This window comes from Actinocatenispora rupis, from assembly GCF_016861975.1.
Lineage (GTDB): Bacteria > Actinomycetota > Actinomycetes > Mycobacteriales > Micromonosporaceae > Actinocatenispora > Actinocatenispora rupis.
The window spans coordinates 1-227891 of sequence record NZ_BOMB01000019.1 but is presented as its reverse complement, the minus strand read 5'-3'; the positions used below and the strand labels follow the sequence as shown (position 1 = coordinate 227891).

Annotated in this window: 222 protein-coding genes, 1 tRNA gene, 5 pseudogenes and 2 riboswitches (1 of these 230 running past the window's edge); of the genes and pseudogenes, 88 read left to right on the top strand and 140 right to left on the bottom strand. The window is 73.4% G+C overall.

Translation table 11 applies throughout. The annotated features are described in order from the left end of the window. The 7 genes from Aru02nite_RS17270 to Aru02nite_RS17245 form a co-directional block, all read left to right on the top strand. Positions 1-450 carry the 3' portion of a GNAT family N-acetyltransferase gene (locus Aru02nite_RS17270; protein WP_203658661.1) on the top strand. 75 nt of this gene lie to the left of the window's left edge, so 450 of the gene's 525 nt are visible here — the last part of the coding sequence; its start codon lies beyond the left edge, outside the window; the stop codon is at positions 448-450. 50 nt (positions 451-500) lie between these two features. Next, positions 501-1655, top strand: coding sequence for a coiled-coil domain-containing protein (locus Aru02nite_RS17265; protein ID WP_203658659.1), 1155 nt, complete (start codon positions 501-503; stop codon positions 1653-1655). A gap of 34 nt (positions 1656-1689) precedes the next feature. Next, positions 1690-2955 carry a GntT/GntP/DsdX family permease gene (locus Aru02nite_RS17260; protein WP_275408657.1) on the top strand — a complete coding sequence of 422 codons (1266 nt, stop codon included), beginning with the start codon at positions 1690-1692 and terminating at the stop codon, positions 2953-2955. Then, a complete protein-coding gene (locus Aru02nite_RS37250; protein WP_275408656.1) occupies positions 2868-3050 on the top strand; it encodes a GntT/GntP/DsdX family permease in 183 nt (60 codons plus the stop codon). The genes Aru02nite_RS17260 and Aru02nite_RS37250 overlap by 88 nt, the downstream gene beginning before the upstream one ends. A gap of 106 nt (positions 3051-3156) precedes the next feature. Continuing rightward, the gene (locus Aru02nite_RS17255) at positions 3157-3852 is read left to right on the top strand and encodes a hypothetical protein (RefSeq protein WP_203658657.1); all 696 of its coding nucleotides are present in this window, start codon (positions 3157-3159) and stop codon (positions 3850-3852) included. Between the two features lie 128 nt (positions 3853-3980). Further along, positions 3981-5813: a substrate-binding and VWA domain-containing protein gene (locus Aru02nite_RS17250; protein WP_203658655.1), complete on the top strand. Its 1833-nt coding sequence runs from the start codon at positions 3981-3983 to the stop codon at positions 5811-5813. Positions 5814-5968: 155 nt separating this feature from the next. Continuing rightward, a complete protein-coding gene (locus tag Aru02nite_RS17245) occupies positions 5969-6169 on the top strand; it encodes a DUF5999 family protein (protein ID WP_203658653.1) in 201 nt (66 codons plus the stop codon). Positions 6170-6205: 36 nt separating this feature from the next. On the opposite strand, the gene gcvP is transcribed toward Aru02nite_RS17245, so the two are convergent. From gcvP to clsA, 10 genes are all read right to left on the bottom strand, one after another. After that, positions 6206-9046 carry an aminomethyl-transferring glycine dehydrogenase gene (gcvP, locus tag Aru02nite_RS17240; protein ID WP_203658782.1) on the bottom strand — a complete coding sequence of 947 codons (2841 nt, stop codon included), beginning with the start codon at positions 9044-9046 and terminating at the stop codon, positions 6206-6208. Positions 9047-9159: 113 nt separating this feature from the next. Then, a riboswitch (glycine riboswitch) is annotated at positions 9160-9256 on the bottom strand. Further along, positions 9257-9355: riboswitch (glycine riboswitch) on the bottom strand. Between the two features lie 99 nt (positions 9356-9454). Further along, the gene (locus tag Aru02nite_RS17235) at positions 9455-9991 is read right to left on the bottom strand and encodes a MerR family transcriptional regulator (RefSeq protein WP_239076751.1); all 537 of its coding nucleotides are present in this window, start codon (positions 9989-9991) and stop codon (positions 9455-9457) included. Between the two features lie 311 nt (positions 9992-10302). Beyond that, entirely contained in the window at positions 10303-10767 is a 465-nt protein-coding gene (locus Aru02nite_RS17230; RefSeq protein WP_203658649.1) for a bifunctional nuclease family protein, read from the bottom strand. A gap of 229 nt (positions 10768-10996) precedes the next feature. After that, a complete protein-coding gene (ftsR, locus tag Aru02nite_RS17225) occupies positions 10997-11692 on the bottom strand; it encodes a transcriptional regulator FtsR (protein WP_203658647.1) in 696 nt (231 codons plus the stop codon). A gap of 64 nt (positions 11693-11756) precedes the next feature. Next, positions 11757-12197: an oxoglutarate dehydrogenase inhibitor Odhl gene (gene odhI / locus Aru02nite_RS17220; RefSeq protein WP_203658645.1), complete on the bottom strand. Its 441-nt coding sequence runs from the start codon at positions 12195-12197 to the stop codon at positions 11757-11759. A gap of 197 nt (positions 12198-12394) precedes the next feature. Continuing rightward, positions 12395-12775 (bottom strand): glycine cleavage system protein GcvH, encoded by a 381-nt coding sequence (gene gcvH / locus Aru02nite_RS17215; protein WP_203658643.1) that lies wholly within the window; start codon positions 12773-12775, stop codon positions 12395-12397. Between the two features lie 79 nt (positions 12776-12854). Beyond that, on the bottom strand, positions 12855-13655 hold the full coding sequence (locus tag Aru02nite_RS17210; RefSeq protein ID WP_203658641.1) for a DUF881 domain-containing protein: 801 nt from the start codon (positions 13653-13655) through the stop codon (positions 12855-12857). Between the two features lie 2 nt (positions 13656-13657). Continuing rightward, positions 13658-13990, bottom strand: coding sequence for a small basic family protein (locus tag Aru02nite_RS17205; protein ID WP_203658639.1), 333 nt, complete (start codon positions 13988-13990; stop codon positions 13658-13660). Then, on the bottom strand, positions 13987-14952 hold the full coding sequence (locus tag Aru02nite_RS17200) for a DUF881 domain-containing protein (protein WP_203658637.1): 966 nt from the start codon (positions 14950-14952) through the stop codon (positions 13987-13989). The genes Aru02nite_RS17205 and Aru02nite_RS17200 overlap by 4 nt, the downstream gene beginning before the upstream one ends. Beyond that, a complete protein-coding gene (gene clsA, locus Aru02nite_RS17195; protein WP_373324886.1) occupies positions 14952-15563 on the bottom strand; it encodes a cardiolipin synthase ClsA in 612 nt (203 codons plus the stop codon). The genes Aru02nite_RS17200 and clsA overlap by 1 nt, the downstream gene beginning before the upstream one ends. Positions 15564-15868: 305 nt before the next feature. Here clsA and Aru02nite_RS17190 point away from each other — a divergent pair. Next, positions 15869-15942 (top strand) — tRNA-Pro (locus tag Aru02nite_RS17190). A gap of 548 nt (positions 15943-16490) precedes the next feature. Here Aru02nite_RS17190 and Aru02nite_RS17185 read toward each other — a convergent pair. The 3 genes from Aru02nite_RS17185 to Aru02nite_RS17175 all read right to left on the bottom strand — a co-directional run bounded on the left by Aru02nite_RS17185 (position 16491) and on the right by Aru02nite_RS17175 (position 19009). Beyond that, complete coding sequence (locus Aru02nite_RS17185) at positions 16491-16886, bottom strand: VOC family protein (RefSeq protein ID WP_203658633.1); 396 nt, start codon at positions 16884-16886, stop codon at positions 16491-16493. Between the two features lie 228 nt (positions 16887-17114). Continuing rightward, the gene (locus Aru02nite_RS17180) at positions 17115-17765 is read right to left on the bottom strand and encodes a response regulator transcription factor (RefSeq protein ID WP_203658631.1); all 651 of its coding nucleotides are present in this window, start codon (positions 17763-17765) and stop codon (positions 17115-17117) included. Continuing rightward, a complete protein-coding gene (locus tag Aru02nite_RS17175; RefSeq protein WP_239076742.1) occupies positions 17753-19009 on the bottom strand; it encodes a sensor histidine kinase in 1257 nt (418 codons plus the stop codon). The genes Aru02nite_RS17180 and Aru02nite_RS17175 overlap by 13 nt, the downstream gene beginning before the upstream one ends. Positions 19010-19180: 171 nt before the next feature. Between Aru02nite_RS17175 and Aru02nite_RS17170 the strand changes: the two genes are divergently transcribed. Further along, positions 19181-19642, top strand: a complete 462-nt coding sequence (locus tag Aru02nite_RS17170) for a hypothetical protein (protein ID WP_203658627.1) — start codon at positions 19181-19183, stop codon at positions 19640-19642. Between the two features lie 342 nt (positions 19643-19984). On the opposite strand, the gene Aru02nite_RS17165 is transcribed toward Aru02nite_RS17170, so the two are convergent. After that, positions 19985-20251 (bottom strand): dsRBD fold-containing protein, encoded by a 267-nt coding sequence (locus Aru02nite_RS17165; protein WP_203658625.1) that lies wholly within the window; start codon positions 20249-20251, stop codon positions 19985-19987. 193 nt (positions 20252-20444) lie between these two features. Between Aru02nite_RS17165 and Aru02nite_RS17160 the strand changes: the two genes are divergently transcribed. Together Aru02nite_RS17160 and Aru02nite_RS17155 are read left to right on the top strand one after the other, a co-directional pair. Continuing rightward, a complete protein-coding gene (locus Aru02nite_RS17160; protein WP_203658623.1) occupies positions 20445-21593 on the top strand; it encodes an acyltransferase family protein in 1149 nt (382 codons plus the stop codon). 77 nt (positions 21594-21670) lie between these two features. After that, positions 21671-22144, top strand: a complete 474-nt coding sequence (locus Aru02nite_RS17155) for an ATP-binding protein (protein WP_239076741.1) — start codon at positions 21671-21673, stop codon at positions 22142-22144. A 16-nt stretch (positions 22145-22160) separates the two neighbouring features. On the opposite strand, the gene Aru02nite_RS17150 is transcribed toward Aru02nite_RS17155, so the two are convergent. Next, positions 22161-22691 carry a MarR family winged helix-turn-helix transcriptional regulator gene (locus tag Aru02nite_RS17150; RefSeq protein ID WP_239076740.1) on the bottom strand — a complete coding sequence of 177 codons (531 nt, stop codon included), beginning with the start codon at positions 22689-22691 and terminating at the stop codon, positions 22161-22163. A gap of 40 nt (positions 22692-22731) precedes the next feature. Here Aru02nite_RS17150 and Aru02nite_RS17145 point away from each other — a divergent pair, with 40 nt between their 5' ends. From Aru02nite_RS17145 to Aru02nite_RS17130, 4 genes are all read left to right on the top strand, one after another. Continuing rightward, entirely contained in the window at positions 22732-23631 is a 900-nt protein-coding gene (locus Aru02nite_RS17145; RefSeq protein WP_203658619.1) for a DMT family transporter, read from the top strand. Positions 23632-23685: 54 nt separating this feature from the next. Continuing rightward, positions 23686-24210 (top strand): hypothetical protein, encoded by a 525-nt coding sequence (locus tag Aru02nite_RS17140; RefSeq protein ID WP_203658617.1) that lies wholly within the window; start codon positions 23686-23688, stop codon positions 24208-24210. Between the two features lie 89 nt (positions 24211-24299). Then, positions 24300-24803, top strand: coding sequence for a phosphoribosyltransferase family protein (locus Aru02nite_RS17135; RefSeq protein ID WP_203658615.1), 504 nt, complete (start codon positions 24300-24302; stop codon positions 24801-24803). Between the two features lie 76 nt (positions 24804-24879). Beyond that, entirely contained in the window at positions 24880-25440 is a 561-nt protein-coding gene (locus Aru02nite_RS17130; RefSeq protein ID WP_203658613.1) for a hypothetical protein, read from the top strand. Between the two features lie 234 nt (positions 25441-25674). Here Aru02nite_RS17130 and Aru02nite_RS17125 read toward each other — a convergent pair whose 3' ends face one another. Beyond that, a complete protein-coding gene (locus tag Aru02nite_RS17125; RefSeq protein WP_203658611.1) occupies positions 25675-26610 on the bottom strand; it encodes a helix-turn-helix transcriptional regulator in 936 nt (311 codons plus the stop codon). A gap of 165 nt (positions 26611-26775) precedes the next feature. On the opposite strand from Aru02nite_RS17125, the gene Aru02nite_RS17120 reads away from it, so the two are divergent. Beyond that, positions 26776-28107: a hypothetical protein gene (locus Aru02nite_RS17120; RefSeq protein ID WP_203658609.1), complete on the top strand. Its 1332-nt coding sequence runs from the start codon at positions 26776-26778 to the stop codon at positions 28105-28107. Beyond that, the gene (locus tag Aru02nite_RS17115; RefSeq protein WP_308446272.1) at positions 28053-28436 is read left to right on the top strand and encodes a CD225/dispanin family protein; all 384 of its coding nucleotides are present in this window, start codon (positions 28053-28055) and stop codon (positions 28434-28436) included. The genes Aru02nite_RS17120 and Aru02nite_RS17115 overlap by 55 nt, the downstream gene beginning before the upstream one ends. 389 nt (positions 28437-28825) lie before the next feature. On the opposite strand, the gene Aru02nite_RS17110 is transcribed toward Aru02nite_RS17115, so the two are convergent. The 3 genes from Aru02nite_RS17110 to Aru02nite_RS17100 are packed head-to-tail and all read right to left on the bottom strand — an operon-like array spanning position 28826 to position 31275. Then, positions 28826-30202, bottom strand: a complete 1377-nt coding sequence (locus Aru02nite_RS17110; protein WP_203658604.1) for a sensor histidine kinase — start codon at positions 30200-30202, stop codon at positions 28826-28828. Further along, positions 30199-30876, bottom strand: a complete 678-nt coding sequence (locus Aru02nite_RS17105; protein WP_203658603.1) for a response regulator transcription factor — start codon at positions 30874-30876, stop codon at positions 30199-30201. Before Aru02nite_RS17105 ends, Aru02nite_RS17110 begins: the two co-directional genes overlap by 4 nt. Continuing rightward, the gene (locus Aru02nite_RS17100; RefSeq protein ID WP_203658601.1) at positions 30877-31275 is read right to left on the bottom strand and encodes a hypothetical protein; all 399 of its coding nucleotides are present in this window, start codon (positions 31273-31275) and stop codon (positions 30877-30879) included. It lies immediately after the preceding gene. A gap of 249 nt (positions 31276-31524) precedes the next feature. Between Aru02nite_RS17100 and Aru02nite_RS17095 the strand changes: the two genes are divergently transcribed. Both Aru02nite_RS17095 and Aru02nite_RS17090 read left to right on the top strand, forming a co-directional pair. Then, positions 31525-31857, top strand: a complete 333-nt coding sequence (locus tag Aru02nite_RS17095) for a YnfA family protein (protein ID WP_203658599.1) — start codon at positions 31525-31527, stop codon at positions 31855-31857. Positions 31858-31925: 68 nt separating this feature from the next. Further along, positions 31926-32546: an NADPH-dependent F420 reductase gene (locus Aru02nite_RS17090; RefSeq protein WP_203658597.1), complete on the top strand. Its 621-nt coding sequence runs from the start codon at positions 31926-31928 to the stop codon at positions 32544-32546. A 24-nt stretch (positions 32547-32570) separates the two neighbouring features. Here the strand turns inward: Aru02nite_RS17090 and Aru02nite_RS17085 are convergent, their stop codons facing one another. Next, entirely contained in the window at positions 32571-33188 is a 618-nt protein-coding gene (locus Aru02nite_RS17085) for a response regulator (RefSeq protein WP_203658595.1), read from the bottom strand. Then, a complete protein-coding gene (locus Aru02nite_RS17080; RefSeq protein ID WP_203658593.1) occupies positions 33185-34324 on the bottom strand; it encodes a sensor histidine kinase in 1140 nt (379 codons plus the stop codon). The genes Aru02nite_RS17085 and Aru02nite_RS17080 overlap by 4 nt, the downstream gene beginning before the upstream one ends. Before the next feature lie 136 nt (positions 34325-34460). Between Aru02nite_RS17080 and Aru02nite_RS17075 the strand changes: the two genes are divergently transcribed. Genes Aru02nite_RS17075 through Aru02nite_RS17055 form a run of 5 tightly spaced genes read left to right on the top strand, consistent with a single transcriptional unit; the run spans position 34461 to position 38381 of the window. Further along, positions 34461-35513 carry an FtsX-like permease family protein gene (locus Aru02nite_RS17075; protein WP_203658591.1) on the top strand — a complete coding sequence of 351 codons (1053 nt, stop codon included), beginning with the start codon at positions 34461-34463 and terminating at the stop codon, positions 35511-35513. After that, positions 35510-36190, top strand: a complete 681-nt coding sequence (locus tag Aru02nite_RS17070) for an ABC transporter ATP-binding protein (RefSeq protein WP_203658589.1) — start codon at positions 35510-35512, stop codon at positions 36188-36190. Before Aru02nite_RS17075 ends, Aru02nite_RS17070 begins: the two co-directional genes overlap by 4 nt. A gap of 60 nt (positions 36191-36250) precedes the next feature. Next, on the top strand, positions 36251-37147 hold the full coding sequence (locus tag Aru02nite_RS17065) for an ABC transporter ATP-binding protein (protein ID WP_239076739.1): 897 nt from the start codon (positions 36251-36253) through the stop codon (positions 37145-37147). After that, positions 37144-37956, top strand: a complete 813-nt coding sequence (locus Aru02nite_RS17060; RefSeq protein ID WP_203658586.1) for an ABC transporter permease — start codon at positions 37144-37146, stop codon at positions 37954-37956. Before Aru02nite_RS17065 ends, Aru02nite_RS17060 begins: the two co-directional genes overlap by 4 nt. 2 nt (positions 37957-37958) lie before the next feature. Then, a complete protein-coding gene (locus tag Aru02nite_RS17055; protein ID WP_203658584.1) occupies positions 37959-38381 on the top strand; it encodes a hypothetical protein in 423 nt (140 codons plus the stop codon). A 7-nt stretch (positions 38382-38388) separates the two neighbouring features. On the opposite strand, the gene Aru02nite_RS17050 is transcribed toward Aru02nite_RS17055, so the two are convergent. After that, positions 38389-39252 (bottom strand): LysR substrate-binding domain-containing protein, encoded by an 864-nt coding sequence (locus Aru02nite_RS17050; RefSeq protein ID WP_203658582.1) that lies wholly within the window; start codon positions 39250-39252, stop codon positions 38389-38391. Between the two features lie 114 nt (positions 39253-39366). Here Aru02nite_RS17050 and Aru02nite_RS17045 point away from each other — a divergent pair, with 114 nt between their 5' ends. Beyond that, positions 39367-40665: an MFS transporter gene (locus Aru02nite_RS17045; RefSeq protein WP_203658580.1), complete on the top strand. Its 1299-nt coding sequence runs from the start codon at positions 39367-39369 to the stop codon at positions 40663-40665. A gap of 168 nt (positions 40666-40833) precedes the next feature. Further along, entirely contained in the window at positions 40834-43605 is a 2772-nt protein-coding gene (locus Aru02nite_RS17040; protein WP_203658578.1) for a bifunctional YncE family protein/alkaline phosphatase family protein, read from the top strand. A 100-nt stretch (positions 43606-43705) separates the two neighbouring features. Here the strand turns inward: Aru02nite_RS17040 and Aru02nite_RS17035 are convergent, their stop codons facing one another. The 13 genes from Aru02nite_RS17035 to Aru02nite_RS16975 form a co-directional block, all read right to left on the bottom strand. Then, complete coding sequence (locus Aru02nite_RS17035; RefSeq protein WP_203658576.1) at positions 43706-44482, bottom strand: FHA domain-containing protein; 777 nt, start codon at positions 44480-44482, stop codon at positions 43706-43708. A gap of 68 nt (positions 44483-44550) precedes the next feature. Beyond that, positions 44551-45954, bottom strand: a complete 1404-nt coding sequence (locus Aru02nite_RS17030) for a serine/threonine-protein kinase (protein ID WP_203658574.1) — start codon at positions 45952-45954, stop codon at positions 44551-44553. Next, on the bottom strand, positions 45941-48109 hold the full coding sequence (locus Aru02nite_RS17025; protein WP_203658572.1) for an outer membrane protein assembly factor BamB family protein: 2169 nt from the start codon (positions 48107-48109) through the stop codon (positions 45941-45943). The genes Aru02nite_RS17030 and Aru02nite_RS17025 overlap by 14 nt, the downstream gene beginning before the upstream one ends. A gap of 120 nt (positions 48110-48229) precedes the next feature. After that, entirely contained in the window at positions 48230-49093 is an 864-nt protein-coding gene (locus Aru02nite_RS17020) for a hypothetical protein (protein WP_203658571.1), read from the bottom strand. Continuing rightward, complete coding sequence (locus tag Aru02nite_RS17015) at positions 49090-52083, bottom strand: Hsp70 family protein (protein WP_203658570.1); 2994 nt, start codon at positions 52081-52083, stop codon at positions 49090-49092. Before Aru02nite_RS17015 ends, Aru02nite_RS17020 begins: the two co-directional genes overlap by 4 nt. Further along, positions 52080-53453: a hypothetical protein gene (locus Aru02nite_RS17010; protein ID WP_203658569.1), complete on the bottom strand. Its 1374-nt coding sequence runs from the start codon at positions 53451-53453 to the stop codon at positions 52080-52082. The genes Aru02nite_RS17015 and Aru02nite_RS17010 overlap by 4 nt, the downstream gene beginning before the upstream one ends. Next, a complete protein-coding gene (locus Aru02nite_RS17005; RefSeq protein ID WP_203658568.1) occupies positions 53450-54088 on the bottom strand; it encodes a protein kinase domain-containing protein in 639 nt (212 codons plus the stop codon). Before Aru02nite_RS17005 ends, Aru02nite_RS17010 begins: the two co-directional genes overlap by 4 nt. 109 nt (positions 54089-54197) lie before the next feature. Further along, complete coding sequence (locus tag Aru02nite_RS17000; protein ID WP_239076738.1) at positions 54198-55136, bottom strand: endonuclease/exonuclease/phosphatase family protein; 939 nt, start codon at positions 55134-55136, stop codon at positions 54198-54200. 152 nt (positions 55137-55288) lie between these two features. After that, complete coding sequence (locus Aru02nite_RS16995) at positions 55289-56062, bottom strand: amino acid ABC transporter ATP-binding protein (protein ID WP_275408653.1); 774 nt, start codon at positions 56060-56062, stop codon at positions 55289-55291. Beyond that, positions 56059-57006: an amino acid ABC transporter permease gene (locus tag Aru02nite_RS16990; RefSeq protein WP_203658567.1), complete on the bottom strand. Its 948-nt coding sequence runs from the start codon at positions 57004-57006 to the stop codon at positions 56059-56061. The genes Aru02nite_RS16995 and Aru02nite_RS16990 overlap by 4 nt, the downstream gene beginning before the upstream one ends. Before the next feature lie 5 nt (positions 57007-57011). Continuing rightward, on the bottom strand, positions 57012-57938 hold the full coding sequence (locus tag Aru02nite_RS16985) for an ABC transporter substrate-binding protein (RefSeq protein ID WP_203658566.1): 927 nt from the start codon (positions 57936-57938) through the stop codon (positions 57012-57014). Between the two features lie 4 nt (positions 57939-57942). Further along, positions 57943-58797, bottom strand: a complete 855-nt coding sequence (locus tag Aru02nite_RS16980) for a nitrilase-related carbon-nitrogen hydrolase (RefSeq protein ID WP_203658564.1) — start codon at positions 58795-58797, stop codon at positions 57943-57945. Further along, positions 58797-59777: a substrate-binding domain-containing protein gene (locus Aru02nite_RS16975; RefSeq protein ID WP_203658562.1), complete on the bottom strand. Its 981-nt coding sequence runs from the start codon at positions 59775-59777 to the stop codon at positions 58797-58799. Before Aru02nite_RS16975 ends, Aru02nite_RS16980 begins: the two co-directional genes overlap by 1 nt. Positions 59778-59897: 120 nt before the next feature. Here Aru02nite_RS16975 and Aru02nite_RS16970 point away from each other — a divergent pair, with 120 nt between their 5' ends. Then, positions 59898-61277: an aminotransferase class I/II-fold pyridoxal phosphate-dependent enzyme gene (locus Aru02nite_RS16970; RefSeq protein WP_203658560.1), complete on the top strand. Its 1380-nt coding sequence runs from the start codon at positions 59898-59900 to the stop codon at positions 61275-61277. A gap of 44 nt (positions 61278-61321) precedes the next feature. Then, on the top strand, positions 61322-62695 hold the full coding sequence (locus Aru02nite_RS16965; RefSeq protein WP_203658558.1) for a serine hydrolase domain-containing protein: 1374 nt from the start codon (positions 61322-61324) through the stop codon (positions 62693-62695). A 57-nt stretch (positions 62696-62752) separates the two neighbouring features. On the opposite strand, the gene Aru02nite_RS16960 is transcribed toward Aru02nite_RS16965, so the two are convergent. From Aru02nite_RS16960 to pyrR, 21 genes are all read right to left on the bottom strand, one after another. Beyond that, positions 62753-64414: an MFS transporter gene (locus Aru02nite_RS16960; RefSeq protein ID WP_203658556.1), complete on the bottom strand. Its 1662-nt coding sequence runs from the start codon at positions 64412-64414 to the stop codon at positions 62753-62755. Further along, positions 64411-64863, bottom strand: coding sequence for a MarR family winged helix-turn-helix transcriptional regulator (locus tag Aru02nite_RS16955; RefSeq protein WP_203658554.1), 453 nt, complete (start codon positions 64861-64863; stop codon positions 64411-64413). Before Aru02nite_RS16955 ends, Aru02nite_RS16960 begins: the two co-directional genes overlap by 4 nt. An 81-nt stretch (positions 64864-64944) precedes the next feature. After that, the gene (locus tag Aru02nite_RS16950) at positions 64945-65874 is read right to left on the bottom strand and encodes an aminoglycoside phosphotransferase family protein (protein ID WP_203658552.1); all 930 of its coding nucleotides are present in this window, start codon (positions 65872-65874) and stop codon (positions 64945-64947) included. Between the two features lie 32 nt (positions 65875-65906). After that, positions 65907-66095 carry a hypothetical protein gene (locus Aru02nite_RS16945; RefSeq protein ID WP_203658550.1) on the bottom strand — a complete coding sequence of 63 codons (189 nt, stop codon included), beginning with the start codon at positions 66093-66095 and terminating at the stop codon, positions 65907-65909. Positions 66096-66213: 118 nt separating this feature from the next. Then, positions 66214-67416 (bottom strand): cytochrome P450, encoded by a 1203-nt coding sequence (locus Aru02nite_RS16940; protein WP_203658548.1) that lies wholly within the window; start codon positions 67414-67416, stop codon positions 66214-66216. Positions 67417-67529: 113 nt separating this feature from the next. Next, positions 67530-69002 carry an RsmB/NOP family class I SAM-dependent RNA methyltransferase gene (locus Aru02nite_RS16935; protein ID WP_203658546.1) on the bottom strand — a complete coding sequence of 491 codons (1473 nt, stop codon included), beginning with the start codon at positions 69000-69002 and terminating at the stop codon, positions 67530-67532. A gap of 28 nt (positions 69003-69030) precedes the next feature. Then, positions 69031-69954, bottom strand: a complete 924-nt coding sequence (fmt, locus tag Aru02nite_RS16930; RefSeq protein WP_203658544.1) for a methionyl-tRNA formyltransferase — start codon at positions 69952-69954, stop codon at positions 69031-69033. Positions 69955-69976: 22 nt separating this feature from the next. Further along, a complete protein-coding gene (gene def, locus Aru02nite_RS16925) occupies positions 69977-70561 on the bottom strand; it encodes a peptide deformylase (protein WP_203658774.1) in 585 nt (194 codons plus the stop codon). 208 nt (positions 70562-70769) lie between these two features. Further along, positions 70770-72704: a primosomal protein N' gene (locus tag Aru02nite_RS16920; protein WP_203658772.1), complete on the bottom strand. Its 1935-nt coding sequence runs from the start codon at positions 72702-72704 to the stop codon at positions 70770-70772. Between the two features lie 166 nt (positions 72705-72870). Further along, on the bottom strand, positions 72871-74064 hold the full coding sequence (gene metK / locus Aru02nite_RS16915; protein WP_203658542.1) for a methionine adenosyltransferase: 1194 nt from the start codon (positions 74062-74064) through the stop codon (positions 72871-72873). A 112-nt stretch (positions 74065-74176) separates the two neighbouring features. Then, positions 74177-75400: a bifunctional phosphopantothenoylcysteine decarboxylase/phosphopantothenate--cysteine ligase CoaBC gene (gene coaBC / locus Aru02nite_RS16910; RefSeq protein ID WP_203658540.1), complete on the bottom strand. Its 1224-nt coding sequence runs from the start codon at positions 75398-75400 to the stop codon at positions 74177-74179. A 153-nt stretch (positions 75401-75553) separates the two neighbouring features. Further along, positions 75554-75820 carry a DNA-directed RNA polymerase subunit omega gene (gene rpoZ / locus Aru02nite_RS16905; RefSeq protein ID WP_203658537.1) on the bottom strand — a complete coding sequence of 89 codons (267 nt, stop codon included), beginning with the start codon at positions 75818-75820 and terminating at the stop codon, positions 75554-75556. 156 nt (positions 75821-75976) lie between these two features. Continuing rightward, a complete protein-coding gene (gene gmk, locus Aru02nite_RS16900) occupies positions 75977-76567 on the bottom strand; it encodes a guanylate kinase (protein WP_203658535.1) in 591 nt (196 codons plus the stop codon). Between the two features lie 168 nt (positions 76568-76735). After that, positions 76736-77056, bottom strand: coding sequence for an integration host factor, actinobacterial type (mihF, locus tag Aru02nite_RS16895; RefSeq protein ID WP_203658533.1), 321 nt, complete (start codon positions 77054-77056; stop codon positions 76736-76738). 152 nt (positions 77057-77208) lie between these two features. Further along, on the bottom strand, positions 77209-78063 hold the full coding sequence (gene pyrF, locus Aru02nite_RS16890; RefSeq protein ID WP_203658531.1) for an orotidine-5'-phosphate decarboxylase: 855 nt from the start codon (positions 78061-78063) through the stop codon (positions 77209-77211). 2 nt (positions 78064-78065) lie between these two features. After that, on the bottom strand, positions 78066-79148 hold the full coding sequence (locus Aru02nite_RS16885) for a quinone-dependent dihydroorotate dehydrogenase (RefSeq protein ID WP_203658770.1): 1083 nt from the start codon (positions 79146-79148) through the stop codon (positions 78066-78068). Next, on the bottom strand, positions 79145-82552 hold the full coding sequence (carB, locus tag Aru02nite_RS16880; RefSeq protein ID WP_203658529.1) for a carbamoyl-phosphate synthase large subunit: 3408 nt from the start codon (positions 82550-82552) through the stop codon (positions 79145-79147). The genes Aru02nite_RS16885 and carB overlap by 4 nt, the downstream gene beginning before the upstream one ends. Beyond that, complete coding sequence (gene carA, locus Aru02nite_RS16875; protein ID WP_203658527.1) at positions 82552-83706, bottom strand: glutamine-hydrolyzing carbamoyl-phosphate synthase small subunit; 1155 nt, start codon at positions 83704-83706, stop codon at positions 82552-82554. Before carA ends, carB begins: the two co-directional genes overlap by 1 nt. Beyond that, positions 83703-84992, bottom strand: coding sequence for a dihydroorotase (locus tag Aru02nite_RS16870; protein ID WP_203658525.1), 1290 nt, complete (start codon positions 84990-84992; stop codon positions 83703-83705). The genes carA and Aru02nite_RS16870 overlap by 4 nt, the downstream gene beginning before the upstream one ends. Then, entirely contained in the window at positions 84989-85903 is a 915-nt protein-coding gene (locus Aru02nite_RS16865; RefSeq protein WP_203658523.1) for an aspartate carbamoyltransferase catalytic subunit, read from the bottom strand. The genes Aru02nite_RS16870 and Aru02nite_RS16865 overlap by 4 nt, the downstream gene beginning before the upstream one ends. Continuing rightward, positions 85900-86529, bottom strand: a complete 630-nt coding sequence (pyrR, locus tag Aru02nite_RS16860) for a bifunctional pyr operon transcriptional regulator/uracil phosphoribosyltransferase PyrR (protein ID WP_203658521.1) — start codon at positions 86527-86529, stop codon at positions 85900-85902. Before pyrR ends, Aru02nite_RS16865 begins: the two co-directional genes overlap by 4 nt. A gap of 192 nt (positions 86530-86721) precedes the next feature. On the opposite strand from pyrR, the gene bldD reads away from it, so the two are divergent. Further along, positions 86722-87210, top strand: coding sequence for a transcriptional regulator BldD (gene bldD / locus Aru02nite_RS16855; protein ID WP_030447328.1), 489 nt, complete (start codon positions 86722-86724; stop codon positions 87208-87210). A 103-nt stretch (positions 87211-87313) separates the two neighbouring features. Here the strand turns inward: bldD and nusB are convergent, their stop codons facing one another. Together nusB and efp are read right to left on the bottom strand one after the other, a co-directional pair. Next, entirely contained in the window at positions 87314-87721 is a 408-nt protein-coding gene (nusB, locus tag Aru02nite_RS16850; RefSeq protein WP_203658768.1) for a transcription antitermination factor NusB, read from the bottom strand. A gap of 38 nt (positions 87722-87759) precedes the next feature. Beyond that, the gene (efp, locus tag Aru02nite_RS16845; RefSeq protein WP_203658519.1) at positions 87760-88317 is read right to left on the bottom strand and encodes an elongation factor P; all 558 of its coding nucleotides are present in this window, start codon (positions 88315-88317) and stop codon (positions 87760-87762) included. A 227-nt stretch (positions 88318-88544) separates the two neighbouring features. On the opposite strand from efp, the gene Aru02nite_RS16840 reads away from it, so the two are divergent. Then, on the top strand, positions 88545-89012 hold the full coding sequence (locus tag Aru02nite_RS16840) for an SRPBCC family protein (RefSeq protein ID WP_203658516.1): 468 nt from the start codon (positions 88545-88547) through the stop codon (positions 89010-89012). Between the two features lie 6 nt (positions 89013-89018). On the opposite strand, the gene aroQ is transcribed toward Aru02nite_RS16840, so the two are convergent. The 18 genes and pseudogenes from aroQ to Aru02nite_RS16750 all read right to left on the bottom strand — a co-directional run bounded on the left by aroQ (position 89019) and on the right by Aru02nite_RS16750 (position 107976). Continuing rightward, positions 89019-89468 carry a type II 3-dehydroquinate dehydratase gene (gene aroQ, locus Aru02nite_RS16835; protein WP_373324881.1) on the bottom strand — a complete coding sequence of 150 codons (450 nt, stop codon included), beginning with the start codon at positions 89466-89468 and terminating at the stop codon, positions 89019-89021. Next, positions 89465-90547, bottom strand: a complete 1083-nt coding sequence (gene aroB, locus Aru02nite_RS16830; RefSeq protein ID WP_203658514.1) for a 3-dehydroquinate synthase — start codon at positions 90545-90547, stop codon at positions 89465-89467. Before aroB ends, aroQ begins: the two co-directional genes overlap by 4 nt. After that, positions 90544-91089, bottom strand: coding sequence for a shikimate kinase (locus Aru02nite_RS16825; protein ID WP_239076737.1), 546 nt, complete (start codon positions 91087-91089; stop codon positions 90544-90546). The genes aroB and Aru02nite_RS16825 overlap by 4 nt, the downstream gene beginning before the upstream one ends. Further along, the gene (gene aroC, locus Aru02nite_RS16820) at positions 91086-92264 is read right to left on the bottom strand and encodes a chorismate synthase (RefSeq protein ID WP_203658512.1); all 1179 of its coding nucleotides are present in this window, start codon (positions 92262-92264) and stop codon (positions 91086-91088) included. The genes Aru02nite_RS16825 and aroC overlap by 4 nt, the downstream gene beginning before the upstream one ends. 61 nt (positions 92265-92325) lie before the next feature. Continuing rightward, on the bottom strand, positions 92326-93009 hold the full coding sequence (locus Aru02nite_RS16815; RefSeq protein WP_203658504.1) for a prepilin peptidase: 684 nt from the start codon (positions 93007-93009) through the stop codon (positions 92326-92328). Beyond that, complete coding sequence (locus Aru02nite_RS16810) at positions 93009-93830, bottom strand: shikimate dehydrogenase (RefSeq protein ID WP_203658502.1); 822 nt, start codon at positions 93828-93830, stop codon at positions 93009-93011. The genes Aru02nite_RS16815 and Aru02nite_RS16810 overlap by 1 nt, the downstream gene beginning before the upstream one ends. Then, positions 93820-94986 (bottom strand): endolytic transglycosylase MltG, encoded by a 1167-nt coding sequence (mltG, locus tag Aru02nite_RS16805; protein ID WP_203658500.1) that lies wholly within the window; start codon positions 94984-94986, stop codon positions 93820-93822. Before mltG ends, Aru02nite_RS16810 begins: the two co-directional genes overlap by 11 nt. Continuing rightward, complete coding sequence (gene ruvX, locus Aru02nite_RS16800) at positions 94979-95461, bottom strand: Holliday junction resolvase RuvX (RefSeq protein ID WP_203658498.1); 483 nt, start codon at positions 95459-95461, stop codon at positions 94979-94981. The genes mltG and ruvX overlap by 8 nt, the downstream gene beginning before the upstream one ends. After that, positions 95458-98139, bottom strand: coding sequence for an alanine--tRNA ligase (gene alaS / locus Aru02nite_RS16795; RefSeq protein WP_203658495.1), 2682 nt, complete (start codon positions 98137-98139; stop codon positions 95458-95460). The genes ruvX and alaS overlap by 4 nt, the downstream gene beginning before the upstream one ends. Positions 98140-98160: 21 nt before the next feature. Further along, complete coding sequence (locus tag Aru02nite_RS16790; protein ID WP_203658493.1) at positions 98161-98439, bottom strand: hypothetical protein; 279 nt, start codon at positions 98437-98439, stop codon at positions 98161-98163. Between the two features lie 107 nt (positions 98440-98546). After that, a pseudogene (locus Aru02nite_RS16785) lies at positions 98547-98975 on the bottom strand (DUF948 domain-containing protein); the annotation flags it as partial. 81 nt (positions 98976-99056) lie between these two features. Next, a complete protein-coding gene (locus tag Aru02nite_RS16780) occupies positions 99057-100523 on the bottom strand; it encodes a replication-associated recombination protein A (RefSeq protein WP_203658489.1) in 1467 nt (488 codons plus the stop codon). A 75-nt stretch (positions 100524-100598) separates the two neighbouring features. After that, positions 100599-102821, bottom strand: coding sequence for a dihydroxyacetone kinase phosphoryl donor subunit DhaM (gene dhaM / locus Aru02nite_RS37245; protein WP_203658487.1), 2223 nt, complete (start codon positions 102819-102821; stop codon positions 100599-100601). Beyond that, on the bottom strand, positions 102818-103456 hold the full coding sequence (gene dhaL, locus Aru02nite_RS16770) for a dihydroxyacetone kinase subunit DhaL (RefSeq protein ID WP_239076736.1): 639 nt from the start codon (positions 103454-103456) through the stop codon (positions 102818-102820). The genes dhaM and dhaL overlap by 4 nt, the downstream gene beginning before the upstream one ends. 7 nt (positions 103457-103463) lie before the next feature. Then, entirely contained in the window at positions 103464-104468 is a 1005-nt protein-coding gene (dhaK, locus tag Aru02nite_RS16765) for a dihydroxyacetone kinase subunit DhaK (protein ID WP_203658485.1), read from the bottom strand. A gap of 787 nt (positions 104469-105255) precedes the next feature. Next, positions 105256-105978 carry a hypothetical protein gene (locus tag Aru02nite_RS16760; RefSeq protein ID WP_203658483.1) on the bottom strand — a complete coding sequence of 241 codons (723 nt, stop codon included), beginning with the start codon at positions 105976-105978 and terminating at the stop codon, positions 105256-105258. Between the two features lie 160 nt (positions 105979-106138). Next, complete coding sequence (locus Aru02nite_RS16755; protein ID WP_203658481.1) at positions 106139-106798, bottom strand: response regulator transcription factor; 660 nt, start codon at positions 106796-106798, stop codon at positions 106139-106141. Beyond that, complete coding sequence (locus Aru02nite_RS16750; protein WP_239076735.1) at positions 106795-107976, bottom strand: sensor histidine kinase; 1182 nt, start codon at positions 107974-107976, stop codon at positions 106795-106797. Before Aru02nite_RS16750 ends, Aru02nite_RS16755 begins: the two co-directional genes overlap by 4 nt. Before the next feature lie 119 nt (positions 107977-108095). Here Aru02nite_RS16750 and Aru02nite_RS36695 point away from each other — a divergent pair, with 119 nt between their 5' ends. Both Aru02nite_RS36695 and Aru02nite_RS16740 read left to right on the top strand, forming a co-directional pair. Then, complete coding sequence (locus tag Aru02nite_RS36695; protein ID WP_239076734.1) at positions 108096-108668, top strand: hypothetical protein; 573 nt, start codon at positions 108096-108098, stop codon at positions 108666-108668. A 29-nt stretch (positions 108669-108697) separates the two neighbouring features. Next, positions 108698-109615 (top strand): hypothetical protein, encoded by a 918-nt coding sequence (locus Aru02nite_RS16740; protein WP_203658479.1) that lies wholly within the window; start codon positions 108698-108700, stop codon positions 109613-109615. A gap of 124 nt (positions 109616-109739) precedes the next feature. Here Aru02nite_RS16740 and Aru02nite_RS16735 read toward each other — a convergent pair whose 3' ends face one another. From Aru02nite_RS16735 to Aru02nite_RS16725, 3 genes are all read right to left on the bottom strand, one after another. Next, the gene (locus tag Aru02nite_RS16735; protein WP_203658476.1) at positions 109740-111173 is read right to left on the bottom strand and encodes a sugar porter family MFS transporter; all 1434 of its coding nucleotides are present in this window, start codon (positions 111171-111173) and stop codon (positions 109740-109742) included. A gap of 283 nt (positions 111174-111456) precedes the next feature. Next, the gene (locus Aru02nite_RS16730) at positions 111457-112944 is read right to left on the bottom strand and encodes a DUF2252 domain-containing protein (protein WP_203658472.1); all 1488 of its coding nucleotides are present in this window, start codon (positions 112942-112944) and stop codon (positions 111457-111459) included. Positions 112945-113123: 179 nt separating this feature from the next. Next, entirely contained in the window at positions 113124-113480 is a 357-nt protein-coding gene (locus Aru02nite_RS16725; RefSeq protein ID WP_203658470.1) for a DUF1622 domain-containing protein, read from the bottom strand. Positions 113481-113739: 259 nt separating this feature from the next. Between Aru02nite_RS16725 and Aru02nite_RS16720 the strand changes: the two genes are divergently transcribed. The 5 genes from Aru02nite_RS16720 (at position 113740) to Aru02nite_RS16700 (ending at position 119800) form a co-directional block, all read left to right on the top strand. Continuing rightward, positions 113740-114378 carry a hypothetical protein gene (locus Aru02nite_RS16720; RefSeq protein ID WP_203658468.1) on the top strand — a complete coding sequence of 213 codons (639 nt, stop codon included), beginning with the start codon at positions 113740-113742 and terminating at the stop codon, positions 114376-114378. After that, complete coding sequence (locus Aru02nite_RS16715; RefSeq protein WP_203658466.1) at positions 114375-115388, top strand: nucleotidyl transferase AbiEii/AbiGii toxin family protein; 1014 nt, start codon at positions 114375-114377, stop codon at positions 115386-115388. The genes Aru02nite_RS16720 and Aru02nite_RS16715 overlap by 4 nt, the downstream gene beginning before the upstream one ends. Positions 115389-115805: 417 nt before the next feature. Then, positions 115806-116969: an FAD-dependent oxidoreductase gene (locus Aru02nite_RS16710; protein WP_203658464.1), complete on the top strand. Its 1164-nt coding sequence runs from the start codon at positions 115806-115808 to the stop codon at positions 116967-116969. A gap of 190 nt (positions 116970-117159) precedes the next feature. Beyond that, positions 117160-118404, top strand: a complete 1245-nt coding sequence (locus Aru02nite_RS16705) for an MFS transporter (protein ID WP_203658462.1) — start codon at positions 117160-117162, stop codon at positions 118402-118404. A 505-nt stretch (positions 118405-118909) separates the two neighbouring features. After that, positions 118910-119800 (top strand): prenyltransferase/squalene oxidase repeat-containing protein, encoded by an 891-nt coding sequence (locus Aru02nite_RS16700; protein WP_239076733.1) that lies wholly within the window; start codon positions 118910-118912, stop codon positions 119798-119800. Positions 119801-120305: 505 nt separating this feature from the next. Here the strand turns inward: Aru02nite_RS16700 and Aru02nite_RS16695 are convergent. Further along, positions 120306-121067 (bottom strand): DUF998 domain-containing protein, encoded by a 762-nt coding sequence (locus tag Aru02nite_RS16695; protein WP_203658460.1) that lies wholly within the window; start codon positions 121065-121067, stop codon positions 120306-120308. A gap of 163 nt (positions 121068-121230) precedes the next feature. Here Aru02nite_RS16695 and Aru02nite_RS16690 point away from each other — a divergent pair, with 163 nt between their 5' ends. The 3 genes from Aru02nite_RS16690 to Aru02nite_RS16680 all read left to right on the top strand — a co-directional run bounded on the left by Aru02nite_RS16690 (position 121231) and on the right by Aru02nite_RS16680 (position 124857). Further along, entirely contained in the window at positions 121231-122460 is a 1230-nt protein-coding gene (locus Aru02nite_RS16690; RefSeq protein WP_203658458.1) for a sensor histidine kinase, read from the top strand. Further along, positions 122457-123146, top strand: coding sequence for a response regulator (locus tag Aru02nite_RS16685; RefSeq protein ID WP_203658457.1), 690 nt, complete (start codon positions 122457-122459; stop codon positions 123144-123146). The genes Aru02nite_RS16690 and Aru02nite_RS16685 overlap by 4 nt, the downstream gene beginning before the upstream one ends. A gap of 325 nt (positions 123147-123471) precedes the next feature. Beyond that, on the top strand, positions 123472-124857 hold the full coding sequence (locus tag Aru02nite_RS16680) for an MFS transporter (protein WP_203658456.1): 1386 nt from the start codon (positions 123472-123474) through the stop codon (positions 124855-124857). Between the two features lie 2 nt (positions 124858-124859). On the opposite strand, the gene Aru02nite_RS16675 is transcribed toward Aru02nite_RS16680, so the two are convergent. The 6 genes from Aru02nite_RS16675 to Aru02nite_RS16650 all read right to left on the bottom strand — a co-directional run bounded on the left by Aru02nite_RS16675 (position 124860) and on the right by Aru02nite_RS16650 (position 131308). Continuing rightward, entirely contained in the window at positions 124860-126014 is a 1155-nt protein-coding gene (locus Aru02nite_RS16675; RefSeq protein WP_239076732.1) for a cytochrome P450, read from the bottom strand. Then, complete coding sequence (locus tag Aru02nite_RS16670) at positions 126011-127684, bottom strand: FAD-dependent oxidoreductase (RefSeq protein ID WP_345710158.1); 1674 nt, start codon at positions 127682-127684, stop codon at positions 126011-126013. The genes Aru02nite_RS16675 and Aru02nite_RS16670 overlap by 4 nt, the downstream gene beginning before the upstream one ends. Further along, positions 127573-128529 carry an aspartyl/asparaginyl beta-hydroxylase domain-containing protein gene (locus Aru02nite_RS16665; protein ID WP_203658453.1) on the bottom strand — a complete coding sequence of 319 codons (957 nt, stop codon included), beginning with the start codon at positions 128527-128529 and terminating at the stop codon, positions 127573-127575. The genes Aru02nite_RS16670 and Aru02nite_RS16665 overlap by 112 nt, the downstream gene beginning before the upstream one ends. A 165-nt stretch (positions 128530-128694) precedes the next feature. Then, entirely contained in the window at positions 128695-129474 is a 780-nt protein-coding gene (locus Aru02nite_RS16660) for a class I SAM-dependent methyltransferase (RefSeq protein WP_203658452.1), read from the bottom strand. A gap of 17 nt (positions 129475-129491) precedes the next feature. Beyond that, on the bottom strand, positions 129492-130127 hold the full coding sequence (locus Aru02nite_RS16655; RefSeq protein ID WP_203658451.1) for a sulfotransferase family protein: 636 nt from the start codon (positions 130125-130127) through the stop codon (positions 129492-129494). A gap of 11 nt (positions 130128-130138) precedes the next feature. Further along, positions 130139-131308 (bottom strand): cytochrome P450, encoded by a 1170-nt coding sequence (locus Aru02nite_RS16650; RefSeq protein WP_203658450.1) that lies wholly within the window; start codon positions 131306-131308, stop codon positions 130139-130141. A 432-nt stretch (positions 131309-131740) separates the two neighbouring features. Here Aru02nite_RS16650 and Aru02nite_RS16645 point away from each other — a divergent pair, with 432 nt between their 5' ends. Continuing rightward, the gene (locus Aru02nite_RS16645; RefSeq protein ID WP_203658449.1) at positions 131741-132493 is read left to right on the top strand and encodes a dienelactone hydrolase family protein; all 753 of its coding nucleotides are present in this window, start codon (positions 131741-131743) and stop codon (positions 132491-132493) included. A gap of 192 nt (positions 132494-132685) precedes the next feature. Further along, a complete protein-coding gene (locus Aru02nite_RS16640) occupies positions 132686-133366 on the top strand; it encodes an NADP-dependent oxidoreductase (RefSeq protein ID WP_203658448.1) in 681 nt (226 codons plus the stop codon). Between the two features lie 144 nt (positions 133367-133510). On the opposite strand, the gene Aru02nite_RS16635 is transcribed toward Aru02nite_RS16640, so the two are convergent. Beyond that, on the bottom strand, positions 133511-134230 hold the full coding sequence (locus Aru02nite_RS16635; protein ID WP_203658447.1) for a DinB family protein: 720 nt from the start codon (positions 134228-134230) through the stop codon (positions 133511-133513). Between the two features lie 390 nt (positions 134231-134620). On the opposite strand from Aru02nite_RS16635, the gene Aru02nite_RS16630 reads away from it, so the two are divergent. The 4 genes and pseudogenes from Aru02nite_RS16630 to Aru02nite_RS37585 all read left to right on the top strand — a co-directional run bounded on the left by Aru02nite_RS16630 (position 134621) and on the right by Aru02nite_RS37585 (position 136764). Beyond that, entirely contained in the window at positions 134621-135163 is a 543-nt protein-coding gene (locus Aru02nite_RS16630) for an MOSC domain-containing protein (RefSeq protein WP_203658446.1), read from the top strand. Positions 135164-135455: 292 nt separating this feature from the next. Beyond that, entirely contained in the window at positions 135456-135698 is a 243-nt protein-coding gene (locus Aru02nite_RS16625; protein WP_203658445.1) for a hypothetical protein, read from the top strand. Positions 135699-136102: 404 nt separating this feature from the next. Next, positions 136103-136567 (top strand): annotated as a pseudogene (locus tag Aru02nite_RS37590) (HAD family hydrolase); the annotation flags it as partial. Continuing rightward, positions 136462-136764: an HAD-IA family hydrolase gene (locus Aru02nite_RS37585; RefSeq protein ID WP_275408652.1), complete on the top strand. Its 303-nt coding sequence runs from the start codon at positions 136462-136464 to the stop codon at positions 136762-136764. The pseudogene Aru02nite_RS37590 and the gene Aru02nite_RS37585, both read left to right, overlap by 106 nt. A gap of 116 nt (positions 136765-136880) precedes the next feature. Here Aru02nite_RS37585 and Aru02nite_RS16615 read toward each other — a convergent pair whose 3' ends face one another. Further along, positions 136881-137651: a LamG-like jellyroll fold domain-containing protein gene (locus Aru02nite_RS16615; protein WP_203658443.1), complete on the bottom strand. Its 771-nt coding sequence runs from the start codon at positions 137649-137651 to the stop codon at positions 136881-136883. Between the two features lie 476 nt (positions 137652-138127). On the opposite strand from Aru02nite_RS16615, the gene Aru02nite_RS16610 reads away from it, so the two are divergent. Next, positions 138128-138394 carry a hypothetical protein gene (locus Aru02nite_RS16610; RefSeq protein ID WP_203658442.1) on the top strand — a complete coding sequence of 89 codons (267 nt, stop codon included), beginning with the start codon at positions 138128-138130 and terminating at the stop codon, positions 138392-138394. Between the two features lie 78 nt (positions 138395-138472). Here Aru02nite_RS16610 and Aru02nite_RS16605 read toward each other — a convergent pair whose 3' ends face one another. The 8 genes from Aru02nite_RS16605 to Aru02nite_RS16570 all read right to left on the bottom strand — a co-directional run bounded on the left by Aru02nite_RS16605 (position 138473) and on the right by Aru02nite_RS16570 (position 145134). Further along, positions 138473-139264 (bottom strand): alpha/beta fold hydrolase, encoded by a 792-nt coding sequence (locus Aru02nite_RS16605; protein WP_203658441.1) that lies wholly within the window; start codon positions 139262-139264, stop codon positions 138473-138475. A gap of 343 nt (positions 139265-139607) precedes the next feature. Further along, positions 139608-140051, bottom strand: coding sequence for a hypothetical protein (locus tag Aru02nite_RS16600; RefSeq protein ID WP_203658440.1), 444 nt, complete (start codon positions 140049-140051; stop codon positions 139608-139610). A 187-nt stretch (positions 140052-140238) separates the two neighbouring features. Continuing rightward, a complete protein-coding gene (locus tag Aru02nite_RS16595; RefSeq protein ID WP_203658439.1) occupies positions 140239-141462 on the bottom strand; it encodes a hypothetical protein in 1224 nt (407 codons plus the stop codon). A gap of 89 nt (positions 141463-141551) precedes the next feature. Beyond that, on the bottom strand, positions 141552-141806 hold the full coding sequence (locus Aru02nite_RS16590; RefSeq protein ID WP_203658438.1) for a glutaredoxin family protein: 255 nt from the start codon (positions 141804-141806) through the stop codon (positions 141552-141554). Further along, positions 141803-142105 carry a heavy-metal-associated domain-containing protein gene (locus Aru02nite_RS16585; protein ID WP_203658437.1) on the bottom strand — a complete coding sequence of 101 codons (303 nt, stop codon included), beginning with the start codon at positions 142103-142105 and terminating at the stop codon, positions 141803-141805. The genes Aru02nite_RS16590 and Aru02nite_RS16585 overlap by 4 nt, the downstream gene beginning before the upstream one ends. A 355-nt stretch (positions 142106-142460) precedes the next feature. Continuing rightward, positions 142461-144764, bottom strand: coding sequence for a heavy metal translocating P-type ATPase (locus Aru02nite_RS16580; protein ID WP_203658436.1), 2304 nt, complete (start codon positions 144762-144764; stop codon positions 142461-142463). After that, positions 144761-144925, bottom strand: a complete 165-nt coding sequence (locus tag Aru02nite_RS16575; protein WP_203658435.1) for a hypothetical protein — start codon at positions 144923-144925, stop codon at positions 144761-144763. Before Aru02nite_RS16575 ends, Aru02nite_RS16580 begins: the two co-directional genes overlap by 4 nt. Beyond that, positions 144922-145134, bottom strand: a complete 213-nt coding sequence (locus Aru02nite_RS16570) for a heavy-metal-associated domain-containing protein (RefSeq protein ID WP_203658434.1) — start codon at positions 145132-145134, stop codon at positions 144922-144924. The genes Aru02nite_RS16575 and Aru02nite_RS16570 overlap by 4 nt, the downstream gene beginning before the upstream one ends. Before the next feature lie 196 nt (positions 145135-145330). Here Aru02nite_RS16570 and Aru02nite_RS16565 point away from each other — a divergent pair, with 196 nt between their 5' ends. Next, positions 145331-145855: a DUF4303 domain-containing protein gene (locus tag Aru02nite_RS16565; RefSeq protein ID WP_203658433.1), complete on the top strand. Its 525-nt coding sequence runs from the start codon at positions 145331-145333 to the stop codon at positions 145853-145855. Further along, on the top strand, positions 145855-146760 hold the full coding sequence (locus Aru02nite_RS16560) for a phosphotransferase family protein (RefSeq protein ID WP_203658432.1): 906 nt from the start codon (positions 145855-145857) through the stop codon (positions 146758-146760). Before Aru02nite_RS16565 ends, Aru02nite_RS16560 begins: the two co-directional genes overlap by 1 nt. Positions 146761-146866: 106 nt before the next feature. Here the strand turns inward: Aru02nite_RS16560 and Aru02nite_RS16555 are convergent, their stop codons facing one another. Together Aru02nite_RS16555 and Aru02nite_RS16550 are read right to left on the bottom strand one after the other, a co-directional pair. After that, positions 146867-147046: a hypothetical protein gene (locus Aru02nite_RS16555; RefSeq protein WP_203658431.1), complete on the bottom strand. Its 180-nt coding sequence runs from the start codon at positions 147044-147046 to the stop codon at positions 146867-146869. A gap of 105 nt (positions 147047-147151) precedes the next feature. After that, positions 147152-147628 carry a MarR family winged helix-turn-helix transcriptional regulator gene (locus Aru02nite_RS16550; RefSeq protein WP_203658430.1) on the bottom strand — a complete coding sequence of 159 codons (477 nt, stop codon included), beginning with the start codon at positions 147626-147628 and terminating at the stop codon, positions 147152-147154. 29 nt (positions 147629-147657) lie between these two features. On the opposite strand from Aru02nite_RS16550, the gene Aru02nite_RS16545 reads away from it, so the two are divergent. Next, positions 147658-148707, top strand: coding sequence for a GNAT family N-acetyltransferase (locus tag Aru02nite_RS16545; protein ID WP_203658429.1), 1050 nt, complete (start codon positions 147658-147660; stop codon positions 148705-148707). A 131-nt stretch (positions 148708-148838) separates the two neighbouring features. On the opposite strand, the gene Aru02nite_RS16540 is transcribed toward Aru02nite_RS16545, so the two are convergent. After that, positions 148839-149087 (bottom strand): hypothetical protein, encoded by a 249-nt coding sequence (locus Aru02nite_RS16540; protein ID WP_239076731.1) that lies wholly within the window; start codon positions 149085-149087, stop codon positions 148839-148841. A 198-nt stretch (positions 149088-149285) separates the two neighbouring features. Beyond that, positions 149286-149597 (bottom strand): transketolase C-terminal domain-containing protein, encoded by a 312-nt coding sequence (locus tag Aru02nite_RS16535; protein ID WP_275408651.1) that lies wholly within the window; start codon positions 149595-149597, stop codon positions 149286-149288. A 66-nt stretch (positions 149598-149663) separates the two neighbouring features. Between Aru02nite_RS16535 and Aru02nite_RS16530 the strand changes: the two genes are divergently transcribed. Together Aru02nite_RS16530 and Aru02nite_RS16525 are read left to right on the top strand one after the other, a co-directional pair. After that, the gene (locus Aru02nite_RS16530; RefSeq protein WP_203658427.1) at positions 149664-149978 is read left to right on the top strand and encodes a hypothetical protein; all 315 of its coding nucleotides are present in this window, start codon (positions 149664-149666) and stop codon (positions 149976-149978) included. Positions 149979-150364: 386 nt separating this feature from the next. After that, positions 150365-151354 carry an iron-containing redox enzyme family protein gene (locus Aru02nite_RS16525; protein WP_203658426.1) on the top strand — a complete coding sequence of 330 codons (990 nt, stop codon included), beginning with the start codon at positions 150365-150367 and terminating at the stop codon, positions 151352-151354. 17 nt (positions 151355-151371) lie between these two features. Here the strand turns inward: Aru02nite_RS16525 and Aru02nite_RS16520 are convergent, their stop codons facing one another. Further along, positions 151372-152235 (bottom strand): Rieske (2Fe-2S) protein, encoded by an 864-nt coding sequence (locus tag Aru02nite_RS16520; RefSeq protein ID WP_203658425.1) that lies wholly within the window; start codon positions 152233-152235, stop codon positions 151372-151374. Positions 152236-152355: 120 nt separating this feature from the next. Between Aru02nite_RS16520 and Aru02nite_RS16515 the strand changes: the two genes are divergently transcribed. From Aru02nite_RS16515 to Aru02nite_RS16495, 5 genes are all read left to right on the top strand, one after another. Next, entirely contained in the window at positions 152356-153444 is a 1089-nt protein-coding gene (locus tag Aru02nite_RS16515; RefSeq protein WP_203658424.1) for a carboxylate-amine ligase, read from the top strand. 65 nt (positions 153445-153509) lie between these two features. Then, complete coding sequence (locus Aru02nite_RS16510; protein ID WP_239076730.1) at positions 153510-154124, top strand: HemK2/MTQ2 family protein methyltransferase; 615 nt, start codon at positions 153510-153512, stop codon at positions 154122-154124. Continuing rightward, entirely contained in the window at positions 154111-154341 is a 231-nt protein-coding gene (locus Aru02nite_RS16505; protein WP_203658423.1) for a CDGSH iron-sulfur domain-containing protein, read from the top strand. The genes Aru02nite_RS16510 and Aru02nite_RS16505 overlap by 14 nt, the downstream gene beginning before the upstream one ends. Positions 154342-154605: 264 nt before the next feature. Beyond that, the gene (locus tag Aru02nite_RS16500) at positions 154606-154914 is read left to right on the top strand and encodes a DUF3040 domain-containing protein (protein WP_203658422.1); all 309 of its coding nucleotides are present in this window, start codon (positions 154606-154608) and stop codon (positions 154912-154914) included. Positions 154915-154942: 28 nt separating this feature from the next. Further along, the gene (locus Aru02nite_RS16495) at positions 154943-155800 is read left to right on the top strand and encodes an SDR family oxidoreductase (RefSeq protein WP_203658421.1); all 858 of its coding nucleotides are present in this window, start codon (positions 154943-154945) and stop codon (positions 155798-155800) included. A 99-nt stretch (positions 155801-155899) separates the two neighbouring features. Here Aru02nite_RS16495 and Aru02nite_RS16490 read toward each other — a convergent pair whose 3' ends face one another. Next, positions 155900-156322: a DUF6098 family protein gene (locus Aru02nite_RS16490; protein WP_203658420.1), complete on the bottom strand. Its 423-nt coding sequence runs from the start codon at positions 156320-156322 to the stop codon at positions 155900-155902. Between the two features lie 85 nt (positions 156323-156407). Between Aru02nite_RS16490 and Aru02nite_RS16485 the strand changes: the two genes are divergently transcribed. Continuing rightward, positions 156408-156662, top strand: a complete 255-nt coding sequence (locus Aru02nite_RS16485) for a hypothetical protein (protein ID WP_203658419.1) — start codon at positions 156408-156410, stop codon at positions 156660-156662. Between the two features lie 26 nt (positions 156663-156688). Here the strand turns inward: Aru02nite_RS16485 and Aru02nite_RS16480 are convergent, their stop codons facing one another. Then, on the bottom strand, positions 156689-156862 hold the full coding sequence (locus tag Aru02nite_RS16480) for a hypothetical protein (protein WP_203658418.1): 174 nt from the start codon (positions 156860-156862) through the stop codon (positions 156689-156691). A 336-nt stretch (positions 156863-157198) separates the two neighbouring features. On the opposite strand from Aru02nite_RS16480, the gene Aru02nite_RS16475 reads away from it, so the two are divergent. From Aru02nite_RS16475 to Aru02nite_RS16465, 3 genes are all read left to right on the top strand, one after another. Beyond that, entirely contained in the window at positions 157199-158203 is a 1005-nt protein-coding gene (locus Aru02nite_RS16475; protein ID WP_203658417.1) for a LacI family DNA-binding transcriptional regulator, read from the top strand. Between the two features lie 66 nt (positions 158204-158269). Beyond that, positions 158270-160720, top strand: a complete 2451-nt coding sequence (locus Aru02nite_RS16470) for a hypothetical protein (RefSeq protein ID WP_203658416.1) — start codon at positions 158270-158272, stop codon at positions 160718-160720. A gap of 215 nt (positions 160721-160935) precedes the next feature. Then, positions 160936-162204, top strand: coding sequence for an ABC transporter substrate-binding protein (locus tag Aru02nite_RS16465; protein ID WP_203658415.1), 1269 nt, complete (start codon positions 160936-160938; stop codon positions 162202-162204). A 176-nt stretch (positions 162205-162380) separates the two neighbouring features. On the opposite strand, the gene Aru02nite_RS16460 is transcribed toward Aru02nite_RS16465, so the two are convergent. Further along, positions 162381-163040 carry a hypothetical protein gene (locus Aru02nite_RS16460; protein WP_203658414.1) on the bottom strand — a complete coding sequence of 220 codons (660 nt, stop codon included), beginning with the start codon at positions 163038-163040 and terminating at the stop codon, positions 162381-162383. Positions 163041-163392: 352 nt separating this feature from the next. On the opposite strand from Aru02nite_RS16460, the gene Aru02nite_RS16455 reads away from it, so the two are divergent. Both Aru02nite_RS16455 and Aru02nite_RS16450 read left to right on the top strand, forming a co-directional pair. Continuing rightward, complete coding sequence (locus Aru02nite_RS16455; RefSeq protein WP_203658413.1) at positions 163393-164493, top strand: hypothetical protein; 1101 nt, start codon at positions 163393-163395, stop codon at positions 164491-164493. Between the two features lie 216 nt (positions 164494-164709). Next, positions 164710-164889 carry a hypothetical protein gene (locus Aru02nite_RS16450; RefSeq protein WP_203658412.1) on the top strand — a complete coding sequence of 60 codons (180 nt, stop codon included), beginning with the start codon at positions 164710-164712 and terminating at the stop codon, positions 164887-164889. Positions 164890-165063: 174 nt separating this feature from the next. Here the strand turns inward: Aru02nite_RS16450 and Aru02nite_RS16445 are convergent, their stop codons facing one another. Beyond that, on the bottom strand, positions 165064-166410 hold the full coding sequence (locus Aru02nite_RS16445; protein ID WP_203658411.1) for an FAD-binding oxidoreductase: 1347 nt from the start codon (positions 166408-166410) through the stop codon (positions 165064-165066). Between the two features lie 47 nt (positions 166411-166457). On the opposite strand from Aru02nite_RS16445, the gene pdxR reads away from it, so the two are divergent. Next, positions 166458-167867, top strand: a complete 1410-nt coding sequence (gene pdxR / locus Aru02nite_RS16440) for a MocR-like pyridoxine biosynthesis transcription factor PdxR (protein ID WP_203658410.1) — start codon at positions 166458-166460, stop codon at positions 167865-167867. A gap of 159 nt (positions 167868-168026) precedes the next feature. Here the strand turns inward: pdxR and Aru02nite_RS16435 are convergent, their stop codons facing one another. The 12 genes from Aru02nite_RS16435 to Aru02nite_RS16380 all read right to left on the bottom strand — a co-directional run bounded on the left by Aru02nite_RS16435 (position 168027) and on the right by Aru02nite_RS16380 (position 177298). Continuing rightward, positions 168027-168344, bottom strand: a complete 318-nt coding sequence (locus Aru02nite_RS16435; protein ID WP_203658409.1) for a hypothetical protein — start codon at positions 168342-168344, stop codon at positions 168027-168029. A gap of 541 nt (positions 168345-168885) precedes the next feature. Then, complete coding sequence (locus Aru02nite_RS16430; RefSeq protein WP_203658408.1) at positions 168886-169926, bottom strand: alpha-hydroxy acid oxidase; 1041 nt, start codon at positions 169924-169926, stop codon at positions 168886-168888. 321 nt (positions 169927-170247) lie between these two features. Beyond that, positions 170248-172329, bottom strand: coding sequence for a catalase (locus Aru02nite_RS16425; protein WP_203658407.1), 2082 nt, complete (start codon positions 172327-172329; stop codon positions 170248-170250). Between the two features lie 272 nt (positions 172330-172601). Further along, positions 172602-172790 (bottom strand): hypothetical protein, encoded by a 189-nt coding sequence (locus tag Aru02nite_RS16420; protein WP_203658406.1) that lies wholly within the window; start codon positions 172788-172790, stop codon positions 172602-172604. 88 nt (positions 172791-172878) lie between these two features. Continuing rightward, on the bottom strand, positions 172879-173046 hold the full coding sequence (locus Aru02nite_RS16415) for a hypothetical protein (RefSeq protein ID WP_203658405.1): 168 nt from the start codon (positions 173044-173046) through the stop codon (positions 172879-172881). A gap of 92 nt (positions 173047-173138) precedes the next feature. Then, the gene (locus tag Aru02nite_RS16410) at positions 173139-174962 is read right to left on the bottom strand and encodes a complex I subunit 5 family protein (RefSeq protein ID WP_239076729.1); all 1824 of its coding nucleotides are present in this window, start codon (positions 174960-174962) and stop codon (positions 173139-173141) included. Position 174963: 1 nt separating this feature from the next. Next, a complete protein-coding gene (locus tag Aru02nite_RS16405) occupies positions 174964-175311 on the bottom strand; it encodes a sodium:proton antiporter (RefSeq protein ID WP_203658404.1) in 348 nt (115 codons plus the stop codon). 5 nt (positions 175312-175316) lie between these two features. Continuing rightward, entirely contained in the window at positions 175317-176051 is a 735-nt protein-coding gene (locus tag Aru02nite_RS16400; RefSeq protein ID WP_203658403.1) for an MnhB domain-containing protein, read from the bottom strand. Continuing rightward, positions 176048-176290, bottom strand: a complete 243-nt coding sequence (locus tag Aru02nite_RS16395) for a hydrogenase subunit MbhD domain-containing protein (protein WP_203658402.1) — start codon at positions 176288-176290, stop codon at positions 176048-176050. The genes Aru02nite_RS16400 and Aru02nite_RS16395 overlap by 4 nt, the downstream gene beginning before the upstream one ends. After that, a complete protein-coding gene (locus Aru02nite_RS16390) occupies positions 176287-176589 on the bottom strand; it encodes a monovalent cation/H(+) antiporter subunit G (protein ID WP_203658401.1) in 303 nt (100 codons plus the stop codon). The genes Aru02nite_RS16395 and Aru02nite_RS16390 overlap by 4 nt, the downstream gene beginning before the upstream one ends. Then, positions 176586-176837 carry a monovalent cation/H+ antiporter complex subunit F gene (locus Aru02nite_RS16385; protein WP_203658400.1) on the bottom strand — a complete coding sequence of 84 codons (252 nt, stop codon included), beginning with the start codon at positions 176835-176837 and terminating at the stop codon, positions 176586-176588. The genes Aru02nite_RS16390 and Aru02nite_RS16385 overlap by 4 nt, the downstream gene beginning before the upstream one ends. Then, positions 176834-177298: a hypothetical protein gene (locus Aru02nite_RS16380; protein ID WP_203658399.1), complete on the bottom strand. Its 465-nt coding sequence runs from the start codon at positions 177296-177298 to the stop codon at positions 176834-176836. The genes Aru02nite_RS16385 and Aru02nite_RS16380 overlap by 4 nt, the downstream gene beginning before the upstream one ends. Positions 177299-177488: 190 nt before the next feature. Here Aru02nite_RS16380 and Aru02nite_RS16375 point away from each other — a divergent pair, with 190 nt between their 5' ends. Continuing rightward, positions 177489-177773 (top strand): DUF3040 domain-containing protein, encoded by a 285-nt coding sequence (locus Aru02nite_RS16375; protein ID WP_203658398.1) that lies wholly within the window; start codon positions 177489-177491, stop codon positions 177771-177773. A gap of 9 nt (positions 177774-177782) precedes the next feature. On the opposite strand, the gene Aru02nite_RS16370 is transcribed toward Aru02nite_RS16375, so the two are convergent. The 3 genes from Aru02nite_RS16370 to Aru02nite_RS16360 all read right to left on the bottom strand — a co-directional run bounded on the left by Aru02nite_RS16370 (position 177783) and on the right by Aru02nite_RS16360 (position 180766). Then, the gene (locus Aru02nite_RS16370; protein WP_203658397.1) at positions 177783-178925 is read right to left on the bottom strand and encodes a serine hydrolase domain-containing protein; all 1143 of its coding nucleotides are present in this window, start codon (positions 178923-178925) and stop codon (positions 177783-177785) included. A gap of 92 nt (positions 178926-179017) precedes the next feature. Continuing rightward, the gene (gene ligD, locus Aru02nite_RS16365; protein ID WP_203658396.1) at positions 179018-179926 is read right to left on the bottom strand and encodes a non-homologous end-joining DNA ligase; all 909 of its coding nucleotides are present in this window, start codon (positions 179924-179926) and stop codon (positions 179018-179020) included. 75 nt (positions 179927-180001) lie between these two features. Further along, the gene (locus tag Aru02nite_RS16360) at positions 180002-180766 is read right to left on the bottom strand and encodes an Fpg/Nei family DNA glycosylase (protein ID WP_203658395.1); all 765 of its coding nucleotides are present in this window, start codon (positions 180764-180766) and stop codon (positions 180002-180004) included. Positions 180767-180918: 152 nt separating this feature from the next. Between Aru02nite_RS16360 and ku the strand changes: the two genes are divergently transcribed. Genes ku through Aru02nite_RS16335 form a run of 5 tightly spaced genes read left to right on the top strand, consistent with a single transcriptional unit; the run spans position 180919 to position 187246 of the window. Continuing rightward, entirely contained in the window at positions 180919-182013 is a 1095-nt protein-coding gene (gene ku / locus Aru02nite_RS16355) for a non-homologous end joining protein Ku (RefSeq protein WP_203658394.1), read from the top strand. A gap of 45 nt (positions 182014-182058) precedes the next feature. Next, complete coding sequence (locus Aru02nite_RS16350; protein WP_203658393.1) at positions 182059-182400, top strand: flagellar biosynthesis protein FlhF; 342 nt, start codon at positions 182059-182061, stop codon at positions 182398-182400. 4 nt (positions 182401-182404) lie between these two features. Beyond that, positions 182405-183043, top strand: coding sequence for a UdgX family uracil-DNA binding protein (locus tag Aru02nite_RS16345; RefSeq protein WP_203658392.1), 639 nt, complete (start codon positions 182405-182407; stop codon positions 183041-183043). A gap of 48 nt (positions 183044-183091) precedes the next feature. Then, the gene (locus Aru02nite_RS16340) at positions 183092-184093 is read left to right on the top strand and encodes an SDR family oxidoreductase (protein ID WP_203658391.1); all 1002 of its coding nucleotides are present in this window, start codon (positions 183092-183094) and stop codon (positions 184091-184093) included. Between the two features lie 6 nt (positions 184094-184099). After that, a complete protein-coding gene (locus Aru02nite_RS16335) occupies positions 184100-187246 on the top strand; it encodes an FAD-binding and (Fe-S)-binding domain-containing protein (RefSeq protein WP_203658390.1) in 3147 nt (1048 codons plus the stop codon). 145 nt (positions 187247-187391) lie between these two features. On the opposite strand, the gene Aru02nite_RS16330 is transcribed toward Aru02nite_RS16335, so the two are convergent. The 3 genes and pseudogenes from Aru02nite_RS16330 to Aru02nite_RS16320 form a co-directional block, all read right to left on the bottom strand. Continuing rightward, on the bottom strand, positions 187392-187808 hold the full coding sequence (locus Aru02nite_RS16330) for a permease-like cell division protein FtsX (RefSeq protein ID WP_239076728.1): 417 nt from the start codon (positions 187806-187808) through the stop codon (positions 187392-187394). Positions 187809-188291: 483 nt separating this feature from the next. Then, positions 188292-188741, bottom strand: a pseudogene (locus tag Aru02nite_RS16325) (GNAT family N-acetyltransferase); the annotation flags it as partial. A 154-nt stretch (positions 188742-188895) separates the two neighbouring features. Further along, entirely contained in the window at positions 188896-189654 is a 759-nt protein-coding gene (locus Aru02nite_RS16320) for a DeoR/GlpR family DNA-binding transcription regulator (protein ID WP_203658387.1), read from the bottom strand. 48 nt (positions 189655-189702) lie between these two features. Between Aru02nite_RS16320 and Aru02nite_RS16315 the strand changes: the two genes are divergently transcribed. Beyond that, positions 189703-190086, top strand: a complete 384-nt coding sequence (locus Aru02nite_RS16315; protein ID WP_203658386.1) for a DUF4406 domain-containing protein — start codon at positions 189703-189705, stop codon at positions 190084-190086. After that, a complete protein-coding gene (locus Aru02nite_RS16310; RefSeq protein WP_203658385.1) occupies positions 190083-190757 on the top strand; it encodes an NUDIX domain-containing protein in 675 nt (224 codons plus the stop codon). The genes Aru02nite_RS16315 and Aru02nite_RS16310 overlap by 4 nt, the downstream gene beginning before the upstream one ends. 70 nt (positions 190758-190827) lie before the next feature. Here the strand turns inward: Aru02nite_RS16310 and Aru02nite_RS36690 are convergent. Next, positions 190828-191627, bottom strand: a pseudogene (locus tag Aru02nite_RS36690) (transposase); the annotation flags it as partial. Positions 191628-191731: 104 nt separating this feature from the next. On the opposite strand from Aru02nite_RS36690, the gene Aru02nite_RS16295 reads away from it, so the two are divergent. Next, the gene (locus Aru02nite_RS16295) at positions 191732-192037 is read left to right on the top strand and encodes a hypothetical protein (protein ID WP_203658382.1); all 306 of its coding nucleotides are present in this window, start codon (positions 191732-191734) and stop codon (positions 192035-192037) included. Positions 192038-192241: 204 nt separating this feature from the next. On the opposite strand, the gene Aru02nite_RS16290 is transcribed toward Aru02nite_RS16295, so the two are convergent. Together Aru02nite_RS16290 and Aru02nite_RS16285 are read right to left on the bottom strand one after the other, a co-directional pair. After that, positions 192242-193339, bottom strand: a complete 1098-nt coding sequence (locus Aru02nite_RS16290; RefSeq protein ID WP_203658381.1) for an enolase C-terminal domain-like protein — start codon at positions 193337-193339, stop codon at positions 192242-192244. Beyond that, positions 193336-195144 carry a thiamine pyrophosphate-requiring protein gene (locus Aru02nite_RS16285; RefSeq protein ID WP_203658380.1) on the bottom strand — a complete coding sequence of 603 codons (1809 nt, stop codon included), beginning with the start codon at positions 195142-195144 and terminating at the stop codon, positions 193336-193338. The genes Aru02nite_RS16290 and Aru02nite_RS16285 overlap by 4 nt, the downstream gene beginning before the upstream one ends. Before the next feature lie 135 nt (positions 195145-195279). Between Aru02nite_RS16285 and Aru02nite_RS16280 the strand changes: the two genes are divergently transcribed. From Aru02nite_RS16280 to Aru02nite_RS16270, 3 genes are all read left to right on the top strand, one after another. Continuing rightward, entirely contained in the window at positions 195280-195612 is a 333-nt protein-coding gene (locus Aru02nite_RS16280) for a plasmid stabilization protein (protein WP_203658379.1), read from the top strand. Between the two features lie 135 nt (positions 195613-195747). After that, a complete protein-coding gene (locus Aru02nite_RS16275) occupies positions 195748-196302 on the top strand; it encodes a DinB family protein (protein ID WP_373324877.1) in 555 nt (184 codons plus the stop codon). Positions 196303-196405: 103 nt separating this feature from the next. Next, positions 196406-196885, top strand: a complete 480-nt coding sequence (locus tag Aru02nite_RS16270) for a hemerythrin domain-containing protein (protein ID WP_203658378.1) — start codon at positions 196406-196408, stop codon at positions 196883-196885. A gap of 31 nt (positions 196886-196916) precedes the next feature. Here Aru02nite_RS16270 and Aru02nite_RS16265 read toward each other — a convergent pair whose 3' ends face one another. Further along, complete coding sequence (locus Aru02nite_RS16265) at positions 196917-197621, bottom strand: GAF and ANTAR domain-containing protein (RefSeq protein WP_203658377.1); 705 nt, start codon at positions 197619-197621, stop codon at positions 196917-196919. Between the two features lie 517 nt (positions 197622-198138). Between Aru02nite_RS16265 and Aru02nite_RS16260 the strand changes: the two genes are divergently transcribed. The 7 genes from Aru02nite_RS16260 to Aru02nite_RS16230 all read left to right on the top strand — a co-directional run bounded on the left by Aru02nite_RS16260 (position 198139) and on the right by Aru02nite_RS16230 (position 203118). Continuing rightward, positions 198139-198501, top strand: coding sequence for a sigma-70 family RNA polymerase sigma factor (locus Aru02nite_RS16260; RefSeq protein ID WP_203658376.1), 363 nt, complete (start codon positions 198139-198141; stop codon positions 198499-198501). Then, positions 198432-199073, top strand: a complete 642-nt coding sequence (locus Aru02nite_RS16255; RefSeq protein ID WP_203658375.1) for a sigma-70 family RNA polymerase sigma factor — start codon at positions 198432-198434, stop codon at positions 199071-199073. Before Aru02nite_RS16260 ends, Aru02nite_RS16255 begins: the two co-directional genes overlap by 70 nt. A 198-nt stretch (positions 199074-199271) precedes the next feature. Continuing rightward, entirely contained in the window at positions 199272-200162 is an 891-nt protein-coding gene (locus tag Aru02nite_RS16250) for an alpha/beta fold hydrolase (protein ID WP_203658374.1), read from the top strand. Further along, positions 200159-200797: a TetR/AcrR family transcriptional regulator gene (locus tag Aru02nite_RS16245; protein ID WP_203658373.1), complete on the top strand. Its 639-nt coding sequence runs from the start codon at positions 200159-200161 to the stop codon at positions 200795-200797. The genes Aru02nite_RS16250 and Aru02nite_RS16245 overlap by 4 nt, the downstream gene beginning before the upstream one ends. A 109-nt stretch (positions 200798-200906) precedes the next feature. After that, positions 200907-201314, top strand: a complete 408-nt coding sequence (locus Aru02nite_RS16240) for a PPOX class F420-dependent oxidoreductase (RefSeq protein ID WP_203658372.1) — start codon at positions 200907-200909, stop codon at positions 201312-201314. Between the two features lie 56 nt (positions 201315-201370). Next, positions 201371-202840: an alpha/beta fold hydrolase gene (locus Aru02nite_RS36685; RefSeq protein ID WP_239076727.1), complete on the top strand. Its 1470-nt coding sequence runs from the start codon at positions 201371-201373 to the stop codon at positions 202838-202840. Beyond that, positions 202837-203118 carry a hypothetical protein gene (locus Aru02nite_RS16230; protein WP_203658371.1) on the top strand — a complete coding sequence of 94 codons (282 nt, stop codon included), beginning with the start codon at positions 202837-202839 and terminating at the stop codon, positions 203116-203118. Before Aru02nite_RS36685 ends, Aru02nite_RS16230 begins: the two co-directional genes overlap by 4 nt. A 347-nt stretch (positions 203119-203465) precedes the next feature. On the opposite strand, the gene Aru02nite_RS16225 is transcribed toward Aru02nite_RS16230, so the two are convergent. Next, positions 203466-203672, bottom strand: a complete 207-nt coding sequence (locus Aru02nite_RS16225) for a hypothetical protein (RefSeq protein ID WP_203658370.1) — start codon at positions 203670-203672, stop codon at positions 203466-203468. Positions 203673-204009: 337 nt separating this feature from the next. Here Aru02nite_RS16225 and Aru02nite_RS16220 point away from each other — a divergent pair, with 337 nt between their 5' ends. Beyond that, complete coding sequence (locus Aru02nite_RS16220) at positions 204010-204963, top strand: hypothetical protein (RefSeq protein ID WP_203658369.1); 954 nt, start codon at positions 204010-204012, stop codon at positions 204961-204963. Here Aru02nite_RS16220 and Aru02nite_RS16215 read toward each other — a convergent pair. The 4 genes from Aru02nite_RS16215 to Aru02nite_RS16200 all read right to left on the bottom strand — a co-directional run bounded on the left by Aru02nite_RS16215 (position 204946) and on the right by Aru02nite_RS16200 (position 215050). Next, positions 204946-207399 carry a sensor histidine kinase gene (locus Aru02nite_RS16215; protein WP_203658368.1) on the bottom strand — a complete coding sequence of 818 codons (2454 nt, stop codon included), beginning with the start codon at positions 207397-207399 and terminating at the stop codon, positions 204946-204948. The genes Aru02nite_RS16220 and Aru02nite_RS16215 overlap by 18 nt on opposite strands. Further along, entirely contained in the window at positions 207396-210626 is a 3231-nt protein-coding gene (locus tag Aru02nite_RS16210) for a phospholipase D-like domain-containing protein (protein WP_203658367.1), read from the bottom strand. The genes Aru02nite_RS16215 and Aru02nite_RS16210 overlap by 4 nt, the downstream gene beginning before the upstream one ends. Next, positions 210623-214222, bottom strand: coding sequence for an AAA domain-containing protein (locus tag Aru02nite_RS16205; protein ID WP_203658366.1), 3600 nt, complete (start codon positions 214220-214222; stop codon positions 210623-210625). Before Aru02nite_RS16205 ends, Aru02nite_RS16210 begins: the two co-directional genes overlap by 4 nt. Before the next feature lie 483 nt (positions 214223-214705). Beyond that, positions 214706-215050, bottom strand: a complete 345-nt coding sequence (locus Aru02nite_RS16200; protein WP_373324885.1) for an ester cyclase — start codon at positions 215048-215050, stop codon at positions 214706-214708. A gap of 56 nt (positions 215051-215106) precedes the next feature. Here Aru02nite_RS16200 and Aru02nite_RS16195 point away from each other — a divergent pair, with 56 nt between their 5' ends. The 4 genes from Aru02nite_RS16195 to Aru02nite_RS16180 all read left to right on the top strand — a co-directional run bounded on the left by Aru02nite_RS16195 (position 215107) and on the right by Aru02nite_RS16180 (position 221201). After that, positions 215107-215310: a hypothetical protein gene (locus Aru02nite_RS16195; RefSeq protein ID WP_203658365.1), complete on the top strand. Its 204-nt coding sequence runs from the start codon at positions 215107-215109 to the stop codon at positions 215308-215310. A 291-nt stretch (positions 215311-215601) separates the two neighbouring features. Then, complete coding sequence (locus Aru02nite_RS16190) at positions 215602-219432, top strand: DEAD/DEAH box helicase (RefSeq protein ID WP_203658364.1); 3831 nt, start codon at positions 215602-215604, stop codon at positions 219430-219432. A gap of 521 nt (positions 219433-219953) precedes the next feature. Beyond that, positions 219954-220511: a class I SAM-dependent methyltransferase gene (locus Aru02nite_RS16185; protein WP_203658363.1), complete on the top strand. Its 558-nt coding sequence runs from the start codon at positions 219954-219956 to the stop codon at positions 220509-220511. Positions 220512-220772: 261 nt separating this feature from the next. After that, a complete protein-coding gene (locus tag Aru02nite_RS16180) occupies positions 220773-221201 on the top strand; it encodes a DUF4097 family beta strand repeat-containing protein (protein WP_203658362.1) in 429 nt (142 codons plus the stop codon). A gap of 210 nt (positions 221202-221411) precedes the next feature. Here Aru02nite_RS16180 and Aru02nite_RS16175 read toward each other — a convergent pair whose 3' ends face one another. From Aru02nite_RS16175 to Aru02nite_RS16140, 8 genes and pseudogenes are all read right to left on the bottom strand, one after another. Then, on the bottom strand, positions 221412-223427 hold the full coding sequence (locus Aru02nite_RS16175) for an Hsp70 family protein (RefSeq protein ID WP_203658361.1): 2016 nt from the start codon (positions 223425-223427) through the stop codon (positions 221412-221414). 118 nt (positions 223428-223545) lie between these two features. Continuing rightward, positions 223546-223926: a transposase gene (locus Aru02nite_RS16170; protein ID WP_275408650.1), complete on the bottom strand. Its 381-nt coding sequence runs from the start codon at positions 223924-223926 to the stop codon at positions 223546-223548. A gap of 119 nt (positions 223927-224045) precedes the next feature. Next, positions 224046-224453, bottom strand: coding sequence for a hypothetical protein (locus Aru02nite_RS16165; protein ID WP_203658359.1), 408 nt, complete (start codon positions 224451-224453; stop codon positions 224046-224048). Next, positions 224443-225093, bottom strand: a complete 651-nt coding sequence (locus Aru02nite_RS16160; RefSeq protein ID WP_203658358.1) for a hypothetical protein — start codon at positions 225091-225093, stop codon at positions 224443-224445. The genes Aru02nite_RS16165 and Aru02nite_RS16160 overlap by 11 nt, the downstream gene beginning before the upstream one ends. Next, the gene (locus tag Aru02nite_RS16155; RefSeq protein WP_203658357.1) at positions 225093-225353 is read right to left on the bottom strand and encodes a hypothetical protein; all 261 of its coding nucleotides are present in this window, start codon (positions 225351-225353) and stop codon (positions 225093-225095) included. The genes Aru02nite_RS16160 and Aru02nite_RS16155 overlap by 1 nt, the downstream gene beginning before the upstream one ends. 617 nt (positions 225354-225970) lie before the next feature. Continuing rightward, positions 225971-226807 (bottom strand): hypothetical protein, encoded by an 837-nt coding sequence (locus Aru02nite_RS16150; RefSeq protein ID WP_203658356.1) that lies wholly within the window; start codon positions 226805-226807, stop codon positions 225971-225973. Then, entirely contained in the window at positions 226804-227382 is a 579-nt protein-coding gene (locus Aru02nite_RS16145; protein WP_203658355.1) for an NAD(P)/FAD-dependent oxidoreductase, read from the bottom strand. The genes Aru02nite_RS16150 and Aru02nite_RS16145 overlap by 4 nt, the downstream gene beginning before the upstream one ends. After that, positions 227310-227891, bottom strand: a pseudogene (locus Aru02nite_RS16140) (hypothetical protein); the annotation flags it as partial. The pseudogene Aru02nite_RS16140 and the gene Aru02nite_RS16145, both read right to left, overlap by 73 nt.

Sequence of the window (227891 nt, the reverse complement as noted above, 5' to 3'; positions counted from 1 at the left end):
CTCGCCCGGTGGGAACCGCGACGCGACCCCGGCTACGCCACCGTCGACGGCCAGCGCGCCGCGATCGACGACGCGCTGCGCCAGTACGAGGCGGGCACGCAGGTGCCGCACGTGATCGTCGACGACGGCCGCATCGTCGGGCGTACCGCACTCAGCAGCGTCATCCGCGGCTTCTTCCAGTCGTGCAGCCTGTCGTACTGGGTGGCCGCCGCCGACACCGGCCGCGGCATCGGCACCACGGTGGCGCGCTCGATGGTGCGGATCGCATTCGACGAGCTGGACCTGCACCGGGTGCAGGCCGAGACGCTGCTGGACAACACCGCCTCCCAGCGCGTACTCGAACGCGTCGGGTTCACCCGCATCGGCGTCGCCCCGGCGTTCCTGAAGATCGCGGGCCGCTGGCAGGACCACGTGCTGTTCCAGCTGGTGCGCCCCGACGGCGAGCGCTGACCGGCGTCGCTGCGCGGCGCACGAACCCGGCCCGCCTAGACTCTGCGGACATGGCCGACTCCGCCGTCGACACCCCGACCCTGCCCGAGCCGGCCGACGAGCAGGCACCGACCCGGCCGTGCGCGCACTGCGGCACCCCCGTCCCGCAGCGCATCGGCGCCGGCCGCCCCTTCCGGTACTGCCGGGACAACGACGGCGCCTGCCAACGCGCCGCCCGTAACTCCCGGATGCGGGAACGCAACGCGCCCGGTCTCGCCGGCCAGATCGCCCGCACCTGGGAGCTGGTGGACCGGCTGGAGCAGATGAGCGAGACGCTGTCGGAGTCGCTGCACGCCGAGCTGAGCCCGGCCGGGGTGGAACGGCAGGTCACGCAGGTACGTGCGGAGGCCGCGGCGCAGCTCGCCGCGCTGCACGCCGAACGTGACGAGGCCCGCCGCGACGCCGACGCCGCCCGGCAGGCGCACCACGACGCCGACGCCCGCGCGAGGCGGGCCATCGACGAGGCGCGCGCCGCGGCCGACGACGCCCGTACGGCCCGGGGCGAGGCGCAGGCCGCGCTGGCGCAGGCCGCCACCGCGCACGGCGTACGCGACGCCGCGATCGCCGACCGGGACGAGGCCCGTACCCGGGCGGCGGCGGCCGAGGCGCTGCGTACCGAGACGGCCGAGCAGCGCGACCGGGCGCTCGCCGACGCCCGCGCCGCCACCCAGGCCCGGGACACGCTGGCCGACACGCTCGACGAGGTACGCCGCGCGGAACGGTCCTGGCGGGAGCAGGCCGCCGCGCTCACCGAGGCCCGCGACACGCTCGCCGGGCAGCTCGCCGCCGAACAGGACGCCCACCGCGCCGCCGCCGCCCGCGCCGACCAGGCCGAACGCCGCGCCGACGAGCAGGACGCGGCCGCCCGCGCCGCCACCGACCGGGCCCGTACCGCGGAGGCCGAGGCGGCGGCCGCCCGCGACGCGGCGGACACCGCGCGGCAGGAGACCCGGCAGGCCGTCGCCCGCGCCGAGACCGCCGAGGCGCAGGCCGCCGACGCCCACCGTACGGCCGAGTCCCGGGCGGCGGAGCTGACCGCCGCCCGCGCCGAGACCGCCGCGGTGCGCGACGAGCTGGCCGCAGCACGTACCCAGGCGGCGCAGCTCACCGAGCAGGTCACCAACCTGACCGCGGCGCTGGCCCGGCTCGCCGCCCCACCCGCCTGACCGTCCGCGGCACGACCTCGCCCCGCACGCGGCGGTGTCCATCGCGCTGGTGATCGCCCTGATCACCACCCGGATCAGAATGCACGCGTTCCTCGCGCTGATGATCGGCTCGCTGGCGATGGGCCTGCTCGCCGGACTCGCACCGGACAAGGTCGCGCTGTCGTTCGAGACCGGCGTCGGCGCCGTACTCGGCAACGTCGGCGTGGTCGTCGCCCTCGGCACCATGCTCGGCAAGCTGCTCGCCGAATCCGGTGGCGCGCAACAGATCGCCGACACGCTGCTGCGGCACGCCCGGCCCCGCGCCGTACCGTGGATCATGGCGCTGGTCGCCGGGATCATCGGCATCCCGATGTTCTTCGAGATCGGCCTGGTACTGATGCTGCCGCTGATCCTCACCATGGCCCGGCAGGTACAGCACCGCTACGAGGGCACTGCCCAGGAGGGCGCCGTACGCCGCGCCAACGTCTACATCATGACCGGCATCCCCGCCCTCGCCGGCCTGTCGGTACTGCACGGGCTCGTGCCGCCGCACCCCGGCCCGCTCGCCGCGATCACCGCCATCCACGCCGACCTCGGCCAGACGCTGCTGATCGGCCTGATCATCGCCGTACCGACGGTCATCATCGCCGGCCCGCTGTTCGCCACGGTCATCTCCCGCTACGCCCACCCGCACCCGACGCAGAAACTCCTCGACCAGGTCACCCGCCGCCCCGACGAGACCACCAACCCGCCCGGCTTCGGCGTCACCCTGTTCACCATCCTGCTGCCCGTCGCCCTCATGCTGCTGCGTACGGTCGCCGAGGTGGTACTGCCGGCCGACAGCCCGCTGCTGCCGTGGGCGTCGTTCGTCGGCGAACCGATCGTGGCGCTGCTGATCGCGCTGATCGTCGCCATGTTCACCTTCGGCGTGCTGCGCGGCTTCGGCGGCAGGACCATCACCTCCTACGTCGGCGACGCGCTGATGCCCGCCGCGGGGATCCTGCTGATCATCGGCGCCGGCGGCGGCTTCAAGCAGATCCTCATCGACTCCGGCATCGCCGACGCGATCAAGATCGCCGCCCAGCACAGCCACCTGTCCGCGCTGCTGCTCGCCTGGGGCGTCGCCGTACTGATCCGGCTGGCCACCGGGTCGGCCACCGTCGCCACCGTCACCGCCGCCGGGATCATGGCGCCGCTGGTCGCCTCACCCGACGTCACCGTGAACCGGCCGCTGTGGCGCTGGCCATCGGTGCCGGCTCGCTGTTCTTCTCGCACGTCAACGACGCCGGGTTCTGGCTGGTCAAGGAGTTCTTCGGGATGAGCGTGGGCGACACGTTCAAGAGCTGGTCGGTGATGGAGACGATCATCTCGGTCGTCGGCATCGCCCTGATCCTGGTGGCCAGCCTGATCCTGTGACCCGCCGTGGCCGCGGTGGAGCGGGCCCGCCCACGCGCTGTCACAGGGTGCTGGTATCAATCAGCACGACCTTGCAGAACACACCACGATCAGGAGGTTGCGTGCCATGGCCGCGCCCCGAGGACTGTCGGTCGACGACATCGAGACACTACGTACCGCGGTCGGATCCGGGCGGCGCCCCAAGGTGGTGTTCACCGCCGCCGCCGGCCAGATAGCGGGACAGACCGGCCAGGTCACCGAGGTCGGTGACCCCTCCACCAGCGACGAGTACATCAGCGTCCGGTTCGGCCGCGACAAGCTGGAGTTCGCGCCGTCGGACCTGCAGCTGCCCGGCAAGACCACCGGCCGGCGTACGAAGCCCGCCGAGAAGCCCGCGGCGGACAAGCCGGCCGCCGCCAAGCCGACGCCCGCGGCGCCGGCACCCACACCCGCCTCCTCCCCGGCCCCCGCTGCCGTGGTTCCCGCCGCGTCGCCGGCGCCGGCCACCACCTCGGCCCGTACCACCCCCGCGCGCCGCGGCAAGACCAAGGGCCCGGCGGAGCTGTCGGTCACCCTCAGCTGGCAGGAGGGCGACTGGTCGGTACAGGCCCACCGCGGCGCGAAAGTACTGGCCAAGCCGACGCCGGTACGGGCCGCCGACGCGCTGCGCATGGTCGGCATGCTCGACACGCCGGCCGTCACCGACGCGGTCACCGAGATCGTCAGCGCCGCCCGTTCGGCCGCCGCGGACCGGGCCGAGCAGCTGCGGCAGGAGCTCGCCGAAGTAGAGGCGCGACTGGCCGAACTGCCCGACATCGACTGAGTCGGGCCGGCTGTCGGGTTGCGGACCGGGGCCGGACGGGCCCGGTCCGCGCACAGCGCGAGGCCCTACACTGTGCCAGATTCTCGCCCGGTCGCGATCGCGCGACGGACACACCCCAGGGAGGCGCCGTGCCGCGTGGCAACCATGCCAAGGGCGGCCTGCGTTCCCACCGCCGCAGGATCGGCAAGCACCTGATCATCGCCCCGTGGATCATCGTCACGGTCGTGGCGGTCGTCGTGTTCGCCGGCCTGTCCGTCACCTGGGCGTACCTGGTGACCCGCGGATGCAGCGGCGCCACGGTGACCGCGACCGTGGTCGTCGACCAGAGCGTGCAGAGCGTCGTCGACAAGCAGGCCGGCGCGTACAACCAGGCCGAGCACACGGTCGACCAGCGGTGCGCGAAGGTCGACGTGCAGCAGAAGGACTCCGCGTCGGTCGCCGCCGCGCTCGCCCCCAGCTGGAACACCCGCACCGACGGCCCCCGCCCCGACGCGTGGGTACCGGAGTCGACGCTCTGGATGCGGATGGCCGCCTCCCGGCACGACGCCGCGGCGATGCTGCCCGACCGGCAGCCCAGCCTGGCCCGCAGCCCCGCCGTGATCGCGATGCCCGCACCGATGGCGAAGGCGCTCACCGCCCAGGACCCGAACGTGACCTGGCACGACATCGCCACCGAGTACGCGGGGAAGGTGTGGGCGAAGTACGGGCACGCCGACTGGGGCGGGTTCAAGGTGGCGGTCACCGACCCGACGGTGTCCACCGCCGGGCTGCACGCGCTGACTGCGATGGCCGACGCGAACAACGACGGCGACATCACCCCCGGCGAGCAGTCGACGCTCAACCAGATCTGGTCACTGAAGTCCGACTACCAGACCGACACCGACACCATCCTGCAGAAACTGTCCTCCGCCGACGCGAAGTCCGCCACGGCCGCGCTGCAGACCGTGTCGGCGTTCCCCGCCCTCGAACAGGACGTCATCTCCTACGACGAGGACGGCCCCCGCACCCCGCTGACCGCCGTGTACCCGAAGGACGGCTCCGCCGACGCCGACTTCCCGTACCTGGTGATCAACTGGTCGCACCGCACCACACCGGCGATCAACCCGGACACCCAGCACGTCCGATCCGACATCGCGCAGTCGTTCCTGACGCAGCTGCGCGGCGCCGACGCGCGCACGGCGTTCCTCGACGCCGGCTACCGCGACCCGAACCGCAAACCAGGATCGCAGATGACCGCCGCCAACGGGGTGCAGCGCACCGTGCCGACCGTGCCGCGATCGGTCGTCACCCCCGACTCGATCAGTACGGCGGTGTCGACGTGGACGGCGATCAGCCGGCAGAGCAACGTCCTGATCGTGATGGACGTGTCCTCGTCGATGGGGCAGGCCGTGCCCGGCACCGGCAAGACGAAACTGCAACTTGCCGCCCAGGCCACCGGTGACACGCTGTTCCGGTTCGGGCCCGGCGCGCGGCTCGGCCTGTGGGACTTCGCCAGCAACGTCAACGGCAGCGGCGACAACTACGAACAGATCGTCCCCATCGGCAAGAAGGACGACACGTACCAGGGCGACACGCGGTTCGTGGCGATCCGCAACCAGCTCAACGAGCTGTCCCCCACCGGGCAGCCCACCCTGTTCGACACCGCGATCGCCGCGTACAAGCAGATGCGCAAGGACTACCAGCCCGGCGCCAGCAACCAGATCGTCATCATCACCGGCGACGGCGGCGACTCCGCCAGCAAGGCCGGCCTGGCCGACGTGACCAGCCAGCTGGAGAAACTCGCCGACAAGGACCATCCGCTGCCGATCGTCACCGTCGGATACGGCACCCAGGTCGACCTGAACTCGCTGCAGACCGTCTCCCAGGCCAGCGGCGGCCGCACGTACACGGCGAGCAGCCCGACCGAAATCTCCCGTGTCCTGCTGACCGCCCTGTTCAGCGGCGCCCCGCCAGCCAGCTGAGCGGGCCGGATCACCCAGGGTCACCGCTCCGGGGGATACGCAACGTCACGGCAATGCGCCACCATCGTTCAGTTGATGGGGCGCGCCACCATGGGCGTGCACGGCACCCGGCCCCCGTCGGGCGCCGACCCGAACACCGACCGGAGACCACCACCATGTGCCAGCACCAGCCCCCCTGCCCCTCCGCCGACGAACCGGCCCGCGAAGCCGCCAAGACCCGCTCCGCCCACCCCGAGCAGGGTTGGAGTCTGCTCTGCAACGGCGTCGTCGTGTTCGACGACACCGGCGAGCTGCTGCCCGACGGCCAGCTCGTCGCCCCGCGCCGCGGCCCCGCCCGGCACCGCCAGGCCGCCTGACCCGGCAGCAACCACCACCGGGCCAGACCGGCCCACTCAGCTCTCGAACGCCTCCGGCGGCGGGCAGGAACACACCAGGTTCCGGTCCCCGTACGCACCGTCGATCCGACGCACCGGCGACCAGTACTTGCGGCGCGCACCGGCACCACCCGGCCAGCCGCCCACCGCCCGCGAGTACGGATGGGTCCACTCGTCGCCGGTCAGCATCTCCGCCGTGTGCGGAGCATTGCGCAGCGGATTGTCCTCCGCCGGCCACTGACCCGACTCGACCTTCGCGATCTCACCGCGGATCGCGATCATCGCCTCGACGAACCGGTCCAGCTCGGCCAGATCCTCCGACTCCGTCGGCTCCACCATCAGCGTCCCCGCCACCGGGAACGACATCGTCGGCGCGTGGAACCCGTAGTCGATCAGCCGCTTCGCCACATCGTCCACACTCACCCCGGACGACTTCGTCAACGCCCGCAGATCCAGGATGCACTCGTGCGCGACCAGGCCCTTGTTCCCCGCGTACAGCACCGGGAAGTGCTCCCGCAGCCGCGTCGCCAGATAGTTCGCCGCCAACACCGCCGCACCCGTCGCCGCCGTCAACCCGTCCGGGCCCATCAGCCGCAGGTACGCCCACGAGATCGGCAGAATCCCCGCCGACCCGTACGGCGCCGCCGCGATCGTCGGCCGCGCATCGTCGCCCAGCATCGGATGCCCCGGCAGGTACGGCGCCAGATGCGCCCGCGCCGCCACCGGCCCGATCCCCGGACCGCCACCACCATGCGGAATGCAGAACGTCTTGTGCAGGTTCAGATGCGACACGTCCGCACCGAACCGGCCCGGCTTCGCGAACCCCAACAGCGCGTTCAGGTTCGCACCGTCCACGTACACCTGGCCGCCGACCTCGTGCACCTTCGCGCACAACTGCGCGATGCCCGTCTCGTACACCCCATGAGTCGACGGGTACGTCACCATGATCGCGGCGAGCGTGTCGGCGTGCTCGCCGATCGCCCGGTCCAGATCGGCCAGGTCCACGTTGCCGTCGTCGTCGCAGGCCACCACGACCACCCGCATGCCCGCCATCACCGCCGACGCCGCGTTCGTCCCGTGCGCCGACGACGGGATCAGGCACACGTCCCGGTGGCCCTCCCCGCGCGCCTGGTGGAAGCCGTGGATCGCCAGCAGACCCGCCAACTCGCCCTGGCTACCCGCATTCGGCTGCAGACTGACCGCGTCGTAGCCGGTGACCTCCGCCAACCAGCCACACAGGTCCGCGATCAGCGTCGCGTACCCCTCGGCCTGGTCCGCCGGCGCGAACGGGTGGATGTTCGCGAACTCCGGCCACGTGATCGGCTCCATCTCCGTGGTCGCGTTCAACTTCATCGTGCACGACCCCAACGGGATCATGCCCCGGTCCAGCGCGTAGTCCTTGTCCGCCAGATCCCGCAGGTACCGCAGCATCGCCGTCTCCGAACGATGCGCCGAGAACACCGGATGCGTCAGATACCCACCCGTACGGACCAGCGCCGCCGGCAGCGGCTCCGCCGCCGAGGCGTCCACCTCGCTGATCGACGGCTGCGCATCGAGCCCGAACGCCCGCCACACCGTCAACAGGTCGCCCTCGGTCGTCGTCTCGTCGCACGCCACCCCGACCGTGTCGGCGTCCACCAGCCGCAGGTTCACCCCGCCGTCCCGGGCCGCCGCCACCACCTGCTCCGCCCGGCCCGGCACCCGCGCCGACACCGTGTCGAAGAACACCCCGTGCACCACCTCGACCCCACCCGAGCGCAGCCCCGCCGCCAGGATCGTCGCCAACCGGTGCGTACGCGCCGCGATCCGCCGCAGCCCGTCCGGCCCGTGATACACCGCGTACATCGACGCCATGACCGCCAACAGCACCTGCGCCGTACAAATGTTGCTGGTCGCCTTCTCCCGCCGGATGTGCTGCTCCCGCGTCTGCAACGCCAGCCGGTACGCCGGCGCCCCGTCCGCGTCCCGACTCACCCCGACCAGCCGGCCCGGCAGCATCCGCTCCAGACCCTTGCGTACCGACATGAAACCCGCGTGCGGGCCACCGAACCCCATCGGCACCCCGAACCGCTGCGCCGAGCCGACCACCACGTCCACACCGATCTCACCCGGCGGACGCAACAGACACAGCCCCAACAGATCCGCCGCCACCGTCACCAGCGCGCCCCGCTCGTGCGCCTGCGCCACCAGCGACCCGTGATCCACCACCCGACCCGACGCCCCCGGGTACTGCACCAGCACCCCGAAGAACTCGCCGTCCGGCAGACCCTCCGCAAGATCCGCCACCCGCACGTCGATACCCAACGGCAACGCCCGCGTCCGCACCACCGCCACCGTCTGCGGAAGTACATCGGAATCCACCAGGAACACCGGCGACGACGACTTCTTGTTCGCCCGCCGCGCCAGCGTCATCGCCTCCGCCGCCGCCGTCGCCTCGTCCAACAGCGACGCGCCCGCCACCGGCAGCCCCGTCAGATCCTCGATCACCGTCTGGAAATTCAGCAGCGCCTCCAGACGCCCCTGACTGATCTCCGGCTGGTACGGCGTGTACGCCGTGTACCACGCCGGGTTCTCCAGTACGTTGCGCAGAATCACCGGCGGGGTGTGCGTACCGTGGTAGCCCAGGCCGATCATCTGCACCATCGGACGGTTCGCATCCGCCAGCCGGCGCAGCTCCGCCGCCACCTCCGGCTCACTCGCCGCCGGCGGCAACCGCAGCCCCCGCACCTCCCGGATCGCCTCCGGCATCGCCGCATCCAGCAGCTCCGCCACCGACGAATAGCCCACCGCCGCCAGCATCTTCTGCGCATCGACGTCGTCCGGGCCGATGTGCCGCGCCGCGAACGGCACCGCCGCCAGCTCACCCAGACCAGCGCCAGCAACGTTGTCCGGGCCGAGTACCGGTGCCCGATCGGTCATCACGATCTCCAGGAGGTCGCCGCGGATGCGGACCGAACGGCCCGCGCCAGGGTCCCTCCCCCTCTGTCCTCAAACCTGAGAGCTTCGCCCGAAAGCTTGCCCCGTCGGTGAGATGCGCCGCGCCCGCGACACACCTGCTCTCCAGAGGTGCCTACCCACGCGGTCCTTTTGCCTGAGAGGTTCCGGGGAGGAGTTGCCCCTTCGGCGCCCCCGACCGTACGGCCGGACGGTCTCTCCCACGCAGGTCGTCAGCTGCTACCAAACCTACCAGCCGACACCGGCCGTTAACCCGCCACGCCACCGACCTGCACCCGCCACCGCAGAACGTGACGGTCCGTACACAAACGCTCAGCCCACGTGCCGCCGCGCCCGCCGCGCCGCCAACTCGTCACTCGCCGACGCCGCCGGCACATCGTCCACACCCGCCGCAGGCTCCGCCGGCAACTGCGCCAACGACCCGCGGATCTCCTTGAACGCCCCACCGATCGCGATCCCGAACACGCCCTGCCCGCCCTGCAACAGATCCACGACCTCCTCCGGCGAACGGCACTCGTACACCGTCGTGCCGTCCGAGATCAACGTGATCTGCGCCAGATCGGCCACCCCACGCGACCGCAACTGGTCGATCGCCTTCCGGATGTTCTGCAACGACACCCCGGCATCCAGCAGCCGCTTGACCACCTTCAACACCACGATGTCCCGGAACGAGTACAGCCGCTGACTGCCCGAACCCGCCGCCGGCCGCACACTCGGCACCACCAGACCCGTCCGGGCCCAGTAATCCAACTGCCGGTACGTGATGCCCGCCGCATGACATGCCGTCACCCCGCGGTACCCGACATCGTCGGCATCCAGCGGACGCTCGTCCTCCGCACCGAACAACACACCCTGGGCCGGGTCGACAACACCGGACTCCGCACCCACCCGCAGCTCGTCCCGCGGACCGGATCGCCGCTCGTCCACTGTGCCAACCTCCCCGCACCACACTGCCGGGCGCATCGACGCCGGCACACAGCGTGTGGCGTCACCCTCGACGGTAGGAACACCGCGGCGCGGGGTCAACCACAGGCAACCCGGCCGTGATCCCGCGACAACACGAACCCTATACCGGGGGTTGAGGCCGAATCGGCGTCAAGCGACGCGACACGCCGAACAGAGCTGGCCAGGAACGCGAGAGTGTAACCGCGGCAACGCCGTCAGCCGGCGAAATCCTCCGGACTCACCTGATCGAGGAACTCGCGGAACTTCTCCACCTCGTCCTCCTGCTCGTCCGGGATCACGATGCCCGCATCCTCCAGCACCTGCTCGGCACACCGGATCGTGGCACCCACCCGCAACGCCAACGCGATCGCATCCGACGGGCGCGCCGACACCCGCACACCGTCACCGATCACCAGCTCCGCATAGAACACGTTGTCCTTCAACTCCGTGATCTCCACGAGCTGAAGCGGCGAACCCAGCGCCGTCAACACATCCCGCAGCAGGTCGTGCGTCAACGGCCGCGCCGGCTTCACCCCCTGCTGCTCGAACGCGATCGCGGTCGCCTCCACCGCACCGATCCAGATCGGCAGGTACCGATCACCGGCCGCCTCCTTCAGAAGGACGATCGGCTGGTTGCCCGGCAACTCCACCCGGACACCGACCACGCTGAGCTCCTGCACCGCCGCCTCCGTCGTTCCCGGACGTGTCCCCACCCGCACGGACGACCCGGGCCCAACCGCAACCGCCGCAACCACGCCGGCCGCGGCGCCAGGCCGGACACACCGACGAACAGGGAATCCCGCGTCTTCCTAGCACGGTACACGCGCCCGAGACAGATCGTCCGGCCAGCCGACGCCCTCACCCCGACGACACCACAGCCCGCCACACCGACACCGCCGGCGCGAACCGTCAACGACCCAACTGGTCCCGCAACCCCGCCTGAACCAACGCGGCATGCAGCCGCAACGACAACGCCGCCAACTCCCGCACCGTCTCCGCCGCACGAGCATGCGCCTCCGGCCCACGCTGCCGCGCCAACGGCGCCACCACCTGCTCGAACAGACCGATCTCCCGATCCGCCGCCGACCGGTACGCCCGCAGATGCCGCGGCTCCACCCCGAACCGCGCCAACTGGCCGACCACCTTCGCGATCTCCAACGCATCCGCGTCGTAGTAACCCGACCGGGCCGCGACCAGACCGTACTGCTCCAGATCCCGCAACTGCGCATCCGAAATCTGCGCCCGGTCCGCCACCTCCGCACGCGACAACCGCGCATCCCCGTACCCGGTGTCGAAGTCACCCGCCGTCGGCAACTCGTCCACCGCCACCAACGGCGGCCGCGCCGACACCCCGCCACCCGGCGGCATCCGACCCTCGTCCATCGACGCCAGATGCTCACGGATCACCCGCAACGGCAGATAGTGATCCCGCTGCGCCGTCAGGATGTACGTCAACCGGGCCACGTCGTCCCACGAATACTTCCGGTAACCCGACGCCGTACGCTCCGGCTCCACCAGCCCCTCGGACTCCAGAAACCGCAACTTCGAAATCGTCATATCCGGAAAGTCAGCACGCAGGTGGGCCAACACCTCACCGATGCTCATCGACGCACGCGAACCATCCGCCGCCCGCGCCGCAGAGCCCTCGGACTCGGCCACCCCAACTCCCCTACGCGTCGTCCACCTTCGGACCGGCGATCAGGACCAGCCGGAACTTGCCGATCTGCACCTCATCGCCATTGCTCAGGGTAGCCGTCTCGACCCGCTCACGGTTGACATACGTCCCGTTCAGGCTGCCCACGTCGCGAACCGTGAACACCCCGGCCTCCCGGTGAAACTCCGCATGCCGCCGCGAGACCGTCACATCATCCAGAAAGATGTCACTGTCCGGATGCCGCCCACTCGTCGTCACATCATGATCCAGCAGGAACCGGGCACCCGCATTCGGCCCACGCCGAACCACCAACAACGCCGTACCCGGCGGCAACGAACCCGCCAACCGGGACGGAACAACATCGGCGTCGGCACTGTCCAACATGTCCTCGAGCGCACCGAGGTTCAGCGTCGACGTGACGTCGAGCGGGGGGAACTCGTCGTCGGGGCGGGTCATCGAACCACCTCAAGCTCTGGAGAACGGGACGGACGGACACGCCGACCCGACCCGGCCGACAAGACGGCCAGCCGACCGGAGAACCGACGCCGCGCACACCACCGCCCACACCCGGACGACAGGCCACACGACCCCGACCCGTACCCGGGCCAACCAGCCGCTACCACACTACGCCGCGGCACACCGCCAACGGCACCTCAGCCCTGGCTGGTGATCTTCTCGTACGCCGCCGCGTCCAGCAGACCCGCCACCACCGACGGATCCGCCAACTCGATCTCCACCATCCAACCCTCACCGTACGGATCCCGGTTCACCAGATCCGGCGCATCCGACAGCGCCTCGTTCCGCGCCGTCACCGTCCCCGCCACCGGCGCGTACAGATCCGACACGCTCTTCGTCGACTCCAACTCGCCCACCGACTCGCCCGCCGTCACCGTACGACCCGGCTCCGGCAACTCGACGAACACGATGTCGCCCAGCGAATCCTGCGCGAAATCAGTGATGCCCACCCGCACCGTGCCACCCGACGGCCGCACCCACTCGTGCTCAGCCGTGTACCGCAGATCGTCAGGAATCACGAAAGCCCTCTCAGGAGTCACGGCCAAACGACCAGGCCACCGACAACAACCGAGACGCCAATGTACGACAACGCCCCAGCTAGGACACCGGCCGGGCATACCGCGGAGACGGCGTCGCGCGCGTCGCCGAGACACGTACCAGCGACGGCTCCCGGACACTCACGCTACCGCCGGACTGCCGCACCGTGTCCACAACCCCACCCGGGATGTTCAACGCCGCCTGCATCGTCGCCGGATCACCGATCACCGACACCGTGTACGGCGCCGACAACCGCGCCGACCCCACCGACACACCCGAACCAGAATCCACGAACGCGGTCGACGCCACCACCCGTACCGTCCGGCCGTCGGACCCGGCGACCTGCATCGCCTCCGCGCCCGCCCCGCGCAACTCCTCCACCGCGTCCAGCAACACACTCGCCGCAACAGCGTCCCGACCCGACCGGAACACGATCGACAGCCCGGGCCCCTCCGCCGGCAACGTCCCCGCCAGAATCCCCAACTCGTCCGCCCGCTGCCGCGCGTCGTCCACCGCCGCCTTACGGCCCTGCTCACCCGAATTCAGCTGCTGCTTCTTCGAGTTCAGATCCGAGATGTCGTGCTGCAGCCGCTCCTTGCGCGAATCCAGATCGTCCAGGATCCGCACCAGATCCTCCTGCCGCGCCGCCGCCAGACCCTGATCCGAGTCACGGTCCTTCAACTGCACCGCCAGCGCGAACCCCAGCAACGCCAACAACACACCGATCAGCACACCCGAACGCGTCGGCAACCGGTGCGTCCACCACCGCGACACGGGCGCCCGCTCGGCATCCGCCCCCGCCGCAGGCTCCTCCGAGCGCTCCTCGGACTCCTCGCGTACCTCATCCGGATCGTCAGCCATGCTCACGCCTTGAACACCGTCTGCCGGATCGCCGCCACGTTCGCGAAGATGCGCATGCTCAACACGACCACCACACCCGTCGACAGCTGCGCACCCACCCCCAGCTTGTCGCCCAGGAACACGATCAGAGCCGCCACCAACACGTTCGACACGAACGAAATGACGAACTGCTTGTCGTTGAACTCCTTACGCAGCCACGCCCGCACCCCACCGGTCACCGCATCCAACGCCGCCACCACCGCGATCGGCAGGTACGCCTGCAACCCCGCCGGCACGCTCGGCTCCAGCACCAGACCCGCCACCACGCCCACCACCAGGGCGATCAGCGCGATCACCGGCCACCCCCCGACCGCGACGGAGACGGCGAACCCGAGCCCGACGCCGAACCCGACGGAGTCGGCGACGGTGACGGCACCGGCCGCGCGTACCGCAACGGCTGCTCCGGAGCCGCCGACAACGTCAACTCCGCCGAACTCTGCACACCGAACCCCATGTGGTACCGCTTCGCGAAGTCCCGGTAGCGCGCACCCACCGCCGAGGAGTCGAACCGCGACCGCATCGAATCCGGCCCCACCGCCGTGATCTTGTACGGATCGGTCACCGGCCGGAAGTCCACCAGGATCGCCGCCCCCGCAGTACGGATCGTCGACGTGGCACCCAACCGCTGACCGTCCACCGCCACCGCCTCCGCACCGTCATGCCACAGCTCGTTCACCACGTACTGGATGTCCAGGTCCAACACCCGACCCAGATTCTCCGAACTCGCCTTACCGGTCACCGGATCCTGCTGCTCCGGCGCGTCCGACAACGTCACCGTCACCCCCGGACCGCGCACCTTCGTCAGGCTCGTCGCCGCCTCCAGCGCCCGCAACCGCGACAACTCGTCCGAACCGGCCAACGACAACGCCCGGTCCCGGTCACGCGCCACCTCCGCCCGGAGCCGATCCGCCCGCCGCTGCATCGCGTCCGTCCCCGCCCGCTGGCTCTTCACCTCACCCACCAGCCGGTCGTGCGTACGCTGCGCCTCCGGCTGCGCGGCCACCGCGTGCCGGTACGCCACCGCCACCATCAGACCGAACACCACCAGCACCGCCGCCGTACCGAGCCGGCCCATGCGACGCTGCCACGGCGGCTCCGGACCCGAACGCCGCCGGCGCTCCGTGGCAGCCGCGTACCCCGGCTCCAGGGACGACTCGTACAGCCGGGCCAGCAGGTCGGCACCGAACGCCTTGCCCCACGTCCTACCCGACGGACCCGGACCGGTCGGGTCGCGCGGTGGCTCCTGCAGCGGGTCCATCAGCGCCCACCTCGCCTCGCCACCCGCACCACGCGGACCGCCTGGATCAGGTACAGCACCCCGGCGTACCAGTACAGCGCGGCACCCCACAGCGCCAGCGCCCACCCGAACGGGCGGCCCACCGCCTCCAGCCAGCCGCCCATCGACGCCAGCAACAGCACCGGGAACGAGAACATCAGCACGAACGTCGCCGTCTTGCCCAGGTAGTGCACCTGCAGCGACTGGTATCCGTGGTACCAGAGGACCGGCATGCTCAGGCCCACCGCCAGCTCCCTGATCACCAGCACCAGCGTGAACTGCCACGGCACGATGTCCCGCACCGTCAACGCCAGCAACGTGACCACGATGTACGCCCGGTCGGTGACCGGGTCGAGCAGCTGGCCGAGACGCGTCACCTGGTTGAGCCGGCGCGCGAGCTGCCCGTCGACCCAGTCGGTGCCGGCGCCGACCGCGAGTACGACCAGGGCGGCCACGTCGTGGTGCGCGACGAGCAGCAGGTAGACGAACAGCGGTACGCCGGCGAGGCGGACCAGGCTGACCAGGTTCGGCCAGGTGAAGACCTTGTGCGACACGACCTGGCCGGGGCCTGTCGTGGCCGGCGAGGTGGACACCGACCGGCGTGCCATCCGGCCTCCCCTCCGCGGCCATCCGGACCCGGCTGCGGGCCGAGACTCGGCGCGCGTCCTCGCGTCGGGACGCGCCACTCCCCCTGTTGGCGATGGCCATCGTAGCCGGTGCGCCGTTCGTCGCCGCGCGTGCCGGGTTCGGGTGGTCCCGAGCACGTCGCGCAATGCATCCTAGGAAGCTAGTACTAGTGGAATCGGCGTCGCCCCGACACCGCCCAGCCCGGTACGAACCCCCGCGCGGTCGACGAACGGCCTGCGCTACGCTGTTGTCGCCGCTGAAACAGCGGTGCCGGGACGTGGCGCAGCTTGGTAGCGCACTTGACTGGGGGTCAAGGGGTCGTGGGTTCGAATCCCGCCGTCCCGACCGGATCAGAACGGCCGTTGATCGGGGCATCACGCCAGGTCAACGGCCGTTCTTCGTGTCCACAGTAGACACTCCCCCGACTCAGCCGACCCGCGGCGCCGCCCCGGCCGGGGATCACATGGGGACCAGGCGGCGCCTTCGTGACCGACAGGCCGCGTACCGGCAGGCCCGGTCGACGTCCGATCAGGGCGCTGCTGGGTGGCCAGCGACCCGCTCCCCCGCGATCTCGGCGGGACACGTACTCCGGGTCGGTTGTCCAGGCCGGTCTGCCCGAACCGGCGCGGTCCTGCTCGGTGCCCTTGCCCCCGTGCATGGCAGTCCGCAGGGCCGCGCGGTCGTCGGACCACCAGGGGCAGGCATTTTGGGCACCGGGAAAGGTTGCACCGGAAAGCCGCCCGAACGCCACGCACCGCTCGTCGGCGCCCTCGTAGTGTCCATAGTGGACTGTGCTCGGGGGTTCGCCGGATGGGCCCGTATCGGCCGACCCGCGCCTTCCGGCCGCGATCGCCACGCCGGCGTGCACGACCTGTACGGGTGCCCGTGGTCGCCTAGTTCTGCGGTGCCAGGGTGCGCACCACACAGAACTCGTTGCCCTCGGGGTCCGCCATGACGACCCAGTTGCGGTCGCGGCCCTGACCCACGTCGACCTTGGTGGCGCCCAGGCCGAGCAGCCTGGTCACCTCGTCGTCGGTACTGGCGTCGATCGGGCTGACATCGAGGTGCAGTCGGTTCTTCACGGTCTTGCCCTCGGGTACCTGGATGAACTGCACCGTGGGCGGCATCTGGCGGGCCCGGATGTCCTCGACGGTCGGCTCCCACGAGCCGATCTCGACCCTGCCCGCGCCCCGGTCGATGACCGTGAAGTCCAGCACGGCGCACCAGAAGGCCGCGAGCCGCTCCGGATCGTGGCAGTCGATGTCCAACTCGGTGAACCTGCTTGTCATGACTCCCCTTGATCGTGCGGACGGGCTCCGAGTATCCCGCCCCCCGGCCTGCTCGGATGCCTGGGCTCAGCGCCGTGATCCGGCGCCCTCCGCGATCAACGCCCGTTCCGTACGGGCGCGGGCGTACCGGACGACGACGAGCACCGTGGGTTCCCCGCGCGTGAGCGGGGCGTGCGGGACGACCGCCAGCCGGTGCCCCGGTGGTACGGCACGTGGAGCGGTCGCGCGTTACGCGGTTGCGACGCCCAGGAAGCGCAGCACCGCCAGTACGCGGCGGTGGTCGGCGTCGGCCTTGGGCAGGTCGAGCTTGGTGAAGATGCTGTTGATGTGCTTGGCGACCGCGCTCTCGCTCACCACCAGCTCGGCGGCGACGCCGGAATTGGACCGGCCGCCGGCCATCAGCTCCAGTACTTCCCGCTCGCGCGGTGTCAGCCGGTCGAGCGGATCGCTGTGCCGGCGTACCAGCAGCTGCGCGACGACCTGCGGGTCGAGCGCGGTGCCGCCGGCCGCCACCCGGCGTACCGCCTCGGCGAACTCCTCGACGTCGGCGACGCGTTGCTTGAGCAGGTAGCCGACGCCCGAGGTGTGGGCGGCGAGCAGATCGGCGGCGTACCGCTCCTCCACGTACTGCGACAGCAGCAGCACGGCGGTGCCCGGGTACTGGCGGCGGATCACCAGCGCGGCACGTACCCCCTCGTCGGTGAAGCCGGGCGGCATGCGCACGTCGACCACGGCGATGTCGGGCCGGTGCTCCTCGACGGCCGCCAGCAGCCCTTCCGCGTCGGCGACCTGCGCGCACATCTCGAATCCGGCCGCCTCCAACACCTTGACCACGCCGATGCGCAGCAGGAGGGAATCCTCGGCGATCACGGCGCGCACGGCAGCTCCACGGTGAGGACGGTCGGGCCCCCGGCGGGGCTGTGGCAGGAGAACGTGCCGTCGACGGACGCGACGCGCTTGGCGAGCCCGGCGAGCCCGGTGCCGCCGGGCGCCGCGAGATCCGCGCCGCCCGCGCCGTCGTCCGCGACGACCACCAGCAGAGTCTCCCCGATCCGTTCCACGGTCACGTCCGCCCGGGTCGCCTGGGCGTGTTTGACCACGTTCGTCAGGGCCTCGGAGACCACGAAGTACGCGACGGCCTCGACCGTGGGTGAGGGGCGCTGCGGCAGGTTCACCGCCACGTGTACCGGGATCGGGAGGTGGGCGGCGAGCCCGGACAGCGCGGCGTCGAGGCCGCGGTCCTCCAGGACGGCCGGATGCAGGCCGCGTACCAGGTTGTTCAGCTCGGCGATCGCTTCCTTCGCCTCGCGGTGCGCCTCGTCGATCACCTTGCGGGCATCCGCCGGCAGGTCGCCGAGGGTGGCCCTGGCCAGGCCCAGGTTGACGGCGAGCGAGACGAGGCGCTGCTGCGCACCGTCGTGCAGGTCGCGTTCGATCCGCCGCCGCTCGGCGTCGGCGGCGTCGAGCACGCCGGCCCGGCTCTCGGCGAGGTCGGCGACCCGGCGGGCCAGCTTCTCCGTACGGCTGGGGCCGAGCAGGACCTCGGCCGCCCGGTTCTCCAGCCGTACCAGAGCGCCGGTCAGCCGGGGCGCGAGGAACAGCAGGACGAGGCCGCCGGCGGTGAGGTACGCGGCCTGCGTGGTGTACCCGAGGTCGGTGAAACGCCAGTGCGGAGGCAGCGCCCAGATCCACACGTAGATGGAGGCGGCCACGAGACCGGCGGCCCAGACGGCGAGGACGGCGAGGTCCATGACGGCGAACAGCGGGCCCGCCACGGCGTGGTAGCAGACCTGCCGCCACAAGGCCCGCGTGACCAGCCGGCGCACCGCCGACTTCCACGTACGTCCCGGCCCGGGTGCGGCGGGGCGCGGGAGGTCCTTGCCGGCGAGGGCCCGGTAGCGCCGCCGCTGCCCGACGGTCAGCAGGGGCGTCACGACGAGCGTGAGCAGCAGCGGCAGCGGAGCCACGGCCGGTACCAACGCCGCCAACGTGCCGAGCAGCCAGAGCCACAGGGGTACCACGGCGAGGTGGAGCGGCAGGCCGGCGGCGACGAGCGCGGTCCGGTGTCCCGCCCTGCGGAACGGCCGGACCAGCACCAGCCGCAGCCACCTCGTGAATTGCATGCGGCACACGGTAAAGCCGCAGGCCATCCCCGTGCCATGACGCTCCCGCCCGGTTCGGAGGTGTACTTGTCTCCACCCCAGGTCGGAACCCTGCGTGACTGACGGCGCCCCGGTGCACCCCGGAGGCTGGAGTACGTGCAGGGAAGATCCGGCGGGGAGCGGGGGAACACGATGCGTCAACTGGCCTGCTGCGACGAGGACGTGGCCGGTGCCGAGGCGATCCCGCTCCACGAACAGGCGGCGGAGCCACGCCCGGCGGTGGGCATGCGGCGGGCCGGGCGGCTGCTGGTCGCCTGCGGACTCGCCCTGCTGCCATGGCTGTACGTGCTGGCCACCGGCCTGCCGGCCACCGCGACCGCAGCGCACTGGCCGATCGCCTGGGTCGGGCTCGACACGCTGGAGGCGCTCGGTCTGATCGCCACCGGCCTCCTCGCCGCCCGCGACGACCGGCGGTACGCCCTGACAGCCGCCGCGACAGCGACGCTGCTCGTGGTGGACGCCTGGTTCGACACCACGACCGCGGCCACGGGCGGCGACTTCGCCACCGCGGTCGCCATGGCGCTCGGCGCCGAGCTGCCGCTCGCAACGCTGTGCGTCCGGCTGGCGCTACGAACGCTGGGCCGGCGCGCGTGACTGCTCCTTTCCGGCGTGTTCGGTTCCCATTCCCAGCAGGGGGCGATCGGCGATGCAGGGTTCGGTGGCCGGTTCGAACAGGGTGGGCAGACCGCCCGGAGGACCGCGCCCCGCGGCGCCGGCCGACACGATCGCCTCCCGGCGGAGCCGATCGGACATGGCGGACGGCACAGGCGCGACCAGCGCATCCCGGGCCACGTCCGATCGGCCGCGGCCCGACGCCCGAGCCGCGACCTTCAGCGGCGCCCGAGCCGCGGGTTTCAGTGAGTCCGGGTTTCAGTGAGTCGCGGGTTTCAGTGAGTCGCGGGTTTCAGTGAGTCGGGGTTTCAGTGAGTCGGGGTTTCAGTGGGTGAGGCGTACCGGCTCGTGGGTGACGGCCTGGATGTCGCCGGCCGCCGTCAACAGCAGCCGGTACCCGAGGTCGGTCAGGGCGCGGGCCGCCGCGAGTTCCGCGCCGATGGCGGGGATGTCCTCGTCCATCGGGCTGACGCGGGCCCTGCCCCGCCCGGTGATGGGCTTGGGGCCGCCGGTGTCGAGCCGCGCCTCCGCGTACGTTCGGCCGTCGGTGTCGTCGACCACGACGTCGACGTGCCACTGCTTCGTGACCATGGTGTCCTCCTCCCGCCCACCACCAGTCCACGCCGGTACGGAGCGGGTGGCAACCCACCGGCGGCGGCCCGGATCCACCGATCGGTGGATCGGCACCGTCCACCCGGGCGGTACGGCGGATCGACCGGTCCGGCGGGCCGGGGCGCTGCCGTGGTCGATGTGGCACCCGGGTGTGCTCGGCGAGGCTGAACGCATGTCACAGGTCTCGATCGCACAGCAGCCGGCGGTACGGCCGTCCGGCACGCCAACCCGCCTGGACTGGGTCGACCGGCTGCGGGTTGCGCTGACACTGCTCGTGGTCGCGCACCACAGCGCGGCGACCTACGCCTCCATCCCCGTCTGGTACGTGCTGTTCGGCGGCAAGGACGCCTCGGCGGGCGCGCTGAGCGGGTTCATCGTGCTCAACCAGCTGTGGTTCATGGGCGCGTTCTTCCTGTTGTCGGGGCTGTTCGCGCCGGGGTCGGTGGACCGCAAGGGCACCGGCCGGTTCGTACGGGACCGGTTGCTGCGTCTCGGTGTGCCGCTGCTGGGGTACGTGCTGGTGATCCGGCCGTTGGCGATGCTGCCGTCGGGCATCCAGGAGCTGCGCCAGCACCACGCCGCCGGTACGCCGTTCTCGCTGGCGCGGTTCGTCGCGTTCGGCGGTGATCCCGGCGTCACCTGGTTCCTTGAGGTACTGATCGTGTTCAGTCTCGGGTACGCGGTGCTGCGGCTGGTCCGCCGCCGTCGTGCCGAGCAGCCGGCCGGCCAGCCCCGGCTGTGGGGCGTGGCGCTGCTGACCGCGGTACTCGCCGCGGCGATGTACGGCTGGATGTGGCTGGTCCCGCTCGGCACGTACTGGCCGGTGGTGGGGTTGCCGTCGCCGACGTTCCTGCCGCAGTACGTGCTGATGTTCGGGGTCGGCATCGTCGCCACCCGGCGCGGCTGGCTGGCCCGGGTGCCGGGCTGGTGGGCGGCGCTGGCGGCACCCGCGCTCGTCGTCGGCGGTGTCGCGTTCGCGGTGACGATGGGCAGCCAGCCGGGCCCGCACCACGTGGTCGGTGGCGCGGTGTTCGCCGCCGGTTCGGCGCTGTTCGCCGTCGCCGCGACCCTCCTCGCGGTACTGGTGTTCCGCCGCTGGGCGAACCGGCCCGCGGGACGGTTCAGCCGGTGGGTGTCCGGCCAGGCGTTCGCGGTGTACGTGGTGCACCCGGTCGTGCTGGTGTGGACGGCGATCGCGCTGATGGGCGTGGGCGGACCGTCGGCCCTGCGGGCGGTGCTCCTGTTCGCCGTCGGCGCCCCGCTGAGCTGGCTGGTCGCCTGGCTGCTGCGCCGCATCCCCGCGGTACGCCGGATCATCTGACGGCACCGTCACCCGTCGCCCGTACCCCGGCCGGGGTACGGGCAACTGTCCACTGTGGACGCAGGTAGCCTGGACAGGTGGCGGCGGTACTGGTGACGGGCATGTCCGGCGCGGGAAAGTCGACCGTACTGGCCGAGCTGGCCCGGCGCGGACACCCGGTCGCCGACACCGACCTCGGCGGGTACGTGCAGAGCGTGCCGGTCCCGGGCCGGGCCGAACCCGAGCGGCTGTGGCGGGCCGACCGCATCGACGCGCTCCTCGACCGGTACGCCGCGGACACGCTGTTCGTCGCCGGCTGCGTCGCCAACCAGGGCCGCTGGTACCCGCGGTTCGCCGCGGTGGTCCTGCTGACCGCGCCGATCGACGTACTCCTGGCTCGGGTCGCGGCCCGCCCGACCAACCCGTTCGGGCGTACGGCGGCGGAACGGGCGCGGATCGTCGCGGACACGGCGGCCGTCGAACCGCTGCTGCGCGCCGGCGCCACGCTGGAGATCGACACCCGCCGCCCGGTCCCGGACGTGGTCCGCGTGGTCACCGCCGCGGCCCGCTGAGCGCTGGGCGGGCCGGTCAGGTGGGTGGGGGTTGGGGCTGCTCCAGGCGGGCGAGCCAGGCGGTCAGGAGGCGTTCGAGCCGGGCGGCCTCGGCGGGGCTGAGCGCGTCGAGCAGCCGCCGCTCGTTGCGCATGTGCTCGGCGAACGCCCGGTCGATGAGCGACCGTCCGGCGTCGGTGAGGGCGACGACCCGGCCGCGCCCGTCGTGCTCGCTGGCGCGGCGGGCGACCAGACCGGCCCGTTCGAGCCGGTCGAGGCGCTTGGTCATCGCGCCGGTGGTGACCATCGTGTACGAGGCCAGTTCACCGGGCGCCCGCTCGTACGGGTCGCCGGCGCGGCGCAGCGCGGCCAGTACGTCGAACTCGCCCTCGCCCAGGCCGTACCGGCGGTAGACGACGCACAGCTCGTCGGTGAGCAGGGACGCGACCCGGTGCAGGCGGCCGATCACCCCCTGCGGAGCGACGTCGAGGTCGGGGCGTTCCCGGGCCCACTCGGCCTGGATCCGCGCGACGCGATCCAGCGACTGCTCGTCCTTCGGCGTGCTCACCCCACCAGAGTACCTTCCGCGGAAGGTACAGTTGCCTTCCATGGAAGGTACTTTGCGCTGGAGTCTCGTCGCCGCCGTCGCACCGGTCGCCTGGGGCACCAACTACTTCGTCACCCACGAGTACCTTCCGGCGGACAAACCGCTGTGGGGCGCCGCGATCCGCGCGCTGCCCGCCGGCCTGCTGCTCCTCGCCGTACGCCGGCGCCGGCCGCACGGCGACTGGTGGTGGAAGTCGGCCGTGCTCGGGGTGCTCAACACCGGTGCGTTCTTCGTACTGATCTACCTGTCGTCGCACCTGCTGGCGACCAGCGTGGCGGCCACGATCATGGCCGTCTCCCCCGTCGTACTCGCGCTGCTGGCGTGGCCGGTGGTGGCCGAGCGGCCGACCGTACCGGCGCTGGCGGGCGCGGCGGTGGGCGTCGCCGGCACCTGCCTGATGCTGCTGACCGGCGCCGTACCGGTGGATCCGTTCGGGGTGGCCGCCTCCGTCGGCGCCATGCTCATGTCATCGGTCGGGTACCTGCTGGCGAAGCGCTGGAGCGCCCGGGTCGACGTGCTCGCGTCCACGTCCTGGCAGCTCGTCGCCGGCGGTGTGCTCCTCGTACCGGTGGCGTGCCTCGCCGAAGGCGCCCCACCCGTGCTCGGCCCCGCCGCCCTCGCCGGCTTCGGGTACGTGACGGTGGTGGCCACGGCGGTCGCGTTCACGGCCTGGTTCGCCGGGCTGCGGCACCTGCCGGCGGCGGCGGTCGGGCTGATCGGCCTGCTCAACCCCGTCACCGGCGTACTGCTCGGCACGCTGGTCGCGGGCGACACGATCACCCCGCGTCAGGGCCTCGGGCTGGGGCTCGTACTGGTCGGTCTGCTGCTCGGGCAACCCGTCGTGGCGCGGCTGCGGCGTACCGTCCGGGCGCCTGCCGTGGACCGATCTTGCGGATGGTGACGATCGCCCGGTCCGTACGGGGGCCGGGAGGCGAGCGCTGGCTACAGTTCGCCCATGGCGAAGACGACGCAGCCGAGCGCGGAGGAGCTTGCCGAGCAACGGCTGGCGCGGTGCCGGAACGGACTGGTCCGGATCCACCGGCACGCCGCCCTCGGCTCCGCCGAGATCCTCCACCTGGTGGCGACCGACTGCGTCCGCGACGGGCTGACCTCGCCCGCGTTGGAGGAGCTGGCCGGGCTCGACGGGCTGCGCGAGCGTGAGCCCGACGCCGAGCTGGTCCGCCACGGTCTCGCCCTCTACTACCGCGCCGTCGACGAGCTCGGGCTGGACATTCCCGACCCGCGCGCGACCCGCCTCGCCGAGACCCGCAAGTACCTGTCGGCGTCGGCGCTGATGCACGACGGGTTCGCGCTGAGCCAGCTGCGGCAGCTGCTGCCGGAGCGGATGGCGGCCGTGGAGCCGCTGATCACCCGGTGGCGGGAGATCGAGACCGAGTGGCGCGACCGGTTCCGCGGCGAGGTCGACGCGATCTCCGCGTACCTCGACACGGTGGACGGGTTGGACGCGCCCCGGGACTGACCGCGACCACCGGCCGGGTGCGATTGGTCCGTACGGCCCTCCCGTGGAGCCGTTCGGACCGGGCACCCTGGGTACGGGAGGTGAGGCGGTTGTTCACGGACCGTACGGAAGCCGGGCGAATGCTGGCGCACCGGTTGAGCCACGTGTGCGCGGCCGAGTCGGTCGTCCTGGGCGTCGCGCGGGGCGGCGTGCCCATCGCGTACGAGATCGCCCGACGGCTCTCGATCCCCCTCGACGTGCTGGTGGTACGCCGCGGCTGGCGGGACACCGACCGCAAGGACGCGGGGCGTGTGCCGCTGGATGGGCGTACCGCGATCGTGGTGGACGACGGCGTGGCGAGCCCGGCGACCGCGCTGGCCGCGTGCCGGCTCGCCCGGCAGCGTGGCGCCCGGCGGGTGGTGTTCGCCGCGCCGGTGGTCGCCGCCGATGCGGTGCCGGCGCTGTCCGAGATCGCCGACGACCTGCCCCGGCTCGCCACGCCGCCCCGGGTCGCCGACGTCCGCGACTGGTACGGGGACTACCCGCCGGTCACCGAGAGCCAGGTACGGGACCTGCTCGGTCGGGCGGCGACCGCGCTCGACGCCGGCATCTGAGTACCGCGGTCGGCGTACGACGGTGTCGCCGGCGGGAGGACGACAGCCGTACCGCCGGCCCGGCACGATGCGCGACATGCGACGGCTGCTGCTCTGCGTGCACGTACTCGCCTCGGTCGGCTGGCTCGGGCTGACCATCGGCGACCTCACCCTCGCCCTCACCGGGCTGGCCACGGGCGACCCCGTGCGGCAACTCGCCGCGTACCTGGCGCTGGACACGATCGCCGGCACCGTACTGCTGCCGGTCGCGCTCACCGCGTACGCCACCGGGCTGCTCCAGGGGCTGGTGACCCGCTGGGGTCTGCTCCGGTACCGCTGGGTGGTGGCGAAACTGCTGCTCACCACGGTCGCCGTGGTACTCACGCCGCTGGCGCTGCTGCCGTCGGTACATGCCGCGGCGTCGGCGGTGACGGGGGCGTCCGGGCGACTCGTCGACCTCGGCGCGGACGGCCGCAACCTGGTCGTCGCCGGCTGCGTCTCCCTCACCCTGTACTCGGTGAACACGGTGCTGTCGCTGCTCAAGCCGGGCGGCCGGACCCGGTACGGCCGGCGCCTGCTCGCCCGTACCCGGGTGGAACCTGCCCGCGCGGCGACCCGCCAGGTGCGGGACGGTCGTGACGTCGTTCCGGAGCCGTGAGGCCGGCCGTCGGAGGCTGCACCACGGTCCGACCGGTCGTGGCCGCCATGACGGTCCACATTTGCGGCTGATCGTTCGTGCTCACCGGTGAACGTCGCGGCGACTCCCATCCCGACCGCGCTGACGGGCCCGGCCGGCGGGACTGCGGGCGTGGACAACCGCCCCGTCGCGGCCGGTGCGCTGTGCTCACCGACCAGGGTTTCCCCGACCGCCGAGGCGAGGCGGCAGCGCACGCTAGAGCCACCCGCGCTTGGCGGCCTGTATTCCGGCGGCGAAGCGGGTGGTGACGCCGAGGCGCCCGAGGATCGCGGCGATGTTGCGCCGGACGGTCCGGATCGACACGTGGGTTCGGGCGGCGATCTCCTCGTCCTTCAGGTTCCCGGCCAACAGGGTGAGCACGTGCCGCTGGTACGGGGTCAGGCCGCCGGCCTGACCCGGCGCGGCGGGATGCGGTGTGGCCCGGTCCCAGAGGCAGTCGAACAGTTCGACGAGTGCGCCGACCACCGTCGCGGAACGGAACAGGACGACACCGGCCGAGCCGCTCTCGTCCAGCGGTACCAGGGCCATGGTCCGGTCGGCGACGAGCAGCTTCATCGGAAGCGCCGCGGCAAGGCGTACCTCGCCGCCGTTCCGTCGGGTCTCCTCGACGATCCAGCCGAGTTCTGGTGTGGCGAAGTCGGCGGTGAACACGGTCTTCCACACCGGCGGCGGGTCGGTGGCCGCCGGGGAGAGCCGGGGCTGGCAGCTCGATCCGGCGGCCGCGGTGGTGTCCAGCGACAACAGCTCGTGGCGGGCGCCTTGCTGAACCCTGTCGACCAGGTCGAGGACCGGGTCCGCGGCAGTGACCACCTCGACCAGTGACCGGACGGCGCGGCCGTCGATGTTCACGGCGTCGCGCTGGAGCGTGATCAGCTCGTGGACCGTGTGCGCGGTCTGCTCCTGCCAGGACGAGATCCGCGCTGCCAGGTCGCCGAGCACCTCCTGCGCGGCGAGCGCCGGGGCCACCGGCAGCAGCAGCGGGGGATCGCCGTCCTGGATCCGGGCGAAGCCGGTCTGCACCAGCTCGCGCACGTCGGCGTCGAGTGCCTCGGACCCCAGCGAGTGGTACTCGCCGGCGAGCAGTCGCTGGTAGAGCTCGCCGGCGTGGCGGGACAGCACCGAGTCCAGCATGCCCAGCATCGTAGGCCGCGGCCGCCTGATGGCCGGAAGCTGCCACTGGCCCGTTCGCTCCTTGAGCGGGTACGGACCGGCCCGGAAACTGGGTGCGCCCCGGCACGGGGCCGGCTATTCGACGACCGCCCTCCGGGGCGGGTGTGAACGGGACGTGGCAGGGCGATGGGCTTTCACCGGATCGACGAGGCACCGGACGTTCGGCTTGCGCACTTCCTGGGCGCCAGCACCGAGGCGTATCTCGGCGGCAGTACGACCACCAGCCGCTGGGCGCTCCATCCGATCGTGGCTCGGCGCCCGGCAGAGGGCTCGGCCCGGCACCGCGCGTACTGCGGCACCTGCAACCGGTCGGTCGAGGTACTGGTGCCGAGCGCGGACCGAACCCGGCGGACGCAACGGTACTGGTTCGCACTGCTGGTGGCCCTGCTCGCCGTCCTCGTGGTGGTGGAGGGTCTCCTGGTGGTCCGGGCAGGTCGGCACGGAGCCGGGTACGGTCTCGGCACGCTGCTGGTGCAGGTACTGGTGCTGGTGCTGTTCACCGGGCCAACGGTTGCGGCGCTCGACCGGGCGCAGCATGCGCACGGAGTCACCGTGGCACCGCGACAGTCCCGCGAGGCGGTGCGCCACCATTCGATCCGCCGTCCCCCGGTTCTCGGCGCGAAGTACCGGTACCGCGCGGGGCGCGCCGCGCGGGGACCGGCACGTACGGCCGCCGGGACTCGGCCCACCCGCGGCACACGCCACACTCCAGCGGCTCGTTCCACGAACGGTTCGGGCACCGGGACCACCGACCCCGCCGCCGCCCGGCCCGACGGCAATCACGTCACGGCGGGAGCGGTCCTCGGACTGCGCCCCGGCATGGCCCGCGACACCGTGCGAGCGCGAGTCGGCCCGTCAGCGGTCTCGGCCACCGGCACCGACGCACCGGCCGAGCACCCGGATGCCGCTGGGCTCTCCGCGGCGCCGGACCAGGAGGTCTGGCGCTTCGACGGCCCGTTCCCCGGGTACCGCACCAGCCTCGTGTTCGCGGCCGACGTGGTGGAACGGGTCGTGATCGCACCGTCGACCGGCACGACTCCGCCGGACCGGGCCGATGCCGGGGCACGGCCCGGACACATCCGCATCGACCGGGACGGCATCCACACGTCGACGCCGCACCTCACGTACCAGGCCGTGGACGCCTCGCTCGGGCCGATGCCACGCATCGACGACAACCGGTGGCGGTCGGAGTGCGCGGAACTGCGGACGAGCTGGCCCCACGCCGCGGCCACGACCGACCCGGTACTTGCCTGTATCAGGCGACTGCTGGCAGACCTGGCCGCAGATGACGGGCGACCGGGTCACGAAGGCTTCCTGGTCGTTCCGATGCCCGACCACGCCTGCGTTCACGTGGTCTCGATCTTCGACCGGGCCGCTGCCGGAACTGGCGTCGCGTACCGGGTGTGGCGGCTGCACGGAGGCCGTTGGGCACTCGTCCGCTCCGTTCCACGCCCCTGACCCCACCCGACAGGAGTACGTGCGTGTACCCCACGCCAGCCCCGCCCCGCGCCGTGGACAGCCACCTCGCGTGGGCGATCGTGAGCATCGTGCTGTTCTGGCCGCTCGGCGTTCCCGCCGCTGTCAATGCCGTCAGGGCCGACCGGTTGGCTGCCTCCGGCGACCAGGCACGTGCGGTTCGGAGCGCGGGAGCGGCCCGGAGCTGGGCACGCCGCGCCACCGTTGTCGGAATCGTCTGGTGGGTACTGTCGATCGCGTGCGTTCCGCTGGCCGTGTCGGCCGCCATCGACCCGACGGCGACCGCCGCCTGGGTCCGGGAACACCTGTGACGGCACAGCCGGGCGTCGACGGGCGTCGGCGGCGCGGGCGAAGCGGTGCGCTGGGGCGGCGTGGCGCCGACGGCGAAAGCGCGCCCACGACGTCCACCGCACGGACGCGACGTTGGCGGCGCACGACCGTGCCTGCACGGCCGCGGCCCGCGTACTCCGCCACCCTGCGACGCGTCACCCACGGCCGTGGCGTGTGGCGCGCGTGCACCCGCCACGAGCGCCACTGCAACGACGGACGCTGATCCGAGCCGGCCCCGCCGTCGTCGAACCGTGCTCCGTCGTGCCGGCGAGGACTGCGGGTCCGGTGGTCGGCGGGAGGTTCGCCCGGCCATTGCGCGTGCTGCCGATCTCGGTGAGCAGCCGGGTCGCCACGTTCGACCCGCGGGGTGTCAGGCGGGGAGCCAGACGACGAAGCGGGCGCCGGTCGGGTCGGCGCGCTCGACCCGGACCGTACCGTCGTGGAGGGTGACGGCCTGCGCGACGATCGCCAGTCCCAGCCCCGATCCCGGTACGGCGCGGGCCGCGGCGGCCCGGTGGAACCGCTCGAAGATCCGCGGTACGTCCTCGTCGGCGACGCCGGGGCCCTGGTCGGCGACGGACAGTTCGGCGCCGGGCCGGCCGTCGGGGCCGGGCGCGGCGACCAGCCGTACGGTGATGCGGCCGTCCGGTGGGCTCCACTTGGCGGCATTGTCGAGCAGGTTGGCGACCATCCGGGTCAGCGACGCGGGGCGACCGGGCACCTGGACCGTGGCGTACGCGGTGTCGACGGGGAGGTCGAGCCGCTGGACGGCGAGGTCGACGAGGTCGGCGAGGTCGACCTGCTCGACGGGTTCGGCGCCGTGGTCGTCGCGGGCCAGGTCGACCAGCTCGCCGACGAGCCGGGTCAGTTCGGTGGTCTGCGTGTCGAGGTCGGCCAGCAGCCGGCTTCTGTCCACATCGGACAGTGCACGGTCCGGGTGCCGTTCGGCCCGGATCAGCAGCTGGATGTTGGTACGCAGGCTGGTCAGCGGGGTGCGCAGCTCGTGGCCGGCGTCCTCGACCAGTAGCCGCTGCGCCGCCCGCGACGCGCGCAGCGCCGCGAGCATGGTGGTGAACGCGGTCGCCAGCCGGCCGATCTCGTCGCGTCCGGTCACGTCGATCTCGCCGGTCAGGTCGCTGGTCGCGGTCACGTGCTCGACCGCGGCGGTGAGCCGGTCGACCGGCCGCAGCCCGGCGCGCGCCACCAACGCACCGAGTACGGCGGCGGCGAGGACGCCGAGCGCGCCGACCACCAGGACCGCCAGGCCGACCCCGGTCATCGTGCGGTGCGGCCCGTCCAGCGACAGCGCCACCTGCACCGCGCCGCCGCCGCGCACCGGCCGCGTCAGCATCCGGTACTCCCGCCCCCGTACGGTGACCTCCTCGTACGCCTCGGGGCGGTGGCCGGTGGCGACGTCGCGGGCGTACCCGGTGACGGGCAGGACGCCGGTGTGCGCGGGACGTCCGCGGGTGTCCAGGAGCTGGACGCGGGGGCTGATGTCGTGGTCGTGGTCCGGGTCGCGGCGGCCGTCGCCGTCCGGGTCGACCACCGTACGGTCGACCCAGTCCGCCGGTGCCGCCGACACCGTGGCCGCGTCCCGGCGCAGCGTGTCGTCGACGGAGGCGTTGATCTGGTGGCCGACCGCGGCGAACGCCACCACCGACACGCCGACCACGGCCAGCGCGACGGCCGCCGCGGCGATCAGGGTCAACCGGTGCCGGAGCGGCAACGTACGCCAGCGGATCACAGGGGCGAGTCCCGCAGCACGTACCCGATGCCGCGCGCGGTGTGCAGCAGCCGCGGCTCGCCGCCGGACTCCAGCTTGCGCCGCAGGTAGCCGACGTACACGTCGAGGCTGTTGGAGGTGCTGCCCACGTCGGCACCCCAGACCGCCTCGACCACGGCCGAGCGGTACAGCACCTGGCGCGGGTGCCGCAGGAACATCTCCAGGATCGCGAACTCGGTACGGGTCAGCCGCACCGGCCGGGAGCCCCGGTGCACCTCGCGGGTCGCGGTGTCGACGCGCAGGTCCGCGTACGCGAGGGTCTCGGCGGTGGGGTGCGTGGTACGGCGCAGCAGCGCGCGGATCCGGGCCAGCAGTTCGGGCAGCGCGAACGGCTTCGTCAGGTAGTCGTCGGCGCCGGCGTCGAGCCCGGCCACCCGGTCGCCGACGGCGTCCGCCGCGGTCAGCATCAGCACCGGGACGGTGTCGCCCGCGGACCGGATGGCCCGGCAGGCGGCGAGACCGTCCATGCCGGGCATCAGCACGTCCAACACGAGCAGGTCGACGGTACGGTCCGCGAGCAGGCGCAGCGCGCCGCTGCCGTCGCCGGCGGTGGCCACGTCGTACCCCTCGAAGGTCAGCGCGCGGGCCAGCGCGTCACGCACCGCCGGCTCGTCGTCGACCACGCCGATCAGCACTCAGCCCCCGTCCCCGTCCCCGTGGCCGTCCCGGGGCGACGCCTGCTGGCTGTACTGCCCCTGCCAGGCGGCGCGGGCGCCCGACTCGCCGACCCGGTACGTCTGGACCACGGTACCGGCGGCGACCGCGACGGCCACCACGACCAACGCCACCCGCAGTACGGTGGCGCCGGAGCGGCCGGCGGAGTCCTCGGACAGCGGCGACGCCGACAGCCGGTACGCCAGCCATACCAGCGCACACGCCACGAACAGGCCGAACGCCCACGGCAGCAGCGAGTCGCCCAGCTCGGTGTGTTCGTGCAGCAGGTGCGTCGGCGCCACCCGGCGTTCCAGCCATTCCCCGGCGTGCGTGGTCAGCGGCACCAGCCCCAGCGACACGAGGCCGAGGAGGGGCAGCACGACACCGGCGCGGCGGCGTACCGGGGGGGACGAGCGCGCAGAGCACCAGCAGCAGCGCGGTCAGCGGCAGGAACACCACCACCGCGTGCACCAGCAGGACATGCGTGGGAAGTCGGGAGAACTCGGTGAGCACGGGTCATCCTTCGCGAATCTCTGACAGCAGGGTCGGGCCATCCTCGCCGAAGGGGATGAGGATTCGATGAGACACCGGCACCGGCCCGGCGCCGGCCCGCCGGTAGCGTCCGGGCGGTGACCGTACTGCGCTCCCTGCTGCTGTTCGTGCTCGCCGCGCTCGCCGAGATCGGCGGTGCCTGGCTGGTGTGGCAGGGCTGGCGGGAGCACCGGGGCGTGCTGTGGATCGTCGGCGGGATCATGGCGCTCGGCGCGTACGGGTTCGTCGCGACGTTCCAGCCGGACGCGCACTTCGGCCGGATCCTCGCCGCGTACGGCGGGATCTTCGTGGCCGGTTCGCTGGTGTGGGGCGTGGTCGTCGACAAGTTCCGGCCGGACCGGTGGGACCTGACCGGCGCCGCGATCTGCCTGCTCGGCGTCGCCGTCATCATGTACGCCCCGCGGCACTGACCGCACCGCCGGGGCCGATCACCGCATTCACCGATGTCGATCGGGCGGCGGAACTACGATCAGCGACCATGGAGGTACTCATCGTCGGCGCCGGAAAGATGGCGCGCGCAATCGGCACCCGGCTGCTGGCCGGCGGACACCAGCTCCGGATCGCGGGGCGCAACCACGACGAGGCCCGTACGCTGGCCGCCGAACTGAACGGGGACGCCACCGGTGAGCCACTCGGCGACCCGCTCGGCGCCGCGTCCGTCGTGATCCTGGCCCTGCCGTACCCGGCGGACCGGATGGTCGCCGAGCAGCTGGCCGGCGACCTCGTGGGGCGCGTGGTGGTCGACATCGCCAACCCGGTCAACTTCGGCACGTTCGACGACCTGACCACCCCGACCGGGGTGTCCGCGGCCGAGGAGGTCGCCAAGGCCGCGTCCGGCGCGAAGGTGGTCAAGGCGTTCAACACCACGCTGGCCGGCCGGCTGGCGGCCGGCGGCACGCTGGACGTGTTCCTGGCCGGCGACGACGAACGGGCCCGGGACACCGTCGCCGCGCTGGTCGCCGACGGCGGGATGCGGCCGATCGACGTGGGTGGGCTCAAGCACGCGCACACGCTGGAGGCGTTCCAGATGCTGTGTATGAAGGTGCAGGACCAGATCGGCGGCAACTGGTCCACGTCGCTGGAACTCGCGCCCGGCTGACCCGGCCCGACCGTGTGCCGCCGGCTACCGCAGGATGCCGAGGCGCCGGGCCGCGGCGACCGCGCCGGTCCGGTTGTCCACCCCGAGCTTCGCGTACGCCTGGACCAGGTGCGACTTGACCGTGGCCTCCGTGACGTACAGGTGGCGGGCGATGGCCTGGTTGGTGTGGCCCTCGGCGACCATCCGCAGGATCTCGGTCTCGCGGGGCGTGAGCGACCGGCCCGGTGTGCGTACGCGGGAGACGAGGCGGGTGGCGACGGACGGGGCGAGCACCGTGCCGCCGGCCGCCGCGGTACGGATCGCGGCGAGCAGGTCGGCCGGTTCGGCGTCCTTCAGCAGGTACCCGGTGGCGCCGGCCTCGATCGCCCGCAGGATGTCCGCGTCCGAGTCGTACGTGGTGAGGACGAGCACGCGCGGCGGGTCCGGGAGTGCGGCGACGCGTCGGGTGGCCTCCGCGCCGTCGATGCCGGCGCCCAGCGAGAGATCCATGACGACCACGTCGACGCCGTCCGCGGCGGCGGTCACCGCGGCCTCGCCGGTCGCGGCCTCCCCGACCACGGTCACGTCGGCGGTACCCGACAGCGCGGCGCGCAACCCGCCCCGGACGATCGGGTGGTCGTCGACCAGCAGCACCCGGATCATCGCGTACTCCCGAGCGGGACGGTGACGCCCAGCGCGGTGCCGTGGCCGGGCGCGGACTCGACGACCAGGGTGCCGTCGACCTCGGCAAGCCGGTCGCGCATCGCGGCCAGCCCCAGCCCGGTCCCGGTGGTCGACGCCGCCGGCGGTACGGCCGGGTCGAAGCCGCGCCCGTCGTCCACCACGTCCAACCGCACCACCTCCGGGAGGTACGTCAGGGTCACCACGGCACGCTCGGCGCCGGCGTGCGCGCGGACGTTGTGCAGCGCCTCCTGCGCGGCGCGCAGCAGCGCCACCTCGACCGGGGTCGGCAGTTCGGCCGGTTCGCCGTCCACCGTGAGCGTCGCGTACGGCGCGGCGGCGACGACCCGGCGCAGCGCCTCGGGCAGCGAGCGCCCGGCGAGTTCGGCCGGGGTCAGCGCCCGGACCAGCCGCCGGGTGTCGGCCAGCGCGGTACGCGCGGCGTCGGTGGCGGTGTCGATCGCGCCGCGGGCGGTGTCCGGGTCGGCGTCGCGTGCGGTCCGCAACACCAGCACGATCCCGGACAGTCCCTGCGCCACCGTGTCGTGGATCTCCCGGGCCAGCCGTTCCCGTTCGGCGAGCGTCCCCGCGTACCGCTCGCTGCGGGCGAGGCGGTCCTGGGCCTCGGTCAGCTCGGCCAGCAGATCGGCCCGCCGGGCGGACTCGCGCCGCAGGTCCCGGTACACCAGCGTGATCACGACGGCGACGGCGGCGCCGACGACCGGTCCGAGTACGGCGGCGGGGTCGAACCGGCCGCGGTGGAGGGCGATCGTGGTCACCGCGCCGGCGGTCAGCAGGACGACGGCGGGGACGCCGAGCGGGGCCGGGAGTACCTGCATGGCGAGCAGGAACAGCGGGAACGCCAGCCACACGAAGTCGACGGACAGTACCGCGAGCCCGGCCCAACCGGCGGCGAGCACCGCCAACCAGACGATCCCGACGGTACGGCCCCGGCCGCGGCGCGCGAGCGCGATGCCCAGCACGTACCAGCCGGCGAGGGCGGCGGCGGACGCCACGGCCGCGGCGCCGCCGGTCCGGACCGCGCCCACCACGAGCAGCGCGCCGAACAGTACGTGCTCGGCCCGGCGGAGCAGCACGAGCGACATCTGGTCAGCCATGACGCCACCGACGGTAGCCGGCCGGCCGGGGTGGCGACCCCCAACTTTCGGTGGAGATCGGGGCGTCACGTTCGGCGCCGCGGGTGCCGCCGGCGGTCCGATGCCGGGGCGGCCGGTGCGCGGAAGGCTTGCCGGTATGTTCATCGCACTCCGCGACCTGCGGTACGCCAAGGGCAGGTTCGCCCTGCTCACAGGCGTGATCGCGGTCCTGACACTGATGGTGGTGCTGCTCACCGGGCTGACCGCCGGGCTCGGCGCGGCCAGTACGTCGGCGGTGGCGGCGCTGCCCGTCGACGCGGTCACGTTCCAGCGTCCGGCGGCCGGGCAGTCGGTCGACTTCGCCACGAGTTCGCTGCCGACCGACACGGTGCGTACGGTCGCCGACCGGCCCGGCGTGACCGCCGCGTACCCCCTGGGGGTGGCGACGACGCGGCTGACCGCCGGCACCGCGAGCGCCGCCGTCACCGCCGTCGGCACCGATCCCACCCTGTACCCGGCGCTCAAGTCGGGCGGTGCGCCGGGCGCCGGCGAGGTCGTCGTGAGCGCCACGCTGGCCGCCGACGACGGGATCCGGGTCGGTGACCGGGTCACGCTCGGCGGCGGCACCGTCCGGGTGGCCGGCACCGTCGAGGCCACCACCTTCAACCACCTGCCCACCGTGTACGCCACCGCCGGCACCTGGCGGACGGTCGCGCACACCGACCGGATCACCGCCGTGGCGGTCCGCGGCGACGTGGGCGGCGCGGTCGCGGGGACGACCACGGTGGCGCGCGACGACGCGTTCGCCGCCGTCGGCGGGTACTCCTCGGAGCAGGGCTCGCTGACCCTCATGCGGGTGCTGCTGCTGGGCGTGTCGGTGCTGGTGGTCGGCGCGTTCTTCACGGTCTGGACGCTGCAACGCGCCGGTGATCTCGCCGTGGTCCGGGCGATCGGCGCCGGCCGCGGGTACGTGCTGCGCGACGCGCTCGGCCAGGCCCTGCTCGTCCTCGCCGCCGGCACGGTGGTCGGCGGGGCCGCGGCGGTCGGGCTGGGCGCGCTGGCCGCCGGTGCGGTGCCGTTCGTACTGTCCGCCGGCACGGTGGGGGTGCCGCTCGCCGCGATGGTGGTCGTCGGGCTCGTCGGCGCCGCCGCATCCGTACGCCGGGTCACCACGGTCGACCCGCTGACCGCACTGGGGGCGGCCCGATGACACTCACGCTCGCCGACGTACGACTCAGCTACCCGGACGGGGACAGCCGTACCGTGGTGCTCGACCGGATCGGCCTGGTGGTACCGCCGGGCGAACTGCTCGCCGTGACCGGCCCCTCCGGCTCGGGCAAGTCCAGCCTGCTGGCCGTGGCCGGGGCGCTGGTCACCCCGGAGGCGGGCACGGTGACCGTCGACGGCGTACCGCTGGGCGGGCTGCGGCCGGCGGAGCGGGATCGCTTGCGGCGCAGCAGGATCGGCTTCGTGTTCCAGCAGTCGAACCTGCTCGCCTCGCACACCGCGCTGGACCAGCTGATGCTCATCGCGCACATCAACGGCGCGCCGGGCCGGGCCGCCGCCGAACGGGCGCGGCGGCTGCTGGCCCGGGTCGGGCTCGCCGACAAGGCGCACCGCCGGCCGCACCAGCTGTCCGGTGGCGAACGCCAGCGGGTCGGGGTGGCCCGCGCGCTGATGGGCGACCCGGCCGTACTGCTGGTCGACGAGCCGACCTCGGCGCTCGACCACGACCGCGGTACGGCGATCGTCGAGCTGCTGCGCGACGTCACCCACGAGCACCGGGTGGCGACCGTACTGGTCACGCACGACACGCAGTACCTGCCGCTGGCCGACCGGGCGCTGCGGATGTGCGACGGCCGGCTGGTCGACCACGCGGCGGCGTGACGGGGTCCGGTTCACCTGGCCGTCGCCGTACGGATGTCTGCGGGGCCTACCCTGCCCGCCGTGGACGACGCGGTGCGGGCGGACGGCCTGACGAAGCGGTACGGCCGGACGGTGGCGCTGGCCGGCGTCGACCTGACCGTCCCGGCCGGCACCGTACACGGGCTGCTCGGACCGAACGGCGCGGGCAAGACCACGTTGCTGCGCACGCTGTTCGGGTTGTCCCGGCCCGACGCGGGCACGCTCACCGTCCTGGGCGAGCCGGTCGTGGCCGGCCGTACGCCGGGCGGGCTGGCCGGGTTCGTCGACAGCCCGCGCTTCTACCCGTACCTGTCGGGGCGGCGCAACCTGGAGCTGCTCGCCGCGTACGACCGGCGCGGCCACGACGACATCGACGCCGTACTGGAGCGCGTCGGGCTGGCCGGCCGCGACGCCGACCGCGTGTCGGCGTACTCGTCCGGGATGCGGCAGCGGCTCGGCCTGGCCGCGGCACTGTTACGCGGCCCGCGGCTGCTGGTACTCGACGAGCCGGTGAACGGGCTGGATCCGGCCGGGATCCGCGACATCGGCGCGCTGCTGCGCGACCTGGCCGCCGACGGCGGCAGCGTACTGCTGTCCAGCCACCACATGGCCGAGGCCGAGGCGCTGTGCGACGGCGTCACGATCCTGCGCGCCGGCCGTACGGTGCACGCCGGACGGGTCGAGGAGCTGCGCGCGGCGGCGCCGGCCGCGGCGCACCTGTTGCGTACCACCGACGACGCGGCGGCGCGGGCGATGGCCGAGCGGCGCGGGGTGGACGTCACCGAGCAGGACGACGGGCTCGCTGTCCGGGCGCACCGCGCCGACCTCGACGCGTACGTGCTGGCGCTGGCCAGCGACGGGATCGCGGTGCGGGCGCTGACCGAGACCGGTTCCCCGCTGAGCCAGCTGTTCTTCGCGCTGACCGAGGAGTCCGCATGAGGGTGCTCACCGCGTACCGGTGGGAGCTGGAGAAGCTGACCGCGCAGGTACGGGTGCGGGCGGCGGCGGCCGCGTGCGTGCTCGCGCCGTTCGTGTTCGTCGCGGTGCTGCGGATACAGGACACCGTGCCGTCCGACACGCTGTTCGGCCGGTGGGTGCACGTGTCCGGGTTCGCCGCGCCGATGGTGGTGCTGGTCTTCACCACGCAGTGGGCGCTGCCGCTGCTGATCAGCCTGGTGGCCGGCGACATCCTCGCCGCCGAGGACCGGTACGGCACCTGGCCGACGCTGCTGACGCGCTCGCTGACCCGCGGCACCGTGTACGCCGGCAAGGTGCTCGCCGCGCTGACGTACGCGGTGGTGCTGGTGGTACTGCTGGGTCTGGCGAGCCTGACCGCGGGCGTCACCGTACTCGGGCACGATCCGCTGGTCGGGCTGTCCGGCACCCTGTTCTCCCCCGGTACGTCCGCCGGGCTGGTGCTGTCCGCCTGGGCGAGCGTGCTGCCGCCCGCGCTCGGGTTCGCCGCGCTGGGCGTGCTGTTCTCCGCCGCCACCCGCAACGGACCGGCCGGCATCCTCGGCCCGACCGTGCTCGGCCTGCTCATGCAGGTGTACTCGTTCGTCGACGGGCCGCGCGCCGTCCGGTCCGCCCTGCTCACCACCGGATTCGAGGCGTGGCACGGGCTGTTCGCCGCCCACCCGTACCGGGGGCCGATGGTCACCGCCGCGGCGGTCAGCGCCGTCTGGGTCGCGGTCTGCCTCGCCGCCGGGTACCTGTTGCTGCGCCGACGCGAGATCACCGGAGACTGACCATGCGCCGGATCCTGCCACTGTTGCTGCTGGCGATGCTGGCCGGCTGCGGCACGCCCACCATCACCGCGGCGCGGCTGTCGGCCGACCTCGGCCCCACCTACCGCAACATGTACGTGTTCCAGCAGCAGCTGCTCGGCCACGGCCGGGTGCCGACCTCCGCCGACACCGCGTGGTCGCGGTGCACCCGGGGCGGATCGTCCACATCGGACAGTGGCGCCGGCGACGGCTGGAGCTGCCTGGTCCACTGGCCCGCACCGGACGGCCACACCGAGACCCTCGCGTACGAGGTGAGCGTGGCGCCGGACGGGTGCTACACCGCGCAGGGCCCGTCCGGGTACGTCGGGCAGCAGACGCTCACCACGCCGGACGGCCGCCGCGTCACCAACCCGCTGTACGAGTTCGACGGCTGCCTGCGCGGCTGAGTACGCCTCAGCGTTCGCGGATCGGATCGCGGCGGGCGAGGATCGTCGCGGCCAGCGCCTCGACCGCGTCGCCGGCCGCGTGCGGGTTGGTCAGCAGCGCCAGGTCGATCTCGCCCAGCTCGGGCAGCCCGACCGCGGCCGGTACCTCGACCAGGTCGGCCGGCATCAGGCCGCGCGCGAAGATCGCCACGCCCAGCCCGGCGCGCGCCGCGGCGAGTACCCCGTTGACGCCGCGCACCGTGCACGAGATCCGGTACGGCACGCCCGCCTCCTCCAGCGCCCGTACGCCACGGGACCGGCTCGTGCTCGGCGCGTGGTACACCACCAGCGGTACCGGCCGGGCCGGGTCGAACTCGGCGTCCGGCACCGCCGCCCAGACGAGCCGTTCCCGGCGTACGAGCCGGCCGTGGCCCTCGCCCGGCGCGTGCTTGACGAAGGCGGCGTCGAGGTGGCCGGACTCGACGCGGCGTTGCAGGGTCAGGCTCTGCGAGACCGTGAGCTCCAACACGACCTGCGGGTAGAGCCGGCGGAACTCGCGCAGGATCCGCGGCACCGGGGTGAGCGCGAGGTCGTCGGTGACGCCGAAGCGGAGCCGGCCGCGCAGCCCGGAGCCGGTGAAGTACCCCACAGCCTGCTCGTGCGCGGCGATGATCGTCCGGGCGAACCGGGCCATCGCCTCGCCGTCCTCGGTGAGCGTCACGGTGCGCGTGTCACGTACCAGAAGGGGGCGGCCGACGGACTCCTCCAGCTTGCGGATGTGTTGGGAGACAGTCGGTTGCCGGATCCCGAGGGCCGCCGCGGCGCGGGTGAAACTGAGCGACTCGCTGACCGCGAGGAACGTCCGCAGGTGCTCGGCGTTGTACACGGCCACCACTCCCCTATTACGGCTCGCTATAACACTAATAGCAGCAATTGAGTTTCGGTATGGGCAGCGAGGCGCGAAGGATGGACGTACACCCGACCGCCCACGGCCCAGGGGACCACTGTGACCATCGCCCGCCCGGACACCGACGACCACTTACCCGTCGCGGCGCCGCACCGGCTCCGCACCTTCGACTCCCTGCGTACGTACAACTTCCGGGTCTTCGCCGGCGCCCAGATCGTGTCGAACACCGGCTCCTGGGTGCAGCGCATCGCCCAGGACTGGCTGGTCCTGAGCCTCACCGGCTCGGCCACCGCGGTCGGCGTCACCACCGCACTCCAGGCGCTGCCGACCGTGCTGTTCGGCATCGCCGGCGGCGCGCTCGCCGACCGCTTCCCCCGCCGTACGATCCTGCTGGTCACGCAGACCGGGATGGGCCTGACCGCCGCCGTACTCGCGGTCCTCACGCTCAGCGGCCACGTCGCCGCATGGCACGTGTACCTGCTGGCCCTGGTGTTCGGCCTGATCATCGCGGTCGACAACCCGACCCGGCAGTCGTTCGTCAACGAACTGGTCCCGCCGGCGCACCTGCGCAACGCGATCAGCCTCAACTCCACCGTGTTCCAGCTCGGCGCGCTCATCGGGCCGGCGATCTCCGGCGTACTCATCAACGCGGTCGGCGCCGGCTACTCGTTCGCGGTCAACGCGCTGTCGTTCACCTCGCCGATCGTCGGGCTGCTGCTGATGCGCAACGCCGAGCTGCGCCCGGTGCCCCGCGCGACCGCCGACTCCCCGGTACGCACCGGCGACGTGCTGCGGACCATCCGCCGGCAGCCGACGATGCTGTGGACGATCGTGCTCGTCGGCGTGTTCGCCCTGTTCACCAACAACCTGGCCGTGACGCTCAGCGCGTACGCGAAGATGGTGTTCCGGTCCGGCGCCGGCGGGTACGGGCTGCTCAGTTCGGTGGTGGCGGTCGGGTCGGTCGTCGGGGCGCTGGTGTCGGCCCGGCGTACCGGTGGCGGCACGCGCGGGCTGCTCGCCACCGGCGCGGTGGTCGCGGCGCTCGCCGTGGTGGCGGCGCTCACCCCGGCGCAGTGGGCGTTCGCCGTCGTACTCGCCGGGCTCGGCGCGGCCACGCTGCTGCTCGTCACCGCCGCGAACGCCGGCGTGCAGCTCGCCGCCGATCCGCGGATCCGCGGCCGGGTGATGGGCGTGTACCTGCTGGTGTTCACCGGCGCCGGCGCGATCGGCGGCCCGCTGCTCGGCGCGGTCGACCAGCACCTCGGCCCGCGTACCGGGATGCTGCTGGCGGGGTTGGTACCGGGGATCGCGGTGGCGCTGATCGCCACCCGCATCGCCCCGCCGCGCTGGCCGGACCGCGGCCGGCTGGTACGGCTCGCGCGGCTGGCGCGCCGCTGACGTGACGCCGGGCGGGACCGCCGCGCGCGGCCCCGCCCGGCCGCACTGTCCACTGTGGATGGTCGGTACTGTGCGGCCACTGTTCACCTGCTGGTTGAAGACCGGTGATACCCGCCGGTTCTAGGTTCTTCTGCGGCATTGCATGCCACATCCCCAGCAGGAGGAACCGTGATCCGGTTACGGAGGAGGCGCGGCGCGCGCGGGCTGGCGGTCGCCGGGCTGACACTCGGGCTGGTCGTCGGCGCGTCGGGCGCCGCGATCGCCGGCAGCATCGTGCACACCACCGACAAGGTCGACGGTACGGAGACGGCACGGGGCGTGCTGCTCCCGGACAACCAGCGGGTGACGCCCCTCGGCACCCGACACCTGGTCACCAACGGGCGGCTGCTGGCCAGCACGCTCAGCCCGGACGGTACGCATCTCGCGGCCCTGACGTACCTGCACGGCACCGGGTTCCTGACGATGATGGACGCCGCGTCCGGCGCCGTCACCCAGCAGGTCGGTACCGGGGTCGGCGCGGACCGGAAGATCGGCGACGGCCAGGTCGGCACCGACGCGCCGCTGTACACGCCGGACGGGCGGACGCTGTGGATCGCGCAGGGCAGGGACCTGGTGCGGTTCAGCGTCGCCGCCGACGGCACCGTCGCCTCGCCCGTCGTCGTACCGGTCGCCGGGGTGGGCGGCCGCTCGGCGCTGCCGGCCGGGATGGCCCTGTCCCCCGACGGCACGAGACTGTACGTGGCGCTCAACGGCAGCAACACCCTCGGCGTACTCGACACCGCCACGAACACGCTCACGAGGCAGATCCCGGTCGGCAACGCGCCGCGCCAGGTGGTCCTCACCGGCGGCGAGGCGTACGTGACCAACGAGGGCGGCCGGCCCGCCGCCGACGGCGAGTACACCAACGACTCGTACGGGACGACGGTGGTGGCGGACTCCTCGACCGGCGCGGCGACCACCGGCTCGGTGTCGGTGGTGGACCTGGCTTCGGGGAAGGAGACCGGCACGATCCGGGTGGGGCTGGAGCCGACCGCCGCGTACCTGACCGGGCACACGCTGATGGTCGCGAACTCCAACTCCGACAGCGTCTCGCTGATCGACACGACCACGCACCGGGTCCGGCAGACGTTCAACGTGACGCCGCTGCCCGGTTCCACCGTCGGCAGCAACCCGAACGCGATCACCATGACCGACGACCACCACCTGCTGGTCAGCATCGGCCGCGACAACGCGATCGCCGTGTACGACTACCGCGGCGCCGGCTACCCGGTGCGCTACGCCGGCCTGCTGCCGACCGACTGGTACCCGGTGAACGTGCAGCTCGACAAGCACACCGGGCAGGTCGTCGTGACCAACGACAAGGGCATCGGGGCGCGCGGCGCGGGCAGCACGATCGCCGAGGGTCCGGGCACCACGCCGGCCAGCGGGCACAACACGTACAACGACACGGGGTCGGTGACCACGTTCGCGATGCCGCGGGACAACCAGCTCGGCACCCTGACCCACCGGGTGTTCGTCGACAACGGCTGGGACGCCCTGCTGGCCCGCGGTACGACGCCGCGCACGGTCGCGCCGGTCGCGGTCCCGGCCCGGCTCGGCGAGCCGTCGACGATCAAGCACGTGTTCCTGATCATCAAGGAGAACCGCACCTACGACCAGGTACTCGGCGACATCGGCAAGGGTGACAGCGACCCGTCGCTGGCGCAGTTCGGTGCGACGGTGACGCCCAACCAGCACGCGCTGGCGAACTCGTACGGGGTGTTCGACAACTTCTACGACGAGGGCACGCTGTCCGCCGACGGCCACAACTGGCTGGTGCAGGCCGACGCCAACGACTACATCGAGCACGAGTTCGGCACCTGGGCGCGCAGCTACCCGTCGCTGGGCAACGACGCGCTGGCGTACCAGCGGGACGGGTTCCTGTGGAACGCGGCGCGCCGGGCCGGGCGCAGCGTCGCCGACTTCGGCGAGTACGCGGCGAACATCGACCTACCCGCGAGCAACCCGCCGAACTGGGCCGACTGGTACGCCGACGCGCGGATCCTGGAAGGCAAGGCGGACGGCCCGCTGCCGGTGCCGACCGACAAGTACCACAGCACGTCGGACGTGCCGAGCGTGAACGCGATCAACGACCCGTCGGTACCGACGTTCGACACCGACATCCCCGACCAGTACCGCGTGGACATGTGGCTGAAGTCGTTCCGCGCGTCGGAGCGGACCGGTCAGCTGGCGAACCTGAACCTGCTCGCCCTGCCGCAGGACCACACCGCCGGTACCAGCGGCAAGGACCCGTACCCGACGGCCATGGTCGCCGACAACGACCTCGCGGTCGGCCGGGTCGTCGACACCGTCTCGCACAGCCGGTTCTGGAAGGACTCGGCGGTGTTCGTCCTGGAGGACGACTCGCAGAACGGCGTGGACCACGTCGACGGGCACCGCGCCCCGCTCTGGATCGCCAGCCCGTACGCCCGGCGCGGCGTCGTCGACTCGACGTACTACACGCAGATCAACGTGGTGAAGACGATCGAGCAGATCCTCGGCATCGCCCCGATGAACCAGATGGACCGGGCCGCGGAGCCGATGACCGACGCGTTCACCAACCGCGCCGACCCGCGGGCGTACACGGCGCTGCCGAACCAGGTGCCGCTGGACCTCGGCCTCAAGCCGACCTCGGCGACCGCCGGGGCCGCCGCCGTCACGCACCCGCAGCCGGTCGTCCCGGCCGCCGAACGCGCCGTGTACGAGAAGTGGGTGGTGTGGAGCGACGCCCAGCGGACCGGCGGATCCAGGCCCGAGGAGGACATGACGAACCCGGCCCAGCTCAACCGCCTGTCCTGGTACGCCTCGACCGGCTGGCGCCGCCCGTACCCGGGTGACACGCGGATCCTCGCCCCCGACGAGGTCCCGGGCCGCAACCGGCCCGCCCAGGACCTCAACTGACGCCAACCCCCACGGGGCCGGTCCCCCGACCCGCCGACGGTCGGTCGGCCCCACCGGTACCGGCGGTCGCACGCCATGCGGCCGCCGGTACCGGGCGTCGTCAGTCGCCGAGCAGCGCCAGGTCGTCCGGGGTGAGCGTGGTCGTGTTGACCAGCAACTCCAGGATCAGGTTGACGTTGAGCGCGTTGCCGATCGGCCGCGGCACCTCGTCCTCGCGCAGCCCGTGGACGCCGCGGGCGCTGAGCGCGGCGCGCACCTTCTCCACGACGCGGGCGACGCGCCGCCAGTTCCAGCGTTCGCGGGGGCGCAGCTCGGCCAGCTCGGCGGCGGCCGCCTCCCACGAGATCGGCTGCGGCACCGGGTCGCGCCGCAGGTACCGCTGGGCCAGGCAGACCAGCGCGAGCCGTTCGTCGTCGGTCAGCGGCCACTCGCGCCGCGCCGTGGGGCTGTCGTGCAGGTCCAGCGGCCGGTTCGCGGCCGACGCGATCCGTACCTCCAGCAGGTGTTCGCGCTCGCCCGACACCACGAACAGCGGCACGTACGACGCGGCCAGCTCGGCCCGCTGCCCGGTCAGTACCGGTGGCCTGCGCGGGTACCGGATGGTGGCGCCGCCGACGTTCGTGACGAACCAGCGCGAGCGGTCGCAGGTGATGGTCCCCTGCCGGCGGCTCACGTACGGGTCGTCGGCGCCGACGCAGACGTGCACGTCCGGCTCGTTGCGCCCGAACACCACCTCGAACGCGGTGTCCGGCGCGACCCGCAGCCCGCCGTGCGCGCCCGTCACGAACAGGGTGCCGCTCGGCGCCGACGAGATCCGGTCCACCAGGTTCTCCCCGGGCGGGATCAGTTCCACCTTGCTGGCCGCGGACGCTGTCATGGCCTGCCCTTTCCGTGTACCCGAACCGACACCGGCACCGTACGGCCGGGGCGGCGAGAGGGGTCCTGTCACACCGTGCCGTGGTCCTTGACGCGGCCCGGCCCGCTGTTGCCGGCCACCCCGCTCACCCGCTGGAACCCGTCCACCAGCACCCGGTACTGCACCTCGCCCGGGCTGAAGTGCACGTCCAGCGTCCAGGTCGTCTCCGTCTGCGGCACCGGCACGTCCAGCCGCCACGGCAGCTTCCTGTTCCGCACCGTCGTGGCCCGCCCGTTCACCGTGTACGTCACCGCGGTGAGTGTCACCTGCCCGGTGAACCGGAACTCCAGCGTACGGCTGGGCGGGCTCGGCGACGGGGACGGCGAGTGCGACGACGGGTGCGGTGCCGGCGTACCGGCGGCGTCCGGGTGCTGGCGTTGCCCGAGCGCGGACCGTACGCCGACGCCGACCAGGCCGGCTGCGAGCACCCCGAGCGCGCCGAGCCCGCCGATCAGCGCGGCCCGCCGACCGACCCTGCGGCGCGGCTCCGACGGACCGGGATCCGTTGCGCCGTAACCGATCCCGGTGACACCGGCGACCGGCACGCTGGTTCGGCGCTGGGCGCCCGGCGGCACCGGCTTCGGTGGCGGCGGGTTCTCCGGCAACACCGCCCGCCGCCGGATCTCGTCCAGTACCGGCGGGGGCCACCAGGCGCCGCCGGTCTCCTCCCGGCTGCGCAGGACCTCGGCGAGGTGCGCGGCCAGCTCGGGCAACCCCGGCCGGGCCGCCGGGTCCTCGGCGAGGCAGCGCGCCACCACCGCGCGCAGCGTCTCGTCGGCGAGCCCGGCCAGCCGTTCGGCGCGGTCGACGGTCGGCGCCAGCCCCGTCCCCGCGTACGCGAGGGTCGCGCCGAGCGAGTACACGTCGCTGGCCGGGCCGAGCGCGCGGCCGGCGGACTGCTCCGGCGACATGAACCCCCGCGTACCCTCCGGCGGGCCGGCGGGGTCCGACGCGGCGCGGGCGATGCCGAGGTCGATCAGCCGCGGGCCGTCGGCAGCGAGCAGCACGTTCGACGGCTTGACGTCCAGGTGCACCAGACCGGCGTCGTGCACCGCGGTCAGCGCCGCGACCAGCCCGGCGGCCAGCGACCACACCGCGCCGGTCGGCAGCGGCCCGAACAGCGCGACCGCCTCGCGTACCGACACCGCGGGCACGAACTCGATCGCCAGCCACGGCACCGACGCGCCCGGGTCCGCGCCGACCACGGCCACGCCGTACCCGCCGCGCACCGCGGACGCGGCCGCCACCTCGCGCCGGAACCGTTCCCGGTACGCGGGGACCGCGGCGTTGCCGGCGTACATCACCTTCAGCGCGACCGGGCGGCCGGTGGCGGTCGCGCCCAGGTACACGGCAGCCATGCCACCGGCGCCGATCCGGGCGCGGACGGCGAACGGACCGACCGTCCGCGGGTCGTCCGGTTCAAGCCCCTCCACGGCTACCTCCGTTCGGGGGGACGAGGGCACGCACGTACCCGTCCCCGGTGCCGACGTACACCAGCGCGGCCGTGCCGGCCGGCGGGGTGGTGAGCCCGGCCTGCGCCGGGAAGGTCCATCGCGGCCGGCCGGTCCCGGCGTCCAGCGCGTACACGGTGCGGTCGGTGCCGGCCACGTACACGGCGCCGCCGGTGGGGGCGAGCGCGTCGACGTGACCGTACGTCTCGGCCACCGCGTGGCGGAAGGACCAGACGGTGGCCCCGGTCGCCGCCCGCAGCGCGTACGTGACGCCGGCGCGGGTGGCGGCGAAGACCGTGCCGTCCGCGTACCGCAGGGTGCCGGCGGCGCCGAGCGTACGGCGCCAGGCGGGTCGACCGTCGCTGGCGCGCAGCGCGTGCACCGCACCCTGCTCGTCGGTCAGCAGGACGAGTCCGGCGGCGACCAGCGGCCCTCCGGCCTTGGCCAGCGCGTACCGCCAGGTGCGGGCGCCGGTGTCGGCGGACAGCGCGGTGACCGCCGTGTCGCCGACCGCGGCGAGCACACCGCCCCCGGCGGCCAGCCCACGACCCGCGTCGAGCGACGCCGACCAGCGGTCCTGCCCACCGCTCGCGGAGACCGCGCGTACCCCGTCGGGCGTGCCGAAGCACAGCAGCGATCCGGCCGCCACCGGCTTCGGCGTCGGGTATCCCGGCAGCTCGCGCCGCCACCGCACGGCGCCGGTCGCCGGCGACAGCGCCCACAGCGTCCACGGCGACCCGCTGTTGTCCAGGAAGTACGCCAGGCCGCCGGTGACGCCGCCGCGCAGCGCACCGCTGCCGTCGGCGAACGCCACGCCCGCCCCACCCAGCGTTGCGGTACGCCGCCAGCGCTGCCGGCCGGTCGCCGCGTCCAGCGCCCGCAGCGCCGTGTCCGACCAGGCGAGGACGACCCCGCCGGCCACGTCCACCTCCGGGTACGTGCCGTCGGCGACGCGTACGCGCCAGCGTTGCGCGGCGCGTGGCGTGGCGGTGGACGACGGGCTCGCCGAACGTCCCGCGACCGGTGGCGCCGTACGGCGGTCGCGGGGCCACAGCAGTCCCGTCGCGGTACCGGCGACCGCCGCGGGGCCGAGCACCCCGGCGGCGACGAGCACCGCGCGCCGGCGTACCCGGGACGGCGGGGTGGGGGTGGGCAGTCGGGCGGCGGTGGGGCCGGCGGCGCGCAGGTGCGGCGCGCCGGCGGACGGCGGGGGCAGTGTCGGCGCGCCGTGCACCGCCGCGGGCACCCGGCGCCACAGCTGGTCGGCCGGCTGCGACGGCCAGGTCTTCGCGTCGGCGACCCGGTCGGCGATGGCCGCGGCGACCCGGTCGGGCAGCCACCCGGTACCGGACAGCGTCGCCGTACCGGCGCCGATCCGGTCCACGAGCTGCCGCGCGGTCGGCCGGTCGGCCGGCGTCGGGAGGAGGCAGTCGGCGAGCACCGCGCGCAGCTCCGGGTCGGCCACGGCGGACAGGTCCGGTGCGGTGTCCGGCCCGCCGTCCGGGCCGAACGGGTGCGCGCCGGCCGCCGCGAACAGCAGCACCGCACCCAGCGCGTACACGTCGGAGGGGCGGGAGCCGGGCTCGCCCGCGATCCGCTCCGGCGCCCAGTACGACCGGGCCCACGGCGACTCGCCCGGCAGCGTCAGGAACGTGGCGTCCTCGGGCCGGGAGATGCCGAAGTCGATCACGCGCGGCCCGTCCGCGGTGAGCAACACGTTGTCCGGCTTGAGATCCCGGTGTACGACCCGCGCCTCGTGCACCGCCGCGAGCGCCTCCGCCACCCCGACCGCGAGGCTGCGCAGGGTGCCCGCCGGCAGTCCGGCGCCGTGCAGCGCGACGGCCTGGTGCAGCGACAGGCCCGGCAGGTACCGGGTGGCGAGCCACGGCGCGCTCGCGTCGGCGTCGAAGTCGAGCGGGGCGGCCGTGTACATGCCGTTGACGCTGCGCGCCGCGCGGATCTCCCGGCGGAACCGGGCGCGGTAGTCGGGGTCGGCGATCCAGTGGTCCTTCATCACCTTGACGGCGACGAGTTCGGCGCCGGCGCGGCCCAGGAACACCGTCGCCATGCTGCCCTCGCCGAGCGGGACGAGCAGCGTGAACCGGCCGACGGGATCGCCCGGCGACAAGCGCGCCATCGCTCCTCACCCCTCACGCCGAAGGCCGCGCCGGTGCGACCCGTCGGCGTCCCACCCGGCGGTAGCCGCATCCGCGCGGTACCGACCCTAGAGCGTGGCCTCAACGCCCGCCCGGCGTACTCACGCCGGAGCAACGAGCACGGTGACGGTGCGGTCGCGGGACCGCGTCGCCGGATCGTGCCCCGCGTACGGCGCGGCCGACTGCTCGGCGCCGCCCAGCGTGAACGCCGACAGCGGCAGCCCGCTCGCGGCGGACAGTACGGCCGCGGCCGTGACCGCCCGGGACACCTCCAGGTCCGAGCCGCCGGACGGCTCCGTACCGAGCAGCCGTGCCTCGTGGCCGAGCACCGTCACCCGCACCGTACGGTCGCGCAGCCGGCGGCCGGTCGCGGCGAGCGCGCGCCGGCCGTCGGCGGTGAGGACCGCGCCGTCCGGGCCGTACAGGCCGCGGGTGAAGACGATCCGCACGTCGTGCGACCGGGCCCGCACCCGTACGCCGGGTCCGCGCAGCGCGTCGGCCAGTAGCGCGAGTTCCGGGTCGGGCGTCGCCCGCCGCGGCGTCTCGGGTACGGCGGGGGGTGCGGACCGTACCGGCGGGGTGGCCGGGTGGTGCGGCGCGACGACGGTCGCCGTACCGGCGGCGAGCAGGACCAGACCGGCCGCGCCGAGCGCGACCACCGGTACCGGGCGGCGGCCGTGGGCGGTGCGCGCGATGCGGCGGCGACCGGCGCGCGCGTCCGCGTCGTCCGGGAGTACCGCGAGGACGCGGTGCCAGGCGGCGTCGGCGGCCGGCAGATCGCCGCGCTGGGCGTGGATCCGGGCCCGCAGGTCCCACTCCGCCGGACCGTCCACAGCGGACTCGTCGAGCGCCCGCAGCGCCTCCTCGTACGCGCCGCGGCGGGCCAGGGCGGCGGCGTCGGCGAGGGCGAGCGCCGCGACGAGCTCGTCGACCGGGCCCTCGGCGTCCCGGTGCCCGGCGGTCACGGGCGGCCCCCATTCGGCCGGACGATGCCGCCGTCGGCCAGGTCGTACCCCTCGGGGACGAGTCGGCCGAGCCGCTGGTTGACGCCGCGGAGGACGTCCCAGCGCTGCGCGGCGACGGCCTGCTCGCCCTCGGCGACCAGTTCCGCGGCGCGGTGCGGCGACTCCAGCGTCGGCTGCATCTCGCGCAGCGCGTAGAACAGGCCGACGTCGAAGGCATGGCCGTCCCGCTTCAGCAGGGTGATGTGCAGGTCGGCGGCGCGGGACTCCAGGTCGCGGGCGGCGGCCGCGGCACCGTCGACGCGTACCGTGGCGAGCCGGCGCTCCAGGTCGGCGAGTTCGGCCCGGTCCGAGGCGTCGCCCAGTCGGCCCACCATCTCGCGGCAGTCGGCCAGTAGCTCGGCGACGCGGTCGAGTACGGCGGGGAGGGCGACGGCGTCCGCCACCTCGTCCAGCGCGGCCATCAGGTCCCGCAGCTGCCGGTCGGCCGCCGCGGCGGCGGCGCTGTCGCGTACGGCGGCGTGTACGGCACCGCGCGCGGTCTGCACCGGCTCCTCCGCCTCGATCCGGGCCAGCATCTCCGCCGCGCCGCCCGACCCGGTACGCCGGGCCGAGGTGCGCAGCCGGTCCAGCCGCGTCTCCGCCTCCGACAGCCGGTACCGGAGGGTGTCGGCGTCGGGTGTGGGCACGTCGCCCAGGTCGATCTCGGCGTCGAACTGCTCGTTCACCAGCGGTACCTCGGCGACGGCGGAGACCCGCCGGGACTCGTCGATGGTGACGGTGACCTCGACGTCGGAGCCCTTCGGCAGGTCGATCGGGACGTCCCGGGGCCGGATCTCCACGACCGCGACCCGCAGGTTGCGGTCGGCGCGGGTCCGTTCGCCCTCCATGATCGGGATGCGGATGACGCCGTCCGGGTCGGAGCGGCGCAGTTCGCTGGTGGTGTGGAACAGCTTGCGTTCGGTGGCCGGCAGGCTGCGTCCCTTCTCCACCATGGGTTCCAGCGCGCCGCTGGCCTGCGCGACGCCGATGGTGTTGGTGAGGACGGGGCGGGCCGGTTCGTTGGCCCAGTGCCGGATCGTGGCGGTGTCCCCGGTCAGCCGCCGACGGTCGCCGCCCGCGTCGTACGCCTCGATCGTGACGGTGTTGACGGCCAGTTCCCGCAGCGGTACATCGACGGCGAAGGTGCCGTCCGCGCCCACCGCCGTCCGCGGCGACCGGAACGGTGGCCGCGTCGTCGCGTTCGCCAGCACCACCTCGTACCCGGTGCCCTCGGCGTGCAGCTTCCCGGTCACCGCCACCCTCGTCAGGCTCGTCGTACGCGGGTGGTCGAGCTGCACGGCGAGCTCGCCCGGGGCCGGGCGTACCGGGGCGCGGGGCAGCGGCACCGTGCCGGCGTACACGGCGGCGCCGCGCGCGACGACGGTCGTGGGGTCCTGGCTGACGTCGAGCGCGATGCCGAGCCCGTCGCGCGGGTCGGCGAGCATCGCGCGCAGCCCGGGCGCGAGCGTGGCGCCGCCGACCAGCAGCAGCCGGTCGATGTCGTCGGCGTGCAGGTTCGCCTCGGCCAGCGCGGCACGGCACCGGTTGACGGCCCGGACGTAGAAGGGTTCGGCGACGCGTTCCAGTTCCGCCCGGGTCAGCGCGTACTCCAGGGTGCCGACCGGCTTCGTACCGTCGGTCAGGTCGGTGTACAGGACGACGCGGTCGACGCGGGACAGCGCGATCTTCGCGTCCTCCGCGGCGCTCTTCATGCGCGCGAAGCTGGCCAGCCACCGCTCGTCGTCGCGGGCGAAGCCCGCCAGCCCGTACTCGCGGACCACGGCCGGCACCAGCAGCCGCTCCACGATCGCCCAGTCGATGTCCTTGCCGCCCAGGTGCGGGTCGCCGGCGTGGTCGACGACCTGGAGCTGCCCGTCGCGGGTGGTCACCACCGCCGCGTCGAACGTGCCGCCCCCCAGGTCGAACACCATCCAGTACGCGTCGGTGTCGCGCGCGTGGAACCCGTACGCGAAGGCCGCGGCGGTCGGTTCCTGGATCAGCGGGCAGGTCCCGGTGAAGCCGGCCAGCCGCGCCGCCTCCCCCGTCGCCTCGTTCTGGTGCAGCTGGAACGCCGCCGGCACGGTGATCACCGCCGCTCTGGGCGCCTCGCCGAGCCCGGCGGCCACGACGTCGGCCCGCAGCGACTTGAGTACCTCGGCGGACAGCTGCACCGGGGTCAGCGCGACGCCGGCCCGGTCGAACCGGCGGACCGCGTCGTTGAGGCCCATCTCCTGCTTGAACTCGGCGTGCACGTTCGCCGGGTCGGCGGCGGCCCGGTCGCGCGCCGCCCGGCCGACCCGGGCCGCGCCCGGCCGCGGCAGCCACACCGCCGACGGCGTGTGGTCCATCCCCTCGTTGTTCCTGACGACCGACACCTCGTCACCGGTGACCACCGCGAGCGCGCTGTTGGTGGTACCGAGGTCGATGCCGAAGTCAACGGTGTCCCGCATGGTTGCCCTCCGCCGGAGTGTCCTGTTCGGTGCCGGCCGGTCGGCCGACGATGACCCGTCCCGTCTGGATCGGCCGCCCGTGCAGGTAGACCGACGGCCGCACGGTGTCCTGCACCGTCTCCGCGCGTACGCCCGGGTCGTCACGTACGCGACGACGTCGAGCCGGTAGCCGGCGTCGAACGCGGCGCCGTCGTGGTCCTGTACCGTCACGCCGGCCTCGGCGAGCGCCGCGTCCACCGCCGCCAGGTACCGGGTGATCTGGCGGTGGTCACGGGACGCCGGATCGCTGGCGCGGCCGAACGTGCGGCGCGCCTGCCAGAGGCTCGTCGCGGCCCGCGCCAGCTCCGACTCGGGCAGTTCGGCGCGCCCGGTCGTGGCGGCGGCCCGGTCGGCGAGCGCCCGCAGCCGCCGGCGGGTCTCGGCGTCCCAGCGCGGTTCGGCGATCCGGAACTCGCGGTGCTGCCGCCGCTGCCGCCACGCGTCCCGCCACCGGCCGCTCACCGCCGTCCCCGCTTCCCGGCCAGCGCCACCGCCACGACGAACAGCACGACCGCCGCGGCGTACCCGAGGGCGGAGCGGGCGGTGCCGCTCACCGCCCCGGTGGCCGCCAGCAGCAGTACGGGCAGCCCCAGCGCTCCGGCCCACCCCAGGTACGCCCGGAGCCGGCCGGGCGGGCTGCCCGCGACGCAGGCCATGGCGTACAGGCCGGCGAGGACCGCGACGGCGGTCGGCAACGGTCCGGCCGACGCCACCGCGGCCACCATCGTCACCAGCATCGCCAGGTACCCGAGGCCGGCGAGGACCCGCGGCACCCGCCGCCCGGGGTACGACGGTCGCGGCCTGCCCGGCCGGCGGGCGCGGTCCAGCGCGACGAGCATCTCCGCCGCCGATCTGTTGGTACGTACGGTTTCCCGCGTGTCGGCGGTGACCGCGAACCGGGTCGCCTGCCGGTACACCGCGGTGACGGTCTCGGGTCGGGGGCGGGCGCCGCGGGCCTCGCACAGCGCGACCCCGCAGTTGTTCAGGGCGATGGCGACCTGGTCGCGCACCGTCGCCGAGCGCCGGTACCGTCCGTGCGGCAGCAGCGCCTCCAGCGCCGTCGCGGCCGGTACCAGGGCGGTGGTGGCGCGGTCGGCGGCGCGGGCCGGGTCGTCGGTGAGCGGCCGGCCCACCTCGCCGAGCAGGTCGGTCACCGCGTCGAGGGTGCCCGCGGCGGCGGCGTGGCGTACCTCGTCGGCGGTGGCCCGGTCGACCGGCCAGTCGTCCAGGCCGTCCAGGAGCGCGGCGGGGTCGTCGGCGGTGGCCGCGACGGCGGCGAGCGGGCCGACCAGCGCCCGCGGCAGCGCGGCGAGTACACCGTCCACAGTGGACTCGTCGAGTCGCCGGTCCGCCAACACCCGCACCCGGTACGACAGGTGCGCGCGGAGCCCGTCGCCGGCCAGTACCGCCGACCACTGTGCGGCGGCGGCGCGCCAGGACGCGAGGTCGGTGGGGCGGTCCAGCGCGGCGGCGTGCGTCAGGACCGCGACGTCGTGCGCGTCGTGCAGGCCCGGCGCGCAGCCGCACCCGGCCGGCTCGTCCCACAGCCAGAACAGCTCGGCGACCAGCCGCCGCTCGGGCCGCCCCAGCTCGTCGTACGCGGCGCGCACGGTCTCCGCCGACGGCGTCTCCGGCAGCGGCAGCCGCGACCGCATCGTGGCCGGGGCGTACGCACTCAGCGCCCGCTGCCGCTGCTCGCGTACCGCCCGGCCGGTCGCGGCGGTGGCGAGTCCGGTGACACGGAAGGGATTCCGGCGGTAGAGCGACTCGTCGGCGAGCGCCAGTACCCGCTCGCCGGCCGACCGCCGCCGGCCCTCGTCGACGCCGCTCACAGCGTCACCCCTCGCTGCCACAGCCGGTACGCGTACCTCTCGCGGGTGGTCGCCGACCGTGCCGCGCGCGTCGGCGCGTACGCCACCGGGCGGTCCGGCCGGTGCCGTTCGTCGGTGAAGGCGGCGTGCAGGGCCGCGCCGTCGGCGGGACGCCCGCGCGGGGCGGGATCCAGGGCCGCCAGGACGAGCCGGTCCAGCCCCGGCCCGACCTCGTCGTGGTACGCGCCGGGCGGCAGCGGCGCGCGCTCGAAGCGGCGCAGCGACCGCGGCCCGGCGTACGGCAGGTGATGGGTCAGCAGCAGGTACGCCAGCACGCCCCAGGAGAAGACGTCGCCGGCCACCGTGTACCCGTCGCCGCGCAGCACCTCCGGCGCCAGGTACGCCACCGTGCCCTGCGCGCTCGTGACCTGGCCGACCGGGTCGACGCACCGCGCCAGCCCGAAGTCGCCGATCCGTACGCGGAGGCCGGCCCGATCGTACCCGTCCGCCGAGGCCACCCGGCGGAACAGCTTCATCGCCTGCCAGCCCAGCACCTCGTGCCGCACCCGGTACACCTCGGCGTACGCCCCGGCGCCGAGGAGCCGGTCCACCCGTACCCGGTCGCCCACCGGCGTTCCCGCCGCCAGTTCCGCCATCTCCAAGCACCGCCCGTCGTCCGCCGCTGACGGAAGTCCTAGCAGCGGCGGCCCGAGACCCGTCCCGCGCGAACCGGTCCGTACCACCGGATCCGCGGGGGGTGCGGGGTCAGTGCGTGACGCGCAGGTCGGCGACGGCGGCCCGGTGGTCGCTGCCGTCGGTGTCCGCGACGGACGCGCCGGTCGCGGTCATCCCGCGGAACAGCACCTGGTCCGGGCGGGTCGCCGGGAACCGGCTCGGCCAGGTGAAGCCGAACCCGTACCCGGCGTCGCGTTGCGCGTCGACCAGCGGCGGCACCAGGTGCCGCATCTGCCGATCGGTACTGGCGGTGTTGAGGTCGCCGAGCAGCAGCAGCCGCGACGCGTCGTCGGACCGTACCTCGTCGGCGAGCCGGAGCAGCGTCGCGTCCCGCACGCTGTCCGCGCCCGGCCGCACCGACGCGAGGTGCACGACGTAGACCGCGACCACGCCCCAGGTGGTGTCGACCTCCGCGCGCAACGCCCGGTTCCACCCGAGCCCCAGATCCACCGGCCGGCTGGTACGCACCGGGAAACGGCTCCACAGTCCGACCGTGCCGACGCGTACCTCGTGCGGGAAGGTGCGGTCGAGTACGGCGGGGGCGGTGTCGTCGTTCATCTCCTCGACGGCGACCAGGTCGGCGCGGGTGTCGACGAGCTGCCGCGCCGTACGGGCCGGGTCCGGGTTGGCGGCGTTGATGTTCTGCGTGACGACCCGGATCTGCCGCTCCCCGCCGCCCTTCGGCAGCCACCACCCGCCGAACATCCCCACCCACACCAGCGCCGGTACGAGCACGGCGACGACCCCGGTGCGGGACCGGAACGCGAACGCGAGCAGCGCGACGGGCAGGACACCCAGGCCGAACCACGGCAGGAAGCTGTCCAGTACGGTGCCGACGCCGCGGCGGTCGGGCAGCAGCCGGTGCCCGGCGAGCACCGCCGCCACCAGCAGCGCGGCCAGGACGACCACGACGTCCCGGACCCGCACCCCGCGGCGTACCGGAGCGGTGTCGGTGGCGCGTCGGGTCACCGGGACTCTGCCGGGGCGCAGTCGTTCATCGCACCATGATGACCGTCGCCGCCCCCGCTGCGTGCGCCACCCGGGCAAAGCCGTCCGGCGTCACACGCGAGGACGCCCGGCGGACCGTGGCGGCCCGCCGGGCGCCGGGGCGTGGGCGTGGCTCAGGCGGCGAGGAACCGGGACAGGAACGCCCGGGTACGAGGATTGCTCGGGTTGTCGAGCACGTCGGCGGGCGCGCCGGACTCGACCACGACACCGCCGTCCAGGAACACCACCCGGTCGGCGACCTCCCGGGCGAACGCCACCTCGTGCGTCACCACGAGCATCGTGAGGCCCTCGGCGGCCAGGTCGCGCATCGTACCGAGGACCTCGCCGACGAGTTCCGGGTCGAGGGCTGAGGTCGGCTCGTCGAACAGCATCAGCCGGGGCCGCATCGCCAGCGCGCGGGCGATCGCGACCCGCTGCTGCTGCCCGCCTGACAGCTGCCGCGGGTACGCGTCGGCCTTGTCGGCCAGGCCCACCTTCGCGAGCAGCTCCCGGGCCCGGTCGGTCACCTCCGCCCGGGGCTCCCGCAGTACGCCGATGGGTGCCTCGACCACGTTGCCCAGTACGGTGCGGTGCGGGAACAGGTTGAAGTGCTGGAACACCATGCCGACGTGCCGGCGGGCGCGGGCCACCTTCCGGTCGGGCAGCTTGTGCAGCCGGCTGCCGCGCCGCTCGTAGCCGACGAGTTCGCCGGCGACGGTGATGGCGCCGCCGTCGATGCTCTCCAGCATGTTCACCGACCGCAGGAAGGTGGACTTGCCGGACCCGGACGGCCCGAGCAGCACCACCACCTCGCCCGGGTACACGTCGAGGTCGACGCCCTTGAGTACCTCGGTGTGCCCGAACCGCTTGCGTACGTTGCGGGCCCGCAGCAGCGGGGTGCCGGTCACGGCGCCACCTCCGGCTTCCGCTTGATCTTCAGGAACTCGAAGAACGACGGCGGCGTGTGCCGCGTCGCGCCGCGCGAGTAGTACCGCTCCACGAAGTACTGGCCGACGTAGAGGACGGACGTGATGATCAGGTACCAGAGGCACGCGACGACCAGCAGCGGGATGGTCTGGAACGTGCGGTTGTAGACCGCCTGCACGGTGTAGAGCAGGTCGGACAGGGCGATCACGCTGACCAGCGAGGTCGCCTTGACCATGTTGATCACCTGGTTGCCGGTCGGCGGGACGATGAACCGCATCGCCTGCGGCAGTACGACCTTGAACAGGGTGCGGGTGCGGCCCATGCCGAGCGCCTGCGCCGCCTCGGTCTGTCCACTGTCGACACTGAGCAGGCCGCCGCGCACGATTTCCGCCATGTACGCGCCCTCGTTGAGGCCGAGGCCGAGGATCGCCGCGAGCATCGGGGTGATCAGCGCGTTGGTGTTCCAGTGCACGAACTCCGGCCCGAACGGCACGCCCACCGACAGCCGCGGCAGCAGCGCCGACAGGTTGAACCAGAAGATCAGCTGCACCAGTACGGGCGTGCCGCGGAAGAACCACACGTACGCGCCGCAGACCGCGCGCAGCAGCGGGTTGTGCGACAGCCGCCCGACGGCGAGCACGACGCCGAGCGCGATACCGATGACCATGGCGATCACGGTCAGTTCGAGGGTGGTGACGATGCCCCGGCCCACGGACTGGGCGTTGAACCAGGAGAAGACCACGCCCCACTCGAAGTTGTGGTTGGTCACCAGCAGGTGGCCGAGCTGGGCCAGCAGTACCAGGATGACCGCGCCGGCCACCCAGCGCCACGGATGGCGCTGCGGTGCCGCGGTGGCGACGTCGACCTCCGCCTCGTCGCCGGTCGTCGGTGGCGCGCCGGAACGCGCCCGGGAGTCGGTGTCCATCGCCCTCAACTCTTGGCCAGGTTGACGCCGGGCTTGTCCAGCTTGTTACGGTCCAGCCCGTACTTCTCCATGATCGTGGCGTACGTGCCGTTGTCGATGAGCTTCTGCAACGCCGCCTGCAGCACCCCGGCCAGCGGCGAGTTCTTCGGCACGACCGCACCCTGGTACAGGTCGTCGAAGCCGTTCTTCTCCTTGGTACCGGCCAGTTCCAGCTGCCCCTTCGACTGCTGCACGAAGTACGTCAGGGGTGCCTCGGACGAGAAGAACGCGTCCGCCCGGCCGGAGCGTACGGCGAGGATCGACGTCGGCTGGTCCTTGTACGACTGCACCGTCACCGCCGGCTTGCCGTCCTTGACGCACGCCTTTGACTGGGTCTTGATGACCTCCTCCGCCGACCCGCCCGCCTGGACGGCGATCCGCGCGCCGCAGGTGTCGGCCAGCCCGTTCACGTGCTTCGGGTTGCCCTTCGGCACCGCGAACACCACGAACTCCTGCACCCAGTCGACGAAGTCCGCCGACGTCTGCCGCTCCTTGAAGTCGCCCACCGGACCGAACGCGAAGTCGTACCGGCCGGCGGAGATGCCGGTCAGCTCGCCGGACAGGCCGTCGACCGTGACCTGCCTGGTCTTCACGCCGAGGATCTGCCCGACCGCGGTCAGCAGGTCGGTCGCCGCTCCCGTCGCCTCCGCCGACGACGACCCCGCGATCGTGTACGGCGGGAACGAGCCGGTGTTCACCGACGTGATCACCCCGGACTTGCGGATCGACGCGGGCAGCTTGTCGTGCAGCGCCTGGTCGAGCGTCTGCTTGGCGGGCGCCTTCGCCGCGGCCGTACCGCCGCCGGCCGGGGTCGGGTCCTTCGCGCAGCCGGCCGTCGCGGCCAGGCTCAGAGCCGCCAGGGCGCCGATCGCCACCCGGGTCACCGTACGCATTCCGCTACTCCTTCTCGGGCGCCGGGACGGGCGCGTGGCCCGGCCCGGGAACGGGGGACGCGGCCACCGGCCGCGGGGTCGGATCCACGTCGAACCGACGGTTGGCCAGGACCGGCAGGCGCCGACGGGCGTCGGCGAGCCGTTCGGCGGACAGCTCGGCGAACAGCAGGCCGGGCTGCTCGGCCAGGCGCGCGCTCACCACGCCCAGCGGGTCGACCACCATGGAGTGGCCGATGTTGCGGGCGCCGCACTCGCCCGAACCCACCACGTACACCGTGTTCTCGACGGCGCGGGCGGCGAGCATCAGCTCCCAGTGCCGCTCCTTGAGCGGCCCCTTCACCCACGCCGCGGGCAGCGCCAGTACGTCGGCGCCGGCGGTCGTGAGCAGCCGGGCGAGCTCCGGGAAGCGTACGTCGTAGCAGGTCATCAGGCCCACGGTGAGTCCCGCACAGCGGAACGTCACGGGCGGGTCGTCCGCCGGTACGACGTTGTCGCTCTCCTTCGAGCCGAACGCGTCGTACAGGTGCAGCTTGCGGTAGACGGTGACGATCCGCCCGTCCGCCGCCACCACGAGCGTGTTGTACGCCCGGCCGTCCGGTCCCGGTTCGTGCACTCCCGCGACCACGGTCAGCCCGGTACCGGCGGTCGAGGCCACCAGCCCCGACACGAACGGTCCGTCGAGCGGCTGCGCCGCCGTACGCAACCGGCTGAAGTCGTCGGTGAACCGCGCCAGCACCCCTTCCGGGAGTACGAGCAGGTCGGCGCCGGCGTCGGCGGCCTGCTTCACGTACCCGGTGCAGGTGACCAGGTTCTCCTGCCAGTCCGCGCTGGCGGCCACCTGGCCGACGGCGACGCGCATCAGTTCTCCTCCTCGGCGACCTTGGCGTACTCGGGAAACAGCCCGGCGACGTCCACCGGCCCGTCGACCAGGCCCTGCGCCAGCAGTTCGGCGCAGAACGCGGCGATCATCGGCCCGTTGGCGACCAGCCCGTACGGCATCCAGTCGGGGCCGGCGAGCCGTTCGGTGCGGTCGATGTCGTGCAGCGCCCACGGCGTCGGGTCGGCGAGCTTGCGCTGGGTGGCCCACCAGGCGTCGCGGGACGCGGCGAGCGCCCGGCACAGCTCGGCCAGTACGGTGGGGCGCCGCTCGACGAGCTCGCGCCGTACGCCGACCAGGTGGATGCCGGGGATGAACCCGACCTCGCGCAGGTACGCCGCCTCGGCCGCCGGGTAGTCGACCAGCAGCTGCCGCAGCGGGCTGTCGGCGGTGTGGAAGCCGGGCGGCATGAACGGCGTCATGATCGCGTCGAGGCTGCCGTCCAGCAGCCCGCCGACCAGCGACTCCCCCGGCCCGGCCAGCCGTACGTTCCCCGGCGGTGTGACGCCGCCGAGCCGGTCACCGCCCGCCGCGTCGGCGGTCAGCGGCCCGACCGTCCAGTCGATCCCGCCGAGGTCGACGCCCGCGCGCCGCAGGATCGCCCGGGTCCAGGTGTTGCCGGAGTCCGGCCACCCCGTCACCCCGATCCGGGTACCGCCGAGCTGCGTCACCTCGGTACGCGGGCTGTCCCGGCGTACGAGCAGGCAGCGGTGCCGGAAGCTGCGCATCACGAACGCCGGGACCGCGACGATGCGGTCGTCGCCGGCCGCGCGGGCCCGGACGTACCGGCTGAAGGAGGTCTCGGCGGCGTCGAGGGTGGGCTCGGCGAGCAGGTCGGGGGTGACGGGCCGGCGTTCGACCGTCAGCTCCAGGCCGGGCGTACCGACCTCGCGCAGAGTGAGCGGCACGAGGTGGGCCCAGGGTCGGGCCCCCAGCCGTACGGGGGTGTCTGTGGTGCTCATCGCGGATACAGTAAAAGTTCACCAGCGACGTGAACAAGACTTTATTGTTACTGGTCATTACCGGTAGCGATGTGGTGAAGTTATGGGGCCACCCGCTCCCCGCGCGCGAAGGACCAGCCCATGACCGAGGCGCCAGCACCGGCCGACCCGGACGGCTCGGTCGTCGACGCCGCCTGGCTCGCCGACCAGGTCGACGAGCCCAGCGCGCGCGGCATCGCCGCGGCCGTCGTCGGCCTGATCCGGCACGGCCAGCTCCGCGCCGGCCACCGCCTGCCCACCGTCCGCGACCTCGGCGGGCAGCTCGGCGTCAGCCCGGCCACCGTGTCCGAGGCGTGGTCGCTGCTGCGCCGGCGCCGCTCGATCAGCGGCCGCGGCCGGGCCGGCACGGTCGTCACCGGACCGCCCGACGTACCGCGGCCGAACCGGTTCGAGGGCGTTGGACGCTTCGGCGCCCGGCTCGTCCACGACCTGCGCCTGGCCGTACCGGATCCGGCGCTGCTGCCGCCGCTGGACCTGGCGCTCGCCGAGGCGCTGCGCGCCGAGTCGCTCAACGAGTACGTGCGGGTGGCGATCACGCCGCGGCTGGCCGACACCGTACGGCCGGGCTGGCCGTACCCGGCGGAGTCGCTGCTCGCCGTCAACGGCGGCTTCGACGCGCTGCTGCTGCTCGCGCAGACCCACGTCACCACCGGCGATCCCGTCGCCATCGAGGATCCGACCGCGCCGCGCTGGCTGGACATCCTCGACGCGGTCGGCGCCGAGGTGCTCCCGGTCGCGTGCGACGACCGCGGCCCGCTGCCCGACGCGCTCGCCGCCGCGCTGCGCCGCCGGCCCGTCCTGTTCTGCTACCAGCCGCGCGCGCACTCCCCCGCCGGGCACAACGTCGACCCGGACCGCCGCGACGAACTCGCCCGGCTGCTCGCCGGTACGGACACGCTCGTGGTCGAGGACGACGGGCTCGGCGTACTGTCCGGCTCGCCGCTGCACAGCGTCGGTGCCGAGCTGCCGGCGCAGACCGTGCTGGTCCGCTCGTACGCGAAGTCGCACGGGCCGGACCTGCGGCTGGCCGTACTCGGGGGTCCGGCGTCGGTGGTGGAGAAGGCCCGCGTGTACCGCACGTTCGGCGCCGGGTGGACCAGCCGCATCCTGCAGAACTGCCTCGCCGTCCTGCTCGCCGACCCGGCCGTCGACCGCGCCGTCGCGCACGCCCGCGACGTGTACGCGCAGCGCCGTACCGAGCTTGCCGCCGCCCTTGCCGCGCGGGGCGCACCGGCGAAGGGCACCACCGACGGGCTGAGCCTGTGGGTACCGGTGCGCGACGAACGCTCCGCGCTGGTCACCCTGGCCGCCGCGGGCATCGCCGTCGCGCCGGGCAGCCGCTACCACGCCGGTCCGCACCGCCCGCACATCCGCGTCGGTACCGGACGGGCGATCGAGCCGCTGGACGAGGTGGCCGACATGATCGCGCTCGCCGCGACCGACGCCGGTCCCACGGACTGAGCGCGGCCGGAATCATCGGCCCGGCGCGGACGTTGCCCGATCACGTGACCGACCCACTGCCGACCGGTACGCCGGCCCAGCACGGAATCGCCGCGCGCGGCGTCCACGCGTTCCTGGACGCCGTCGAGGCGGCCCCGCAGATCGAACCGCACAGCCTGATGCTGGTACGGCACGGGCACGTCGTCGCCGCCGGCTGGTGGTCGCCGTACCGCGCCGACGACCCGCACATGCTGTACTCGCTGAGCAAGAGCTTCACCTCGACCGCGCTGGGGCTCGCGACCGCCGAGGGGCTGCTCGGGCTCGACGACCGCGTGGTCGACCACTTCGGTGAGTACCGGGAGCTGGCGACGGATCCGGGGACGCGGGCGATGCGGGTGCGCGACCTGGCCTCGATGAGTACCGGGCACACCCGGGACACGTGGGACGAGGTCGTCCGGGCCACCCCCGACGACCCGGTACGCGGGTTCCTGGCGCTGCCACCGGACCGCGCGCCCGGCACCGTCTTCGCGTACAACCAGCCTGCGACGTACACGCTGGGTGCGATCCTGCAACGGGTCACGGGCACCACGCTCGCCGGGTACCTGCGGCCGCGGCTGTTCGATCCGCTCGGCATCGGTGCCGCCGGCTGGCAGCAGGACGACGCCGGCCGCGACCTCGGCTTCATCGGCCTGTTCGTCACCACCGACGCCATCGCCCGGCTCGGCGAGCTGTACCTGCGGCGGGGCGTGTGGCGGGGCACCCGGATCCTGTCCGAGGACTGGGTGGCCGCCGCGACCCGCCCGCACATCGCCACCCGGAACGAGAACCCGGACTGGTCGCAGGGCTACGGCTTCCAGTTCTGGATGTCGCGGCACGGGTACCGCGGCGACGGCGCGTACGGCCAGTACTGCCTGGTGTTGCCGGAGCAGGACGCGGTCGTCGCGTACACCGGGGCGACGACCGACATGCACGCCGTGATCGACGCCGCCTGGCGCCACCTGCTGCCGGCGTTCGACGCGCCCACCTCGCCCGCCGACGACGCGACGCTCGCCGACCGCCTCGACCACCTCGCCCTCCCCCCGGTACGTACCGGCGGCGGCGCGCGACGCGGCACCTGGTCGCTGTCGCCCGGCGACGCCGACACCACCCTGCTCACCGCCGTCGACGTACGCGACGGTGCGGTCGTGCTGCGGGAACCGGGTACCGAGCTGCGGCTGGCGCCGGCCCCGGGGCGGTGGACGGTCACCGACGGGGACGTACCGGCGGCGGCGAGCGGCGGGTGGACCGACGACGGGCGGCTGACGTTCGACGTACTGTTCCTCCAGGCGCCGCACCGGTTGACGGTGACCGCCGACGTCACCGCCGGTACGTTCGACGCCCGGTGGGCCACGACGCCGTTCGGACCGCCGTCGCTGCGCCTGCTGCGCACCCCGAGCTGACAGCCCCGCGCCCCGTCCCCCGGGGGTGTCGGGGACGGGGCGCAGGTGGGGGTACGGTCAGCCGACGGCGTCGAGCCGGTCGGACTCCCGGTCGATGACCAGGACCGGACGCCCGGAGTGCCGCGACACCTCGGCCACGACACTGCCGCCGAGCAGTGCGGACAGTCCGTCGTGCGACGACGAGCCGATCACGATGGCCGGTGCGGACAGCCGCGCCGCGCGGTCCAGGATCAGCCGCGCCACCTCCGGATGCGTACCGGTGCTGCCGGCGATCTCGCCGTCGGCGGTGGCGCCCGCCGCGCGCAGGTCGGCGAGCCGGGACGCGAGCAGCGACTGCGCGTCGGCCTCGCTCTCCAGGTCCATCGCGGTGTCGCCGACCACCTCGGTCTCGCGTACGTGCAGCAGGTGTACGGCGAGCTTGCGCTCCACGGCGACCCGCGCGGCGTGCCGTACCACGGCGGCGCTGTCGGGGGTGGCGTCGACGGCGACGAGCAGCCGGCCCGCGTCCGCCGGATCGGTCGCGGCGGCCGCGGGCTCGTCCACCGCCCGCAGGAACTTGTGCCCGCTGGCCAGCACCATGATGCCGACCGCGACGCAGCCGGCGCCGACGTAGAACGGCAGGTTCGGGCTGATGTTCTCGCCCAGCTTGCCGGCCAGGAACGGCGCGATCGCCCCACCGATGAACCGCACGAAGCTGTACGCCGCGCTCGCCACCGGCCGCTCGACCGGCGACACCTTCATGACCGTCTCGGTGATCAGCGTGTTGTTGATGCCGAGGAACAGTCCGGCCACGATCACCGCGACGATCAGCGTCGGCTTCGAGTGCGTCCACACGCCCATCACCACGAGCGTCACCGCGATCAACCCCTGCACCGCGTACAGGGTGTGCACGGTGCCGAAGCGCGCCTGGAGCCGCGGCGCCACGAACACCGACGTGATGGCGAGGCACAGCCCCCAGCCGAAGAACACGAGGCCGAGCTGGTGCGCCGACAGGTCCAGCGGGAACGGGGTCCACGCCAGCAGCGTGAAGAAGCCGTAGTTGTAGAACAGCGCGGTCAGCGCGGTCGTCAGCAGACCCCGGTGCCGCAGCGCCTTGATGGGGTCGATCACCGACGTGTGGTGTGTCGGCTTCGGCGATTTCGGTAGCAGCGTGATCACCGCGACGAACGCGATGGCCATGAGTACGGCGACGCCGAAGAACGGGCCGCGCCAGCTGATCCCGCCGAGCAGTCCGCCGAGCAGCGGGCCGACCGCGATGCCGACACCGAGCGCCGCCTCGTACAGGATGATGGCGCCGGCGACGCCACCGGACGCGGCACCGACGATGACGGCCAGCGCGGTGGCGATGAACAGCGCGTTGCCCAGGCCCCAGCCGGCGCGGAAGCCGATGACGCCGTTCACTCCGCCGGCCGTACCGGCGAGGGCGCTGAACACGACGATCAGCAGCAGGCCGCCCAGCAGGGTGCGCTTGGGGCCGATGCGGCTGGACACCCAGCCGGTGATCAGCATGGCCACCCCGGTCACCAGCATGTAGCTGGTGAACAGCAGCTCCACCTGGCTCGGGGTCGCCTTCAGGTCGTGGGAGATCGCCGGGAGGATCGGGTCGACGAGTCCGATGCCCATGAAGGCGATGACGCAGGCGAACGCGACCGCCCAGACGGACTTCGGCTGGCGCATGATGCTCGCCCCCTCGCCGTGAGCGTGTCCGGAGCGGCTCATGCCTGATCCACCTTTCGCCAGTTGTCGAGGAGTTTGTCGAGCGCGGGTATCGCCGCGGCGAGGGCCGCTCGGTCGTCGGCGTCGAGCGTGTCGAGGCGGCGCTGCAGCGCGGACTGCCGCGCGGTGCGCAGCCGGCCGAGCAGTTCACGGCCGGCGGGGGTCAGTTCGATGGTCACGACGCGCTGGTCGGACGGGTCGGCGCCGCGGGTGACGGTGCCGTCGGCGGTGAGCTTGCGCAGGTGCGTGGTCATGGTCGGCTGCGCGATCTGGGCGATCTCGGCGAGTTCGCTGACCCGCTTCGGCCCGTCCCGGTCGAGCGCCGCGAGCACGGTGGCCAGGGTGGGGCTCACGCCCGCGTAGTCGATCTCGCGGCGGAGCAGGTGGGTCAGGGTGCCGAGGCGACCGGAGAGCTCGCCGGCCAGCTGGCTGACCGCGGCTGTCGAATTCATATCCATAGCCTATCTATGCTTCTGGTCGGCCGGCAATGTGATCTCCCAGACCGCAGGCCGTGGTACGCCCGGTGGGCGCCGTCAGGTAGTGGCGAGCAGGCGGCGCAGCGCCTCCCGCGCCGGCGGCCCCCAGGTGGGCTTGCCACCCGGACGCCCGTGTACTCCCGCGTCCCCGATGAGGATGCCGACGAGTGCCCGCCCGACCGCGCAGCCGCGCGCACGACGGCGGGTCGCGGCGTACGTGGCCGGGTCGGTGGTCGCGGCGGACCGGTAGCCGGCGTGGAAGCGGTCCGCGGCACCGTCGGGCAGTACCAGCCACGCGGACGCGAGATCGTACGCCGGGTCGCCGGCGCACAGGTCGCCGAAGTCGATCACGCCGCAGAGGGCGCCGTCGGCGGTGAGCAGGTTCGCCGGATGCAGGTCGCCGTGCAGCCACAGCGCCGGCCCGGACCATTCGGGCGCGGCGACGGCGTCGTCCCAGACCGCGCGTACCGCGTCGGGGTCGGTGATCTGGCCGGTCGCGACGGCCGCGGCGAGCAGATCGGGAAAACGCCCCGCCTGGTCGGCGAGCCGTCCGCCGCGGTCCCGGCCGGCGGGCGCACCGTCCGGGGCGGGCCGGTGCAGCGCGGTGAGGAACGCGGCGAGCGCGTCGGCGGTCGCCGCGCCGCGAGTGGCGGGAGCCCGGTCCGCCGGTACTCCCGGCACCCAGGTGGTCACGAGCCACGGACGCGGGAACCGCGCGGACGGCTCACCCAGCCGCTGCGGTACCGGAACCGGCAGGGGAAGGTGCGGGGCGAGCGCCGGGAGCCAGCGGTGTTCCTTGCGCAGCAACGCATCCGCCGACTCGGTCGCCCACGGTACGCGGACCGCCAGGTCGTCGCCGAGCCGCCACAGCTGGTTGTCCCAGCCGCGGGCGCCGAGCCGCAGCGGGCGGTCGGCCAGGTCCGGATGCTGTTCGTGCAGCAGGTCCCGGATCAGTTCGGCGGTGATCTCCAGGTCGGTGTCCGTCATGCGCCGCAACGCTACCGGCCGGCGAACCCCGGTCAGCGGGTACGGCGCGGGAGCGGGCGTACGGCGGGAACGACGTGGCGGTGCAGTACGGGGCGGGTGTGGACCGGTTGCGGTCCGTGCACCGCCGACGCGACCGCTCTGGCGACCATCGGCAGGAACATCAGCAGGACCACGCCGACCAGGCCCACCACCCAGGTCGGGATCCGGATACGTTCCGCCACCGTGCTCGCCTCCCCCGGCCACCCACGGGCGGCCCCACGCGCCGGTCGCCCCGGACGCTAGGCGAGCCCGTACGCGGGAAGGGGCGAATCGGGGATATCGGACCCGACCGGGCGACGGTCAGTCCCAGCGGACGGGGAGGGCGGCGAGGCCGTACACGACGCTGTCGTGGCGGAAGGTCAGGTCGGCGGGGTCGCAGCCGAGGCGCAGGTCGGGCAGCCGGGTCAGCAGCGAGACCAGCGCCAGATCCAGCTCGACGCGCGCGAGACCCTGCCCGATGCACTGGTGCACGCCGTACCCGAAGGCGACGTGGTGGCGGGGGTCGCGCCGCAGGTCGAGCACGTCCGGGTCGACGAACGCGACCTCGTCGTGGTTGGCGGCGGGGATGGCGAGCACGACGCCCTCCCCCGCGGCGATCTCCGCCCCACCGATCTCCACGTCGACGGTGGCGACCCGGGCCACGGAGGTCTGTACGACGGACAGGTAGCGCAGCAGTTCCTCCACCGCCGGCCGTACCAGGGCCCGGTCGGTACGCAGGGCGCGCAGGGCGGCCGGGCGCCGCAACAGCAGCAGGACACCGAGGCCGAGCATGTTGGCGGTCGTCTCGTGGCCGGCGACCAGCAGCAGCCGCGCCATGCCGACCAGTTCGTCGTGGAGCAGCTCACCGGTCTCGATGCGCGCCGCGGTCACCCGGCTCAGCAGGTCGTCGCCGGGCCGCCGCCGCTTCTCCGCCACCAACCCGTCCAGGTACGCGTCGAGCGCGCGCAGCGCCGTCGCGGCCTCCTCGGGCGTCGCGGTCACCGACACGAGCGTCCGGCTGTGCCGCTGGAAGAACTCGCGGTCCGCGTACGGGACGCCGAGCAGCTGGCAGATCACCATCGACGGCAGCGGCAGCGCGAACGCGTCGAGCAGGTCGGCCGGCTGCGGCCGGTCGGCGAGCGCGTCGAGCAGCCGGTCGACCGCCGCCTGTACGCCGGGCCGCATCGCGTCGACCCGCCGTACGGTGAACTCGCCGATCAGCATCCGCCGCAGCCGGGCGTGGGCCGCCCCGTCCATCCGCAGGAACGACAGCCAGCCCGACACCCGCGGCGCCCCGACGAGCCGCGGGTATGCCGGGTCGCGGTCGTCGGCGGACAGCCGCGGATCCGACATGGCCGCGCGTACGTCGGCGTGCCGGGTCAGCAGCCACGGCGTGCTGCCGTCGGGCAGCAGTACCCGGCTCGGCGAGGCGGCCCGCAGCTCCCGGTACTCGGGCGGCGGCGCGAGCGGGTCGTCCCGGCGGAACGGGTACCGGGGAAACGGACAGTGCGTCGGTTCTGGCATGGCAGGCTCCAGACGTCCGGCCGACTTGCCGGCAGTCTTCGCCCCCTCGGCCGTGGCACCGGGGCGGGAGCGACGCTTTTGCCGTCATCCGAGAAGGTCGACCCGCCGTAGTCCTACTCGCCGGCGTCCCGTCGCAGCAGCGCCAGGAACATCGCGTCCGTACCGTGCCGGTGTGGCCAGAGCTGTACGGCCGGCCCCTCGCCCAGGCCCTGCACCGCCTCCGGGGTGACCGCGTCGAGCGCCGCGCGGGCGTCGAGCTGGGTCAACCCCGGCTGGTCGGCGAGCAGCGCGGCGATCTGCGCGGTGGTCTCGGCCGGGTGCGGCGAGCAGGTCACGTACCCGATGAGGCCGCCGGGACGGACGGCGCGGCACGCCGCGGCGAGCAGCTCGCGCTGCAGCGCGACCAGGTCGTCCAGATCGGACTCCTGCCGGCGCCAGCGGGCCTCGGGCCGGCGACGCAGCGCGCCGAGCCCGGTGCACGGGGCGTCGAGCAGGACCCGGTCGAACCCGCCGGCCGGCAGCTCGGGACGCTCGCCCACGGTACGGCCGTCGGCGTGCAGGACGTCGACGGGCAGCCCCGCGACGGCCTTGCCGACCAGCGTCGCGCGGTGCTCGGTGACCTCGACCGCGGTCAGCCGCGCGCCACGCTGCGCCGCGAGCGACCCGAGCAGCGCCGCCTTGCCGCCAGGGCCGGCGCACAGGTCGAGCCAGCGTACGTCCGGCCCGTCGAGCGGCGCGTCGGCGAGGGCCAGCGTGACGAGCTGGCTGCCCTCGTCCTGTACCTGGGCGCGGCCGTCGCGGATCTCGGCCAGGTCGCCGGGAGCGCCACCGGGCAGGTACACCGCGTACGGCGAGAGTCGGCCGACGGTACCGCCGACCCGTTCCGCGAGCTCGGCCGCGGTGGTACGGCCGGGCCGGGCGGCCAGGTGCACGGCGGGGCGCTCGTTGTCGGCGGTGAGCGCCGCGGTCAGGTCGCCCTCGTCGCCGCCGAGCGCGTCGCCGAGCGCGCGGACGATCCACTCCGGGTGCGCGTACCGCACGGCGAGGCCGGCCGCGTCGTCGGTCGGGGCGAGCCGCTCCAGCCAGCCGGGCAGGTCGCTGGTCGACACGCGCCGCAGTACGGCGTTGGCGAAGCTCGCCGAACCCGCGCCGGACGCCGACCGGGCCAGCGCCACCGTCGTCGAGACGGCGGCGTGCGCCGGAACCCGCGTGTACAGCAGCTGGTAGGCGCCGAGGCGCAGGGCGTCCCGGACCGGACCGTCCACTTTGGACAGTGGCCGGTTGGAGCCGGCGGCGAGCACCGCGTCCAGGGTGCCGGTGGCGCGCAGCGTGCCGTAGCACAGCTCGGTGGCGAACGCGGCGTCCCGGCCGCTCAGCGACCACTCGCCGAGCAGCGCCGGCAGCGCCAGGTTCGCGTACGCACCGCGGTCGTGCACCTGCCGGAGCACCTCGAACGCGGCGCGCCGGGCCCGGTCCACCGGCTTCGCGCCCGCCACCGGACGCAGCGGCGCGGGACGGCGCGGCGTACCACGGCGGGCCGGGCGCCCCTCCCGGTTGCGGCCGCGACCCCGGTCCGGCCCGCTCATCGACACACCGCCGTCACGTACTCGCGGGTCACGCGAACCGGTCCCCGGACTCGATGCGTACGCCGCGGGCCCAGGCGGCGGCGTCCATCCGCTTCTTGCCCGCGGGCTGCACCTCGCCCAGCCGTACCGCGGTGGTGGCGGTGCCGACAAGGACCTCGTTGCGGCCGACGACCAACTCGCCCGGTGCGACCGTGACGCCGTCGGCGAGACTCACCGGCAGTAGCTTCACCCGTTCGTCCCGGAAGGTGGTCCAGGCGCCGGGCGCGGGCGTGCCGGCGCGGACCCGGCGGTCGACCGCGAACGCCGGCTCGTCCCACCGGACCCGGGTGTCCTCGACGGTGACCTTCGGCGCGAGGCTCACCCCGTCCGCGGGTTGCGGCTCCGCCCGCGCGGTGCCGTCCTCGATCGCGTCGAGTACGGCGACGAGCAGGCCCGCGCCGGCGTCGGCGAGCCGGCCCAGCAGGTCGCCGGAGGTGTCGGTGGGGCGGATCGGCTCGGTGAGCGACCCGTACACCGGGCCGGTGTCGAGGCCCTCCTCCAGCTGGAACACGCTCGCGCCGGTCACCTCGTCCCCGTGCAGTACCGCGTGCTGGACGGGCGCGGCACCGCGCCACGCGGGCAGCAGCGAGAAGTGCAGGTTGATCCAGCCGTGCGCCGGAACCGACAGCGCCGCCGGTGGCACGAGCGCCCCGTACGCCACGACGGGGACGCAGTCCGGCGCGGTGTCCCGCAGCCAGGCAAGGAAGTCCTCGTCGCGCGGCCGGCGCGGGGTCCGCACCTCGACGCCGTGCTCGTCCGCCCACGCGGCGGCCGGCGACCGCAGCACCTTCCGGCCACGCCCGGCCGGCGCGTCCGGCCGGGTCACGACGGCCAGCAGTTCGTGCCGCGAGTCGGCGATGGCGCGCAACGCGGGCACCGCGACCTCCGGCGTACCGGCGAAGACCAGTCGCACTGAACGCTCCCCCCTCGGTGTGTCAGCCCAACCGGCCGTGGATGTGGTGTGGACTCAGCTGTACGGCAGGCGCCGGCTCCCCGTACCACTCGGCGGTGCGGATGGCGCGCATCGCGGCGCGCCGCGTCTCGGTGTCCAGCCGGTCGACGAACAGCACGCCGTCGAGGTGGTCGGTCTCGTGCTGCAGGCAGCGCGACATCATGCCGTTGCCGACGACCTGCACCGGGTCGCCGTACGCGTTGAAGCCCTTGGCCGCGACGTTCTGCCGGCGCTTGGTGTCGAAGTAGAGGCCGGGGATGGACAGGCAGCCCTCGGCGCCGTCCTGCTCCTCGTCGTCCGGGAAGTCGAGGCCCGGGTTGACCAGGTGACCACTGACACGCCCGTCCGGCCCCGGCACGTCGAACACGAAGACCCGCGCCGACACGCCGATCTGCGGCGCGGCGAGCCCCGCGCCGCGCTCGTCGGCCAGCGTGCTCGTCAGGTCCCGCACCAAGCGGCGCAGCTCGGCGTCGAAGCTCGCGACCGGATCACACGCGGTGCGCAGCACCGGATCGCCGAACAGCCGCAGCGGCCGGACCTGGCCGCCGGCAGCGTCCGCCGCGGCCAACTCGATCGACCCGGTCACCTCGGCGCGGACCGGAGGCGCCTCCCCCGGCTGCGGCTCGGCAGGTGCAGTCACTGCACGGACCCCTCTCGTACGTCGGTCGGCGCTGCTGCGGCAAGTCTACGGAGTGTGCCGCGGGCGTCCGCGCGCACAGCTGATCATGCCGAACGGGCCGGTCGCGCCGCAGGTCGGGCGGATCCTCGCGGCGGGCTCACAGCAGGTCGAGCGGGTCGATCTGGACCCGGACCGGCTGGGGGTCCTTGCGCGCGCTGCGCGCGCCGGTCGCGGCGCGCAACGCCGTCGCCAGTGCCGGACCCTTCCCCCGCGGTACGCGCAGCAGCAGTCGCTCGGTGTCCGGCGCGTCCGGCCGGTTGCGGGGTTTCGGCACCGGGACCGGGCCGAGCTCGTCGACGCCGTCGGGCAGGTCGGCGGCGGCCAGTACGGCGGCGATGGCGGTCGGGCTGCCGGTCAGGCTGGCCATCCGTACCGCCGGGGGGAAGCCCAGCTCGCGGCGGTCGGCCAGCTCGCGCTCGGCGAACCCGGCCGCGTCGAACCGGACCAGCGCCTGTACCACCGGCAGCGACGCGTCGGCCACCGCGACGACCCGGCCACCCGCCGCGGCCGGCCGGGCCAGTACGGCGGCGGCGAGCCACCGGCGCAGCGTCTCCTCCGCCGCGCGCAGGTCGGCGCGGGTCAGCAGGGCCCAGGCGTCGAGGAGCAGGACCGCGCCGTACCCACCGTCGGCAGGCGGCTCGGCGCCCGGCGTGGACACCACCAGCCCCGCCCCGTCCGGCACCCGGCCCAGGACGCCGTCGCGGCCCGACGTGCGCACCGGTACGCCCCGGAACGCGCGCCCCAGCTCCTCCGCCGTACGCCGGGCGCCGACCACCGCGGCGCGCAACGCCCGGCCGCCACACTCCGGGCACCGGTACCCGCCGGCCGTGTGCCCGCACCAGCGGCACACCGGGAAACCGCCCGAGTCGGGCACCGCGAGCGGACCGCCGCACTCCGGGCACCGGCCGCGCGCCCGGCACCGCTGGCACACCACCACCGGCAGGTACCCGCGGCGCGGCACCTGCACGAGTACCGGGGAGTCGGCGCGCAGAGCGGACTGCGCGGCCTCCCAGGCGACGCTGGGCAGCCGGGCCGCGGCCGCACCCGGATCCCGGGCCAGCTGGAACTCGTCGCCCGTCGGCACCACCCGCGGCGCGGCGGCACGCAACGCCGGCCGGTCCGCGGTGATCTCCTTCGCCCACCCGGTCGCCACCAACAACTGCGCCTCGGTACTCCGGGCGTAGCCGGCGACGAGCATCGCCGCGTCGGTCAGCTGCGCCCGGGTCAGCAACACCTCACGGGCATGCGGGTACGGCGCGTGCTCGTCGGCGTGCAGGTCGTCCCCGTCGTCCCAGATCGCCAGCAGGCCGAGATCCGGGACCGGCGCGAACATCGCCGCCCGGGTACCGACGACGAGCCGGACCTGGCCGCGCGCGGCGCGCAGGAACCGGGAGTACCGCTCGGAGGGGCCGAGGGACGCGGCGATCGCGACGTGCCGGCCGGTGCCGAGCCGCTCGGTGAGCGCGGCGTCCAACCGGTCCAGGTCCCGCGCATCCGGTACGACGGCGAGCCCGCCGCGCCCGCCGGCCAGCGCGGCGACGAGCGCGTCGGCGAGCCTGGCCCCCCAGTCCTCGCCGGGCAGCGCGGTGAACACGGCCCGTGGCGCGCGCCCGTCCGCCACCGCCCGCAGGTACGCCGGGCCGGCCGGGTAGCCCTGCCAGGCGTCCTCGGCCGGCGGCGCCGGTGGCTCCTCGGTCGGCGGCGGCTCCGCGGTGACCTTCTCGGCGCGCGCGTGCCGGGGCGGGACGGCCAGCCGCAGCACGTCGGCCAGCGATCCCGCGTACCGGTCGGCGACGGCGCGGGCCAGCGCCGCCACCTCCGGCGTCAGGACGACCTCGGGCGACACGACCCGGTCGAGGAACCCGAGCTTGCCGCCGAAGTCGGACTCCGCGGCGCGGGACAGGACGAACCCGTCGACGAGCTGCCCGCCGAACCGGACCCGTACCCGAACCCCCGGCTGTGCCGTGTCGGCAGCCTCCGCCGGTACCAGGTAGTCGAAGGTGCGGTCCAGGTGCGCCAGCCCGACGTCCACGCAGACCCGCGCGACGGGCAGCTCCGCCGCCGCCGCCGTACGGGTGCGGGCCGGCTTCCTCCCGCGGGACGCGGACGCCGCCGGTCGCGGCGCGGGCGGGGTGGTCACCGGCACCTCGACCGGCAGCATCCCGTCGTCGGTGTCCACCGTGCCCGCGCCGCCCGTACTACTTGGTGGCGATGGACTTCAGCTCGTCGACCCGGTCGGTCTTCTCCCAGGTGAAGTCGTCCAGCTCGCGGCCGAAGTGGCCGTACGCGGCGGTCTGCGCGTAGATCGGGCGGGCCAGCTTCAGGTCGCGGATGATCGCGGCCGGACGCAGGTCGAACACCTCGCCGACGGCCTTCTCGATCTGCTCGACCGGCACGCTGTTGGTGCCGAACGTCTCGATGAACAGGCTCACCGGCTGCGCCTTGCCGATCGCGTACGCCACCTGCGCCTCGCACCGGTCGGCCAGGCCGGCGGCCACGACGTTCTTCGCGACCCACCGCATCGCGTACGCCGCGGAACGGTCCACCTTCGACGGGTCCTTGCCGGAGAACGCGCCGCCGCCGTGGCGGGCGTAGCCGCCGTACGTGTCGACGATGATCTTGCGGCCGGTGAGGCCGGCGTCGCCCATCGGGCCGCCGATCTCGAACCGTCCGGTCGGGTTGACCAGCAGCCGGTAGTCCTCGCTGTCCAGGTCCAGCTCGGCCAGCACCGGCGTGATCACGTGCTCCCGCACGTCCGGGGTGAGCAGCGAGTCCAGCGAGATGTCCGGCGCGTGCTGGCTGGACACCACCACGGTGTTCAGCTTGACCGGGCGGAAGCCCTCGTACTCGATGGTGACCTGGGTCTTGCCGTCGGGCCGCAGGTACGGCACGGTGCCGTCGTGCCGGACGGCGGACAGCCGGCGGGACAGCCGGTGCGCCAGCGCGATCGGCAGCGGCATCAGCTCGGGCGTCTCGGTGCAGGCGAAGCCGAACATCATGCCCTGGTCGCCGGCGCCCTGCGAGTCGAGCTCGTCGGCGCTGGACCCGGACCGCTTCTCGAACGCGGTGTCCACGCCGACGGCGATGTCGGGCGACTGCGCGCCGATCGACACGCTCACGCCACAGGACGCACCGTCGAAGCCCTTCTTCGACGAGTCGTAGCCGATCTTCAGAATGGTGTCCCGGACGATGCGCGGAATGTCGGCGTACGCATCGGTGGTGACCTCACCGGCGACGTGGACCTGTCCGGTGGTGATCAGGGTCTCGACCGCGACCCGGCTGCGCGGGTCCTGGGTCAGCAACGCGTCGAGAATGCCGTCGCTGATCTGGTCGGCGATCTTGTCCGGGTGGCCTTCTGTGACCGACTCCGATGTGAACAAGCGGCGTGCCATGGTACTCCCCGGAGTAGGCGGAACGGGTAAATGGCGAGTTTAGCCGGATGGCCTCGCGGTGAACTCGCGGGACGGTACCAGCTTCGCGATCTGCCCCTGAGCCTACCCAGCGTCAGGCTTGATCCCCCAGTGACGGCGCCGACGCGAACCGCTCGGCGACCAGGTCGAGCACCCGGTCGGCCAGCTCGTCCTTCGTCATTTCCGGCAACTCGGTCGTACTCCCGTCGGCGCCCAGCACGGTCGCCTCGTTGGTGTCGGTACCGAAACCGCGGTCGACGCCGACCTGGTTGGCCACGATCAGGTCCGCGCGCTTGCGGGTCAGCTTGCCGGCGGCGCGCGCCAGCAGGTCGTCGGTCTCCGCAGCGAACGCGACCAGCACCTGGCCGGGCCGCTTCGCCGCACCGAGTTCCGCGGCGATGTCGGTGGTCTCGGCGAGCGCGATCGTCGGCGGCCCCGCCGGCGACTTCTTGATCTTGCTCGTCGCGTACTCGGCGGGCCGGAAGTCCGCCGGCGCCGCGGCCATCACCACCGCGTCGGCGTCCGCGGCGCACGCCACCACCGCCTTGCGCAGGTCCTCGGTCGTGTCCACCCGCACCACGTCGACGCCCGCCGGCGCCGGCAGCGACACGTTCGCCGCGATCAGCGTGACGGCCGCACCCCGGGCCACCGCCGCCCGCGCGAACGCGTACCCCTGCTTGCCGCTGGACCGGTTTCCCAGGAACCGCACCGGATCCAGGTACTCCCGCGTGCCCCCGGCCGTCACCACGATCCGCCGTCCGACCAGATCCGGCGTACGGTCCCGGCCGCCGGCGAGCAGCCGCCGCGCGATCTCGTACAGGGCGGTGGGGTCGGGCAGTCGCCCCTTCCCGGTGTCCGGCCCGGTGAGGCGCCCGGAGGCCGGTTCCACCACGATCGCGCCGCGGCGGCGCAGCGTGGCGACGTTCTCGACGGTGGCCGGGTGCTCCCACATCTCGGTGTGCATGGCCGGCGCGTACAGCACCGGGCAGCGCGCGGTGAGCAGCGTGGCGGTGAGCAGGTCGCCGGACTGCCCGTGCGCGGCCCGCGCCAGCAGGTCGGCGGTCGCCGGCACGACCATGACCAGATCGGCGGTCTGCCCCAGCCGTACGTGCTCGACCTGCGGCACGTCGTCCCACACCTCGGTGTGCACCGGCTGGCCCGACAGCGCCTCCCACGTCGGCGCGCCGACGAACCGCAGGGCCGCCGCGGTCGGTACCACCCGCACCGAGTGCCCCGCCTCGGTACACAACCGCAGCAGCTCACACGCCTTGTACGCGGCGATCCCCCCGGACACGCCGAGCACGATTCGACTGGTCATGTCCCCATGCTCTCGCGCCGGGGCGGCGGACACGCACCCAACCCTGGCCGACGACCGCAGCCGCGGCACAACCGGGCGGAAACGACAACAGCGCCGCGGCGACGACCCCCGGGTCGTACGCCAGCGGCGCTGGTTGCGGTGGTGCTGGGGCGCTCAGGCCTCGTTCGTGGGCTCGGCGGTCAGCAGGCCGCCGTTGATCTCCCGAAGCGCGATCGACAGCGCCTTCTCCTGCGGCGTGGTCTCCACCAGCGGGCCGACGTACTCCAGCAGGCCCTCGCCGAGCTGCGAGTAGTACGCGTTGATCTGGCGGGCACGCTTCGCGCCGAAGATGACGAGCGCGTACTTCGACGGCGTCTTCTCCAGCAGCTCGTCGATCGGTGGGTTGGTGATTCCTTCGGGACTGGCCACGGTTCCGGACACGCGGATCGACCTCAATGCCTGCGATCAGAGGATGGATGGTGGACGGCGCCGCGGCGGGCGGCTGCCACCGGTATGAACGACCGATGGTAGCAACAGGTTGTGACCAACGACGACGCCGGTGGCGAAATGTCCTCGCGTTGTGTGAGCAGCGACACGTCAGAGCTGTTTGCTGGGTGTCGGCGCCAGCAGCGCGACCAGCTCCGCGGCGGCCTGCTCGATCGAGTGGTTCACGATCGTCACGTCGAACTCGGGCTCGGCGGCCAGCTCCTCGCGGGCCAGTTCCAGCCGGCGACGGATCGTGTCGGCGTCCTCGGTGCCGCGGCCGACCAACCGGCGGACCAGCTCGTCCCAGCTCGGCGGCGCCAGGAACACCAGGCGCGCCTCGGGCATCGCGTCGCGTACCTGGCGGGCGCCCTGCAGGTCGATCTCCAGCAGCGCGGGCAGGCCGGCGGCGAGTCGACGCTCCACCGGGGCGCGCGGCGTGCCGTAGCCGTTGCCGGCGTACTCGGCCCATTCGAGCAGTTCGCCGGCGGCGGCCATGCGCTGGAACTCGGCCCGGTCCACGAAGTGGTAGTGCCGGCCGTCCACCTCACCGGGACGGGGCTTACGGGTCGTCACGGACACCGACAGCCACACGTCCGGGTACCGCTGGCGGACGAGGGCGTACACGCTGCCCTTGCCGACGCCGGACGGGCCGGACAGGACGGTGAGCCGCGCGGTACGGGCGGGTGCGCTGTCAACGGTCACGGTTTGTTTCTACCGAACGCCGTCCCGGCCCGTGCAGGGAACTCCCCGTGACGTGACCCGGCGGTACCCCGGACACGGCAGAGGCCGCCCGGTCGACCGGTACCGGTGCGGTACCTGTCGGCCTGACGGCCCCTGACGAGCGGTCCGGGCTGGCCCGGCCGCGGCTGCCTACTCGGCAGTGCTGAACTCGGCGAGCAGCGAAGCACGCTGGTGCTCGCCGAGGCCGCGCAGCCGCCGGCTGTCCGCGATGTGCAGCCGCTCCATGATCTGAGCGGCGCGCACCTTGCCGATGCCGGGCAGCGCTTCGAGCACCGCCGACACCTTCAGCTTGCCGACGACCTCATCGGTGTCGGCCTGCTTCAGGACGTCGGCCAGCGTCGTGTCCCCCCGCTTGAGCTTGTCCTTCAGCTCAGCGCGGGCCTTGCGCGCGGCAGCCGCTTTCGCCAGTGCGGCATGACGCTGCTCAGGGGTGAGCGACGGGAGCGGCACGAAGGTCTCCTTGGGTTGCGTATGACTCTTGCGAATCGGATGAACTACCAGCGCGGGAAACCTAGCGGGCAATCGCACCAGGAAGCAACGTCGGCGCGCTCGCGTGTTTCGCAATGCGTGGTGTCATCGTCGTCACATTCTTGCGCAACAGGTCACGCAGGTCGACCGAGCGCGCTAGCACATTGCCGCCGTACGGTGTCCGCGGCGTGACGGAGTGCCGCCACATCGGGTCCGTTTTGGAGTACTTCGCGGGAGTATGAGGGCAGTACCCAGGGCAGGGCGGAGCCGAAGACGGACGCCAGGTCGGCCGGTGTTGCGCCCTGTGCACCAAGACCGGGGGCAAGTAACGGCCCGTTGACCTTCGCCAGATCGTGACCGGTACCACCCGTGATCGTCGCCCCGACGACCGCGCCGACCGACCCGAGCGGCGACACCCCGGCGTTCACCGCCGCGATCTCGTCCAGTACCGTCTGCGCCACCGTACGGCCGTCCGCGGCGACGGCGTGCTGCACCGACGGGCCCTCCGGGTTGGACGTCAGCGCCAGCACGAACACGCCGCGGTCGTGCGCCAGCGCGGTGTCGACGAACGGCCGCAGCGACCCGAACCCCAGGTACGGGGAGACGGTCACGGCGTCGACGGCGAGCGGACTCGCCGGGTCCAGGTACGCGTCGGCGTACGCCTGGGCGGTGGAGCCGATGTCGCCGCGCTTGACGTCCAGTACGACCAGGGCGCCGGCGGCGCGCGCCTCGGCGACCACGGTCTCCAGCACGGCGATGCCGCGCGCGCCGAAGCGTTCGAAGAAGGCGGACTGCGGTTTGAGCACGGCGACCCGGTCGGCCAGCGCCTCCACCACGGTCCGGGCGAAGCGTTCCAGGCCCGACGCGTCGTCCGGCAGGCCCCAGGCGCGCAGCAGGGCGGCATGCGGGTCCACGCCCACACACAACGCCCCCCGGGTACTCATCGCGGCGTCCAGACGCGCGCCGAACGACGCGGCACCGTCGGCCATGGCTACCCCTTTCCCGGGCCGTACACGGTCTGTGAGACGGCCCGGTTGATCTGCCGGACGAGCTCCGGACCCTGGTAGATGAAGCCGGTGTAGAGCTGGACGAGGCTGGCGCCAGCGTCGAGCATGCGCAGCGCGCCGTGCGCGTCGCCGATGCCGCCGACGCCGATCACCGGCAGCGTGTCACCGGCCTCCCGGTGCACGAACCGGACGACCTCCAGGGCCTGTTCGTGCAGCGGCCGGCCGGACAGCCCGCCCGCCTGCGTGGCGACGGCACGGTCGGCGCCGGTCACCCCCTCGCGCGACAGGGTGGTGTTGGTGGCGATCACGCCGGCCACCCCGTGCTCCGCGCAGACCGCGAGTACTTCGGCGAGGGCTTCGTCGGTGAGGTCGGGGGCGACCTTCACCAGCAGCGGCCGGGGCGTACGGCCGGCGGCCAGGGACCGGGCCTCCGCCGACAGCGCCCCCAACAGCTCGGCCAGCTGTGCCTTGTCCTGCAAGGAACGCAGGCCCGGCGTGTTCGGCGAGGAGACGTTGACGGCGAAGTAGTCGCCGTGCTCGTACAGGATGCGCAGGGAGGCGACGTAGTCCGCGACGGCCTCGTCGAGCGGCGTGACCTTGGACTTGCCGAGACTGATGCCCAGCGGTACGGGCAGGCGGCCCAGCGTGGCGAGCCGGTCGGCCAGCGCCGCCGCGCCGGCGTTGTTGAAGCCCATCCGGTTCACCAGCGCGCCCGAGGACGGCAGCCGGAACAGCCGCGGCCGGTCGTTGCCGGGCTGGGGGTGCCGCGTCACCGTACCGACCTCGACGAACCCGAACCCGAACGCCGGCCACGCCGGCAGCGCCCGCCCGTCCTTGTCCAGCCCGGCGGCCAGCCCCACCGGGTTCGGGAAGCGGATCCCGTACACGGTGCGCGGCTCGGCCCGCGCCTGGTACCGGTAGCGGCTCGTGGCGGCCCACAGCGCGGTCAGCCGGGCGTCGCCGCCCGACACGGCGGCCAGCGCCCGCAGCGTCGTCTCGTGCGCCACCTCGGCGTCTCCCCCGCCCAGCCGGAACAGGGCGGGGCGGAGGAGCCTCGTGTACATCAGGCGCCGCGCAGCGCGGTGTGCAGCGACTGGAGCGGCCGTACGGTCATCTCGCCGCGGATCAGCGCCTCGATGCCCATGATCGCCGCCGACGCGCCCTGCACCGTGGTGATGCAGGGGGTGTCGGTGGTGACCGCCGCCGAGCGGATCTCGTACCCGTCGGCGCGGGGTCCGGAGCCGTGCGGGGTGTTGATCACCAGCGCCACCCCGCCGGACTCGATCAGCTCGACAGCGTTCGGCCCGGTGTCGCCCGCCGGGTCCTCGTAGTGCTTGCGTACGACGGTGGCGGCGATGCCGTGCCGGCGGAGCACCTCGGCCGTACCGGCGGTGGCGGTGATCGAGAAGCCCAGGTCGGCCAGCCGCTTGACCGGGAAGATCAGCGCCCGCTTGTCGCGGTTGGCGGCGGACACGAACACGGTGCCGGCGGTGGGCAGCGACCCGTACACGGCGGCCTGCGACTTGGCGAACGCGTGGCCGAACGTGGTGTCGATGCCCATCACCTCGCCGGTCGACTTCATCTCCGGCCCGAGCAGCGAGTCGATCCCGCGGCCCTCCTCGGTGCGGAACCGCTTGAACGGCAGTACCGCCTCCTTGACCGCGACCGGCGCGTCGTCGGGCAGCGTGGCGCCGTCGCCCTCGGCCGGCAGCATGCCCTCGGCGCGCAGCTCCGCGACCGTGGCGCCGAGCATGATCCGCGCCGCCGCCTTCGCCAGCGGTACGGCGGTGGCCTTGGACACGAACGGCACCGTACGCGAGGCGCGCGGGTTGGCCTCCAGCACGTACAGCTGGTCGTCCTTCAGCGCGTACTGCACGTTGAGCAGCCCGCGTACGCCGACACCGGCGGCGATCGCCTCGGTGTAGCGGCGGACCTGCTCGATGTCGGAGGCGCCGAGGGTGATCGGCGGCAGCGCGCAGGACGAGTCTCCACTGTGGACACCCGCCTCCTCGATGTGCTCCATGATGCCGCCGAGGTACACCTCGGTGCCGTCGCACAGCGCGTCCACGTCGATCTCGATCGCGTCGTCGAGGAACCGGTCCACGAGCACCGGGTGCTCCGGCGAGACCGCCGTGGCCCGCGCGATGTACGAGCGCAGCGTCGCCTCGTCGTACACGATCTCCATGCCGCGCCCGCCCAGCACGTACGACGGGCGGACGAGCACCGGGTAGCCGATCTCGTCGGCGATCGCCTTCGCCTCGGCGAACGAGGTGGCGGTGCCGTGCTTCGGCGCGGCCAGCCCGGCCGCGGTCAGCAGCGCGCCGAACACGCCCCGGTCCTCGGCGTTGTCGATGCTCGCCGGGCTGGTGCCGACGATCGGTACGCCCGCGTCGGCGAGCCGGCGCGCCAGGCCCAGCGGCGTCTGCCCGCCGAGCTGCACGATCACGCCCACCACGCCCGGACCGCCGGCCGACTTCCCGGTCGAGTCCTCGACGTGCACGACCTCCAGCACGTCCTCGAACGTCAACGGCTCGAAGTACAGCCGATCGGCGGTGTCGTAGTCGGTCGACACGGTCTCCGGGTTGCAGTTGACCATGACGGTCTCGAAACCCGCGTCGCGCAGCGCCATCACCGCGTGCACGCACGAGTAGTCGAACTCGATGCCCTGGCCGATCCGGTTCGGCCCGGAACCGAGGATCAGCACCTTCGGCCGGTCGGACGGCGCGACCTCGTTCTCCGCCGCCGGATCCGTCTCGTACGCCGAGTAGTGGTACGGCGTGGTCGCCGCGAACTCCGCCGCGCAGGTGTCGACCGTCTTGTACACCGGCCGTACGCCGAGGCGGTGGCGCAGCGCCCGCACCCCGTCCTCGCCGGCCAGCTCGGCGCGCAGCGCGGCCAGCTGCCGGTCGGACAGTCCGGCCCGCTTCGCGCGACGCAGCAACGGCCCGTCGAGTACGGGGGCGTCGGTGATCTCGGCGCGCAGCTCGACGAGGCCGGCGATCTGGTCGACGAACCACGGGTCCATGCCGGACGCCGCGCACACCTGCGGCACGCTCGCGCCGGCGCGCAACGCCCGCTCCACCGTGTACAGCCGGCCGTCGTGCGGCACCCGCAGCGCCGCGAGCAGTTCGTCCACAGTGGACGCAGGCTCGGAGCCTACGGAGCCGCCTCCGGAACCGCTCCGCTCCTCGGTCGCTGGCGCTCCCTGCGATGCTCGCGAACCCGTCACCGGCTCGGGGCCGGTCCAGAAGCTGGCCGCTTTGGTCTCCATCGAGCGCAGCGCCTTGTTCAGCGCCTCGGGGAAGCTGCGGCCCAGCGACATGGCCTCGCCGACCGACTTCATCGTCGTGGTCAGCTCGGCGTCCGCGCCGGGGAACTTCTCGAACGCGAACCGCGGCACCTTCACCACCACGTAGTCCAGCGTCGGCTCGAACGCCGCGGGCGTGGCCCTGGTGATGTCGTTGGCGATCTCGTCCAGCGTGTAGCCGATGGCGAGCTTCGCGGCGATCTTCGCGATCGGGAATCCGGTCGCCTTCGACGCCAGCGCGCTGGACCGCGACACCCGCGGGTTCATCTCGATGACGACCATCCGGCCGTCCGCCGGGTTCACCGCGAACTGGATGTTGCAGCCGCCGGTGTCCACCCCGACCTCGCGCAGTACGGCGATGGCCAGGTCCCGCATCCGCTGGTACTCGCGGTCGGTGAGCGTCATCGCCGGCGCCACCGTGACCGAGTCGCCGGTGTGTACGCCCATCGCGTCGATGTTCTCGATGGAGCAGACGACCACCACGTTGTCGTTGCGGTCGCGCATCAGCTCCAGCTCGTACTCCTTCCAGCCGAGGACGCTCTCCTCGATGAGGACCTCGGTGGTGGGGCTGGCGGCCAGGCCGGCGCCGGCGATGCGGTCGAGCTGCTCGTCGGTGTGCGCCATGCCGGAACCCAGGCCGCCCATGGTGAAGCTGGGCCGGACCACGACGGGCAGGCCGACCTCGGCGACCGTCTCGCGTACCTCGGCCATCGAGTGGCAGACGCGGCTGCGCGGCACGTCGCCGCCGACGGCGCGGACCACGTCCTTGAACTTCTCGCGGTCCTCGCCGCGCTGGATCGCCTCGATGTCGGCGCCGATCAGCTCCACGCCGTACTTGTCGAGGATGCCGGCCTCGTGCAGCGCGACCGCCGCGTTGAGCGCGGTCTGGCCGCCGAGCGTGGCGAGCAGCGCGTCCGGCCGCTCCCGCGCGATGACCTGCTCCACGTACTCGGTGGTGATCGGCTCGACGTACGTCGCGTCGGCGAACTCCGGGTCGGTCATGATGGTCGCCGGGTTCGAGTTGACCAGGCTGACCCGCAGGCCCTCGGCCCGCAGTACCCGGCACGCCTGGGTGCCCGAGTAGTCGAACTCGCACGCCTGCCCGATCACGATCGGCCCCGAGCCGATGACCAGGACGTGACGGATGTCGGTACGCCGCGGCATCAGCGACCCCCTTCTGCCTCAAGCTCGGGTCGCGAGCTCCCCTCGATCAGGTCCACGAACCGGTCGAACAGGTAGTCGGCGTCGTGCGGCCCCGCCGCCGCCTCCGGGTGGTACTGCACGGAGAACGCCCGGGTCCGGCCGTCGGAGGTGACCCGCAGCCCCTCGACCACGTCGTCGTTGAGACACACGTGACTGACCTCGACCGTGCCGTACTCGGTGTCGGTGGCGCCCTCGCGCGGTGCGTCGACCGCGAAACCGTGGTTGTGCGCGGTCACCTCGACCTTGCCGGTGGCGAGGTCCTTGACCGGCTGGTTGATCCCGTGGTGCCCGTACGCCAGCTTGTACGTGCCGAAGCCGAGCGCCCGGCCGAGGATCTGGTTGCCGAAGCAGATGCCGAAGATCGGCACCCCGCGGGCCAGCAGCTCGCGGGTCAGCGCGACCTGCTCGTCGGCGGTGGCCGGGTCGCCCGGCCCGTTGCTCAGGAACACCGCGTCCGGGCTGGTGGCCAGCACACTGTCCACAGTGGACGACGCCGGCAGTACGTGCGTGGTGACGCCGCGGGCGGCCAGCCGGCGCGGCGTGTTCCGCTTGATGCCGAGATCCAGCGCGGCGACCGTGAACCGCCGCTCCCCCTCGGCCCCCACCGTGTACGCCTCGGCCGTACTGACCTCGCCGACCAGGTTCGAGCCGACCATCCGCGGCGCGGCCTGTACCCGGGCCAGCAGCGCGGCCGGATCGGTGTCCACACTGGACACCCCGACCCGCATCGCGCCGCGCTCGCGCAGGTGCCGGGTCAGCGCCCGGGTGTCGATGCCGGCGATGCCGACGACACCCTGGCCGGCCAGCTCCTCCTCCAGCGTCCCGGTCGCACGCCAGCTCGACGGGATCCGGGCCGGGTCGCGCACCACGTACCCGGCGAGCCACATCCGGTCGGACTCGTCGTCCTCCCGGTTCACCCCGGTGTTGCCGATGTGCGGCGCGGTCATCGCCACGACCTGCCCCCGGTACGACGGGTCCGTCAGCGTTTCCTGGTACCCGGTCATGCCGGTGTTGAACACGGCCTCGCCGAACGTCTCCCCGACCGCCCCGTACGACTCGCCGGTGAACGTCCGGCCGTCCTCCAGGACCAGGATCGCGGTCTCTCGTGTGGTCACTTCTGCGCCTTCCCGTCGAGCACCGTCGCCTCACCCCGCAGGAACGTCGCCACGATCCGCCCGGGCAGCGTGCGCCCCGCGTACGGCGTGTTCCGGCTCGGCGAGGCCAGATCCGCGGGATCGACGGTGATCCGCGCGGCCGGGTCCACCAGCGTCAGGTTCGCCGGGGCTCCCGGCGCCGGGTCGTGGCCGTGGTCGGTCAGCCCGGCGATGCGCGCCGGCCGCCGGCTCATCCGCTCCGCGACGGTGTCCCAGTCCAGCAGGCCAGGCTCCAGCATCGTGTCGAGGACGACCGGCAGTGCCGTCTGCAGGCCGAGCATGCCGGGCCGCGCGTACGGCCACTCGCATTCCTTGTCCTCGGTGGTGTGCGGGGCGTGGTCGGTGGCGACCACGTCGATCACGCCCTCGGCGAGCGCCGCCCGCAACGCCGCGACGTCCTCGTCGGTACGCAGCGGCGGGTTGACCTTGAACACCGGGTCGTACCCGGCGGCCAGCTCGTCGGTCAGCAGCAGGTGGTGCGGGGTGACCTCGGCGGTCACCCGGAAGCCCTTCGACTTGGCCCAGCGCAGGATCTCCACGCTGCCCGCGGTCGACACGTGGCAGATGTGCAGGCGCGCGCCGACGTGCCCGGCCAGCAGCGCGTCCCGGGCGATGATCGCCTCCTCGGCGACCGCCGGCCAGCCCGTCAGGCCCAGCCGCGCCGACCACTCACCCTCGTGCATCTGCGCGCCCACGGTCAGCCGCGGCTCCTCCGCGTGCTGCGCGACCACCCCGTCGAACGCCTTCACGTACTCCAGCGCCCGGCGCATCATCCGCGGGTCGGCCACGCAGTGCCCGTCGTCGGAGAAGATCCGTACCCGGGCGGCCGAGTCGGCCATCGCGCCCAGCTCCGCCATCCGCTCCCCGGCCAGGCCCACCGTGACCGCGCCGATCGGCTGCACGTCCACCAGCCCCGCGGCCTGCCCCAGCCGGTACACCTGCTCGACGACGCCGGCGGTGTCGGCGACCGGGTCGGTGTTGGCCATCGCGCACACCGCCGTGTACCCGCCGAGCGCCGCGGCCCGGGAACCGGACTCGACGGTCTCGGCGTCCTCGCGGCCCGGTTCGCGCAGGTGGGTGTGCAGGTCGACCAGGCCCGGCAGGGCGACCAGCCCGTCGGCGTCGACGCGGGTGGCGCCGGCCACGTCCGCGTCGGGGCCGACGGCCTCCACCACCCCGTCCCGGATCAGCAGATCGGTCGGCTCCCCGCCGACGACCCGGGCCCCTCGTACGACATACGCGGTCACGACTTTCCCCCCAGCAGCAGGTACAGCACGGCCATCCGGACGCTGACGCCGTTGGCCACCTGTTCGACGATGGTGGAGCGGGCCGAGTCGGCCACCTCCGGTGCGATCTCCATGCCCCGGTTCATCGGGCCGGGGTGCATCACGATCGCGTGGTCGGGCAGCGCCCGCATGCGCGCGCCGTCCAGCCCGTAGCGCCGCGCGTACTCCCGGGCCGACGGGAAGAACGAGTCGTTCATCCGCTCCCGCTGGACCCGCAGCATCATCACCGCGTCGGTGTCCGGCAGCACCGCGTCCAGGTCGTACGACACGGCGGCGGGCCACGAGTCGACCCCGACCGGCAGCAGCGTGGGCGGACTGACCAGCGTCACCTCGGCACCGAGCGTCGCGAGCAGCGTCACGTTCGACCGGGCGACGCGGCTGTGCAGCACGTCGCCGACGATCGCCACGCGTACCCCGTCGAGCTTGCCCAGCCGCGAACGCATCGTGTACGCGTCGAGCAGCGCCTGCGTGGGGTGCTCGTGCGTACCGTCGCCGGCGTTGACGACGCTGCCGTCGACCCAGTGCGCGAGCCGGTGTGCCGCGCCGGACGCCGAGTGCCGGATCACGACCGCGTCGGCACCCATCGCCTGCAGCGTCAGCGCGGTGTCCTTCAGGCTCTCGCCCTTGGACACGCTCGACCCCTTGGCGGAGAAGTTGATCACGTCGGCGCTCAGCCGCTTCGCGGCCACCTCGAACGAGGTGCGGGTCCGCGTCGAGTCCTCGTAGAACAGGTTGACCACGGTACGGCCGCGCAACGTCGGCAGCTTCTTCACCTCGCGCCCGGCCACGGTCGCCATCTCGGTCGCCGTGTCGAGTACCAGCGTGGCGGTCTCGCGGTCCAGGTCGGCCGCGGACAGCAGGTGGGCGATCATCGGACCTCCCGGTCGGCCAGCAGGACCGCGTCGTCGCCGTCGACCTCGCGCAGCAGTACGCGCACGCTCTCGGCCAGCGAGGTGGGCAGGTTCTTGCCGACGTAGTCGGCGCGGATCGGCAGTTGCCGGTGGCCGCGGTCGACGAGCACCGCGAGCTGCACCTGGCTGGGCCGGCCCAGATCGTTCAGCGCGTCGAGCGCGGCCCGCACCGTACGGCCGGAGAACAGCACGTCGTCGGTGAGGATGACGCGCTTGCCGTCGATGCCGTCGGCGGGCAGGTCGGTCGGACCGAGTGCACGGGTGCCGCGCAACCGCAGGTCGTCGCGGTAGAGCGTGACGTCGAGGATGCCGACCGGCACGTCGACGCCCTCGAACGCGGCGATCCGGTCGGCGAGCCGGTGCGCCAGCGGTACTCCGCGGGTCGGGATACCGAGCAGCACCGTGTGTTCTGCGCCACGTGTCTTTTCGAGGATCTGATGGGCGATCCGCGCCGTGATGCGCGCGAGGTCCGATGCGTTGAGGATCGGCCGCGGCTGGGCGGGCTGGGCCTCGGCCGGCGAATTCGCCTGGTCCGCGGCACCCTGATCGGGCCGACCTTCGGGCAGGTCGGCAGGTGGTGCGGTCATACTGGGACTCCTTCCCCGCCTCACGGGACGGGCCTTAAAGGACGCCATACGCGCGCTCAACACTACCAACACTCAGATTCGCGCAAGTTTTCGGGTGACCGGTACTTGACCGACCGTCGTTGATCGGAATACCGTCACGCTCCGTAGCGATTGCTGGGGAGAGACCTCGGCCATGTGAGTGGGAGTCAGCGCATGCCGTCTGAGTACGCGAAGTCCCTCGGCGCCCGACTGCGCGCCATCCGCCAACAGCAGGGACTGTCCCTGCAGGGGGTGGAGGAGAAGTCGGGAGGCCGGTGGAAGGCAGTGGTGGTCGGTTCGTACGAGCGCGGGGACCGTGCGGTCACCGTCGCCCGGCTGGCCGAGCTCGCCGACTTCTACCGGGTTCCGGTAGCCGAGCTGCTGCCCGACGGTGGCGGCACCCGGCAGGAGTCTGCGGGCAAGATCGTCCTGGACCTGGAGCAGCTGTACGAGCACACCGCCGACGAGCTCGCGCCCGTCGCCCGGTACGCCCGTGCGATCCAGCAGCAGCGCGGTGACTACAACGGTCGCGTGCTGTCCATCCGCGCCGACGACCTGCGCGCGCTGGCGATCGTGTACGACACGTCGCCGTCGGGCCTGGTGGAGCGCTTCACCGAGCTGGGTGTGCTGGTCGCCGACCCGCGAGCCCTGTTCGGCGGGTGACAGCCGACCCTCTGGGTACGGCAGGGACGACGAAACGGGCGCCCGCGGTGATCACCGCGGGCGCCCGTTCCATGCCCGGTACGCGCCGACAGTCAGCCGCGCGTCAGCTCCGGTCGCGGACGACCTCGGCGATGCGGGCCAGCAGCCCGTTGACGAACTTCGGCGACTCGTCGGTGGACAGCGACTCGGCCAGCTCCAGCGCCTCGCTCATCACCACCGCGTCGTCCACGTCGTCGGCGTGCAGCAGCTCGAACACCGCCACCCGCAGCAGGTTGCGGTCGACCGCCGGCATCCGCGCCAGCGACCACCCCTCCGAGTACGTCGCGAGCAGGTGGTCGATCTCCTCGGCGTGCTGCTGGTAGCCCTCCACGAGAGTCACCGTGTACGCCCGGACGGGCGGCTCGGCCCACTCCACCCGGCGGCGCAGCACGACCTGCGGCTCCTCACCGCGCAGGTCCGCCTCGTACAGCACGTCGAGGGCACGCTTGCGCGCCTTGGTCCGGGTCGACATGCCCGGGGCGGAACGCGGCTCGGTCACGGTCGGCACGCTCAGACCCGGCCGAGGTAACGGCCGTCGCGGGTGTCGACCTTGATCTTGTCGCCGGTGTTGACGAACAGCGGCACCGCCACCGACGCGCCGGTCTGTACGGTGGCCGGCTTCGTACCGCCGGTGGAGCGGTCGCCCTGCAGGCCCGGCTCGGTGTAGGTGACCTCCACCTCGACCGAGGTCGGCAGCTCGATGTACAGCGCGGTGCCCTCGTGGAAGCCGACCGTCACCTCGGCGTTGTCCAACAGGTACTTCGCGGCGTCGCCGACCGTGCCGCCGGGCACGTTGACCTGGTCGAAGGTCTCGGCGTCCATGAAGACGAAGTCCTCACCGTCGGCGTACAGGTACTGCATGGTGCGCTTGTCGACGGTGGCGGTCTCGACCTTGGTGCCGGCGTTGAACGTCTTGTCCACGACCTTGCCGTTGAGCACGTTCTTCAGCGTCGTCCGCACGAACGCACCGCCCTTGCCGGGCTTGACATGCTGGAACTCGACGACGGACCAGAGCTGCCCGTCGAGGTTGAGAACCAGGCCGTTTTTCAGGTCATTCGTGGTGGCCATACGCTTGTGTGTCTCTTTCGTCTACGGCGTCGGGATCACCGACGTCTCATGGTCGCGGGATGGAGGTCGTTGACAAACCCTGGAAAGTCTACCGGCCGTGGAACCACCCCGACTCGACCGTACCGGCCGTTCGGGGCATGATCTCGACCGTGGACGGACGGGACAGTGAGTCGCCCCCCGTTTCGGCAGTGCCAGCCCGCGGCTCACGACCCCGGTGAGGAGGACGCATGAGTGAGGCCCAGGAGACCGGTGACGCGGTGCCGCCGGCACGGATCGAGCGCACCGTCGCCGCACCACGCGAGGTGGTGTGGCGGGCCTTCACCGATCCCAACGCGCTGTCCGCCTGGTTCTGGCCGGCCCGGCTGTCGCCGCGGGTACAGGCCGACGCGCGGCCCGGCGGACGGTACCGGATCTCCGGGTCGGCCTCGCGCAGCATGACCACCGCCGTCAGCGGCGAGTACCTCCGGGTCGAGGAGCCGGGGCTGCTGGAGTTCACCTGGCGGTGGGAGAGCGGCGAGGGCACCGCGCAGGTACTCGTCCGGCTCGCCGACGCCGACGACGGCACCGCGCTGACCGTCGAGCACGCCGGCTGCGAGGACGAGGAGGACCGGGAGGCGCAGGCCCGCGGCTGGCGGGACTGCCTGGACCGGCTGCCGGACTGGCTGGCCGCCGCCGTCGCCCGCGCCGCCGGGTGACGGCCGCTACGGCGTCTGCGGCGCCGTCAGCCGCCCCGCGAGGTACGTGAGGGCCAGCCGGTAGCCCTCGACGCCCAGGCCGCAGATGACGCCGGTGGCGACCGGCGACACCAGCGACGTACGGCGGAACTCCTCACGGGCGTGCACGTTCGACAGGTGCACCTCGACCAGCGGCGCGGTCAGCATCGCGCACGCGTCGCGGACCGCGACCGAGTAGTGCGTCCAGGCGGCCGGGTTGAGCACCACCGCGGCGCCGGCGTCGGCCGCCTCGTGCAACCAGCCGAGCATCTCGTACTCGGCGTCGGTCTGGCGCACCGTCACCGCCAGCCCCAGCTCCGCGCCGACCCGCTCGCACAGGGCGACCAGGTCGGCGTGGGTGGCCGTGCCGTACACGTCCGGCTCGCGGACGCCGAGCCGGCCCAGGTTCGGCCCGTTGAGCACGTCCACGCGCCTCACGACGCCTCCACCGGCACACAGACCTCCAGGTACGTGGCGCGCAGCTCCGGCTCGCTCACGTCGGACACCACGGTCGGCTCCCCCGGCCCGGACAGCAGGACGAACCGCAGCGTGTCGCCCTGCGCCTTCTTGTCCAGCCGCATCGCCGGCAGCAGCTCGTCGAACGCGTCCGGCCGGTACGTGGTCGGCAGGCCCACCGAGGACAGCACCGCGGCGTGCCGGTCGGCCGTACCGGCGTCGATCAGGCCACGCCGCCGCGCCAGGGCCGCCGCGTACACCAGGCCGACGGAGACGGCGTGGCCGTGCCGCCACCGGTACCCCTCGTGCCGCTCGATCGCGTGCCCGAGCGTGTGCCCGTAGTTGAGGACGATGCGGCGCCCCGACTCGCGCAGGTCACCGGCGACCACCTCGGCCTTCACCGCCACCGCCCGCTCCACCAGCTCGCGCAGCACCGGGGAGGCGGGGTCGGCGGCGGCGGCCGGGTCGGCCTCGACCAGGCGCAGGATCTGCTCGTCGGCGATGAACCCGCACTTGATCACCTCGGCGAGCCCGCCGACCAGCTCCTCGTGGCCGAGGGTGGCGAGAGTGTCCAGGTCGCACAGCACCGCGGCCGGCGGATGGAACGCGCCGACCAGGTTCTTGCCGGCCATCGTGTTCACGCCGGTCTTGCCGCCGACCGCGGCGTCGACCATGCCCAACAGGCTGGTCGGCACCTGCACCACGCGCACGCCGCGCAGCCAGCAGGCGGCGACGAACCCGGCCAGGTCGGTCACCGCGCCGCCGCCCAGCCCGACCACCGCGTCGGTACGGGTGAAGCCGGCGCGGCCCAGCTCCGCCCAGCAGTGGTCGGCGACCGCGACGGTCTTGCCCTTCTCCGCGTCCGGTACCGCGACCAGCAACGGCCGCAGCCCGGCGTCGGACAGTGTCGCCGCGGTCCTCTCCGCCAGCGCCGTCAGCGGCGGCGCGTGCACGACCGCGACCTGCCGGGCACCGTCCAGGTAGCCGGCGAGCCCGCCGAGCAGGTCACGCCCCACCACCACGTCGTACGGCCGGTCCCCACCGACCTGGATCGCCGTCATCCACGTACCTCCGGGTCGGACAGGGCGAGCAGGACCGTCTCGGCGACCTGCTCCGGGTCGATGCCGTCGGTCGGGACCACGACGTCCGCGACCTCCTCGTACAGCGGGCGGCGGGCGTCCAGCAGGTGCCGCATCGTGGCGCGCGGATTGACCGCCAGCAGCGGGCGACTGGCGCCCAGGCCGACCCGCTTCGCGGCGTCGGCCAGCTCCACCGACAGGTACACCACCAGGTGCTCCATCAGCAGCTCGCGGGTGTCGTCGGCCAGGACGGCACCACCGCCGAGGGCGAGGACGCCGCGGTGCCCGGCGAGCGCCTCCGCCACCGCGGCCCGTTCGAGTACCCGGAAATGGTCCTCGCCCTCGTCGAAGAAGATCTCCGGGATCGGCTTGCCGGCGGACCGCTCGATCAGCGCGTCGGTGTCCAGGAACGGCACCCGCAGCGCGTCGGCGATCAGGCCACCGACCGTGGTCTTGCCCGCGCCCGGCGGGCCGACCAGCACGCACGCGGGCCGGTCCACGCCCGGTCCGGCCTCCGCCGTCACGAGATCACCAACTCCTTGCGGTACGCCTCGGCGTTGCGGCGGATCTCCGCCACCGAGTCGCCGCCGAACTTCTCCAGTACGGCGTCGGCGAGCACCAGCGCCACCATCGCCTCCGCCACCACCGCGCCCGCCGGTACGGCACAGACGTCGGACCGCTGGTTGATCGCGGTGGTCGCCTCGCCGGTGACCACGTCCACCGTGGACAGCGCCCGGTTCAGCGACGAGATCGGCTTCATCGCCGCCCGTACCCGCAGCGGCTCGCCGATGGTCATGCCGCCCTCGACACCGCCGGCCCGACCGGTGCGCCGCCGTACGCCGGTGGCGGTGGGCTCGATCTCGTCGTGCGCCACCGAGCCGCGGCTGCGCGCCTGCGTGAACCCGTCACCGAACTCGACACCCTTGATCGCCTGGATCGACATCAGCGCCGCGGCCAGCCGCGCGTCGAGCCGCCGGTCCCACTGCACGTGACTGCCGAGCCCCGGCGGCAGCCCGTACGCCAGGACCTCGACGATGCCGCCCAGCGTGTCGGCGTCCTTGCGGGCGGCGTCCACCTCGGCGACCATCGCCGCGCTGGCGTCCGGGTCCAGGCAGCGCATCGGGTCGGCGTCGATCGCGGCCGCGTCGGCCGGCTCGGGCAGCCGGTCGGCCGGCGCCGCGATCGGGCCCAGCTCCACCACGTGCGACACGATCTCGACACCGAGCGTCTGGCGCAGCAACGCCTTCGCCACCGTACCGAGGGCGACGCGGGCGGCGGTCTCCCGGGCGCTGGCCCGTTCGAGGATCGGCCGGGCGTCGGTGTGCCCGTACTTCTGCATGCCGGCGAGGTCGGCGTGACCCGGCCGCGGCCGCGTCAACGGCGCGTTGCGGGCCTGCCCGGCCAGCTCCGCCTCGTCGACCGGGTCGGGGCTCATCACCTGCTGCCACTTGGGCCACTCGGTGTTACCGACCCGCACCGCGAACGGGCTGCCCAACGTGCGCCCGTGCCGCAGCCCGCCGATCACCTCGACGGCGTCCTGCTCGAACTTCATCCGTGCGCCCCGCCCGTACCCCAGGCGGCGGCGGGCCAGCTCGGCACCGATCTCGGCACTGGTCACCTCGACGCCGGCCGGTACGCCCTCCAGGACGCCCATCAGCGCGGGGCCGTGCGACTCTCCCGCAGTCAACCATCGCAACACAACCAGAGAGTCTGTCACGCCCCGGTCATCCACCCGCCGGTGGCCGGCCCGCGTCCCAGCCTCAGAACGCCAGGTATCCGGCAGCCAGCCGGTCGCCGACCAGGACGGCGGTGAGCGCGCCCGCCAACATCGCCGGCCCGAACGGGATCCGGGTACGCAGACCGGCCCGGCGGGACAGCAACAGGACGAGCGCGTAGCCGGCACCGTACGCGAAGCCGAGGACCACGCCGACCGCCAGCGTCGCCCAGGACAGCCAACCCAGCGCCAGGCCCAGCAGCCCCGCCAGCTTCACGTCCCCGAACCCGAGCTGCGATCCCGGCGCCAGGCACAGCACCAGGTACACCGCGGCGGCGGCGACCGCGCCCAGTACCGCGCGCAGCAGCCCCGGCCAGCCCACCGCGGCGGTACCGAGCAGGCTCGCCGGTGCCAGCAGCACCGCCACCGCCGGGTACGCCGGGAGCGTGATCGTGTCCGGCAGCCGGCGGATGTCCGCGTCGATCACGGTCAGCAGCACCCCGGCCGCGGCCAGTACCAGGAACGCGGGCAGCGCGTACCGCCGGGCGGGGTCGCCGACCAGCCCGAGCGCCACCACCCCGAACGCGCCGGCGGCGAGGCACGTGACCAGCACCGTACGGCGGGGGCCGGTGGTCACGCCGGGCAGCCGGCCCGCGGTCGCGGCGAGCGCCGGGCCCGCCGCCGCGCCCGCCCCAGCGCAGCCGAGCGCGGCGAGACCGGTCGCGAGCATCAGCTCCCCGCCGCCGAACGCAGCGCGGCGCGCATCGCGTCGGCCGGCGCGGGCACGCCGGTGAACTGCTCGAACTGTCGGACCGCCTGCGCGAGCAGCAGGTCGAGGCCGCCGAGGACGCGGGCGCCGGCGGCGGTCGCGGCGGCGGCGAGCCCGGTCGGCCAGGGTGAATACAGCACGTCGAAGACCGTAACGTCGGCACGCCACCGCACCGTCCGGGCGAACGCGTCGCCCGCGCCCGCCGGCAGCGTCGAGACGACCAGGTCGGCGGCGCCGGCCGCGGCCGGGTCGGCGAAGTCCGCGTGCCGCAGCACCAGCCCGAGCCGGTCGGTCACGTCGCGCAGCGCGGCCACCGCGTCCGGCCGGCGCGCGTACACGGTGACGTCGGTGGCGCCCAGCCGGGACGCGGCGTACAGGGCGGCGCGGGCCGTACCGCCGGCGCCGAGTACCGCGACGTGCCCGGCGCTGGTGGTGCCCCGCTCGGCCAGCGCGTCGACGAGGCCCGGCGCGTCGGTGTTGTCGGCCCGGCGTACACCGCCGCGCAGCAGCAACGTGTTCGCCGCACCCAGCAGCGTCGCGGTGTCGGTCACCTCGTCGGCGACCGTCAGCGCCACGTGCTTCAGCGGCATCGTCAGCGACAGACCGGCCCACTCCGGCCCCAGCCCCGCCACGAAACCGGCCAGCCCCGGCTCGGTGACCTCGTGCGCCTCGTACCGCCAGCCGGTCAGGCCCGCCGCGACGTACCCGGCGGTGTGGATCGCCGGGGACAGGGAATGGCCGACCGGGCTGCCGAGTACCGCGGCGCGATGCTCAGCCGACACCGTTCTTCTGGGCTTCCGCGACGTTCCTCTCGTGCTGCGCGCTGGAGTTCGTGAACGCCGACCGGCCGCTCTTGTCGATCACGACGAAGTAGTACCAGTTGCCGGCGGCCGGCTGGACCATCGCCTTCATCGCCGTGGCGCCCGGGCTGTCGATCGGCCCCGGCGGCAGCCCCTCGTACACCGTGGTGCTGTAGAGGTTCTTCGGGTCGTTCAGCTCGCTGACCGTCAACTCGCTGGAACGCTTGGCGCCGTTGCCCTTCATGTCCAGCCAGTAGTTCGTGGTCGAGTCGAAGTGCAGCTTCTTCAACCACGGGAACTGGTCGGCGTGCAGCCGGTTGTAGATGACCCGCGCCACCTTCGGCTCGTCCTCGCTGATGCCGGCCTCCGCCTGCACCATCGACGCCCCGATGAGCAACTCGTACGGGCTCATGCCGTTGGCGCCCTTGTCCAGCCCGCTGTCCGCGGCGGCCTTCATGAAGTGCTGCACGATCTCCTGCAGCGCCTCCTTCGCCGTCGTACCCGGGTCGAACATGTACGTGTCCGGGTACAGGAAGCCCTCGATGGTCTTCGCCGACTTCTTCTTGTCGTTACGCACGAACCAGTTCTTGCCGATGCCCAGCGACGCGGGATCCTTCGCGGCCTGCTGGAAGTCCGACAGCGGCAGCTTCATCGCCGTCGACAGCCGCTTGAGCGACGCGTTCATCGTCAGGCCCTCGGAGAGCGTGACCTTCGTCGAGACCCGGTTCTTCAGATCCAGCAGCGCGGTCACCGCCAGCGACGCCTTCATCCGCTTGTGCAGCTGGTAGTAGCCCGGCTGGATCTCCCGGCCGTGCGGGTTGTCGCCCGCCGCGTCCACGAACGCCTTCGCGCTCTTCACCACACCCTTCGTGTACAGGGTGTTGCCGATGTCGGCGGCGCTGTCGCCGGTCTTCACCTGGATCTGCGCCGTACCGGAGCCGGCGCCGGTGTAGTCGGGGGCGACGAAGAACCCGCGCACCTTCGTCCAGCCGAACACCGCGCCGCCACCCAGACAGCCGAGCAGCACGACGACCATGACCAGCGCGAACACGGTGCGGCCGCCCTTTTTCCGGCGCCGGCGGTGCCGACCCGGGCGAGCGTCGCTCTCCTCGTACGCGAGGTCCAGGCCATCAAGCATCCGTCCGCCTCCGGTGCGCGTCGAGCCACGACTGCAGGATCTCCACCGCGGCGGCCTGGTCGACCACCGCCCGGCGTCGCTTGCCGCGGACGCCACGATCGGACAGCCTACGGGTTGCGACCGCGGTCGACATCCTCTCGTCCGAGAAGACGATCGGCACCGGCGCGACCCGGTCACCGAGCCGTGACGCGTACGCCCGGACGTCACGCGCCGCGTGACTCTCCTGGCCACCGAGGGTGATCGGAAGTCCGACAACCACCTCCACAGGGTCGTACTCCCCGACGAGATGGGCAAGGGCCGTGAGGTCAGACGCCTCCGGCGTGTCGCCCCGCGCCGACCGGTCCCGTGGGACGGTCGTCACGGGAGAGGCGAGCAGACCGTCCGGATCGCAGCACGACACCCCGATCCGGACGGTACCGACATCCACCCCGAGCCGTACGCCCCGGCGGAAACCGGCCTGATCCGGCCCGCTCACGTCGCCGTGGCCACCAGGTCCTCGACGGCGGTCAGCAGCACCGGCGCCTGATCCTCCGGTACACCGCCGCCCTGGGCCAGGTCGTCGTTGCCGCCGCCACGGCCGGACAGCGCCGCCTTCACCAGATCCTTCGCCGACAGACCCGCCTTGCGCGCCTCCGCGTTGACCGCGACGACCAGCGACGCCTTGCCGTTCGACCGGGCGCTCACCGCGACCACACCGGCGCGACCCGCCGACAGCCGGCCCCGGATCTCCTGCACCAGCGTCCGCACGTCGTTCGTACTCGCACTGCTCGGCGCCTCGGTGGTCACCACCGCCACGCCCCGCACGTCCTTCGCCGCCGCGGCCAGCCCGCCCGCGTTCGCCAGGACCATCTGCGCGCGCAGCTTCTCCAGCTCCTTCTCCGCGTCGCGGAGCTGCGCGATGGTCTGCTCGACCCGGTCGGCGACCTCCTCCGGCTTCGCCCGGTACGTCTCCGCCAGCCGCGACACCAGCAGGTGCTCCCGCGCCAGGAAGTTGAACGCGTCGATGCCCACCAGCGCCTCGACCCGCCGTACGCCGGCGCCGACCGACGCCTCGTGCAGGATCTTCACCACGCCCAACTGACCCGACCGCGCCGCGTGCGTGCCGCCGCACAGTTCGCGGGCGTAGTCGCCGACCTCGACGACCCGCACCTCGTCGCCGTACTTCTCGCCGAACAGGGCCATCGCGCCCAGCTTGCGCGCCTCCGCCATCGAGGTGACGAACGCGTGCACCTCCAGGTCGGCCATCAACACCTCGTTGACCTGCTGCTCGACGTCGGCGAGCACGCTGGCCGGGACCGCGCCCGGGATGTTGAAGTCGAACCGCAGCCGGCCCGGCGCGTTCAGCGAACCGGCCTGCGTCGCCGACTCGCCCAGGAAGTTGCGGATCGTCTGGTGCACCAGGTGCGTCGCGGTGTGCGAACGGGAGATCGCCCGGCGGCGCCGGATGTCGATCTCCGCGAACCCGGTCTCCCCGGTCCGCACCTCGCCGCGCAACACCCGCGCCCGGTGTACGAACAGGCCGGGCACCGGCTGCTGCACGTCGTACACCTCGACCTCGCCGCCGCCGACCTGGATCCGGCCGGTGTCGGGCTGCTGGCCGCCGCCCTCCGCGTAGAACGGGGTGGCGTCGAGGACCAGCTCGACCTCGTCGCCCTCACCGGCGCCCGTCAACGGCTCGCCGCCGGACAGCAGCGCCCGGACGCGCGCCTCCCGCGACACCTCCGCGTACCCGGTGAACTCGACCGCGCCGCCGGAGTCCAGCACCGCCCGGTACGCCGAGGTGTCGGCGTGGCCGGTCTTGCGCGCCTGCGCGTCGGCCTTCGCCCGGGTGCGCTGCTCGGTCATCAGGCGGCGGAAGCCGTCCTCGTCGACCGCCAGGCCCTGCTCCGCCGCGATCTCCAACGTCAGGTCGATCGGGAACCCGTACGTGTCGTGCAGCTGGAACGCCTTCGCCCCGGACAGCGTCGAGCCGCCCGACTTCCGCGTCTCCTCGACCGCCACGTCCAGGATCGTGGTGCCCGCCTTCAGCGTCGCGAGGAACGCCTCCTCCTCGCCGTACGCGTACTGGCTGATCCGCTCGTAGTCGGTCGCCAGCTCCGGGTACGACGGGGACATGCAGTCCCGCGCCACCGGCAGCAGCTCCGGCATCGCCGGCTTGTCGTACCCCAGCAGCCGCACCGCCCGCACCGCGCGGCGCAGGATCCGGCGCAGCACGTAACCCCGGCCCTCGTTGGACGGGGTGACGCCGTCGCCGATCAGCATCAGCCCGGTGCGCACGTGGTCGGCGACCACCCGCAGCCGCACGTCGTCCGGGTGCGACTCGGACGCGACGTGGCTGGTCGACGCGCCGTACCGCTTGCCGGTCAGTTCGCTGGCCTTGTCCAGGATCGGCCAGACCTCGTCGATCTCGTACAGGTTGTCGACACCCTGCAGGTACGCCGCGACGCGCTCCAGGCCCATGCCCGTGTCGATGTTCTTCGCCGGCAGGTCACCGACGATCTCGAAGTTCTCCTTGCCGGTGCCCGGACCGCGCAGGTTCTGCATGAACACGAGGTTCCAGAACTCCATGTAGCGGTCCTCGTCGACCTCCGGACCGCCCTCCGCCCCGTACTCCGGGCCGCGGTCCACGAAGATCTCCGAGCACGGGCCGCACGGCCCCGGCACACCCATCGACCAGAAGTTGTCGGCCTTGCCGCGCCGCTGGATCCGATCCGCCGGCACCCCGACCACCCGGTGCCAGATGTCGTACGCCTCGTCGTCGTCCAGGTAGACGGTCGGCCACAGCTTCTCCGGGTCCATCCCGAAGCCGCCGTCCTCCACGGACTTCGTCGCCAGCTCCCAGGCCAGCGTGATGGCGCCTTCCTTGAAGTAGTCACCGAACGAGAAGTTGCCGTTCATCTGGAAGAACGTGCCGTGCCGCGAGGTCTTGCCGACCTCGTCGATGTCCGGCGTCCGCACGCACTTCTGCACGCTGGTCGCGCGCGGGAACGGCGGCGTCACCTGCCCCAGCAGGTACGGCTTGAACTGCACCATGCCGGCGTTGACGAACAGCAGGTTCGGGTCGTCGAAGGGCAGCGGCGCGCTCGGCACCACCGTGTGCCCGTTGTTCTCGAAATGCGCCAGGAACCGACGCTTGATCTCCGCGGTACGCATCTGGGAGAAGTCTCGCTTTCCTTACCGGTCGCGCGGGTCGAGGGACGCGGGCCGAGCACCCAGATCCAGGTTGGCCGCGACCGCCTCGTGGATCTGTCCTTCGCGCTCGGCCATCGAAGCTCGCACGTCCGACACGAACGAACGCACCTCGTCCAGCGCGTTCGCGGCGGCACCCGCCGCCGTCGACTGCAGCGACGCGGCGACACCCTGCGGCGTGAACGCCTCGGCCTTCTGGGAGATCTTGCGGACCGCCACGACACCAACCGCGACACCCAGGCCGAGCCAGAACAGCCGACGCATCAGACGGTCCTCTCCCCCGCGCCCGAACGGACGGTACTGCCGTGCCCCGCCGCGCGGCGGAACAGCCCGCGGCCCACCGCGCGCCGCACGATCTTCGGCTGCGCGCTCTTCTTCTGCTTCCGCGCCCCGCGCACCGTCGTGTCGCCGCCGCGGCGGGCGTTGACGGTGCGGCGCACCCCGTAACCGAAGGCGGCGACCTTGACCAGCGGACTGGTGGTCACCCCGGCGACCACCGTCGACAGCTGCGCCACGTTGCCGGACACCCGCTCGGCGTGGCCGGTGATCGCGTCGACCCGTTCCAGCTGGGAATTCACCCCGTCGAGCGAGGTCTGCAGCTGCCCGATGGCGGTGTTCATCCCGTCGAGGGTACGGTTCGCGTCGGTCAGCAACGGACCGGTCCGCTCGGCCACCTCGGTCAGCGCCCGGGTCGCCGCGTCGACGGTGTGCCGCAGCTTCAGGATGGGCACCATCAGCACACCCACCAACAGCAGAAACGCCAGCGCCGCGATCAGCGCTGCGAGCTCTGTCCCGGACACCCCAACGTCCCCCTCGAACACACGGGTCCGCCCCGCCGTGGACCCCGGCCGGCGTGTCGCACCAGCGACCTGGACAGAACCCTACCGCCCGTCGCTCCCAGTATCGGGACCGGCGTCCGGCTCCGGCGAGTCGTTATCCGGTCCCGTACCGGACAACGAGGTGGACGGGGCGGCCGATGCGGGACGCGTCCCCCGCACGATCTGCCGGATCCGGTCGAGCCGGTCGGCGACCGCCCGCTCCGCACCCAACCGCTTCGGTACGTAGTAGTCCCGGCCCACCGTCTCGTCCGGCGCGTACTGCTGGGTGACCACGCCCCGCGGATCGTCGTGCGGATACCGGTACCCGGTGCCGTGCCCCAGACCCCGGGCGCCCGCGTAGTGCGCGTCGCGCAACCCCCGCGGCACCATCCCGGTACGCCCGGCCCGGACGTCGTCGAGCGCCGCCGACACCGCCGTGGTCACCGAGTTCGACTTCGGGGCGGTCGCCAGGTGCACCACCGCCTGCCCCAGGTTCAGCCGCGCCTCCGGCAACCCCACCCGGTCCAACGCCTCCGCGGCGGCCACCGCGACCTGCAACGCCGTCGGATCGGCCATCCCGACGTCCTCACTGGCGAAGATGATCAGCCGGCGGGCGATGAACCGCGGGTCCTCCCCCGCCACCACCATCCGGGCGAACCAGTGCAGCGCCGCGTCCACGTCCGACCCGCGCAGGCTCTTGATCAGCGCGCTGGAGATGTCGTAGTGCCCGTCACCGGCCCGGTCGTAGCGCACCGCGGCGGTGTCCACGGCCGCCTCCGCCGTCGCCAGATCCACCACCACCGGACCGTCGCCGTCCGCGGTCGCCAGCGCCGAGCCCGCCGCCGCCTCCAACGCCGTCAACGCCTTCCGGGCGTCCCCACCGGACAGCCGGACCAGGTGCTCCTCCGCCTCGTCCGACAGGCCGACCCGGCCGGCCAGGCCCCGCTCGTCGGTCAACGCCCGACGCAGCACCTCCCGTACCGTCTCGGGGCCGAGCTGCTCCAGCGTCAACAACACGCACCGGGACAACAACGGCGACACGACCGAGAAGTACGGATTCTCCGTGGTGGCCGCCAACAACGTCACCGTACGGTCCTCGACCGCGGCGAGCAGCGAGTCCTGCTGGGTCTTCGTGAACCGGTGCACCTCGTCGATGAACAACACCGTCGGCGCACCCGACCGGCGACGGTCCGCCCGCGCCGCCGCGATGACCTCGCGCACCTCCTTGACGCCGGACGACAGCGCCGACAGCGCCACGAACCGCCGGTTCGTCGACCCGGCCACCAGGTGCGCGATCGTGGTCTTGCCGCTGCCCGGCGGACCCCACAGGATCACCGACAGCGGCGCGTCGCCCTCCACCAGCCGGCGCAGCGGCGCGCCCGGCGCCCGCAGGTGCTCCTGCCCGACCAGCTCGTCCACGCTGCGCGGACGCATCCGCACCGCGAGCGGCGCGTGCTCGTCCGGCTCGGTCAGCTCGGACGCGGACGGTGCCGCGGGAGTACCCAGGTCGAAGAGGCTGGCCGGTTCCACGCCCGCGACCCTACCCGCGACCCCCGACAACCCCGCACGCTCGCCCGATGGCCAGGAGACGCCGGCACCGCGTACTCAGGCGAGAGCGGCGCGGAGGGCCGGTAGCAGCGGGGCGGCCATGCTCAGTTCCGCCACCCCCGCGGCCACCAGACGCCGCGCGTACTCCGGGTCGCCGGCCAGGTCGCCGCACACCGCGACCGGCACCGACCCCGCCTCCGCGACCAGCCGCCGCACCAGATCCGGCACCAGCCGCTCCCCCGCCCGGTACGTCCCGGCCACCTCCGGCAGCGTCCGGTCGCTGGCGCTCAGGTACTGCGCGAGATCGTTGCTGCCGACGCTCAGGAAGTCCACCAGCGGCAGGAACGGCGCCACCGACAGCGCCGCCGTCGGAATCTCCACCATCATCCCGACCGCCGCCGGCTCCGCGTACGGCACGCCGTCGCCGCGCAGGCTCTCCGCCGCGGCCCGCAACGCGTCCCGCGCGGCGGCCAGTTCCGCCGGCTCCGTCACGAACGGCACCATCACCTCGACCGGGCGTACCGCGGCGGCACGCAGCACCGCGCGCAGGTGGGTGCGGAACAGGTCCGGCCGGGACAGGCACAGCCGCAGGCCGCGGTCGCCGAGGAAGCCGTGCCGCACCGGGTCCAGCCCCAGCGCCGGCACCGGCTTGTCACCGCCCAGGTCGACCGTGCGTACCACCACCGGGCCGGGCGGGCACGCGGCCAGGATCCCGGTCAACCACGCCACCTGCTCGTCCTCGTCCGGCAGCACCGTACGACCCGCGAACAGCAGCTCGGTACGCAGCAGGCCGACGCCGCCCGCACCGTTCGCCGCCGCCGAGCGGGCGTCGGCCACCGACCCGACGTTCGCCGCCAGCCGCAGCTCGCCCCCGTCGGCCCGGCGTACCGGACCGGTCACCACCGGCGCCGCCGCCGGCGGCACGTCCCGCTCGTCCGGGTCCACCACCAGCTCACCGGTCCCGCCGTCCACCAGCACCGGCGTACCGTCCGGGACCGCGTCGAGCACGTCGCCCGCCGCCACCACCATCGGTACTCCCGCCGCACGGGCCAGTACCGCGGCGTGCGAGCGCGCACCGCCCGCCCGCAGCACGAAACCGACCGCGCCCCGCGCCGCCAGCTCCGGTACCAGCGACGGCGGCAGGTCGTCGGCCAGCAGCACCGCACCCGCCGGTACCGACGGGACCACCGGATGGCCCGTCAGCGCGCCCAGCACCCGCCGGCCCACGTCCGCCACGTCCACCGCGCGCGAGGCGATCACCGCGTCCGGTACCGCGGCGAGCGCGGCACGGGTCCGCTCCACCGCCGCCCACCACGCCGCCGCCGCGGGCGTCCCGTCGGCGACCGCGCCGAACGCGGCGTCGGTCAGCTCCGGATCGGCCAGCAGCGCCCGGTGCGCGGCGACGATCCCACCGCCGGCCAGCTCGTCCCGTACCCGGCGCAGCGCCGCGTCCAGCCGTTCCCGTTCCCGCTCCGCACCCTGGTACTCCTCCGCCGGCACGGCCACCGCCACCAGCCCCGGACGGCTCAACGGCCCCACCCGACGACCCGGCGCCGCGCCCACCGTCGTACCGGAGGCGCGTGGTGCCTCGGCCGGGGCCGGCGTGTCGGTGGCCGACGACAGCACGTCCACCACCCGCGCCACCGCGGCCGACGCGTCCGGCCCGGACGCCGACACGACGACCTCGGCACCGACCGGCGCGGACAGCCGCAGCAGCCCGCTCAGGCTCCCCGCCGACGCCGACCGCCGCCCCGGCACCGCCACCTGTACCACCGCGGACAGCCCGGTCAGCGCGCGGACGACCGCGGCGGCCGGGCGGAAGTGCAGGCCCGCCGGATCGGTCAGCACCACCCGCTCCGACAGGTCCGCGGCCACCGGCGCCGCCGGCTCCGGCTCGGCCCGCTCCGGGCCCGCCTCCGCCGCCGCGGTCGCCACCGCCGACAGGTCACCGCCCGCCGCCGCGGCCACGCCCGCCTCCAGCGCACCCTCGACGAACGCCGCGTCCACCACCCGCGCGCGTCCCGCCACGTCCGGATCCAGGAACTCCAGCGCCAGCTCCGCCGACATCCGCGCGCTGCCCAGGTCGTACAGGATGGCCACGCCGGCGCCGGAGTCCGCGGCGGTGACCGCGTCGGCCACCAGATCCGGGCTCGTACCCAGGCCACCGTCGGCGTCACCGCCCGCCGCTACCACCGGTACGCCCGGCGCCATCTGGCCGACGAGGTCCCGCAGCCCGGCGGCCAACGCCGCACTGTGCGAGACGAGGACCAGACCGATCACGCCGCGGCCTGCGCGGCGAGGCACTCGAACAGGGCCTGACTGGACACCGCACCCGGATCGCGGTGCCCGACGCTGCGCTCCCCCAGGTAGCTGGCGCGGCCACGGCGCGCCTGCCACGGCACCATCCGCCGTACGGTCTCCGCCGCCGCCACCGCACCCGCCGACAACGCCGCCGCCAGGCCCGTACCGCCGGCAGCCGCGGACTCGACCGCCTCCGTCGCCGCCGACCACACGTCGTACATGGTCTTGTCGCCGGCGGCGCACTTGCCGCGCGCCGCGATGCCGTCCGTGGCCTGCCGCAGTACGGCCGCCATCCGTGACGCGTCCAGGCCGGTCGCGTCGCCCGCGGCGCCCGCCGCCCGCAGGAACGCCGTGCCGTACAGCGCGCCGGAGGCGCCACCGACCGTCGACACCAGGCGGCGGCCGACCAGGTTGAACACCGCGCCGGGGGTGCCCGGCGTACCCGCGTCGAGCGCCTCCACGGCGGCGCGCATGCCCCGGTCCAGGTTCGTGCCGTGGTCCCCGTCGCCGACCGCCGTGTCCAGCTCCGTCAACAGGTCCTTCAGCTCCGCCACCGTCTTCGCGTACCGGTGGAACACGGCCGCGACGTCCGCGCCGGTCAACTCCTCGCTCACCGCACCCTCACCTTCCCCATCGCAGCGCCACCGTCTCGACCGGGTCGTCCCACAGCCGCGCCAGGTCGTCGTCCAACCGCAGCACGGTCAGCGACACGCCGAGCATGTCCAACGACGTCATGTACTGCCCGACCAGGCTGCGGGCCACCCGCAGGCCCCGTTCGCCGAGCGTACGCACCGCGCGGCGGGCCACGATCGCGCACTCCATCGGCGTCGCCGACCCCAGCCCGTTGACGAACAGCAGCACGTCACCGGTCAGCTCGTCGGCGGCGAAGTCGTCGAGGACCGCGGCCAGCGCCCGGTCGGTCAGCGCGTCCGCCGGCTCCATCGGCCGCCGCTCCCGGCCCGGCTCGCCGTGGATGCCCACCCCGAACTCGATCTCGTCGTCGGCCAGCACGAACCCCGGCCGCCCCGTCGCCGGCACCGTACCGGCCGACAGCGCCAGGCCCAGCGAACGGCTCCGCGCCGCCACCTTCCGTCCCAGCTCCGCCACCGCCGCCAGGTCCGCGCCCCGCTCGGCCGCCGCCCCGCAGATCTTCTCCACCAGTACGGTCGCGCCCACCCCGCGCCGCCCGCTCGTGTACGTCGAGTCCTCGACCGCCACGTCGTCGGCGACCAGTACCGTCTCGGTCGCGATGCCGTCGGCGGCCAGCAGCTCCGCGGCCATCTCGAAGTTCATCACGTCGCCCGAGTAGTTCTTCACGATCAGCAGTACGCCAGCGCCGCCGTCCACGGCGCGCGCCGCCGCCTCCACCTGGTCGGCGGTCGGCGACGTGAACACCGCACCCGGGCAGGCGGCCGACAACATCCCCGGCCCGACGAAACCGACGTGCATCGGCTCGTGGCCCGATCCCCCGCCCGACACCAGCGCCACCCGGCCCCGTACCGGCGCGTCGGCACGCGTCACGTACATCGGGTCCGGCGACAGGCGCAGCAGGTCCGGATGAACCAGCGCCAGGCCCTCGACCGCCTCGTCGACCACCGCGTCCGGCCGGTTGTACAGCCTCTTCATCGACACACCGCCCTGTCTGCCGCTTCGATGCGGGCCATCATCGCAGGGCCGGTCCGGCGCGGATGTCCCACGTCACCGCACCTACAGCTTTCTAGGTAGCTGAATCAAAGCGGGCCGGCCGGCGGGCGCGGCCGGCAGACCGGGCCATGGACGTACCGGTAGAGCCACGGGTGTTGGGCGTGACCATGTGCCATGCCGCTCGACGGGCCGGGGATCTTGTCGGCCGCCTGCCCGGATGCGGTGTCCACCGCACCGTCGCAGTGCGCGCGCGTCCCGCCGGCCGCCGCAGAGCCTGACGCCGCACTCCGACGCCGAGACGCGACGCGACGCCGACGCCGGACTCCGGCACCGGGACGCGACACCGGGTCCTGACGCGAGATGCTGACGCGCGGCATGGTCGCGCTCGGCGGCACGATCGTCACCATCGCCAACCCGGACATCGGCAAGCCGCTCAACGCTCCCCGAGCCCTCCCCCGACGGTTCGGCGAGCACGTCCGTCCACTGTGGACAGAACGCGAGTCCCGCAGTGAGGCGGCAGTGCCGGGCTCACTGTGGTCGAGTCGTGAGTCCCCGCCAGGACGTTCGCCACGAACCGAGGCGCCGAACAGGAACGATGGGCGCGCAGGCGGTCTCACCGCTGGGGCGCGACGCGGGCGCACACCGCCAATCTCGATCCGGGCCGGCAGGTACGGCGGAGTCAAGCCGGAGACGGGCGGCCCGCCACGCCTCGCCGGCCCTGGCGAGCTGACCGGATCGGCGGTGCGGCCGAGTACGCGCGGTCGGCCGGCTATCCGGCGCGAACGACCTGGAGGACCACCTGTGCCAGCTGGTGGAGCGAGTCGCTGGTCCCGTTGCGCAGGGCCTTGCTTGCCTTCCCGCAGACGCCCGCCGTCACCGCGGAGTCCCCGACACGTACGGAGGGAAGGGCGCGGCCGTGCACCGCCGGCGGGTGCCAGGTCCCGCCCAGGATCCCGCGAAGTACCTCCCCGCAGTACGCGCCGGCGAGTACGACGAGGTTGCCGTCGTCGAGGTCGGGTGCCTCGTCCTCGGGGCCGTAGCCCTCCTCGGCCCGCCGCGCCTGGATCAGCTCGTCCACGGTGTGCAGCGACTCGACGCTGCCGTCCAGGCCGTACTCGCTGGCGAACGCCGCAGCGTTGGCCGCCTGGAGAGCGTCCAGGTCGAGTACGCCGTCGGGGCAGGCGAACCGGCCCGGACGGGTCGTGCCGCCGGCTTCGTCGCCAGGGTTGGCCGTCGCCTGGACGGATCGCACCACGCCGCCCATCGCGGTGACGTAGGAAACCGCGGCCTCGGGTGGCGTCTCCGCGTACATCAGCTCGATGCGGAACGGCTCACCGCGACCTGCACCGTAGCTCTGCATGGCCACGGTCTTCGCCTGCAACTGCACCAGCCGAAGCGCCTCCGGTTCCCAGCTCGCGGCCACCATGACCAGGGCGGTGCCGCCGTCACTCTCGTACGCCACATCGATCCGGTGCAGATCCGCGAGTCCCATGGTTCGCAGATCCTACGGGCCCGCGGGCGCGTCACGTCGTCGACCGGGCGGCAGGCGGAGCGGGCGACAGCACCGCGGCACGGTGCACCCGGAACCGGACCGACGAGCTGCCGTACTCGGCGGGTGGAACCGTTGCGCCGCAAGCGATCCGGCGCGCCCGTCAGTCGGCGCCGGGGCGGACGAAGCCGGACTCGTACGCGGCGATCACGGCCTGGGTCCGGTCCCGTACGCCGAGCTTGGCGAGCAGGCTGGCGACGTGCGCCTTGACGGTCTCGGCGCCGACGTGCAGGTCGGCGGCAATCTCGGCGTTGCTGCCGCCGCGGGTCAGCGCCCGCAGAACCTCGGCCTCGCGGTCGGTCAGGCGCGCCGAGCGCAGCGCGTCCCCGGTGCCGGTGTCCGGGGCGCGGGCGGCGAGCCGCCGGATGGCCGTCGGGTACAGCAGCGAGTCGCCGCGCGCGACGGTACGGACGGCCTGCGCGATCTCGTCCGGCCGGGCCCGTTTGAGCAGGAAGCCGGACGCGCCGGCGCGCAGCGCCTCGTACACGGTGTCGTCGTTGTCGAAGGTGGTGACGACGAGGACGCGGGGCGGTTCGGCGACGCGGTCGAGCAGGTAGCGGGTGGCCTGGATGCCGTCGATGGCGGGCATCCGTACATCCATCAGGACGACGTCCGGGCGCAGGCGGCGAACCAGCGGGAGTACCTCGGCGCCGTCGCCGGCCTCGCCGACCACGGTCAGGTCCGGCTCGGTGGACAGGATCGCCGTCAGCCCGGCCCGGACGAGCGGGTCGTCGTCGACGACGAGGACGCGGACGGCGCTCACCGCAGCGGCACCGCGAGGCTCAGTACCCAGCGGCCGTCGGTGGGTCCGAAGTGGACGGTGCCGTGCAGGGTGGCGACGCGTTCGGCCATGCCGGCGAGGCCGCGCCCGGGCCGCGAACGACGTACCGGACGGTCCGGCATCGGGTTGCTCACCTCCACGACCAGCCGCGCGTCGGTGACGGTCAACCGCACGGTCACCGGCACCGTACCGGCGTGGCGGGCGGCGTTCGTCAGCCCCTCCTGCACGATCCGGTACGCCTCGCGCGACACGTCCGCGGGCACGGTCGCCGGGTCGCCGTTCGTCTCCAGCGTCACGGGCAGCCCGGCGGCCCGGGTGTGCGTCACCAACCCTGCGACGTCCCGCAGCATCGGTACGGGCGGGGCGGTGCCGGGTTCGTCGCGCAGCAGCCCCAGCGCGTGGTCGAGGTCGGCCATCGCGGAGCGTCCGGTGTCCTCGATCGCCGCCAGCGCCCGGCGTACGAAGGCCGGATCGTGGTCGAGCAGCCGGCCCGCGGCGGCGGCCTGCAGGGTGGTGACGGTCAGCGCGTGGCCGATCGAGTCGTGCAGGTCGCGGGCCAGGCGGGTACGTTCGGCGAGCGCGCGGGCGCGGGCCTCGGCGGCGACCAGCCGTTCGGCCGCGGACGGACCCAGCAGCGGCGGGGCGCAGCGGGCGAGCAGCGCCGCCAGCGCGGCCACCAGGTAGACGTACGCGGGGACGGTGACCAGGACCGCCACCGGCAGCAGCCGCCGACCCGGCCAGACGCCGAGCTGGCCGACGGTGATCAGCCAGCCCAGTCCGGCGACCAGCGCCACGCCCGCCGCCGCGCCGGCCAGCACGTGCAGCAGGAACCACAGCGACGCGCGCCAGCGGGTGTCCCAGTCGCGCGCCGGCGGCAGGTGCTCCGGCAGGTCCGTGCGCAGCAGGCTGCGCACCGCGGCGCCCTCGACGACACGGACCGGGGGCAGCAGCGACACGGCGACCGGCGGCAGTACGACGACCGCCAGCGGTACGAGGACGGCGAGCGGCGGCCACAGCGCACCCCACCGCACCGGTACGAGGATGCTCGCGGCGACCATCGCGAACGCCACGGCCAGCGCGGCACCCAGCGCCAGGAACACCCAGCGGCGGTACCCGGGCGGGGTGAGCAGCCGCCGCATCCCGTGCCCGCCACCTCGCATGGGCTCATTCTCGCAACCCCCGCGCGGGGGAGGCGGTTCGCCCACGCGGGGCGGGTGCCGGGGGCCGGTCACCCGGCACGGTGGGTGCGACCCGTACCGCCGAGCCAGGGGATCCGAGGATGACCAGTCAGTTCAGCCGGGTACGCGACGCCTGGCGTGCCGCGCACGCGCCCGTACCGGGGGTGCCGCGGTGGGCCGTCGCCTGCGCGTACGCCGTGCCGCTGGTGGCGTTGCCGTCGAGCGTGTGGCGCATCGTCGGCTTCGTGTTCGACGCGCCGATGGTGCAGCACGTGTCGGGCGGCACCGGGCCCGGACCGAGCGTGCTGCGCGGCGGCCCGTGGTGGTACATCGTGGCGCTCAGCGTGGTCAGCGAGGCGGTGGCGTTCCTGGCCGTCGGGCTGGTGGCGGGCTGGGGCGAGGTGTGGCCGCGCTGGGTGCCGCTGCTGCGCGGCCGCCGTACGCCGGTGCCGCTGGTGGTCACCGCCGCGGGCCTCGGCGCCGTCGGCGCGCTCGTCTTCCCGTACGCGCTGGTCATGTACGCGCTCGGGCTCGGCGTCGACGGCCGCGCCACCGGCCTCGAACTCGCCGGCTGGCAGCAGGTCGTGTTCTGGCTGGCGTACGCGCCGCTGGCCTTGTGGGGGCCGCTGGTCGCCGTGCTCGCCGTGCACCACCACCGCCGGCGTACCGCATGACGCGCCCGGCGCTGTGGGTGTGGTCGGCCGTGACCGCCACGTACGGTGCGGTCGCCGCCCTCACCGGCACCCCGACCTTCGTGTACGGGCCGCACCGGGCACCCGCCGTCCTCGGCTGGGTACTCGTCGCCCTCGCCGGCCTCGCCGCGCTCGCCACCGCGCTCCCCCGCCTGCGGTACCCCACCGTCGGGTTGCTCGCGGCCGCCGCGTTCGGCCTGCTGATGAACGTGATCACGCTGGTCGTGGCGCAGCGGGTGGACGACTGGCCCGCCGCGCTCGCGCAGGCGCTGTGCGCCGCCGGCGCGATCCTCCTGGTACGACTCGCGTCCCGGCACCGGCGGCGCCCCGCCCGCAACGCAGCGCCGGCCGTACCGACGGCGGCGGGGCGGCGGGTGCAGGTGGCCGCGGTGGTCGGGGCGCTGGCGTTCGTGCCGTACGCGGTCATGAAGACGACCTGGGCGCTCGGCGGCCGGTTCGCCGGGATGACCGGCGCGCAGATGCTCGCCAGCTACCGCCGCAACGGCGCCTCGCCGCTGTTCCTGACCCTGGAGTCGTGGGGCCTGGACCCCACCGCGCTGCTCGCCGCCCTCGGCGTCGTCCTGCTGTTCGCCCTGGTACGCCCCTGGGGCACGGTCTGGCCGCGCTGGCTGCCGGTCGTACGCGGGCGGCGGGTGCCGCGCTGGCTGCCGCTGACCCCGGCGCTGCTCGGCGCCGCCACGCTCGCCCCGTACGGGATCGGTGGGCTCGTCTACTGCACGCTCGGCGCCGCCGGGGTGATCGCGGTCCCCCGCGGCGACGCGCCCACGTCCGCCGACACGTTGCTGATGGCGTTCCTCGGCGTCGGCCCGTTCGCCGTGTACGGCACCGCCCTCGCCCTCGCCACCGTCTCGTACCTCCGGCGGACCCGGGCCCGTACGCCCGAGATCCCCGCAGCGGCAACGACCTGAGCCCTGCGGCGACGCGGCGTTCTGCCGGGAGCTGGTGGCGCAGTTCGCCGCGGTCGGCCAGCACGCGAGCCGACGCGGTACGCGAACGGTCCGGTGCCCACGCCGGCACCGGACCGTCGCGCGTTCAGGTGCGGCGGGCGAACTTGTGGATGATCTCCTCGACCGACAGGCCCTTGGTCTCCGGTACGCACGTCGCGACGAACACGATCGCGAGCACCGCCAGCGCGGCGAAGCAGACGAGTACCCAGGCCAGGCCGATGCCCGCCAGCCACGCCGGGAACACCAGGACGAGGGCGAAGTTGGCGAGCCAGTCGGCGGTGGCGCCGATCGACGCGGCGCGTCCGCGTACCGCGGTCGGGAAGACCTCGCCCTGCAGCAGCCATCCGGTGCCGCCGACACCGACCGCGAACGACGCGATGAACAGGCACAGTCCGACCATCACGACCACGATCCGGGCGGTACCGGAGAGCGCGACGAGGCCGCCCGCGGCGATCAGCATCGCGACGACCATCCCGATGTACCCGCCGATCGCGATGGGGCGCCGTCCGATCCGGTCGATGTACCGGAACGCGAGGTACGTGGCGGCGACGTTGACCGCCGTCATGATCGTGGTGACCTCGACGGCCGAGACCGCGGCGGTGACCTTGTCGCCGGATCCGCCGGCGAACAGCGGGGCCAGCAGGTGCGGCCCGTAGTACAGGGGCACGTTGATGCCGGTGATCTGCTGGAACACGAAGAACACCACGACCACGAACAACGCCCGTCGTACGCCCGGGCCCCAGTTGGCGAAGCGGCCCTTGCCGGCCGCGGCGCGTTCCTGCTCGGCGAGTGTGCGGGCGGAGTCGCGGATCTGCTCGTCCGTGGCGTCCACGCCCAGCAGCGCCAGCGCGTCCCGGGCCTTGTCGTACCGGCCGTTGCGCAGCAGCCAGCGCGGCGACTCCGGCATCTTCGCCCGCAGTACCAGGCCGACCACGGCCGGGACCGCGCCGAGGCCGAACATCAACCGCCAGTCCGTGTGGTACGCCTGGCCCGGCATCGCCTTCAGCACCACCAGCGCGATCAGGTACGACACGAGGATGCCGACGGTGATCATCCACTGCTGGAGCAGGCTGAGCGACCCGCGCCGGTGCCGCGGGGCGTACTCGGCGATGTAGGCGGTGGCGATCGCGGAGTCGGCGCCGATCGCCAGGCCGATCAGGGTGCGCGCCACGATCAGGATCGCCACGTTGACGGCGAACGCGGCGAGCAGCGCGCCGACGGCGTAGATGCCGGCGTCCACGATCAGCAGCGACTTGCGGCCGAACCGGTCGGTCAGCGGCCCGGCCAGGATCGCACCGACCGCCGCGCCCACCGAGGTGCCCGCCACCAGGTAGCCGAGCACGAAACCGCTCATCTGGTACGGGATGAAGTTGAGCGCCGAGCCGATGTTCGCCGTGTCGTAGCCGAACAGGAAGCCGCCGATCGTCGCGAGCAGTGTCAGCGACCAGTAGAACGACGTGGGTGAACGCTGGTCGAGGTCGGTGAGTACGGTCCGACTGGCCGTGCCGTGGCTGGACATCGTTGCCCTCCGTACGACGCCGAAACGTTCCGGGGCGGCTACCCGGGCACGCGCGGCTCAACCCTCCGGAGCGGCTTCGGCGGAACCTGCCCGCCCGGACCCGCCGCGTACGGCACGGACGCCCACGGCGTGCCCGGTTCGGCACGGCCGGGCGGGAACCGGCCCGGACCGACCGGCTGCGGGTACGTGCCGGGCTGGTCGGGCGTGCTCCGCGTCCGGCCCGAGGCGGGTCGTCGCGGGCGATCCCGGACCGCGCGTACCAATCCGGTCGGGCGGCGGTGCGTCACACGCCCTCGACGGCCGCCACGCGCCCGGACCGTACCGCGGCCACGAACTGCTGGTAGTCCCGCTCGTTCTGGTCCGCGTACCGTTCGGCGAAGTCGGTCACGGCCGCGTCGAACGCCTCGTCCGCGCCGAGGCAGACATCGATGGCGACCGGGTCGCCCGACCGGGCGTGCGCCCGGGCCAGCGTCCACCCGCACATGCCCGCGAAGAACTCCAGCCCGAGCGGCTTCATCCCCTCGACCACGATGGAACCCTTCATGTCGCGCAGCTGCCGCCAGTAGAAGTGGCGCCGCGCGTCGAAGCCCTTGGTCCAGCCCAGGTAGATGTCGCTGGTGGCCTGCAGCAGCCGCTGCCCCTGCACCACCCGTTCGCCGTGGTTGCGGTACCGGCTCCGCGGCAGGTGACCCTCAAGTACCGACGAGGTGGCCTCCTTGATCTGCAGGAACAGCGGGTCTCGCGCGTCGCGGCCCTGGAGCAGCACGATGAACGCGCGGGTACCGACGCTGCCGACGCCCACCACCTTGCGGGCCGCGTCCACGATCTCGAAGTGCTCCAGCAGGTGCCGCCGGTCGGGCTGGAGGGTCGCCCGGTACGCCCGGAACTGGTCGCGGATCGCCGGCATGACCTCCTCGGCCGTCACACCGTAGCGACCCTCCAACGCGCTCCGGTACGTCGTGGCCCACTCGCGTACCGGGACCACGATCGGCGGCTGGTTCACGATCCGGTACGCGCCGTCGACCATCTCGCCCAGCTTCGACAGCGCCTGCAGGCTGTCGCGGGTGCGCGCCTTCTCGGCCGCCTTCACCGCCTTCCGTTGCGCGTCCTTGGCGACCTTCTCCTCCCGCTTGGCGCCCTTCTGCTTCGGCCCCTTCGCCGCCTTCTTCGTCTCCGCCACGGTGCGGCGCATCGCGTCCTTGATCGTGTCCTCGTCCATGTGCGCGTACCAGATGTCCATCGTGCCCATGCCGGCGAACTCGGCCATGGCCTCCCGGTACGCGCGCACCGAGGCCGTCGTGACCGCCCGGGTGTCCGCCGCCGAGAACCCGTTGTTGCGGCCGGCGATCGTGAAGCTGGCCGCCATCCGCTTCACGTCGTACTCGAACGGGCCGGGCAGCGTCTCGTCGAAGTCGTTCAGGTCGAACACCAGGCGGCGTTCGGGCGAGGCGAACACGCCGAAGTTCGAGAGGTGGGCGTCCCCGCACAGCTGGGCGTCGAGCCCGGCGACCGGCGTGTCCTTCAGGTCGGTGGCCATGATCCGCGCCGCACCGCGGTAGAACGTGAACGGCGAGACCATCATCCGGCCGTGTCGCACCGGTACGAGGTCGGGCTCGCGGCTGGTGTTCTGCTCCGCGAGCAGCTCGACGGGATCCGGGCGGTCCGTCGCCGGACACCACCCCGCATGGCTCGACGGCGGCGTCGTCTCGCGCGCCTTCTCGCCCCGCGCCCTGCGCTCGTCCACGCTCGGATGGGTCTGCTGCGTTGCCATCGCGGTCACCCGGCCAGCCTCGTACGGTGCTCACCGGGCCGAATTCTGTCGCGGCCGTGCCGCGCGGGCATCACCCGCCGGGAAGGATTTCCGCGGTCCTGAGCCGGGTTAACGCATCGGCGTTCTGGGCCTGTTTGGTCGCCTTCGGCGGTCTCCCGGCGCCCCGGAACCGGACGGGGTCACTCGGGCGGGGGCTGGGCGGTGGTCTTCTGCCACGGCCAGCGGCCGGACAGCTCCACCTCCAGCGAGAAGCTCAGGAAGGTACGGATCACCACGATGACGGCGAGGATGGCGACGCTGGCCAGCGTCGGCTGGGTGGCGACGGTCCGGACGATGTCGCCGGCCACCAGCAGTTCCAGGCCGAGCAGGATGGTACGGCCGAGCTGCTGCCGGAAGCGGTGGTACGTGCCGGTGCGGCGCCGGGTGAGCCGGACGGCGGCCGAGCCGGCCGCGAGTACCGCGCCGACGACGATGACGGCGACCCCGGCGGCGTCGACGGCCTCGCCGATGGTGTCCATGACGTGGTCGTACGTCATGGCGCGTCGTCCTCGGCCGCCGCGTACGTGGCCCGGTCTCCAGCCCACCGCATCACCTCACCCTGTCAGTCGTCGCCGTGTGCCGCGGCCACTTCGGCGCCCTCGCCACCGGCTGGGGCGAGTACCGACCGCGGCGGGCGGCCCGGGCTCCGTCGCCTCCCGGCAGGTGGCGGCGCGCCTGGGCTGATACGGGCCGGGTGGTTCTGTCGGAGGTGGCGGTTAGGGTGTCGGCCGTCCGGATCGGGAACGGGAGGGCACGGTGCCGGGATTCGCGGGAGCGTTCGAGACGCACCTGACGTTGCGGTTCGCCGCGGACGCCGACGAGACGCGGGCACGGGCGTGGGCGCGCGCCGCGGGCGTGAAGTACACGCGGATCGTGTTGGACCGCGGGGCGCGGCCGGACCAGCCGATGCTCACCGCGCACGGGCGTGGCGTGCTGGCCGACCGGGTGGCGGCGGCGCGGGAGATGGTGGCGTCGCTGCGGGCGGACGGGTTCGCGGTGACGCGGCTGAAGGTCGAGGCGGCACCGGGCAACGCCGACGTGCCGCGGACCGCCGCCGACGCCGCGGCCCTGCCCCCGGGCTGCTACTTCGAGCATCACGTGAAGCTCGCCCTCGCCGACACCGACGTGCCCCGGGTACGTGCACTGGCGGAGCCGTACGCGGCGCACGTGTCGCGCAACCCGCGGCGCGCGCGGGACGACGGCCGGCACGAGCGGTTCGTGACGCAGCGCTGCCGCGGGGTGGGGCGGCCCGAGGCGCGCCGCCGGCTGGACGCGCTGCTGGCCGCGCTGAGCGGTGCGGGTTTCGGCGTGGTCGAGGTCGAGGAGGAGTTCGTCGTCTTCGACGACAATCCCGAGCTGGACGCCGGCTGGATCGACGAGCGGGCGGGCCGGTGACCGACGACGCGCAGCGGGCGGCGCACCGCGCGGCACTGGACCACGTACTCGGGCTCTGCGCGGGCCGGTGGTGGAGCGACTCCGTCGTACTGCGGGGCAGCGTGCTGCTGCCGACCTGGCTGGGCGCCGCGGCGCGCCCGCCGGCCGACCTCGACTGGGTGGTGATCGGCACCGCGCACGATCCCGAGGCGGTGGCCGACCGTACCTACGGGTGGGAGTACCCCGACGGGAGCCTCGCCGACCTGTGCCGGCGGTACCCGGAGATCGAGCAGCAGCCAGGCGACGACGAGCCCGGCTGGTACGTGGACCGGGAGCTCGACGTGGCTCCGGCGGCGCCCTTCGGTGACCTGCTCGACCTGCTCGTCGAGCGCCCGCGCGCCGCCCGCGGGGTCGTGCTGTGCCCGGCCGAGGCCGAGATCAGCGACGACTGGGCCTACTCCGGGTACGACGGGGTCGGCGTGCGGCTGGTGATCCCGTGGCGGGCGCCGGGCCTGCCGGACGGCAGCGTGCAGCTCGACTTCGCCGCCGACGAGCGCGTCCCCGAGACGCCCGTGCCGACCCTCGTACCGCGGGCCGACGGTGGGCCGCCCGCCGTGGTGCTCGCCGTCAGCCGGGAGCTGGCGCTGGCGTGGAAGGTGCTGTGGATGTACCGGGACACCAGGGCGTACGGCTGGTACGACGACGGGGAGGACGAGCCCGCGCCGGCCGCCCGCGGCAAGGACCTGTACGACGCGGTCCTGCTCGCCGAGGGCTGCCGTACCAGCGAACTGCCCCGGCTGCTGCGCGACGTCTTCGGCGACGAGGACATCGCGCTGGACGATCTGGTGTCCTGGCCGGTCGACTGGGCGGAGTTCGTCGCCGCGCACCCGTGGGTGACCGGCACCGCGCGGGAGTGGTCGGAGCGGCTGGCCGCCGCGCTCCCCCCGCTCTCCGACATCCCGCCGTACTCTCCGATCCCGCCACGGGATCTGGCCGCTCTCGCCGACCACTGGAACAGCGCCCGCAGCTGACCGGGTTCCGTCCGCGCACGACCACGCAGGTCCGCGACGAAGCAGCCGGCGGCGGCAGGCATCGACCGCACTCGTCCGGGCCAGGACTGCCGGCGGCGGCAACGCGCCGGCCACGTACCCACCAGCGGTGCACGGCGGGTGGTGACACGCCGGTGGCGAGGGGCGGATCGCCTGGTACACAAGGGATCGCCGTCGTGCGGCATCTCGACGTGCCGCGTCGGGACGGGGTGCGCGGCGGACCTGCCTCGCGCGGGGAGTACCGGGGCGGGTGCTAGGTTTCCGGTGGTGGACGCGCGAAGACCACGGTCCGGTATCGGTTAGTCCGGACAGCGCCCGAGCGCCAGCACGGCACATCCTCTCGTCGGATGTCACCTGTCGCGTCCCTTTCTCGCATGCTCTCTTTGCTTGGAGGAAGGGATGAAGGTCGTCATCGCCGGCGCGGGCCTCGGGGGTCTGTGTCTGGCTCAGGGGCTGCTCGCCCGCGGCGTCGAGGTCGTCGTGTACGAGCGGGACGCGTCGCTGTCGTCGCGGCGCCAGGGGTACCGGATCCATGTGGACGGGGACGGTGACCGCGCGCTCGCCGCGACGCTGCCGGCGCACCTGTACGCGTTGTTCCGCGCCACGGCGTACGAGCCGGCGCCGCGCACGCCGGTGTTCGACCACCGGCTGCGCCAGCTGGCGGTGCTGGAGACGGCCGGCTCCGGCCGGCATCTGGCGGTGAATCGCCTGACGCTGCGCCAGATCCTGGCGTACGGGCTGGGCGGCGTGGTGCGGTTCGGCCGGGCGGTCGACGGGTACGCGGTCGACGGCGAGCGGGTGTCGGTGCGGCTGTCGGACGGCACCGTCGACGGCGCCGACGTGCTGGTCGCCGCGGACGGCGTGCACTCGGCGGTGCGCCGGGAGTACCTGCCGCAGCAACGGATCGTGGACACCGGCGTGGTCCAGGTGTACGGCAAGGTGCCGCTGGACGACGCGACGCGCGAGCTGCTGCTGCCGGCCATGTACGCGGTGTTCACGCCGGTCACCGGCCCGGACGGGGGGTACGTGGGGATCGGGCCGGTGGACCATCCGGAGTCGCCGGCGGACGCGGCGGCACGGCTCGCGCCGGGCCTGACGCTGCTGGAGACCGACGACTACGTGACCGTGTCGTACGGGGCGCGCCGGGAGACGCTGCCAGGGTTGCGCGGTCTCGACGGTGCGGCGCTGCGCCGGCTGGTGCTGGAGCGTACCGAGGGGTGGCATCCGCGGGTCCGGGGGCTGGTCGAGCGCTGGCGCCCGGACGAGGTGTTCCCGTTGACGTTGCGCAGTTGCGTACCGATCGCGCCGTGGCGGCCGAGCCGGGTGACGCTGCTCGGCGACGCGGTCCACGCGATGAGCCCGGCGGCCGGGGCCGGCGCCAACACGGCTCTGCGCGACGCGGCGGCGCTGTCCACCGCGCTCGGCACCGCCGACGACGGGTCCGTCCGCACCGCCATCGCCGGGTACGAGGCGGCCATGGTCGAGTACGGCTTCGCCGCGGTACGGCGGTCCGGGCTCAACGGCACCCGCGTACTCGGCCAGGACCCGCTCCCGGCGGACTGACCGAGCCGGGTGGCGCGACGGCCCGGCGCCGTCGTGCCACCCGCGGGCGGCGAGCGCCGGGTGCATGGCCGTGTTGTAGGGTGCCGGCATGACTCTCGGTCGGCCCTAGGAGCTCCGGGCGGGCACGCTGCCCGCACCGTCGAGCCCCCGACCCCGCCGCACTCTCGCGGCCGTTTCCCAGGAGCACATCGTGTCCAGCACTTCGGGTGCTGGGAGCTACCGTGCCGTCCTGACGCTCCCGTACGCCGCCGCCACCTTCGGCGCGGCGCTCGTCGGACGTCTGTCGTACGGTCTGCTCCCCCTCGCCCTCCTGTTCACCGTCCAGCACGCGACCCGCTCGTTCACCACCGCTGGCACCGTACTCGCGAGCATCGGTGTCACGTCCCTGCTCCTGCCGATGAAGGCGCGCATCGTCGACCGCCACGGCCCCTCCCGCGTACTCCCGGTCCTGGCCGGCGCCGCGGCCGGCGCACTGGCCCTGATCGCCGTACTCGCCTGGGCCGGCGTGTCCACGCCCGCGGCGTACGTGGCGCTCGGCGTGGTCGCGGGTGCCACCGCTCCACCGCTCGGGCCGGCCATGCGGTCGGTCTGGCGCACCATCACCGCCGGTACCGACCAGACCGGGCGCGCGTACAGCGTGGACTCGGTGTGCGAGGAGACGCTGTACCTCGTCGGTCCGCTGGTCGTCGGGCTGGTGCTGCGGATCGGCTCGGCGCCGGGCGCGCTGCTGCTCACCGCCGCGCTGATGCTGACCGGCACCGCGGTCATGTCCCGGATGCCGCCGGTCCGTACGACCCGGGTCGTCGCGGCCGGACCGTCCAGCCGGTGGGGCGTCGGACCGTTGCGGTCGGCGGGTTTCCGGCCCGTCGTCCTCACCATCCTCGTCACCGCCGCCGGCATCGGCATCGCCACCACCTGCGTCGCGGCCCGGGCCCAGGCGGCCGGGCGACCGGCGGCCGCCGGGTACATCGAGGCGGCGCTCGCCGTCGGCAGCGTGCTCGGCGGTCTCGCGTGGGGCCGCCGGCGGCACACCCGGCGTACGTCGACGCACCTGGTCGGCCTCACGCTCACGCTGGCCGCCGGTGTCGCGGTCGCCGGCACCACCGGACACCTCCTCGTACTCGGCATCGTGCTGGCGGCGGCCGGTGTCGCCGTGGCGCCGCTGTTCGTCGTGTCGTACCTGGCGGCGGACCGGCTGGCGCCCGCGCACCAGCGCACCGAGGCGAGTACCTGGGTGAACACGGCCAACAACATCGGTGCCGCGATCGGCGCGTCCCTCGCGGGCGTACTGGTCGACCACGTCGCCGTCGGCGCGACGTTCGGTGCCGGCGCGGTCCTGCTCGCCGGCGCCGCCACCCTCGTACTCGTCGTCCGCCGCCGCATCGACACCGGCCACCAGCCCGCATCGGAGCCTGCGGCGGCCACCGTGTCGTAACGCGGGGCCCGGTCACCGCGGCACACCGGTCCGGCCGCGTGAACCAGGCTCAGCGGACGGCGCCGCGACGGGCGGTCCACGCGCAGGGTCGCGGCCGTGACCCGCCGCCACCCGAGCTGGTGGCCGTGACCTGCCGCCGCACGGGTACGCGGTCGTGACCCGGCCGCGCCGGTTCGTGGCCCGTGGTCCACCAACTCACGGGTCGTGGCCGTGGCCCGCCGCCACACGGGTTGTGACCGTGGCCCACCATCACACGGGGTCGCGGCCGTGGCCCGCCGCCACACCGTTCGCGGCCCGTGGCCCGCTGCCACACGGGGTTGTGGCCCGTGGGCCCGCCGCACACGGGGCGGCGGCCGTGGCGCAACAGCGTACGGGCGGAGGCGCTCGCCGGACCGGGTACGCCGATGGCCGCGGTGCGGCGGGCTCGGCCACCGATGCGCGGGAGTACGCGGGAGGTGGCCGTTTTGTTCAAGGGAGCGGGCGGCGCGGCTGCCACGATGGGGGCATGAGCATCGACCTGACCGGCGCGGAGAGGTTCCTCGCCGCGCACGCCCGAGTACTGGACCGGCACCGCTTCGCGGTGCTGACGACCGGTGACGACGCCGCACGCCGGGCGGTCGTCGCGGCGCTGGGCGGCTACCGGAACCCGGACGGCGGCTTCGGCTGGGGCCTCGAACCTGACCTGCGGGCACCCGAGTCCCAGCCGGGCGGGGCGCAGCACGCGTTGGAGGCGATCGCCGACGCCGGCCCGGTGACCTCGCCGTACTCGGTGCCGCTGCTGGACTGGCTGGCCACGGTGACCCTGCCGGACGGTGGGCTGCCGTTCGCGCTGCCGATGGCGGATCCGACGGCGTGCGCGCCGTTCTGGGCGCAGGCCGATCCGACCGAGTCGTCGCTGCAGATCACCGCGGCGGTCGTGGCGCAGGCGCACCGGGTGGCGCGCTTCGACGCCGGCGTACGCGAGCATCCGTGGCTCGCCACCGCCACCCGGTACTGTCTCGACGCGATCCGGCGGATCGACGGCGAACCCTTCGCGTACGTGCTGTCGTTCACGCTGGTGCTGCTCGACGTCCTCGCGGACACCGAACCGGCGGCGCGGGACCTGCTCGACCACCTCGGCCGGTACGTGCCACGCGACGGCGCCGTGCCGGTGGCCGGTGGTGCCCAGGGCGAGACGCTGCACCTGCTGGACTACGCGCCGGTGCCGGGCCGCCCGGTGCGGGACCTGCTCGACGAGCGGGCGGTGGCCGCCGACCTCGACCGGCTCGAACGCGGGCAGCAGGCCGACGGCGGCTGGACCGTCGACTTCACCGCGTACTCGCCGGCCGCGGCGCTGGAGTGGCGCGCGTTCGCCACGGTCGCGGCGGTCGCGACGCTGCGCCGGAACGGCCGCTGAGCCTCAGCCGTCCGGGATGTCGCCGCCCGCGACGAGGTCGGGCCAGCTCGCCCGCGCTGAGCCGCGCGCTCGTTGCCGTCATCCACGCGTGTTCGCTCCGCAGCACCGCGATCCGGTACTGCGTGTCGAGCAGCGCGACCGCGGGCAACTGGGTGGTCTTGCCGGCGGCGACGTCGGCGTCGGGGCCGGCGAGGTCCTTGGCGACGGTCGCCCCGCGCCGGCCGAGCATCGCGGCGAGTTCGGCCGGGGTGGGGCATCGGCGCGAACGACAGCGCCGCGGGCAGGTCGGGGACGTCGTTGCGCGGCTCGGACATCATCTCGTCGAGCCAGGCGCGCGGTGTCCTCTCCCCCGGCGTGTTCGAGGCGCTGGCGTACGGGTGAGGGCACGGCGGGGCGACGTCCATCCACGGCGCGCGCGACCGCTCGGGTCTCCGGACCACGCCGCGATCTCCCGCGTCTCATCGGAGACCGCCTCGCCGCCGGCGATGCGGTCTCGCGGGCATCGTCATCCCGGCTGCGCGCCGATCCGCGCCGTCGGGGCAGCACCGCTCGTGACGACGACAGCGCCGCGGCGGGCCCGGCGGTACAGGTACCCGGCGAGCGTGGTGAGCCATACCAGGGTGGGTGCGAGTGTCAGCACGATGAAGACGGCGGTGGGCGTCGAGTTGCCGGCGGCGGCGCCTCCGGTCATGGGCAGGACGCTGTCGGCGAGGAGGGTGTGCGAGGCGGCCGCCACCAGCGGCGGGACGACCGCCAGCGCCAACCAGGCCAGGCCGCGGCGGCGTTGCTCGGTGGCGAACCATCCCGCGATCAGCAGGCTCGCCGCGAGGAGGACGGCGTACCCGCCCGAGCGCGCGGCATAGTGCACCATCCCGTGCCAGGTCGTCTCCGGTGGCGTACCGGGAGGGAAACCGGGCTGCGGGTCGGCCTGGAACACCGCGCCGGTGATGTGCTGGCCCACCCCGTGCAGCACGAGGAGTCGCGACGCCCACCGGCCGCCCCAGCCGTCGCCCAGCACCCGCCGTACGCCGACGGCGAACAGTACCGTCAGTACTCCCATCAGCAGTAGGTTCGACCGCTGGATCCAGCCGAGGTCGCCGGCGGTCAGCACGTTCCAGGTGTGCCGGGACGGGTCGAACCCGTCGCGTGTCAGTGCCTGGGCCGAGGTGACCGCGAAGTAGATCGGGCCCGCCGCGACGCCGCACACCAACAACGCACGGGTCGGTATCGCGGCGGCGTGGCGCCGGGCGTTCAGCACGAGATCCATACCGGCGATCGTCGCCCTGCCGGGGTGGTATCGGCGTCCGGCAGCCGACGGCACCACGTACGGTGTCTCGCGTAGGCGCGTACCGTCCGGCTACGGTCGTTGTCGTAGCTGGTCGCGCGGCTGGACGCAGAGCCGCCCGCGGCGCGGACCGTAGGATCGTGGCATGGATCCCCGGGCCGCGTGGTCGCGCCTCCCCGCGCTGGCCAAGGACACGTCGCTCGCGCTGTTCGTCGTCGTGATGCAGGTCCAGGGCACCGTGGTACGCAACGCCGGGGAGGCGACGGCGCGGCCCCTCACCGACGTCGGGCACCTGGGATTCGTGCTGCTGGTCGTGAGCGGCCTGGCCGTCGCGGTCCGCCGCCGGTGGCCGGTCGGCGTGTTCGCCGTCACCGCGCTCGCCAGCGTCGCGTACTACGGCGCGGGCTTCCCGGACGGCCCCGGTTGGCTCGGACTCTTCGTCGCCCTGTACACGCTCGCCGCGTACGGTGACGGGCGCCGGTCGCTGGTCGTCGCCGCCGTGGGCATCACCGTACTCACGGCCGTGTGGATGGCCGCGGCGGCGGACATCGAGCCGCGCGCCGCCATCGGCTGGGTGTTCTTCCGGATCGGCGCGTCGGTGATGAGCGTGGCCCTCGGCGAGTCCGTACGGTCCAGGCGGGTCATCGCGGCCGACGCCCAGCGGCGTGCCGCGCTGGCGGAACGTACGCGCGAGGAGGAGGCGCGGGCCCGGGTCGACGCCGAACGGCTCCGGATCGCACGCGAGGTCCACGACACCGTCGCGCACGCCATCGCGATCATCAACGTCCAGTCCGGGGTGACCGCGCACGTGCTGGACCGGAGACCGGAGCAGGCGCGCGAAGCCCTGCGGACGATCGAGCAGACCAGTTCCCGTGCGCTGCAGGAGATGCGGGCCGTCCTCGGGGTACTCCGCGACGACGGCACCGGGCGCGACGGCGGGCGCGGACCGTACCCGGGGCTGGGGCAGATCGACGAACTCACGGCCAAGGCACGGGAGGCCGGCCTCGACATCACCGTTGCGCAGGGCTCGCCGACGGTACCGCTGCCGAGCGCCGTCGGCAGCGCCGCGTACCGCATCGTGCAGGAGTCGATCACCAACGTGATCCGCCACGTCGGCCCGACCCGGGTGACGGTGGCGCTGTGCCCCGGGACCGACGCGCTGGAGTTGCGCGTGACCGACGCTGGGCGCCGGGACGCCGCCGACCCGCGCCCACCCGCCGGTACCGACGGCGACCGCCCGTCCGGTCGGGGAATCGTCGGGATGCGGGAGCGCTGCCAACTGCTGGGCGGAGACCTCGACGCCGGGCCGCTGCCGGGCGGCGGGTTCGAAGTCACCGCGCGGCTCCCCCTGGCACCCACCGGATCACGCCCGTGACCGCGGCCGGCACCGCGGCGCCGATCAGGGTGCTGCTCGCCGACGACGAGCGGCTCGTACGATCGGGGTTCAGGGTCCTGCTGGACCTCGAGGACGACATCGTCGTGGTGGCCGAGGCCACGACCGGCGCCGAAGCGGTCGAACACGCTCGCGCCCACCGCCCCGACGTCGTCCTGATGGACGTTCGGATGCCCAAGCTGGACGGGATCCAGGCCACCGCCGACATCGTCCGCACGCCCGGACTGGACCAGGTCCGCGTCCTCATCCTCACCACGTACGACACCGACAGCTACGTCTTCGACGCGTTGGCGGCCGGCGCCAGCGGCTTCCTGCTCAAAGACGCCGGACCGGCCGAACTCCTGCACGCCATCCGCGTGATCGCCGCGGGCGACGCGCTGCTCGCCCCACGGATCACGCGGCGCCTCATCGGCCAGTTCGCCGCCCAACGTACGGCCGCCCGGGCCGCCGAGGACCGGCTCGCGGTACTCACCGCCCGCGAGCGCCAGGTACTGGCCCTGGTCGGGAAGGGGCACAGCAACGACGAGATCGGTTCCGGGTTGTTCCTCAGCCCCGCCACCGTACGCACGCACGTCAGCCGGGCGATGGCGAAGCTCGGCGCGCACGACCGCGCGCAACTGGTCGTGATCGCGTACCAGACCGGGCTGGTCCGCGTACACGACTCGTGACGGCCGCCCGCGTCGGCCGCCCGGCGACGGCGACTCCGCGGTGGCCGACGGGCACGGATGTTCCACCACCGATCCGGCATCACCCCCGGCGGAGCGCGGGCCGGTACGTTCCGGACTTCTCGGTCGACGTGCCGCACGCGGGTACCGCATGGAGTCGACGAGTGGATGCCCGCGCCGCGTGGCGGGGAACGGCGGGAGGTCACTGACCTGGCGGCAGTGGCACCGCACCGGTCTCGACACCCCGCCGCCGCCCGGCCGATCGCTTGACAGGAGCGCCGGGCGGTTAGCCGCGCCGAGTCCGGGCATCCCGGGTACGGGGGTCGCGGTGTGCACGGGTGACGGTACGGGCCGCCGGGCGCGCGGCGGCGTCGCCGGGCGGTGGCCGGGTGCGGGGATCGAGCGTCGGGTGGCGGTCGTGCTGGCCGCGGCCGTGGGGCTCAGCGGTGCGGACCTGGCCGCGATGGCGGCGGTGACCGACAACGTCGAGCGCGCGTACGGCGTGGACAACGCGCAGATCGGCCTGCTCGTCTCGGTGGTCACGCTGGTGGGGGCGGCGGGCACGGTGCCGGTGGGCGTACTGACCGACCGGACCCGTCGTACCCGGTTGCTCGGGGCGAGCGTCGCGGTCTGGGCGGTGGCGACGGCGGTGTCGGCGGCGGCCCCGTCGTACTGGTGGCTGCTGGCCGGGCGGGCGCTGCTGGGCCTGGCCGCGGCGACCACCGGACCGACGGTGGCGTCCCTGACCGGCGACTTCTTCCCCGCGGCGCAGCGCAGCCGGGTGTACGGGATCGTGTTGTCCGGCGAGCTGGTCGGCAGCGGCGTCGGGTACGTCGGCGCCGGGGAGATCTCCGCGGTGGCGTCGTGGCGGTTCGCGTTCTGGTGGCTGGTACCGGTGGCGGTGGCCGTGGCGTGGCTGGTGTGGCGGCTGCCGGAGCCGGCCCGCGGTCGCCAGCCCGCGCTGCGCGCCGACCCGGCGGTCGCGCCGTTGACCGGTGCCGCCGGCGGTACGGCTCCCCCGCCGCACCCGGAGCGGCTGTCGCCGTGGGCGGCGCTGCGGTACGTGCTGAGCGTGCGGACGAACGTGGTCATCATCGTCGGCTCGGCGCTCGGGTACTTCTTCTTCGCGGCGGTCCGGTCGTTCGCGATCCTGTTCGCCGGGCAGCACTACGGCGTGCCGAAGTCGGTCGCGAGCCTGCTGGTGGTGGCGATCGGCGTCGGCGCGCTGGTGGGCGTGGTCGTCGGCGGCCGGCTGTCCGACCGCCTGCTGCACCACGGCCGGGTACGCGCGGCTCGGGTGGCGGTACCGGCGGTGTGCCTGCTGGCGCTGGCGCCGGTGTTCGCGCCGGCCGTGGTGACGAGTACGGCAGTGGTGGCGGTGCCGTTGCTGATGGCCGGCGCGGCGCTGCTGGGCGCGGCGAACCCGCCGCTGGACGCGGCGCGGCTGGACATCATCCACCCGGCGCTGTGGGGCCGCGCCGAGGCCGTACGCACGGTGCTGCGGTCGCTGGCGGAGGCGGTGGCGCCCGTCGCGTTCGGTGTCACGTCGGTGTGGCTGGCGCGGCGCGGCGCCGACAGCCTGGAACTCACCATGCTGCTGTTCCTCGTACCGTTGCCACTGGCGGGGCTGCTGGCGCTGACGGCGCTGCGCACGTACCCGCGGGACGTGGCCGCCGTCGCCGCCGCGGCGCACCACAGCCGTACCCGGGGCTGAGGTCACCAGGCGACGGGGAGTTCGGCGAGCAGGCCGTGTCGTACCGGCAGGCGGTCCACCGGTACGGCCAGGCGCAGCGTCGGCAGCCGGGTGAACAGCGCCTCGTACGCGAGGTCGAGTTCGACGCGCGCGAGGCTCTGCCCGAGGCACTGGTGGATGCCGTGCCCGAACGCCAGGTGCCCGCGCACGGTCCGGCCCGGGTCGAGCCGTTCCGGCGCCTCGACGTACCCGGGGTCGTGGTCGGCGGCGGCGAGACCCACGAGTACGGCGTCGTCGATGTGCACGGTACGGCCGGCGACGGTGATGTCGGCGGTGGCGCGGCGGGGCGCGATCGTCACGACGGACAGGTGGCGCAGCAGTTCCTCGGTCGCGGCGGGCCGGGCGCGGGTGTCGCGCAGGGCGGCGGCGAGGTCCGGCCGGGTGAGCGCGGCGAGCGCGCCGAGCGCGATCATGTTGGCGGAACTGCCGTGCCCGGCGACCAGCAGCACCAGCGCGAGCGACAGGACCGTCGCGCGGTCCACGGTGCCGTCCGCGAGCAGCTCGTCGAGCAGTCCGTCGCCGGGCCGCTTCTCCTTGCGCCGCAACAGATCCGTCAGGTACTCGGTGAGCCGCTGCATGGCGTCCGGGCCGTGCTCGGGGTCGAGCCGGAGCCGGGCCTGCTCCTCGAAGAACGCGTGATCGTCGTACGGCACGCCGAGCAGTCCGCAGATCACCGTCGACGGTACGGGCAGGGCGAAGTCGGCGACGAGGTCGGCGGAGCGGCCCGTCGCGGTCATCCGGTCGATCCGCTCGTCCACGACCCGCCGTATCCACGGGCGCAGCGCGGCGGCGCGCCGGGCGGTGAACCGGGCGGCGAGCAGCCGCCGCTGCCGGTCGTGCGCGGGCGGATCCGTACCGATGAGGGTGCCGAGGAACGCCGGGCGCGGGCGTCCGCCACCCGGCCGGGCCGGTACGGGGAAGTCGGGGTGCGAGCGGTCGGACGACAGGCGTGGGTCGGCGAGCAGCGCCCGCGCCTCGGCGTACCCGGTGACGAGCCAGGCGGGCCGGCCGTCGGGCAGCCGTACCCGGGTGAGCGGACCGTCGGCGCGCAGCTCGTCGTACCCGGACGGCGGCAGGTGGGGGCACTCCCGGCGGGTCGGCAGCTCCGGCAGCGTCACCGTGCCGACCCCGCCCGCTCGGGTACGGCGAGGATCGTGGCGAGAACGGCCGCCAGGGTGCCGTCGGGGTCGGCGGACGGGCCGGGCGAGCGCCACGCCACGTACCCGTCCGGGCGGACCAGCAGCGCGCCGAGCGGGCCGATGCCGTGCCGGGCGGCGGCGTCGGGCAGGTCGGGTCCGAACCGGTACGTCGACACGCCGTGCCGGCGGCCGGCGCGTGCCCAGCCGTCCGCGCCGGCGCCGGCGAGCAGGACGAAGCGGGTGCCGTACAGGTCGAGGGTCGAGCGGTCGCCGGGCAGCGGGACGTGCGGGGCGCGGCTGCCGGGGGCACCGGACAGGTCGCCGACGGGCACCGGGTCGGGGCCGCCGCCGCGCACCGCGGCCGAGTCGTACCGGGGGCCGAGCAGGACGGTGGAGCGGTCGACGAGCTCGCCCGGGGTGCCGGTGTCGAAGCGGTCCGCGGCGCGCACCAGCGCCTGCCGCAGGGTGAACAGCGCGACCGGGTGCCGCTCGTCGTGGTAGCTGTCGAGCAGGTCGCCGCCGGCGCGGCCGCGGAGTACCCAGGCGAGTTTCCAGGCCAGGTTGTGCGCCTCGGCGACCCCGGTGGCGCCGCCGAACCCGCCGGTCGGCGGCATCAGGTGCGCCGCGTCGCCGACGAGGAACACCCGCCCCGCCCGGTACTTCTCGGCGAGCGCGGCGCCGACCCGGAACCGCAGCAGGCGCCGGTCGGTACCGGCGATCTGGGGAAGGAGCCGTACCGGGGCGTCGGGCAGGCCGGCGGCGGCTCGTACCAGCTCGGCGCAGGCGCGGTCGTCGGGCTCGCCGCGGGTCGGGTCGTCCGCGGTGCCGAACACCCAGCGGGTGCCGTCCCGGTCCAACGCCATCAGGTACGTGCGGGGCCGCGGGAGGTCGAGGTGCGCCATGTGCACCGTACGGCCGGCGAGCGCGGGCCGCAGGTCGGCGTGCACGAGGAGGGTCAGCAGGTCGAACGCCGGCCCGTACGTGGCGCGCGGAATGCCGATCGTGGCGCGGATCCCGCCGTCGGCGCCGTCCGCGGCGACGAGGTACCGGGCGCGTACCCGGCGGGTGGTGGCGCCGGTCGACAGCAGCGCGGTGACGCCGTCCGGGTCCTCGGCCAGCTCCACCAGCGCGGTGCCGAACTCGATGCGGGCGCCCAGCTCCCGAGCGCGCGCGCAGACCAGCGCCTCGACCCGGTCCTGGTCGATCGGCGTACCGCGGCACGGGCTCGCGTCCTCGGCCGCCGCCACGTCCCCCTGGTGCCCCACCGGCCGGTACTCCTCCGCCAGCGTCCGCGCCCGCACCACCACGTACTCCCCGGCGGTGACGAAGTCGGCGCGCGCGGCACGGATCGCGTCGGCGAGCCCGACCTGGCGGTACAGCTCCATCACCCGGACGTTCACGCTGCGCTGCCGGGGATGGCTCAACAGAGCCGGATGCCGCTCCACCAGCAGCACCCGTACCCCGTGGTGGGCGAGGAACAGGGCGGTGGACAGGCCGCAGAGTCCACCGCCGACGACGAGTACCTCGGGATCGGCGGTCACGCGACCGGCCGTACCGTCTCGTGGGTGGTGGTGCCGTGCCGGACCACCAGGTGCACGGCCGGGGTAGGCGCGTCGAGCGCGAGGCGCAGGGTGCGTTCCTCCGACCAGCCGGCCAGCCGGAACTCGCCGCCGCCCACGTGCACCAGCCCGAACGTCGGCCGCCCGGCCACGACCAGCACCAGCCGGTCGCCGTCGACGCGTACCTCGGCGGGCAGGGTGGCGTCCGCGGCGGCGACCGGCTCCTCCTCGGACCATTCGGCGAACCGGGCGGGCAGCTCGAACCGGCACCGGAAATCGTTGAGCCGCAACGGATCCAGCGGTACGTCCGGCCGGCCCGGCAGCATCCCGTCGGCCAGCCCGCGCGCCCAGTCCGGTACCAGGTCACGCAGCGCGGGCCCGGTCCGGCAGTCGAGTACGAGATGGATCCGGGTCGCCTCGCCGTCGTTGCGGACCTGGTGGGTGCGGTCGAAGTCGCCGAACCACAACCGACCCGCCTCCCAGTGGTACTCGGTGCCGTCGATGACCACGACCGCGCCGGGGTTCGTGACGATCGGGACGTGCAGCCGTACGAGTCCCCACGGCGGCCCGCACTTGGCGTCCCGGTGCACGCGCGACGCCGCTCCCGGACCCAGCGCCATCAGCCGTACGCCCAGCAGCGGCAGCGGGAAGTCGGCCAGCAGCGCGGCCAGCGCGCCGGCGCCGGCCAGGTGCGGGGTGGCGGCGTGCTCGACCAGCCCGGCACCGCCCGCGTCGGTACGGTCCGGGTCGCCGCCGGGGCTGCGCAGCGCCAGGATCTTCCAGTCAACTGTGGACTCCCGGGTCACGCCGTCCTGGCCCACGGACCGCTGCGCCCGCCACGGGTCGGCGGCCAGCGCGCGGACGTCCGCGGCGAGCGGCGCCACCTCGTACCGGCGGCGGAGCGGGACCGCGGCGGTCGCCGGGTCACTGGTCATCGTGCGCACCCCTTCTGCTCGGCTTCGGCTGGCGTCGCCGTGGCCCGGGGTGAACCGGGCCACGGCGGTTCGGCGATCGCATCAGTACCAGTAGCGCATGGCGCACCTCCCTCCCACGACGCCCGACCGGCCCCGGTGGACCGGCACGGTGGGTCTGCGGCCGGCTCAGCCCGCGTCCGTACGGCGGGCGACGAGGGTGCCCTTGTCCGCCAGCGGCGAGTCCGGCCCGGTGACCGCGGAGCCGTCGACGGGGCTGAGCCCGACGGCGGCCAGGTCGGCGAGCACGTCGTCCGGGTGGTGCAGGAAGTGCCGTCGCTGCACGGTGTCCGTGGCCACCACCTCCCCCCGGTACCAGGTGCGGTAGACGTGCCGGACCAGCGCGAGCCCCGGCCCGAGCGGGCTGGCCGCCGACGACAGCGTGTACCGGCAGTCGCCCTGCCACGCCTCGCGTACCTCGCGCTCGGGCTGGTCCGGTACGGGCTCGTCGTGCACCATGTCGGTCGCCAGTACCCCGCCCGGCGCCAGCTGCCCGGCCAGCGCGCCGAAGAAGTCCCGGCGCGCGTCGTGCGGCACGTGCTCCAGTACGGCCGCCAGGTAGACGTAGTCGAACGGCCGGTCGAACGGCACGTCCGGGCTGGCCGCGTCGAGTACCGTGACCCGGTCGCGCAGCTCCGGCCGCGCCGCGAGCTTCGTGTACAGCACGGCGCGCATCGACGCGGACCGCTCCAGGCAGTACAGGCGGTCGACGTGCTCGGCGACGGCGAGCGTCATCCGGCCCGTACCCGGCCCGATCTCCAGTGCCCGACCGCCGCTCGGCGCCCGGTCGGCGAAGAACCGCACCAGTTCCGGCGATCCCGGCCCGATGTGCAGCAGGTCGTACAGGCCGGCCACCCGCCCGTACGGGTCGGTGTCCGCCGAGACGCTCAGGTCCACCGCTGTCGCCATCCGTCCTCCCGGTCGTGTCAGTCGGCCAGCGCGCCCGCGCGCCGCGCCCGCGTCAGGTACTCCTCCGTCGTGTTCGCCACCGGGAACGGCTCGTCCGGTACGGCGACGTCGAGCGCGGCGCACAGCGGCGCCCAGCCGTCGGCGACGTCCACCTCGACGAGCCGGTTCGCGGGGACCTCCCGGCGCACCCGTGCCAGGTGGTCGCCGTACACGCCGATCGCGTACTCCCGATCGGCGAACCGGCCGCCGAACGTGCCCTGCCAGACGATCCGCTCGATCGCCCGGTCCCGTATCGGGGTGCGCGCATCGGTCGTGGCGTCCGCCGGCCGGGTCCGGAACAGCGTCGCGGCGACGCTGTCGTACCACCTGGCGGGGTCGCGGGCGAGCAGCAGCACCCGGGCCCGCGGGAACGCGTCGGCCAGCTCGCGCCAGAAGTACGACGCGGGCCACGCCACGGTCGCCCGGTACCCGTCGAGCAGGCGCGGCCAGTCGACGGGTCCGCCGTCCGCCGCGCGCAACCACGCCGCGGCGTGCCCGTCGTCGGTGAACAGCTGCCGCATCCCGTGGCACGGCCCGAAACCCAGTCGTACCAACGCTTCCCGGGCCGACGAGGTCCCGGTCCGGCCGAACGACGCACCCACGATCGACAGCATCGCGCCCTCCGTCAGGCCAGTGCCGTGGTGAACCGGTCGATGCTGCGCAGCGTCAGGTTCTGCTGCCACGTCGGCTCGTCCAGCGCCCGCACCCCCGGGTACCGGTCGGCGAGGCGGTCGAGGAACGCCCGCACCAGAGCCGTCGAGTACGGGTTGCCGAGGCAGGACTTGGGGCCGCGGCCGAGACCCAGGTGCGGGTTGGGGTAGCGGTCGAGCCGTACGGTCTCCGGCGCGGCGAACCGGTCCGGGTCGCGGTTCGCGGCGACCAGCAGCAGCGTGACCGCCTGCCCGGCGCGCACCCGCGTACCGCCGACGGTCGTGTCGGTCAGGCAGGCGCGGGCGACCGCGTGGATCGGCGAGCAGTAGCGGACGAGTTCCTCGACGGCGCGGCCCGGTTCGGCGGCCCGCCAGTCCGCGAGCCCGAACGACCGCTCGTGCAGCAACGCCACCAGGATCTGCGCCAGCAGCTTGCTGCCCGAGCTGTACCCGCTGAACAGCAGCCCCCGCACCGTGTTCGCCAGTACCGACGGATCCACGCCGCAGCCCGCGGTACGCCGGGCCAGCGTGCCGAGGATGCCGGTGTCGGGCGGATCGGCGAGCCAGCCGTCGACGAGGACGGCGAGTTCCTCCTGCGCCTCGCGTACCGGACCGGCGCGGTCCGGCCAGAGTCCGGCGTCCATGGCGGCGCCCACCGCGCGGCCGATCCGGCTCGTCCACGCCACGTCCGGCGCCGGCACTCCCAGGTACGCGGCGGTCGTGGACAGCGCGAGCGGTTCCGCCAGCTCGGTCAGGACGTCGAAGGACGGGCGGCGCGCGAGCCGGTCGAGCAGTTCCGCGGTGTGCCCGGCGATCGTCGCCGTCAGCGCCGCCTGGTCCTGCGCCCGCAGTACCTCGATGAACAGTCGGCGCACGACGGTGTGCTCGGGCGGGTCGAGGGTGAGCATGTTGATCGCCCGCGGCGGTACGCGTTCGCCGACGCGGCGCCAGTCCGCGGCGAACCGGGTCGTGTCGCGCAGCACCTCGACGCAGTCCGCGTACCGGGTGAACATCCACGAGTCGAGCCGCTCGTAGAAGAACACCGGCGTCGTCTCCCGCATCCTCGCGTACGCCGGGTACGGGTCGGCGCGGACCGGCGGCTCGGCGAGGGCCAGGATCGGGTCGCGTGACGTCAGCTCGGGCATGCGTTCCTCCGCTCGTATCGCCCAGACGTGATCAACACACCGAGCGGTATCAACGAGGGATCAAGCGGACGCGGGTAAGCATGGCGTAGCCACCGGAAAGATGCAAGAAGTCAGCACCAAATCGCGCATCGTGATCAAATCTCCGGCCCGCGCGCCGATCGGCACCCGCGACGTCCCGCCGTCGACGGATTCGTGGCCGCCGCACGGAACACCGTCCCGCGCCACCGCCGTGCCCGGGCGACCGGAAAACACGTGGGCGGAACGGCCGCGCTGCGGTACCGTGCCGACAGCCGTGACACCACGCGAGGAGGTGAGACCCATGAACGTTGCACGTACGTGGGTGCTCCCCCGCGTCGTCACGGTCTGGCGGTCGACGTAGCGGACCGCCGGGAGCGCCGCGACTCGTCTGGCCCTCCCGAAAGGCAGAACCCCATGCATTCCGTACGGTTCACCGCGCAGACCACCACCGACGGTGTGGTCGAACGCGACTTCGTCGTCGGCGACGTACCCGGCGTCCTCTGGTCACCCGCGTCCGGCCCCGCGCACGCGCCCCTCGTCCTGATGGGGCACGGCGGCGGCCAGCACAAGAAGACGCCGGCGCTCGCCGCCCGCGCCCGCCACGCCGCGACCACCCACGGCTTCACCGTCGTCGCCATCGACGCGCCCGGACACGGCGACCGCCCGCGTACCGCGGACGACGAGCGGGTCCGCGCCGACTTCCGGCAGGCGCACGAGACCGGCGACACCGCGCGATTCAAAGACATCAGCCTCCGGTACGGGATCGCGCTGGCCGAGCGCGCCGTACCCGAGTGGCGGGCGACCATCGACGCGCTCCAGGCACTGCCCGAGATCGGACCCGACGCGCCGGTCGGGTACGGCGGCGGCATCACTCTCGGCACCGCGATCGGGATCCCTTTGACAGCAACGGAACCCCGGATCCGCGCGGCCATCTTCGGCGGCGGGTTCTTCGTCCACGACGGGCAGCTCGCCGCGGCACGGCGGATCACCGTACCGGTGCAGTTCCTGCTGCCGTGGGACGACGAGCACGTCGACCGGCGGTCCACGCTCGCGCTGTTCGACGCGTTCGGCTCGACCGAGAAGACGTTGCACGCCAACCCCGGCGACCACCGCAGCATCCGGTGGGTCGGCGTCGACGACGGCTTCCTGGCCCGGCACCTCGGCTGACCTCGTACGGTGCCGGCGGCGCATCCTGCCGCCGGCACCGACCGGTACGCGATGCCCGACAGCCACGCGAGAACCGTTGCCACGCCGCCGATCCCGAACGCGGACCGGTCGCCGTCACCGGGTCGGTACGGGGCGCGGCGCCTCGCCGGCCTGCCGGTCGTACTCGGCGCGCGCGGCGACGATCTCCCGCGCGTGGTCCATCGACCAGTCGCCGATCGCGGCGGTCAGGCGGAGTACGTCGTGGTCGCGGTCGACGCGCTCGCCGCCAAGCCCGCCGGCGTCGACCACGTCACCGCCGCAGCGCTGCCCGTCGCCGGACTGACCGCCTGGCAGGCCCTCACCGACGCCGCGCGGATCCGCGCCGGCGACCGGATCCTCGTCCACGCGGCCGCCAGCGGCGTCGGCCACCTCGCCGTACAGCTCGCCAAGTACCGCGGCGCCCACGTGACCGGCACCGCCGGCGCCGCCAACCACGGGTTCCTGCACGCGCTCGGCGCCGACCAGCTCGTCGACCACCGCACCACCGACTTCACCACCGTCGTACCCGGGATGCACGCCGTACTCGACATGGTCGGCGGCGACTACGGCCCCCGCTCACTGGACGTGTTGCGCCCCAACGGAATCCTCGTCTCCATCAGCGGGTCGGGATCCGAACGGCTGGTCACCCCGGAGGTTGCCGAGGCGCGCGGGCTGCGGTACACGGAGTTTCCGATGCGGCCGTCCGGCGCGGGCCTCGCCGCGCTGCTGGACCTCGTCGCCGCCGGTACGTTGCGCGTCTCCGTGGCCGACACCATGCCGTGGACCGAGGCTGCCGAGGCACACCGGCGGATCGAGTCCGGCCGTACCCGCGGCAAACTCGTGCTCACCCACTGACGCACGGCCGATCGTTCGCAGGGCCGTACGCGGAAGGCGTCGAGGATGGCGTTTCCGCCGCTGACATCAGCCAGCGCCCGGGCCCGGCAGCTCGGCACCGCGCCGCCGGACGGCGCTGCCCGCATCCGTACTCCGTAGCCGGCCCTACCCGGCGTCCTGTGCCTCGATCAGGTCGAGGTCGCGGACGCAGAAGCCGTGGTGCTCGAAGGTCTCGTTGAGCACCGTGCGGAGGCACTGCCGCACCGACCGGCCCCGCGCGTACGGCGGCCAGACATCGTCGTCGGGCACCGGCGCCGGTGCCGCGAGCTGCGCGGCGGTGACCTCGTCGAGCCACGCCCGAAGCTCGGCGACCTGCGCGGCTCGTACGCGCACGACCTCGTCGAGGGTCGGATCGAGCGACAGGTCGAGCCCGTGCGCTCCACGGTACGGCTCGACCTCCGGCCCGATGCCCATCGGCGTGAACCGCTCCGTCGAGCCCAGGCAGCAACGGCGGAACCACGAGTCGTGCACGAAGACCAGGTGACGCATCGTCTGCACCGCCGACCACTCGTCGTGCACGCTGCGACGCTCGATGCCGGGTGTACGGCGGATCCGCTCGATCGTGGCGGCCCAGCAGGTCTGGAGCTGACGCGCCGCCTCGCGCAGATCGGCCGGGTCCTCGGACCGGATCAACACCCGCACCGGACGACGCCGGTCCAGCTCCGCCTCGACGTACCCGGTGACCTCGACACCGTTCACCACGAGATTGGTGACCAGCCCGTCGATCACGGCATCCTGCATGACCACGCCGATCAGGCGCGCCCCGGTCAGATCGCACTCGCGGAACTCCACACCGTGCAGATCCTCGTCAACGTACCGCGTCATGCTCCGCATACTAGGGCCGGGCACCGACAATCCGGTCCGGCCGGTCCCGGGTCCTGACCGAGCGCGAAGAACACCACGACGGCGATCGCCCGCAAAGAGTCCTTCTCCCGATGCACCGAGACCTCCACCGACCCACGCGTACGCGGTGCCGTCGTCGACCGGCGCACGGCGGCGACATCGCGTTGCCTCGTGGCGTTCGATCCTTTCCGCGCGGTCCGGCGTGGAATCACCACATCCGGCCGGGGAAGCGCCCGGCCGCGTCGAGCTGGGCGTGACCGACCATCCAGCGGGCAGCTGGGCCTCACAGTTCGATCGGGCGTCGGCACCGCACCACGAGGCGACGGCTAGGGTCGGGGCCGACCGTGACCACGGACGAGGGGGCAACAGGGCATGAGCGGTACGGTGACGGCGGTCAGCAGCAGCGGGCGGTACTCGTTCACCAAGCCGAACCGCGACAGCGTACGGCTGCTCGCCGGGCTCGGCGTGGAGGGCGATGTGCACGCCGGTGTGACGGTCAAGCACCGCTCCCGCGTCGCGCAGGACCCCACCCAGCCGAACCTGCGCCAGGTCCACCTCATCCACGAGGAACTGTTCGCCGAGGTCGGCGAGGACGGGTTCACGGTGGCACCCGGCCAGCTGGGCGAGAACATCACCACCCGTGGCATCGACCTGCTCGGCCTGCCGGTCGGTACGCTGCTGCGCCTGGGTGACGCGGCGGTCGTGGAGGTCACCGGGCTCCGCAACCCCTGCCGGCAGATCGACACCTTCCAGAACGGGCTGCTCAAGCGGGTCGTCGGCCGCGACGAGGCGGGCAACATCGTACGCAAGGCCGGGATCATGAGCATCGTCCGGCACGGCGGCGTCGTACGCCCGGGCGACGCGATCGCCGTCGAGCTTCCCGACGGCCCGCACCGTCCACTGGACCGGGTCTGAGCCCGGCCGTTCCGGAGCCGGCGCGCCGTCGCCCCGGCGGACGGCCCGGGCGGACCCGGCGCCGCGCCGCCCATTCCGAGACGGTTCGCGACCGGCCGTTCGCGAGCCGGCGCGCCGTCGCCCCGGCGGACGGCCCGGGCGGATCCGGCGCCGCGCCGTCCATCCCGAGACGGTTCGCGGCGCCGGCCCACAACGGACAGCGCAGCCGTTGCCCGTCGCGAGGGTCCGGTGTCACCCGTACGATGCCCGCGCGGGAACCCGCCCCTTACCTTCCGGTACCTAGGCTGGAGCGATGGTGGCGCCAGATGAATGGCTCCGGCTCCTGGAGGAGTTGCTCGAAGCGGAGCGCCGGCACGCCGTTGCCCTCCAGCAACTCGCCGACGCCCGCCGCGAGTGGGCGGCCGGTTGCGCGGACGCCGCCCGCCGGGTGCACGTCGGCGAGGCCGCCGCGGAACCCGCCGGTCGTTGTGTCCGGGAGATCAGGGCCGCCATGAACGCCCACCGCGGCCGGCCGGACGGCAACGCCCGCCACTGAGTGCGTCCACTCGATTGCTCGTACGCCATTGGCCACTCCGCGCACCGGCCAGCCGACACCGGGTGTACCCGCGCCGCACTCGGCCGGTTCACGGCTCGCCGAGCCGTTCCGTGGCATGGTGTTGTCGCAGCGACTCCCGCGCCGACGGACATGCCCGATCACGTACCCGGCGGGATCCTCGCCGCAGCGGAGCCGGACGAACGCACGCGTGCGGCAGACGAGTTCCTGGAACGGCAAGCGAACAGCCGAACGCCGGCGCCGATGTCCTCTGGCCGGCACGCGGCGGGCAGGACGATCCTGGATCCGACCATCGAGCCCGCCCGTACCAAGGCATGATCCCGGATCGGGCTGCGCGCCGACCTCGGCTCGTGGCGAGCGGCGGGAACGATCGACCACGGTGACGTATGTTCCAGCCCATGACCCGTAGTTCCGGTGCGACACACGACGGACTGCCTGCCGTCGTGGCGCTGGACGCGATGGGGGTCCTCTACCGGAACGGCGACGTCGTGGCGAGCCTGCTCGTGCCGTACCTGCGGGCCCGTGGATGCCGGGCGACCGACGCCGAGGTTCGTGCGACGTACCGGGCGTGCACTCGCGGGGAGATGACCACTGCCGAGCTCTGGGACACGCTCGGGGTGGCCGATGCCGCGACCGACGAGGGCTACTGCACCGCGCACCGGTTGACCCGCGGCGTCGTCGACACGCTCCAGAGGCTCACTGGTGCGGGGATCACGGTGGCGTGCCTCACCAACGACACCACCGAATGGTCCGCCCTGCTCCGCCGCCGCTTCCACCTCGACCGCCACATCCACCACTGGTACGTCAGCGCCGACATCGGTGTCCGCAAGCCCGACCCCCGCGCGTACGACGCGCTGTTGAGGGGCTGGGCGTGCCGGCATCGCGGGTCCTGTTCGTCGACGACCGCGGGCCCAACCTGGCCGCGGCGCGGGAGGCGGGCATGCGAACCATCCTGTTCACGAGCGAGGACACCGACCGCCATCCGGTTCCCGCGGGCATTCCCCGGGTCGGCACCATGGCCGGGCTCGTCACCGCGAGAGGCGTGTGACGTCGTCGGACGCAGTGCCGGCGGTCAGGTCGGGACACGGGAGGGCGACGGGTCGTTCTGCCACTCGGCTACTGCCTCGGGACGCGGCGCCGGCGACCTGTACCGGCGGGGTGTGCTCAGCCGATCCCGACGGCGACGTCGTCGATGGCACCGTGGAACTGGTCGCTGCCCGCCGACACGGCGTTGCCACCCACGCGCAGCGGCCCCGCGCCCGACAGCGACAGACCGGCGGGTACGGACACCTGACCCCGCTCGGCGCCGTCCACGACGATCCGCAGGCTGGCGCCGGAACGACGGCATTCCACCTCGTGCCAGCTGCCGTCGGCGACCGACACGCTGGACCCCGCGAGGTACTTCCGCGCACCTCGACGCCCGACCACGCAACTCGGCCGGCCGGCCTTCCCGTCGACCTGCAGTTTCCAGAGCGCCGCATCCCCCCAGTTGCCGTTCTGTACGACGTTGGCGCCAGCCGCCGTGTCACCGCTCGCCACGCGTACGGCCGCGGCCAGCCGGAACGGTCGGGTGCCCGCGTCCAGGTCGCGGCCGGTCGCTGCCTCCAGGATCGCGCGGCCGCACGTCCCCGATCGCCGGCACGGGGCCGGGAACCGCGCAGCCCGACCCGTTCTCCCGCGTACCCAGCTGATCCTGCCGCCCGCGGCCACGCGGACATGCAGCGTGTGGCCGCTGCCCGTGTCGTCCCGGACCTGCCCGCCCGCGGTGACGGCCCCCGAGTTGAAACCGTACGACGCCACGGTGCGCATCGCCGGGGCGGACGCCGACCGTACCTGTGCAGCGGCAGCGGGCACCGGACGCGCCCCGGCTCCGATCGTCATGGCGGCGACGACGCAACCCGCGCCACACAGCAGCGCTGTCACTGGCTTGGCCATGCACGCAGCGTACGTAGGAAGCGCCGGGCCACGCGGGACATCCCGGAGACGACGCACGGCCGTCCCGTCTGGGCGCCTCAGGTGGCGCGTGTTCCGTTCCGGGCAATGGTGCCCCACAAAGGAAAGGACGGCCCGTCCGACCACTGTGGACGGTGGGTTCGCCCGACGGTCCCGCACCGCACCGCGCGGGGCGCCACGCCTGGTACTCCGGCGGCATGCACGGTCGTACCCGGAGTGCGTGTCGGCGGCGGTCACCTCGACCGGCCGGTACCGCGTCTCGTACCCCGGCAGCCGTCGCCGGTGCGTTGGTGGTCGCGGACGCCGCCGGACCGAACGAGCCGCCTGCACTGCGCGCCCGGCGGCCCGTTCATACGCCGACCTGCCGCGGCGATGCGGCACGGTCACGTCTCTGCCGGAGTGTGCACGGAGCTGTAGCCTCGTCCGAGGCTGTCTGGACGCCGCGGTGAGGAGTCGTGATGGGTCAGCACGACGCAGCAGTGCTGCGGGCCGAGACTCTCGATGCGTGCCTGCGGGTGGTGTCCCAGTGGGACGAGGTGCGCCAGGCATTGGAGCGTTCACCTGATCGCGCCGGGGCGATCGATGCCCTGTCGGACGTCCTCGGCGTGTCCCACGCGTCGGCGACGCTGGTCATGGACGGGTCGATCCGACTCTTCACCCCGTGGTTTCGCGACAGGCTGCGGGACGAGCTGGCATCGATCCAGGCGTCGAACGAGGGTGAGTGAGCGCTCGGACGGCGGAGCGAGGCGACCGCCCTCCTGAGCAGTAGCCCCGCCCCGCCGTCCACCGGATCCGTTGGACACTCACCGAGAACTTGTGGCGAGGAAGGTACGGACGGCGGCGGCGAACTCGTCCGGCGCGCCGGTGTAGACCATGTGGTCGGCGTCCAGCTCGACGGACGTGGTGCCGGGCCGGCGTTCGACCATCGCGCGGACCTGCTCGGGCGGGATCACTCCGGTCGTACCGTGGATCAGCAGGGCCGGGCAGGTCGTCGCGGTCCAGTCCGCCCAGTGGTCGCCGTGCACATGGTCCTCCGACTCGTACATGTCCCGCGGGTGGAACGGCAGCCGCCAGCGTCCGTCCGCGTTTTCCCGTAGCCGGTCGGCGAAGTAGGGTGCGGCCGGACCGAGTCCCGCGACGAGCGCGGCACGGGAATCCGCCTCGTACGGCAGGTCCAGCAGGAAACCGAACGGGTTGGCACCGTCGAGTCCGAGCTCGGCGGCGCCCTCGGCGTCGACGAGCGCGCTGACGCGTCCGGGATGCCGCGCGGCGAACTGGTAGGCGTTGATGGCGCCGAGCGAGTGGCCGAGCAGCGCGACCCGGTCCAACCCCAGCTGGTCCAGGAACGCCTCAAGGTCCGCGAGATAACCCTCCCGCGTGTACTCGCCGGCCCGGTCCGACTCCCCCTGGCCGCGCTGGTCCGGGGCGATCACCCGCCACTCGGGGCCGAGCTGCCGGGCGAGGTCGGCGAACGTGGCGCCTTCGGACAGGTGCCCGTGCAGCGCGACCAGTGGGCGGCCGGTACCGCCGAAGTCGAGGTACGACAGTCGGCGGCCGTCGAGGAACAGGTCGGAGCGGATGGCGGTGTCGTTCATGGTTTCTCCCTTGCCAGGTACGTGCCGGGAAACCGTAACAGCGACTTGCACGATCGCGCAAGACGGTTGAGTCATTCGATTGCGCCAGTCGTTCGAACAACTCCGGCGGCGTCGCTCCGCGGAACACGAGTGAAAGCGGAATCCGTTCAGTACCAAGCGTTTCCGGACGGATGCGGCGACTGCCCGGTACCTCGGGGAGCCGCGGGCCGGGCCGGGTTCGAGCTCGCCCGCGCCGGCCGCCGTACGAGGCGGATCCCACGTGCCGGTCCCCCGGTACACGGCGAACAGCGCGGCGCCGATCGGCCCGCTGGAGCCGGCGACGACGATCCGGATCCCGGTCGCCCTACCGGAGGCCGACGCTGGCGACCAGGGTGAGCCCGAACCCCGCGCCGACGAGCAGCCAGATCGCCCGGGCGCACAGCAGCAACCGGCGGCGCAGCGCCGGGCGTTCCGCGCGGCGGGCGAACACGCGGGCCGGCCAGTGCCGCCACGACACGTACCAGAAGACGGCGGTTGCGGCGAGGTCGAGCCCGAGCGCCGTGGAGTACACGGCACGGGCGCCCGGCCAGGGACACAGCAGGGCGAGCGCCGCTGCCGACACGATCAGGGTCGCCGCGATCCCGAGCACCCGCGACCGGTTGCCCTGCGCGAGCACCGTCAGGTACTCCTCCAGCTGGTCGTCGTCGGTGAGGAAACGGGCGCTCCGCGGCTGCACCACCACCAGGCTGTACGTCATCGACCCGGTCCACACCGCGGCCGGCACCAGGTACACCGCTTCGAGGATCACGGCCGAACGCTACGCCGCCCCCGCCACCTGCCCGGGTCGTCGGGCTGGTTCGCGTCACGTCGGCCGATCCCCGCGCCTCCACCGGACCCCACGCACCTCCCGACAGCGGACCGGTTCGCGTCGCGTCGGCCGATCCCCGCGCCTGCACCGGATCCCACGCGCCCTCCGGGCGGCGGCGGTGCCGCGCTCATCCCGGGTACGAGAGGATCGTGGCGCGGGCGAAGTCGTCCCCGCCGTGCAGGGTGAGCCCGACGGCGCCGGCGGCCCAGACCTCGCGGGTTCCGGGTACGCGGGCGAGGTCGTACACCTGGAGGCGTTGCCGGTCGGGCGTCTTCCCCGAGCGGCCGGCGACCGGCGCCGGACGACCGATCGTCCGGCGGACACCGGCGGCCGTACGGTGCTCGGCCGCGCCGTACAGGGTGGCGAGGACGAAGCCGCCGGCGCCGTCCGTGGTGGCGGACAGGCCGGTGTCGGGCGGGGTCCGCGTCATGCCGGCGGTGAGCGCCTTCGGGGCCTGCCGCCAGCGCGTACCGTCCCAGTGCAGCGCGAGCACGGTCTGCCCTGGCGAGCCACCGCCGGTGTCCTCGTCGACGTGGACGCCGAACGCCCACGCGTCGGTCGCCGAGACCGGGACGACGGCGGTCAGCCGCGCCCGGTCGTCCGGGGCCGGCCGGACGTTCCGGTACGTCGGCGTGGGCACCGCCGTCCAGCCCGTACCGTCGAAGTGCGCGATGGCCGGATGGTGCCCGGCGCCGCCCGGGTTCTGGTCACTGCCGACCACCCACAGGTCGTCCGGGCCGGTACCGGCCATGGCGCCGAAGACGTCGACCGGCAGGCTGGCCGCCGTCCAGCGCCGCCCGTCCCAGTGGCGTACCGGCTGCGTGGTTTCGTTGCTGCACAAGGCCCACACGTCGTCCGGCGCGAACACGACCGCCTGCGCCACGTCGAAGTCGGTCGTGATCCGGGTCCACCGGCGGCCGTCCCAGCGCGCCGCCGCCGGCATTCCCTGTGTGGCCGTGTCGCCGGAGCCCAGCCGGCCGAACAGCCACACGTCGTCCGGCCCCGACGCGGCGAGCGCGGCACCCGCCAGCTGCGCCCCGTGGTACGGCGACAGCAGCGGTGACGGCAGCGTGGCGCGGCGCCACGTGTCACCGTGCCGGTGGAGTACGACGCCCTGCGCGGTGCCATCCCTGCCGCTGGTACGGGCGCAGCCAGCGGGTTCCTGCCCGACCGCCCACCCCTCGTCGCTCGACACCGGCAGCACCCTGGTCAGCACCGCGCCGCACGACGTACTCACGTAGTCGGCGTGCCAGCGCGGCCCGGCGTCCTCGCCACCACCCCCGCACCCGGTCGCGAGGGCGAGCACCGCCACCACCGTCGCGGCGATCCCGCGACGCGCTCTGCTGGACATCCCGCCAGCGTACGGTTCCGCGCCGGGAGGAGTCCCGAGCGCGAGGCGCTCGCCGGTGGCGGCGCCAAGCGTGCCGCCACCGGCGGGGGTCAGGTACGGGTGTCGAGGGCGGCGGCCAGCTCGTCGTCGGTCGGCTCGACGAGTACGGTGCCGTCGGCGAGCACGATGGTCGGCACCCGCCGGGTTCCCCGCTGCAGCCGGTACACCCGCTTCGCCGCGGCCCGGTCGGCGTCGACGTCCACGTAGTCGTACGCGATGCCGCGCCGGTCGAGCAGTGCGCGGGACCGGGCGACGTCGGGGCACCAACCGGTGCCGTACACGGTGGGCCGTGGCGTGTCGCTCACGCGCCGACCGGCCCGGCGAACGTGTAGCCGGCCGCCGTGACCGCGGCGGCGATCCGCTCCGTGTCGGGCTGAGGGTCAGCGTACACGGCCACCTGTCCGGTGGCCGGGTCCGCCCGCGCCTCGCGTACGCCGGGCAGGTCGGTCACCGCGGCCGTCACCCGGCCCGCGCATCCACCGCAGGTCATGCCGCCGACCGCGTACACGGTGGCGTCGGGTGCCTCGGCCGGGGTGGTGGCGGGGGCCGCGCAGCAGGCGCAGGACGCCGACTCGTCGACGATCGTCAGTTCGGTCTCGTTCATGGCAGCTCCGTCTCTCGATGAAGGCCGGCGGCACCGCCGACCTTTCGTACCTGGATCCCTTGCCGGGCAAGGGTTTTCGACACCGAGCAGCACTCCGCGGCTGGCGGCTCGCGGAGTTCGACGCCGGACTCGTCTCGTGGCTTCCAGCCTCCGGTCGGCTGGATTCGGTGCGGTGAAGGGGTTTCCGTTGACAGCGGTCGCCGTCTCCGCGGTGATCCGGGGCCCGCGATGCGGCGGCCGGTGGCTCGTGTGACCTGTGCCAGCGTCGGCTGATGCCCGACCGCCGCCGCCTCGTTGCCGTGTACCGCGGGCGTCGGGTCCGGCGTGGCAGCCGGACCCGACGCGGGTCGTACCGTCAGCGGGCGGCGGCGACGGGAGTGGGCTCCGTCGTGGCGGGTGCCGTGCCGGCGACGGCGGGCGCGGGCAGTGCCCGGAACCGCCGCAGCCGCTGGCTGTTCGACACCACGAACACCGAACTGAACGCCATGGCCGCGCCCGCGATCATCGGGTTGAGCAGCCCGGCCGCGGCCAGCGGAAGCGCCGCCACGTTGTACGCGAAGGCCCAGAACAGGTTGCCCTTGATGGTGCGCAGCGTACGGCGGGACAGCCGGATGGCGTCGGCGGCGGCGAGCAGGTCGCCGCGTACCAGGGTGAGGTCGGCGGCCTCGATGGCGGCGTCGGTGCCGGTGCCCATGGCGAGGCCGAGGTCGGCCTGGGCGAGCGCGGCCGCGTCGTTGACGCCGTCGCCGACCATCGCGACGACCCGGCCCTCGGACTGGAGCCGGCGTACCGCGTCGACCTTGTCGGTGGGCAGGACGTCGGCGATGACGTCGGTCTCGTCGATGCCGACCTGGCGGGCGACGGTGGCCGCGACGCGGGCGTTGTCGCCGGTGAGCAGGACGGGGCGCAGCCCGAGTGCCCGCAGCCGGCGTACCGCCTCGGCCGAGGTGGGCTTCACGGTGTCGGCAACGGTGAGTACGCCGCGGGCGGTGCCGTCGACCGCGACCGCGACGGCGGTCTCGCCGCGGGCCTGCGCGTCGGCCATCGCCCGGTCCAGGTCCGCCGGCAGCTCGATCGCCCAGTCGGCGAGCAGCGACGGCCGGCCGACGAGTACCGCGTGGCCGTCGACGACCCCGCGTACGCCCGAGCCGGCGACGTTGCCGAAGTCGTCCACTGTGGACAGTTCGCCGTGGTCGGCGGCGGCGCGGGCGATCGCCTGCGCGATCAGGTGTTCCGAGGAGTGTTCCAGCGCTCCGGCCAGCCGCAGCACCTCGCCGGCGTCCGCACCGTCGGCCGGGTGTACGCCGGCGAGGCTCATCCGCCCGGTCGTCACCGTGCCGGTCTTGTCGAGTACGACGGTGTCGACGCGACGGGTGGACTCCAGTACCTCGGGGCCCTTGATGAGGATGCCGAGCTGCGCGCCGCGCCCGGTACCGACCAGCAGCGCGGTCGGCGTGGCGAGGCCGAGCGCGCACGGGCAGGCGATGACGAGGACGGCCACCGCCGCGGTGAACGCGGCCGTCAGCCCGCCGCCGGTACCGAGCCAGAAGCCGAGCGTGGCGACCGCGATCGCGATGACGACCGGGACGAACACTGCCGAGATCCGGTCCGCGAGCCGCTGGACGGCGGCCTTGCCGTTCTGCGCGTCGGTGACGAGCTTCGCCATCTGCGCCAGCTGCGTGTCCGCGCCGACCCGGGTGGCCCGCACGACCAGCCGGCCGCCGACATTGACGGTCGCGCCGACCACCTCGTCGCCCGGCCCGACCTCCACCGGTACGGGCTCGCCGGTGAGCATGGACGCGTCCACCGCCGAGGATCCCTCGTCGACGACGCCGTCGGTGGCGACCTTCTCCCCCGGCCGTACGACGAAGCGGTCGCCGACGACGAGGTCACCGACCGGTACCCGGTGCTCGGTGCCGCCGCGCAGTACGGCGACGTCCTTGGCGCCGAGTTGCAGCAGGGCGTGCAGCGCGGCCCCGGCGCGACGCTTCGCGCGGGCCTCGAAGTACCGGCCGGCGAGCAGGAACGTGACGACCGCGGACGCGGCCTCCAGGTAGATGTTGCTCGATCCGTGGCTGGTCAGCTCGAACCCGTGCCGCATGCCCGGTTCGCCCGCGGTACCGAGGAACAGCGCCCACAGCGACCAGCCGAACGCGGCGAGCGTGCCCAGCGACACCAGGGTGTCCATCGTCGCCGCGCCGTGCCGCAGGTTCGTGGCCGCGGCCCGGTGGAACGGCCACCCGCCGTACGCCACGACCGGCGCGGCCAGCGTCAGCGACAGCCACTGCCAGTTGTCGAACTGGAGCGCCGGCACCATCGCCAGCAGCACCACGGGGACCGTGAGTACGAGGGAGGTGATCAGGCGCTGCCGCAACGGGTGCAGCTCGTCGCGCTGGTCGCCGTCGGCATCGTCGGCCGTCGCCTCGGGGGCCGGCAACGCCGCGGTGTAGCCGACCTTCTCGACCTCGGCGACCAGGTCCGCCGGCCGTACCGTGTCCGGGAAGGTGACCGTGGCCTTCTCGGTGGCGTAGTTGACCGCGGCGGTCACGCCGTCCAGCTTGTTGAGCTTGCGTTCGATCCGGGCCGCGCAGGAGGCGCAGGTCATGCCGCCGATCGCGAGTTCGATCGTGCCGGTCGCCCGGTCCACCCCGGTGCTCATCGCTCCCCCATCCCCGGCATGTCGCCGTCGTGCTGTGGTACGGGCCGTTCGACGGCCGGCTCGCCGCGCAGCGGGCCGACGACGTGCCCCACGCCGTACGCCCCGCCGAAGAGGGCGGCGAGCGCGAGGGCGAAGCCGGCCAGCTTCGCGCCGGTTCTCATGACTCTTCCCGCAGGTCGTAGCCGGCCTCGGCGACCGCGTCGCGGATCTGGCCGGGCGTCACGCGGCCGTCGTCGGTGACCGTCAGCTGGCCGCTCGCCAGATCCACCCGTACGTCGCGGACTCCGTCGATCCCGCCGACCTCGGTCCGGACGCTGCGCACGCAGTGGTCGCACGTCATCCCCAGGACCTGGTACGTCGTCGTCGCCATCACCCACTCCTCTCATACCCCCAGTGGGTATTCGCTCGACACGAAGGATGCCCCGGCCCGGCCCCCGTTGTCAACCCCCCGGGGGTATCCGGTGCGGCCGACTTCGCGGGTCCGCCCTGCCTCGTTACGGCCTGGTTGAGCCGAATGCGGCGGACCCGGCGACGCCGGCCGCCGGGCCGTTCGGTTCACTGTCGGGGTGATACCGACCGAAGCGGACCTCGCCGCGGCGCTCGCCGACGCCACCCGCGCCGCCCTGACCGAGCTGTACCGGGACAACCCGGGCCACCGGTTCTACTACGTCACGCTCACCACCCCCGGCGAGGCGTACGGGCCGGCCCTGTCCGCGTGGTCGTACGAGGCGCTCGCGGGGCGGCCGGACGCCGACGCCGTGCGCTTCTCGTACGCGGACTCGCCGTTCTCGATCGTCGGCGAGCACCACCTCGCCCCGGTCCGCGAGCTGTTCGCCGCCCGGCCCGAGGTGTTCGACCTCGCCGACGACGCCGAGTCCGGCGCGGAGTACGAGCTGCGGCTGCGGGCGATCGAGGCGGCGCTGCGCCAGCTCGACGCCGAGGGCCTGTTCGGCACCGGTACGGACCGCGCCGAGGTGCTGGTCCTCGCCGAGGTCGTACCGGGAGACGAGGAGAACGCCGACCGGGCGCGCCGGCTCAACCCGCCCGGTCCCGCGCTGGACGCCTGGCTCGCCTGGACCGAGGGCGACTGATGCTCGCCGACGTCGCGCGGACCGTCGCCGCCGCGGCGCTCGGGCGCGACCCGGGCCCGCTGGCCGCCGTGGACAGCCTGTCCCACCACGTCTTCCTCGGCGCGGACGTCGTGGTCAAAGTCATCGACGCCGACCGGCACACCCGGCTCGGCCGCGAGATCGCCCTCGCGCCGCACCTGCCCGCCGCGCTGACCGCACCGCTGCTCGCCAGCGGCGTACACGGTTCGGGCCCGCGCGCGGTCCGGTACGCCTGCTACGGCCGCGTACCGGGAAAGGCGCCGGGGATGGGGCTGCCCGGCGTCGACGCCGCGACCGCGCGCCGGTGGGCCGGGCAGGCGGTCGAACGGCTCGGCCGGCTGCACGCCTGGACCCCGCCACCGTCCGTGCACACCGTCCTCCGCCAGGTACTCGACCACGGCGGGTTCAGCGGCCGCGCCGCGCTCCGCGCCGACCTCGACCGCCTCGCCGCACTCGACCGGGGAGTACCGGGGCGGGTGCTGGACGGGGTGGCGCGCATCGCCGCGAAGGCCCCCGCGTACGCGCCGGTGACCGTGCCGGTGCACGCCGACTGCCACTGGGGCAACTGGCTCGTACGCGACCGGGACGTGACGGCGCTGCTGGACTTCGAGTGGGCCCGGCTCGGCGCACCGGTGGACGACTGGTTCTTCCTCGCGCGGTTCAGCGGGCCGCACGCCGGCGTCGTGCTCGATGTGGTGTCCGCGGCGACGGGCACCCCGGTCGACGTACTGCGCGGCGAGTGCGAGCTTCGCGAAGCCGCGTACCTGCTGTCGGATCTGCTCGTCGCGTGGGAAGGTCCGGACGGCGCGCGGATGGCCGCGGAACGGCTGCGGGCGCTGCAGGACCTCACGATCGGCCGTTACTGGTGGCGGCCCGCCGTCAGCTAGCCAGTACGCTCGCCGCCTCGGCAACGCCACCGGTACGCGGGCGCCACCGCGAACCAGCGCGTACTCCCGCACTACCGCCGGCGGGTACCCGTCGGTCGTATGGCGGTCAGTGCGGCGGCAGGCCCGGCTCGGGCGCCGGGTCGGGCGGCAGCGGGCTCGGCCGGTCCGGCGGTACCGGGTCGGGCGGCATGGGGCTCGGCCGGTCCGGCGGCTGCCGCGGCGGGTCGGGCGGCAGTGGGCCGGGTCGCTCCGGCGCCACCATCGTCCGGGTGTGGTGCGGGTTCATGGCGTGCTCCGGTTCCGCCGCGACCGGCGCCGCGGCTCGACATGCTGGCCGGCTACCCGGCCGGTTCCCGGCCAAACACCGGTCGCTGCACCGTCGATGCCGTGGTCAGTCGGGGAGGTCGGCGATGCGGGTGGCGAGCTTCTCCAGTACGGCGAGTTCGTCGGCGCTGAGGTGGTCGAGCAGCCGCCGCCGTACGGAGGCGAGGTGGCCGGGCGCGGCGGCGGCGAGTACCTCGAAGCCGTGGTCGGTGAGGTGGTAGATGGAGCCGCGGGCGTCGTGCGGGTCGGGTTCGCGGTCGACGAGGCCGCGCGCCTCCATGCGGGCGACGTGGTGGGAGAGCCGGCTGCGGCTCCACTGCATCTTGTCGGCGAAGTCCTTGAGGCCCCAGCGCCGGTCGGGGCGTTCGGACAGGGTGCTGAGCACCTCGTAGTCGGGGTTGGAGAGGCCCTGGTCGGCGAGGTCGCGGCCGATCCGGGCGGGCAGCGTGGTCAGCATCCGGCGCAGGGCGCGCCAGGCGCGTTCCTCGTCCTCGTTCAGCCATCGGGTACCGCTCACGGGCACCAGCGTACCTACCGTTGACATGTCAATGAAGCCGGCGTAGCTTCGTTGACATGTCACAGAAAACGCGGGTACTGGTCGTCGTCGCCAGCAGCCGGCCGCACCGGGTCGGCCCGGCCGTGGCCGACTGGTTCGTCCGGGCGACCCGAACCACGGCCGCCGAGCTGGGCGTCGACGTCGAGATCGCCGACCTCGCCACCATCGGCCTGCCGTTCCTCGACGAACCCGACCACCCCTCCACCGGCCGGTACGTGCACGCGCACTCCCGCGCGTGGAGCGCCCGGGTGTCCGCCGCCGACGCGATCGTCCTCGTGACCCCCGAGTACAACGGGGGGATGCCGGCGACGCTCAAGAACGCGCTCGACTACCTGTACGACGAGTGGGCGTTCAAGCCGGTCCTGTTCCTCGGGTACGGCAACACGTCGGCCGGCACCCGCGGCGTACAGATGGCACGGCAGGTGACGACCGCGCTGCGGATGATCCCGGTCGGCGCCGACCTGTTCCTGCGGATCGCCGACACGGTCCTCGACGGCACCGTACCCGGCAGCCCGGCGCTGGACGACCGCGCGCGCGACGCCCTCGCCGAGCTGTACCGGATCGCGAGCGTCGTCGCACCGCTCGCCGCGGCCGCGCCGGTGGCCGACGACCCGTGGCACGGGCTCACCCTGCGCCGCGCCACGCCCGACGACGCGGACGAGATCCTTGTCCTGCAACGGTGTTGCTGGGTCGACGAGGCCCTCGCCAACGACACCCTCGACATCGCCGCGCTGCACGAGGACGCCGGCGACGTCCGAGACTGGCTCGGTACGTGGTCGGTGTGGTGCCTGCGCGACCGCGCCCGCCTCGTCGGCGCCGTACGCGCCCGGCGCAGCGGCGACACGTGGCAGATCGGCCGGCTGATGGTCGCCCCCGACCAGCGTGGCCGGGGCATCGGCCGCGCCCTCCTCACGTACGCCGAGGCGCAGGCACCGGCCGGGCTGACCCGTACGGCGAGCCTCACGACGGGCAGCGCCAGTACCCACAACATCCGGCTGTACCGGTCGTCCGGTTACGAGACCGTGGCGACCGGGGCCGGTACGGTCGACCTGGTCAAACCGCTCTGATCATCGTCCACTGTGGACGGACGGGCGCGCCCAGGCCCGCCGGGGACTGAGGGTCGGCCCCGGGCGCGCGGTGGCGGGCCCGGCGTGCGACGTGTCGTCGGCACGGGCCGGAGCCCGCGGGTGCCGGCGGGTCAGCCGAGGCGTTGCAGGAGCAGTTCCTTGCCCTGCTCCGCACCCTTCCGGCTGTTCTCCTGCGCCCGCCGGAAGAACGCGGCCAGCTCACCGTCACCCGCCCGCTCCGCATCCCCGGCGTACTCCTCCAACCGCAACACGTTGCTCAGACACGTCTCCACGAACCAGATCACGTCGTAGTCCTTGTCCTTCGTACCCGTCACGTGCCCCGTCTCCGCCGACATGGTCTCCCCCTCACTGACGAACATCCACCCTCCGTCTGCCCGCCACTCCGCGGGTTACACCCGCACGGCCGGTACCGGGCCGGGCAGTCCGCCCGTTCCGCCCCCGGACGGCCGGTCCGCACCCGGCGGCCGGACACCTGCCACCCGGGCGTACACGTCGGACAGGGGCGACAGGTCCGCCGGGCCGGAACCGTTGCGCCGCACGGTGTCCGGCCCGCCGGCTCAGCGTTGGTGCGCCGGTGGACGGGGACGTACGAAGGAGGTTGCGGCACGCATGATCGCCTGCGCGTCGATGCCCGCCGCGTGCCGCAGCTCCGCCGGAGTACCGGAGCCGGGCAGGTCGCGGACGGCCAGCCGGGTGACGGGCGCCGCGGTGCCGGTGTCCGCGAGCACCGCCTCGCCGGGTGCGCCCTCCGGCCGGTGGTCCTCCACGGTCACCACCGCCCCGCACTCGCGGGCGTACAGCGGCCGCGGCGAAAGCGCGAGCAGAGGGAGAACCGGGCGACGCCTGCCCGGGTTGCGGGGCGGCGCCACCGCATCCCGGGCATGGGCCCGCGGATCCCGGGTAGCTGTCGGGTCTCGACCGACAGGGGAGGCTCGATGGTCATCGCAATCGTCGGAGTCGGCCTGGCCGCCATCGTGCTCGGCGTCGGCGGCCGGCTCCTGCTACCGGCCCCGCGGCGCGCCGGGATCCTGCTCGCCGCGTGCGCCGGACTGGCCGGCGGCGAACTCGGCGTCCTGGCGGTCTGGGCCGCGCACGGCCGGGTCGACTACGCGTGGATCGCGGGGATCGTGGTGGCGGCGGCCGCGGTCGCCGCCACCTGCGCGTGGATCGCCTGGCGCAACCGCCCGTACCCGCCGCACACCGCGACGCCCCGCCAGATCGATCCCGAGGACGTACGCCGCTCGCGGTGACAACGGGCCGGCCGAGTCGCCTGCCGATACCGAGGGATCGTGGGCGGTCGCCGGTTCCGGACGGTGGGTCGGGTGGGCGAAGCCGGCACGTACCGCAGGACCCGGGCGAACGGGTCCGGAACCACCGCCATTGGTGGCCGGGGAACTGTGCTGCCGCCGGGCGGCGCGGCCGGGCTCGGTCGGCGCCGGAGGGCGGCATCGGCCAGCAGGTCCACCGCGCCGAGGGCGAGGCCGGCGTACGACGGCTGCTGTGGCCCCCGACCGCCCACGCCGTGGCGACACCCGACGGCGCACGCCGCTGCCGGGCACGAGTCGGTGGGGTGGCGGCGTTTCTCCGGCCGCCTGACGGGAAGACCGAAGGGTCCGCGACCGGAAGGTGGGGAACCGTGACCTGGCCCGAGCTGCCCCGGCCGCGCGGCGTGCTGTCGGCGTCCGTACTCGACGCGCTTGCCGCGCCGCCGGGAGGTACGTTGCGCGCGCCCTCGGTGGCCGGCGCCGACCCGTACGGTGACGACCTTCAGCTCGCCCTGCACGTGTGCTACGAGCTGCACTACCGGTCGTTCGCCGGCGTGGATCCGGGCTGGGAGTGGGATCCGGCGCTGCTGCAGTTCCGGGGCACGATGGAGCGGGCGTTCCTCGACGCGCTGCGTGCCGGCACGTCGGGCGGTCGGGACGCGGCGGCGACGATCGACGCGCTCCTGGTCGAACCGGTCGACGGCGGCGGGTTGGCGCGGCGGCTGCGGGACCGCGGCGACCTCGACCAGATGCGGGAGTACGTCGCGCAACGGTCGATCTACCACCTGAAGGAGGCCGACCCGCAGGCCTGGGTGATCCCCCGGCTGTCCGGCCCGGCCAAGGCGGCGCTCGTGGCCGTCGAGTACGACGAGTACGGCGCCGGGCGCGGGGACCGTATGCACCAGCGCCTCTTCGCCGACCTGATGGCCGGACTGGGCCTCGACGCACGGTACCTGGCGTACCTGGACGACGTACCCGGGCCGATGCTGGCCGTGGTCAACCTGATGTCGCTGCTGGGCCTGCACCAGGGTCTGCGCGGCGCGCTCGTCGGGCACTTCGCGGCGGCCGAGATCACCACCCCGCCGTCGGCGCGCCGGCTCGCCGAGGCGCTGCAACGGATGGGCGCGCCGGACGAGTGCGCCGAGTTCTACACCGAACACATCGAGGCGGACGCCGTACACGAACAGGTCATGCGGCACGACGTGGTGGGTGGGCTGCTCGACACGGAACCCGCGCTCGCGCCGGACGTGGTGTTCGGGGTGGAGGCGACCGGACTCGTCGAGGACCGGTTCGCCGCGCACCTGGCGGGCGCCTGGGACGAGGGGCGGACGTCGTTGCGCACTCCGCTGCCGGCCCCCTGACGGCCCGCGTCCGTACCTCAGCTGCGGTTGCGGACGCTGCGGTAGCGGACCTCGACCTGGCCGTCGCGTACCCGGGTGTCGAACGACGGCTGCGGTGCGGTGGCCGGACCGCCCCGTCGCCGGCCGTCCGCCAGGTCGAACGTGCTGCCGTGCCAGGGACAGGTGACCGCCCCGGCGGCCACGTCGCCGTCGTGCAGCGGCCCGGCCAGGTGGCTGCACCGGTCCGCGAGCGCGTAGAGGTGCTCGCCGTCGCGGTAGAGGCAGACCGGGATGCCGTCGACCATCCGGGCCACCGGCCGACCCTCCGGTACGTCGCTCAGCGGACCGGCCGCGGACCAGTCGCCCGGCGCCAGGTAGGGCACCGACGCGGCGTGGTTGACGGCGGCCGCCTGCCGGTACACGAGGTGCCCGCCGATGTACGCCGACGTCCCCGCCACCGCGTACCCGGAGTAGGAGAGGGTACGGCCGAGCAGCCTGCGGCCCCGGGCGCGGGCCACCAACGAGCCTGCGTACAGGCCGAGCGCCAGGACGTTGGCGGTGACGTGCACCAGCCCGACGCGCTGGTGTTCCGGGCGCTGGGCGGACCAGTCGGCCCAGCCCGCCGTGGCCGCCGGGAGGGCGCCGAGCCACCCGACGGAGATCAACACGTCCGCCGCCCGGCGCTGCCCGGGCATCAGGTCCAGTACCGCGGCGCTGGTCCACGCTCCGACGGGTACCTGGACGAGTACCGGGTGGAGGGCGTGGCCGATCGGGACGCCCTGCAGCAGCTCGCGCAGGCCGCGGGGGCGCAGGACGGCGCCTGCCGCCGCCCGCAGCGGCCGGGCGACCCGGTCCAGCCAGGACGTGGCGGCGGCGCGGTCGAGAAGAGTCGAGACACCCATACGGTGGGGTGCGCGCTGCCGGCGCCGGTAAACCCTCCCGGTGGGCAGAGTCCCGGTTCGGGTGATCCGGTCGTGGTTCGCCACGCGACGCGCGGGTACAGGCGCGGTCGGGAGGTACGCATGGCCGAACTCGCGACCCTCGGCGTCGAGGAGGAGTTCCTGCTCGTCGATCCGGGAACCCGCCGGCCAGTACCGGCCGCGGACCGGGTGCTGGCGGCGTGTCCCACGACCCGGGCGGAACTCAAGCGCGAGCTGCTGCGCAGCCAGGTGGAGGCGGCGAGCGGGGTCTGTACCGAGGCCGCGGACCTGCACGCCCAGCTCGTCGAGGCACGGTCGGCGCTGGCCGGGGCGGCCCGCCGCTGCGGCGTACGGCTGGTGTCGGTCGGCGTGCCGGTTCTGCCCGGCAGGACCGAGCCGACCAGCGGTGACCGGTTCGAGCGGATCCAGCGGTACTACGCCGGCGTCGTGCGCGACTACCAGGCCTGCGGCTGCCACGTCCACGTCGGCGTACCCGACCACGACACGGCGGTGGCCGTACTGGACCGGATCGGGCCGTGGTTGCCGACGCTGCTCGCGCTGTCCGCGAACTCGCCGTTCCACGACGGCGACGACACCGGGTACGCCAGCTGGCGCGCGGTGCTGCAGTTCCGGTTTCCGGGGTTCGGGATCGCCCCGACGTTCGGCACGGCGGAGCGGTACGACGCGGCAGTCGACCGGTTGGTGGACTGCGGCGTCCTGGTCGACCGGCACATGTCGTTCTGGCTCGCGCGGCGATCCGAGCACCTGCCGACCGTGGAGCTGCGCGCCGCGGACGCGGCCGGCACCGTCGAGGAGTCCGTGCTGCTCGCCGTCCTCGCCCGCGCCCTGGTACGCACGGCGCAACGGGACGCCGCCGCCGGCCGGCCGGCGCCCCAGCTGCCCGGCGAGGTCGCGGCCGCAGCGGTCTGGTCCGCGGCCCGGTACGGCCTCGACGGCCCGGGCGTCGCGACCGGACGCGGCGTCCGGGTGGCCGCCGGCGAACTGCTCGACGCGCTCGTACGCCACGTCGGTGCGGCACTCGCCGACGCCGGTGACCAGGACCTGGTCACGCGTACGCTGGCGCGACTGCGACGCTCCGGTACCGGTGCCGGCCGGCTGCGGCGGGCCGCGCGCGGGCTGGGCGTGGCCGGCAGTGTCGACTGGCTGGTCACACAGACGGCGGGTCGGTGACCGGCGCGCGTTTGACCTGGCCGTACCGCGGTATCCGGCCCCAGTGGTTGATTCGACTGCCCGGCGTGTACCGGGCGCAGCACGACACCTGGCTGCTGGCCGGGGCGCTGTCGGCTGAGCGGACCCTGCCCGGATCCCGCGTACTCGACCTGTGCACCGGCAGCGGCGCGCTCGCCGTGGTCGCCGCGCGCCGGGGCGCGGCGCACGTCACCGCGGTGGACATCTCGCCGCTGGCCGTCCTGTCCGCCCGGCTCAACGCGACGCTGCGGCGGGTACCGGTGCGCGTCGAGCGCGGCGATCTGCACCGTCCTGGCCGGCGCGGGTACCAGTTCGTCGTGGCCAACCCGCCGTACGTGCCGGCCGCCGGTACGCCGGGGCCACGGTCCCGGAGCTGGGCGGCGGGGCCGGACGGCCGGTCGGTACTGGACCGGATCTGCGCGGCGACACCGCGGCTGCTCGGCCCGGACGGGGTGCTGCTGCTGGTCCAGTCGACGCTGTCGGACGAACACCGGACCCTGCGCGACCTGTCCGCCTCGGGGCTGTCGGCCGAGGTCGTGGCGCGCCGGCGGCTGCCTTTCGGCCCGGTACTGCGCCGGCAGCGGAGCTGGTTGCGGCGCCTGGGCCGCATCCGCCCGGACCAGTACACGGAGGAACTGGTGGTGATCCGTGCACACGCCTGAGCCGGCCGGTCCGGCGCCCGCCGCGCGCACCGTCCGGGTCGTGCCCGGCGGTCCGGTCCTGATCGAGGGACCTGTCGAGGTGGTGCTGCCGGACGGAACCCGGGCCCGTTCGGACCGTTTCGTGGTCGCGGTCTGCACGTGCCGCCGCAGCCGCCGGTACCCGTGGTGCGACACCAGCCATCGCCGGCGCGTACGGCGCGACGACCGGGAGGTGTGAGCCGGTCCGCCGCGGCGCGCCACCTGCCGACACACCGGTGGCCCGGCGCCGTCGCGCCGGGCCACCGGACCCCCACCTGCAGCGCCGGCCCCCGCCCCCTCGGGGCGCCCGCACCGTACAGCGGTTGCCCGCATCCGCCCACCCGCAAACGCCCACGCCCCGGAAATCCCCGCCGGTCGGACCGAACCGAAACCGACCCGCCGCGGCCGGCGACCGCTTCCGCACCCGCCGCGTGGACACCGACCAACCGGGTACGCCACCACCATGCTGAACCAACAGGAACGGCGCCTGCTCGACGAGATCGACCGGGCCGCCACCGCCACCGACCACCGCTTCGCCGACGGGCTGCGCCGCGGACGGCCACGACTGCCGCGCGAGCACCGGTACGGCCGCATCCGGGTCCTGACCGGCTTCCTGCTCCTGCTCGTCCTGCCGGTCTGCGGAGTACTCATCGCCCACGGCAACCCGCTCGGCGTACTCGCCGCCTGGCCGGCGATCGTCGGCGTCATCTGGGGTTTCGGCGCCCGGCAGCCCGACCGCCACGACGAACCCGATCGTGGCCGGCCGGGTTGAGCCGCCGGACCCCGGGTAAGCGTCGGGCATGACGGAGCACACGACACCACCCGCGCAGCGCCAGCCGTACCCGGGGCAGACGGGCGAGATGGAACCGGAGCCGCACGACGAGATGCGCCACTACCGTGGCCGCGGCCTGCTGGCCGGACGCCGGGCGCTGATCACCGGCGGGGACTCGGGCATCGGGCGGGCCACGGCCGTCGCGTTCGCCAAGGAGGGCGCCGACGTGGCCGTGGCGTACCTGTCCGAACACGACGACGCCGAGCACACCCGCGACCTGGTCACCGCGGAGGGCCGTCGGTGTGTCCTGCTGCCTGGGGACCTGGCCGAGGCGGCGCACAGCCGCGCGGTCGTCGACGACGCCGCCGCCGGCCTCGGCGGACTGGACCTGCTGGTCAACAACGCCGCGTACCAGGAGCCGGTCGACGACCCCGCCGACCTCGGCGACGAGCAGTGGGAGCGCACCTTCGCGGTCAACATCCACTCGTACTTCTGGGTCAGCCGGGCCGCGCTCGCCCACCTGCCCGACGGCGCGGCGATCGTCAACACCTCCTCGGTCAACGGCCTGCGCGGCAACAGGACCCTCATCGACTACTCCGCCACCAAGGGCGCCGTCATCGCCCTCACGTACTCCCTGGCCCAGGCACTCACGAAGCGGCGGATCCGCGTGAACTGCGTGGCTCCCGGCCCGGTGTGGACGCCGCTGATTCCCGCCACCCTGCCGCCGGAGAAGGTCGAGGACTTCGGCGCCCAGGCACCGATGCGGCGGCCCGCGCAGCCCGACGAGATCGCGCCCTCGTACGTGTTCTTCGCCAGCAACGACCTGTCGTCCTACTACACCGGCGAGGTACTGGCACCGACCGGCGGCGAGACCATGCCGGGCTGAGGCGACGCGGACGCCCACCGTGGCGCCGCGGCCGCGATGGCGCGGCTGCAAGGAAAGCCGGCCGCCGGCGAGAACTCGGTACGCCGGGCGCGGACGGTGTCAGCGCCGGTTCAGCGTGCCCCAGGGCCCCTCCTGCCGGCCGATCTCGGCGGTGGCCTCCCGTACGACCACCGGGTCGATCCACGCGATCGGTTCGCGGCACCGGATCAGCGGTTCGTTGTCGGGTCCACGGTCGACGGCCTCGCCGGTGAGTACCCAGGGCCGGACGTGCTCGCCCTTCTCCTCGCGCAGGTGGCTGTAGTCGTAGAGGCGGCGGGCCACCCAGAGCGCAGCCGAACCCTCCCACCAGGACGCGACGTCCAGCGGGTTGGCCGACAGGCCGGGCAGGTCCGCCCCGGTCAGCGCGTCGACGCTGCCCTCCTGTACGCAGTCGGACTCGGGGCCCGCCGACCACCGCACGTACACGTCGCGGTGGTGTTCGAGGACCTGCGCGACCTCGGCCAGGGACGTCAGCGTGGGCATCGGGTACCGCATGGTTGTCCGGTGCCCGCGTACTTCCCCGGCAAACCCAGGTTTCCCGCAGCGTCGTCGGTGCGGTTTCCACTCCGTGGATCACACCCAGGCACCGGTACTCGATGCCCTCGCCGCCTTCCGCGCCGGCGGGTACGTTCCGTTCACGCCGCCCGGGCACAAGCAGGGCCGGGGCACCGACCCGGACACCGCGCGCGTACTCGGCGCCGACGTGTTCGGTTCCGACGTACTCGCCATCTCCGGCCTGGACGACCGCAGGTCGACCCACCGGATACTGGACCGCGCACGGGAACTGATGGCCGACGCGGTGGGCGCGTCCACAATGGACTGATCTCCGGCGGCCCGCTCTGCGCCGGCCTACTCCTCCGGGCTGGGCTCCTCGTACTCCTCGTCGTCCCCGTCGTCCGGCAACGCCGCGGCGCCGGCCCGTCCCACACCAGCCGGAATCTCCTCGGCGACGTCGAACTTCGGTACGGCGGTGTCCTCGGCGTCCTTGGACTCGGGCACGTCTCGTCGGTCACGCTCCCCCATCGCTGCCACCTCCTCGTACCAGCGGGATACCCGTTCTCGGCCCCGGCACACGGACCGGTGGCGATCCCGACCGCGCCTCGGTGCGCTCGGCGTACCCGTCGAGTTTCTGTCCACTATGGACGAACGGCCAGGGAGCCGGTGGCGGTGGGCGTCGGCGTCTGGCCGCTCGCAACGACAGCGGCCACGCCGAGGGACGGCGAACGAGGCCTCGGGACGCCGACATGAGGTACGCGTGCCTGGTGCGGCACGGTCGCGAAACGGCGCGGGCCCATTGACGGCGTCACCGGTACGTGGCTATGTTCTCTGGAACCGGTTCCAGGCGGGTCGGAGGAGTGCATGGCTCGGGTGACGATCGCGCAGGTGGCGGCGGCCGCCGGGGTGTCGAAGGCGTCCGCGTCGCGGGCACTCAACGACCACCCGGACGTCGGCGCCGCCACCGTGGAACGGGTTCGGGCCGCCGCGGACCGGCTCGGCTACGTTCCGAGCGCGAGCGCGGTACGGCTCGCCCGCGGCAGCCAGCGCACCATCGGCATGCTCGTACCGTCACTAGCCTGGCCGTGGATGCTGGAGGTCCTGGGCGGCATCGCCACCGAGGCCGAGGCGCAGGGCTATGCGCTGGTGCTCCAGACGTTGCTGCGCGGCGACCAGTCGCTCGCCTCGTTCGTACGGCAGGTCGAGAGCAGCGCGATCGACGGTGTCGTCGCGATCGAACCGCCGGGCGGTCTCGCCGAACTGCGGGACCTCCATGTACGGCGGGGTTTCCCGGTGGTGATGATCGACGACCGGGTCAGCCGCCCCGACTATCCGTCGGTGGCCACCACCAACGAGCGCGGCGCGTACGAGGTGGCCGCGCATCTCGCCGACGTGGGGGCGCAACGGATCGGCGTCATCACCGGGCCGGCGGACTTCACCTTCTGCGCCGAACGCGACAGGGGGTGGCGCCGCGCACTGGCCGAGCGCGACCTGACGCTGCGCGAGGACCTCGTGCTGCGTACGGACATGAGCGAACCCGAGGCGTACCAGGCGACCGGCGAGCTGTTGTCGCGCTGTGCGGGGCTGGACACGATCCTGGCGGTGGGTGACATGGTGGCGCTCGGTGCGCTGCGCATGCTGCGCGACAAGGGTGTCCGCGTCCCGGACGACGTACGGGTGGCGGGGTTCGACGACATCCCTGCCGCCGCCCTCGCGGTGCCGCCGCTGACGACCGTCCGGCAACCGATGTACCGGATGGGCGAGGCGGCGGCGCGCCTGCTCGTGGACCTGATCGGCGGCGCCGATCCGCCGACCGGACCGCGCATCATCCCCACCGAACTCGTCATCCGCGAGTCCTCGACCCGCTGACGCCACCACAGTACTGCCCACAATGGACAGTCCTGTGTGGATGATCCCTGCCCAGAGGAGGGCACCATGCGACGACGACCGGCGTTCCGCTGGTTGGTTCCCCTCACCGCCGCCGCGCTGGCGGTGAGCGGCTCGACGGTGATCGCCACCGGCGCTGCCGCCGCCGGCGACTGTCCGACCAACGGCGGCTTCGAACAGGTCGGTGACCCGATCCCGGACTGGACCCAGACCTACGGGAGTACGCCGTCGTTCCGGGCGGTCGACACCACGGCGGCCGAGGGCGACCACAGCGTCGAGATGACCGACACGAGTACGACCGACCCGGCCGGGCTGGAGAGCGCCAGGTTCCCGGTCACCGCCGACCGCGCGTACACGCTGGTGGCGCAGATCAACCGGACCACCGGCAGTCCCGGGCTGTACCTGCTGTTCTTCGACGCCGCCGGCACCCAGGTCGGCAAGAGCGAGAAGTTCTTCCAGACGACCGCCGGCAGTTGGCAACCCGCCGCACTGACCGCGACCGCGCCGGCGGGCGCCGCGTCCGCCTCGGTCCTGCTCTACTCCAGCGGCTACGCGCAGACCACCGCGTACGTCGACGACGTACGCGTCGCCCCGGCCGCCTACCGCGAGACCGACCTCGGTGAGCCGATCCGCAAGGTCGGGATCTACGCGGCCGCCTTCGGCAGGCTGCCCAACGGACACCAGGTCGCCTACCTGCCGCTCAACGGCAGTCCCGCCGCGTTCGAGGTGGTCGACCTCGCGACGAACACGCTCGTCGGCGACTTCACGCTGCCGGGTTCGAGTGGCTCGTGGGCCATCGTCACCGGGCTCGACGGCGCCGCGTACATCGGCTCGTGGTCCGACGGGCACCTCTTCCGGTACCGGCCGGGCGACGACGCCGTCACCGACCTGGGCCGACCGGTCGCCAGCGAGAACTGGATCTGGCGGCTGACCGTCGGCGACGACGGCGTGATCTACGGGGGGACGTACCCCGACGGCAAGGTCTTCTCCTTCGACCCGGCGACCGGGAAGTCCCGCGACTACGGGCAGGTCAGCACGGACTCGCAGAACGCACGGTCGATCGCGTACGAGGACGGCACGATCTACGTCGGGCTGGGCAGCGTGACGGCACACCTGTTCGCCATCGACGCGAGCAGTGGCACGAAGACCGAGATCCCGCTGCCCGAGCAGTACCGGAGCGAGGGGTACGTCTACGACCTCGACGCCCGCGACGGCTACCTGTTCGCCCGCCTCACCAACTCCAGCCACCTCCTCGTGTACGACCTCGCGGCGAAGGCCTGGATCGCCGACCTCGGCGCCACCAAGGGGTTGCAGGTCTCCGAGCCGAGCCGGGACCACCGCGTCTACTACGTGACCAGCGACGGGCGGCTGAAGGCGTTCGGGCTGCGTAGCCACCAGGTCAGCGACACGGGGCGGACGATCTCGTCGTCCAGCCGCGGCTTCGCCTGGCTGCACGTCTCCGGCGCCGAGTTCCCGGACCTGACCCTGGCGATGGCCGACATCTACGGCAAGGTCTGGCTCTACAACCCGGACACGGGTGCGCAGCGGGTCGTCGACACTCCGGTACGGGGACAGCCGATCCACCTCCGGTCGGTCGGCACCGGACCCGACGGCCGGGTCTACACCAGTGGCGCGCAGTCCGGCGGGCTCGCCGCGGTCGACCCCGCCGCGGGCGCGACGGAGGCGTACCCCGAGGGCGTCGTCGGCCAGGTCGAGGGCATGACCAGCGCCAACGGCCGCCTGTACTTCGGGGTCTACCCGCACGCCCAGCTCTTCGCGTTCGACCCGGCGCGGCCGTTCGCCGCGGGCACCAACCCGGCTCCGCTCGGTTCGACCGCCGATGCCGGCCAGGACAGGCCGGTCGCGTGGACCTCGGTGGGCGACACGGTCGTGATGGGCAGCGTCCCGGACTACGGCACGCTCGGCGGTGCGCTCAGCGTCATCGGTACGGACGGCGCGCTGACCACGCGACGCAACATCGTGCCGGACCAGAGCATCACCGCTCTGTCCTCTTCGGACGGTGTCGTGATCGGTGGCACGTCGGTCTACGGCGGTCTCGGCAAGGCACCGACCCAGACCGACGGCAAACTCTTCCTCTACGATCCGGCGAGCGGCCAGGTGACCTGGCAGGGTGTGCCGCTTCCCGGGGAACGGGCGGTGACCGCGCTCGCGGTCGCCCCGGACGGGCACGTCTTCGGTGCGACGGCCGGCAAGGTCTTCGAGTTCGATCCTGCGACCCGGACCGTACTGCGCACCGCGGAACTCGCGCCGTACGACTGGTCGGACGGTACGAGTGTGTGGACCTCGGCGGAGCTGCGGTTCGGCGCCGACGGTGCCCTGTACGCGAACATCCTGGGGACGTTGCGCAGGCTCGACCCGGCGACGCTGACCGGACCCGTCGTCGCCACGAACATCGAGCACTTCACCGTCGCCGGCGACGGCGACATCGTTGCGATCCGCGGCACCCATCTGATCCGCATCACCCCCCAGTCCCCGTAACCCGAGCGGGACCTGCGTGTGGTGGCGCCCGGCGCACACCGTCGGGCGCCACCGCGCTGCGCGATCCGGCGGCCGTGGCCACCAGCGGAGCGAGGTCGGGTGTGCAGCAGGCGGGATCCGATCGGGACGTCGCAACGAGGCGGAGTCACGTGATCCGGACGAACAGACAACCAACGGTGCCCGCCAGGGTCGCCCGGAGAGCAAGGAGTCACCACATGCGATGGGGCAAGTCGACCGCACTGGTCCTGGCGGGCGCGCTCGTACTGTCCGCGCTGTCCGCGTGCGGCGCGGGAGACGGGAAAGTACCGTCCGATCCGAGCGCGGTCACCGGAACGGTCACCATGTGGATCTATCCCATCAACGCCACCATCGAGAACAGCTGGTGGAAGTCCAGGGCGGCGGCCTTCGCGAAGAAGTACCCCAAGGCGAAGGTGAAGGTGGTCGTCCAGCCCTGGGCGAACCGCGACGAGCAGCTCACCACCGCCATCGCCGGCGGCAAGGGGCCCGACGTGGTCTACGTGATCCCCGACCAGGTGCCGCAGTACGCGAGCACCGGGGCTCTCGCGGACGTCTCGGACGTGATCGCCAAGGACAGGAAGGACTTCCGGCCGAACGCGCTGTCGGCGATGAGCTACCGGGAGACCCTGTACGGCGTGCCGGTCCTGATGTCGGTGACCACGACGCTCGCCAACAAGAAGGTACTCGCGAAGGCCGGGATCACGGCGCCTCCGGCCACCTGGGACGAGGCACTGGCCGACGGCGCGAAGCTCAAGGCGAAGGGCCGCTACCTCACCGACTACGTCGGCGGCGCCGACTCGTCCCTGAACCAGACCTTCTACCCGTTCCTGTGGCAGGCAGGCGGGTCCGTCCTGACCAAGGACGGCAAGAAGGCCGCGTTCAACTCGCCGGCCGGAGTGAAGGCCCTGACGTTCGTGAAGACTCTCGTCGACAAGGGGTACGTGCCGCGAGCAAGCCTGGTCACGACACCCAAACCCGATCAGGGCGTCCTCTGTACGGGCAAGGCCGCGATGGGCTTCGCCAGCGCGACCGCCGAGGTGGCCAGCTGCCCCGGATTCAAGGCCTCCGACTGGGTCGCCGCGGCGCCCCTCACGCAGGCCACGTCGGTCGACTACGGCACGGTCGGCGGCCTGAGCGTGCTGTCCGGGTCGAGCCACATCGCCGCGGCCAAGGCGTGGGTGCAGTGGGTGGCGGCACCGACGCAGCTCACCCAGTTCGACGTCTCCCACGGCTACTCGTCGCCACGCGTCTCGGCCGGCAGCCTGCTCGCCAAGCAGCCGCTGATCGGCGACACCGAAAAGTACCTCGGGCGGATGAAGACCGGAGTCACCAACGCGAGCGCACCGCGGCAGCTGATGGACGTCATCAAGCCGCACCTGCAGGCTGCGCTACTCGGCCAGGTCAGCGTACGGCGGGCGCTCGCCGACGCCGAGAAGGACGCGAACGCGCAGCTAGCCCGAGGCTGACCGCGCCGTGCCGCCGCCCGGTGAACGCTGCCGGGCGGCGGCACGAGATGGTTTTCCTGGTACGACGACCGCGTCGCGCGCGAGGGCACGGCAGGTCCGCGGCGGGTGCAGGCTCGCCGCCGCGGCTTCCGGTGTCTCGCGGATGTCGGCCGGACCCCGGGGTCGAGGCTTGCCGATCAGCCTCGCGCGGTGCTCACGAAGGCACCGTGGCCGTCGACCGTCGTGTGCGGGCCGAGATCCTCCAGGTCGACCGTGGTGCGGGCGGCGATCAGGGAGACGACGTCCCACCAGTCGAGGTCGTCGTCATCGTCGTCGACGATCTCGGCTTCGTGCGGTGCGCCGCGCTCCGCATCCCGACCATCCTCGTCCTGGTAGTTGTAGCGGACCAGGGTGCCGTTCTCGGCCAGGCACCACCAGCCGCTGTCGCCGCAGCCACCGCTCTCGACCCGGCCGAACCACAGGGCGGTACCGAAGCGCAGGCTCAGCGCGGTGCAGAGGTCGCGGCTCTCCTCGGGAGTACTGCGGAGCTCGCCGAAGACGAACGTCCAGCCGTCCACCACCGGGCTGACGTACGCCTGGGCGCTCCGGCCCAGCGTCTGGGCCGCGTCGTACGTCGCCGGGGTCGGGTCGGTCAGTCCGCAGGCGTCCAGCAGCGCGGGCTGGTCGGCGGTGGGCACGGCGTACCACTCGCCGACCGGGCTGACCGGGTTCGGCGGCCGGGACTCGAACGCGTCGAGCAGGAGCGGAACCTGCATACAGCCGAGGTCGACCGGCCCAGCCGGCGACTCGACCCCCAGTACGGCGTGCGCCGTCGATGCCACGAACTCGTCGTCCATGGCCCGCCATCGTACGGGAGGCGGCTGGCCGACGCCGCCCTGGAACCCGCGCAGCCCGCGCCACGGTGCTGGCGATACCCGCATGGCCGGCGTAGCAGTCCCGCCCGGCTCTCGGGGCGGCGGAAGACGGGCCGTGTCGCGCCCGGATCGGCGTCCCCCGCCGAGGAACTGCGGACCTGCTGCGGGTCCGGGGTCGGGAGATCGGCCGCGCTGGTCGTTCCGGGTCTTTTGCCGGTGGTTGCGGTGAAGTACGCTCCCCGCACCCACGCTGGGTCGGGGAGCCGCACCGGTCCAGCCGTACGCGATCACGTGGAGCCGTGCGGCTCCGCCCGACAACCGAGGTGTGACTGCCATGCGACGTCTCCTGTTGCACTTCGTCGGGTCGCTCCCGGCCGAGCTGACCGCCCTCGACGACGCCGAGGTGCTGTCCTGGTTGCTCAAGCAGTCCGCGCCGCACCCGGTCACCGCACTCCCCCGCGACCTGGACCCGGACTGGGTCGTCGCGTACCTGCGCAGCCTCTCCGGCCGCGACGCGTTCGAGGTCGGTCGGGCCGGTGAGTACGCCCACTACGACGACATGCGGGTCTACCGGGTGCGCTCCGGGCACACGCTGCGGCCGGAAGACGTGACGATGGGCCGCGCCGACCGGATCCGGGAGGTCCTCGCCGCCTTCCGCGCACTGCGCGAACGGGATCCCGCTCTCGCGGACGTCCGCCTGCAGATCAGCCAGCCCAGCCCGCTGGACCTGTCGGCGTTCGCGTTCGGCGGGGCGGCGGTCGCCACCAACCTGCCGCTGGGGCCGGCCGTACGGCACGCCGGCGCGCTGGTGACCGCGCTGCGACACGTCCCGACGTTCACCGATGCGGTGGTCGACGAGATCACCGGGTTGAGCGACGTCGCCGACGAGCTGGTGTGGCAGATCGAGTCGCCGATCGCGCTGCTGAGCATGGTCCGCACCGACTCCCTGCCCGGCGTACGGGACCTGCTGGCGCGGCGGGTGGCCGCGCAGCTCGCCGGCCTGCTGGCGCGGCTGCCCGCGACCGTGCACCCGGTCCTGCACCTGTGCTACGGCGACTACCAGCACGCCGAGTTGATGGCGCCGACCAGCCTGGCCCCCGCGGTACGGCTGCTCAACGCGCTGGGCCGGGCGCTGCACCGGCGCGGCCGGGACCTGGTGCCCGTGCACGTCCCCTGCGCGTACGGGGCGCACCCCGCGCCCACCGATCCCGCGTTCTACCGACCGTTGGCCGGGCTCGCCGACGAGTGGCCGCTGATCGCCGGCGTCGCCTCGGCCGCCGAGCCGGAGTCGGGCGTGGAGAGCCTCGCGCAGTTCGAGGCCGCCGCGGGCCGTCCCGCCCATGCGGTGGCCACGGCCTGCGGGCTGGGACGCCACACCCCGGACGCGGCCGAGCGCGCCATCGAGGCGATGCGCAGCGCGGCCAGCGCCGGCTGACGTCCGCCGGGTACCGGGCATGACCCGCCCGTACGTGGTCGGGCGACGAACGCGAGGTGGACGCGGGCGTACCCAGCGCGGTCGCCGCGAGACCGCGGCCGCTCGGTGCGCCCGAGCCGACGATCCGCAGGTAGCGCACCGCAAGGTGCAGCGAATAACCCTGGGCGCCGGGCAGCGTTGAACCGGGAAACCGGCCTGCCACACGGGGGATTCGTCATGACGGAGTCGGCCAGTGTTGCCGTGTGTCCGCGCTGCCACCGGCCCGTGGTGGTACGAGACCGCGGCGAGTACACCGTGGAACGTGCCGCACTGATCGTCGCCAACGGGCTGTGCGTGTGCCCGCCGGCGAAGGCTCCCACCCCGCCCGGTGACGGGACCGACCCGCTCGACTCGTGACTTCGGCGTAGCGGCAAGCGGGCAGTGTGGTGGCGGTTCCCGCTTGCCGCGCTCGTGGCGGGACGGCCGGCGCGGCGATCGTACGGTGGGCGGCGACCGTCCGCCCGGCCGGTCGCCGCCGGAGGCACCGCACCGACGACACCCGCCGGCCCGACCGCCGGACGGCGCACCTGATCAGGCCGGCTTGACGTTCTGGTTGAGGTGGAAGACGTTGGCCGGATCCCACCCGGTCTTCAGCGCGGCCAGCCGGGCCAGCTTCGCCGCCGGGTAGGCCCGGCGGATCCCGCGCTGCCCGTCGTCGGCGGTCAGCGAGTTGACGTACACCCCGCTCGCGTACGGGTCCAGTGCGGTTCCGGCGTCGCGTGCGGCGCTCATCCGCGCGTCGTCCTCGGCCGGGTCGGTCCAGCGGGTACCGGCGCCGTACTCGAACATGGTGCCGCGGTGGCCGAACGCGGCGTCGGCGTCCGGTACGTCGGCGATCGCGCCGCCGTGCGCCTGCAGCCCGACTCCGGGCAGCCACGTACCGGCGTGCAGGTCGGTCGCGCCGCGCAGCAGGAACGCCTCGATCGCCGCGGTCGGGAACTCCGCCAGGTACCGGCCGGCGGAGTACCGGCGGAAGGTGTGGGCGCCGGTCGTGTCGTCGCGCCGCTGGAGTTCGAGGTAGGACGGGGTGGTGACCCGGGCGGCGACGGGGCGGCCGAGCGCGCGCATCGCCGGCAGCAGGCGGCGGGCCTGTGCCGGATCGCCGACCCAGACGTACCCGACGGTCGCGATCGGGCCCGCTGGCGTGCTGCTGACGCCGGCGGTGAAGGTGGCCTGGCGGGGCGCGACGGCGGCGAGGTCGCGCCAGCCTTCGAGTACGGGCACGGCGTCCTCGGCGCGGACGTCGAACTCGGCGACCAGCGTCCGCGTACCGGTGGGGTGCAGCTGGAACTCGAACTCGGTGACGATGCCGAAGTTGCCGCCACCCCCGCGCAGTCCCCAGAACAGGTCGGGGTTCTCGGTACGGCTCGCGGTCACGACCTCGCCGTCGGCCGTGACCACCGTGTACGACACCACGTTGTCGCAGGCGAGCCCGTACTGGCGGGCCAGCCATCCCATGCCGCCGCCGAGGGTGAGACCGCCGACGCCGGTGTGCGAGACGTTGCCGGCGGTCGTGGCCAGGCCGTACGGCTGGGTCGCCCGGTCGAGCGCGCCGAGCAGCGCGCCGCCCTGCACCCGGGCCCGCCGCCGCTGCGGGTCGACCCGCACCTCGTTCAGCGGGGTCAGGTCGATCATCAGGCCGCCGTCGGGGACGGCGCACCCGGTCACGTTGTGCCCGCCGCACCGCACCCCGAGTTCCAGGTCGAGGTCGCGGGCCAGGCGTACCGCGGTCACCACGTCGGCGACGCTCGCGGCGCGCACGATCATGCGGGGCCGCCGGTCGATCATGGCGTTCCAGACGGTACGGGCGGCGTCGTAGCCGGCGTCGCGCGGTGTGAGGAGCTGTCCGTCGAGGTCGATGCTGGTCGCTGCGTTCATGCCTTCGAGCCTGACGGGAATCGGTACCCGCGGTAAGGTCCAATTCCATGGGCCGAACGAGGACCAATTCGAGCTCGGCCGAGGACCTGCTCATCGAGCTCGACCACACCGGCGCCCCGCTGCACCGGCAGATCGAGGCCGCGATCCGTACCGGCGTCCAGTCCGGCCGGCTCCGGCGCGGCGCCTCGCTGCCGCCCACCCGTACGCTCGCCGCCGCGCTCGGGGTGTCGCGCGGCGTCGTGGTCGAGGCGTACCAGCAGCTCGTCGCGGAGGGCTACCTGACCAGCCGGTCCGGCGGCTACACGCAGGTGGCGGCCGAGTCCGCACCCGTGCCGGCCGGCCCGCGCACCGAGCGCGCCTCGACGTTCACCGTCGACTTCGGGTACGGCCGGACCGACGTCTCCACGTTCCCCCGGGCGGCGTGGCTGCGCTCGGTCCGTACGGTGCTCACCACCACGCCCGACGAGCGGTTCGCGTACCTCGACGGCAACGGCGTCCCCGAGCTGCGCGAGGCGCTCGCCGACTACCTCAACCGCGTCCGTGGCACCGTCGCCGCGGCCGGGAACCTCGTGATCTGCAACGGGTACGGCCAGGGCATCGGCCTGCTCATCCAGGTACTCGCGGCGCGCGGAGCCCGGCGGCTCGCCGTCGAGGACCCCTCGCCGAACGACGACGCCCGCCCGCTCGCCCGTACCGCAGGACTGGAGCTCGTCGGCATCCCGGTCGGCCGCGACGGCATCCTGGTCGAGGACCTCGACACGGCGGACGCGGACGCCGTCGTACTCACCCCGTCGCACCAGTGGCCCACCGGCGGCGGCCTCTCCGCCGACGCCCGCGCCCGGGTGATCGGCTGGGCGCGCCGGCACGACGCGTACGTGATCGAGGACGACTACGACGCCGAGTACCGCTACGACCGGCCGGCCGTCGGCGCGATCCAGGGCCTGGCACCCGACCGCGTCGTGTACTGCGGCACGGCGAGCAAGACCCTCGCGCCCGGCCTGCGCCTCGGCTGGCTGCTGGTACCGCCCGGTCTGGTCGACGCCGTCGCCGCCGCCAAGCTGCTCGCCGACCGGGGCTCGTCGGTCATCGACCAGCTGACCTTCGCCGACTTCCTCAACCGCGGCGAGTTCGACCGGCACCTGCGGCGCATGCGCCCCGTGTACCGCCGCCGCCGGGACGTCCTGCTGGCCGCCCTGCGAAGGCACCTGCCCGACCTGGAACCGGTCGGTGTCGCGGCCGGCCAGCACGTGGTGGCCTGGCTGCCGCCGTACCTCGACGAGGCGGAGGTCGTGGCCGCCGCCGCGGCACACGGCGTACGCCTGCACGGCGTCGGGCAGTACCGGCTGGGTCACGGCGGTCGCGGCGGCCTGATCTTCGGCTACGCCACGCTCTCCGAACGCGCCATCACCGAAGGCGTCGCGCTCCTCGCCGCGTCCCTCCGCCCGCTGCGGGGCTGAACCTGCGCCCCCGCACGGGGCCCGACGCGGGTGTCCGCCTGCCGTCCGCGAGACGAGTACGACGGGGCACCGCTCCGGGCCGCCCCGGCATGGCCCGTGGCGGCAACCGCCGGGACCGCTCCGGTCCACCGTCGTGCCTCCGGCCCGTCCGCAGGCGCCTCACCGATCGTCGGCCGACTTCTGGCCGTCCGGGCCAGTCCCGGGGTTGCTGGAGCCGCCGTGCCCGCCCGCGGACTCGCCACCACCTCGCCCGGCGCCGTACTCGTCCAGCGCGTTCCGTACCCGGCGGACGTAGCTGCCGGCGCGGTCGACGGCGGCTTCGGCGATCCGAACCCGGCGGACCGCGGCAGGTGAGCCGTTTCCGTCCGCCGCCAACTCACGCCGCGCGTCGGCGAGCCGCTGGAGGGCCCGGGCCTGCCGATGCTCCGCCTCCAGCAGCTCCTCCAGAAGCCGAAGCCAACCGTCCGGCGCCGCCATGCCCATCACCCTAAGTACCTGACGGTAAGGGGAGGGTTCCGACGCACGGCCGGTTCCCTCCGACCTTTGGACAGCTCCACGTCGCGCGCCGGGATGTCGCGTCCAGGAGCGCCGACCGGTGGGTACGCGGGGCGACCCGCGACGGGATCGCCCCAGGCAGGCGCTCGTGCCGAAGCGGACGTACGGCCCGAGCGACCGTTCGACGCCGACAGGCACGAGGGGACGCGGCCAGGGCCCGAACGTACCGACACCGTCGTCCCGGCCCGCGGCAGGGTCTCCCCCGCGGTTCACCGATCGTGACAACGTCCCTCGTCCGTGGGACGGACAACCATCCGCAAGACCGGCGAGGAGCAACCGTCGGTCACCTGCGCCCCGGGACGCGGTGCCGCCGACCACGACCACCCACCGGGTACGGATCCGTCGGCTGCCGCCCGCCGTGTCGCGGTCGGCGCCGGCGCGTGGCGTACCGCGGGGAGAACGGCGCCGAGCTCCTGGCGGTCACGCGCGCACGGCGGGACCGCCGGGATTCACCGGCCCCGTTTCAGCAGGTGGCGGGGGTGAGCAGGTCGGCGGTGATATCGGCGATCGTGGGACAGCCGGCCAGCGTCATCGTGTCGCGCAGCTCCGCGGTGAGCGTGTCGAGCACCGCGCGTACGCCGGCCTCGCCCGCGGCGGCCAGCCCCCACAGGTACGGCCGGCCGACCAGGACGGCGTCGGCGCCGAGCGCGAGCGCCCGGAACACCGCGCCGCCGGTACGGATCCCGCCGTCGACCAGTACCGGGACGTCGACGGCGGCGGCCACCTCGGGCAGCGCGACGGCCGTCGGTACGGTGCCGTCGAGTTGCCGTCCGCCGTGGTTGGACACGACGATACTGTCGGCGCCGTGCCCGGCCGCGCGGACCGCGTCGTCGGCGCGCAGCACGCCCTTGACCGTGAGGGGTAACCCCAGCGCGGTCAGCCAGTCCAGGTCCGCCCAGGTCAGCGACCGGTCCCACCGGCTCGGTACGTGCGCGCGCGTCGATCCGTCGCCCAGGTGGGTGGTGACGGCGGCGCCGGGCGGCAGCGGGCCGAGCGTGCCGTGCCGCCGGGACCGCGGGCGGTTCCCCTCGACCGGCCGGTCCAGGGTGAGCACGATCCGTTCGTACCCGGCCGCCGCGGCGTTCTCGACCACCCGGCGGGTCTGCTCCCGGTCCTCGCTGACGTACAGCTGGAGCCAGCGGCGGCCGGGCAGCCCGGCGAGGTCGTGCAGGTCGGTGGTGGCGCTGGTGGCCAGGCAGTACACGGTGCCGGCGGCGCCGGCCGCGGCGGCCACCGCGACCTCGCCGTCGGGATGCAGGGCCCGCTGCCGTCCCGCCGGCGCCAGCAGTACCGGCGTGGCGACGGGGCCGCCGAGCACCGTGGTGGCGGTGTCGACCGTACCGACGTCGACCATCGTCCGGGGCCGCAGCCACCACCGGTCCCAGGCCGCCTCGTTGCCGGTCACGGTGGACTCGCGGCCAGCACCCGCGGCAACGAAGTCCCAGGTGGCGGGCGGCAGCACCTGCTCCGCCCGGTCGCGCAGGCTGGAAATCGACTCGGTCACGACGCATAGCATAACGCTCGTACTGTTACCGCGACGCCTCCGCGTACGTGCCCGCGGCTGGCCGGATCTGCCCGCACCGGCGCACGCGGCCTGGAATCCGGGCGTCCCGCGCGGGCCGACCATCCGCAAGCGCCATGGGCCCGGAGCCGTCTGCTCCGCAGGACGAGCGCCATGTTCGCGTCCCGCACGCCGCGCCAACACACCGGATCGGCTCGGAGCCGTCTGGTCCGCAGCGCCATCTCCCGCACGCCGCGCCAGTACACCGGAACGGCGGGCCTACCGGTGTGCTGGACGGCCGCGGAGAAGCGTCGTGGCCGGTGCTCAGGCGGGTACCTGGTCCAGCGGCCGTTCGAACCACCGGTGGCGGGCCAGCGCGGCGGCGAACCGTTCGGCGAAGCCGTCGGTACCGTCGGAGAGCACGACACCGTCGTCGCCGCCGTCCAGGCTGTCGCCGAGCAACCGGGACACGAGGTCCGCCCCGGCGCCGAGGCCACCGACCGGCTTGCCGTGCTTGAACGCCGTCAGAACGTACCGGCTGGCGGCGCCGTCGGCGGCGAGCGCCGCGACCGCGTCGGCGCCGTCCGGTACCAGGACCGCGTCGTACAGGGCGGCGTCGACGGTGCCGTGCTGGCGGGCCACGGGCAGGTCGTCGCCGTCGGTACTGGTGACCGTGCCGTCGACGACGCCCAGTACCTCGGGTACGGCGCCGCGCTCGGACAGTTCGGCGAGTACCCGGCGCAGGCCGTCGGCGGCGATCCCGTCGGCGGCGAGTACGGCGATCTTCCGGGTCTCGACGGAGTCGCGCGGGCTGTTCGCCATGCTCAGCGCCGGCGAGCTGCGGCCGTGGTTGGGTACCTCCGGCTGGTCGGGCGGTGCGACGCCGATGCCGTCCGCCACCTGGACCGCGAGGTCGTGGTCGATGGCGTTGAGCCGCGCGACGGTGCGCTCCCGTACGTGCCGGTGTTCGACCTTGCCCAGCTCGAACCGGAACGCCGCGACGATGTGCTCGCGTTCCCAGTCGCACATGCTGTTCCAGAACAGCGTCGGCTGGCTGTAGAAGTCCTGGAAGCTTTCGCTGCGGGCCCGGATCTTCGCCCCGTCGACACGTTCCGCGTGGTGCCGGTACGCGCCGTCGTCGGCGACGACCGGGCAGCCGCCCGGGTTCAGCGAGTTCGGCGAGTACGCCGCGGTGCCGACGTGCACGTCCTGCTGGCCGTACCCGTCGCGCTGGTTGGTGCTGACCTCGGCGACCGGGCGGTTCACCGGCAGCTGCGCGAAGTTCGGGCCGCCGAGCCGGATGAGCTGCGTGTCGAGGTACGAGAAGTTCCGGGCCTGCAGCAGCGGATCGTTGGTGAAGTCGATGCCGGGCACCACGTTCGCGGTGTGGAAGGCGACCTGCTCGGTCTCGGCGAAGAAGTTGTCCGGGTTACGGTCGAGCACCATGCGGCCGACCGGCTCCACCGGCACCTGCTCCTCGGGAATGATCTTCGTGGCGTCCAGCAGGTCGAAGTCGAAGGCGAACTCGTCGGACTCCGGCACCAGCTGTACGCCCAGTTCCCACTCGAGGAAGTGGCCGGACTCGATGGCCTCCCAGAGGTCGCGCCGGTTGAAGTCGGGGTCCTTGCCGGCGCAGGTCTGCGCCTCCTCCCACACCAGCGAGTGCGTCCCCAGCTTCGGCTTCCAGTGGAACTTCACGAACGTGCCGCGGCCGTCGGCGTTGACGAACCGGAACGTGTGCACGCCGAAGCCCTGCATCATCCGGTAGCTGCGCGGGATCGCCCGGTCCGACATCAGCCACATCACCGTGTGCATCGCTTCCGGTTGCAGCGACACGAAGTCCCAGAACGTGTCGTGCGCCGAGGCGGCCTGCGGGATCTCGCGGTCGGGTTCGGGTTTCACCGCGTGGACGAAGTCGGGGAACTTGATGCCGTCCTGGATGAAGAACACCGGCATGTTGTTGCCGACCAGGTCGTAGTTGCCGGCCCGGGTGTAGAACTTCGTCGCGAAACCCCGTACGTCGCGCACCGTGTCCGCGGAGCCGCGCGAGCCGGCGACCGTCGAGAACCGGACGAACACCGGGGTCCGCCGCCCCGGCTCGGCCAGAAAGTCCGCCGTCGTGTACTCCGCCATCGACCGGTACGGCTCGAAGTAGCCGTACGCGCCGGCGCCGCGGGCGTGCACGACACGTTCCGGGATGCGTTCGTGGTCGAAGTGGGTGATCTTCTCCCGCGCGTGGAAGTCCTCCATCAGCGTGGGACCGCGCGCGCCCGCGCTCAGCGAGTCGTCGGTGTGATCCACCCGTACGCCCTGTTGGGTGGTCAGGCGGGTGCCGTCCGGACGACGCCGCGCCTGCTCCATCCGCTGCTGCTTGTCCCGATCCGGTGCCGTGTTGCGCTCGTCCATGGCCTCCCCTTCGCTCGCCGGCCAGCTACCCCCTGCCGCATCGGGCAAACCCGCCGGGTCGCCCGTCGGCGGCAACCGACACCCGATCGCGGCACGCGGGCGAAGCGGCCCGCGGGGGTGGACGGCGTTGCGCGGGCCGGATCGGGAGCGGGTCCGCGCCCCGTACGCTGCGGACGGTCACCGCACTGACGGGTCCGCCGCCACGGCTGAGCCCAGCGGTACTCGGCCCGAATCCTCCACAGTGGACGGTGTGACCGTCCACTGTGGAGTACTCAGCGGGACGCGGCGGTGCGGAGGAGGGTCTCGGCGATGCGCCGCGGTACACAGGGATAGCGGCTGCGGCAGCGCGGGCAGACGCCGGTCCCGTCAGGATAGTGGTGGGACAGCAGGTGCCGCGCGTTGTCCACGTCGGCGTCGTTGGCGTCCACCAGTCGAAGTAGCGCAGTGACAGCGATCGTCATCGGTACTCCCCCCTCGGCAGCAGGGGTACCCGGCGACCACCGCGTCATGCCTGGCACGCCGCATCGGTTGCGGCGGCGGCGAACGGCGTCAGTCGTCCTTGTCCCAGTTCGGTACGTCGGGGGCGAACGTGGCGGGCCGGTCGAGGCCGTCGGCGAGTTCCTCGGCGCCGGTCGACACGTGGACCACCTCGTCCTCGGCGAGTACGTCGGAGGTGTCGTGCTCGGTCTCGGTGTGGTTCGTCGCGACGTGTCCCATGCCCACCGGATACCCGGAACGCGGCCGTCGCACACGCCCACCGTTTCCGGACATGCCCGGCGGTGAGAGCGGATCGGCGCCGCCGTGGCGGGTCAGGCGAGGGATCCGGCGGCGAGCAGGACGCCGAAGCCGGCGAGTCCGGCGAACAGCCACGCCACGTAGTCGCCGACGTGGCCGGAGTGCAGCCGGTGCAGGACGTCCACCGCCGGGCGCACCGTACGGGCGGGTCGCCGCAGCGCGGCGGGAGCGGCGACGGCCACCGCGGCGACCAGTACGGCGAGGGCGGTGGAGAGCAGGCCGAGCAGGACACCCGACCAGGTCCAGTACGCGGGCAGGGTGGTGGGCAGGCGCGCCGCGGCGTGGTGCAGGACCTGCGCGCGGTAGCCGGTGCCGTCGACGGTGAACGCGGCGGCCCGGCCCACCGCGGCGGCGAACCCCGGTACGACGCCGACCGCGAGGCTGCCGGCCAGCAGCGCCAGGACGGCCGCCAGCATGGCCGCCGGCGTACGCCGCAGCGGCTGGCCGGTCTCCGGGTCCTCGTGCTCCCCGGTCGTCTCCTCGGCGGTGGGCCCCGGTCGGCGCCCCAGACCGAGGAACACCCGCAGGCCGGCGCGTAGTACCGCACCGGCGGTCACCGCGGAGACCGCGACGAACAGCGCGACGAGCCACGGGTACCCGGCGGTGGTGGCGGCCTCCTCGCCGATCGCCTTGCCCAGTCCGGGGCCGAACGGCGGCATCCCGGCCAGCGCCACCCCCGCCACCAGGTACGCCCAGCAGGCGACGTTGCGGTGGCCGGCCCGGCCGTGCAGGTGCCGCTCGTCGACGCTGCCGTACCGGTTGAGCAGGACGCCGGCGAGCAGGAACAGCGCGCCCTTGGTACCGGCGTGGCCGACCACGTACACGGCGGTGCCGGTGAGGCCGTCGCGGGTCAGCAGCGCGAACCCGGTCAGGAACAGCCCGACATGGGCGACCGTCGAGTACGCCAGCAGGCGTTTGAGGTGCCGCTGCGTCACGCACATCAGCGCGCCGAGGAGCGCGGTGAGCGTGCCGAAGACCAGGAACGTGGTACGCGCGGGCGCGGCCGGCAGGGCGCCGGCGAACACCGTCCACCAGATCCGCACGACGGCGTAACCGCCGAGTTCGACCATGACGCCGGAGAACAGCACGCAGACCGGGGTCGGGGCGACGGCATGCGCGTCGGCCAGCCAGAAGTGCAGCGGCACCATGGCCGCCTTCACCAGCAGCCCGCAGCACAACAGGACGAAGGCGACGACCACGAGCGCGTCGGTGGGCCGGCCGGCGAGCGCCGCGCCGACCGGTGCCATGCCGAGCTGGCCGGTGCGGGCGTAGAGCATGCCGATGCCCATCAGCGACAGGTACGCCCCGGCCGAGTTCGTCACGCCGAACGTGAGCGCGCCCTGGACCGACTGCGGCTCCTCGATCCGGAACCCGGTCAGCGCGTACGCGACCGCGCCCATGAGTTCGAAGAACACGAACATGGTGAACAGGTCGCCGGTGAGTGTGAAGCCGACCATGCCGGCCAGGAACAGCAGCACCAGGACGTGGTAGTGGGCCTCGGCGTCCTCGAAGTACCGCCAGCCGTACACCAGGGCGGCGAGCGTGAGCAGCGCGGCGAGGCAGCCGAGTCCGGCGCCGAGCGGGTCGGCGACCAGCACGATCCCCGGCGTACGGTCGCCCCGCGGTGGCCAGCCGCCCAGGTACGACACGATCCGGCCGTGCAACGACGCCACGGCCAGTACGCCTGTCACGGCGGCGACGGCGGCCGCGGTCACCACCGCGACGACGTCGGGCACCGGCCGCGGCAGCCACCGGCCGACGACCAGGACCAGGCAGGCGAGCAGGATCGGGCCGACCACCGCGAGCGGTGGCAGCGCGCTCAGCCCACCGGCCGGCACGTCAGCCCCGCAGCGCGCGGAGCCGGTCCGGGTCCACCGTGCCGTGGGTCTTCTCGATCTGGACGGCCAGCGCCAGCAGCAGCGCCGTCACCATCGCCGAGACCACGATGTCGGTCAGCGTCATCGCCTGTACCACCGGGTCGACCACCGCGCGGGTCACCGCCGAGCGGCTGGTGAAGATCGGCGCCGGCACGTTCCACTGGTACCCGACGGCGAGCAGGAACACGTACGTGCCGGACTGTACGACCGACAGCGACACGATCGCGTGCACCAGGTGGCGGCTGCGGACGATACCGAGCGCGCCGACCAGTACGAGCCAGCCGGCGACGACGTAGGCGTAACCGTGCACGGTGCTCACTCCCGTCGCGTGATCCGCAGTTCCTGGGTCAGGAACTGCGCCAGCAGGACGACCGTCCCGCACGTCACCGCCACCCCGACGGCGAGGCTGAGCAGCGGCACCGTACCGGCGGAGGCGATGTGGCCGAGCGTGCCGAGCGGCAGCACGTTCGCCAGGTACGCGCCGCCGGCGACGGTGCCCGCGACGCCGATCGCGGCGAACCCCGCCGCCCCGACCCCCTCGCCCCACTGGTACCAGGAGAGCGGACGCAGCCGGCGCAGCGCCGGGTAGCTGCCCGCCAGGTACAGCAGGTGCAGGCCGGTGGCCAGGACCACGCCGCCCTGGAAGCCGCCGCCAGGGGTGAGATGGCCGTGCACCACCACGTCGATGCCGATCAGCGTCGTCACGGCCAGCAGTACCCAGCAGAGCAGCGCGGTGCTGTCGAGGACCCGGCCACCGCGTGGTTCGCGGCGTTCGCTCTCGTCGCGCGCGGGACGCAGCAGCGTCGCGGCGCCGACCACCGAGCCGAGCAGGATGATCTCCTCACCGAGGGTGTCGAGCCCGCGCACGTCGAAGTTGACCGACGAGACGGCGTTGCCGGTCTGGTGCGCCGCCGCGGCCGCCACCGCCAGGTCCCGGTACGGGTGGTCGGCGGTGCCGAACGGCGGCATCCGCAGCAACGCCAGGGCGAACAGCACCGCGAGCGCGGCGCCGCCGAGCCCGAACACGACCAGCCGTACGGTGCGGGTCATCGTCGGCCCCGCCGGATTCGGCGTACCGCCAGCAGCACCATCAACGGCACCACGACCGTACCGACGGCGATCTGGGACAGCGCCACGTCGGGCGCCTGGAGTACGAGGAAGAGCAGGGCCAGCAGCAGCCCGTACGCCGACAGGGTCACGGCCTGGCGGCCGGGGCGGCCGGTCAGCGCCACGACCGCGCCCGCCGCCGCCACCAGCGTCAGCGCGACCCCGATCAGGACGGCGTTCACTGCGGCGATCCCGCGTCGATGCGACCGTCGCGCTGCGCGGAGACCCGGCCGATGGCCGCCGACACGGCCGGTCCGGTGACCGCCATCAGCAGGACCGTGCACACGATGGTCGCGGTGGCGAACTGCCAGCCGGTCGCGACGGCCAGCCCGGCGCCGACCAGTGGCGTACCGACCGAGGTGACCGGGGTGACGAAGTGCAGGCGGCCGCGCGCGGTCCGCGGCAGCAGCGCGCCGAGCGCGGCGGCGACCACGACCAGCACGCCAAGCCCGGCCAGTACGGCACCGACGACGGTGGTCACGGCCGCGGTCCCAGCAGGCGGGTGAACACCAGCGTCCCGGCGAACGACAGCAACGCCAGTACCAGCGGCACGATGAGGTACATCGGCTGGGCGAAGCCCTGCGCGAGCAGCAGACCGACCAGGACGACGATCGCGCCGGTGAGTTCCAGGCCCACCAGCCGGTCGATGCCGTCGCCGCGGGACGACAGGTACAGCGCGGGGCCGAGCCCCGCGCACATCAGGATCACCGCGCCCAGCAACCAGATCACCGCAGTACCTCCCGTTCGAGCGCACCGCGGTCGGCGCCGAGCCGGTGCAGTACCGGTGGCCGCCCGTCCGGCCAGTCCACCACGTACGCCAGGGGCGCGGCGGACAGCAGCAGCGTGCCCGCGGCGCGGTGGCTGGGGTTCCCGCCGCCCGGTGAGACGGCGGCGCGGGCCAGCCGCCCGTCCCGGCTACGGTCGGCGACCAGCCGCGGCAGGCACACGACGAACAGCCGTACGGTGTCGGCGGCCAGCGCGACGAACAGGTACGCCAGCACGCGCCAGCGCAGACCGGCCCGCGGCCAGTGGTGCCCGACGATGCGGCGCGCGGCCACCGCGAGTACCGCGGCGACGGCGGCCGCGCCGGCCCCGATGGCCATGTCGTCGGGCGCCGCGGAGCTGAGGGTCGCCCACCACACCGCGGTCAGCACGACCCACCACGAGCCAGCCTCCAGTACGATCCGCACGGCCACTGCGTTCCCCGCCGCCCAGGGGGTAAACCCGGGCGGTGTGTGGCGAGCCGGCCGGTTGCGGCCCGGCGCCCAGGGGTAACCGGGCCGCCCGGTTTCCCGTCCGTTGCCGTCGGCGCACCCCGGTTTCCGGTTCCCCGCGGCCGGCGCCGCGATTGAACGCTCCCGCCACGGGTACGCCACGCACGTGCTCAGCGAACGGGAGCAGCGCGTACTCGACGAGATCGACCTCGCCGCGACCGCCGCCGACCACCGGTTCGCCGACGGCCTGCGCCGCGGACGGCCGCGACTGCCGCAGGAGTTCCGGCACTGGCGGCTGCGGGTCCTGGCCGGGCTCCTGTTCCTCCTCGTACTCCCGGTCTGCGCGCTGCTCGTCGTCCGCGGCCGGCCGTACGGTCTGCTGCTCGCGGCGCCGGCGTTCGTGGGTGCGGTCTGGGGGCTCGGCGCCGACCGCCCCGGCCACCACCGGTGACCGGACCCGCTACCGGGCGGCGTGGCGCCAGAAGTCGAGCTGCCAGCCGGGACTCACCGGGCTGGTGACACCGACCTGGGTGTACAGCAGGGCGACCGATCCGGTCGACGGGACGATGTGCGCCGAGGTGCCCGTACCACCGGTCCAGCCGTACCGGCCGGGTACGTTCCACGGATGTGTGCGGTGGATGTCGACGGAGCCGCCGAAGCCCCAGCCCTGACCGTCGAGGAACAGTCCGCTCTCGGCCAGCTGGCCGGGGCCGAGCTGGTTGGTGGTCATGGCGCGGACGGACTCGGCCGACAGTACCCGGCGGCCGTCGAGCGCGCCGCCGCCCAGCAGCATCCGGGCGAACCGGTACCAGTCGCCGACGGTGCCGACCAGTCCGCCGTTGCCGAGCGGGAAGACCGGCGGCGTACTCCACTCCCCGTCCGGCCGATCGACCAGCCGCAGCCGACCGTCCGGCGCCGGCTCGTAGTAGCTGGCGAACCGCCCGAGCTTGCCCGCCGGTACGTGGAAGGCGGTGTCGACCATGCCGAGCGGGCCGAGGATCCGCTCGGCCAGGGCGTCGGGCAGCGGAGCGCCGGTGACGCGGGAGATCAGGACGCCCTGGAGGGTCGACGCGGTGTCGTAGAGCCAGGTGCGGCCCGGCTGGTACAGCAGCGGGATGCGGCCCAGCGCGGCCATCCACTCGTCCGGGTGCGGGAAGCTGCGCGGGTGGCGGCCGTCCTCCTGCACCGTGAACAGCCGTTCGAGCTGCGGCAGCGCGAAGTCCGACGGGAAGCCGTACCCGGGGCACGAGGTGAGCAGGTCCCGTACGGTGATCGCCCGCTCGGCCGGTACGACGTCGTCGACGGGGCTCGTGGGTGTGCGGACGACGACCGGGTCGGCGAGTTCCGGCAGCCACGGGTCGACCGGGTCGTCCATCCCGAGGCGCCCCTCCTCGACCAGGGTGAGCAGGGCGGCGGCGACGATCGGCTTGGTGACCGACGCGATGCGCACGATCGTGTCCGGCCGCATCGGCGCGCCGCCGTCGACGTCGAGCGAGCCGACCGCCTCGACCTCGACGTCGTCGCCGTACGCGAGCAGCGCCACGGCCCCCGGCATCAGCCCGTCGTCGACGTACCCCTGCAGCAGCTTCCGCAGCTCACCCATGCGTCCGTCCTCTCCCGCTTCCACGCTGCCGGGACCGACCGTACGGCGGTCGGAAACTCATCGCGGCGTGGCCCGGAACACCCGCGGGTCGCTCAGCGCCACGACCGCAGCCGCCGGGCCGCGGTGGACAGGATCCGGGCGTGCCGGTCGACCCGACCCCACGGATCGCCGACCCGGTCGATCCGCCCGGGTACGGACCGGACCGTGTACCGGCGGGCGGTGAGGTCCGCGTCGTCCACCTCGTCCCAGTCCAGCGGGGTGGCCACGGGGGCGCCCGGCAGCGGCCGAGGCGCGTACGGGGCGACCGCGTGCAGCGCGTACGCGTTGCGCATGACGTCGAGCAGCAGCCGCCCGCCGCGCCGGTCCTTGCGCATCTCGGTGGTGAGCCGGTCCGGGTGCCGCGCGGCCAGGACGTCGGCCACGCCGCGGGCGAACCGGCGCACCTCGTCGACGTCCTGCCGGCCGACGAGCGGCACCATGACGTGCATCCCGCGCGAGCCCGTCGTCATCGGGTACGCGGGCAGGCCGAGTTCGCCGAGCAGGTCGCGCAGCGCGAGGGCGGCGAACCGTACGGTGTCGAAGTCGTCGCCGGGCGGGTCGAGGTCGACGACGAGCCGGACGGGGTGACGCGGCCGGTCCGCGCGGCTCAGCCACGGATGCACGGTGACGACCGCCTGGTCGGCGAGGTACACGAGGGTGGCCTCGTCCGGGCAGCAGATCATCTCGACGGTGTCGCCCTCGCCCTCGCGGGGAACGCGGGCGCCCGGCACCCAGTCCGGCGCGTTGTCGGGGCGGCGCTTCTGGAAGAACCCGGCCGATCCGATGCCGTCCGGGAACCGTTGCAGCGCAAGCGGTCGCTCCCGCAGGTGCGGCAGCATCACCGTGGCGACGGTCCGGTAGTACCCGGCGAGGTCGGACTTGGTGGTCGTCGGGTCGGTGAACAGCGCCTTGCCCGGGTTGCCGAGCGGTACGTGCCGGCGCCCGATCGTCAGCTCCGCCATCGGTGCCACCTCCGTCTACTGTGGACGTTCCGGTCCGGTACGCCGGGGTCACGCGGGCTGGCAGCGCGGGCAGGACTAGGTGCCGCGCCCCGCGACGCGACGGCGGCGCAGGGCCGCGCCGCACCGTGGACAGTGCGGGTCCGGTGCGTCCCGGTGTCCGGTGAGCCACCCCGGCCGGTCCGGTACGCGCCCGGCGCGGCTCGCGGCGCGTACCGTGCGGCGCAGTTCCCGGTGCAGCGTGCGGATCTGCGTACCGGACAGGTCGGTGGTGGGGCGGGCCGGGTCGAGCCGCGCCCGCCACAGGACCTCGTCGGCCATCAGGTTGCCCAGGCCGGCCAGGACGCGCTGGTCGAGCAGCGCCGACTTGACCCCGCGGCGGTGCGCGGTCAGCCGTTCGGCGACGGTACGGGCGGAGGCGTCCGCGGCGTCCGGCCCGAGGCCGTCGAGGACCGCGGCCACCTCGTCCGGCCCCGGCGCCCACCACCAGCCCTGGAGCCGGCGCTGGTCGCGGTACCGGATCCGGCCGCCGGTGACCGCCAGGTCGGCCAGGTCGTACGGGCCGGGCGGCTCGTCGTCGGGCACCCAGACCAGTGCACCGGTCATGCCGAAGTGCATGAGCAGCGCCGGATGCGGCCGGCGCACCGGGGCGAAGCCGACCACCAGCCACTTGCCGTGCCGCCGCGGTGCCGTGAACCGGCGGCCGACCAGTCCGCTCAGCTCGCGCGGGGTGCCGCCGTGCAGGACGCGCGGGTCGCACACGTCGACGGCGCGCAGGACGCGTCGCTCGGCGCGCTCGGCCAGCAGCCGACGGAAGCTCTCCACGTCCGGCAGTTCAGGCACGACGACGCGCCCGTACGGAGGGCCGGTGCGCCGTACTCGGCCGGTTCGGGTCGTTCATCCCGTCCGCGTACCCCCGGGCGGCTCGGTCATGCGTGCGGCCGGCGTTTCCGCTGCCGGGCGGCGGGTAGCGACACGGCGGGGAGGTGGGCGACATGGCGCGGCCGATGTGGTCCGGGTCGTTGAGCTTCGGCCTGGTCAACGTGGGTGTCCGGATGTACTCCGCGACCGAGGACCACAGTCCACGGTTCAACCAGTTCCAGCGGGGCACGAGCGACCGCATCCGGTACCGGCGGGTCAACGAACGTACCGGCGAGGACGTGGAGTACGACGACATCGTGCGCGGCGCGCACCTCGGTGGCGACGAGTACGTGCTGCTGGAGCAGGACGAGCTGGACGCGGTGGCGCCCGGCCGGTCCCGGTCGCTGGAGATCACCGACTTCGTGCCCGGCCCCGACATCGACCCGATCATGTACGAGTCGACGTACTACCTGGCGCCACGCGGCGAGGAGTCGACCACGGCGTACGCGCTGCTGCGGGACGCGCTGCGGGCGAGCGACCGGGTCGGCATCGCCACGTTCGTGTTGCGCGGCAAGGAACATCTCGCCGCGGTCCGGCCGTACCGGAACGTGCTGGCGCTGTCGACCGTGCACTTCGCCGACGAGGTACGGGATCCGGACGCGACGCTCGGCGACGAACCGCCGCCGCGAACGCGGTCGGACGACAAGCAGCTCAAGGTGGCCGAACAGCTCATCGAGTCCATGACCGAGCGGTGGCAACCGGAGCAGTACCACGACAGCTACCGGGAACGGGTGGACGAGCTGATCGAGGCGAAGCGTGCGGGCCGCGAGGTGGTCGAGGAGGCGGCGCCGCCGGAGGACACGAAGGTCACCGACCTGATGTCGGCGCTGCGCGACAGCGTCCGGGCCCGCTCGTCCTCGTCCGGCGGCACCGGCCGGCGCGGTTCCGGCAGCGCGGACGGGCGTCGACGGTCCGGCGGTGGGCGCGGGTCGGGTGGCGCCGGCGGGCGGCGCCGGTCCGGCGGTGAGCGGGGATCCGGCGAGCGGCGGCCCGCCGCTGCCCGGAAGGCAGGCGGTGGCCGGGCGAAACGGACGAAGGCGGACGGCGGGGCGAAACTGGCGGACGCGTCCAAGTCGGAGCTGATGGACCTGGCGCGGAAGCTCGACGTGTCCGGGCGGTCCGGCATGACCCGCGATCAGCTGGAACGTGCCGTACGCCGGGCGTCCTGACCCCGGTGACGCATGACCGTACGGCGCGCGGGTACCCGGAAGGCCATGAGTGAGATCAACCCGGCGGCCGAACAGCAGGAGGCGCCGACCAGCGAGCCGGAGCGCGACGATCCCGGCGCCAGCCCGGAGAGCGCCGGCCTGCCCGAGTACGCCGACGACGAGTCGCCGGCCAACCGCCGCGTCGACGATCCGCAGCGCGCGGCGGTACCGGCGGACCACCCGGTGGCGACCGAGGAGTACGGGCTGACGGCGGCGGAGCAGCGGCACGGTGAACCGTTGGCCGGCCGGTTGGCCCGGGAGGAGCCGGACGTGGGCGAACCGACGCCCGGCCGTCCGACGGAAGACGAGGTGTCCGAGCGCCCGGACGCCGACGAGCCGGTCGAGTGACACCGTGACCGCCGGCGGCGCCGCCGACTTCGTACCCGAGGGGGCGGATCTGGACCGGCTCGCCGCGGCGGCGGCCGGCTGCCGGGGCTGCGAGCTGTACCGGGACGCGACGCAGACGGTCTTCGGGGACGGGCCGCCGGATGCCCGCGTCGTCCTCGTCGGCGAGCAGCCCGGCGACGTGGAGGACCGGCGCGGCGAGCCGTTCACCGGTCCCGCGGGGAGGCTGCTGGACCGGGCGCTCGACGACGCCGGGCTCGACCGGGCCGCCTGCTACCTGACCAACGCGGTGAAGCACTTCCGTTTCACCGCAGGGGAGCACAAGCCGCGGCTGCACAAGAAGCCCGGCGTCGCGCACGTGACCGCCTGCCGGCCGTGGCTGACTGCCGAACTCGCCGCGTTGCGGCCCGAGGTGGCGGTCGCGCTCGGCGCCACGGCCGTACGGGCGCTGCTCGGCCCGCGGTACCGGGTCACCGCCGACCGCGGGCGGCTGCTGCCGTACGAGAGGGACCGGCCGCGCCACGCGGTGATCAGTACGCACCCGTCGGCGGTGCTGCGGGCGCGCGACGACGCGCGCGACGAGGCGTACCGGGGGCTGGTCGAGGATCTGCGGGTCGTGGCGGATGCGTTGCGGGGCAACGGTTGACGGGCGCGGCGGCGGGTACCCGGGCAACGACGGGACGGAGGGTGCGGCATGGCGCAGGTGGTCGTGGTGACCGGCGCGAGCGGCGGCGTGGGGCGCGCGGTGGCCCGGGCGTACGGGCGGCGCGGCGCCTCGGTGGCGTTGCTGGCGCGCGGGAAAACCGGGCTGGACGCCGCCGCGGCGGAGGTACGGGAGGCCGGTGGACGAGCCTTGATCATCCCGACGGACGTGGCGGACCCGGACGCGGTGTTCGCCGCCGCCGAGACGGCCGAACGGGAACTGGGGCCGGTACAGGTGTGGGTGAACACGGCGTTCACCTCGGTGTTCGCGCCGTTCGAGAAGATCGGGCCGGCCGAGTACGAGCGGACGACGACGGTCACCTACCTGGGCTACGTGTACGGGACGATGGCCGCGCTGGCGCTGATGCGGCCGCGCGACGAGGGTGTGGTGGTGCAGGTCGGCTCGGCGCTGGCGTACCGGGGGATCCCGTTGCAGTCGGCGTACTGCGGGGCCAAGCACGCGATCCAGGGCTTCCACGAGTCGCTGCGCTGCGAGCTGCTGCACGAGCACAGCGGCGTGCACGTGACGATGGTGCAGCTGCCCGGGGTGAACACCCCGCAGTTCTCCTGGGTACTGTCCCGGCTGCCCCGGCACCCGCAACCGGTGCCGCCGATCTACCAGCCGGAACTCGCGGCCCGCGCGGTGCTGCACGCCGCCGACCGACCGCGCCGCCGGGAGTACTGGGTGGGCACCAGTACGGTGCTGACGCTGCTGGCGAACGCGGTCGCGCCGGGCCTGCTGGACCGGTACCTGGCGCGGACCGGTTTCGGCTCGCAGCAGACCGACCAGCCGACGGACTGGGACCGGCCGGCAAACCTGTGGCAGCCCGCGGACCGGTCGGCCGACTTCGGCGCGCACGGCGAGTTCGACGACACCGCGCACGCCCGCGACCCGCAGCAGTGGGCGTCCCGCCACCACGGCGTACTCGGTGCGGCGGCGCTCGCCGTCGCCGGTGCCGCGGCGGTCGCCGGGCTGCGTCGACTTCGGAGGTGACCCACGATGGCGGTACGTGCGCCGGTCCGGGACCTGCGTCCGGCGGACCTGGCCGGGCTGGACGTCCGGGCGCTCGAACGCGCGCTGCGTGACCGGGTCGACGGCGAGGTGCGGTTCGACCCGGGCAGCCGCGGCGCGTACGCGACCGACGGCTCCAACTACCGCCAGGTACCGCTGGGCGTGGTGCTGCCGCGCACGGTCGAGGCCGGCGCCGTCGCGGTCGAGGTGTGCGCCGAGCACGGCGCGCCGATCCTGCCCCGCGGCGGCGGTACGAGCCTCGGCGGCCAGTCCACGAACGTCGCCGTCGTCGTCGACTGGACCAAGTACTGCCACCGCCTGCTGTCGGTGAACCCGTCGCAACGTACCTGCGTGGTCGAGCCGGGCATCGTGCTGGACGAGCTGAACCGGCTGCTGGCGCGGCACGGGTTGCAGTTCGGGCCGATGCCGTCGACGCACGGGCAGTGCGCGCTGGGCGGCATGATCGGCAACAACTCGTGCGGCGCCTCCGCCCAGGCGTACGGGAAGACCGTGGACAACGTGCGGCAGCTGGAGATCCGTACCGTCGGCGGGGTGAGCTGCTGGGTCGGCCCGACCTCGGGCGAGGAGTACGCGGGGATCGTGTCGGCCGGGGGCCCGCGCGCCGAGCTGTACCGGGGCCTGCGCGGCATCGCGGAGCGCTACGGCGACGAAATCCGCCGCGGCTACCCGGACATCCCGCGCCGGGTCTCCGGGTACAACCTCGACTCGCTGCTGCCGGAACGCGGCTTCGACGTGGCGCGGGCGCTGGTGGGCAGCGAGGGCACGCTGGTCACCGTGCTGCGCGCCGAACTCGACCTGGTGCCGGTGCCGGCCGCCGAGTCCCTTCTGATCCTCGGGTACGACGACATCTGCGCCGCCGCCGACGCGGTACCCGGGATCCTGGCGCACTGCGGGCCGACGCAGGTGGAGGCGATCGACGACCGGATGGTCCAGCTGATGCGCGAGGAGCACGCCTACCTGGACTCGCTGCGGCAGTACCCGGACGGCAACAGCTGGCTGGTCGTGCAGTTCGCCGGGGACGACACCGACGACACCGACCGGCAGGCGTACGGGCTGCTGGACGCGATCGGCCGGTCGACCAACGACACCCGGGTACGGCTGTCGGACAACCCGGCCCGCGAGCAGGAACTGCTCAAGGCGCGGGAGGCGGGGCTGGGTGTCACCGCCCGGCCGCCCGACGACCGGGAGACCTGGGAGGGCTGGGAGGACTCGGCCGTACCGCCGGACCGGCTCGGCGACTACCTGCGGGACCTGAAGCGGCTGTTCACCGAGTTCGACTACGACCATCCGGCCCTGTACGGGCACTTCGGCCACGGCTGCGTGCACACCCGGATCCCGTTCGACCTGCGTACGGCGTCCGGTGTCGCGACGTTCCGGGAGTTCCTGACGCGCGCGGCGGACCTGGTCTGCTCGTACGGCGGGTCGCTGTCCGGCGAGCACGGCGACGGGCAGGCGCGCGGCGAGCTGCTGGTACGGATGTTCGGGCCGCGGCTGGTCGCGGCGTTCGGCGAACTGAAGGCGCTGTTCGACCCGGACGACCTGATGAACCCCGGCAAGGTCGTCGCACCGAACCCGGTGGACGGGCAGCTGCGCCTCGGCGCCGACTGGCGGCCCGCGGACACCACCCCGGCCTTCGCGTACCCGCACGACGGCGGCAGCTTCACCACCGCGGCGCTGCGCTGCGTCGGGATCGGCAACTGCCGGTCGGACGACGGCGGCGTGATGTGCCCCTCGTACCGGGCGACGCGGGAGGAGGAGCACTCCACCCGAGGCCGGGCCCGACTGCTGGTCGAGATGCTCGACGGGCACGGCGACTCGCCGATCACGGACGGCTGGCGTTCCACCGAGGTACGCGACGCGCTGGATCTCTGCCTGGCCTGCAAGGGATGCAGGTCGGACTGCCCGGTCGGGGTGGACATGGCCACGTACAAGGCGGAGTTCCTGTCGCACCACTACGCCGGCCGGCTGCGCCCCGCCGCGCACTACGCGCTGGGCTGGCTGCCGCTGTGGGCGCGGCTGGCCCGCCCCGTACCGCGGCTGGCGAACGCGGTGCTGCACGCGCCCGGTGTCGCCGCGCTCGGCAAGCGGCTCGCCGGGGTGGCGGCCGAACGCGAGGCGCCGCCGTTCGCCCGGGAGTCGTTCGCCGAGTGGTACGCCCGGCGCGACGACGAACCACCGCAGCTGGGCGATCCGCGCACCGTCCTGCTGTGGCCGGACACCTTCAGCAACCACTTCCATCCGCACGTCGCGCGCGCCGCCGTCGAGGTACTGGAGGCGGCCGGGTTCCGCGTCGCCGTACCGGAACGGGCCGTGTGCTGCGGGCTGACGTGGATCTCCACCGGGCAGCTCGACACGGCGCGTCGCGTCCTGCGCCGTACGCTCGACACGCTGCGGCCGTGGCTCGACGCCGGCACCCCGGTGGTGGGGCTCGAACCGTCCTGCACGGCGGTGTTCCGGACCGACGCGCCCGAACTGTTCGGCACCGGCGACGCGGACGTGTCCCGGCTCGCGGAGTCCACCGTCACGCTGTCGGAGCTGCTGGTACGCGACGACTGGGAGCCACCGCGGCTCGCCCGGCACGCGGTCGTGCAGACGCACTGCCACCAACATGCCGTCCTCGGCACCGACCCGGATGCCGAACTGATGCGGCGGGCCGACATCGTCGCCGACGTACTCGACTCCGGGTGCTGCGGGCTGGCCGGCAACTTCGGCTTCGAACGCGGCCACCACGACGTGTCGATGGCCTGCGCCGAACGTGTCCTGCTCCCCGCGGTACGCGACGCGTCGCCGGACGCGCTGGTGCTCGCCGACGGCTTCAGCTGCCGTACCCAGATCGACCAAGCCGACACCGGACGGCGGGCCATGCACCTCGCGGAGGCGCTGGCGCAGGGACTTGCGGGTCACTCCCCCGTGCACCGGCCGGAGACGATGGCCGCGCCGCGGCCCGACCCGTCGCCCTGGGCCGGCCGGCTGGCCACGGCGGTCCTGCTCGGCGCGGCCGGCGCCGCGGCGGTCGCCGTTGCCCACAAACGAGCCGCACCTTCGACGAAGCAGAGGCGTTCAGCGTCATGTCGAACGCTCCGCAACCGGCCGCAGCGTGACGCATACGGCTGATCGGAGGTCTGATGACGAGGCTCTGTGGCCTTCCTTCCGATGAGCCGTTCGCCATGCCAGCGACTCGCACGGATGGACCCGAACGCTGTCAGCCGTCGCACCCGGCGCTCTGCTCGGCAGTCATCAGGTCCTACCGGCGGCCCAACTATCGCGGGCTGGCGGAGGGGCTGGCCGTCGGAAGGATCTGCACCTTCCGCACCCCACCCATCTTCCGTACCCGAGCCAGCAGCGCGCGAGCGGACGCCGCAGTGCGGGCTCGGAAACGGATGTCGTCGGTGAAGTCCTCCAGCCGGGCGGTCGCGACAAGGTGCGGGTCGTCCTTGAAGGTCTCCTTGAATCGCCGGTACGCCTGCTCGCGCGTCTCGTACTCCACCGCGGTCACGCCGTGCCCTGACTGAATCGCGTGTCGTACAGCCGCCTCTTGGTCTTGGGTGGCTTCGCTGTCGAAAAACACCTGTGCAGTCACCGGACGGGGCGTCGCCGTCGGCTTGGACGCCGGTAGCGCCGAGCAGCCGGACAGTGCGGCCGGCAGGACAGCAAGGAACAGGGCCCTCCTTCGCATAACGCCACATTAGCGAGACGGAGCCCAGCCGAGCCCCTCGTCGCCCGACCGGCTGTGCCGTTGATCCCGCCGACGTCGACCCGATGGCGGCTGACGCAGGACGGGCGATCGTGACGGTGTCGCCGTCGTAGCCGGCGTGGTCGAGGGGCGGTCGCCGCGACAGACTGCCACCGGGCAACCTGCCGTGGCCGGGCCGACCGCGGTACGGGGAACAGGGCGTGGCTCGGCCGGCCACGCCTGACGCTGCCAGTCGCGCGTGGTCAGCCGCCGCGGCCGGCCCCGTCGGCGCGGCCGGGTCGGCGGCGAACACCATCCGCGCTGGGCACGGCCGGTGAGTACGCTGCGGTCGACGTTGAATCCCGACACCCTGCGGAGACGTCGGGCTCAAGGTGGCCGAAACCAGACCGCTGTTGCGCATCACCTGACGGACGGGGGCGGCGCATCCGTCGACGGCGGACCCTGAGTTTCGCCGGTCGGCGTGGCGAGTTCCTTGTAGTAGTACAGGCTCGGTTCGCTCTGGCCGGGCTCGGTGTCGGTGTAGCCGTGACGGCGGTAGAAGCGGCGAGCGTCCGTGTCCTGACCGTCGACATTGATCTCCAGCACCTCGCCGCCGCGACGACGCGCCTCGGACTCGACCGATGTCAGTAGCTCGGTGCCGATGCCGCGGTTGCGCCGATCGGGCGCTACGTAAAGCTCATCGAGTAGCGCGGCAGGCCCCTCGTACCAGACGTTGGGTCGCAGCGACACGAGCGCAACGGCCACCGGTGGTTCACCACAGAGCATGGCGAACATCGCCGGGCCGGCCAGTAGCCGGACCAGGCGTGCGGTCAAGGTTGCGACACCCGGCGTGGGAGTCGCGAACTCGCGGTTGAAGGCGTCGAGCAGTTCGGCGACCGCGCCTGCATCGTGGACCGTGGCAACGCGCGGGGTCACGCGATCACCTCCCGAGAACCAATGCCCGGGGACTAGTCCACCGCGCGGGGAGCAATTGTCAAATTCCTGTGGATGGCTAAACCATGGTGGTGGCGGGTTGGTGCTCTGGACACGTGCCAGCCGGGTCGGCGATCCCGTGTTCGGCTCGCGGCTGTCAGGCGGCTACCAGGACTTCCAGGCCGAGCGCCTTGAGCTGTTCGACGACCGCGTCGTGGGGGTCGGTGTCGGTGATCAGTCCGCTGACCGTCTCCCAGGGCAGGACGCGGAACCGTGAAGCCGTGCCGATCTTCTCGGAGGAGGCGAGGATGTAGGTGTCCGCGGCTCGTGCGGCCAGGGCGCGCTTCATCGCCGCCTCCTCGGCGTCTGCGGTGGTCAGTCCCACTTCGGGGTGCACGCCGGTGACGCCGAGCAGGCAGAGGTCGGCGGAGATGTTCTGCGCTGCCTCGACCGCGGCCGCGCCGCAGGCGACCGCCGAGTGCTTGAAGATGCGGCCGCCGAGCAGGTAGAGCTCCGCCTGCGGATGGTCGATCAGGGCCGCGGCGATCGTGGGGCTGTGGGTGATCACGGTGCACGCAAGATCCTGCGGGAGCGAGTGAGCGACGGCGAGGGCGGTGGTGCCGCCGTCGAGGATCAGTGCGCCGCCCGGCCGCACCAGCCCGGCGGCCACCGAAGCGACCTTCCGCTTGCCGTCCGGGGCCACGGTCTGCCGGGCGGCATAGTCCACGACCGCGGGCGAGACAGGCAGCGCGCCGCCATAGACCCGCTGACACAGTCCCTCGGCGGCGAGGTCGCGCAGGTCGCGCCGCACGCTGTCCCCGGAGATCCCCAGTTCGGCGGCGACGTCCTTGGCGACAATCTTGCCCTCGCGAGCGAGCAGACCCAGCAGGTGGTCGCGCCGTTCAGCAGCCAGCATCCGCACTCTCTCCTGTTCTTGCACGCTTCTGCATGTATGGTAGCGCCCGTGACCGACAAGCCCATGCTCATCCTGATCGCCGGCCCCTACCGCTCCGGTGCCGACGGCGACCCGCAGGCCATGGCCGCCAACCTCGCCCGCCTCGAAGCCGCCGCCTGGCCCATCTTCGCCGCCGGCCACCTCCCCGTGATCGGGGAATGGATCGCCCTGCCCGTCCTGCGCTCCGCCGGCGCGGGCCTCACAGACCCCCTCGCCGACCAGGTGCTCTACCCGACCGCCGACCGCTTGCTCGCCCACTGTCACGCCGTGCTGCGCCTGCCCGGCGACTCCGAGGGAGCCGACCAAGACGTCGCCACCGCCCGCCGCCGCGGCCTGCCCGTCTACCACGACGCGGCCGAGATCCCCCGCCGCACCCCGCAGGAGACCGCGTGACAAGCCGCCCCGGCATCAACGCCCCTGACCACCGCGGCCGCACCGGCCTCGACCAGGCCGGACGCGGCCTGGACCGCAACCCCGACGTCGTGATCCGCGACGTCGAGCTCACCTCCCAGGGATGGCACGTCCTGCGACGCACCACCTTCGACTACCGCCGCCGCGACGGACACTGGGAAACCCAGCAGCGCGAGACCTACGACCGCGGCAACGGCGCCGTCGTCCTGCCCTACGACACCGGACGCGGCTGCGTCCTCCTCACCCGCCAGTTCCGCTACCCGGCCTACGTCAACGACCACCCCGACGGCATGCTCATCGAAGCCGCCGCAGGGCTGCTCGACACGGACGACCCGCCCGACGCCATCCGACGCGAGAGCGTCGAAGAACTCGGCGTCAGCCTCGGCCCGCTCACCCACATCCTCGACGCCTACATGAGCCCCGGATCCGTCACCGAGCGCCTCCACTTTTTCGCCGCCCCCTACACCCCGGCCGACCGGACCGGTACCGGCGGCGGACTAGAGGAGGACGGCGAGGACATCGAGGTCCTCGAACTGCCGTTCACCGATGCCTTCTCCATGACCCGCGACGGACGCATCACCGACGGCAAGACCATCCTGCTCCTGCAATGGGCAGCCCTGGACGGACCCTTCGCCCCAGCGAGCGGCCGCTGACCCCCCGGCGGTGTTGCCCTGGCCGGTCTGCAGTGCCGCGTTGATCGACCGACTGCTGGGGCAGGGCCCATCATGCCGCCCCGCTGGCCTCCTCGCGCTCGACCAGGACGCCGTTCTTGAACCGGGCCCCGGAGCGGACCAGGGCGACGAGGGAGGCTCCGGTGATCGCGCGCCAGCGTTCCTGGGCGGACTCGACCAGCTTGAACACCATCGCCAGGGCCGCGGCCGGACTGCCGGCCCCACGAGTGACCTTGGTCCGCAGCTTGACCGTGGAGAACGTGGACTCGATCGGATTCGTGGTCCGCAGGTGGGTACAGTGCTCTGCCGGGAAGTCGTAGAAGACCAGCAGTTCCTCCCGGTCCTCGGTGATCTTCGCGACGGCCTTGGGCCACTTCACCCCCGTAGGTCTTCGTGAAAGCTTCGATCGCCTTCTCGGCGTGCGCACGGTCCTCGGCGTTGTAGATCTCCTGCATCGCCTTCGCCGCGCTCGGCTGTGCGGACTTCGGAAGACAGTTCATGACATTCCGGGCCTTGTGAACCCAACACCTCTGCTGGCGGGCAGCAGGAAACACCTCGGCCAGGGCCTTCCACAGGCCCATCGCACCGTCGCCGATGCTCCGCGAGCGCGATCAGCTCCTTGGTGCCGTCCAGCCGAACCCCGAGCAGCACCAGGACGCACGAGTGCGCCTGCCCGAGCCGAACCTTCGGGTGCACGCCGTCGGCCCACACGTAGACGAAGTCGCGGTCCGCGAGGTCGCGCTGCTGGAAGGCAGTGTGGTCGTCTTGCCACTGCTTCGTCAGCCGGGTCACCGTCGCCGACAACAGGCCGGCCGCGCCGCCCAGGAACTGCTCCAGCGCGGGCACGAAGTCGTCAGGCCGACGAACGGCTCGACGCCGTCGACCTCGGCGGCGATCCCGTCGCCGCCCTCACCCGGCTCGTCGCCTCGTCCTGGCGGATCATCGACGAGTACCGGATGCTGCTGGTCGCCGCCGAACGCGCGCTGCCACCCGACCGGATCCGCGGCCACCACGACCGGCCCATGCGCCGCGTCCGTGCCCTGGTAACCCGAGGCCGGCGTACCGGAGCCTTCCGTACCGACCTGCCGACGGCCTGGCTCGTCGCCACGTTGTACGCGATCCTGCACGGCGCGGCCGACGAGATCACGGCCGGGCGCCTGTCATCGGCCGACGCACCGTACGCCGTCACCGCCACCCTGCTCGCCGCGTTCACCCCGCCGGGCAGCCCGATCCCCAACCCGCACCCGAGCGCCGAGGGCTGATCAGCGGCACCGGCGGGTGGTGGCCCGCCACTGGCCGCGCAGCCGCGGTCCGCCCCGTCGACCCGGGAGAGCCGCCTGGCCACCGCCGTCGTCGTACTCGGCACGGCACTCGCCGTCGGCGCCGCTGTGCATCGACTCACCCGCCGGCAATGACCCTGAGATCACTGACCCCGAGATCGGTTGGCGCGCAACCGAATCCGGCGTTCACGCCACCCGGTACGGTTCGGCGTCGGCGCGGCGCAGGCTCAGGCCGTGACCCGGTACGGTCAGGTCCGGGCGGAGGACACCACCGGTCGGATCGAGTACGCCGTCGAAGAGGAGCCGCTCGATCCGGTCATGGTCGGCGAACCACTCCAGGTGGCGCAGGTTCGGGGTGGCGGCGGCGACGTGCGCGGTGAGGTTCGGCGCGCAGTGCCCGGAGACGTCGCGGCCGCGGGCGGCGGCGAGCGCCGCGGCGCGCAGCCACTCGGCGTACCCGCCGCACCGGGTCGCGTCGACCTGGAGGCAGTCCACGCAGTCCACCATGCGCGCGAAGTACGGCAGGTCGGTGCCGTACTCGCCGGCCGTCACGTCGGCGTCGACCGCGTCGCGTACCTGGCGCAGTCCGGCGGGATCGTCGGACGTGACCGGCTCCTCGAACCACCGTACGTCCCATGTGGACAGTTGGCGGCCGACCCGGATCGCCTGCGCCGGTTGGTATCCGCCGTTGGCGTCGACGTACAGCTCGGTGTCGGGGCCGACGGCGGCGCGGGCGGCGCCGACCCGGCGCAGGTCGCGGGCCTCGCACCGGCCGAATGACTCGCCGATCTTGATCTTCACCCGCGGGATGCCATCGGCGACCCAGCCGGCGAGCTGCTCGGCCAGCCGCTCCCCGTCGTCCGTGGTGAAGCCGCCGGAACCGTACACGGGGACGGTGTCGCGGGCGCGGCCGAGCAGCCGGACCAGCGGCAGCTCCACGAGCCGGGCGGCGGCGTCCCACATCGCCGTCTCCACAGCCGACAGCGCGTACGACACGAGGCCGACCCGGCCGAGGTTGCGCACCCCGGTCCGCATCGCCTCCCAGGCCGCCGGTACGTCCCGGACGTCGCGGTCGCACACGAGCCCGGCGAGCGTGCCGGTGATCAGCGGCACGCAGGCCGCGTGAGCGTACGTCCAGCCGAGTCCGGTCACCGGTCCGGCGGACACCTCGACGACGACGATGGTGGTCGAGTTCCAGGCGAGCGTGCCGTCCGCCTCGGGAGCCCCGGTCGGCACCGTGTACGCGGCCGCGTCCACGGCCCGGACCGGGTACCCGTCGGTCATCGGTCGTGCCGCTTCCCGGCCGCGTCGCCGGGCAGCATCTCCTGCATCTTCGTCTTGACGCCCTGCTTGATGACGTTCCACCGGTCGGGGTCACCGCGCACGATCGACTCGCTCGCCTTGACCATCTGGTCCCACGTGGCGTGCGGCGGGATCGGCGGTACCGCCGGGTCGGTCACGAACTCGACCACGCACGGCCGGTCGGACTCCAGTGCCCGCTGCCACGCGCCGGCCACCTGTTCGGGCTTGCGTACCTCGATGCCGTGGAGGCCGATCAGCTCGGCGAACGCCGCGTACGGGAAGTCGGGCAGCCGTTGCGACGGTTCGAACTGCGGGGATCCGCCCATCGCGCGCAGTTCCCAGGTGACCTGGTTGAGGTCGCCGTTGTTGAGGACGCCGACGATCAGCCGCGGATCCGACCACTCCCCGTGGTACATGCCGGCGGTGATCAGCTCGTTGATGCCGTTCATCTGCATGGCGCCGTCGCCGACGAGCGCGATCGCCGGCCGGTCCGGGTGCGCGAACTTCGCACCCACCGCGTACGGCAGGCCCGGGCACATGGTGGCCAGCGTGCCGGACAGCGAGCCGCGCATGCCCTCGCGGAACCTCAGGTGCCGGGCGTACCAGTTGGCCGCGGAGCCGGAGTCGGAGCTGATCATCGCGCCGTCCGGCAGCAGCGGCGACAGCTCGTGGAACACGTACTCGGGGTTGATCGGGTCGGCGTCGACCGCCGCGCGCCGGTCCATGACCTCCCACCAGCGCGTCACGTTCGACTCGACCTCGTCGCGCCAGGACCGGTCCTTCGCCTTGTGCAGCAACGGGATCAGCGCCCGCAGCGTGGCCGCCGCGTCCCCGACCAGGTTCACCTCGTACGGGTAGCGCATGCCGATCATCGTCGGGTCGGCGTCGATCTGCACCGCCCGCGCCTGCCCGAACTCCGGCATGAACTGCGTGTACGGGAAGCTCGACCCGACCGTCAGCAGCGTGTCGCAGCCCTGCATCAGCTCGTAGCTGGGGCGGGTGCCGAGCAGCCCGATCGCACCCGTCAGGTACGGCAGGTCGTCGGGCAGCACGTCCTTGCCCAGCAACGCCTTCGCCACGCCGGCGCCGAGCAGGTCGGCGACCTCGCGTACCTCGGCGGCGGCGCCGGCCGCGCCCTGGCCCACCAGGATCGCCGCGCGGCTGCCGGAGTTGAGGACCTCGGCGGCGCGGCGCAGGTCCGCCTCGTCCGGCACCGGCGCCGACCAGGACGCGCCGAGGCTGGAGGGCACCATCTTGAACGCGTGCTCCGGCGCCTCGTACGCCATCTCCTGGACGTCCGCCGGGACGATCACGGCGGTCACGGTGCGCCGGGCGGTGGCGATGCGGATCGCCCGGTCCAGCACGTTCGGCAGCTGCTGCGGCACGGTCACCATCTGCACGTACTCGCTCGCCACGTCCTTGTACAGGCTCAGCAGGTCCACCTCCTGCTGGTACGAGCCGCCCATCGCGCTGCGGTTGGTCTGCCCGACGATCGCCACCACCGGTACGTGGTCCAGCTTCGCGTCGTACAGCCCGTTCAACAGGTGGATCGCGCCGGGACCGGACGTCGCGGTACAGACGCCCAGCCGGCGGCCGAACTTCGCGTACCCGCACGCCTCGAACGCGGCGAGTTCCTCGTGCCGCGCCTGGATGAACCGGGGTTCGTTGCCGGCGCGTTCCCAGGCCGCCAGCAGCCCGTTGATGCCGTCCCCGGCGTACCCGAAAACGTCCTCCACACCCCACTCGCGCAGCCTCGCCAGCAAGTAGTCACCGACGGTCGCGGACATCACGCCTCCCGATTCCGTTCGCTCCCGACTGCGCTACCCCCGACCCCGGCCGGTACACCTTGGCGGGTGACGTGCATGGTCCGCCGGGACGCGGGTATCCGGTCGGAAGAGCACGAGGCGAGGGGGACGGTTGTCATGCCCAGGCAGGAATGGACCGACAAACAGGAACGCCAGTACGAGCACGTGAAGGACTCGGCCAAGGACCGCGGTACGTCGGAGCGGCGCGCGGAGGAGATCGCCGCCCGCACGGTCAACAAGAACCGCGCGCAGGCCGGCCAGACGCGTACCGCGAGCCGGAGTTCCGTGCAGGACAAGTCGCCGCAGCAGCGTGGCGGCGAACGGTCCGGCCGCGGCGGCCCGCGCGGACGCACCAAGGACCAGCTGTACAACGAGGCGCGGCAGCGCAACATCGCCGGCCGTTCCTCGATGACCAAGAAGCAGCTGGAGAAGGCACTCGGCGCGTCCTGACCGGATCGGCGCCACGATTCGCGGCGGTCCACAGTGGACTGACACGAGCCGGGACAGCCGCGCCCCGGCCGAACCGTTGCGCCCGTTGGTCGTTCCGGACCGGAACCGACCGCGGTGCCGCCTACCCTCAGGGCCATGACGACCCTGGACTGGACCGGCCAACTGCTCGGCCAGCTCACCTGGCACTGGGAGCACCAGCTGCGGCCCCGGCTCGACGGCCTCACCGACGACGAGTACTTCTGGGAGCCCGTCGCGGACGCGTGGACCCTTCGCCCGCGCGGCACCGGAAGCGCGACGATGCCGGGCGGCGCCGGGGCGTACACGGTGGACTTCGCTTATCCGGCACCGGATCCGGCGCCGGTGACGACGATCGCGTGGCGGCTCGCGCACGTGATCGTGGGCGTGTTCGCGATGCGCAACGCCACGCACTTCGGTGGCCCGCCGACCGACTTCGACACCTTCGACCACGCCGGTACGGCCGGCGCCGCGCTCGCGCAGCTGGACCGGGAGTACGCCCGGTGGGTGGACGGCGTGCGCGGGCTGGACGCGGAGGGACTCGCCGCACCGTGCGGCGAGCACGGGTACGCCGACGAGCCGATGGCCGCGCTCGTGCTGCACATCCACCGCGAGGTCATCCACCACGGCGCGGAACTGTCCCTGCTGCGCGACCTGTACCGCCGCCGCGTGTGACGCTTGCGCCGCGGGCGCCGGCCATGATCCGATGACGGCGCATCGCGTGCCGGTGACGGGCTGCGTCAGGCATGGAGGTGCCGAACCGAAGGGACCACCGTCCGTGGCCTCTCCCGACACCGGCCGCGCCGTCACGCTCAGCCGCCAGCTGGCCGATGCGCACCAGCAGCTCCGCCACCGCCTCGCGCAGCTGCGCGCGAACCTGCACGACGAGCCCGCGCCGACGCTCGGCACGCACTGCCTGGCGTTCTGCTCCGCGCTGACCACGCACCACCGCGGCGAGGACGCCGGCCTGTTCACCGAACTGCTCGCCGAACGCCCCGACCTCACCGGTACGGTCGCCAAGCTCGTCGAGGACCACACGATGATCGCGGCCATCCTCGCCCGGGTCGCCGAGCTCGCCGGCTCCGCCACCTCGCCCACCGCCGACCCCACCCGGATCGGCCGCGAGCTCGACGGACTCACCGCCATCCTCGAATCCCACTTCGCGTACGAGGAGCGCGCGCTGCGGACGGCGCTCGACGCGGGAGTACCGGACACGGGGTGTTCCGGTCGGGTCCTGCACTTCGACGACGCGGGTTGACGGCGCCGGCGCGGTCACCCGACGGGCGGGTTCAGGTACCGCGTGCGCGGGCCCGGTTCTCGTCGGCCACGAGCCGCTCCGCCAGGTCGCGCAGCTTGATGTTGTGGTGCTGGGACGCCTCGGCCAACATCTGGAACGCGTCCGCGGTGGTCATCTGGTGGCGTTCGGCGAGGATGCCGGCGGCCTCCCCGATCCGCTGCCGCGTGTAGAACGCCTCGGTGAGCTGGGCCTTCGTACGCTCCGCGGACAGCGCCACCGCCACGTGGGCGGCGAAGATCGACCCGATCTCGCGGGACTCCTCGTCGAACGCCCGCGGCCGGGCGGCGAAGAGGTTCAGCGCGCCGAGCGTGTCGCGCTCGGTGAACAGCCGGAAGCACATCATGCTGCCCACCCCGACCTCGACCGCCTTCGCGGCGAACGCCGGCCAGCGACGTTCGGTCGCCAGGTCGTCGATGCGTACGGTGTCGTGCTCCCAGATCGTGTCCAGGCACGGCCCCTCGTGCAGCTCGTACTGGATGTCGTGGGCGATCCCGGCGACCTCGCTGCTCGCGGCGGGCGTGTCGATGTGCCCGTCCCGGTGGACCATCGACACGCCGGCCGAGTCGCAGCCGTCGATCGTCGCCGCCGCCAGCCGGCAGGTCTCCTCCAGGGTCGCCTCGACCCCGTGCCGCGCGAGCAGGTCGCGCGCCATGCCGGCGAAGAGTGCGGCCAGATCGACCTGCTCCCCACCAGTCATCACGTACTCCCTGTCCCGGGCTCGGCGGGCGCCGGCCCGGCGTCCACACCCTCCCCACACTCTCCCACCTGACGGACGCGTACGGCGCGGATCGCCTGCCGTGGGCGGCAAAGCGTGCTTCCCCGACCCTCGCGTCCGACGCCCGACCCGGGCCGTCGCGAGCCCGCGTTCTGTTGCGACGGGCGCGCCGCCGACTTACTCTTCCTGCGAGGTGCCACTGGACCCGTACGGCTCTCCAGTCCGAGGGAGCCGGCCGGACCGGCACCGACCGAAGCGCCATCCCGTTTTGGGTGATTCCTGATCGGGTGCTCAGGCAGCCGGGCACCGGTCGACGTCATGATGCGTCGCCGACGAGCCCGCTGCCGCGGCCAGCCCCCACCGGGGCGGCTCCGCAGTACCACACGCCGGCGGCGTACGCGGCGAAAGGGCTGCGATGGCCTGCCTCCACGCATTGCACGCAAGCTTCCCCCGGGACATCGAAACCGGCACCGAGACCCGCCCGCGCCGCGGAACGGCGGTGGACCGGCGCGCGCTGGACCTGTTGGATCTGCTGGCACGGCTACCCGCCGACGATCCCCGCCGGGCCGACACGAGGACCCGCGTGATCGAGGCGTTCCTGCCGTTCGCCACGCGACTCGCCCGCCGGTACGCCGGCAGCGCGGAAAGCCTCGACGACCTCGTACAGGTCGCCGCGATCGGGCTGATCGAGGCCGTCGACCGGTACGATCCCGACCACCCCGGTCACGGCTTCCTCGCGTTCGCCACCCCCACCATCCGCGGCGAACTGCGCAGACACTTCCGCGACCGGGGGTGGGCGATCCGGCCGCCGCGCGGAGTACAGGAGCTCCGGTTGCGGATGCAGGCGGCCGAGAGCAACTGAGCCAGCGGCTGCACCGCTCCGCCGGCGTCGCCGACCTCGCCGCCGTACTGGGCGTCGGCACCGCCGAGATCACCGAAACCCTGCTCGCCGAACAGAACTACCGCCCCATGTCGCTGAACGCGCCGACCAACCGCGACGACGACGGCCGGCCGCCGCGGTCGCTGGAGGAGGTCGTCGGTTCGATCGACCGGGACCTGGACGCCGTCGCCGCCCGCGTGTCACTGCCCGCCGCACTCACCCGGCTGCCCGAACGCGACCGCACCGTCCTCGCGCTGCGGTTCGTCGCCGACCTGAGCCAGACGGAGATCGGCCGGCGCCTCGGCATCTCGCAGATGCACGTCTCCCGCATCATCGCCAGCGCGCTCGCCCAGCTCCGCGCGTACCTCGACGGCGACGACCCGGTGCCGGCGATCCGGCCCCGCTACGGCCAACGCCCGCCGAACGACGGAAGACCGGGCGCGTACGCGTCCGGCTGTCCCCTGCCCGCCGCACCACACCGCGGTACCGCGGACGCCGGCGCCGTCCCGACGCGCGACACGGGCAACGCGGTGGCGGCCGGTGGCGGGCGGTGAGCTGCGCCCGCCGCGACGCTGCGGGAGCAGGCAGCGTCGCCCCGGATCGCCGTTCCGACCGACGGCCCCGATCCGGTACGCCGCAGCCGGGCACGTGCCGGCGTACCCGGAGCTGCCGGTGACGGGTCGCAGGTGGCTCCGTTGAGCCAGATCCGAGCCTGCCGACTGGGGCCCGCCGGGCGTGTCTACACTGTAGACATGGACTACGGTGTAGACACCGTGCGGGTGCCGGGGGCGCGGTTGCGAACGCAGGTCGGCGGTGCGGGGCCGGCGCTCCTGCTGATCCCCGGCGGTGGCGGCGACGCCGAGATGTACGCGGAGGTCATGCCCCTGCTGGCGGACCGCTTCACGGTGCTGACGTACGACCGGCGCGGCAACTCGCGCAGCCCGCTCGACGCCGCCGACGCCCCGGTGGACGTCGCGACCCAGGCCGACGACGCCATCGCCGTACTGGACCAGCATGGCGTCGACCGGGCGTACCTGTTCGGCAACAGCAGTGGCGCGATCGTCGCGCTGGACGTGGTGGCGCGACACCACGACCGGCTGCTCGGCGCCGTCGTGCACGAACCGCCGCCGATGCTCGGCCTGCTGCCGGACAGCCCGGAGCAGCGCGAGCTGGACGGCCTCCGGCGTACGGCCGATGCGGAGGGGCCGTTGCGCGGGTTCGTCGCGTTCGCCGCGATGACGATGCCGCGTCCGCCGAAGCCGTTCACCACGCGGACCGGACGGGCGCTGACCGCGGCGGCGATGCGGCTGGTACTGGCCGGCAGCGCGGTGCGTACCCGGGTGACCGGGCGGCCGCCGGGCGGGATGACGCGCCTGGTCGGCAACGCCGGGATCCTGTTCCGCCGCGAACTGCCCGCGTTCTGTTACGAGTACCGGCCCGACCTGGACGCGCTCGCCGCGACGGGACTGCGCTGGCGGCTGGCGACCGGCGCGGACAGCGTGGGGCGCCCGTACCATCGGCCCGCGCACCTGATCGGTGCGCGGACCGGCGTGCCCTGCGTGGAATTCCCGGGCGGGCACACGGTCTACCAACAACGGCCGGACGAGTTCGCCCGCTGCCTGATCGGACACCTGGCACCATGACCCGTGACCCGAAACGTACCCGGCCGGACGCACCGACCCGGACCACGCTGAGCCGTGCGTACATCGCGGCGGTGGCGCTGGCGCTCGTCGACGACATCGGCCGGGACCGGTTCTCCATGCGCAAGCTGGGCGCCGAACTCGGCGTCGACCCGATGGCCGTCTACCGCTACTTCCCCGACCAGGAAGCGCTGTTCGACGGGATCGCCGAGGCCCTGTTCACCGAACTCGACGTCGACACGCTGCCCTGGGACGGGCCGTGGCACGACATGGCCGGGCAGTACCACCGGCGGTTGCGGGACACGCTGCTCGCGCACCCGCACGCGGTCACCATCTTCGCCACCCGGCCGCTGCGGTCGCCCGCCGCGATCGACGCCGGCACCCGGATGATCGGCCAGCTGACCGCGGCCGGGATCGACGCCGCCGACGCGCTGCGGATCCTGCGCTGCCTGCGGGAGTTCACCGTCGGCCACGCCCTGAACCTCGCCGTACTCCAGCTCGGCGCGCGGCGGCGCAGCCGGAAGCCGCGGCCGGACTCCGCCGGGTACAACGCGCTGGCGTACGCGGCGGACCAGGCCGAGACCGGCGACCACTTCGACCTCGGCCTCACCGCCCTGCTCGCCGCCCTCCCCCACTGACCCGGGTACGACGCGTCCACCGTCGGGTGGTCGGCGGTGCGCGCACGTGCACCCGGCGCGCGCCGCTGGGAACGTGGACCCGGGCACCCGTACGACCGAGGAGACATCCATGAGCGAGAGCGCGTCCTTCAGCGGGACCGAACTGGAGTACCTGGCCGGGCAGCGGCTCGGCCGGCTCGCCACCGCACAACCCGGCGGTACGTTGCAGGTCAGTCCCGTCGGCTTCCGGTACAACGCCGGCACCGGCACGATCGACATCGCCGGGCACCGGATGTCGCACAGCCGCAAGTTCCGGAACGTGGCGGCGAACGGGCAGGCCGCGTTCGTGGTCGACGACCTCGCCTCGGTCCAGCCGTGGCGGCCGCGCTGCGTCGAGATCCGCGGGTACGCCGAGGCGATCACCGAACCGACCGACTCCGCCTGGGGTGCCGGGAGTCCGGGTGGCTTCGACGGCGCGATCATCCGGATCCATCCCGAACGCATCCTCAGCTTCGGCCTCGACGCGCCGTCCGTCTGACGCGCCGACCCGGCGATGCGGCGGTGGCTGTCGTACCCCTGTGCGAGGCTGGGCGGATGGGCGAACGGATGGTGCGGGTCGGCGCGGTCGAGCTGTGCGTCGAGACCTTCGGACGGCCGAAGCATCCGGCGATCCTGCTCATCGCCGGCTCCGGCGCGTCGATGGACTCCTGGGACGACGACCTCTGCGTACGACTCGCCGACGGCCTGCGGTACGTGGTGCGCTACGACCATCGCGACACGGGCCGGTCCACGAGCTACCCGGCCGGCGCCCCGGCGTACTCGGGGCGGGATCTGGCGAACGACGCGCTGGGCGTGCTGGACGCGCTGGGGATCGAGCGGGCGCACCTGGTCGGCATCTCGATGGGCGGCGGGCTGGCGCAGAGCATCGCCGGTTTCGCGCCCGACCGGGTGCTGTCGCTGACGTTGCTGTCGACGAGCCCGATCGACCACGTGCCGGGGCTGCCGCCGCCGACGGAACAGCTGCGCCGGTTCTTCGCCGATCCGCCGTCCGCGCCGGATCCCGCCGACCGCGCGGCGATGGTCGAACACCTCGTCGCCCTGCACGCGGCGTACGAGGGGTCCGGCGGGGTGGACGTGGACGCGACCCGGGAGTACGCGGGGCGGGTGGTGGACCGGACCCGGGACATGGCGGCGAGCCTGGTGAACCACGGGCTGCTCGTGGACGACGACGAGCCGGCGGCGGGGCCGACCGGGCCGGTGCCGACGCTGGTCGTGCACGGCACCGAGGACCCGCTGTTCCCGTTCCCGCACGGCGAGGCGCTGGCCGCGCGGTACGACGCGGAGCTGCTGCCGATGCCCGGCCTCGGCCACCGCACCCCGCCCCGGGAGTACTGGGACCGGTTGGTGCCGGCGCTGTTGCGGCACACCTCGGGCGGCTGGCCGTACCAGGCGGACCGGCTGGCGGCGCAGGCGCGCGCGGACGGGGAGGCGCCCACGGCCTGGTTCGACCGGCTGTACTCGGCGGCCGACGACGGCGCGGTCGCGATGCCCTGGGACCGGGACTCGCCGCAGCCGCTGCTCGCCGAATGGGCCGCCGGCCGCGACGGCACCGGACGGCGCGCGGTGGTGGTCGGCGCCGGGCTCGGTGCAGACGCCGAGTTCGTGGCGTCCCTCGGGTACGAGACGACCGCGTTCGACGTGGCCGACACCGCGGTCCGGCTCGCCCGCGAACGCCACCCCGGCACCGTCGTGCGGTACGTGCACGCCGACCTGTTCGACCTCCCGGCGGCCTGGCGCGGGGCGTACGAGCTGGTGGTGGAGGTGGTGACGGTGCAGGCGCTGCCGCGGTCGGTGCGGGCCGAGGCGACCCGGCGGGTCGGCGAGCTGGTCGCGCCCGGCGGCACCCTGCTCGTCGTCTCCGCCGCGGCCGACGAGCCCGACCCGGCGGGCCCGCCGTGGCCGCTGACCCGCGCCGAGATCGACGCGTTCGCCGACGGCGGGCTCACGGCCGTACGGGTGGACCGGGTCGGTGACCGCTGGCGCGCCGAGTTCCGCCGGGGGTGACCGGCCACCTCGCCGAGCTGGACACGCCGGGCCGGCGGATACCGATCCGCACCGGGGCCAACGCCCAGGGCCTCCTGGATCTCTTGACCGAGATGCGCGCGGTCGATCCGGCCGAACCATTCTGGCGCGGCGTCACCGACATCCAGATCGACAGCGACACCCGCGTCATCACCGAGTTCACGGCTCCGGTAGAGCCCCACCTACTGCCACAGGACGAGGTCGCGGTGTCCTGCCGCCTCTACGACCACTACCACTCCCTCGACGCGAGCGGCCCCTGATGCGCCGGTACGACCGGCGGCATCCTGCGGTGAGTCGTGAGGCGATACGGCATGCCTCCGCAAGGAGGACGCCACTGGTCGCCAGCGTGCACGCCACGGTCCCGCGGTCATGGTCGAGTCTTTGACAGACCCGCCGATCACGCGTCAAACCTTGGCCGGCGGGCGGCTCGGTGAGGAGTGGTCAACGCGTTCGTCGGCGTAGATCCCAAGGGTGGCGCGGTGACAGCGGCTTCTGCGCGCGGCCGCCTCGCAGCGGACCGCCGGCATCCGACAGTCTCGGCCGTGTGCGACGCGGTACCTCAGGCGCCACGGGCGGGGCCCCGGCTACGGGGCCTCGCCCGTGGGGGTTAGCGGCCGACGATGCGGTGGAGGAGGTATGCGGCGGCGAGGCCGACGCCGATGGTGGTGGCCAGCGGGCCCTGGTGGTGGTAGAGGATCGCGTCGCCGGCGGCGGCGAGTCCGATCACCAGGGTACGCGGTTCGATGAGGGGCGGGTGGCCCTGCGTCCGGGTCGTGGCGTCGGACTGCCGGGGCGTGCTGTCGCGTCGGGTCATGGCTGGTTTCCCTCGCTGTCGGACGGGATCCGGGGTGGTTCCCGTTCGACTTCCAGTCAAGGCGTCGCGGCTGACGGTGGAACGGGGTCGCGCGCTGAACGTCGGCTGACGTACGCGGGCCGGACCGGCGGGTCGACAGGCGTTGCGTACCGCAGATTCAGCGCGCGGTCAGCGAGCCGGGAACGTCGGCGGGGCCGAAGCCACGGCCCCCGGCGCCGCCGGCGTGCGTACCACGTCGGCCACGTGCGCCGGGCTGCGGCGCCACCCGAGTTTTCGCCTGCCACGAGCGCCGGTCGCGGTGGAGCGGGGGCTTGGACGGAGCCTCTAGATTTGGGGGATGCCGGCGTGGGAGAGGTTTCGGGTCCGTCTGCTGGGCCCGGTCGAGGTGCGCAACGGGGCGACCTTCCACACGGTGCGGGGCGTTCCGGCTGCGTTGCTGTCGATCCTGGCCTTGCCGGCCGGTCGGCGCCGGCACGTGACGGCGCTGCACAGGATGCTGTGGGACGGCCGCGTGACGCGGAACGCGGTGCAGGGCCAGGTGAGCAAGCTCCGCAAGTGCGGCCTGGACGTCCGGCACGACGACGGCTACTACTGGCTCGCCGGGATGTCCGGGGACGATGTCGACGCAGCGTACTTCCAGCAGCGGGTTGGTGAGCTGGGCGGGGACGTGTCGGCGGACGAGGCGCACGCGCTGCTGGAGCTGTGGCGCGACGATCCGCGGGTGCTCCACGACCGGCTTGACGCGGGGTTCTGGCAGCCGGTGTTCCGCGCGCGGGACGCGCTGGTGGAGCGGATCGCGGCGGTGCCCGACGCAGTACGGGCGCGGATCGGCGCGCTGCCCGACTTCCTCGACATGTTCCCGGGTGACCCGGCGCTGGGCGCATTGCGGGCCGGGCCCGATCCAATCGCGCGGCCGGAGGCGAAGCGGATCCTGGTGGTCGATGACGAGCACGGTGACGACATCGCGATGATGCTGTTCCGGTACGACTGCACGGTGGTGCGTGGCATCGCCGAGTGGAAGCGGCTGTGGGCGGCCGGGCCGCTGCGGTTCGATTTGGCGATCGTCGACCGGCATCTCGGGTCGGCCGTCGACGAGAGCGGCTTCGCGATCCTGGACGCGCTGCGCGGCAGCCCGTTTCCGCGGATGCTGATCACCGCCGACCGGCAGGCCGGCGACATGTCCGACCTGCTCGACCGATACGACCTGGCCACCGTGTTCCACAAGCACGACGGTGGGGCGCCGCTGTCGGACCTACTGGACACGGTGCGTCGGCTAGTCGACGAGCAGTGACGCCGACAGCCGCAGTACGAAATGGGCGCCGCCGTGCCGGCTGGGTGCGTCCGCGAGGCTCAGCGTGCCGCCGCAGTGTTCGGCGCTCCACCGCGCGTCGGTGAGCCCCTGCCCGGTGGTTCCCTTGGTACTGAAGGGAATCGGCGACCAGAGTCGGTCCCGGTGCCCGTCCGGTATGCCGGCGCCGCCGTCCTCGACGTGCACCGCGAACGCGCCGTCCGGGAACCGTTCGCTGGCGGCTTCCCGGGTGAGGCGCAGTTCCACGACGGGGGCCGCGTTGGGCCGGTCGTCGAGCGCGTCGACCGCGTTGCGTACCAGGTTGTCCAGTGCGATGCGCAGCACGTGCTCCGGCAGGTACACCGGGTGCGGGTCGTCGGGGCAGTCGAGGCGGATGTCGACGGCGGAGCCGCACGCGGCCTGGTGCTGGCTGTGCGTGGCACGTAGCACGGCGGCGAGGTCGTGTCGGTCGGGGGTTAGCCAGCGCTCGTCGGAGGTGTCCCAGTAGGGCGGCTCGTCGTTGAGCTTGGCGTCGAGCTCGGCGATGCGGGTGTCGATCTGGCGGCGCACGTCGTCGGGTAGGTCGTCGCCGGCTTCAAGCAGGGTGCGGTGCAGGCCGGCGCGCGCCGCGACCCAGTTGGCGATCAGGTGGCTCTGACCCCGGATCAGTGCCTCCTGCGCGCGGGCCCGGACGGCGTGTTCGGTCCGGTCGGCGGTCTCGCGCAGCGTGTCCACCTCGGTGCGTATCGCGTCGACCAGGTCGATGCCCGGCGCGGTCGCGGCGCTGGCGACTCCAGGCCCGGCCAGGACGTAGCGGTCCGGGGTGGTTCGGCGGATCAGGCCGGTGGCGACCGCCGCGGCCAGCGCCACGTCGACGTTGAACGAGGGGCTAAGTTCGGTCGGCGCGACCAGTTCGGCGACTAGCTCGCGCGCCCCGGCGGCGGTGAACATCGCGGTCGGGTCGTCGCCGTGCGCCCAGACCACGGCGTCGAGCAGCACGCGGGCGTCGGGTGCGCCGCGGAGCAGGTCGGTGAGCGCTTCCCGCTGCCGGTGCCGGTTCTGCGGCCGGGTACGCCAGTCGGTCAGGTCGTCGGCGGTGATCGGCGCCCGCTCGCCTGGCGCGGGTACCAGCGTGCGCAGCGCGGCGAGCAGCAGCGCCGGGTGGCCGGCCGTCTCGTGGAGCAGGCCCTCGACGACGGCGCTCGGCGCGTACCCGCCGAGCAGGTCGAACGTCCAGCGCAGGTCGTCGCGGGCCCGGTCGAGCCCTTCGCCACGCGATCGGGACCGGCGCGGCCAGACGGTGTCGACCGGGAGCTGCCGGTACACGATGCGCAGCAGGTTGATCAGCCGGTGCCGCGGGGAGGGCGCGCTGCCGCGGTGCGGGGCGACCAGTCGCAACAGCTCGGTCTCCGGCAGGTACGCCACCGGCCGGCCGAGTGGCGGGTCGGCGGGGGCCGGTCCGTACACAAGGATCAGTTCGTCGCCGGAGGCGGGTAGCGGGCCGGGATCGGTCGGCACCCACAGCAGGGTGCTGCGCCGCAACGCCAGGCGGGACAGCCGCCCGTCCACGAGCCCGCCGAGCGAGGCGAGGTACCCGCCGGGCATCGGCCGTGCCCGGTGCGCGATCCCGTCGGCGCCGCACAGCGCGTCCACCGCGCCGGCCAGGATTGTCACCGTGTCGGCGGTGACCTCGTCGGCCACCGCGCGCAGGGCCGTGACCAGTCGCCAGCCGTCGCGGTCGGCGGGTGGCGGCAGCCAGCGGTCGCGGAAGCCGGCGGTGCCTTCGTCCGGGTCGTCGTACCAGGCGAGGACGTGCGGCAGCGGCTGCCCGACGTACGGCCAGGGGCTCGGGCGCGGCACAGCCAGCGGGTCGAGCGCCTCGGTCGAGGACGGGCCGTGCGCGACCATCCGTTGCGCGGCGACGATCTCACCGGCTGCCAGGCATTCGCGTACGGTGGCGAGCCAGTCGGGGTGGTCGGTACCGGCGAGGCGTGCCGCGTCGGTGGTCAGCCGCTCGGCCTGGGCGCGGGCGGCGGCGTCGACGCGGGCCGTCAATTCGTCGAGCATGAGGTCGGCGTCGGCGCTGCGGCGCTCGGCGGCGGCGAGGATGCCTGGTGGCGGCGGCTCGGTCAACCCGACCTGGTGGGCGCGGGCAGACAGCAACGCGATCCGGTGCTGGGTGTCGCGCCGGTACCGCTGCCGGGCCTCGTCGATCGCGTCGGCGTTGACGTCGAGCGTCTCGGCGCAGGTGAACTCGCCGGCGGCGGCGAGCCGGCGTACCGCGTCGGTGGGGGCGGCGGGCGGGTCCGCCAAGCCGGCCAGCACGGCGCGGGCCAGCTCGGTGTCGTCCGGTGGGTCGCCGGCGAGCGCGGTGAGCAGGTCCGGCAGCCGCCAGCGGTCCGGCCAGCGCAGGGCGGCGGAGCGTACCGGATCGGTCATCGCATCCCCCAGTCCACGACGACGGACAGATCGGCGAGCGCGGCGCGGGCCAGCGGCGCCTCGGGCGCGTCGAGCGCGTCGGCGGCCGAGGTCAGCGCCGGCCAGTGCGTGGACAGCCGGAGCGCCGTGGTGCGGGCGGCGAGCAGCCGGTGGTCCAGCGCCGGGTCGGAGTCGGCGGCGGAGGCGGCGGAGGCGACCCGGCGCGCGGCGGTCAGTACGGCGCGCAGCCGGTCCAGGTACCGCGCGCGGCGCCGGCTGTGCAGCAGTTCTGTGCCGGGCCCGGCGGCGCGGGTCGCCCGGTCGAGCAGGGTGCCCACGTCGGACGGCTGGCGGGCGAGCCAGGCGGCGAGGTCGGTGGCTGCGCGGGTCGCGGCGATGCGGCCGAGCCGACCCAACGGACCGTCGTCGGCGAACAGGTGCTGGTGGGTCCGGATCCCGGAGTCGAAGTCGAACCGGTACTGCCGGGCGTGTTCGATCGCGGCGGTCAGGCCGGCCCAGCCGGCGTCGGTACGGCGGTGCTGGCGGGTGTCGGCGAGCCGGGCGCGGATCGCCGACATCGGCAGCGGTGCTGCGGAGACCGGGTGGTCGAGCGCGGCGCGGACCAGCTCGTCCCACGGTGCGTCGAGGTCGTCGAGCAGTTCCAGCGCCTCTCGCAGTACGGCCTGGTCGCCGTCGATACCGAGCAGCAGGCCGGCGGCACCGACGCAAGCCAGGGCGCGGGATTCGGCCGGCAGCGGCCCGTCGAGCGCCGCGTCGGTGAACGTGTCGGGCAGTTGCTCGTCGTGGCGGGTCGCCGCGACGGCGGACAGGGCCGGCCGGGGCCGCCAGTCTGGGTCGGCGACCAATGGGCGCAGTAGCGCGGCGGGCAGGAAGTCCTGGTCGTCCCACAGGTCGCGGATCAGGTCTCGTACCTGGCCGGCGACGGCCGGCGCGTCGTACGTGGAGCACCGCGCGAGGCATCGGCTCGCCGCTTGGCGTACCAGCGCGGTCGGTGCCCCGCCGGCGCGCAGCTCGGCGACGATCGGCCACGGGTCGGGCAACGTCAGCTCGGCGTCGAGCACGGCGATCGGGACGCGCCCCGCATGGTCGGTGTACGCGGTGCGCAGGCGGTGCGCCCGCCCCACCAGGCCGAGCCCGGCGCCCGGATCCGCGCTCGCCCCGGATGCCGGCGGTGGCGGCGGTGGCGGTGGGGCGTCGGCGCCTTCCAGGGTGGCGGCCAGCTCGTCGGCGATCGCCGCGCCACGGATCAGTACGCCGAGGAAGGAGCGGCGGGGGCCACGTCCGCCGATGCCGGGCCCGTCGGACAGTGGGTCGAAGCCGCCGAGGACCACGTCGTCGTCGCCGATCACGGCGCGGGCCAGCGGGACGCGGCGCGGCACCTTGAACCGGTCGGTACGCAGTTGGCCGGCGAGTTGCCGCAGGGTCTGGGTGGCCGGCTCGTCGCGCGCCGGGGTGGCGATGCGCACCGCGACGCCGGCCGCGACACGCGCCCGGAGCTGGTTGACCAGCCCGTGCGTGACGACCGCCTCCCGGGGTCGTGGGGAGGCGACGACCAGCCGGCGGGCGCTGCCCCGGATCGCCGACCACAGCAGCGCTCGGTGCTCGCCGTCGGCCACAACGCGCACCGCGGGCAGCGTACGGCCGGCGGCGAGTTCGTCGAGCCGGGCGGCGTAGCGCTGCCAGTCCTGTTGCCAGAACACGAAGGAGTCGTCCTCGTCCTCGCGCGGCGTTTCCGGCATCGTCGCCAGATCGGCGAGCGGTGACGTCGCGGGCTGCCGGTCGGCGGTACCGAAGTCGGTGTGCCGGGTGTAGAGCGCCGTGGCGATGCGGTGGTCGGGGAACGACACGGCCAGCCAGTCGAGCATCGACTCGATCGGCGCGCACGCGCCGGGGCCGGGCGCGTCGAGCAGCAGGCCGAGCGGTTCGGTGTCGCGGCCGCGTCCGCTGAGCAGGTCCCAGCCGGCGATCAGGGCCCGCCGGTCGTCGCAGACCACCATCGACGTGTTGATCTTGCAGGACCTGTCGTACCAGAGCATGCGGCCAGCGTTGTGCCGGCCGCCGAGGTCGGTCAGCACGTTCGCCGCGGCAGCTTCGAGCCGGTCCCGGTGCGTTCTCCCCCACAGGATCGCTGCCTGCACGCCGCGCTGCTGCGCGTCACGCAGCGACGGCAGCGCGCCACCGAGCCCGGCGCGGTCCAGGTGCGGGGAGGCGATCACCACCTGGCGCTGCGCGGAGCCCACCAGCTCGCGCAGTACTTCGTCGTGCCGGCCGGTACCGAGCACCGGCGTCACGGTCAGCTCCGTCTCGATCCGTCGTTCCAGCAGTACGCGGGCACGTTCGGCGATCCGGCGCAGCTCGGTGTGCGTCTGCCGGCGCGTGCCCGGCAGGGTGTCGGCGAGCCGGTCGACCCGGTGCCGGAGCTGGTCCAGGTACTCGTCGAACGTCGGCGCGGCGGTCACGCCGCCCCGCGCCAGCGACCGGATCCGCCGGACGAACTCGTCCTCCGGCCGGTCGTCGGCGAGTTGCGCGAGCCGCGCCGCGGCAAGCTCCCGGTGCCGGGCAGGCAGCACCGGATCCTCCACCCGTACCTGCAGGCGGTCGGCGTCGGTGTCCCAGCCGAGGTGCACGGTCAGCGGCAGCCAGCGTCGGCTCGCCAGCAGCTGCAGGTCGGACGGCGCCAGGTATGCCGACAGCGCCCGCCGGGGTCGCCCCGACCGCTGCCGGTCGCGTTCCGGGTCGGGCAGGTCGCGCTCCAGTACGGCGGTCACCGCGCCGAGCAGCTGGGCCTGGCTGGCGTCGGTGATCCGCACCGCGCTGCCCGCGACCGGTACCACCAGCCGTACGTCCGGGCGGCCGGACCGTACCGGCAGCACGTGCCCGGTCAGCCGGTCGATCATGATCTCGCACCGGTCCTCGATCAGCTCCGCGCCGGGCAGCGTGTCGAGAGTGCCGGCCTCGACGCGACGCCGGGTCTGCTCGGTGAGGCGAACCGTGCCGGTACCGAAGTCGACCACCACGTGTTGGGCCCGCAGCAGGTCGAAGATGACGCCCTCGGTGACCTGCCGGCCGAGGCCGAAGAGCCCGACGATGTCGTCGGCGCCGGCCGCGCCGGGGGCGGCGGCGAGCGCCCGCAGTACCAGTTGCTCGATCGGCGACAGCCCGCCGTAGCCCAGCTGCACCCGCACGCTGAACGCGTCGCACGGCACGTACACCGTGGCTTCTCTCACGCGTCCACCACCTCCCCGATCGGCAGCACGTGCCCGGCGAGCAGGCCGCACACCGCCTCCCAGCAGGTACCCCGGCCGCTGTCGGCGAAGTGCGGGTAGTTGCCGACGAGGACCAGCAGGTTCCTGGCCCGGGACAGCATCACGTTCACCAGCTCCGGTTTCACCAGGTGCCCGAGGTTGTGCCAGGTCTCCGGGCCGCGCCGGGTGCTGCGTACCAGCGACACGAGCACGATGTCGGCCTCGCGCCCCTGGTACGCGTGCACCGTGCTGGCCAGCCCGCGGGTGGCGTCCGACTGGTTGAACAGGTCGAGCTGCGCCTTGTACGGGGTGAGGATGGCGAGCGGTTGGTCGGAGAAGCCGTGCCGTCCCGGCGCCGGCTGCGGTTCGAACCGGCCGACCAGCGTCTCGACGAGCCGCGCCTCGCCGTCGTTGCGCCAGGCCTCCTCGTCCTCGCAGCCGTCCCGCTCGGACGTGTCCAGCCAGACAACGGATCGGTCGGCCAGGTGCCGGGGGTGGCGCAGCCCGTGCGGCCGGTCCGCGCGGCCTGTGGTCAGTATGCCGTGCGGGAACCCGTCGGGTGCCGCGTCCCGTGCCTCGTCCGGGTAGAACGCGCGGCTGACCACCTCGCAGATGTTCTCCCGCATGCGGAACTGCCGCGACAGCCGCCGTACGGGACGCTCCAACCCGCCCGTCCGGCGGTCCGCGAAGAAGCTGCCGAACAGGTTGAACACCTGCCCGTACTGCTCGGCCCGACCGGCCGGCACGGCCAGGTCGGGCAGGCCGGACAGGGCACACTCGGCGAGGAACCGTTGCACGTCGTCGGCGCGGTGCGCGCCGAGCTGCCGGTGGTCGCCGATCAGCGTCCAGCGCACGCCGCGGGTCATCGGGATGGCCAGCTCGGTCGGCCACGCCTTCGCCGCCTCCTCGATGATCACCCAGTCGAACGCGTCGGCCGCCCCCGAACCCAGCAGTTCCGGAGTCGCCGTCGCGCAGGTGGCGAACACCAGGTTCGCCGCGCGGCGGATCCGGTCGGTCAGCTCCGGCCCGATCCGGCGAACGAGTTCCCGCCACTCGGCCACGATCGACCGGGTCGCCGGCTCCAGGTCCTCGCGCAGTTTGCGATCCGCGTACCGCCGGAGCTCGTCCTGGCGGCGGGCGACGACCGCGTCGAGCTGGAACGCGCGCAGCGCCTCGTCCACGCGGTCCTGCCCGCTGGTGCTGGTGACGCGCAGCGCGACCACCTCGCCGTCGGTACTGGTCGGCTTGCCGTCGGCGAGCAGCCCGCACCGGCCGAGTACGCGGGCGGCCAGGTTGTCCAGCGCGTAGTTGGACTGCGCCGAGATCAGGACGCGCCCGCCGCGCCCCTCGTCGCGCAGGTACGCGTCGACCGCGCGCGCCGCCACCTCGGTCTTGCCCGTACCCGGCGGTCCCTGCAGGACGAACATCGGGTTGAACGTGAGCATGTCGACCACGGTCGCGGCGGCGTCGCCGAGGTCGGCCGCGACGCCGTTCCACCGGTGCCGAAGGCCGGCGATGCCGGTCGGGCGGCGGAGCTGGTTGACCAGCAGCCGGTTGGCCATCAGCGCCCATCGCGCGTCGAACTGCCGGTTCAGCGAGACGCGGCTGCCGAACTCGCCGGCCGGGCGAATCCAGCCGACCGCCGGGATCCTGCCTGCGGCGGTCACCTCGATCACGTCGTCGCCGTACCGGCCCGGGCGCAGACGCACGGTCGGCGCGTTGCGCGTCTGCCGCGGCTGGCCCCGGTCGTCCTCCAGCACCTCCAGCTTCCCGGCGGTGCCGTCCTCGGACTCGGCCAGCGAGAAGAAGTCGCCGAAGTCGGGGCGGCGGCGCGGATCCGTGGCGTACAGCGTGGCCATGGCGCTGTTGGTCTTCCGGTCGTCGTCGCGCTGCCGGTCCCACACCAGCCGCCGGGTGCCGGGCGCGTCCGCGTCGCCGTCCACCCGGTACGCGTACTCCCGCGCCTGCAGCTCGACGCCCAGATACTCCAGCAGCCAGTCGTACGCCTGCTCGTAGGTCAGGTCCTCGCCGGCCGGGCGGCCCACCCGGGACACCGCCTCGATCAGCGGTACCCACGACGGGCGGCCCTGCCGCATCGCGGACAGCTCGCTGGCCGGCGGGGAGGTGGGTGTCGACGGGAACGCCTCGATCGGCGGCAGTTCCTGGATCTGCTCGCGGGCCACCGACGCCCGGATCCGGCTGCCGCGGCCGCTGTTCAGCGGCACCACGTACTTGACCACGAGCACGTCGTCCATCGGCGCGGACGTGGCGCCGAGCCCGGTGCGTCGCTGGTACTTCTGGCAGAACCAGGCCGCGCGCTCCCCCATCAGCAGGTGCTGCGCCAGCCGCTTGCGCTCCGGGTCACCCGAGGCGAGGTACGGATCCGCGCCGTTCGGCGCGTGCGCGAGCTGGCCGTGCTTCAGGTCGCTCTCGATCAGCTCCACTAGCTCCTTCTGCCCCTCGGCGGTCACCGGGTCGAAGCTGATGAACCGCCACTCGTACAGCAGCCGGTACGCCGGCTCCAGTGGCATGAAGGTCAGCAGGTGCGGCAGGTCCCGCGCGTCCGGCGCGGTCCAGACGTTGGTGAGCGCCTCGTACCGCCGGCTGATCCGGTCGACGACCTCACCGGCGCCCAGGCGCGACTCCGGCGTGGGCGCGACCATCTGCTCCAGCAGCTCGCGCAGCGCCAGCGGCAGGTCCGCCGCGGTGCGGATCCGGCGGCGCAGCTCCTCCCCGAACCGGCCCACCGCCTCCGTCGGCGGCAGCGCCGGATCGAGCTCGGGCAGGTCCAGGAACCACTCGGCGACGGTCACACCCAGCCCGTACACGTCGGTGCGGTCGTTCTCCACCACCTCGACCGGGCCGGTACCGAACAGCAGCGCGGCCCGCTCCGGCGGCTGGTACCGCAGCGACCGGCGGCCCGGATCGAGGTAGGCGGTCATGGCCAGGTCGCGGCGGCGGGCGGCGTCCTGGTCCGCGGCGCGCAGCAGGTTCGCCACCACGACGCTCATCTCGAACCCGGCCAGCACCAGCCGCGCCGGCTCCGTCGGGTACACCAGGACGGTGCCCGGCCACACGTTGCGGTGCAGCACGCCCATGCCGTGCAGCGTCGCCAGCGCGTCCGCGAGCAGGTGGAACTGCTGGACCGCGTACACCGGCTGGGCGCGCAGCACCGGCAGCGCCGACTCCTCGTCGGCCAGCGCGGTCGGCCCGCCCTCGGTGACCACGAAAGCGAAGCCCTCGTCGCCGAGCCCTTTGGCGCTCAGCGTCTCCGCATCCACGAACGCGCCCTCGCGTACCCGGGGAAGCGCGGGATGCTCCAGCGCGGTGGTACGGATCAGCACCTTGGCCTGCTGGTCCCACATCTGCCCGCCGAGGCCGGTCACCCCGCGGTAGATCAGCAGCGTCACCGCCTCGCGCCGGCCGTCGCCGCTCATCAGGTCGATCGCATAGAGCAGGCCGGGCAGCCGCTCCGACACGACGAGGTCGCCGCCTCCGGGGACTTCGTACGGCCCGTATGTCGAGTGCGGACCGATGAACAGCTCCCGCACGATCCGCTCCAGCGAACCCGACGGCAATGCGGCCTCCCGAGATCGCCCGGTGCCGGTTTTCCGCCACCCTACAACCGATCGACAACACCGTCCGCTACCGCACCTCGCGTCCGCCTGTCGACCTGTCGCCCCTGCCGTACGGGATGCCGCCTCGGCGCGGCTGAACATCCCGCGCAGCCGCCAGGTACACCGCGAAAACGTGTCGTGTAGGTACAGCCGGCCGGGCCAGGTCGGTGCCGGGAAGATGTGTGGCCGTGCGGGCGGGCCACCGCTACGGTGGCCGGAGCACGCGACGCAGCCGCTGCACCTGTGCTGCCTGGCGGTCCGGCCAGCCGACGTCCTGCTCGTGTCCGGCCCCGCTGTCCGAGCGCGGCCCCGCCACCGAGGTTCGGCCCGGGCGAACCGACCTACAGACCCGGCCCATGAGACTCTCGAACGCCTCCTGCCAGCGGGCGGGGTTCTCGGTAGGCCCAGCGGTCGGCATCTGGCCGCCAGCGGCAGGAGGTTCTCTCACAGCCCTAACTGGTCGCGCATCGCGTCGGTGTCGAGCAGGACCCAGTGCTCGACGATGAGGCCGTTGCGGACGCGAACCATGTCCATGACGAGGACCTCGTACCGTCGGCCGGAGTCGGTGTGGGTGCCCCGCATGGTGTACCGGTTGACGGAGGTGTCACCGGAGACGACGTTCTGCTCGATCGTCAGCGAGACGTCGTGGAACGCGCTGCCCGCGCCCAACTGCTCCCACTTCTGTCGCCAGGCGTCGCGTCCATGGTGATCACCCTGGGTGCCTCCCCGGTGGTCGACGACCTCGGGGTCGATCAGCTTCAGCGAGTCCTCAAATTGACCTTCCAGGATCTGCGCATAGCTCTCGCTGCAACGCCGGTGAATTTCTCCCGGCCCTGGGTGCGCGGGTGTCCTCTGCTGCCTGCGGCACGCGGCATCTCCTCTGGTGGGGACTGCACGTCCGCGCCGACCTCACCGCATCCGAACTGCTCGCCGCCCTGGCCAACGGGATCGCCCTGACCACCACCGACGCCGCTCAAGCAAAGCGACTCGTCCTCCTGATCAGACAGGGCACGGACACTCCCTCGACACCAGACGACAACATCTGCTGAAAACGGCAGGCACCCGACGCCCACTGCGCCCTCGAAACAGGCACTCCGCCCGGTGTCGTCTGGCAGGGGTTACCAGGATGCGCAGCCCGGCCAGATCGAACCGGGCGTCGCCGGCGTGTGCGCCTTCCCCGTCGAACACTGCGACGATCTGGTCGCCGCGGACGAGGAGGATTGCGGCGGTGTAGGTCGGCATGGGGTGACATCGCGGCGCTGTTTGCTGTCCGCGCCTTACTTGACGCTGTGAGGCATTCTTGCCTTTCTGCGGTGTCTGGACAGATCACAGGGGGGCGGATGGAAACCGGCGACCGGTCGAAGGCGCAGCGGCGTCGGCGTGCGCAGATCCTGCGCTACTGGCGAGCCGTTGAGTACTTCTCGCCGCCGAAGGTCGATCCGGTGAATCCCGGCAAGAAGGTCTTCGCCGTGGGACCGAACCGGCCGTTGCCCTGGGAGCCCGGCTCACCTCTCGGCCGACACCGGTCCCGGCGCGGGCTTGTCTGGCAGCACACCGTGTACGCCGGGATTTTTGGCGTCGACAAGGTACGCGACGTCCTGCTGCAGAAGTTCCGTGCCCCGGATTCCGAGCAGAACCTGGATGGCCGGATCGGCGGAGACAGCGCCATGCTCTGCTTCACGGTGAACCAGGACGGTTTGTTGATCAAGGACAGTGTCACCCTGTCCGCGTGTGCCTGGGCGGTCGGCCAGACGTTGCACCCCGGGCCTCACAGCGACCGTTGGCTGACCAGCTTCGACGTGGACGCCACCGGTTTGTTGCAGCAGTTGCTGGACCTTGGGGACGGGAAGATCGAGGTCGATCGCGGTTCCGCTGCCGGCGACGCGCAGCAGGGCTCGGGGCTCGGTCCGGTCGCCGGCTTGATGTCGCGCCTCGTGGTCAGCGCGGCAAAAGGCGGGCTCGGGGCGGCCGCTGGGGCGGTGGGCGCCCCTTTGGGTCCTGTAGCGGGTGCGGTGGCGGCGAAGGTGATCGAGCGGGTTGGCGGCGACCTGATCGACTCCGCCGCGGCCCGGATCGCCGACCGGGTGTCGGGCAGCGACGCGGAGGCGGGCACCAGCGAAGACAGTCCGCAGCAGAGCGAGGCGAAGCCGACAGCACCGCCGCCCGATGTGGGTACGAAGGTTCTGGACGTGCACGACCTCGCGGCCATTACCCGGTGGGTGGCCGAGCAACTCGGCGTCGGCGACGTTCTGCAACCCAACGCGATCCGGGTAAAGAGCTATCAGGTCGCGGCCAGACACGCGGACGAGGCGAGCGGTGACACATTCCTCAACAGCTTCTACGCCGACGACCTGGAGCGGGTCGCCGGTGCCCTCGAAGCCGAGCAGGCCGGTACCGCACTGCTGGACTACCTGCGCGACGACGCCGACCTGGATGCGATGAACCGGTTCGACCTTCGGCGGATGCCCGAGGTCGTGTTGGCGGGTGTTCAGCCGTCGGACATGCCGCCGGGTCGGTGGCCGGCAGACACCGACAAGCCACTGGTGCTCAGCCAGCAGTTCGCGGTCAACCGCATTCTGGCCAGTCTCGGGCAAGATACCGGCATCTACGCCGTCAACGGGCCTCCCGGAACCGGCAAGACGACCATGCTGCGTGACCTGGTCGCGGCGCTCGTGGTCCGGCGCGCCGAGCGGCTGGCCACGCTGAAGCGGCCTGAGGACGCGTTCGCCCGTACGCCGCTGACCTGGCGCACGGAGGAGACGGCCGGGACACCGTATCCGCGCACCATCCGCCCGCTGATCCCCGCGCTCACGGGCTTCGAGATCGTGGTCGCCTCCTCCAATAACGGAGCGGTGGAGAACGTCACCCTGGAGGTGCCCGGTGCGCGGGCGATCGGCGACGCGTGGCGGGGGCGAGCTGACTATCTTGCCGGTCCCGCCACTCTGGCCCTGAAGTCGGAAGCCTGGGGTGCGATCGCCGCGCGTCTGGGGCGACGCAGCAACCGATCCGAGTTCGTCGAGCGCTTCTGGTGGGGCGAGCATGACCGGGACAACGGCGGATCACAACCGGAGGCACACGGCGGCGGCCGGATCATCGGCCTGCACAAGATGTTGCAACTGCAGGAAGGCGGCCCTCGCGGCGGGGAGAACGGTGAGGGCACGACCAACAGCCCCGACGCGGCCGCGCCGTTGGGCCGGACGACCTGGGCACAAGCAGTCGAACGCTTCACGCGGGCCCACGATCGGGTGGCTACCTTGGCCGCGGAGCGGCAGGAGATCGCAGATCTGCTGAGCCGGATCGACGGCCCCGACGCCATCCTGGACGATCTGCTGGCCCGGGAGTCCAACGCCCGTGACACGGTGCTGCGCATACAACAGGAACGGCGCCGCGCGGAGGTCGAACTCGCCCGCCACAGGGCGGAGCACGCCCGGCGCCGGGACGCGCTGTCCGCCGTGCGAATCCGCGTCGGGCAGGCCGAAACCGCCGTCCGCCACGCGGAGGATGGCGTACGGGCGGCGGAGGCGGCGCGGCACGCCTACGACGCCGAACGGCCCGGCATGATCAAACGGCTGTTCACCCGCGAGCCGATGCGGCAGTGGGAGGCCGGGCTACGGCCGTACCAGTTGGCTCTGGAGGCGGCGGATGACCGGCTCGCTGAACTGGAGTCCAAGCGAGCCGAGCGGCATGCCGCGGTACGCGCCGCACAGGAAGACTTGGATCAGGCGTTGGCCGCCGTGCGGCGCGCCGAGGACCGACTGTCCGCGTACGAGCGGGCTTGCGCGAAACAGGTCGCCACCATCGCCGAGGCCGGCCAGCAGGTGACTCATCGCCGCCGCGAACGGGAGGCCGAACAACGCCGCCTGCGCTCGGCCACACAGCAATGGGGGCGGTCTGTGCCGGGCGCCGAGTGGCGGGCGGCCCCCGACGACAACCAGGCGATGGAGACCCGGGAACTGTCGGCTCCCTGGATGGACGCCGCTTTCGCCGAGGCACGCTCCGACCTCTTTCTCGCCGCCCTGGACCTGCACCGCGCGCTGCTCGCCAACGCGCCTGGGCTCATGCGCAGGAACCTGCAGGCGGTGATGGATGTGGTGAAGGGGCAGGCGCCCACGGATCTCGACGCCGGGACGGTGCTGGCCGCCTGGCAGATGTTGTTCCTGGTCGTACCCGTGGTGTCGACTACGTTCGCGTCGATCGGCCGGATGTTCGCGCAACTGGGCGGCGAGACGCTGGGCTGGTTGTTCGTCGATGAGGCCGGCCAGGCCGCCCCGCAGGAGGTGGTCGGCGCGTTGTGGCGTGCCCGCCGAGCGGTCATCGTCGGTGACCCGCTGCAGCTTGAGCCGGTAGTCACCCTCCCGTGGACCGGCCAGCGGCGTCTGGCCGGCCATTTCGCGGTGGATCGCCAGTGGGCCCCGTCCGCAGCCTCCGTACAGACCCTGGCCGACCGGCTCAACTCGTACGGGACCTGGATCGACACGCACGGCGAAGGCAGTACGGACGAGAGCATCTGGGTTGGTTCACCGCTACGGGTGCACCGGCGCTGCGATCGCCTCATGTTCGACGTCAGCAACGCGATCGCCTACGGCGGACTGATGGTCTACGGGGTCAACCGAGACCAGGATGACTTCGCGTTGGTGCAGCGCAGTGTGTGGTGGGACGTTCGCGCCCTACCGGGTGACGAGAAGTGGAACCCCGAGGAAGGTACAGCCCGGGAAACGACCCTCGACCGGATCCGCGCCCGGATCGACGAGGCGATCGAGCGGGAGCGTGCGCCTGCCGGCCTAGAGTTCCCCGATGGGCCTGATTCTGACCACGCCGCAGAGCGAGCGCGACGGCTGAACGATGCCGTGTTCGTCATCAGCCCGTTCCGCGACGTCGTCCACGGACTCGGCAAGGTGGTGGGCGAGACGCTCAGCAACAAGCGCTACGGCACGGTGCACACCACCCAGGGCAAGGAAGCCGACATCGTGATCCTCGTCTTGGGTACCGGGTCCGGCCAGGTGGGTTCCCGCAACTGGGCGGCCCAACGCCCCAACCTCCTCAACGTCGCCGTCACGCGAGCCCGTCGACGCCTCATCGTCATCGGCGACTTCGACGCCTGGTCACGACACAAGAACTTCACAGATCTGGCGCGGCACGAACTGCTGCACAGGTGGACCCCGAAACCCTAACCAGCCGACGGGTCGCGCCGCCGCGCCACTGGACCCAGCAAACGACCTACGTCAGCCGGCTGACACATCCATGGCACCGGCCCGTTTCCGCTCCCGGATCCACTTCGTGGCTAAGCGGGCCGGCCCCACTCCCATGGGCTTGCCGCCGACGCAGCGTGAGCGTCCCCCGCTTCTGCGGAGAGCTGGTTACCTGGCTTCGGAGGGCTCCGGCGTCACTGTTACTGGCTCGGCTGGTGTGGCGTGTTCGGTGTGCCAGGCGGCCTCGTGATCGTCCGGGCTGCTGTTGCTGAGCCGGGCTTGGATACGGCGGGTGTCGGCCCAGCCGTCGATGTAGGCAACGATCGCGTTGTCGCCTGATCCCGGGCCATCCTCGGGCACCGCCCGCCGGCCGCACTCTTCACCGCGCTGCTAACCTCGCCGAACCACCCAGTGTTGCGATGACCGCTGGAAACCACCCCGTCGCTAGAGGTCAGTCTCAACGCGTCGCCGACAGGGTGCACCGGATCGACCCGCCTGCCACCGTGGAATGGTTCGACCTGGACTACCCCACGATCATCGGGCTGCGGAAACAACTCCTTCCGCCGCACCAGCACTACACCCTCATCGGATCCACCGTCACCGATCTGACCTGGCTGGATCGTATCCCCCGCGGTCGGCCGGTGCTGATGATCGCCGAGGGACTGGTGCCCTACCTGACCGAGACCGCCGTTCGGCGGTTGCTGACGCGCGTCGTCGACACCTTCCCCGCCGGCCAAATTCAGATCGATACGGCGTCGGTCTGGGCGTGGCGCACCTCGAAATGGGATCCCACGCTACGCAAGTACGGCACCCAGTTCCACTGCGGCTTCCGCGATCCGGCCGCACTGGCCGACTGGCACCCACGGCTCGAATACGTCGACGAGGCACCCATGAGCGACTCGCCAGTACTGATGGACAAGGCTCCCGCAAACGTACGCCGCATGTACCGCCTGATGAACCTGCTGCCAGGCATGAAGCGGTCCATGCGTCTCGTGCGGTTCCGGTTCCAACCCTCGGCCGGTGAGCACCGGGTGAACGGGAGGGAGCCCGACTCGGCGTGACCAACTGCCTCGACGTGCGACGAACACCGAGGTGATCGTCCAGGCGGTCCTGGCTTCAGGCCGAGCCGGTGATCATCCTGCTGCTGGCGTTGCCGAATCACGAGCCTTCTTCGCCGCGTTTGGTGAAGCCATCGCCGCAGTTATGGCACACCGGTAGGGGGCGGGCGTGTCAGGGCAGTGACCGGTCGGCGTCAGCGTGCCCTTCGACCCTGAACTCAGCACACCGGCTGACGAGACCTCAGGCGAACGCCCACATGCCGATTGACCGTCGAGCTGCCCACCGCGTCCGGGATCCGGATCGAGGCGGCTAGCGTCGAGCTGCGGGCCGAGGGCTGGTTCGGCGACGTGGCCGTCGACAGCGAGCACGGCGACTTCAGCGTCGACGAGGCCGCGAGCGCCCGCCTGGCCACCGTCGGCGGGAACGTCGCGGTCGGTCGACTGGCCGGCCCCGGCGAGATCCGTACCAGCAAGGGCGACATCACGGTCACCGAGGCGGTACGCGGCACGGTGAGGTTGCGTACCGACACCGGCGACATGACCGTCGGCGCCGCAGCCGGGACGCTTGCCTCCCTGAACGCCGGCACCTCGCACGGCCGGATCCGCAACCAGCTCACGGCCGTTGGCTCCGGGGAGCCGCTCGCGCTGCACGCCACCACCTCCAGCGGCGGTATCACCGCCCGCAGCAACTGAAGAACCCTGACGCTCCCCTCGAAGGAGACCACAGCGATGTCGAGCACCGCATCACCCGTCACGACGCTCTCTTCGAGGCAGGTCTGCGCCGCCTGCACGACACCCTGGCGCGCTACGTCGACTGCGGCCGGATTCCCGGACTGGTCGCGCTGGGCAGCCGCGGCGACCGAACACACGTCGATGCGGCGCGGTGAGCCCCGCGTCGTTCCGTCAGGACGGCGGATGCAGGGCTCGTACGATCTCGTCCGCGTAGCTCGCGGCGGCGCTGGTGCCGAGATCGCCGGGGCGCTGGGCGTACGCGACGGTCACGGTGACGATCAGGTTGTCCAGGCAGCAGACGGCGGTGTCGGTCTGCTGGTCGTAGGAGGTGACGGTGTACCCGTCCTGCCCGGTGGCGGGGATTCCGCCTGCGGTCACCATGCCGCGGGATGCGGCGTCACTCTTCCGACCGCTGAGAGCATCGCGGGCGACGGTGTGACCGTCGCTGGTGCGGTGGTGGGCGAACCTCTCGATCTTGACGGTGAGCCGCGGCCGTTCGGGCTGCTCGGTGATCTCCGGCGAGTCGGGGTCCGACTGGTAGGTCAGGTGGCACGTGCTGGACGCCGCGGTGTAGGTGGAGGCACGGTGCCCGGCGGCGAAGGTGCTGTGGAACCTCGACCCGTGGGTGGTCTGGCAGGCGTTCGGCGCGGCGTCCCAACGGCCGGCGGAGGTGAACACACCGAGGCCGTAGCTGGTTGCGGCGAGAACTGCCAGGCAGGCAACGACCACAGCGGCGACGACGACCGTTCGTCGGCGGCGGCCGGCGGACAGCGGCTCGGCCGGCGGATCTTCCGACGGTTCCGGCGAAGCGTCGCCGCCTGCGGTCCGCCGCAACGCCGGCGCGATCCTGATACCGGCGCCACGGACCCGACTGCGGCGTACCGCAGCGTCCGAAACGGCAACGGCAGCGGCCGCCGCAGATTCTGACGGGTCCGAGGCGGCGAGGGCGGTGACCTGCGCGCCGCTGCGTTCCGAGGCGGCGAGGGCAATGGATTCCGCGCGTTCCGGGGCGTCCGAGGCGGCGAGGATGGCGGTCTGCGCGACGGGTGCCGTTGCCACCGACGGCTGGTCCTCCGGGTTCTGGGCCACTGTGGTGGCCGTGGACGGGACTGAGGCGGTCGGGGTCGCGTGGAGCGCGCCGACGGCGACGACCTGCTCGGGTCGGTCCAGGACGGTCGGGGCGATCCGGGTCGCCTCCAGCAGGGTCGCCGCGGCCAGCGGGATGCGCGACGAGCCGCCGACCAGGAACAGTCCGGTACCGAACGGGCCGACCTTGGCGCCGTCGAGCAGTCGGCGGGTCAGCTGCGCCGCCTCGGCGAGGCGGGGGCGGGCCGCGGCCTCCAACTCGCCCCGCGTGAGGTGCGTGTCGCGATCGACCAGCGGCAGGTGAATCGAGGCGGTCGAGGTACGCGACAGCATCTCTTTGACCGCGGTGGCGTCCCGCCACAGCGTGCGCGCCGCGCGCCGGTGTTGCGGCGTACGGGGCTGCATCAGCTGGGCCCACGGCCCGGCGGACTCGGGTGGCAGGCCGGCTGCGAGGCAGCTGACGACCATCGCGTCGATGTCCAGCCCGCCGAGATCGTCCAGCCCGTCGACGGCGACGACGTCCCACCCGGTGGCGGTGCGGGCCACGACCGCCACATCGAGGGTGCCGCCGCCCAGGTCGTACACGACGACGTGGTCCCCGATCCGGACGGGACTGTCGAGTACCTCGGTGAAGTAGATGGCAGCGGCGACGGGTTCGGCCACCAGCTCCGGTGCCGGCAGGCCGGCCCTCGCCGCGGCGTCCAGCAGTGCCTGCCGGCGCGGCCCGCCCCACCCGGCCGGATGCGTCATCCGCAGCCGTCCTGGCACCCGGCCCGCGGTGCGGGTCGCCTCGTCGGCGACGCGCGCCAGTACCGCCGAGATCGCGTCCACCACCGGAACGACGCTCGATCCCAGCAGCAGCTGCCCGTCGTCGATACGGCGTTTCGGGTTCGGTTCGAACCGGGCCGGGTCCAGCCCGGCCGAATGCAGCGCGTCCCGGCCGGTCAACAACCCGCCCGCGTCGTCGAGCCACACCCCGGACGCCAGCAACGGCGATCCGTCGAACAGCAGCGGCTCCGGCCGCCCGTCCCGACCCCGCAGTACCGCGACCGTGTTCGACGTGCCGTAATCGATACTCAGGACCTGATCCGTGTCCGACACGCCCGGATCCTAAGCCAGCCCGGCACGCCGGCGCGGCTCCTGATCGGCCGAGGCGGCCCGGTGTTGGCCGGCCCGCCACCGGCGAGGTCGACCTGACCGGCGGCCATGGCCACGAGGTTCATCGGTCGGCGAGGACGCAGCCCGGGCGGCACGACTCCACCCAGGCTCCGGACAGCGTGGACGGCAATGGGTCCGGCCGCACCTGCACCGAATCGACGATCGCGCGCTCGAGGTCCAACCCGCCGTGCCAACGAACCTGATCCAACACCGCCTGGTGCAGCCGCTCCCACAGCCCGGCGGCGGTCCACTCGCTGAACCGTCGATGCGCCGTGGCCCGCGTGGTACCGAACAGGTGCGCAGGCAGCGTCCACCACGAACAACCCGCCTTGGCCTGGAACAAGATCACCGCCAGCACCGCCCGATCACCGGTCCTGCGCCTACCGCCGCCCTGCCAACGGATCGGAGCCGGCGGGATCAGCCGCTCGGCCAACCGCCACAACGAGTCTGGACATCAACGCTCCACATCAGACACATGATCATGAACGAGCCAACCTCAAATGTCGGCGAGTTGCCGGATCTGACGGAGCGGGACGTTGAGGATGAGGAAGACGAGCCGCGTTAGGCGAGGTTCCGTGCCTCAGCGATGAGCTTGATGGCGTGTTCATCGGTCCACCCGTCCTGGTCGGCCAACGCGGCCAGGAGGACGGTCTCGGCGCTGCCCTGTGCCTGCGGGTCGATGCCGTCCGGAAGGTCCTCGTCGAACGCGGCGGCCCGGATCAACTTCTCGGCGACGGCGGGGTCTACCTTGTCGCCGGTGTCGTCGAACCGAGCACGCGCCGAGGCGACGAACGCGATGATGTCCGCCGAGGTACTGCCCGCGCCGAACTTGTCGTCCATCGCGACGAAGAACACCGACGCCAGTGCCCGAGCCAACTCGCGGTTGTCCGCCTCGGCGGACAGGGTGCGGTAGGTGTCGAAATCACGCCGGAGGAACGCTTCCAGTGCGGCGTACGGGTCAGTGGCCATCGTCGTCCTTCCCTCGGGTCCGCCATCTTTCCACAGCGGTCATGATCACTTTGGCGGTCAACACGCCCACGGCCGTCAGCGACGACACCATCTCCGGCACGTTCACCTGGTCGTCGGTGGGGCGGGATACGTCGACTTCGCTCGTCGCGTGTCCGGCTGGGCGGGACAGGATGTTGATCACGTCTTCGGCGCGTGTCTTCGCTGCCTCGGCGAGTTCGTCGGCGGCCTCGGTGCTCTTGTCGACGAACTTCGCGGCACGGCGACGCCGACGCTCTCGCCGTTCCCATCCCTCGCTGCCATTCTCGTCAGCGTCGAGCGTCTGCGTCCCGGCTCGCTCGCCCGGGTCGACCACCTGGTCCCCGACGATGGGGGTACCGCCGTCCGCGCCGATCGCGGACAGGTAGTCCCGCGCGGCCTGGTTGCCCTGGCCGATCGCAGCCGCGATCTCGTCGAGTAGGTCGGGCACCGATGCCAACAACGCGGCTGTCGCCTTGGCCGTCGCGTTCGTGGTGCCATCGACGGTGTGGTCGAAGACGTCTGCGGCTTCGGCGCTGCGCTGCCGGGCTTGGCCGAGTGCGGGGCTGGCGTTGAGGAGTGCATAGGCCGCGCGGACGCGTGCAGCGACCTCGCCGGTGCTCATCAGAGCTGTGCGGCGTACTCGGTGGCAGACCGCACGCCGCCGGCGATCGACGCCTGTACCTCGCTCGCCTTCTGCTTGGCCTGTTGAAGCGCCACCAGCGACTGCTGCACTTTCGGGTGCTGGGTGCCCTGCGATGCCGCGGTGATCTGCTGGATCGCCTGGTCGAGCTGGTTGTTGAGCATCTGCACGGCCCGCATGGCCTGCTGGGACGACTGCTTCGCTTGCTCGATCTGCGCCTTTACCTCGGCGATGGACGCCACGTGATACCTCCCCAGATGTCTGACTTCGAGCAATCAGACCCTAGCGGAGGGCGACAAATGACTGCACGCGCGCACGTCGGTGATCAGTCAACGCGGAGAATCCGCTACCCAGCCGCGGGGCGCAATGCAGAAGAACACTTCCGCGAGCTTGGGGATGGGCCGGCCCCGCTCATCGTCGCCTGGCCAAGTTCTGTGGGCTCTGATCTCAGCAGTACGCGGAAGGGTATGCGCAGCTGCGGCCTTGACCCAGGCTAAAGACTGTCCCGCATCGGTGGTCGGTTCGGTCGTTGATCTTGGTGTGGCGCAGGCTTTCAGATCCGATCAGCCGCAGTGGATCCCGGTGTTCACGGGCCTGTCGCAGCGGCAGTTCCGGCGGCTGGTGGGCATCGCGGCTGGTCGAGGCGGCGGGGCAGACGTGTGCGGGTCGCCCGTGGGGCCTGCCGCTGACTGATCGGGTGTTGTTGGTCGCGGTGTACCACCGGACGAACCTGACGTGCGGCAGGTCGCTCCGCTGTCCGAAATGTCGAAATCGGCCGCGGGCCGGATCGTCGATCATCTGGCGCAGCATTTGGTGCTGACGCCGAGTCGCCGCCGGCATCGGCCGGGCACGGTGTTGATCATGGACGGCGCGCTGGTTGCGACCAGGGATCGGCAGGTGTCGGCCCGGTCGAAGGACACCGGTACTCCACCAACCTGCAGGTCGTCATCGACGCCGACACCCGGCTGACGGCGCGGTCGGGGATCCGCTGCCCGGTAACCGAAACGACTGCCGGGCGTTCACTGACTCCGGCATCGACCAGCAGTGTCAGGGCGCGGCGGTCATGCCTGACGGCGGCTACCAGGGCAACCGGTCGGTGATCATGCCCTACCGCAAACCCGCGTGAGGGCGAACCGCCGCTGTCGGGCTGGAAACAGGACCTCAACACCACCAACCACAGAGTCAGAGCCCGCATCGAGCACACCTTCGCGCACATGCAGTCCCGGACCTTGCCGGGGTGCATCGGCGGGGCCACGGCGGGCTCTACGATGTGTTGGCCGCGGGCCGGATCGACGGGGTACTCAGCGCGGATTGCCTCGACCTGCTCGTCGAACATCTGGCGCGACAGCTCGCCGACTGCGCCAGGGGTCGTTCCCTGTGGCTCTACGGTGTACGGCTCGATCGGCTGGTGGAACGCGGCGACGATGCGAAGCGGCCGGTGGCGCAGCACCGCGGCCTGCATCACCTCATGGCGCGCCGGCTGCCGGCCGACCCCGTCGAAACCCACAAGTACCGGACTCGTCATGGTCACCACCCCCGAATCCACGGTGCCGGGCGTCGGAAAGGTCGTACAGCGTCGAGGGTTCCCGGCGACGGTGAGCTGGTCGGCGAGCGCCTCGTCCCACTCGTCGTACTCGGTGAGGAAACCCTCCCCGTCGACGTGCACCTGGTGTCCGGCGATCGTGGCGACGCTCATGATGCGACCTCCTCCGGCACGTGCTTGCCGGCCATGGACATCCGGGCGGGTACCGGCAGCGGCCGGCCGGGCAGCAGGGCGTGCCAGTAGACCCAGCGGAAAGCGCGCTTTCCCCAGTGGTTGAGCCGGGTCGGCCGCAGCAGGCTGAACGGGCCGAGCCCTGGCAGCGGGTAGCGGCCCGGCAGCGGTTCGGTGTCGTAGTTGAAGTCGATCAGCAGCGCCCGGCCGTCGCCGCACTCGACGAAGCAGTTCGCGTGCCCGTCGAAGTCGACCCGCGCCGGCCGGCCGTGGAGCCGGGCGGCGAGGGCGTCGGCGAACAGTTCCGCCTCGACGTGCGCCACCGATCCGGCCTTCGACGTCGGTACGTCGTTCGCGTCGCCCAGTGCGAAGATGTTGTCGTACCCGTTGGCGCGCAGGGTGTTGCGGTCGACGGGTACGTGGTTGAGCTCGTCGCCGAGGCCGGACGCGGCGACGTAGTCGGCCCCCATGTTGAGCGGAACGGTCACCAGCAGGTCGTAGCCGATCCGGCGGTCGTCGTAGGAGACGACGGCGTACTCGGTGACCCGCTCGACCATGAAGTCGGGTTCGACCGCGACGTTCCGGTCGCTGGCATCGAGCCCAGCAGATGCGAGGCGATGGGCCGGGTGAAGGCGCCCGGCAGCGGCGTCGCGTAGGTTAGTTCGGTGCGGTCCCGCAGCCCGCGGTGCCGCAGCGCGGCGTCAAGCAGGAAGGTGAGCTCCAGCGGAGCCACCGGGCATTTGATCGGCATGTCGACCACGTCGACCACGACCCGGCCGCCCCGGAACCGTTGCAGCGCCCCGGCGAGCCGTTCCGCGCCGGCCAGCGTGTAGAACTCGTGCACGGTGCGACCCCACCGGAGGCCGAGCAGTCCGGGTGTCTGCTCCGGCCGCGGCGCGGTCCCGGTCGCGATCACCAGGTAGGTGTACGGCAGCAGCTGTCCGCCGGCCAGCCGCACCACGTTGTCCGCCGGCGCGACGCGCTCGACCTCGCCACGCAGCATCCGCACCCCGGGCGCCAGGAACCGTCGGCGCGGGCGGACCAGGTCCGACCGCCGGTACCCGCC

Coding starts and splice junctions, on each gene's coding strand:
- Aru02nite_RS16585 (WP_203658437.1), bottom strand. CDS start 142,105: ATGAACGAGACCGAACTGACGATCGTCGACGAGTCGGCGTCCTGCGCC.
- Aru02nite_RS16460 (WP_203658414.1), bottom strand. CDS start 163,040: ATGGACGACGAGTTCGTGGCATCGACGGCGCACGCCGTACTGGGGGTC.
- Aru02nite_RS16435 (WP_203658409.1), bottom strand. CDS start 168,344: ATGGCGGCGCCGGACGGTTGGCTTCGGCTTCTGGAGGAGCTGCTGGAG.
- Aru02nite_RS17090 (WP_203658597.1), top strand. CDS start 31,926: ATGGAGGTACTCATCGTCGGCGCCGGAAAGATGGCGCGCGCAATCGGC.
- Aru02nite_RS16150 (WP_203658356.1), bottom strand. CDS start 226,807: ATGAGCGTCGCCACGATCGCCGGACACCAGGTGCACGTCGACGGGGAG.
- Aru02nite_RS16165 (WP_203658359.1), bottom strand. CDS start 224,453: ATGGCCACTGACCCGTACGCCGCACTGGAAGCGTTCCTCCGGCGTGAT.
- Aru02nite_RS16725 (WP_203658470.1), bottom strand. CDS start 113,480: ATGACGTACGACCACGTCATGGACACCATCGGCGAGGCCGTCGACGCC.
- Aru02nite_RS17075 (WP_203658591.1), top strand. CDS start 34,461: ATGTTCATCGCACTCCGCGACCTGCGGTACGCCAAGGGCAGGTTCGCC.
- Aru02nite_RS16615 (WP_203658443.1), bottom strand. CDS start 137,651: ATGGCCAAGCCAGTGACAGCGCTGCTGTGTGGCGCGGGTTGCGTCGTC.
- Aru02nite_RS16815 (WP_203658504.1), bottom strand. CDS start 93,009: ATGCTCGCGACCGGTCTCGCCGCGCTCGGCTGCGCTGGGGCGGGCGCG.
- Aru02nite_RS36685 (WP_239076727.1), top strand. CDS start 201,371: ATGGGCGAACGGATGGTGCGGGTCGGCGCGGTCGAGCTGTGCGTCGAG.
- ftsR (WP_203658647.1), bottom strand. CDS start 11,692: ATGAGCATCGGTGAGGTGTTGGCCCACCTGCGTGCTGACTTTCCGGAT.
- Aru02nite_RS16290 (WP_203658381.1), bottom strand. CDS start 193,339: ATGACCGACGGGTACCCGGTCCGGGCCGTGGACGCGGCCGCGTACACG.
- Aru02nite_RS16700 (WP_239076733.1), top strand. CDS start 118,910: ATGAGCATCGACCTGACCGGCGCGGAGAGGTTCCTCGCCGCGCACGCC.
- Aru02nite_RS16490 (WP_203658420.1), bottom strand. CDS start 156,322: ATGCCCACGCTGACGTCCCTGGCCGAGGTCGCGCAGGTCCTCGAACAC.
- Aru02nite_RS16660 (WP_203658452.1), bottom strand. CDS start 129,474: ATGGCGACAGCGGTGGACCTGAGCGTCTCGGCGGACACCGACCCGTAC.
- Aru02nite_RS17055 (WP_203658584.1), top strand. CDS start 37,959: ATGCGCCGGATCCTGCCACTGTTGCTGCTGGCGATGCTGGCCGGCTGC.
- Aru02nite_RS16515 (WP_203658424.1), top strand. CDS start 152,356: ATGGCCGAACTCGCGACCCTCGGCGTCGAGGAGGAGTTCCTGCTCGTC.
- Aru02nite_RS16475 (WP_203658417.1), top strand. CDS start 157,199: ATGGCTCGGGTGACGATCGCGCAGGTGGCGGCGGCCGCCGGGGTGTCG.
- Aru02nite_RS16635 (WP_203658447.1), bottom strand. CDS start 134,230: ATGACGCGGTACGTTGACGAGGATCTGCACGGTGTGGAGTTCCGCGAG.
- Aru02nite_RS17255 (WP_203658657.1), top strand. CDS start 3,157: ATGGCCGCGCCCCGAGGACTGTCGGTCGACGACATCGAGACACTACGT.
- dhaK (WP_203658485.1), bottom strand. CDS start 104,468: ATGAAGAGGCTGTACAACCGGCCGGACGCGGTGGTCGACGAGGCGGTC.
- Aru02nite_RS16935 (WP_203658546.1), bottom strand. CDS start 69,002: ATGAGCGGGCCGGACCGGGGTCGCGGCCGCAACCGGGAGGGGCGCCCG.
- Aru02nite_RS16950 (WP_203658552.1), bottom strand. CDS start 65,874: ATGACGGACACCGACCTGGAGATCACCGCCGAACTGATCCGGGACCTG.
- Aru02nite_RS16605 (WP_203658441.1), bottom strand. CDS start 139,264: ATGAACGACACCGCCATCCGCTCCGACCTGTTCCTCGACGGCCGCCGA.
- Aru02nite_RS16295 (WP_203658382.1), top strand. CDS start 191,732: ATGCTGCTGGTCGCCGCCGAACGCGCGCTGCCACCCGACCGGATCCGC.
- Aru02nite_RS17265 (WP_203658659.1), top strand. CDS start 501: ATGGCCGACTCCGCCGTCGACACCCCGACCCTGCCCGAGCCGGCCGAC.
- Aru02nite_RS16145 (WP_203658355.1), bottom strand. CDS start 227,382: ATGGTCGAGCGGGTCACCGAGTACGCCGTCGTCTCCTACGACGACCGC.
- ku (WP_203658394.1), top strand. CDS start 180,919: ATGGCGCGGCCGATGTGGTCCGGGTCGTTGAGCTTCGGCCTGGTCAAC.
- Aru02nite_RS17185 (WP_203658633.1), bottom strand. CDS start 16,886: ATGACAAGCAGGTTCACCGAGTTGGACATCGACTGCCACGATCCGGAG.
- Aru02nite_RS16940 (WP_203658548.1), bottom strand. CDS start 67,416: ATGCCAGAACCGACGCACTGTCCGTTTCCCCGGTACCCGTTCCGCCGG.
- Aru02nite_RS16760 (WP_203658483.1), bottom strand. CDS start 105,978: ATGGGACTCGCGGATCTGCACCGGATCGATGTGGCGTACGAGAGTGAC.
- pdxR (WP_203658410.1), top strand. CDS start 166,458: ATGGGCCGAACGAGGACCAATTCGAGCTCGGCCGAGGACCTGCTCATC.
- Aru02nite_RS16710 (WP_203658464.1), top strand. CDS start 115,806: ATGAAGGTCGTCATCGCCGGCGCGGGCCTCGGGGGTCTGTGTCTGGCT.
- Aru02nite_RS17175 (WP_239076742.1), bottom strand. CDS start 19,009: ATGCAATTCACGAGGTGGCTGCGGCTGGTGCTGGTCCGGCCGTTCCGC.
- Aru02nite_RS16730 (WP_203658472.1), bottom strand. CDS start 112,944: ATGGCAACGCAGCAGACCCATCCGAGCGTGGACGAGCGCAGGGCGCGG.
- Aru02nite_RS17080 (WP_203658593.1), bottom strand. CDS start 34,324: ATGGCTGACCAGATGTCGCTCGTGCTGCTCCGCCGGGCCGAGCACGTA.
- Aru02nite_RS17130 (WP_203658613.1), top strand. CDS start 24,880: ATGCGACGGCTGCTGCTCTGCGTGCACGTACTCGCCTCGGTCGGCTGG.
- Aru02nite_RS16470 (WP_203658416.1), top strand. CDS start 158,270: ATGCGACGACGACCGGCGTTCCGCTGGTTGGTTCCCCTCACCGCCGCC.
- Aru02nite_RS16560 (WP_203658432.1), top strand. CDS start 145,855: ATGCTCGCCGACGTCGCGCGGACCGTCGCCGCCGCGGCGCTCGGGCGC.
- Aru02nite_RS17245 (WP_203658653.1), top strand. CDS start 5,969: ATGTGCCAGCACCAGCCCCCCTGCCCCTCCGCCGACGAACCGGCCCGC.
- Aru02nite_RS16335 (WP_203658390.1), top strand. CDS start 184,100: ATGGCGGTACGTGCGCCGGTCCGGGACCTGCGTCCGGCGGACCTGGCC.
- Aru02nite_RS16575 (WP_203658435.1), bottom strand. CDS start 144,925: ATGAGAACCGGCGCGAAGCTGGCCGGCTTCGCCCTCGCGCTCGCCGCC.
- Aru02nite_RS16610 (WP_203658442.1), top strand. CDS start 138,128: ATGGGTCAGCACGACGCAGCAGTGCTGCGGGCCGAGACTCTCGATGCG.
- Aru02nite_RS16275 (WP_373324877.1), top strand. CDS start 195,748: ATGACGACCCTGGACTGGACCGGCCAACTGCTCGGCCAGCTCACCTGG.
- Aru02nite_RS16415 (WP_203658405.1), bottom strand. CDS start 173,046: ATGGGACACGTCGCGACGAACCACACCGAGACCGAGCACGACACCTCC.
- coaBC (WP_203658540.1), bottom strand. CDS start 75,400: ATGACCAGTCGAATCGTGCTCGGCGTGTCCGGGGGGATCGCCGCGTAC.
- Aru02nite_RS16420 (WP_203658406.1), bottom strand. CDS start 172,790: ATGACGATCGCTGTCACTGCGCTACTTCGACTGGTGGACGCCAACGAC.
- Aru02nite_RS16985 (WP_203658566.1), bottom strand. CDS start 57,938: ATGCGTACGGTGACCCGGGTGGCGATCGGCGCCCTGGCGGCTCTGAGC.
- Aru02nite_RS16265 (WP_203658377.1), bottom strand. CDS start 197,621: ATGACTGGTGGGGAGCAGGTCGATCTGGCCGCACTCTTCGCCGGCATG.
- Aru02nite_RS16970 (WP_203658560.1), top strand. CDS start 59,898: ATGACCGAGGCGCCAGCACCGGCCGACCCGGACGGCTCGGTCGTCGAC.
- Aru02nite_RS16190 (WP_203658364.1), top strand. CDS start 215,602: ATGGAAACCGGCGACCGGTCGAAGGCGCAGCGGCGTCGGCGTGCGCAG.
- carB (WP_203658529.1), bottom strand. CDS start 82,552: ATGCCGCGGCGTACCGACATCCGTCACGTCCTGGTCATCGGCTCGGGG.
- alaS (WP_203658495.1), bottom strand. CDS start 98,139: ATGCGTACCGCGGAGATCAAGCGTCGGTTCCTGGCGCATTTCGAGAAC.
- Aru02nite_RS16465 (WP_203658415.1), top strand. CDS start 160,936: ATGCGATGGGGCAAGTCGACCGCACTGGTCCTGGCGGGCGCGCTCGTA.
- Aru02nite_RS17165 (WP_203658625.1), bottom strand. CDS start 20,251: ATGGTCACGAAGCAGTGGCACGTCGACGTCGTGGTCGACGACACCGAC.
- Aru02nite_RS17140 (WP_203658617.1), top strand. CDS start 23,686: ATGGCGAAGACGACGCAGCCGAGCGCGGAGGAGCTTGCCGAGCAACGG.
- Aru02nite_RS16580 (WP_203658436.1), bottom strand. CDS start 144,764: ATGAGCACCGGGGTGGACCGGGCGACCGGCACGATCGAACTCGCGATC.
- metK (WP_203658542.1), bottom strand. CDS start 74,064: ATGGCACGCCGCTTGTTCACATCGGAGTCGGTCACAGAAGGCCACCCG.
- mltG (WP_203658500.1), bottom strand. CDS start 94,986: ATGCTTGATGGCCTGGACCTCGCGTACGAGGAGAGCGACGCTCGCCCG.
- pyrF (WP_203658531.1), bottom strand. CDS start 78,063: ATGGCCGACGGTGCCGCGTCGTTCGGCGCGCGTCTGGACGCCGCGATG.
- Aru02nite_RS16570 (WP_203658434.1), bottom strand. CDS start 145,134: ATGGCGACGACGACGTACCAGGTCCTGGGGATGACGTGCGACCACTGC.
- Aru02nite_RS16655 (WP_203658451.1), bottom strand. CDS start 130,127: ATGCTGTCGATCGTGGGTGCGTCGTTCGGCCGGACCGGGACCTCGTCG.
- Aru02nite_RS17005 (WP_203658568.1), bottom strand. CDS start 54,088: ATGGCGGAACTGGCGGCGGGAACGCCGGTGGGCGACCGGGTACGGGTG.
- Aru02nite_RS16455 (WP_203658413.1), top strand. CDS start 163,393: ATGCGACGTCTCCTGTTGCACTTCGTCGGGTCGCTCCCGGCCGAGCTG.
- Aru02nite_RS16245 (WP_203658373.1), top strand. CDS start 200,159: ATGACCCGTGACCCGAAACGTACCCGGCCGGACGCACCGACCCGGACC.
- Aru02nite_RS16975 (WP_203658562.1), bottom strand. CDS start 59,777: ATGAGCACCACAGACACCCCCGTACGGCTGGGGGCCCGACCCTGGGCC.
- Aru02nite_RS16650 (WP_203658450.1), bottom strand. CDS start 131,308: ATGCCCGAGCTGACGTCACGCGACCCGATCCTGGCCCTCGCCGAGCCG.
- Aru02nite_RS16445 (WP_203658411.1), bottom strand. CDS start 166,410: ATGAACGCAGCGACCAGCATCGACCTCGACGGACAGCTCCTCACACCG.
- Aru02nite_RS17125 (WP_203658611.1), bottom strand. CDS start 26,610: ATGCTGGACTCGGTGCTGTCCCGCCACGCCGGCGAGCTCTACCAGCGA.
- Aru02nite_RS16450 (WP_203658412.1), top strand. CDS start 164,710: ATGACGGAGTCGGCCAGTGTTGCCGTGTGTCCGCGCTGCCACCGGCCC.
- Aru02nite_RS16735 (WP_203658476.1), bottom strand. CDS start 111,173: ATGTCCAGCCACGGCACGGCCAGTCGGACCGTACTCACCGACCTCGAC.
- Aru02nite_RS17210 (WP_203658641.1), bottom strand. CDS start 13,655: ATGGCTGACGATCCGGATGAGGTACGCGAGGAGTCCGAGGAGCGCTCG.
- Aru02nite_RS16285 (WP_203658380.1), bottom strand. CDS start 195,144: ATGTCCGCGACCGTCGGTGACTACTTGCTGGCGAGGCTGCGCGAGTGG.
- Aru02nite_RS16960 (WP_203658556.1), bottom strand. CDS start 64,414: ATGAGCCGCTCCGGACACGCTCACGGCGAGGGGGCGAGCATCATGCGC.
- pyrR (WP_203658521.1), bottom strand. CDS start 86,529: ATGACCGCACCACCTGCCGACCTGCCCGAAGGTCGGCCCGATCAGGGT.
- Aru02nite_RS16790 (WP_203658493.1), bottom strand. CDS start 98,439: ATGCGTCGGCTGTTCTGGCTCGGCCTGGGTGTCGCGGTTGGTGTCGTG.
- nusB (WP_203658768.1), bottom strand. CDS start 87,721: ATGTCGACCCGGACCAAGGCGCGCAAGCGTGCCCTCGACGTGCTGTAC.
- Aru02nite_RS16750 (WP_239076735.1), bottom strand. CDS start 107,976: ATGCGAGGTGGCGGGCACGGGATGCGGCGGCTGCTCACCCCGCCCGGG.
- Aru02nite_RS16840 (WP_203658516.1), top strand. CDS start 88,545: ATGAGTGAGGCCCAGGAGACCGGTGACGCGGTGCCGCCGGCACGGATC.
- Aru02nite_RS16480 (WP_203658418.1), bottom strand. CDS start 156,862: ATGGGGGAGCGTGACCGACGAGACGTGCCCGAGTCCAAGGACGCCGAG.
- Aru02nite_RS17200 (WP_203658637.1), bottom strand. CDS start 14,952: ATGGACCCGCTGCAGGAGCCACCGCGCGACCCGACCGGTCCGGGTCCG.
- odhI (WP_203658645.1), bottom strand. CDS start 12,197: ATGACCCGCCCCGACGACGAGTTCCCCCCGCTCGACGTCACGTCGACG.
- Aru02nite_RS16370 (WP_203658397.1), bottom strand. CDS start 178,925: ATGGGTGAGCTGCGGAAGCTGCTGCAGGGGTACGTCGACGACGGGCTG.
- Aru02nite_RS16425 (WP_203658407.1), bottom strand. CDS start 172,329: ATGGACGAGCGCAACACGGCACCGGATCGGGACAAGCAGCAGCGGATG.
- Aru02nite_RS17085 (WP_203658595.1), bottom strand. CDS start 33,188: ATGATCCGGGTGCTGCTGGTCGACGACCACCCGATCGTCCGGGGCGGG.
- Aru02nite_RS16280 (WP_203658379.1), top strand. CDS start 195,280: ATGCCCAGGCAGGAATGGACCGACAAACAGGAACGCCAGTACGAGCAC.
- efp (WP_203658519.1), bottom strand. CDS start 88,317: ATGGCCACCACGAATGACCTGAAAAACGGCCTGGTTCTCAACCTCGAC.
- Aru02nite_RS16980 (WP_203658564.1), bottom strand. CDS start 58,797: ATGCGCGTCGCCGTCGGCCAGGTGGCCGCCAGCGCGGACTGGCAGGAG.
- Aru02nite_RS17120 (WP_203658609.1), top strand. CDS start 26,776: ATGGGCTTTCACCGGATCGACGAGGCACCGGACGTTCGGCTTGCGCAC.
- Aru02nite_RS17060 (WP_203658586.1), top strand. CDS start 37,144: ATGAGGGTGCTCACCGCGTACCGGTGGGAGCTGGAGAAGCTGACCGCG.
- Aru02nite_RS16225 (WP_203658370.1), bottom strand. CDS start 203,672: ATGACCCGACGCGACAGCACGCCCCGGCAGTCCGACGCCACGACCCGG.
- Aru02nite_RS17170 (WP_203658627.1), top strand. CDS start 19,181: ATGCGTCAACTGGCCTGCTGCGACGAGGACGTGGCCGGTGCCGAGGCG.
- Aru02nite_RS16215 (WP_203658368.1), bottom strand. CDS start 207,399: ATGACCGATCCGGTACGCTCCGCCGCCCTGCGCTGGCCGGACCGCTGG.
- Aru02nite_RS16665 (WP_203658453.1), bottom strand. CDS start 128,529: ATGACCAGTGACCCGGCGACCGCCGCGGTCCCGCTCCGCCGCCGGTAC.
- Aru02nite_RS16695 (WP_203658460.1), bottom strand. CDS start 121,067: ATGGATCTCGTGCTGAACGCCCGGCGCCACGCCGCCGCGATACCGACC.
- Aru02nite_RS16500 (WP_203658422.1), top strand. CDS start 154,606: ATGCTGAACCAACAGGAACGGCGCCTGCTCGACGAGATCGACCGGGCC.
- Aru02nite_RS16240 (WP_203658372.1), top strand. CDS start 200,907: ATGAGCGAGAGCGCGTCCTTCAGCGGGACCGAACTGGAGTACCTGGCC.
- Aru02nite_RS16555 (WP_203658431.1), bottom strand. CDS start 147,046: ATGAACCCGCACCACACCCGGACGATGGTGGCGCCGGAGCGACCCGGC.
- Aru02nite_RS16595 (WP_203658439.1), bottom strand. CDS start 141,462: ATGTCCAGCAGAGCGCGTCGCGGGATCGCCGCGACGGTGGTGGCGGTG.
- Aru02nite_RS17035 (WP_203658576.1), bottom strand. CDS start 44,482: ATGACAGCGTCCGCGGCCAGCAAGGTGGAACTGATCCCGCCCGGGGAG.
- Aru02nite_RS36695 (WP_239076734.1), top strand. CDS start 108,096: ATGACCAGTCAGTTCAGCCGGGTACGCGACGCCTGGCGTGCCGCGCAC.
- Aru02nite_RS16160 (WP_203658358.1), bottom strand. CDS start 225,093: ATGAGCACCGGCGAGGTCGCTGCACGCGTCCGCGCGGCCTATGCACTC.
- Aru02nite_RS16865 (WP_203658523.1), bottom strand. CDS start 85,903: ATGATCGCCCACCTGCTGTCCGCGGCCGACCTGGACCGCGAGACCGCC.
- Aru02nite_RS16550 (WP_203658430.1), bottom strand. CDS start 147,628: ATGTCAACGGTAGGTACGCTGGTGCCCGTGAGCGGTACCCGATGGCTG.
- Aru02nite_RS17025 (WP_203658572.1), bottom strand. CDS start 48,109: ATGGCGCGCTTGTCGCCGGGCGATCCCGTCGGCCGGTTCACGCTGCTC.
- Aru02nite_RS16220 (WP_203658369.1), top strand. CDS start 204,010: ATGCCGGCGTGGGAGAGGTTTCGGGTCCGTCTGCTGGGCCCGGTCGAG.
- Aru02nite_RS16340 (WP_203658391.1), top strand. CDS start 183,092: ATGGCGCAGGTGGTCGTGGTGACCGGCGCGAGCGGCGGCGTGGGGCGC.
- aroB (WP_203658514.1), bottom strand. CDS start 90,547: ATGACGGCGATCCAGGTCGGTGGGGACCGGCCGTACGACGTGGTGGTG.
- Aru02nite_RS17160 (WP_203658623.1), top strand. CDS start 20,445: ATGTCACAGGTCTCGATCGCACAGCAGCCGGCGGTACGGCCGTCCGGC.
- Aru02nite_RS16645 (WP_203658449.1), top strand. CDS start 131,741: ATGCATTCCGTACGGTTCACCGCGCAGACCACCACCGACGGTGTGGTC.
- Aru02nite_RS16545 (WP_203658429.1), top strand. CDS start 147,658: ATGTCACAGAAAACGCGGGTACTGGTCGTCGTCGCCAGCAGCCGGCCG.
- Aru02nite_RS37585 (WP_275408652.1), top strand. CDS start 136,462: ATGGTCCGCCCTGCTCCGCCGCCGCTTCCACCTCGACCGCCACATCCA.
- Aru02nite_RS16330 (WP_239076728.1), bottom strand. CDS start 187,808: ATGCGAAGGAGGGCCCTGTTCCTTGCTGTCCTGCCGGCCGCACTGTCC.
- Aru02nite_RS16520 (WP_203658425.1), bottom strand. CDS start 152,235: ATGGGTGTCTCGACTCTTCTCGACCGCGCCGCCGCCACGTCCTGGCTG.
- Aru02nite_RS16625 (WP_203658445.1), top strand. CDS start 135,456: ATGGTGGCGCCAGATGAATGGCTCCGGCTCCTGGAGGAGTTGCTCGAA.
- Aru02nite_RS16990 (WP_203658567.1), bottom strand. CDS start 57,006: ATGGACACCGACTCCCGGGCGCGTTCCGGCGCGCCACCGACGACCGGC.
- Aru02nite_RS16495 (WP_203658421.1), top strand. CDS start 154,943: ATGACGGAGCACACGACACCACCCGCGCAGCGCCAGCCGTACCCGGGG.
- ligD (WP_203658396.1), bottom strand. CDS start 179,926: ATGGCGGAGCTGACGATCGGGCGCCGGCACGTACCGCTCGGCAACCCG.
- Aru02nite_RS16530 (WP_203658427.1), top strand. CDS start 149,664: ATGGTCATCGCAATCGTCGGAGTCGGCCTGGCCGCCATCGTGCTCGGC.
- Aru02nite_RS17070 (WP_203658589.1), top strand. CDS start 35,510: ATGACACTCACGCTCGCCGACGTACGACTCAGCTACCCGGACGGGGAC.
- Aru02nite_RS16955 (WP_203658554.1), bottom strand. CDS start 64,863: ATGAATTCGACAGCCGCGGTCAGCCAGCTGGCCGGCGAGCTCTCCGGT.
- Aru02nite_RS16540 (WP_239076731.1), bottom strand. CDS start 149,087: ATGTTCGTCAGTGAGGGGGAGACCATGTCGGCGGAGACGGGGCACGTG.
- Aru02nite_RS17145 (WP_203658619.1), top strand. CDS start 22,732: ATGGAAGGTACTTTGCGCTGGAGTCTCGTCGCCGCCGTCGCACCGGTC.
- bldD (WP_030447328.1), top strand. CDS start 86,722: ATGCCGTCTGAGTACGCGAAGTCCCTCGGCGCCCGACTGCGCGCCATC.
- Aru02nite_RS16350 (WP_203658393.1), top strand. CDS start 182,059: ATGAGTGAGATCAACCCGGCGGCCGAACAGCAGGAGGCGCCGACCAGC.
- Aru02nite_RS16400 (WP_203658403.1), bottom strand. CDS start 176,051: ATGACCCGCACCGTACGGCTGGTCGTGTTCGGGCTCGGCGGCGCCGCG.
- Aru02nite_RS16690 (WP_203658458.1), top strand. CDS start 121,231: ATGGATCCCCGGGCCGCGTGGTCGCGCCTCCCCGCGCTGGCCAAGGAC.
- Aru02nite_RS16320 (WP_203658387.1), bottom strand. CDS start 189,654: ATGCTGGCTGCTGAACGGCGCGACCACCTGCTGGGTCTGCTCGCTCGC.
- Aru02nite_RS16250 (WP_203658374.1), top strand. CDS start 199,272: ATGGACTACGGTGTAGACACCGTGCGGGTGCCGGGGGCGCGGTTGCGA.
- Aru02nite_RS16630 (WP_203658446.1), top strand. CDS start 134,621: ATGAGCGGTACGGTGACGGCGGTCAGCAGCAGCGGGCGGTACTCGTTC.